Annotated in this window: 170 protein-coding genes; 94 read left to right on the forward strand and 76 right to left on the reverse strand. The window is 72.1% G+C overall.

Features of this window, described 5'->3' with window-relative positions; all coding sequences use genetic code 11:
• Window positions 1-56: 56 nt before the first annotated feature.
• A complete protein-coding gene (locus HEQ75_RS28695; protein WP_268887707.1) occupies window positions 57-698 on the forward strand; it encodes a hypothetical protein in 642 nt (213 codons plus the stop codon).
• Here the strand turns inward: HEQ75_RS28695 and HEQ75_RS03685 are convergent.
• From HEQ75_RS03685 to HEQ75_RS03710, 6 genes are read right to left on the reverse strand one after another with little or no spacing between them, the layout of a single operon-like run.
• Window positions 659-1,282, reverse strand: a complete 624-nt coding sequence (locus tag HEQ75_RS03685; protein ID WP_168027582.1) for a protein phosphatase CheZ — start codon at window positions 1,280-1,282, stop codon at window positions 659-661. The two genes, HEQ75_RS28695 and HEQ75_RS03685, sit on opposite strands and share 40 nt — an antisense overlap.
• Window positions 1,275-1,655 carry a response regulator gene (locus tag HEQ75_RS03690; protein WP_456237379.1) on the reverse strand — a complete coding sequence of 127 codons (381 nt, stop codon included), beginning with the start codon at window positions 1,653-1,655 and terminating at the stop codon, window positions 1,275-1,277. The genes HEQ75_RS03685 and HEQ75_RS03690 overlap by 8 nt, the downstream gene beginning before the upstream one ends.
• 45 nt (window positions 1,656-1,700) lie before the next feature.
• Window positions 1,701-2,351, reverse strand: coding sequence for a MotE family protein (locus HEQ75_RS03695; RefSeq protein ID WP_168027583.1), 651 nt, complete (start codon window positions 2,349-2,351; stop codon window positions 1,701-1,703).
• Window positions 2,351-2,791, reverse strand: coding sequence for a DUF6468 domain-containing protein (locus tag HEQ75_RS03700; protein ID WP_168027584.1), 441 nt, complete (start codon window positions 2,789-2,791; stop codon window positions 2,351-2,353). The genes HEQ75_RS03695 and HEQ75_RS03700 overlap by 1 nt, the downstream gene beginning before the upstream one ends.
• Window positions 2,788-3,897, reverse strand: a complete 1,110-nt coding sequence (gene fliM / locus HEQ75_RS03705; protein ID WP_168027585.1) for a flagellar motor switch protein FliM — start codon at window positions 3,895-3,897, stop codon at window positions 2,788-2,790. Before fliM ends, HEQ75_RS03700 begins: the two co-directional genes overlap by 4 nt.
• The gene (locus HEQ75_RS03710; RefSeq protein ID WP_168027586.1) at window positions 3,894-4,433 is read right to left on the reverse strand and encodes a flagellar basal body-associated FliL family protein; all 540 of its coding nucleotides are present in this window, start codon (window positions 4,431-4,433) and stop codon (window positions 3,894-3,896) included. The genes fliM and HEQ75_RS03710 overlap by 4 nt, the downstream gene beginning before the upstream one ends.
• A gap of 248 nt (window positions 4,434-4,681) precedes the next feature.
• On the opposite strand from HEQ75_RS03710, the gene HEQ75_RS03715 reads away from it, so the two are divergent.
• From HEQ75_RS03715 to flgH, 4 genes are all read left to right on the forward strand, one after another.
• Window positions 4,682-5,428 carry a flagellar hook basal-body protein gene (locus tag HEQ75_RS03715; protein WP_168027587.1) on the forward strand — a complete coding sequence of 249 codons (747 nt, stop codon included), beginning with the start codon at window positions 4,682-4,684 and terminating at the stop codon, window positions 5,426-5,428.
• 276 nt (window positions 5,429-5,704) lie between these two features.
• Window positions 5,705-6,490: a flagellar basal-body rod protein FlgG gene (flgG, locus tag HEQ75_RS03720; RefSeq protein ID WP_168027588.1), complete on the forward strand. Its 786-nt coding sequence runs from the start codon at window positions 5,705-5,707 to the stop codon at window positions 6,488-6,490.
• Between the two features lie 5 nt (window positions 6,491-6,495).
• Complete coding sequence (flgA, locus tag HEQ75_RS03725; RefSeq protein ID WP_168027589.1) at window positions 6,496-7,434, forward strand: flagellar basal body P-ring formation chaperone FlgA; 939 nt, start codon at window positions 6,496-6,498, stop codon at window positions 7,432-7,434.
• Complete coding sequence (gene flgH, locus HEQ75_RS03730) at window positions 7,431-8,162, forward strand: flagellar basal body L-ring protein FlgH (protein ID WP_168027590.1); 732 nt, start codon at window positions 7,431-7,433, stop codon at window positions 8,160-8,162. Before flgA ends, flgH begins: the two co-directional genes overlap by 4 nt.
• Before the next feature lie 41 nt (window positions 8,163-8,203).
• On the opposite strand, the gene HEQ75_RS03735 is transcribed toward flgH, so the two are convergent.
• Window positions 8,204-10,054 (reverse strand): TRAP transporter permease, encoded by a 1,851-nt coding sequence (locus tag HEQ75_RS03735; RefSeq protein WP_168027591.1) that lies wholly within the window; start codon window positions 10,052-10,054, stop codon window positions 8,204-8,206.
• Window positions 10,055-10,178: 124 nt separating this feature from the next.
• Window positions 10,179-11,123, reverse strand: coding sequence for a TAXI family TRAP transporter solute-binding subunit (locus HEQ75_RS03740; RefSeq protein WP_168027592.1), 945 nt, complete (start codon window positions 11,121-11,123; stop codon window positions 10,179-10,181).
• A gap of 165 nt (window positions 11,124-11,288) precedes the next feature.
• Between HEQ75_RS03740 and HEQ75_RS03745 the strand changes: the two genes are divergently transcribed.
• Window positions 11,289-12,014, forward strand: a complete 726-nt coding sequence (locus tag HEQ75_RS03745) for an SOS response-associated peptidase (protein ID WP_168027593.1) — start codon at window positions 11,289-11,291, stop codon at window positions 12,012-12,014.
• Window positions 12,015-12,099: 85 nt separating this feature from the next.
• On the opposite strand, the gene dksA is transcribed toward HEQ75_RS03745, so the two are convergent.
• Window positions 12,100-12,513, reverse strand: a complete 414-nt coding sequence (gene dksA / locus HEQ75_RS03750; protein WP_209318343.1) for an RNA polymerase-binding protein DksA — start codon at window positions 12,511-12,513, stop codon at window positions 12,100-12,102.
• A gap of 134 nt (window positions 12,514-12,647) precedes the next feature.
• Window positions 12,648-13,070, reverse strand: a complete 423-nt coding sequence (locus HEQ75_RS03755) for a flagellar assembly protein FliX (RefSeq protein WP_168027595.1) — start codon at window positions 13,068-13,070, stop codon at window positions 12,648-12,650.
• Between the two features lie 236 nt (window positions 13,071-13,306).
• Between HEQ75_RS03755 and HEQ75_RS03760 the strand changes: the two genes are divergently transcribed.
• The 12 genes from HEQ75_RS03760 (at window position 13,307) to otnC (ending at window position 22,457) form a co-directional block, all read left to right on the forward strand.
• Window positions 13,307-14,416 carry a flagellar basal body P-ring protein FlgI gene (locus tag HEQ75_RS03760; RefSeq protein WP_235961256.1) on the forward strand — a complete coding sequence of 370 codons (1,110 nt, stop codon included), beginning with the start codon at window positions 13,307-13,309 and terminating at the stop codon, window positions 14,414-14,416.
• A 1-nt stretch (window position 14,417) separates the two neighbouring features.
• The gene (locus HEQ75_RS03765; protein ID WP_168027597.1) at window positions 14,418-14,732 is read left to right on the forward strand and encodes a rod-binding protein; all 315 of its coding nucleotides are present in this window, start codon (window positions 14,418-14,420) and stop codon (window positions 14,730-14,732) included.
• A complete protein-coding gene (locus HEQ75_RS03770) occupies window positions 14,729-15,136 on the forward strand; it encodes a flagellar protein FlgN (RefSeq protein WP_168027598.1) in 408 nt (135 codons plus the stop codon). Before HEQ75_RS03765 ends, HEQ75_RS03770 begins: the two co-directional genes overlap by 4 nt.
• Before the next feature lie 110 nt (window positions 15,137-15,246).
• Window positions 15,247-15,837 carry a permease gene (locus HEQ75_RS03775; RefSeq protein ID WP_168027599.1) on the forward strand — a complete coding sequence of 197 codons (591 nt, stop codon included), beginning with the start codon at window positions 15,247-15,249 and terminating at the stop codon, window positions 15,835-15,837.
• Entirely contained in the window at window positions 15,834-16,346 is a 513-nt protein-coding gene (locus tag HEQ75_RS03780) for a hypothetical protein (RefSeq protein WP_209318325.1), read from the forward strand. The genes HEQ75_RS03775 and HEQ75_RS03780 overlap by 4 nt, the downstream gene beginning before the upstream one ends.
• Window positions 16,347-16,467: 121 nt before the next feature.
• Window positions 16,468-17,247: a RibD family protein gene (locus tag HEQ75_RS03785; protein ID WP_168027600.1), complete on the forward strand. Its 780-nt coding sequence runs from the start codon at window positions 16,468-16,470 to the stop codon at window positions 17,245-17,247.
• Window positions 17,244-18,218, forward strand: a complete 975-nt coding sequence (locus tag HEQ75_RS03790; RefSeq protein WP_168027601.1) for a zinc-dependent alcohol dehydrogenase — start codon at window positions 17,244-17,246, stop codon at window positions 18,216-18,218. The genes HEQ75_RS03785 and HEQ75_RS03790 overlap by 4 nt, the downstream gene beginning before the upstream one ends.
• Window positions 18,219-18,236: 18 nt before the next feature.
• Entirely contained in the window at window positions 18,237-18,635 is a 399-nt protein-coding gene (locus HEQ75_RS03795; RefSeq protein WP_168027602.1) for a 6-pyruvoyl trahydropterin synthase family protein, read from the forward strand.
• 5 nt (window positions 18,636-18,640) lie between these two features.
• Window positions 18,641-19,684 carry a glycosyltransferase family 4 protein gene (locus HEQ75_RS03800; protein ID WP_168027603.1) on the forward strand — a complete coding sequence of 348 codons (1,044 nt, stop codon included), beginning with the start codon at window positions 18,641-18,643 and terminating at the stop codon, window positions 19,682-19,684.
• A gap of 1 nt (window position 19,685) precedes the next feature.
• Window positions 19,686-20,561, forward strand: a complete 876-nt coding sequence (locus HEQ75_RS03805; protein WP_168027604.1) for a class I SAM-dependent methyltransferase — start codon at window positions 19,686-19,688, stop codon at window positions 20,559-20,561.
• Entirely contained in the window at window positions 20,558-21,829 is a 1,272-nt protein-coding gene (gene otnK, locus HEQ75_RS03810) for a 3-oxo-tetronate kinase (RefSeq protein WP_328733405.1), read from the forward strand. The genes HEQ75_RS03805 and otnK overlap by 4 nt, the downstream gene beginning before the upstream one ends.
• A complete protein-coding gene (otnC, locus tag HEQ75_RS03815; RefSeq protein ID WP_168027605.1) occupies window positions 21,822-22,457 on the forward strand; it encodes a 3-oxo-tetronate 4-phosphate decarboxylase in 636 nt (211 codons plus the stop codon). The genes otnK and otnC overlap by 8 nt, the downstream gene beginning before the upstream one ends.
• Window positions 22,458-22,496: 39 nt before the next feature.
• On the opposite strand, the gene HEQ75_RS03820 is transcribed toward otnC, so the two are convergent.
• The 4 genes from HEQ75_RS03820 to HEQ75_RS03835 form a co-directional block, all read right to left on the reverse strand.
• Window positions 22,497-22,967, reverse strand: coding sequence for a GNAT family N-acetyltransferase (locus HEQ75_RS03820; protein WP_168027606.1), 471 nt, complete (start codon window positions 22,965-22,967; stop codon window positions 22,497-22,499).
• Between the two features lie 62 nt (window positions 22,968-23,029).
• Window positions 23,030-23,710: a hypothetical protein gene (locus tag HEQ75_RS03825; protein ID WP_209318326.1), complete on the reverse strand. Its 681-nt coding sequence runs from the start codon at window positions 23,708-23,710 to the stop codon at window positions 23,030-23,032.
• Between the two features lie 770 nt (window positions 23,711-24,480).
• On the reverse strand, window positions 24,481-25,617 hold the full coding sequence (locus HEQ75_RS03830; RefSeq protein WP_168027607.1) for a bifunctional 2-methylcitrate synthase/citrate synthase: 1,137 nt from the start codon (window positions 25,615-25,617) through the stop codon (window positions 24,481-24,483).
• A gap of 110 nt (window positions 25,618-25,727) precedes the next feature.
• Window positions 25,728-27,269: an MmgE/PrpD family protein gene (locus tag HEQ75_RS03835; RefSeq protein ID WP_168027608.1), complete on the reverse strand. Its 1,542-nt coding sequence runs from the start codon at window positions 27,267-27,269 to the stop codon at window positions 25,728-25,730.
• 138 nt (window positions 27,270-27,407) lie between these two features.
• Here HEQ75_RS03835 and HEQ75_RS03840 point away from each other — a divergent pair, with 138 nt between their 5' ends.
• The 12 genes from HEQ75_RS03840 (at window position 27,408) to HEQ75_RS03895 (ending at window position 40,013) form a co-directional block, all read left to right on the forward strand.
• On the forward strand, window positions 27,408-28,358 hold the full coding sequence (locus HEQ75_RS03840; protein ID WP_168027609.1) for a LysR family transcriptional regulator: 951 nt from the start codon (window positions 27,408-27,410) through the stop codon (window positions 28,356-28,358).
• Window positions 28,359-28,367: 9 nt separating this feature from the next.
• Entirely contained in the window at window positions 28,368-28,718 is a 351-nt protein-coding gene (locus HEQ75_RS03845) for a hypothetical protein (protein ID WP_168027610.1), read from the forward strand.
• 217 nt (window positions 28,719-28,935) lie between these two features.
• A complete protein-coding gene (gene hemP / locus HEQ75_RS03850; RefSeq protein WP_168027611.1) occupies window positions 28,936-29,106 on the forward strand; it encodes a hemin uptake protein HemP in 171 nt (56 codons plus the stop codon).
• Between the two features lie 96 nt (window positions 29,107-29,202).
• Window positions 29,203-31,209, forward strand: a complete 2,007-nt coding sequence (locus tag HEQ75_RS03855; RefSeq protein WP_168027612.1) for a TonB-dependent hemoglobin/transferrin/lactoferrin family receptor — start codon at window positions 29,203-29,205, stop codon at window positions 31,207-31,209.
• A 32-nt stretch (window positions 31,210-31,241) separates the two neighbouring features.
• On the forward strand, window positions 31,242-32,270 hold the full coding sequence (locus HEQ75_RS03860) for a hemin-degrading factor (RefSeq protein WP_168027613.1): 1,029 nt from the start codon (window positions 31,242-31,244) through the stop codon (window positions 32,268-32,270).
• Window positions 32,267-33,148 (forward strand): heme/hemin ABC transporter substrate-binding protein, encoded by an 882-nt coding sequence (locus HEQ75_RS03865; RefSeq protein WP_209318327.1) that lies wholly within the window; start codon window positions 32,267-32,269, stop codon window positions 33,146-33,148. The genes HEQ75_RS03860 and HEQ75_RS03865 overlap by 4 nt, the downstream gene beginning before the upstream one ends.
• Window positions 33,148-34,224 (forward strand): FecCD family ABC transporter permease, encoded by a 1,077-nt coding sequence (locus tag HEQ75_RS03870; protein ID WP_168027614.1) that lies wholly within the window; start codon window positions 33,148-33,150, stop codon window positions 34,222-34,224. The genes HEQ75_RS03865 and HEQ75_RS03870 overlap by 1 nt, the downstream gene beginning before the upstream one ends.
• Entirely contained in the window at window positions 34,221-35,012 is a 792-nt protein-coding gene (locus tag HEQ75_RS03875; protein ID WP_168027615.1) for a heme ABC transporter ATP-binding protein, read from the forward strand. The genes HEQ75_RS03870 and HEQ75_RS03875 overlap by 4 nt, the downstream gene beginning before the upstream one ends.
• Window positions 35,013-35,117: 105 nt before the next feature.
• Window positions 35,118-36,773, forward strand: a complete 1,656-nt coding sequence (locus HEQ75_RS03880; protein WP_168027616.1) for a ShlB/FhaC/HecB family hemolysin secretion/activation protein — start codon at window positions 35,118-35,120, stop codon at window positions 36,771-36,773.
• A 26-nt stretch (window positions 36,774-36,799) separates the two neighbouring features.
• Window positions 36,800-38,011, forward strand: a complete 1,212-nt coding sequence (locus HEQ75_RS03885; RefSeq protein WP_168027617.1) for a CoA transferase — start codon at window positions 36,800-36,802, stop codon at window positions 38,009-38,011.
• 1 nt (window position 38,012) lies between these two features.
• Entirely contained in the window at window positions 38,013-39,686 is a 1,674-nt protein-coding gene (locus HEQ75_RS03890; RefSeq protein WP_209318328.1) for an acyl-CoA dehydrogenase family protein, read from the forward strand.
• A gap of 159 nt (window positions 39,687-39,845) precedes the next feature.
• Entirely contained in the window at window positions 39,846-40,013 is a 168-nt protein-coding gene (locus HEQ75_RS03895) for a hypothetical protein (protein ID WP_168027619.1), read from the forward strand.
• Window positions 40,014-40,475: 462 nt separating this feature from the next.
• Here the strand turns inward: HEQ75_RS03895 and mdoH are convergent, their stop codons facing one another.
• The 6 genes from mdoH to HEQ75_RS03925 form a co-directional block, all read right to left on the reverse strand.
• Window positions 40,476-42,605 carry a glucans biosynthesis glucosyltransferase MdoH gene (gene mdoH / locus HEQ75_RS03900; protein WP_168027620.1) on the reverse strand — a complete coding sequence of 710 codons (2,130 nt, stop codon included), beginning with the start codon at window positions 42,603-42,605 and terminating at the stop codon, window positions 40,476-40,478.
• Entirely contained in the window at window positions 42,593-44,065 is a 1,473-nt protein-coding gene (locus HEQ75_RS03905) for a glucan biosynthesis protein (protein WP_407925876.1), read from the reverse strand. The genes mdoH and HEQ75_RS03905 overlap by 13 nt, the downstream gene beginning before the upstream one ends.
• Before the next feature lie 327 nt (window positions 44,066-44,392).
• The gene (locus tag HEQ75_RS03910; protein WP_168027622.1) at window positions 44,393-46,372 is read right to left on the reverse strand and encodes a sensor histidine kinase; all 1,980 of its coding nucleotides are present in this window, start codon (window positions 46,370-46,372) and stop codon (window positions 44,393-44,395) included.
• 318 nt (window positions 46,373-46,690) lie between these two features.
• Complete coding sequence (locus HEQ75_RS03915; RefSeq protein ID WP_168027623.1) at window positions 46,691-47,371, reverse strand: hypothetical protein; 681 nt, start codon at window positions 47,369-47,371, stop codon at window positions 46,691-46,693.
• A gap of 36 nt (window positions 47,372-47,407) precedes the next feature.
• Window positions 47,408-48,466, reverse strand: coding sequence for a hypothetical protein (locus tag HEQ75_RS03920; RefSeq protein WP_168027624.1), 1,059 nt, complete (start codon window positions 48,464-48,466; stop codon window positions 47,408-47,410).
• A 207-nt stretch (window positions 48,467-48,673) separates the two neighbouring features.
• Window positions 48,674-49,135 (reverse strand): CYTH domain-containing protein, encoded by a 462-nt coding sequence (locus HEQ75_RS03925; RefSeq protein ID WP_168027625.1) that lies wholly within the window; start codon window positions 49,133-49,135, stop codon window positions 48,674-48,676.
• 73 nt (window positions 49,136-49,208) lie between these two features.
• On the opposite strand from HEQ75_RS03925, the gene uvrB reads away from it, so the two are divergent.
• The 11 genes from uvrB to HEQ75_RS03980 all read left to right on the forward strand — a co-directional run bounded on the left by uvrB (window position 49,209) and on the right by HEQ75_RS03980 (window position 60,248).
• Complete coding sequence (gene uvrB / locus HEQ75_RS03930) at window positions 49,209-51,434, forward strand: excinuclease ABC subunit UvrB (protein ID WP_168027626.1); 2,226 nt, start codon at window positions 49,209-49,211, stop codon at window positions 51,432-51,434.
• A gap of 133 nt (window positions 51,435-51,567) precedes the next feature.
• Window positions 51,568-51,807 carry a hypothetical protein gene (locus HEQ75_RS03935; protein WP_209318330.1) on the forward strand — a complete coding sequence of 80 codons (240 nt, stop codon included), beginning with the start codon at window positions 51,568-51,570 and terminating at the stop codon, window positions 51,805-51,807.
• 78 nt (window positions 51,808-51,885) lie between these two features.
• Window positions 51,886-52,677, forward strand: coding sequence for an SDR family oxidoreductase (locus tag HEQ75_RS03940; RefSeq protein WP_168027737.1), 792 nt, complete (start codon window positions 51,886-51,888; stop codon window positions 52,675-52,677).
• Window positions 52,674-53,072 carry a dihydroneopterin aldolase gene (gene folB, locus HEQ75_RS03945; protein ID WP_168027627.1) on the forward strand — a complete coding sequence of 133 codons (399 nt, stop codon included), beginning with the start codon at window positions 52,674-52,676 and terminating at the stop codon, window positions 53,070-53,072. The genes HEQ75_RS03940 and folB overlap by 4 nt, the downstream gene beginning before the upstream one ends.
• A gap of 314 nt (window positions 53,073-53,386) precedes the next feature.
• Window positions 53,387-55,336: an excinuclease ABC subunit UvrC gene (uvrC, locus tag HEQ75_RS03950; RefSeq protein ID WP_168027628.1), complete on the forward strand. Its 1,950-nt coding sequence runs from the start codon at window positions 53,387-53,389 to the stop codon at window positions 55,334-55,336.
• A gap of 26 nt (window positions 55,337-55,362) precedes the next feature.
• Window positions 55,363-56,010, forward strand: coding sequence for a CDP-diacylglycerol--glycerol-3-phosphate 3-phosphatidyltransferase (gene pgsA, locus HEQ75_RS03955; protein WP_168027629.1), 648 nt, complete (start codon window positions 55,363-55,365; stop codon window positions 56,008-56,010).
• Window positions 56,007-56,768, forward strand: a complete 762-nt coding sequence (locus tag HEQ75_RS03960; RefSeq protein WP_168027630.1) for a hypothetical protein — start codon at window positions 56,007-56,009, stop codon at window positions 56,766-56,768. The genes pgsA and HEQ75_RS03960 overlap by 4 nt, the downstream gene beginning before the upstream one ends.
• A 10-nt stretch (window positions 56,769-56,778) precedes the next feature.
• Entirely contained in the window at window positions 56,779-57,030 is a 252-nt protein-coding gene (moaD, locus tag HEQ75_RS03965) for a molybdopterin converting factor subunit 1 (protein ID WP_209318331.1), read from the forward strand.
• 1 nt (window position 57,031) lies between these two features.
• The gene (locus HEQ75_RS03970; protein ID WP_168027632.1) at window positions 57,032-57,493 is read left to right on the forward strand and encodes a molybdenum cofactor biosynthesis protein MoaE; all 462 of its coding nucleotides are present in this window, start codon (window positions 57,032-57,034) and stop codon (window positions 57,491-57,493) included.
• A complete protein-coding gene (locus tag HEQ75_RS03975) occupies window positions 57,490-58,848 on the forward strand; it encodes a hypothetical protein (RefSeq protein WP_168027633.1) in 1,359 nt (452 codons plus the stop codon). The genes HEQ75_RS03970 and HEQ75_RS03975 overlap by 4 nt, the downstream gene beginning before the upstream one ends.
• A 32-nt stretch (window positions 58,849-58,880) precedes the next feature.
• Window positions 58,881-60,248, forward strand: coding sequence for a hypothetical protein (locus HEQ75_RS03980; RefSeq protein WP_168027634.1), 1,368 nt, complete (start codon window positions 58,881-58,883; stop codon window positions 60,246-60,248).
• On the opposite strand, the gene HEQ75_RS03985 is transcribed toward HEQ75_RS03980, so the two are convergent.
• Complete coding sequence (locus tag HEQ75_RS03985; protein ID WP_168027635.1) at window positions 60,242-60,595, reverse strand: nuclear transport factor 2 family protein; 354 nt, start codon at window positions 60,593-60,595, stop codon at window positions 60,242-60,244. The two genes, HEQ75_RS03980 and HEQ75_RS03985, sit on opposite strands and share 7 nt — an antisense overlap.
• Before the next feature lie 206 nt (window positions 60,596-60,801).
• Here HEQ75_RS03985 and HEQ75_RS03990 point away from each other — a divergent pair, with 206 nt between their 5' ends.
• From HEQ75_RS03990 to HEQ75_RS04000, 3 genes are read left to right on the forward strand one after another with little or no spacing between them, the layout of a single operon-like run.
• The gene (locus HEQ75_RS03990; RefSeq protein WP_168027636.1) at window positions 60,802-61,368 is read left to right on the forward strand and encodes a MarR family winged helix-turn-helix transcriptional regulator; all 567 of its coding nucleotides are present in this window, start codon (window positions 60,802-60,804) and stop codon (window positions 61,366-61,368) included.
• Entirely contained in the window at window positions 61,365-62,072 is a 708-nt protein-coding gene (locus HEQ75_RS03995) for a response regulator (protein ID WP_209318332.1), read from the forward strand. Before HEQ75_RS03990 ends, HEQ75_RS03995 begins: the two co-directional genes overlap by 4 nt.
• 13 nt (window positions 62,073-62,085) lie before the next feature.
• Window positions 62,086-63,429 (forward strand): ATP-binding protein, encoded by a 1,344-nt coding sequence (locus tag HEQ75_RS04000; RefSeq protein ID WP_168027637.1) that lies wholly within the window; start codon window positions 62,086-62,088, stop codon window positions 63,427-63,429.
• A gap of 206 nt (window positions 63,430-63,635) precedes the next feature.
• Here HEQ75_RS04000 and HEQ75_RS04005 read toward each other — a convergent pair whose 3' ends face one another.
• The 5 genes from HEQ75_RS04005 to HEQ75_RS04025 all read right to left on the reverse strand — a co-directional run bounded on the left by HEQ75_RS04005 (window position 63,636) and on the right by HEQ75_RS04025 (window position 66,847).
• A complete protein-coding gene (locus tag HEQ75_RS04005; RefSeq protein WP_235961242.1) occupies window positions 63,636-64,070 on the reverse strand; it encodes a phasin family protein in 435 nt (144 codons plus the stop codon).
• A gap of 150 nt (window positions 64,071-64,220) precedes the next feature.
• Window positions 64,221-64,823, reverse strand: a complete 603-nt coding sequence (locus tag HEQ75_RS04010) for a TetR family transcriptional regulator (RefSeq protein WP_235961244.1) — start codon at window positions 64,821-64,823, stop codon at window positions 64,221-64,223.
• A gap of 52 nt (window positions 64,824-64,875) precedes the next feature.
• Entirely contained in the window at window positions 64,876-65,676 is an 801-nt protein-coding gene (proC, locus tag HEQ75_RS04015) for a pyrroline-5-carboxylate reductase (RefSeq protein ID WP_168027639.1), read from the reverse strand.
• Between the two features lie 134 nt (window positions 65,677-65,810).
• Entirely contained in the window at window positions 65,811-66,317 is a 507-nt protein-coding gene (locus tag HEQ75_RS04020) for a type III secretion system chaperone family protein (RefSeq protein ID WP_168027640.1), read from the reverse strand.
• Between the two features lie 146 nt (window positions 66,318-66,463).
• The gene (locus HEQ75_RS04025) at window positions 66,464-66,847 is read right to left on the reverse strand and encodes an accessory factor UbiK family protein (RefSeq protein ID WP_168027641.1); all 384 of its coding nucleotides are present in this window, start codon (window positions 66,845-66,847) and stop codon (window positions 66,464-66,466) included.
• Between the two features lie 103 nt (window positions 66,848-66,950).
• Between HEQ75_RS04025 and rfaD the strand changes: the two genes are divergently transcribed.
• From rfaD to HEQ75_RS04060, 7 genes are all read left to right on the forward strand, one after another.
• Entirely contained in the window at window positions 66,951-67,931 is a 981-nt protein-coding gene (gene rfaD, locus HEQ75_RS04030; RefSeq protein ID WP_168027642.1) for an ADP-glyceromanno-heptose 6-epimerase, read from the forward strand.
• Window positions 67,928-68,725, forward strand: coding sequence for a prolipoprotein diacylglyceryl transferase (lgt, locus tag HEQ75_RS04035; protein ID WP_168027643.1), 798 nt, complete (start codon window positions 67,928-67,930; stop codon window positions 68,723-68,725). Before rfaD ends, lgt begins: the two co-directional genes overlap by 4 nt.
• The gene (locus HEQ75_RS04040) at window positions 68,725-69,720 is read left to right on the forward strand and encodes a class I SAM-dependent methyltransferase (RefSeq protein WP_168027644.1); all 996 of its coding nucleotides are present in this window, start codon (window positions 68,725-68,727) and stop codon (window positions 69,718-69,720) included. The genes lgt and HEQ75_RS04040 overlap by 1 nt, the downstream gene beginning before the upstream one ends.
• Entirely contained in the window at window positions 69,720-70,487 is a 768-nt protein-coding gene (gene pgeF / locus HEQ75_RS04045) for a peptidoglycan editing factor PgeF (protein WP_168027740.1), read from the forward strand. Before HEQ75_RS04040 ends, pgeF begins: the two co-directional genes overlap by 1 nt.
• Before the next feature lie 59 nt (window positions 70,488-70,546).
• On the forward strand, window positions 70,547-71,470 hold the full coding sequence (locus tag HEQ75_RS04050; protein WP_168027645.1) for a hypothetical protein: 924 nt from the start codon (window positions 70,547-70,549) through the stop codon (window positions 71,468-71,470).
• A gap of 308 nt (window positions 71,471-71,778) precedes the next feature.
• The gene (locus HEQ75_RS04055; protein ID WP_168027646.1) at window positions 71,779-72,711 is read left to right on the forward strand and encodes a ribose-phosphate pyrophosphokinase; all 933 of its coding nucleotides are present in this window, start codon (window positions 71,779-71,781) and stop codon (window positions 72,709-72,711) included.
• A 93-nt stretch (window positions 72,712-72,804) separates the two neighbouring features.
• Window positions 72,805-73,053, forward strand: coding sequence for a hypothetical protein (locus tag HEQ75_RS04060; RefSeq protein ID WP_168027647.1), 249 nt, complete (start codon window positions 72,805-72,807; stop codon window positions 73,051-73,053).
• 241 nt (window positions 73,054-73,294) lie between these two features.
• Here HEQ75_RS04060 and HEQ75_RS04065 read toward each other — a convergent pair whose 3' ends face one another.
• Window positions 73,295-75,232 carry an ATP-binding protein gene (locus HEQ75_RS04065; protein WP_168027648.1) on the reverse strand — a complete coding sequence of 646 codons (1,938 nt, stop codon included), beginning with the start codon at window positions 75,230-75,232 and terminating at the stop codon, window positions 73,295-73,297.
• Window positions 75,233-75,513: 281 nt separating this feature from the next.
• Here HEQ75_RS04065 and HEQ75_RS04070 point away from each other — a divergent pair, with 281 nt between their 5' ends.
• Entirely contained in the window at window positions 75,514-75,669 is a 156-nt protein-coding gene (locus tag HEQ75_RS04070; RefSeq protein ID WP_168027649.1) for a hypothetical protein, read from the forward strand.
• A gap of 7 nt (window positions 75,670-75,676) precedes the next feature.
• Here HEQ75_RS04070 and HEQ75_RS04075 read toward each other — a convergent pair whose 3' ends face one another.
• Window positions 75,677-76,075 (reverse strand): Zn-ribbon domain-containing OB-fold protein, encoded by a 399-nt coding sequence (locus HEQ75_RS04075; protein ID WP_168027650.1) that lies wholly within the window; start codon window positions 76,073-76,075, stop codon window positions 75,677-75,679.
• A gap of 14 nt (window positions 76,076-76,089) precedes the next feature.
• Entirely contained in the window at window positions 76,090-77,262 is a 1,173-nt protein-coding gene (locus HEQ75_RS04080; protein WP_168027651.1) for a thiolase domain-containing protein, read from the reverse strand.
• A gap of 130 nt (window positions 77,263-77,392) precedes the next feature.
• Between HEQ75_RS04080 and hmgA the strand changes: the two genes are divergently transcribed.
• Genes hmgA through HEQ75_RS04100 form a run of 4 tightly spaced genes read left to right on the forward strand, consistent with a single transcriptional unit; the run spans window position 77,393 to window position 82,192 of the window.
• The gene (gene hmgA / locus HEQ75_RS04085) at window positions 77,393-78,733 is read left to right on the forward strand and encodes a homogentisate 1,2-dioxygenase (RefSeq protein ID WP_168027652.1); all 1,341 of its coding nucleotides are present in this window, start codon (window positions 77,393-77,395) and stop codon (window positions 78,731-78,733) included.
• A 5-nt stretch (window positions 78,734-78,738) separates the two neighbouring features.
• Entirely contained in the window at window positions 78,739-80,034 is a 1,296-nt protein-coding gene (gene fahA, locus HEQ75_RS04090; RefSeq protein WP_168027653.1) for a fumarylacetoacetase, read from the forward strand.
• Between the two features lie 50 nt (window positions 80,035-80,084).
• A complete protein-coding gene (locus HEQ75_RS04095; RefSeq protein WP_168027654.1) occupies window positions 80,085-81,056 on the forward strand; it encodes a hydroxymethylglutaryl-CoA lyase in 972 nt (323 codons plus the stop codon).
• Window positions 81,053-82,192, forward strand: a complete 1,140-nt coding sequence (locus HEQ75_RS04100) for a CaiB/BaiF CoA transferase family protein (RefSeq protein WP_209318334.1) — start codon at window positions 81,053-81,055, stop codon at window positions 82,190-82,192. The genes HEQ75_RS04095 and HEQ75_RS04100 overlap by 4 nt, the downstream gene beginning before the upstream one ends.
• Here HEQ75_RS04100 and HEQ75_RS04105 read toward each other — a convergent pair.
• From HEQ75_RS04105 to HEQ75_RS04145, 9 genes are all read right to left on the reverse strand, one after another.
• Complete coding sequence (locus HEQ75_RS04105) at window positions 82,167-82,520, reverse strand: DUF6285 domain-containing protein (RefSeq protein ID WP_168027656.1); 354 nt, start codon at window positions 82,518-82,520, stop codon at window positions 82,167-82,169. The genes HEQ75_RS04100 and HEQ75_RS04105 overlap by 26 nt on opposite strands.
• Complete coding sequence (locus HEQ75_RS04110) at window positions 82,520-83,500, reverse strand: phosphotransferase family protein (protein ID WP_168027657.1); 981 nt, start codon at window positions 83,498-83,500, stop codon at window positions 82,520-82,522. The genes HEQ75_RS04105 and HEQ75_RS04110 overlap by 1 nt, the downstream gene beginning before the upstream one ends.
• Window positions 83,493-84,695: an acyl-CoA dehydrogenase family protein gene (locus HEQ75_RS04115; RefSeq protein WP_168027658.1), complete on the reverse strand. Its 1,203-nt coding sequence runs from the start codon at window positions 84,693-84,695 to the stop codon at window positions 83,493-83,495. The genes HEQ75_RS04110 and HEQ75_RS04115 overlap by 8 nt, the downstream gene beginning before the upstream one ends.
• A 12-nt stretch (window positions 84,696-84,707) precedes the next feature.
• On the reverse strand, window positions 84,708-85,460 hold the full coding sequence (locus HEQ75_RS04120) for an SDR family NAD(P)-dependent oxidoreductase (RefSeq protein ID WP_168027659.1): 753 nt from the start codon (window positions 85,458-85,460) through the stop codon (window positions 84,708-84,710).
• Between the two features lie 28 nt (window positions 85,461-85,488).
• Window positions 85,489-85,863, reverse strand: a complete 375-nt coding sequence (locus tag HEQ75_RS04125; RefSeq protein ID WP_168027660.1) for a response regulator — start codon at window positions 85,861-85,863, stop codon at window positions 85,489-85,491.
• Window positions 85,863-87,428 (reverse strand): sensor histidine kinase, encoded by a 1,566-nt coding sequence (locus HEQ75_RS04130; protein ID WP_168027661.1) that lies wholly within the window; start codon window positions 87,426-87,428, stop codon window positions 85,863-85,865. The genes HEQ75_RS04125 and HEQ75_RS04130 overlap by 1 nt, the downstream gene beginning before the upstream one ends.
• Before the next feature lie 121 nt (window positions 87,429-87,549).
• Window positions 87,550-87,927: an oxalurate catabolism protein HpxZ gene (gene hpxZ / locus HEQ75_RS04135; protein ID WP_168027662.1), complete on the reverse strand. Its 378-nt coding sequence runs from the start codon at window positions 87,925-87,927 to the stop codon at window positions 87,550-87,552.
• Window positions 87,928-88,080: 153 nt separating this feature from the next.
• Window positions 88,081-89,199, reverse strand: a complete 1,119-nt coding sequence (locus HEQ75_RS04140) for an MFS transporter (RefSeq protein WP_168027663.1) — start codon at window positions 89,197-89,199, stop codon at window positions 88,081-88,083.
• A 38-nt stretch (window positions 89,200-89,237) separates the two neighbouring features.
• Window positions 89,238-89,621, reverse strand: coding sequence for a VOC family protein (locus HEQ75_RS04145; RefSeq protein WP_168027664.1), 384 nt, complete (start codon window positions 89,619-89,621; stop codon window positions 89,238-89,240).
• Between the two features lie 78 nt (window positions 89,622-89,699).
• On the opposite strand from HEQ75_RS04145, the gene HEQ75_RS04150 reads away from it, so the two are divergent.
• The 3 genes from HEQ75_RS04150 to HEQ75_RS04160 all read left to right on the forward strand — a co-directional run bounded on the left by HEQ75_RS04150 (window position 89,700) and on the right by HEQ75_RS04160 (window position 94,619).
• Window positions 89,700-90,332 carry a TetR/AcrR family transcriptional regulator gene (locus tag HEQ75_RS04150; RefSeq protein ID WP_168027665.1) on the forward strand — a complete coding sequence of 211 codons (633 nt, stop codon included), beginning with the start codon at window positions 89,700-89,702 and terminating at the stop codon, window positions 90,330-90,332.
• 77 nt (window positions 90,333-90,409) lie between these two features.
• The gene (locus tag HEQ75_RS04155) at window positions 90,410-91,531 is read left to right on the forward strand and encodes an efflux RND transporter periplasmic adaptor subunit (RefSeq protein ID WP_168027666.1); all 1,122 of its coding nucleotides are present in this window, start codon (window positions 90,410-90,412) and stop codon (window positions 91,529-91,531) included.
• Between the two features lie 10 nt (window positions 91,532-91,541).
• A complete protein-coding gene (locus HEQ75_RS04160) occupies window positions 91,542-94,619 on the forward strand; it encodes an efflux RND transporter permease subunit (protein ID WP_168027667.1) in 3,078 nt (1,025 codons plus the stop codon).
• A 1-nt stretch (window position 94,620) separates the two neighbouring features.
• Here HEQ75_RS04160 and HEQ75_RS04165 read toward each other — a convergent pair whose 3' ends face one another.
• Window positions 94,621-96,069: an N-acyl-D-amino-acid deacylase family protein gene (locus HEQ75_RS04165; RefSeq protein WP_235961247.1), complete on the reverse strand. Its 1,449-nt coding sequence runs from the start codon at window positions 96,067-96,069 to the stop codon at window positions 94,621-94,623.
• Window positions 96,070-96,184: 115 nt separating this feature from the next.
• Here HEQ75_RS04165 and HEQ75_RS04170 point away from each other — a divergent pair, with 115 nt between their 5' ends.
• Both HEQ75_RS04170 and HEQ75_RS04175 read left to right on the forward strand, forming a co-directional pair.
• Window positions 96,185-97,261 carry an FAD-dependent oxidoreductase gene (locus tag HEQ75_RS04170; protein ID WP_168027669.1) on the forward strand — a complete coding sequence of 359 codons (1,077 nt, stop codon included), beginning with the start codon at window positions 96,185-96,187 and terminating at the stop codon, window positions 97,259-97,261.
• Window positions 97,262-97,266: 5 nt separating this feature from the next.
• Window positions 97,267-97,968, forward strand: a complete 702-nt coding sequence (locus HEQ75_RS04175; protein ID WP_168027741.1) for a TVP38/TMEM64 family protein — start codon at window positions 97,267-97,269, stop codon at window positions 97,966-97,968.
• A 99-nt stretch (window positions 97,969-98,067) separates the two neighbouring features.
• On the opposite strand, the gene HEQ75_RS04180 is transcribed toward HEQ75_RS04175, so the two are convergent.
• The 10 genes from HEQ75_RS04180 to HEQ75_RS04220 all read right to left on the reverse strand — a co-directional run bounded on the left by HEQ75_RS04180 (window position 98,068) and on the right by HEQ75_RS04220 (window position 106,873).
• On the reverse strand, window positions 98,068-98,784 hold the full coding sequence (locus HEQ75_RS04180; protein WP_168027670.1) for an aspartate/glutamate racemase family protein: 717 nt from the start codon (window positions 98,782-98,784) through the stop codon (window positions 98,068-98,070).
• Window positions 98,785-98,802: 18 nt separating this feature from the next.
• On the reverse strand, window positions 98,803-99,678 hold the full coding sequence (locus tag HEQ75_RS04185; protein ID WP_168027671.1) for a polysaccharide deacetylase family protein: 876 nt from the start codon (window positions 99,676-99,678) through the stop codon (window positions 98,803-98,805).
• The gene (locus HEQ75_RS04190; RefSeq protein ID WP_168027672.1) at window positions 99,678-100,451 is read right to left on the reverse strand and encodes an ABC transporter ATP-binding protein; all 774 of its coding nucleotides are present in this window, start codon (window positions 100,449-100,451) and stop codon (window positions 99,678-99,680) included. The genes HEQ75_RS04185 and HEQ75_RS04190 overlap by 1 nt, the downstream gene beginning before the upstream one ends.
• Window positions 100,444-101,295 (reverse strand): ABC transporter permease, encoded by an 852-nt coding sequence (locus HEQ75_RS04195; RefSeq protein WP_168027673.1) that lies wholly within the window; start codon window positions 101,293-101,295, stop codon window positions 100,444-100,446. The genes HEQ75_RS04190 and HEQ75_RS04195 overlap by 8 nt, the downstream gene beginning before the upstream one ends.
• A 29-nt stretch (window positions 101,296-101,324) precedes the next feature.
• A complete protein-coding gene (locus tag HEQ75_RS04200; RefSeq protein ID WP_168027674.1) occupies window positions 101,325-102,278 on the reverse strand; it encodes an ABC transporter substrate-binding protein in 954 nt (317 codons plus the stop codon).
• A gap of 17 nt (window positions 102,279-102,295) precedes the next feature.
• Complete coding sequence (locus HEQ75_RS28080) at window positions 102,296-102,691, reverse strand: allophanate hydrolase-related protein (protein WP_235961249.1); 396 nt, start codon at window positions 102,689-102,691, stop codon at window positions 102,296-102,298.
• The gene (atzF, locus tag HEQ75_RS04205; RefSeq protein ID WP_235961251.1) at window positions 102,688-104,022 is read right to left on the reverse strand and encodes an allophanate hydrolase; all 1,335 of its coding nucleotides are present in this window, start codon (window positions 104,020-104,022) and stop codon (window positions 102,688-102,690) included. The genes HEQ75_RS28080 and atzF overlap by 4 nt, the downstream gene beginning before the upstream one ends.
• 119 nt (window positions 104,023-104,141) lie before the next feature.
• Entirely contained in the window at window positions 104,142-104,834 is a 693-nt protein-coding gene (locus HEQ75_RS04210) for a GntR family transcriptional regulator (RefSeq protein ID WP_168027675.1), read from the reverse strand.
• A 45-nt stretch (window positions 104,835-104,879) separates the two neighbouring features.
• On the reverse strand, window positions 104,880-105,953 hold the full coding sequence (locus HEQ75_RS04215) for a transporter substrate-binding domain-containing protein (RefSeq protein ID WP_168027676.1): 1,074 nt from the start codon (window positions 105,951-105,953) through the stop codon (window positions 104,880-104,882).
• 47 nt (window positions 105,954-106,000) lie between these two features.
• Entirely contained in the window at window positions 106,001-106,873 is an 873-nt protein-coding gene (locus tag HEQ75_RS04220; protein WP_168027677.1) for a DUF4189 domain-containing protein, read from the reverse strand.
• Between the two features lie 266 nt (window positions 106,874-107,139).
• Here HEQ75_RS04220 and HEQ75_RS04225 point away from each other — a divergent pair, with 266 nt between their 5' ends.
• The 4 genes from HEQ75_RS04225 (at window position 107,140) to HEQ75_RS04240 (ending at window position 112,355) form a co-directional block, all read left to right on the forward strand.
• The gene (locus HEQ75_RS04225) at window positions 107,140-108,252 is read left to right on the forward strand and encodes an S-(hydroxymethyl)glutathione dehydrogenase/class III alcohol dehydrogenase (RefSeq protein ID WP_168027678.1); all 1,113 of its coding nucleotides are present in this window, start codon (window positions 107,140-107,142) and stop codon (window positions 108,250-108,252) included.
• 9 nt (window positions 108,253-108,261) lie between these two features.
• Window positions 108,262-109,905, forward strand: coding sequence for an NAD(P)/FAD-dependent oxidoreductase (locus tag HEQ75_RS04230; protein WP_168027679.1), 1,644 nt, complete (start codon window positions 108,262-108,264; stop codon window positions 109,903-109,905).
• Window positions 109,905-111,080: a BaiN/RdsA family NAD(P)/FAD-dependent oxidoreductase gene (locus tag HEQ75_RS04235; RefSeq protein WP_168027680.1), complete on the forward strand. Its 1,176-nt coding sequence runs from the start codon at window positions 109,905-109,907 to the stop codon at window positions 111,078-111,080. The genes HEQ75_RS04230 and HEQ75_RS04235 overlap by 1 nt, the downstream gene beginning before the upstream one ends.
• Window positions 111,081-111,170: 90 nt before the next feature.
• Complete coding sequence (locus HEQ75_RS04240) at window positions 111,171-112,355, forward strand: LLM class flavin-dependent oxidoreductase (protein WP_209318336.1); 1,185 nt, start codon at window positions 111,171-111,173, stop codon at window positions 112,353-112,355.
• Here the strand turns inward: HEQ75_RS04240 and HEQ75_RS04245 are convergent.
• Genes HEQ75_RS04245 through HEQ75_RS04285 form a run of 9 tightly spaced genes read right to left on the reverse strand, consistent with a single transcriptional unit; the run spans window position 112,345 to window position 118,395 of the window.
• The gene (locus HEQ75_RS04245) at window positions 112,345-112,749 is read right to left on the reverse strand and encodes a bleomycin resistance protein (protein WP_328733406.1); all 405 of its coding nucleotides are present in this window, start codon (window positions 112,747-112,749) and stop codon (window positions 112,345-112,347) included. The two genes, HEQ75_RS04240 and HEQ75_RS04245, sit on opposite strands and share 11 nt — an antisense overlap.
• Window positions 112,750-112,784: 35 nt before the next feature.
• Window positions 112,785-113,342 (reverse strand): HupE/UreJ family protein, encoded by a 558-nt coding sequence (locus HEQ75_RS04250; RefSeq protein WP_168027682.1) that lies wholly within the window; start codon window positions 113,340-113,342, stop codon window positions 112,785-112,787.
• The gene (ureG, locus tag HEQ75_RS04255; protein ID WP_168027683.1) at window positions 113,342-113,950 is read right to left on the reverse strand and encodes an urease accessory protein UreG; all 609 of its coding nucleotides are present in this window, start codon (window positions 113,948-113,950) and stop codon (window positions 113,342-113,344) included. The genes HEQ75_RS04250 and ureG overlap by 1 nt, the downstream gene beginning before the upstream one ends.
• 10 nt (window positions 113,951-113,960) lie before the next feature.
• Window positions 113,961-114,665, reverse strand: a complete 705-nt coding sequence (locus tag HEQ75_RS04260; RefSeq protein WP_235961253.1) for an urease accessory protein UreF — start codon at window positions 114,663-114,665, stop codon at window positions 113,961-113,963.
• Entirely contained in the window at window positions 114,640-115,146 is a 507-nt protein-coding gene (locus HEQ75_RS04265) for an urease accessory protein UreE (RefSeq protein WP_168027684.1), read from the reverse strand. Before HEQ75_RS04265 ends, HEQ75_RS04260 begins: the two co-directional genes overlap by 26 nt.
• Window positions 115,147-115,154: 8 nt before the next feature.
• Complete coding sequence (gene ureC / locus HEQ75_RS04270) at window positions 115,155-116,864, reverse strand: urease subunit alpha (protein ID WP_168027685.1); 1,710 nt, start codon at window positions 116,862-116,864, stop codon at window positions 115,155-115,157.
• Window positions 116,864-117,169, reverse strand: a complete 306-nt coding sequence (locus HEQ75_RS04275) for an urease subunit beta (RefSeq protein ID WP_168027686.1) — start codon at window positions 117,167-117,169, stop codon at window positions 116,864-116,866. Before HEQ75_RS04275 ends, ureC begins: the two co-directional genes overlap by 1 nt.
• A 14-nt stretch (window positions 117,170-117,183) precedes the next feature.
• A complete protein-coding gene (locus HEQ75_RS04280) occupies window positions 117,184-117,528 on the reverse strand; it encodes an urease subunit gamma (RefSeq protein WP_168027687.1) in 345 nt (114 codons plus the stop codon).
• Window positions 117,529-117,570: 42 nt separating this feature from the next.
• A complete protein-coding gene (locus HEQ75_RS04285; RefSeq protein WP_168027688.1) occupies window positions 117,571-118,395 on the reverse strand; it encodes an urease accessory protein UreD in 825 nt (274 codons plus the stop codon).
• Window positions 118,396-118,667: 272 nt separating this feature from the next.
• Here HEQ75_RS04285 and urtA point away from each other — a divergent pair, with 272 nt between their 5' ends.
• The 5 genes from urtA (at window position 118,668) to urtE (ending at window position 124,048) form a co-directional block, all read left to right on the forward strand.
• Entirely contained in the window at window positions 118,668-119,912 is a 1,245-nt protein-coding gene (gene urtA, locus HEQ75_RS04290) for an urea ABC transporter substrate-binding protein (RefSeq protein WP_209318337.1), read from the forward strand.
• Between the two features lie 45 nt (window positions 119,913-119,957).
• Window positions 119,958-121,526, forward strand: a complete 1,569-nt coding sequence (gene urtB / locus HEQ75_RS04295) for an urea ABC transporter permease subunit UrtB (RefSeq protein WP_168027690.1) — start codon at window positions 119,958-119,960, stop codon at window positions 121,524-121,526.
• A gap of 89 nt (window positions 121,527-121,615) precedes the next feature.
• On the forward strand, window positions 121,616-122,617 hold the full coding sequence (gene urtC / locus HEQ75_RS04300; protein WP_456237382.1) for an urea ABC transporter permease subunit UrtC: 1,002 nt from the start codon (window positions 121,616-121,618) through the stop codon (window positions 122,615-122,617).
• Window positions 122,614-123,354, forward strand: a complete 741-nt coding sequence (gene urtD / locus HEQ75_RS04305) for an urea ABC transporter ATP-binding protein UrtD (protein ID WP_168027692.1) — start codon at window positions 122,614-122,616, stop codon at window positions 123,352-123,354. Before urtC ends, urtD begins: the two co-directional genes overlap by 4 nt.
• Window position 123,355: 1 nt before the next feature.
• Entirely contained in the window at window positions 123,356-124,048 is a 693-nt protein-coding gene (gene urtE / locus HEQ75_RS04310) for an urea ABC transporter ATP-binding subunit UrtE (RefSeq protein WP_168027693.1), read from the forward strand.
• Between the two features lies 1 nt (window position 124,049).
• On the opposite strand, the gene HEQ75_RS04315 is transcribed toward urtE, so the two are convergent.
• Genes HEQ75_RS04315 through HEQ75_RS04330 form a run of 4 tightly spaced genes read right to left on the reverse strand, consistent with a single transcriptional unit; the run spans window position 124,050 to window position 127,856 of the window.
• Complete coding sequence (locus HEQ75_RS04315) at window positions 124,050-125,366, reverse strand: TRAP transporter large permease (RefSeq protein WP_168027694.1); 1,317 nt, start codon at window positions 125,364-125,366, stop codon at window positions 124,050-124,052.
• Window positions 125,363-125,857, reverse strand: a complete 495-nt coding sequence (locus HEQ75_RS04320; protein ID WP_168027695.1) for a TRAP transporter small permease — start codon at window positions 125,855-125,857, stop codon at window positions 125,363-125,365. Before HEQ75_RS04320 ends, HEQ75_RS04315 begins: the two co-directional genes overlap by 4 nt.
• A complete protein-coding gene (locus HEQ75_RS04325) occupies window positions 125,854-126,891 on the reverse strand; it encodes a TRAP transporter substrate-binding protein (protein ID WP_168027696.1) in 1,038 nt (345 codons plus the stop codon). The genes HEQ75_RS04320 and HEQ75_RS04325 overlap by 4 nt, the downstream gene beginning before the upstream one ends.
• A 29-nt stretch (window positions 126,892-126,920) precedes the next feature.
• Window positions 126,921-127,856 carry a fatty acid desaturase gene (locus HEQ75_RS04330; RefSeq protein WP_168027697.1) on the reverse strand — a complete coding sequence of 312 codons (936 nt, stop codon included), beginning with the start codon at window positions 127,854-127,856 and terminating at the stop codon, window positions 126,921-126,923.
• A 212-nt stretch (window positions 127,857-128,068) separates the two neighbouring features.
• On the opposite strand from HEQ75_RS04330, the gene HEQ75_RS04335 reads away from it, so the two are divergent.
• Together HEQ75_RS04335 and HEQ75_RS04340 are read left to right on the forward strand one after the other, a co-directional pair.
• Entirely contained in the window at window positions 128,069-129,502 is a 1,434-nt protein-coding gene (locus HEQ75_RS04335; protein WP_209318338.1) for an FAD/NAD(P)-binding protein, read from the forward strand.
• A 57-nt stretch (window positions 129,503-129,559) separates the two neighbouring features.
• A complete protein-coding gene (locus HEQ75_RS04340; RefSeq protein ID WP_168027698.1) occupies window positions 129,560-131,296 on the forward strand; it encodes a M28 family peptidase in 1,737 nt (578 codons plus the stop codon).
• Here HEQ75_RS04340 and HEQ75_RS04345 read toward each other — a convergent pair.
• Together HEQ75_RS04345 and HEQ75_RS04350 are read right to left on the reverse strand one after the other, a co-directional pair.
• Window positions 131,288-132,403: a M20 family metallopeptidase gene (locus HEQ75_RS04345; RefSeq protein ID WP_168027699.1), complete on the reverse strand. Its 1,116-nt coding sequence runs from the start codon at window positions 132,401-132,403 to the stop codon at window positions 131,288-131,290. The two genes, HEQ75_RS04340 and HEQ75_RS04345, sit on opposite strands and share 9 nt — an antisense overlap.
• Window positions 132,400-133,812: an MmgE/PrpD family protein gene (locus HEQ75_RS04350; protein ID WP_168027700.1), complete on the reverse strand. Its 1,413-nt coding sequence runs from the start codon at window positions 133,810-133,812 to the stop codon at window positions 132,400-132,402. Before HEQ75_RS04350 ends, HEQ75_RS04345 begins: the two co-directional genes overlap by 4 nt.
• A 59-nt stretch (window positions 133,813-133,871) precedes the next feature.
• Here HEQ75_RS04350 and HEQ75_RS04355 point away from each other — a divergent pair, with 59 nt between their 5' ends.
• The 6 genes from HEQ75_RS04355 (at window position 133,872) to HEQ75_RS04380 (ending at window position 142,466) form a co-directional block, all read left to right on the forward strand.
• On the forward strand, window positions 133,872-135,278 hold the full coding sequence (locus HEQ75_RS04355) for a M20/M25/M40 family metallo-hydrolase (RefSeq protein WP_168027701.1): 1,407 nt from the start codon (window positions 133,872-133,874) through the stop codon (window positions 135,276-135,278).
• A gap of 14 nt (window positions 135,279-135,292) precedes the next feature.
• Complete coding sequence (locus HEQ75_RS04360) at window positions 135,293-136,966, forward strand: M28 family peptidase (protein ID WP_168027702.1); 1,674 nt, start codon at window positions 135,293-135,295, stop codon at window positions 136,964-136,966.
• A 14-nt stretch (window positions 136,967-136,980) separates the two neighbouring features.
• Window positions 136,981-138,405, forward strand: a complete 1,425-nt coding sequence (locus tag HEQ75_RS04365) for a M20 family metallopeptidase (RefSeq protein WP_168027703.1) — start codon at window positions 136,981-136,983, stop codon at window positions 138,403-138,405.
• Window positions 138,406-138,511: 106 nt separating this feature from the next.
• Window positions 138,512-139,846, forward strand: a complete 1,335-nt coding sequence (locus HEQ75_RS04370) for an LLM class flavin-dependent oxidoreductase (protein WP_235961254.1) — start codon at window positions 138,512-138,514, stop codon at window positions 139,844-139,846.
• 20 nt (window positions 139,847-139,866) lie between these two features.
• Window positions 139,867-141,453, forward strand: coding sequence for an ABC transporter substrate-binding protein (locus tag HEQ75_RS04375; protein ID WP_168027705.1), 1,587 nt, complete (start codon window positions 139,867-139,869; stop codon window positions 141,451-141,453).
• Window positions 141,450-142,466: a C-terminal binding protein gene (locus tag HEQ75_RS04380; protein ID WP_168027706.1), complete on the forward strand. Its 1,017-nt coding sequence runs from the start codon at window positions 141,450-141,452 to the stop codon at window positions 142,464-142,466. The genes HEQ75_RS04375 and HEQ75_RS04380 overlap by 4 nt, the downstream gene beginning before the upstream one ends.
• Here the strand turns inward: HEQ75_RS04380 and HEQ75_RS04385 are convergent, their stop codons facing one another.
• The 3 genes from HEQ75_RS04385 to HEQ75_RS04395 form a co-directional block, all read right to left on the reverse strand.
• Window positions 142,467-144,272, reverse strand: coding sequence for an SLC13 family permease (locus HEQ75_RS04385; RefSeq protein WP_168027707.1), 1,806 nt, complete (start codon window positions 144,270-144,272; stop codon window positions 142,467-142,469).
• Between the two features lie 84 nt (window positions 144,273-144,356).
• Window positions 144,357-145,349 carry a PhnD/SsuA/transferrin family substrate-binding protein gene (locus tag HEQ75_RS04390; RefSeq protein ID WP_168027708.1) on the reverse strand — a complete coding sequence of 331 codons (993 nt, stop codon included), beginning with the start codon at window positions 145,347-145,349 and terminating at the stop codon, window positions 144,357-144,359.
• A 3-nt stretch (window positions 145,350-145,352) separates the two neighbouring features.
• Window positions 145,353-146,666, reverse strand: coding sequence for a Rieske 2Fe-2S domain-containing protein (locus tag HEQ75_RS04395; protein WP_168027709.1), 1,314 nt, complete (start codon window positions 146,664-146,666; stop codon window positions 145,353-145,355).
• 122 nt (window positions 146,667-146,788) lie between these two features.
• Between HEQ75_RS04395 and HEQ75_RS28990 the strand changes: the two genes are divergently transcribed.
• The 4 genes from HEQ75_RS28990 to HEQ75_RS04415 all read left to right on the forward strand — a co-directional run bounded on the left by HEQ75_RS28990 (window position 146,789) and on the right by HEQ75_RS04415 (window position 149,812).
• On the forward strand, window positions 146,789-147,751 hold the full coding sequence (locus HEQ75_RS28990; RefSeq protein ID WP_168027710.1) for a PDR/VanB family oxidoreductase: 963 nt from the start codon (window positions 146,789-146,791) through the stop codon (window positions 147,749-147,751).
• Window positions 147,748-148,974, forward strand: coding sequence for a Gfo/Idh/MocA family oxidoreductase (locus HEQ75_RS04405; protein WP_328733407.1), 1,227 nt, complete (start codon window positions 147,748-147,750; stop codon window positions 148,972-148,974). The genes HEQ75_RS28990 and HEQ75_RS04405 overlap by 4 nt, the downstream gene beginning before the upstream one ends.
• A 3-nt stretch (window positions 148,975-148,977) precedes the next feature.
• Window positions 148,978-149,166: a hypothetical protein gene (locus tag HEQ75_RS04410; protein WP_168027711.1), complete on the forward strand. Its 189-nt coding sequence runs from the start codon at window positions 148,978-148,980 to the stop codon at window positions 149,164-149,166.
• A gap of 145 nt (window positions 149,167-149,311) precedes the next feature.
• Complete coding sequence (locus HEQ75_RS04415; RefSeq protein WP_168027712.1) at window positions 149,312-149,812, forward strand: MarR family winged helix-turn-helix transcriptional regulator; 501 nt, start codon at window positions 149,312-149,314, stop codon at window positions 149,810-149,812.
• Here the strand turns inward: HEQ75_RS04415 and HEQ75_RS04420 are convergent.
• Window positions 149,757-150,323 carry a nucleoside 2-deoxyribosyltransferase gene (locus tag HEQ75_RS04420; RefSeq protein WP_168027713.1) on the reverse strand — a complete coding sequence of 189 codons (567 nt, stop codon included), beginning with the start codon at window positions 150,321-150,323 and terminating at the stop codon, window positions 149,757-149,759. The genes HEQ75_RS04415 and HEQ75_RS04420 overlap by 56 nt on opposite strands.
• A 137-nt stretch (window positions 150,324-150,460) precedes the next feature.
• Here HEQ75_RS04420 and HEQ75_RS04425 point away from each other — a divergent pair, with 137 nt between their 5' ends.
• From HEQ75_RS04425 to HEQ75_RS04470, 10 genes are all read left to right on the forward strand, one after another.
• Window positions 150,461-151,330, forward strand: coding sequence for an FAD binding domain-containing protein (locus HEQ75_RS04425; RefSeq protein ID WP_168027714.1), 870 nt, complete (start codon window positions 150,461-150,463; stop codon window positions 151,328-151,330).
• Window positions 151,327-151,785 carry a (2Fe-2S)-binding protein gene (locus HEQ75_RS04430; RefSeq protein ID WP_168027715.1) on the forward strand — a complete coding sequence of 153 codons (459 nt, stop codon included), beginning with the start codon at window positions 151,327-151,329 and terminating at the stop codon, window positions 151,783-151,785. The genes HEQ75_RS04425 and HEQ75_RS04430 overlap by 4 nt, the downstream gene beginning before the upstream one ends.
• Entirely contained in the window at window positions 151,782-154,112 is a 2,331-nt protein-coding gene (locus HEQ75_RS04435; protein WP_168027716.1) for a xanthine dehydrogenase family protein molybdopterin-binding subunit, read from the forward strand. The genes HEQ75_RS04430 and HEQ75_RS04435 overlap by 4 nt, the downstream gene beginning before the upstream one ends.
• Window positions 154,105-154,887, forward strand: a complete 783-nt coding sequence (locus HEQ75_RS04440) for an ABC transporter ATP-binding protein (RefSeq protein ID WP_168027717.1) — start codon at window positions 154,105-154,107, stop codon at window positions 154,885-154,887. Before HEQ75_RS04435 ends, HEQ75_RS04440 begins: the two co-directional genes overlap by 8 nt.
• Window positions 154,888-154,891: 4 nt before the next feature.
• Window positions 154,892-155,746 carry an ABC transporter permease gene (locus HEQ75_RS04445; protein ID WP_328733408.1) on the forward strand — a complete coding sequence of 285 codons (855 nt, stop codon included), beginning with the start codon at window positions 154,892-154,894 and terminating at the stop codon, window positions 155,744-155,746.
• Window positions 155,743-156,663: an ABC transporter permease gene (locus HEQ75_RS04450; protein WP_168027719.1), complete on the forward strand. Its 921-nt coding sequence runs from the start codon at window positions 155,743-155,745 to the stop codon at window positions 156,661-156,663. Before HEQ75_RS04445 ends, HEQ75_RS04450 begins: the two co-directional genes overlap by 4 nt.
• Before the next feature lie 17 nt (window positions 156,664-156,680).
• The gene (locus HEQ75_RS04455) at window positions 156,681-157,679 is read left to right on the forward strand and encodes an ABC transporter substrate-binding protein (RefSeq protein ID WP_168027720.1); all 999 of its coding nucleotides are present in this window, start codon (window positions 156,681-156,683) and stop codon (window positions 157,677-157,679) included.
• 172 nt (window positions 157,680-157,851) lie between these two features.
• Window positions 157,852-159,822, forward strand: a complete 1,971-nt coding sequence (locus HEQ75_RS04460) for a PhoX family protein (protein ID WP_209318339.1) — start codon at window positions 157,852-157,854, stop codon at window positions 159,820-159,822.
• A 159-nt stretch (window positions 159,823-159,981) separates the two neighbouring features.
• Window positions 159,982-161,226, forward strand: a complete 1,245-nt coding sequence (locus HEQ75_RS04465; protein WP_168027722.1) for an MFS transporter — start codon at window positions 159,982-159,984, stop codon at window positions 161,224-161,226.
• 122 nt (window positions 161,227-161,348) lie between these two features.
• Window positions 161,349-165,422: a PAS domain S-box protein gene (locus HEQ75_RS04470; protein ID WP_209318341.1), complete on the forward strand. Its 4,074-nt coding sequence runs from the start codon at window positions 161,349-161,351 to the stop codon at window positions 165,420-165,422.
• On the opposite strand, the gene HEQ75_RS04475 is transcribed toward HEQ75_RS04470, so the two are convergent.
• Window positions 165,376-167,757, reverse strand: coding sequence for a hybrid sensor histidine kinase/response regulator (locus tag HEQ75_RS04475; RefSeq protein ID WP_168027724.1), 2,382 nt, complete (start codon window positions 167,755-167,757; stop codon window positions 165,376-165,378). The two genes, HEQ75_RS04470 and HEQ75_RS04475, sit on opposite strands and share 47 nt — an antisense overlap.
• 392 nt (window positions 167,758-168,149) lie before the next feature.
• Here HEQ75_RS04475 and HEQ75_RS04480 point away from each other — a divergent pair, with 392 nt between their 5' ends.
• Window positions 168,150-168,941 (forward strand): response regulator transcription factor, encoded by a 792-nt coding sequence (locus HEQ75_RS04480; RefSeq protein ID WP_168027725.1) that lies wholly within the window; start codon window positions 168,150-168,152, stop codon window positions 168,939-168,941.
• 62 nt (window positions 168,942-169,003) lie between these two features.
• Window positions 169,004-170,269, forward strand: a complete 1,266-nt coding sequence (locus tag HEQ75_RS04485; RefSeq protein ID WP_168027726.1) for a hybrid sensor histidine kinase/response regulator — start codon at window positions 169,004-169,006, stop codon at window positions 170,267-170,269.
• A gap of 31 nt (window positions 170,270-170,300) precedes the next feature.
• On the opposite strand, the gene HEQ75_RS04490 is transcribed toward HEQ75_RS04485, so the two are convergent.
• From HEQ75_RS04490 to HEQ75_RS04520, 7 genes are all read right to left on the reverse strand, one after another.
• Window positions 170,301-170,810, reverse strand: coding sequence for a ferritin-like domain-containing protein (locus HEQ75_RS04490; RefSeq protein ID WP_168027727.1), 510 nt, complete (start codon window positions 170,808-170,810; stop codon window positions 170,301-170,303).
• A gap of 110 nt (window positions 170,811-170,920) precedes the next feature.
• The gene (locus HEQ75_RS04495) at window positions 170,921-173,125 is read right to left on the reverse strand and encodes an ATP-binding protein (RefSeq protein ID WP_168027728.1); all 2,205 of its coding nucleotides are present in this window, start codon (window positions 173,123-173,125) and stop codon (window positions 170,921-170,923) included.
• Between the two features lie 82 nt (window positions 173,126-173,207).
• On the reverse strand, window positions 173,208-174,290 hold the full coding sequence (locus tag HEQ75_RS04500) for a sensor histidine kinase (protein ID WP_168027729.1): 1,083 nt from the start codon (window positions 174,288-174,290) through the stop codon (window positions 173,208-173,210).
• 41 nt (window positions 174,291-174,331) lie between these two features.
• Window positions 174,332-174,835 (reverse strand): YciE/YciF ferroxidase family protein, encoded by a 504-nt coding sequence (locus HEQ75_RS04505; RefSeq protein ID WP_168027730.1) that lies wholly within the window; start codon window positions 174,833-174,835, stop codon window positions 174,332-174,334.
• Window positions 174,836-174,951: 116 nt separating this feature from the next.
• The gene (locus HEQ75_RS04510; RefSeq protein ID WP_328733409.1) at window positions 174,952-176,157 is read right to left on the reverse strand and encodes an MFS transporter; all 1,206 of its coding nucleotides are present in this window, start codon (window positions 176,155-176,157) and stop codon (window positions 174,952-174,954) included.
• Window positions 176,154-177,542: an LLM class flavin-dependent oxidoreductase gene (locus HEQ75_RS04515; RefSeq protein WP_168027731.1), complete on the reverse strand. Its 1,389-nt coding sequence runs from the start codon at window positions 177,540-177,542 to the stop codon at window positions 176,154-176,156. Before HEQ75_RS04515 ends, HEQ75_RS04510 begins: the two co-directional genes overlap by 4 nt.
• A gap of 110 nt (window positions 177,543-177,652) precedes the next feature.
• Window positions 177,653-179,117, reverse strand: a 1,465-nt coding sequence (locus HEQ75_RS04520) for a hypothetical protein (protein ID WP_456237381.1), incomplete at its 5' end; no start/stop codon positions are given.

Here is a 179,117-nt window from a genome sequence, read left to right on the forward strand (position 1 = left end):
TGTTCCGCAACCCGCTGGCCGATCCCGGGCTGATCGGCGTCTCCGCCGGCGCGGCGCTGGCCGCCGTCGCCGCCATCGCCTTCGGTGCCGGGCTGTTCGGCCTGGCGGCCGGCGCGCTCGGCCTGTGGCTGCTGCCGGCGGCGGCCTTCCTCGGCGGGCTGGGGGCGCGGGAGGTATGGGCCGACGCGGCGCGGTTCGGGGCGGCGCGCGGCCGGCGCACGGGGCGCTGGCGTGGCGGCTGCTTCGGCGCGGGGCGCATCGGGGCGCGGCGCCTCCGGGCGTGGGGGATCGAACACATCCACCACCACACGGTTATCCAGCCGGTACACCCGCAGCCGGCTGCCCGGCGCCACGGTGAACCTTGCGCGATTGCCCGCCGTCTCCAGTCCGCGCACGTTGCGCGGCGGGCCGCGCAGGGCGCGGCGGTCGAACTGCGCCGGCAGGTCGAACAGCACGACCGCGCCGCCCTCCTGCTCCTCCACCCGGAAGCCGACCAGGCCGGGCCAATCGAAGACCACCCGGCCGAATCCGGGATGGTCGCCCGCCCTTACGCCGACACGTTCCTGCGCCAGGGCCGGGTCTGCCAGAACCAGGCTGCCGGCCAGGAAGGCCGCACCGGCAAGGCGGCAGCGCCAGCCCGGCCTCACCGGCGCGGCACTCAATCGAAATCCGCCAGCAGCTTGTCGATATCCGCCTGACTGACCCCGGCGCCGGGCAGTTGCGGGCCATGCGCCAGGCGCCGGCCCTCCGTCTCCCCTTCCACCGGCTCGGGCTGCGGTTCCGGCGGCGGCGGCGCGCCGCCCGGGACGCCGAAACGCAGGGTGACCTGTTCGACCCGCGCCTCGATCGCCTTCAGCGCCTGCACCACCTTGCCGATGCGCTGGCCGGTGATGTCCTGGAAGCTGCACGCCTCGTAGATGCGGGTGACGGCGGAGGCCAGCGCCTCCGCCTCCACCCCGCCGACGCGGCCGGCGACGCCTTCCAGTGTCTCGCACACATCGAGGATCTCGTTCGTCGCCTGCGCCGTGTGGTCGACGATCGCGTCCAGCTCATCCGTGGCCGAGGGAATGTGGCTGAGCGTGATGTCATCGACGCGCAGCGAGGCGATCTCCTGCTTGGCGCGCGCCACGGTGCGGCCGAGCCCTTCGAGCTCGGCCAGCAGCGACGCCTCGACCACCGTCAGATCGCCCGACATGCTGCCCAGCACGGCCCGGACCGCGGTCTCGATGCGCTCGCCCTCGGGCGAGCCATCGGGCGGGTTGGCTGCGTGTCCATCAGGCATTCGCCATCACCTTCTCGATCTTGCCGCGCAGCGTCTCGGCGTTGAACGGCTTCACGATGTAGTTGGAAACGCCCGCGGCCTTGGCGGCGACCACGTTCTCGGTCTTGCTCTCGGCGGTGATCATGATGAAGGGGGTGGATTTCAGCCGCGCATCCGCGCGCACCTCCTTCAGCAGGTCCAGGCCCGTCATCGGCGCCATGTTCCAGTCACTGATCACCAGACCGAAATTGCCGGCGCGCATCTTGGCCAGGGCCTCCTGCCCGTCCGTTGCCTCCTCCACATTCTCGAAATCGAGCTGCTTCAGGAGGTTGCGGATGATCCGCAGCATCGTCTTGTAGTCGTCCACGATCAGGACTGAGGTGTTCTTGTCCATCGGCATTGCGCCCCTGTTAACCATCCACCGCCATCCTGGCGTCGTTCACTCCGCCGGCGCGCGGGCGGCGCGCAGCCGCGCCAGCTCCGCCGTCAGCAGCCGCGCCCGTTCCGGGCGCATCGCGCCCATCACCGGTGCGGCCTTGGCTTCCCGCATCTGGTCCATGATCGGCGCCAGAACGGACATCTCCAGCTCGTTGAAGATCTGCGCCGCGTCGCGCGGCCGCATGCCCTCGTAGAGCTTCACCAGGCCCCGCATGCCGGCATCGGCGCGCGCGGCGCGTTCGCGCTCCAGCGCCTCCAGCCGCCGCTGCATCGTGGTCAGTTCCTCCACGCGCTGCGCCAGGCGGCGCTCCGCCGCGGCCACCAGCGTCTCCCGCTGCAGGGCCTGGGCCTCGCGCGCCTCGATCTCGGCGCGGCGGGCGCGCAGCGATTCCAGCACGGCGCGTTCCGCCAGCTGCTCGGCCGTGGGCTCGGGCGGCGGCGGTGGCGGGGCCGCGGCAGGCGGCGGCCTGGCCGGGCGCGGTGCCGGGGCCGGCGCTTCGGCCGCCTGGGCAGCGCCGATCACGGGGGCACCGCCCTCCCCGGCGCGCCACATCCGCTCCAGCTTGGCGGCCGCCAGCAGCGCCACCAGCGCGTAGCCGACCGGCAGCAGCCGCAGCCTCGGCAGGGTCGGCGGGCGGGCGGGCCAGCGCATCAGCGGCCGCCCCTGAGGGCGCGCAGCAATTCCCGCTCCGCCTCGCTGCGCGGCGCCGGGCCCGGGGCGGGCTGCGGGTCCGGCAGATGGCCCATCCCCTGGCCCAGCGCCATCGGCCGGGCTTCCCGCACCAGCCCGTCCAGCCGGTCCGCCAGCGTCTCCGCCCGCTCCGTCAGGAAGCGCAGATCCTCGCGCAGCGGCGTCGCCTCCGCCACGCGTTCCGCCACCGACCGCCCGGCCTGTTCCGCCGTGGCGCGCAGCCGGCCGAGCGCCGCCTCCGCCGCCGCGCTGGCTTCCGCGATCCCGGCGGCGCCGGCTTCCAGCGCCGCCCCTTCCCGCCGCAGCGCCGTGATCTGGCGTTCCAGCCGCCAGGCGAAGGGCACGGCGACGGCCAGCAGCACCAGCAGCGCGGCCTGCGCCGCCCATTCCAGCGCCGTCATGACAGATGCGCCAGGTCGGCGGCGGAAATCTCCCGCGCGCTGTCGATGCGCACCGCCAGCCGGTTCTCCCGCCGCCCGAGCTGGCCTTCGAACAGCGGCACCTCGCCACAGCGCAGCCGCACCGGCGCGCCGGGCGGGGAGGACAGCAGCAGCCGGTCGCCGACATTCAGCCGCAGCACCTGCGACAGCTGCATGGTCTGCTCGTCCAGCACCACGTCCAGCGCCACGTCGGTCTGCCGCAATTCCTCCGCCAGGTGGGTTTCCCAGATGCTGTCGCGGCCGAAGCGCTCGCCCATGAACTGCTGCAGCAGCAATTCGCGCACCGGCTCCAGCGTCGCATAGGGCAGCAGGATCTCGATCCGCCCGCCGCGATCCTCCATGTCCACGCGCAGCCGGCCGAGCACGGCGGCGTTGGACAGGCGGGAGATCGCGGCGAAGCGCGGGTTCACCTCCAGCCGGTCGAAGCGGAAATCCACCGGGCACAGCGGCTCGAACGCCGCGCGCAGGTCGCCCAGCACCACGGTGATCAGGCGCTCCACCAGCGTGCGCTCGATGGTGGTGTAGGGCCGGCCCTCGATGCGCATGGCGGCGGTGCCGCGGCGACCGCCCAGCAGCACGTCCACCACGGAATAGATCAGGCTGCTGTCCACCACGACCAGCCCGTAATTGTCCCACTGCTCCGCCTTGAACACCGCGAGCATCGCCGGCAGCGGGATGGAGTTCAGGTAGTCCCCGAAGCGCAGCGAGGTCATCGCGTCGATCGAGATCTCGACATTGTCGGAGGTGAAGTTGCGCAGCGTGGTCGACATCAGGCGCACCAGCCGGTCGAACACGATCTCCAGCATCGGCAGGCGTTCATAGGCGATGAGGCCGGCGGAGATGATCCGCTCGATCCCGCTTTCGCCGGTATCCCGCGTCGGCCCGTTCTCGAAGCCCAGCAGGCTGTCGATCTCGGCCTGGTTCAGCACCCGCGCCGCATCCGCCGGCAGCGCCGGCCCGGCATCGCTGCCGGGATCGTCGAAGGGATCGGGCTTGGCCGCCCCCTCCTCCTCCAGCGAGGCCCCCCAGGCGGCGGCGAGATCCTCCTCCTCCTGGCTGCCGCTCATTGGACCAGCATCTCCATGAACAGCACGTCGGTGATGCGCGCCGGCGTGGCGGCCAGGCTGGCGCGGGCCATCAATTCCTCGCGCAGCCGGTGGGTGCCGGCGCTGCCGCGCAGCTCCTCCGGCCGCACCTCCCGCAGATAGGTCTGGAACAGGTCCACCAGCCGCGGCATCGCCTCGGTCACCGCCGCCGCATCCTCCGCCTTGCTGATCTCCAGCTTGGCGCGCAGCCGGACGAAGACGGGACGGCGGCCGGGGGCGTTGAGGTTGGCGATCATCTCCGGCAATTCGACGAAGGCCGGCGGGCTGCGTGGCGGCGGCGCGGGCTCGGCGGCTTCCTCCCCTTCCGCGGCCTGTTCGACCGGCGGCGGGTTCATGCCGAGCAGGCCGGGCAGGATGCCGCTGAACCACAGCCCGGCGCCGAGGCCGATCAGCAGCACGGGAATGAGGATGAGCAGCAGCTTCTTCTTGCCGCCCTTGGCCTTGGGGGCTTCCTCCCCCGCCGCCGCATCCGTCTTGGCTGCCGCTGCCGCTGCCATGCTTCCGAACCGATTCCCGACCATCGCCCATGCCGCACGCCGGCACCACGCGGCCCGCAGCATGCCGGTCCAGGCTTAAGGAAGCCTTGCAACGGCCAAGCCTGCCGGGCGATCGGCGGTTTCTGCCGGGGCCGGGGCGGAAGCTGCCGGCCGGGGACGCCCGGGCGCTGGCACGGGCCTTGCGCTGACGGGCTGGAAGCCGGCCCGGATTTCGGGCGAACGGCCAGGAGCTTGCGGAGCCCGCCCCGATGGACAGCCCCGGCTATATCGTCCTGTCACGCCTGGTCGCGCAGACCCGCGCCACCGCGGTGACGGCGAACAACATCGCCAATGCCGACACCCCCGGCTTCCGCGCCGCGCGGCCGCTGTTCGGCACCGTGCTGGAACGGCAGATGGCGGTGCAGGTGCCGCGCGGCGGCCGGGACCTGGCCTTCGCGCAGGACCGCGCCACCTGGCGCGACACGATGCCGGGCGCCATCGCCACCACCGGCAACCCGCTGGACCTGGCGCTGTCCGACCGCGAGGGGTTCTTCGCCGTGGAGACCCCGCGCGGCGAACGCTTCACCCGCGCCGGCCGCTTCAGCCTGGATACGGAAGGCCGCGTGGTGGATGTGGAGGGCAACCCGGTGCTGAGCACCGACCGCCAGCCGATCCGCGTCGCCGCGGGCGACAGCCGTATCGAGGTGATGGGCGACGGCACGCTGCGCACGGAAAACGGGCCGGTGGGCCGGCTGCGCGTGGTGCGCTTCGCCGATCGCCAGAAGCTGGGCGCCGAGGGCAGCCGCCTGTTCAACCCCCCGGGCGACATGGCGCCGGAGCCGGTGGAGCGCCCCGGCGTGGTGCAGGGCGCCATGGAGGGCAGCAATGTCAGCGCCGTGGTCGAACTGACACGGATGACGGAGGACCTGCGGGAATTCCAGTTCGTCGCCCAGATGGCGGAACGCGAGGGCGAACGCCTGGGCACCGCCGTCGAACGCATCCTGAAGCGCCAGTGATGCCGGCGATGATGAATCGGACCAGCGCGCCGGCGACGGCGCGGGAGGATCTGTCCCATGCGTAGCCTGCACATCGCCGGCCGGATTGGGGAAAAAGACGTGCCGGCGACGGCGCGGGAGGATCTGTCCCATGCGTAGCCTGCACATCGCCGGCCGGATTGGGGAAAAAGACGTGCCGGCGACGGCGCGGGAGGATTTGTCCCATGCGTAGCCTGCACATCGCCGGCCGGATTGGGGAAAAAGACGTGCCGGCGACGGCGCGGGAGGAATTGTCCCATGCGTAGCCTGCACATCGCCGGCACGGGCATGATGGCCCAGCAGACGAACGTCGAGGTCATCTCCAACAACATCGCGAACATGAGCACGACGGGCTACAAGCGCCGCCGCGCCGAGTTCCAGGACCTGATCTACCAAAATCTGCGCCGCGTCGGCAGCCAGTCCGCCGATACCGGCAGCGTCCTGCCCTCCGGCGCCCAGGTCGGCCTCGGCGTGAAGACCGGCGCGGTGTACCGAATCTCGGAACAGGGCAGCCTGAGCCAGACCGAAAACCGCTTCGACTTGGCGATCCGCGGCAATGGCTATTTCCAGGTCACCCTGCCCTCCGGCGAAACGGCCTACAGCCGCGACGGCACCTTCGCCCTGTCGCCGGAAGGCGTGATGGTGACGGCGGATGGCTATGTGGTGCAGCCCGGCATCACCATCCCCGCCGCGGCGCGCGACGTGACCATCAACGCGAATGGCGAGGTGCTGGCCAAGCTGGATGGCCAGATCGACCCGCAGAATGTCGGCCAGCTCCAGCTCGCCATCTTCGCCAACGAGACGGGGCTGGAGGCGATCGGCGACAACCTGATGCTGGCCACGCCCGGCTCCGGCGCCGCCCAGCAGGGCGCCCCGGGGGCGGTGGGCTTCGGCCAGGTGCTGCAGGGCTTCGTCGAGACCAGCAATGTGAATGTGGTGCAGGAGATCACCAACCTCATCACCGCCCAGCGCGCCTATGAGATGAACAGCCGCGTCATCTCGGCCAGCGACGAGATGCTCTCCACCCTGTCGCGGCTGCGGTGACCGCCATGCGCGCGCTTTTCCTTCCCCTGGCCCTGGCCCTTCCCCTGGCCCTGCCGGCCGCCCCGGCCCCGGCCCAGGCGCCGCCCACGCTGCGCCCCTTCGTCACGCTGGACGAGGCGGTGGTGCGGCTGGAGGATCTGTTCGAGGGGCTGGGCCCGCGCGGCGCCACGCCGCTTGGCCCCGCCCCCGCCCCCGGCCAGCGCCTGGTGGTGGAGGCGCCGCAACTGCTCGCCATCGCCCGGCGCAACAGCGTCGCCTGGCGGCCCGGCGGCGGGGCGGAGCGCGTGGTGCTGGACCGCCCCGGCCGCGCCCTGGCGCGGGAGGAGGTGGAGGCGGCGCTGCGCGGCGCGCTGCGCAGCCAGGGCGTGGAGGAGGAAACGGCGCTGGAGCTGCTGGCCTTCCACGCGCCGCTGGTGCCGCCCGCCGCCTTCATCGAGGTGCTGGTGGAACAGCTTTCACACGAGGCCGCCTCCGGCCGCTTCGGCGCCAGCCTGGCGGTGACGGCGGAAGGCATGGCGACGCAGCGGCTGCGGGTTTCCGGCCGCGCCATCGCCACCCAGACCGTTCTGGTGGCGCAGCGGCGGCTGGCGGCGGGCGAGGTGGTGGGGCCGCAGGATGTGCGCGTCATCCGCATCCCCGCCAGCCGGCTGCGCCCGGGCAGCGCCGAACGGCCGGACCAGGCGGTGGGCCAGGCGCTGCGCCGCCCCGTCTCCCCCGGCCAGCCGCTGCTGCTGGCCCAGCTCGGCCAACCTCTGGTGGTGGAGCGCGGCAGCATGGTCACCATGCAGTACGAGGTCCCGGGCCTGTCGGTGACCGCCCAGGGACGGGCGATGGAGAATGGCGGGCGCGGCAGCATCGTGCCGGTGATGAACCTCGGCAGCCGCATCGTGGTGGAGGCCCGCGTCACCGGCCCCGGCCGCGTGCGGGTGGAGGCCGCGCGATGATGCGCCGGACCATCCTGGCCGCCCTGCTCGCCCTGGCCCTGCCGGCCTGCGAGCGGCTTTCCGAGGTTGGCCGCCCGCCGGCGCTTGCCCCGGTGGCCAGCCCCACCGCGGACCCTGCCTGGCGGCCCGTCACCATGCCGATGCCGGCGCCGCAGGAATCCTTCGCCGGCGGCAACAGCCTGTGGCGCCCGGGAAGCCGCACCTTCCTGCGCGACCAGCGCGCGGCTTCCGTCGGCGACCTGATCACCGTGCTGGTCAGCATCCAGGACACGGCCCAGCTGCAGAACAGCACCGAGCGCGAGCGGGAGGGTACGGACACCCTGGGCATCCCGCGCCTGCTGGGCCTGGAAAGCTCGCTGACCCGGCTGCTGCCGAACAGCATCGACCCGACGGCGCTGGTGCAGACCAGCGGCGCGCAGACCACCAATGGCACCGGCTCCGTCCGGCGGAACGAGACGGTGACGCTGCGCCTGGCGGCGACCGTCACGCAGGTGCTGCCGAACGGCAACCTGGTGCTGGCCGGACGGCAGCAGGTGCGGGTGAACCACGAGCTGCGCGACCTGAACGTGACGGGCGTGATCCGCCCGCAGGACATCGCCAGCGACAACACGGTGAAGCATGACCGGCTGGCGGAAGCGCGGATCGCCTATGGCGGGCGCGGCACCCTGTCCGACGTGCAGGCGCCGCGCTACGGCCAGCAGCTTCTGGACATCGTGCTGCCGTTCTAGCCTCGGCAGAAGGGGGGGGGGCCGACATGCCCCCCCGCGCCTCAGGCCACCGCGGCGCGGCGCCGCTGCACCAGTTGCAGCAGCACCACGCCGCCGCCGAGGATGATGCCCACCGCATCCGTCAGCACGCCCGGCTTGATGAGCGACAGCGCGGCGATGAACAGCGCCACCCTCTCCCACATCGGCATGGCGCGCAGCAGGTAGGCATGCAGGGAGGCCGCCAGCAGCAGGCAGCCCGCCGTGGCACTGGCCACCGCCAGCGCCACCTCGCCCCAGGTGCCGATCAGCAGCAGCGCCGGCTGGAAGACGAAGATGAAGGGCACGATGAAGCCCGCGGCGCCGATCTTCATCGCCGCCCAGCCGGAGGACCACATATCCGTCTTGGCCAGCCCCGCGGCCGCGAAGACGGCCAGGGCCACCGGCGGCGTGATGGCGGACAGGATGGCGAAGTAGAAGGCGAAGAGATGCGCCGCCGGCGTCACCACGCCCATGGCGATCAGCGCCGGCACCAGCAGCGAGACCATGACGATGTAGGCCGGCGTGGTCGGCATCCCCATGCCCAGGATGATACCGGCCATCATGGTCAGGATCAGCGCCAGCACCAGGTTGTTGTTGGCCACGTTCACGACCAGCTGCGTGAAGGTGATGCCGAGCCCGGTCAGCGCGATCAGCCCGATGACGATGCCGGCGCAGGCGCAGGCCATGGCGATGCCCAGGGAATTGCGCGCGCCGTCCAGCATCGCGTCCCACACGCCGCCCAGCGTCACATGGTGGCGGCTGTTGGCGCGCAGGGCCGCGGCGGGGAAGCAGGCCAGCGTCGCCACCAACGCCACCAGCGGCGCGGAATAGCCGGCGAACAGGCCGATGACGATCATCAGGATCGGCAGGAACAGGTGCCAGTTTTCCGCCAGCACCTGGCGCAGCCGCGGCACCTCGTCATCCGGCAGGCCGGCCAGGCCCACCCGCTTCGCCTCGAAATGCACCGCGGCGAAGGTCGCCACGTAGTAGAGGACGGCCGGGATCAGCGCCCAGGTCACCACCTGCAGGTAGGAGACGCCGAGGAACTCCGCCATGACGAAGGCCGCCGCGCCCATGATCGGCGGCATGATCTGCCCGCCGGTGCTGGCCACCGCCTCCACCCCCGCGGCGAATTGCGGGCGGAAGCCGCTGCGCTTCATGAGCGGGATGGTCACCTGCCCGGTCACCATCACATTGGCCACCGCCGAGCCGGAGACGGAGCCGAACAGGGAGGAGGAAACCACCGCCACCTTGCCCGGCCCGCCGCTGCTGCGCCCGGTGAGCGCCAGGGCGAAATCCATGAACAGCTTGCCGACGCCGGAGCGTTCCATGAACGAGCCGAACAGCACGAAGATCACCACGAAGCCGGCTGAGACGCCGAGCGTGGAGCCGAAAATGCCGTCCGTCGTCAGGTAGAGCTGGTCCAGCATGGCCGGCATGCCGACATCGGTGAAGAAATAGGACCAGATCAGGAAGACGATCGAGGTCAGCGGCAGCGCCCAGCCGATGACGCGACGCGTCGCCTCCAGGATCAGCGCCACCAGGATCCAGCCGCCGATAATGTCGGCGGGGCGGGGATCATCGATGTAGGGGATGCGGTTGACCAGCCAGTCATAGTCCAGGAACAGCCGCCCGACCGCCCAGATGGACAGCGCACACAGCAGCCAATCCTCCGCCCCCGGGCCGCGTTCCTGGTCCCGCCGCCCCGCCCGCAGCGGGAACAGGATGAACACCAGCGCCATGGCGAACAGCAGATGGGTGCCGCGGAAGATCACCGCTTCCGGCGGCGAGGTGGCGATGGCCCACATATGGTACAGCGCCATCGCCGCCGCGACGGCACCGGCCAGGCCCTTCATGGCACGCGCGTAGGTCATTCCCCGTCCCCAATCGTGCCGGCAGCCGGCTTACGTCCGCAGGCCGGACTGCCGCTCGGGCGGTCCGGCCTTGGTCTTCCTGGTTGGCAAAAAGGCCCGGGCCGTCAGGCGGCCCGGACAGGTCTCAGCGGCGCGCGGCCTCGGCGTAGAAGCGCGCGGCGCCCGGGTGCATCGGCACGCCGATATCCGCCGCCGCCGTCGCCGGCGTGCTCTCGCGCATCGCGCTGACGATGTTGCGCAGCGTGTCCACATTGTCCCACAGCAGCTTCACCATCTGGTAGACCTGCTCCGGATTGCGGTCGCAATTGGTGATCAGGTGCGCGGTGTAGGTGATCTGCACCGGCGTGCCCTGCTGCTGCGGATAGGTGTTGGCCGGCAGCGGCGCGCCCTGATAGCCCGGGTTGATCTCCCGCATCTTGTCGACATAGCGCGAGAGATCGACGATGCGCATGGACCGTGCGCTGGCCAGGTCCATCACCGCGCTGGCGGGGATGGTGGTGCCCAGGGTGAAGACCTGCGCATGGCCGTCGCGCAGCAGGCCCACCGCGTCCGTGTAGCTGGACTGGAAGCTGGCGCGCACGTCGCTGTAGCTCATGCCCGCGGCGCGCAGGATGTGCTGCGTCACCACTTCCGCCGTGTTGCCGCGCGGCTGCAGCGCGATGGGCTTGCCGCGCATGTCCTCGATCGTGTTGATGCCGGAATCGGCCAGCGCGATCACCTGGAACCACTGCGGGTAGAGCGACCCGATGTTGCAGACATTGCGCACCGCCTCGGGGAAGGGCGCGCGGCCGGCGAGGCCGTCCACGGTGCTGATCGAATTGCCGAAGGCGACCTGCGCGCGGTTGCCGGCAATGCCACGGACATTGGCGACGCCCGCACCCGGCAGGGTCTGCACGGAGAGGCCCGGGATCGCGCGTTCCCAGATGTTCTTCAGCGCGCCGGCGATCGGCACCCAGGACCCGCCCTGCGGGCCGGTCATGAAGCGCAGCGTTTCCTGCGCGCCGGCAGGCGCCGCCAGGCCGAGGCAGGCGGCCAGCGCCAGGCCCTTGATCGCAAAGCGGTTCTTCATCTCGTCGTCTCCCGGTGCGTTCTTGAACGGGGGCATGTTTAGCGGGTTAACCGATCCCATCAACCCCGCCGCTTGCCGGCGCGGCATCGGAAACTTGCCGCGGCGGGATGTCGCGGCCGGCCCGGTGCGCTTTCCGGCGCCGCCCGCCCGGTGCAGGATGGGCGCATGTGTGGACGATACCTGTTGCAGCGCACGCCGGCGGAACTGGCGCAGTATTTCGGCACGGCGAACCCGCTGCCCAACCATGCGCCGTCCTGGAACGTCGCGGTGACGCAATCCTCCCTGGTGGTGCGGCGGCATCCCGAAAGCGGCGCGCGCCACCTGGACGCGCTGCGCTGGGGGCTGGTGCCGCGCTGGGCCAAGGATGCGAAGGACGCGGCGAAGCTGATGAACGCGCGCGCCGAGGGGCTGGCGGAAAAGCCATCCTTCCGCGACGCCTTCCTCAAGCGCCGCTGCCTGGTGCCGATGGACGCCTTCTACGAATGGCGACAGGAAGGCGCGGCGAAGCAGGCCTACGCGGTGGCGCTGGCGGATGGCTTGCCGATGGCGGTCGCCGGGCTGTGGGAGGGCTGGAAGCAGCCGGACGGCACCTGGCTGCGCAGCTACACCGTCATCACGACGGAAGCGAACGAGAAGCAGGCCCTGGTGCATCCACGGATGCCGGTGATCCTGCCGCCGGAAGTCTGGGATGCCTGGCTGGGGGAGGAGCCGGCGGCGCCGGAGGATCTGCTGGAGTTGCTGGTGCCCTGCCCGGCGGAGGAGCTGCTGGCCTGGCCGGTGGACAACCGCGTCGGCAAGGTGGCGGAGAACGACGCCCGCCTGCCGCGCCGCGACCCCGCCGCCCGCCCCCCGCCGGAGCTGGACGACGCGCCGCCCGACTGGGTGGCGTGAAGGTCGGGGCCCGGACCGTGTGGCCCGCCCCGGGCAAGGCGCCTGGGGCCGGGGCCTGCACGCATCCCGCCGGGAAAGGCCCGCCTCAATCGTCGCGGTGCACGCGCTCCATCCGCTCATGCCGCTCCTGCGCCTCGATCGACAGGGTGGCGATGGGGCGGGCTTCCAGGCGGCGCAGGCCGATCGGCTCGCCGGTCTCCTCGCAATAGCCGTAGGTGCCGTTCTCCACCCGCTCCAGCGCCTGGTCGATCTTGGCGATCAGCTTGCGGGCGCGGTCGCGGGTGCGCAGTTCCAGGGCGCGGTCGGTCTCCACGCTCGCCCGGTCGGTCAGGTCGGCCTCGATGATGCCGCCCTGGCCCATGGAGGTCAGGGTCTCACCCGCCTCGCGCAGCAGGTCGCCACGCCACTTCAGCAGCTTCTGGCGGAAATACTCCAACTGGAGCGGAGACATGAACTCTTCGTCGCCCGTCGGACGATAGTCCGGCGGCAAGGTCACCAGCATGGCAGGACTTCCCCAACCTCGGCCGCCCGTAGCCCGGCGCCCGGGCGGCGAAAGCGGCCGGACCATAGTGGCGGCCATGGGGCGGGTGCAAGGGCTCGTTTCGCCGCAAGTTCCTGATCTTCGCCCGCTTTTCAGTTTGATGAAGCATTCTGTGGCCGCCGGCGTACCAATTCCAGGCGCACCCGCAGCCGAAGCTCCGCCAGCAGACGGTCCAGCGCCGGCTCGAGCCCCGGCGCCACCCCCGCGGCCAATGCCTCCAGCCGCGCCAGCCGTGCCGGATCGCCGGCGGCACCGCGCAGCAGGTCCAGTTGCAGGCCACGCAATTCGTCCAGCGCCTGGGCGGCGCGGCGCCGGGCGCGCGCCTCCGGCGCTTCGGGCGGCGGGGCGGCGGCGCCTTCCTGCAGGGCGAGCAGCGCCCCCATCGGTGCCGCGGCGGCGAGGCCCGAGGCGCTTGCGGCCTCCGCCACCTCCTCCGGCAGCATGAAGCCGCCGGCACTGCGCCGGATGCGGCCCGGCACCACCCTTCCCGCCCCACCCACCGGCCCGACCGCCATGCCTGCATCTCCCTCCTGCCTCGGCGCTGCGAAGCCCCGGCACGCCCTGCCGCGCCGGCGGCAATCCCTGCCGCCCGGCGCCGCCAGCGGCAAAGCCTGCCGCCCTGGGCCGGCCCCCGCCCTGGCACGCGCCTTGCGGAACCTGGCCTGCGCCCCGCCCCCACCCTGGCGGCGGCGAGGAGGTCAGAGTGCCAAGCAAACCTTGCCCGAGGATGAGGATGCGCCGCCGCTTGCCAATGCTGGCCCTGCTGCCCGCCCTGCTGGCCGCCCTTCCGGCCGCCCTTCTGGCCGCCGGTCCGGCACTGGCGCAGGTCCGCATCAAGGACATCGCCGATGTCGAGGGGATGCGGGAAAACCAGCTGGTCGGCTACGGCCTGGTGGTCGGGCTGAACGGCACCGGCGACAAGCTGCGCAGCTCCGTCTTCACCCGCCAGTCGCTGATCGGCGTGCTGGAACGGCTGGGGGTGAACACGCGCGACCAGGAACGGCAGCTGGACACCCGCAACGTCGCCGCCGTGATGGTCACCGCCAACCTGCCCGCCTTCGCCCGCACCGGCAGCCGCATCGACATCAGCGTCTCCGCCCTGGGGGATGCCACCAACCTCACCGGCGGGATGCTGCTGGTCACCCCGCTGCTGGCCGCGGATGGGGAGGTCTATGCCGTGGCGCAGGGCCCCGTCGTCACCGGCGCCATTTCCGCCCGTGGCGCCGCCGGGTCCGTCACCCGCGGCGTGCCCACCGCCGGCCGCATCGCCAACGGCGCGACGGTGGAGCGCGAGGTGCCGTTCCGCTTCGCCAGCGGTGAACGCCTGCGCCTGTCGCTGCGCAACCCGGACCTGACCACGGCGCGGCGCATCGCGGCGGTCATCAATGGCAGCGCCGGCAGCAGCGTCGCCACCGCGACGGATCCGCGCACCGTCAGCATCGCGCTGGCGGGGCGGGACGCCATCGGCTTCCTGGCGCAGATCGAGCAGCTGCGGGTGACACCGGACCAGGTGGCGCGCGTGGTGATCGAGGAAGCCTCCGGCACCATCGTCATGGGCGCCAATGTGCGGCTTTCCACCGTCGCCATCGCCCAGGGCAACCTGACCATCCGCATCACGGAAACGCCGCAGGTGGTGCAGCCCAACGCGCTGGCCGGCGGGCAGACCGCCGTGGTGCCGCGCACCGGGATCGAGGTGGACGAACAGAATGAACGCCGCCTCGGCATCCTGCGCGGCGGCGTGACGCTGGAGGATCTGGTGCGCGGGCTGAACGGCCTGGGTGTCGGGCCGCGGGACATGATCACCATCCTGCAGACCATCAAGGCCGCCGGCGCGCTGCAGGCCGAGCTGGAGGTGCGCTGAGATGAGCCTCGCCCCGATCGCCGCCGCCGCCGCGGCCGGCCGCACCCCGAGCCCGGCGGCGCTGCGCCGCACGGCACAGGATTTCGAGGCCCAGGCGCTCGGCGCGCTGCTGCAGCCGATGTTCCAGGGCCTCGACACGAAGGGCCCCTTTGGCGGCGGTGCCGCCGAGGGCCAGTGGCGCCCCCTGCTGGTCGACGCCATCGCGCGCGACCTGGCACGCGGCAGCGGCCTCGGCATCGGCGATACGGTGCTGCGTGAAATGACGCGCCTGGCCGGTGCGCCGACCCACCCCAACCCGGAGACACCCACCCCATGATGCAACCCCTGATCGTCGCCGCGCAGCGCCTGACCGAGGCGCTGCGCGCGGAGAACGAGGCGCTGGCGCGGCTCGACCTGTCGGACGCCGCGCGGCTGGCCGGACCGAAGCAGCAGGCCTCGGACGCCTTCGCCGCCGCCTATGACGTCGTCAGCCGCACGGGCGGGCGAAACGGCAGCCGGGCGGAGGGCGCGGAGCGGGCGCGGGTAGAGGAGCTGGCGCTGCGGCTGCGCGACCTGGGGGCGGAGAATCGCCGCCTGCTGGAACGCGCCATCGACCTGCAGTCCCGCGTCATCGAGACCATCGCCGGCGCCAGCCGTCCGCGCGGCCCTGGCACCTATGGCGAGCGCGGCGCGAACCGGGAGGGCCGGCCGCGGCCGGTCTCGCTCACCGCCCGGGCCTGAAGCCGCCGCCCGATCGCCCGGGCCCCTGCCGGGCGGGATGAGCGGGCCTTGCCGGCCGGCGGAAGCGGGCCTTGCCGGCCGGGCCGGGCGGGCGCAGCCTGCCGCCCCGCATGCTCCGCCGCAACGCAACATTCCTGGTGATCGCCGCCCTGACCCTGTCCGCCGCCACGGCGGTCTGGCAGCTGCGCGGACAGGCGGCGGTGGTCCATGCGCTGCTGGCCACCTGGGACCTGCTGGTGGTGGTGCTGCCCTCGATCCTGGCCGGGCTGCTGCTGTCCGCCGCGCTGCGCCAGCTGGTCCCGCCCGGGGCGCTGGCACGCTGGATGGGCGCGGAATCCGGGCTGCGCGGCCTGCTGGTGGCCACCGCCGCCGGGATGGTGATGCCGGGCGGGCCGATGGCGGCCTTCCCGGTGGTGCTGGTGCTGGCCCAGGCCGGGGCGGATCGCGGCGCGCTGATCGCCTTCGTGCTCGCCTGGTCGCTGAACGGCTTCCAGCGCATCCTGGTCTGGGAACTGCCCATCCTGGGGCCGGATTTCGCGCTGCTGCGGCTGCTCTGCGGCCTGGTGCTGCCCTTGCTGGCCGGCCAGGCGGCGCGCTGGCTGCCGATCCGCTGGACGCCGGCGGATGCGCCCGGGCTGCAGGGGACGCGGCCGGGCCCGACGCCGCCCGAGCCGGGGCCGGGCGGGGGAATGCCGCGGTGAGCCTGGGCGTGGTCGCGCTCTGGGTCGTCGCGCTGGTGGCGCTCGGCCTCTGCTTCCGGCATGGCGGCGGCAAGGCCCGGCGGGCCGGGCAGGATGCGGGCCAGGCGCTGGCCAAGGTTCTGCCGGTGCTGCTGATGGCCCTGCCCATGGCCGCCTTCGTGGCGGAGCTGATTCCCGCCGGCTGGGCGGAACGCTGGCTGGGCCCGGATAGCGGCCTGGCGGGGATCGGCCTCGCCTCGCTGGCCGGCGGGCTGATGCCGGGCGGCCCCTTCGTCGCCTTTCCGCTGGTGCTGGGCTTCCTGAAGGCCGGCGCCGGGCCGTCGCAGATGGTGGCGCTGATCTCCGGCTGGGCCATCCTCGGCCTGCACCGGACCCTGGCGTGGGAACTGCCGATCCTGGGGGGGCGCTTCATCCTGCTGCGCCTGACGGCCAGCTTCGCCCTGCCGCTGCTGGCCGGGCTGCTGGCGGAACTTCTGTTGCCGCTGTTTCCCGGCATCCCGCTGCGCTGAGCCGCCCTGGCGCCGGCCGCAGGCGGCAGCGCCGCCGCGAAGGCTTCACGCGGCAGGGCCGTGATCCGGCCCCGGGTGCCGTTGCCGCAATTGCGCCGCTTCGGCATAGCATCCCACACCCATGCCCCACGCCATCGCCCCGGCCGACGCCGAAGACTGGACCGCCCTGCTGCGCGCCCGCCACCGGGGCGCGGCGCCGGAAGGCGCCTTCGGCGGCCTGTTCGACGCGCTGTTCGCCCCGCCCGCCGCCGCCGATGGCTGCATCGTGATCGGCCGGCTGGCGCAGACGCTGGATGGCCGCATCGCCTGCGCCAACGGTGCCAGCCAATGGATCGGCGGGCCCGGGGACATCCTGCACACGCATCGGCTGCGCGCGCTGTGCGACGTGGTGCTGGTCGGCGCCGGCACCGTGCATCACGACGATCCGCGGCTGACGACGCGGGAGGTGCCGGGCCCCAACCCCCTGCGCGTGGTGCTGGACCCGCAGCGCCGCCTGCCGGCCACGCACCGCGTCTTCACCGATGCCGCCGCCCCCACCCTGCTGGTCGCCGAAACCCCCGGCCCCGCCACGCATGGCCAGGCCGAGGTGCTGGTGGAAGCCACCCTGCCGGGCCTGCTGCGCAGGCTTGCCGCGCGCGGCCTGCGCCGCATCTTCGTCGAGGGCGGCGGCCGCACCGTCTCCGCCTTCCTGGCCGCCGGCTGCCTGGACCGGCTGCACCTGACGGTCGCGCCGATCATCCTCGGCTCCGGCATCCCCGCCTTCACCCTGCCGGCGGCGGGGCGCATCGACCAGGGGCTGCGCTTCGCCTGGACGCCGCACCGCATCGGCGCGGACATGCTGTTCGACATCGCGCTGCACCGCGCGCAACCCGGCATCTGCTGCGAAGGCCCCCCCGCATGAAGGCGCGCGCCTTGTGGATCACCGCCCCCTTCACGGCGGCATTGCGAGACCAGGCGCTGGACGTGCCCGGCCCCGACCAGGCGCTGGTGGTGACCACGGCCAGCGGCATCTCCCGCGGGACGGAGCGCCTCGTGTTCAGCGGCCGCGTGCCGGAAAGCCAGTGGCCGGCGATGCGCGCGCCGCTGCAATACGGCGACTTCCCCTTTCCCCTCTCCTATGGCTACGCCGCCGTCGGCACGGTGAAGGCGGGCCCCGCCGCCCTGCTGCATCGCCGCGTCTTCTGCCTGCACCCGCACCACGATGCCTTCGTGGCGCCGGCCGCCATGTGCCTCCCCCTCCCCGATTCGGTGCCGGACCGCCGCGCGGTGCTGGCCGCCAACATGGAAACCGCGGTGAACATCCTGTGGGATGCGCGGCCGCTGGTCGGCGAACGCGTGCTGGTGGTGGGCTGTGGCGTGGTCGGCCTGCTGGCCACCTTCCTGCTCGGCCGCATCCCGGGGCTGGACCTGCACGCGGTGGACCCCGATGCCGCCCGCGGCCCCATCGCGGAAAGCTTCGGCGCCCGCTTCTCCGCGCCCGAGGCGGCACCGGGCGAACGCGACCTGGTCATCCACGCCTCCGCCAGCGGCGAGGGGCTGCGCCTGGCGCTGGCGCGCTGCGGCTTCGAGGGCCGCGTGGTCGAGGCCTCCTGGTTCGGCGACCGCGTGGTGGAATTGCCGCTGGGCGAGGGCTTCCACGCGAAGCGGCTGGCGCTGGTCTCCACCCAGGTCGGCCAGGTCTCGCCCGCCATGCGTGGCCGGCGCAGCCATGGGGAGCGCCTGGCGCTGGCCCTGTCGCTGCTCGACGATGCGCGGCTGGACGCGCTGCTCGGCCCCGACACCGCATTTTCCGACCTGCCTGCGGCGCTGCCCTCCTTGCTCTCCCCCCCTTCCGGGGCACATCAGCCGCTCTGCCCCGTCGTCACCTATTGAATGAGAGTGAGCCCGCGCATGTTCAGCCTGACGGTCGTCGACCACATCATGATCGCGCATTCCTTCCGCGGCGCCGCCTTCGGCCCGGCGCAGCGGCTGCACGGCGCCACCTTCATCGTCGAGGCGGAATTCCGCGCGCCGCAACTCGATGACCTGCACCTGCTGGTCGATATCGGCCTGGCGAAGGATCATCTGCGCGCCATCCTCGCGCCGCTCGACTACCGCAACCTGGATGCGGAGGAAGCCTTCGCGGGCAAGAACACCACCACCGAGTATCTGTGCCTGCACATCCACGGCCTGCTGGCCCAGGCCTGCCGCGACGGCGTGCTGGGCGATGGCGGCCGCGCGGTGACCGGCCTGAAGATCCTGCTGCGCGAAAGCCATGTCGCCTGGGCCGCCTTCGAGGGGCCGGTCTGACCACGATGCGCATCGGCTTCCTCGTCCCCGCCCCCTTCGCCGCCATCAGCGGCGGCTATGGCTATGATCGCCGCCTGGTCGCCGGCCTGCGCGCGCTGGGGCATGCGGTGCAGGTGGTGGAACTGCCCGGCGTGCATCCGCTGCCCGATGCGGCGGCGACGGAAGGCGCCCGCGCCGCGCTGGAAGCCCTGCCCGCCGATGCGCGGCTGGTGATCGACGGGCTCGGCCTGCCCGCCTTCGCGCCGCTGCTGCAGGCGCTGGAAGCGCGCGGGGCGGTCGGCCTGATCCATCACCCGACGGCGCTGGAACATGGCCATCCGGGCGCGGTGCGGGACGCGCTGCGGGCGGCGGAACAGCACATCTTCCCGCGCCTGGCGCGGCTGGTGGCGACCAGCCACCTGACGGCGGCGCGCCTGGTGCCGGAATTCGGCGCCGATCCTGCGCGGATCGGGGTGGTGGAGCCGGGCACGGACCCGGCGCCGCGCAGCGCCGGCTCCGGCGGGCCGGGCTGCGCCATCCTGTCCATCGGCACGCTGGTGCCGCGCAAGGGGCATGACGTGCTGCTGCGCGCGCTCGCCATGGTGCCGGACCTGGACTGGCGGCTGACCATCGCCGGCGCGCCGCGTGACAAGGTGCATGCCGACGGGCTGCTGGCGCTGGCCGAGGAACTGGGCCTCGCCACGCGCATCATCTTCGCGGGGGAGGTCGACCAGCCGACGCTGGAGACGCTGTGGAGCGGCACCGACCTGTTCGCGCTGGCCACCCATTGGGAAGGCTACGGCATGGCGGCGGCGGAAGCGCTGGCGCGCGGCGTGCCGGTGGCGATCACCGCCGGCGGCGCCATCGCCGATGTGGTGCCGGTGGAAGCCGGCGTGGTGGCGCCGCCGGGCAACCATGTCTCGCTCGGCAAGGCGATCCGCCGCGCCATCTTCGACACCGATCTGCGCGCGGAAATGGCCGCGGCCGCTTGGGAAGCCGGCCAGCGCCTGCCGCGCTGGGACGACCGCGCGGCCGCCTTCGTGGCGGAACTCGACAGGGCGGCGGGCTGAGATGGCGGAAAGCTTCGATGGCGACTGGCTGGCGCTGCGCGAGCCGCATGACGCCGCGGCGCGCGACCAGGGCCTGGCGGCGCTGCTGGCGGCGGCACTGCCGGCCCGGCCGCGCGTCCTCGACCTCGGCGCCGGCACCGGCTCCCTGCTGCGCTGGCTGGCGCCGCTGATCGGCCGCGCCCAGGCCTGGACGCTGGTCGATGCGGATGGGCTGCTGCTGCGCCGCGCCTTCGCCGAGACCGAGGATTTCGCGGACGCCTTCGACTGGCCCGCCACCTATGCCACCCGCAAGACGCTGCTGGTGCACGCGCCGGGCGGCGCCTGGCGGGTGGAGGGGCTGGTCGCCGATTTGCGCGATGCCCCGCGCGGCCTGCCGCTGGAGCAGGTGGATGCGGTGGTGAACACGGCGCTGTGCGACCTGGTCTCGGCCGATTGGGTGGCCCGCATCGCGGCGGCCTGCGCCGCCCGCCGCCTGCCCTTCTACGCCGCCCTGAACGTGACGGGGCGGGAGCGGTTCACCCCGCCGCACCGCGGCGATGCGCTGGTGGCCCGCGGCTTCACCCGCGACCAGAACCGCGACAAGGGGTTCGGCGGCATCGCGCTGGGCGCCCGCGCGCCGGCGGCCATCGCGGCAGCCTTCGCCGCGCAGGGCTACACCGTGCACCGCGCCCCCAGCGACTGGCGCATCCCGCGCCAGGATGCGGAGATGGTGGCGCAGCTGGCCAGCGGCCATGCCCGCGCCGCGATGGGCCAGTTGCGACGCGAGCGGTCCCGCATCCTCGACTGGGCGATGGACCGCCGCGCCCAGGCCGGGCTGATGCAGCTTGCCGCCCGCATCGGCCATGCCGACCTGCTCTGCCTGCCGCCCAAGGAATGACGAAGATGCCCCTGCTGCTCGGCTGCATCGCCGACGACTTCACCGGCGCCACCGACCTCGCCTCCATGCTGGTCAAGCACGGCATGGCGACGGTGCAGGTGATCGGCGTGCCCGACGATGGCGTGCTGCCGGAGGCCGATGCCGTCGTCATCGCGCTGAAATCGCGCACCACCCCGGCCGGAGAGGCGGTCGCGGAAAGCCTGGCGGCGGCGGAGGTGCTGCTGGCCGCCGGCGCGCGGCAGCTGTTCTTCAAATACTGCTCCACCTTCGACAGCACCGATGCGGGCAATATCGGCCCGGTGGCGGATGCGCTGCTGAAGCGCCTGGGTGCCGGCTTCGCGCTGGCCTGCCCCGCCTTCCCGGCCAATGGCCGCAGCCTCTACCAGGGCCATCTGTTCGCGGGGACGCATCTGCTGAACGAGAGCGGGATGGAAAACCACCCGCTGACGCCGATGCGCGATGCGAATCTGGTGCGCGTGCTCAGCCGGCAGACGGAAGGATCCGTCGGCCTGGTACCCTTCTCCGTCGTGGAACAGGGCGCGCATGCCATCCGCGACGCGATGACCCGCATGGCCGAGGGCGGGCGGCGCTATGCCATCGTCGATGCGGTGACCAACGCGCATCTGGTCGCGATCGGGGAGGCCGCGGCGAAGCATCCGCTGATCACCGGCGGGTCCGGCATCGCCATGGGCCTGCCGGCGAATTTCCGGGCCCAGGGCCTGCTGCCGGAACGCCCGGACGCGGCCGTGCTGCCGCCGGCGCAGGGGCTGTGCGCCGTGGTGGCGGGAAGCTGCTCGCGCGCCACGCTGGGCCAGATCGGCTTCGCCCGCGACCATGCGCCGGTGCTGGAGCTGGACGCGCTGGCCACGCCGGACGCCGCCGCGCTGGCGGCGCAGGCCCTGGCCTGGAGCGAGGGGAAGCTTTCCGCCGCGCAGCCCCTCGTCATCGCCGCCAGCGCCGCGCCGGAGAAGGTGGCCGCGCTGCAGGCCAGGCTTGGCCGCGAGGCCGCCGGCGCGCTGGTGGAACAGGCGCTGGCCGCCGTGGCGCAGGGGCTTGTCGCGCGCGGCGTCGGGCGGCTGGTGGTGGCGGGCGGCGAGACCTCCGGCGCCGTCGTCTCCGCCCTCGGCGTGCGGACGCTGCGCATCGGCGCGGAGATCGACCCGGGCGTGCCCTGGACCTATGCGGAGCCCGCGAACATCCATCTGGCGCTGAAATCCGGCAATTTCGGCGGGCGCGACTTCTTCCTGAAGGCGTTCCAGCATGTCTGAGGCCGCGGCGCGGGCGCAGCTCGTCGAACTCGGCCGGAGCCTGTTCGATCGTGGCTACAGCGTCGGCACCGCGGGCAACATCAGCGTGCGCCTCGCGGATGGCTACCTGATGACGCCGACCAATTCCTGCCTCGGCCGGCTGGACGCGGCGCGGATCAGCAGGCTCGGCCCGGATTGGGCGCACCAATCCGGCGACAAGCCGTCGAAGGAGGTGTTCCTGCATCGCGCCGTGCTGCAGGCGCGGCCGGAGGCGGGCGCCGTGGTGCATCTGCACAGCACCCACGCCACCGCGATCGCCTGCCTGGCGCCGGAGGGCGGCGATGCGGAGATCCCGCCGCTGACGCCCTATTTCGTGATGCGCATCGGCCGCCGGCTGCCCTGCGTGCCCTATTACCGCCCGGGCGACGCGGCGATGGAGCCCGCGGTGCACGCGGCCGCGCTGGCCGCCAAGGCGCTGCTGCTGGCGAATCACGGCCCGGTGGTCTCCGGCGCCACGCTGGCCGATGCGGTGCATGCGGCGGAGGAGTTGGAGGAAGCGGCGCGGCTGGCGCTGCTGCTGCGCGGCGTGCCGGGCCTCAGGGCGCTGAACGCGGCGCAGGTGGATGACCTGCTGCGCCAATTCGGCTGAAGGGTCCGGCCGGTCGGCCACGCGACGGCGCCGCGGGACTCAGAGCGAGGCGCCGGGGTCCAACCGGATGACGTAGCTGCGCCAGTCGGTGCGGCTGGCGATGCGCTCATACAGCGCGATCGCCGCTGCATCGCCTTCCGGCACGATCCAGCGCAGGTGGCTCCAGCCCCGGGCGCGGCCTTCCGCCAGCGCCGCATCGATCAACGCGCGCGCCACGCCGCGGCCGCGATGGCCGGGATGCACGAACAGATCGTCCAGATTGCCGCAGCGCCGGGCGAAGACGATCTCCGGCAGGTCGAACAGGATGGCGAAGCCGATGGGCGCCCCCGCCGCATCCTCCGCCAGCAGCACCTCCGCCGCCGGATGCGCCGCCAGCAGCGCCGCCTGATCCTCCGGCGTGGCGATGGCGGCACCGGCGAGCACGCCACGCATCTCTGCCGCATAGAGGGCCAGCAGCGGCGCCAGGCGGTGCCGCTGGTCGCGTGGCAGGGGGTGGATGCGGGGCGGCATGGGTCAGGGGCGCGAAGGGCGCCGCCCGCAGGCGACGCCCTTCAGCGCAGGAAGGCGGTGGCTCAGGAAGCCGCCTCGGGGGTCGGCGTCGTCGCGGGCGCCTCGGCCGCGGCGGCGGCGGTGGCCGCGGCCTTGCGCGCGGCGCGCGTGGCCGCGCCCTTCTTCGCGGCTTCCGAGCGCGCGGCGGTCGCGGCCTTGGCGGCGGCGGTCGGCGAGGGCTTGCGCGGCGCGGCGGCCTTCTTCGGCGCTGCAGCCTTGGCGGCGGGCTTCTTCGCGGCAGCGGCCTTCCTCGGCGCGGCGGCCTTGGCGGCGGGCTTCTTCGCCGCAGCCGCCTTCTTCGGCGCGGCGGCCTTCTTCGGCGCGGCCTTCTTCACGGCAGCCGCCTTCTTCGGCGCGGCGGCCTTGGCGGCGGGCTTCTTCGCAGCGGCAGCCTTCTTCGGCGCAGCCGCCTTCTTCGGTGCGGCGGCCTTGGCGGCGGGCTTCTTCGCGGCAGCGGCCTTCTTCGGCGCGGCGGCCTTGGCGGCGGGCTTCTTCGCAGCGGCAGCCTTCTTCGGCGCAGCAGCCTTCTTCGGCGCGGCGGCCTTGGCGGCGGGCTTCTTCGCGGCGGCGGCCTTCTTCGGCGCAGCCTTCTTCGGCGCGGCAGCCTTCTTCGGCGCCGCCGCCTTCTTCGCGGCAGCCGGCTTGGCGGCGGGCTTCTTCGCGGCCGGCTTCTTCGCCGTCTTGCGGGCGGCGGCCATCGCCATGGGCTGGGCGCGGGTCGCGGTCTCGTCCGGCGCGATCTTGTCGTTGCTGTCGGTCATGGTGGTCAGGGTCTCCGCTCGGTTCCGTTGCGTGGTGTTTCGTTGGTGCTGGCGGGGCTGCCCGGCTTGCGCCGCGCCGCACCCAGAAACCAGGTCGGAACGTGCGGTTCCGCGGACGGTGCGATTCCCTCCTCGCGCCCGGCCGCTGCAGCCGCTGCTCCATTCGCGCCGGCGCCTGTGGGATGCGTGCGCGAAGCGGCGTCTCGCCGCCTCGCGTTGCGCGCGGCGTGATGCCGCGCGGCGCTGTCCCCGGCCACTCTCCCGCCGCGTCGCACCGCCCCGGCGCAGCCCTGCGGCGGCGCCCTTCCGGTGTGAAGCGGCGGTGCGGGGCGTGGCGTGCGCTGCACGATCTCCTGCCCCACGAGCCTGCGGTCCATGGACCGATCCTTCCTGCTGCGCGCCTCGTCTTCGTGCTGCGCAGCATCCTCGGCAACCGGAGCATGGTGGGGAATCCGGCAGGCGAGGCGCCGCGCGAATCGCGTCAAGCGATGCGTGCATCGTCACGCTATCCGTGTGTGCATCCTGCCTGTCAAACGGAATCGCATCCAACGCGTGCACGCTTGTGCAAGCGCTGTGCAGGACGCGCCAGCGAACGCCGTGAAGGGCACGTCGCCACGGCGTGCCGAAGGGATGCCGTGAAATTCTTAAAGCGCCTGCCCGCAACAGCGTGCGGCGGCACGGCCGCGCCGGCGAACCGGCGCGGCCTTCAGGCTTCAGCCGCGCGCGGCAATCGGCGGCACCGGGCGCTGTTCCGGGCCCGTGTAGTGCGACAGCGGGCGGATCAGCCGGTTGTCCGCCGCCTGCTCGAACACATGCGCCGCCCAGCCGGTGATGCGGGAGCAAACGAAGATCGGCGTGAACAGCGGGATGTCGAAGCCCATCAGGTAGTAGGCGGGGCCTGCCGGGAAATCGAGGTTCGGGTGGATGTTCTTCACCCGCAGCATCTTCGCCGCCAGCACGCGGCTGGTCTCCATCCAGCGGCGATCGCCAACAACTTCCGCCATCTTCTCGGCGTATTTCGTCATGGTGGGCACGCGCGAGTCACCGCTCTTGTAGACACGGTGGCCGAAGCCCATCACCAGCGCCCGGTGGTCGAACTTGCCTTCCAGCCAGTCCTCCGCCGCTTCCGGGCTGCCCACTTCCTTCAGCATGTGCATCACCGCCTCGTTCGCCCCGCCATGCAGCGGGCCCTTCAGGGCGGCGATGCCGGCGGTGATGGCGCCGTGGATATCGGCGCCGGTGGAGGTGACGGTGCGCGCGGTGAAGGTGGAGGCGTTGAAGGTGTGCTCCGCATACAGGATCATCGAGACGTCGAAGGACTTGATGACCTCCGGCTGCGGCACCTTGCCGAAGACGAGGTGGAAGAAGTTCTCGCACCAGGGCAGCGCCGGGTCGGGTGCGATCGGCTCCAGCCCCTTGGCGAGGCGGTGCGCGGCGGCCACCGCCGTCGGTGCCTTGGCCAGCAGCCGCATCGCCTTGCGGCGCTGCGCGGCGTCGGAGACATCGCCGGCCTCCGGATCCTCCATCCCCATGAAGGAGATGGCGGTGCGGATCGCGTCCATCGGGTGCGCGTCCTTCGGGAAGTCCCGCAGCACGCGCAGCAGGGCGGGCGACAGCGCGCGGTTGGCGCGTTCCTCCGCCTGGAAGGCGGCCAGCTGGGCCGCGCTCGGCAGTTCGCCGTGCCACAGCAGGTAGGCCACCTGCTCGAAGTCGGTCTCCTCGCACAGGTCCTGCACGGCATAGCCGCGATAGGTCAGGCTGTTGGTCTCCGGCATCACCTTGGAGACGGCGGAGACATCGGCGTAGACGCCGACGAGGCCCTTGTAGAGGGTGGGCGTGGTGTCGCTCATGACGGGTCAACTCCCCAGTTGCGTCGATGATCCCCCACCGGCCCTCGCCTTGCTCGGGCACCCTCCCCCGCGGCGCGGGAGAGGGTCGCGGTGGGGGTTTGGACCTTCGGTCAGAAGATGCCCGGCTTCGCCTCCTCCAGCGTGCCCGCCGGCAGCGCCACGTTCAGGCCGGGCAGCTGCTCCGCCGTCAGCTTCGGCAGGTCCTGCACCAGCTCCAGGAAGCGGTTCTGCTCCCGCGTCGTGATGATGCCGTCGGTCAGGGTGCGGAACTTGTGGATGTACTGCTCCCGCCCGAAGGGCCGGGCGCCGTTCGGGTGGGCGTTGGCCACGCCGAGCTCATCGACCAGCTTCGAGCCATCCTTCATCAGGATTTCCACGCGCCCGCCGAAGGCCAGCACCTCGGGGTCCCGCGAGTGGTACTTCGCGGTCCATGCCGGGTCTTCCGTGGTCTCGATCTTGTGCCACAGCCGCACCGTGTCGGCGCGCCCGGCACGCTTCGGCGCGTAGCTGTCCACATGGTGCCAGCGCCCGTCCTGCAGGGCGACGGCGAAGATGTACATGATGGAGTGGTCCAGCGTCTCCCGGCTCGCCTTCGGGTCCATCTTCTGCGGGTCGTTGGCGCCGGTGCCGATCACGTAGTGGGTGTGATGGCTGGTGTGGATGATGATCTTGGCGATCGCCTCCATGTCGGCGATCTGCTCGCGCATGCGGAAGGCGAGGTCGATCAGTGCCTGGGACTGGTACTCCGCGCTGTGCTCCTTGGTGTAGCTGTCCAGGATGGCGCGCTTGGGCTCGCCGGCCTCGGGCAGCGGCACCTCGTAGTACACCGGCTCGAACACGGTCTTGCGACCCTTGCTGTCGGCCTGTGTGCGGCCCGACAGCACCCAGGCGATGACGCTGTCCTCGCCTTCATAGATCGGGCTGGGCGCGCCTTCGCCCCGCATGCAGCGGTCCACCGCTTCCACCGCCAGCTTGCCCGCATGCGCCGGAGCATAGGCCTTCCAGGACGAGATCTCGCCCTTCCGCGACTGGCGGAAGCTGACGGAGGTGTGGAGGGCCTGCTGAATCGATTGAAAGACCACCTCCTGCTTCAGGCCGAGCAGCGTGCCGATGCCGGCGGCCGCCGCCGGGCAGAGATGCGCGATGTGGTCCACGCGATGCTCGTGCAGGCAGATCGCCCGCACCAGGTCGATGTGCAGCTCATAGGCCGTGGCCAGGCCGCGAACCAGCTCCTTGCCGCTGCGCCCCATCGCCTGGGCGACGGCCAGCACCGGGGGGATGTTGTCGCCGGGGTGCGAATAATCGGCGGCGAGGAAGGTGTCGTGCATGTCGAGCTCGCGCACCGCCGTGCCGTTCGCCCAGGCCGCCCATTCGGGGGAGACGGTGGCGCCGGACTTCACGCCGAACACCGTGGCGCCGCCGGCCTTCTTCGCATGGCCCAGCGCCATGCCGCGGGCGGAGACGACGGGACGGCGGTTGATGGCGGCAATCGCCACGCTGGCATTGTCGATGATCCGGTTGATGATCATCGCCGTGGTGTCCTTCGGCACCGCCACCTTGTCGGTGGCGACGCCGGCCATCTTCCAGGCCAGCTGGTCCTCGCGCTTCAGCAGCGCCTTCGAAGGGTGGACCTTCACGGGGTGCATCTTCATTCGTGTCTTCCTCAGATCTGCCGTGGCCACGGAGCCTGCGACTTGTGGCGCGCCGGCGTTTCATCGTCCATTCCGATTGGTGTGGCAACGCGATAGGGTTTCCGTATCGCCTGCACGACAAGGGCTGAGGGGAGGCGCATGGATTTCCGTCTGGTGCGCCGCATGGGCCACTTCCTGGCGGTGGCGGAGGAAGGCCATTTCGGTCGTGCCGCCGCGCGGCTCGGCATTTCCCAGCCGCCGCTGACGGCGCAGATCCAGGCGCTGGAGCGCGAACTGGGCGTGCAGTTGCTGGATCGCACCGGCAAGGGCGTGCGGCCGACCCGCGCGGGGGAAGCCCTGCTGCCGCTGGCGCGGCGCCTGGCGGAAGGCGCCGGGCAGATCGAGTCGCTGGCACGCGACCTGCGCGAAGGGCGCAACGCGCCGGTGGCGCTGGCCTGCGTCACCTCCGCGTTGTTCGACTACCTGCCGCCGCTGGTGCGCGGCCTGCAGGCCGCCAGGCCGGCTTCGGCCGTTGCGGTGCGGGAGATGGACACGGCGGATGCGGTGGAGGCGCTGCGCCGGGGCGAGGTGGATCTGGCGCTGCTGCGGCTGGAGCGGGACCGCCACCCGGTGCGGCTGCGCAGCCTGGGGCGGGACGTGCTGGCCGCCGCCCTGCCGGTGGCGCACCCCCTGGCCGGCGGCAGCGGACCGCTGGACCTGGCGGCGCTGGCGGATGAGCCGATGCTGGTGCTGCCGCGCGGCATCAGCCCGGCCTATTCCGATGCCATGGTCGCCGCCTGCCGCGCCGCCGGATTCGCGCCGAGGGCGGAACGGGAGGTTGGCTCCGCCATGGCGCAGCTCGGCTTCGTCGCCGCCGGGCTGGGCGTGGCGCTGGTTTCCGCCGGCATGGCGCGGCTGCGCCCGCCCGGCGTGGCCTTCCGCGACCTGGCCGGGCCGATCCATGCCGTGGGCGTGGCGCTGGCCTGGCATGCGGAGCGGGAGAGCGAGGCGGTGCGCCTGGCGCTTTCATTGGCCGATGCGCTGTTTCCGGTGCCCGCGGATGAGCAACAGGGCGGGAGCCCGGCAGACAAGGGGCGGCAGATGCGCTAACTGCGCCGCATGGATCTCTCCCCCGATCAGGTCAGGGCGGCCCGCGCCGCCGGCTGCACCTTCCTCCCTGCCACCGATGACCAGGTGGCGCGTCTCACCATGCAGCGCCGGATCTTCCGCATCGACGGCGTGGCACATCTCGCCCAGCGCGCCGACAGCGGCTTCTACGAGACGCATGGCACGCTGACGCCGCTGCTGGGCGCGGCGGTGGGGGAGCCCGCGCCGGTGCCGGCGGAGACGCTGCAGGAGGCCGAGGCGGCGGACGCCTCCGCCACGCTCGCCCTCGCCGCCGAAAGCCGCGGCGGGCGTGGTGCCCAGGTGATCCGGCGCGGCCGGCCGCGCGGCCCCCGCGGGGGCTGAAGCCCTCGCCCCAACGGGGCGGCTGAAGCCCTCGCCCCAACGGGGCGGCTGAAACCCGCGCCCCAAACGGGGCGGCTGAAGCGCCCCTCGCCCCCCCACCCGGCCAGCGGCGGGGCAGACCAGGGCATCGCCCCGCGCTGCCCCTGACGCCGCTTTATGCCCCATCCGCCATTGCGAATGACTCGCAATTGCTTCATAATGGCCATCGCCGCAGCCGATGAGCCACTCCATGACCGATGCCGCCGCCCTTCCCCAAGACTCTGCGGCCCCCGCACGCATCACCAGCACCGACCTGCTGCGTGGCGCGCGGGAGGTGCTCATCCTGCACCATGGCGAGACCTACCGGCTGCGCCTGACCAGCAACGACAAGCTGATCCTGACCAAGTAGCCGCCCCGCCCGCCCGACCCCTCCGCCGAGCCAGCCACCGCGACAGCGCGGCCGCAAGCCAGCCAGGCCTCCAGCCCCACCGCCCCGGAGTGCCCCATGGCCGACCGCCGCCTGGCGTCAGCGCCGCTGACCGCTGCCATCCTCGCCCTCGCCGCCGCGCCCGCCGGCGCGCAGCAGGCCACCCCCACGGCGGTCACGCCGCTGGATGCCGTGACCACCACGGCCACCCGCACCCGCACCGTCGCCGGCGATGCCGCGGCGCCGGTTTCCGTGGTGGGGCGGGAGGCGATCGAGCGCCGCGATGCGCGCAGCGTCATCGACCTGATCCAGGACATCCCCGGCATCGAATCCTCCGGCGCGCCGCGCACCACGGCGCTGCAGCCGATCATCCGCGGCCTCGGCGACGAACGCGTGGTGCTGCGCACCGATGGCGCGCGCAACAACTTCAACGCCGGCCATCGCGGCCGCACTTTCGTCGACCCGGACCTGCTGCGCCAGGTGGAGGTGCTGCGCGGCCCGGCCTCCACCCTCTATGGCTCCGGCGCGCTGGGCGGCGCCATCTCGCTGCGGACGATCGAGGTGGAGGACATCCTGCAGCCCGGCGCGGCCTTCGGCGGCACCCTCGGCGCCGGCTGGCAGAGCCAGGGCAGCGGCCCGCGCGGCAGCCTGGCGCTGGGCGCGCGGGAAGGCGACTTCACCCTGCTCGGCGCCGTCGCCGGCTTCACCAACAACAACTTCACCGACGGCGCCGGCAACACCATCCCCTATACCGGCGACGATGCCGTCTCCCTGCTCGGCAAGCTCGGCTGGAACCCGGGGCACCACCGCTTCCAGCTTTCCGCCCTGCGCTTCCGCGACGACCACCAGATCCCGATCTCGGCCAACACCGCGACCACCACCGGCATCACCGACCGCGACACGGTCTCCGAGAACCTGTCCTTCCGCTGGTCCTACGAGGACCCGGCGATGCCGCTGTTCAACCCGCAGCTGGTCCTCTACCGCACCCAGGTCAATCTGACGGAGCAGCGCCTGACCGGGGCGCGGGTGCGCGACGAGACGGAGCTGACGACGCTCGGCCTGGATGCGCAGAACACCGCGCGCTTTGCGCTCGGCGCCACCGGCCATGTCTTCACCTTCGGCACGGAGATGTACCGCGACGAGCAGGAAGGCCGCGCCAATGGCGTGCCGCGCGCGCAATTCCCCTCCGCCGAGCAAACCGTCCTGGCCTTCTTCGTGCAGGACCAGATCAGCCTCGGCGCCTTCACCCTGACGCCGGGGGTGCGGCTCGACCGCTTCGAGCAGGAAAGCCCGGATGGCCGCAACGACCGCAGCTCGGAACGCGCCTCCCCGCGCGTCTCCCTCGCCTGGCAGGTCACGCCCTGGCTGCAGCCCTATGTCAGCTATGCCGAGGGCTTCCGCGCACCGTCGCTGACCGAGCTCTATGTCGGCGGCCAGCACTTCCCGGGCAACAGCTTCGTGCCGAACCCCGACCTGCGGCCGGAGGTCTCGCGCAACAAGGAGGCCGGCGTGAACCTGCGCTTCGCCGACGTGATGATCCCCGGCGACCGGCTGCGCATGCGGGTTTCCGCCTTCCGCAACGACGTCGACGACTTCATCGAGCAGACCGTGCTGCGCAGCACCACCGTCTCCGCCAATGTGGCGGAGGCGCGGATCGAGGGTGTGGAGGCGGAGGCGCAGTATGATGCCGGCCTCTGGTATGCCGGCATCGGCGCCGCGGCGCTGAAGGGCGACAACCGCGTCACCGACCAGCCGCTGGCCTCCATCCCGGCGCATCGCGTGACGCTGTCGGCCGGCTACCGCTTCCTGGACCAGGGCGTGGTGCTGGGCGGGCGCCTGACCGCCACGGCGGAACAGGATCGCGCGCCGAACACCGCGGGCGTCGCGCAGCAGACATCGGGCTACGGGCTGCTCGACCTGCATGCCTCCTGGCAGCCGAACTTCGCGCCCAATGTCCGGCTTTCGCTCGCCGTCGACAACGTCTTCGACCACGCCTACCGCCGCGCCAACTGGAACAGCGACCCGTCGCCGCCCTTCTACGATGTGGGCCGCAACATCCGGGGCGCCGTGCGCGTCAGCTTCTGAGCCAGCGGGACCGCCAGCAGGGGACTTCCTCCATGACCAGCCTTCTCGAACGCCATGCCGCCTTGCTGCGCGCCGGCCCCGTCCGCGCCCGGGAAGCCGCGCAGCGCCTGGGCACGACGGAAGCCGCGCTGGTGGCCTGCGGCGCCACCGGCCCGGCCAGCGCGCTGCGGCCGGACTGGCCGGCGCTGTTCGCCGCCCTGCCGCGCCTCGGCCGCATCATGGCGCTGACCCGCAACGAACACGCGGTGCATGAACGCCATGGCGCCTTCGAGGATGTCTCGGCCGGGCCGGGGCACATCCTGGTGCTGGGGCCGGACATTGATTTGCGCCTGTTTCCCGGCAGCTGGGCGCATGCCTACGCGCTGGGCGGGGAGCGCCCTTCGCTGCAGATCTTCGACAGGGCCGGCACCGCCGTGCACAAGGTCTTCGCCACGGCGGAGACCGACCGCGCCGCCTGGGCCGCGCTGGTCGGCGACTTCGCCGCGCCGGAAGCGGCTGCCCCGCCGGAGGCCGCGCCGGCACCGGAAGCGCCGAAGCCGGAGACGCCGGTGGATGCGGTGGCGCTGCGCGCCGAATGGCAGGCGCTGCGGGACACGCACGACTTCGTCACCCTGCTGCGCCGGCACAAGGCCAGCCGCCGCCAGGCCTTCCGCCTGGCCGGGGAGGACCTCGCCCGCCGGCTGCCGCCCGAGGCCGCCGCCGCCACGCTGCACCAGGCGGCGGCGGCCGGCCTGCCGATCATGATCTTCGTCGGCAACCGCGGCGCCATCCAGATCCACACCGGCCCGGTGGCGCGGCTGCGCCCGACGCCGGGCTGGTTCAACGTGCTGGATCCCACCTTCAACCTGCATCTGCGCGAAGCCGGCATCGACCAGGCCTGGCGCGTGGTGAAGCCGACCGAGGATGGCGACGTCACCTCCATCGAGTTGCTGGATGCGGCGGGCGAGGTGATCGCCATAATCTTCGGCGCCCGCAAGCCCGGCCAGCCGGAACGCGCCGATTGGCGCGCCTTGGTGGCGGCGGTGGAAGCCGGCCCCTGGCCCGCCGGCCGCGCCGCATGATGCGCCGCCGCCATCTGCTCGGCCTCGCCGCCGCCCTGCCCGCAGCTCTTCCCCCGGCCATCCCGGCGACGGCGGCCGGGCGGCGACTGGTGACAGTGGGCGGGGCGGTGACGGAGACGGTCTTCGCGCTCGGCGCGGGCGACGCGGTGGTGGCGGTGGACAGCACCAGCCTGTTCCCCGCCGCGGCCCGCCGCCTGCCGCAGATCGGCTATCTCCGCGCCCTGGCGCCGGAGGGGCTGGTCTCGCTCGACCCCGACCTGCTGCTGCTGTCGGACCAGGCCGGGCCGCCCCAGGCGCTGGCCGTGCTGCGCGCCGCCGGGGCGAAGCTGGCCGTGGTGCCGGATGGTGCCGGCGGCGCGGCGGTGGCCACCAAGATCCGCGCCATCGGCCAGGCGCTGGGGCTGGACGGCGCGGGGCTGGCCGAGGCCGTCGCCGCGGACTGGGCGGCGCTGGATGCGCCGGTCGCGGCGCTGCGCCCGCTGCGGGCGATCTTCGTGCTCTCGGCCGCCCGCGGGGCGCCGCTGGTGGCCGGCCGCGACACCCATGCGGATGCGCTGCTGGCCGCCGCGGGGGCGGTGAACTGCGTGCGCGACTTCACCGGCTACCGGCCCCTGTCCGCCGAATCCGCGGCGCTGCTGGCGCCGGATGTGGTGGTGATGATGGACCATGCGGTGGCGGAGGCCGGCGGCGCGGCCGCGGTGCTCAGGGTCTCCGCCCTGGCGGTGACGCCGGCCGGCGCGGCGGGCCGCCTGCTTGCCGTCGATGGCGCCTACATGCTGGGCTTCGGGCCGCGGGCGGCGCATGCGCGGCGCGATCTCGCCGCGCTGCTGCACCCCGGCGCCGCCCTGCCGGCGCTGCCGGCGCGGGCCTGGGTGTGATGCATCTGGCCCGCGTGCAGGCGCCAGCGCGTCGGATACGGCGCGGGCCAGCGCTGGTGCTGGCCGGCGGCACGCTGCTGCTGCTGGCGGCGATGGCGGCCGGGCTGCTGCTGGGGCCGGCCGCGGTCTCCCCCGCCGCGCTGCCGGCGGTGCTGGCCGATGCGCTGGGGCTGGCGCCGCTGCCGGAGGCCTTCCGCCGCGACGCCGCCATCCTCGGCGTCATCCGCGCGCCCCGCGTGCTGCTGGCCGCCCTGGTGGGGGCCGGGCTGGGCGCGGCCGGGGCGGCGATGCAGGGGCTGTTCCGCAACCCGCTGGCCGATCCCGGGCTGATCGGCGTCTCCGCCGGCGCGGCGCTGGCCGCCGTCGCCGCCATCGTCTTCGGTGCCGGGCTGTTCGGCCTGGCGGCCGGCGCGCTCGGCCTGTGGCTGCTGCCGGCGGCGGCCTTCCTCGGCGGGCTGGGGGCGACGCTGCTGATGGCCCGGCTCGGCACCATCGGCGGCGTCACCGGCGTGGCGACGCTGCTGCTGGCGGGCGTGGCGGTGAACGCGCTGGCCGGCGCGCTGACCGGCCTGCTGGTCTTCACCGCCGATGACCGCCAGGTGCGCGACATCACCTTCTGGACGCTGGGCAGCCTGGCCGGGGCGCGCTGGGCCCAGGTGCCGGTGGCGGCGGCGCTGATCGGCCTGCCGGTGCTGGGGCTGGTGGCGCTGGCCCGGCCGCTGGACGCGCTGCTGCTGGGGGAGGCCGAGGCCTTCCACCTCGGCCAGCGGGTGGAGGTGGTGAAGCGCGTGGCGGTGAGCCTCGCCGCCATCGCGGTGGCCGCCGGCGTCGCCTTCACCGGGCTGATCGGCTTCGTGGGTCTCGTGGTGCCGCATCTGCTGCGGCTGGGCTTCGGCGCCTCCCACCGCTTGGTGCTGCCGGGTTCGGCCCTGCTGGGCGCGGCGCTGCTGGTGCTGGCGGATCTGGCCGCGCGCAGCCTGGCGGCGCCGGCGGAACTGCCGGTGGGCGTCGTCACCGCGCTGATCGGCGCACCCTTCTTCCTGTGGCTGCTGCGCCGCCGGGCGGGCCTGGCATGATCGCGGCGGAGGCCGTCGGGCTGCGCCGCGGCGGGCGGGCGCTGCTGGCGGATGTCTCGGTCGCACTGCGGCCGGGGGAGGTGCTGGTGCTGGCCGGCCCGAACGGCGCCGGCAAATCCACCCTGCTGAAGCTGCTGGCCGGCGAGGTGGCGCCCGATGCCGGAAGGGTGACGCTGGGCGGCACCGCCCTGCCCCATCTGCACCCGCGGGACCTGGCGCGCCGCCGCGCGGTGATGGGCCAGCACGCGACGCTGTCCTTTCCCATGCCGGCCGAAGCGGTGGTCGCCCTGGGCCGCCTGCCCTGGCACGGCACCGCCCAGGCGGCCCGCGACCAGGCCGCCATCGCCACCGCGCTGCGGGAGGCGGATGTGGCGCATCTGGCCCGCCGCGCCTATGCCACGCTGTCCGGCGGGGAGCGGCAGCGGGTGCAGCTGGCCCGCGCCCTGGCGCAGCTGGATGGCGCGGCGATGCCGGCGGCGCTGCTGCTGGACGAGCCCACCGCCAGCCTGGATGCCGGCCACCGCGCCGCGCTGCTGCGGCGGCTGCGCCACCTGGCCGGGCGGGGGCTGGCGGTGCTGGTGGTGCTGCATGACCTGCAGGAAGCCGCCTTCGTGGCGGACCGGGTGGCGCTGCTGGAGCATGGCCGGCTGATCGCCTGCGGCCCCCCCGCCGAGGCGCTGGAGGCCGGGCGGCTGGAACAGGTCTATGGCCTGCCCTTTCGGCATCTGCCCGGGATCGGCCCGGTGCCGCTGCTGGCCGGCACGGCAGCGGCGTTGACGCCGGGGTAGAGACCACGCAAGGCTGCTCGCGCCAGGGTTGGGCGCGAGGGCGGGGTGCGGGCAGCGGGGTTCGGCATCGGTTGCTTGGTGGTCGGCCCCGCCCTGGTCCCGCCGATGCCGCTGCCGGCGGCCGCCCAGGCCCTGCCGCCGCCGCAGCCAGGGCTGATCGAGCGCATCGCCCCCGCCACGCCGCCGGCACTCGGCCCGCCCCTGCTGCCGCCCGCGCCCCTGCCCGCCACCGGCCCCGGTGCGCAGCGCTACGTGCTGCTGGGCGCGGTGCAGCTGGCGGGCAACACCGCCCTGCCGGAGGCCACGCTTCGGCCCCTTGTGGCCGGGCTGGCGCAGAAGCTGGTGCGGCTGGCGGAGATCGAGGCGGCGCGGCTGGCGGTGCTGGATGCCTATCGGCGCGCCGGCTTCGCCTATGTCGCGGTCGCCGCGCGGCTCGCGCCCGGGGAAGGCAGCCGCGCCGGGCTGGTCATGGCGGTGACCGAGGGCTTCGTTTCGGAAGTGGCGGTCGAAGGCGCGGCGGGTCCGGCCGAGGCCCAGCTTCGCCGCTTCCTGGCGCCGCTGCTGCGGCTTCGCCCGCTGCCCCATGCGGCGCTGGAACGCGCCCTGCTGCTGGCCGGCGACATCCCCGGCCTGACGGTGCGCGGCCTGCTGCAACCGGCGGAAGGCGAGCCCGGCGCGCTGCGCCTGCTGGCCCGCGTCAGCCCCGCGCCGCTGTCGGGCTACGCCAGCCTGGACAATCGCGGCAATGCCTCGACCGGTGCCTGGCAGGGGCTGTGGCTCGGCCAGCTCAACGGCATCCTCGGCGCGGAGCGCACCGAACTCGCTTTGCTCGGCACCGACGGCAAGGGCCAGGGCTTCGCGCAGCTGGCGGAGGAGGTGTTCCTCGGCAGTTCCGGCCTGCGGCTGCGCGGCTTCGCGGGTGCCGGCCAGGCGGAACCGGGGGGCAGCCTGGCGGCGCTGGGCTACCAGGGGGCGACGCGGGTGGCGGGCATCGGCCTCGCCTTGCCGGTGCTCCGCAGCCGGCCGCGCAACCTGACGCTGACCGCCCAGCTCGATGCCTTCGAAAGCCTGGTGCGGCTGCGCCAGGCCGGCACGCGCAGCACCGATTCCGTGCGTGCCCTGCGGCTGGGGGCGGAGGCGGAGGCGCGCGACGCGGTCTTCGCCCTGCCTGCCACCAGCAGCGCCACGCTGCGCCTGCATCGCGGGCTGGAAGCGCTCGGCGCCAGCGACGGCAGCACCGGCACCACCGCCCGCCTCGGCAGCGATTTCGGCTTCTTCCGGGTCGTCGCGGAGGCGTCGCGCAGCCAGCCGCTGTTCAGCCCGGCGGAGGGGTGGCTGGTTTCCGCCTTCGTCCAGGGCGCGGCGCAGTGGAGCGACGATGCGCTGCCGCCGGCGGAGAAGTTCTACCTGGGCGGCAACCGGCTGGGCCGCGGCTTCCATGCCGGCCAGGTGGCAGGCGACCGGGCGCTGGCCGGCACGCTGGAATTGCAGGCCGCGACAGGCCTGGCGCTGCCCTGGTCGGCGGGTCCGCTCGGCGCGCAATTCTACCTGTTCCATGACGAGGCGCGCGCCACGGACAATGCCAGCGAGGTGGGCCCGCGCCGCCTGGCGGCGCGCGGCGCCGGGCTGCGGCTGCAGCTTTCACCCCGCACGCAGTGGGAGATGGAGGCCGTGCAGCGCATCACCCGCACGCCCGAAGGCAGCGGCGTGCGGCGGTTGGAGGAAGGCGTGGTGTTTACCCGCCTGCTGCTGCGGTTCTAAACCACCCCCGTCAGAAAGGGGTTCGCATGCAGGGATTTCTCAGCGATCTGCGGGTGGTCGAGGTTTCCGCCTTCATCGCCGCGCCGATCGGCGGCATGACGCTCGCGCAGATGGGGGCGGAGGTGATCCGCATCGACCCGATCGGCGGCAATATCGACTATCGCCGCTGGCCGCTGGCCCCGGATGGCACCAGCCTGTACTGGACCGGGCTCAACAAATCCAAGCGCAGCGTGGCGCTGGCGCTGCACAAGCCGGAAGGGCGGGAGATTGCCCGCGCGCTGATCTGTGCGCCCGGCGAAGGCAAGGGCATCCTGCTGACCAACCTGCCGGCCAGCGGCTGGATGAGCCATGAGGCGCTGTCGAAGCACCGCGAGGACCTCATCATGCTGCGGCTGACGGGCAACCATGATGGCTCCGGCGCGGTGGACTACACGGTGAACTGCGCCAGCGGCTTCCCCACCGCAACCGGCCCGGGCGGGGAGCCGGTGAACCATGTGCTGCCGGCCTGGGACATCGCCGCGGGGCTGTATCTCTCCACCGGCCTGCTCGGCGCCGAGCGCGCCCGCCGGCAGGATGGCCGCGGGCGGGAGGTGACGCTGGCGCTGTCGGACGTGATGCTCGCCTCCGTCGCCACGCTCGGCTACGTCGCCGATGTCCAGGTGAACAACGCGGTCCGCCCGCCCATGGGCAATGACCTCTACGGCGCCTGGGGGCGGGACTTCCCGACCGCGGATGGAAGGCGGGTGATGGTCTGCGCCATCTCCAACCGGCAGTGGCAGGCGGTGGGCAAGGCGACGGGGCTGGCGGAGAAGATCGCCATGATCGGCCCGATGCTGGAGGTGGACCTGAACGACGAGGGCGGCCGCTTCGCCGCGCGCCACGCCATCAATGCCGTGCTCGCCCCCTGGTTCGCCCGGCACAGCCTGGCGGAAATCGGCGAGGCCTTCGCCGGCACCGGCGTGCTGTGGGGCCCCTACCAGGACTTTGCGCAATTGGTGCGGGAGGATGCGCGGTGTTCCACCGCCAACCCGATGTTCACCGAGATCGACCAGCCGGGCGTCGGCCGCATCCTGGCGCCCGCCCTGCCGCTGGGCTTCGTCGAGCGTGCCCCGGCCGCCCCGGCGCCGCGGCTCGGCCAGGATACCGACCAGGTGCTGGCGGAAGTGCTCGGCCTCACCACCTCCGCCATCGGCAAGTTGCATGACGCCGGCACCATCGCCGGCCCCGGGGAGTCCTGAGATGGATCAGATCGTGGCCAATCTCGCCACCGCGCAGGACCTGCTGCGCCGCGCCACCGCGGGCCTCGCGGCCGCCGAGCGGCTGCATGAGGCGACGCGCCATGCCGTCGCCGGGCTGGTCGCGCCCGGCGGCCGCGTCCAGGCGCAGGCGCTGGAGGCGCAGCAGCTGGCCGGCCACGGCCTGGCCTGGCAGGCCACCTATGTCGCCGCGCTGCGGGAGACGCTGGCCTGGGCCGGGCGGCTGGAGGAAGCCGGGCGCTTCGGCGCGCCGGAGCAGGCCATCCTGCGCCTCGGCTTCGCCGAATACCTGGCGCAGCTTTCGGGCGGCATCCCGATGAGCCAGGCGGAGATGGTGCGCCCGGCCGACATGGCGGTGCCGGAGGCCGCGCTGGCCCGCTTCCTGGCCGAACCGGCACTCACCGCCCTGGCCGAGCCGCCGGCGCTGGACGCCGCGCGCCGCCTGCTGGCGGAGGAAGCGGTGGAGGGCCGGCATGGCGCCGACTTCCTGCAGGACGAGATGATGGAGGCCACGCAGGCCGAATTCCTGCGATTCGCCGCCGCCGAGATCGCGCCCCATGCCCAGGACTGGCACCGCCGCGACGTGCTGATCCCGCTGCCGACGGTGCAGAAACTGGCGGAGATGGGCGTCTTCGGCCTGACGGTGCCGGAGGAGCATGGCGGCCTTGGCCTCGGCAAGGTGGCGATGTGCCTGGTCTCGGAGGCGCTGTCCGGCGCCTATCTCGGCGTCGGCTCGCTCGGCACCCGGTCCGAGATCGCGGCCGAGTTGATCCGCCTCGGCGGCACGGCCGAGCAGCAGCAGAAATTCCTGCCCGGCATCGCCTCCGGCGCGATCCTGCCCACCGCCGTCTTTACCGAGCCCGATACCGGCTCCGACCTCGGCAGCCTGCGCACCCGCGCGGTGCGCGAAGGCGAGGTCTTCAAGGTGTACGGGGCGAAAACCTGGATCACCCATGGTGCGCGCTCCGACCTGATGACCCTGCTGGTCCGCACCGACCCGGACGCGCCCGGCTACCAGGGCCTGTCCATGCTGCTGGCCGAGAAGCCGCGCGGCACCGACGAAAACCCCTTCCCCGCCGCCGGCATGACCGGCACCGAGATCCCCGTGCTCGGCTATCGTGGCATGAAGGAATACGAGATCACCTTCGACGGCTTCGAGGTGCCGGTCGCCAACCTGCTGGGCGGGGTGGAAGGCCGCGGCTTCAAGCAGCTGATGGAGACCTTCGAGAGCGCCCGCATCCAGACCGCCGCCCGCGCGCTGGGCGTGGCGCGCAACGCCATCGAGCTCGGCGCCACCTATGCCCGGGACCGCCGGCAGTTCGGCAAGGCGATCCAGCATTTCCCGCGCGTCTACGGCAAGCTCGGCTGGATGGTGGCGGAGACGATGATGGCCCGCCAGCTTACCTACTTCGCCGCACGGCAGAAGGATGCCGACCGGCGCTGCGACATCGAGGCCGGCATGGCCAAGCTGCTGGCCGCGCGCGTCGCCTGGGGCAATGCGGATTGCGCGCTGCAGATCCATGGCGGCAATGGCTACGCCATCGAATACCCGATCAGCCGCGTGCTGTGCGACGCGCGCATCCTGTCCATCTTCGAGGGCGCGGCGGAGATCCAGGCGCAGGTGATCGTCCGCGGGCTGCTCGGCCGGATCAACTGAGGGCGCCTTACGGGCGGCCGGGGCGGTTCCTGCCCCGGCGCATTCCTGCCCAGGCCCCCGGCCCCCCTTCGGGGGTGGGGGGCTTTCGCGGACTGGCGGGGGCGGAACCCTTCCGGACGGGCTGCGCTGATTCCGGCAGGCTCGCGGAAGGATCTGGGCATGCTGCGATGGATGATCGGGTTGGCGGTGGGGTTCACCCTGCTCGCGCTGCTGGCGCGGCTGCTGCAATTCGGCGCTTCCCTGGCCCTGCTGGGCGTGGCCGCGGTGGCGGCGGTGATCGCGCTGGTTCTGGGTTTGATGGGCTGGGTGGAACGCCGAACGCGATAGGTCGCCCCCCAGCCCAAACCCCGGGGCGATGGGATTTGCATTCAGATCAATAAAAAATACCTGACTACAATCATCACAGTTGCGGCAATACCCGTCCGGCCTTGCACGGCCAGTCACGCCTGATTCAAACGGGCTGCGAGACAGGGTGAAATAGCGCCGAGGATTTCAGGAACCGTCGCGATATTGACCGTTGTTTGAATCGGATTTCCGTATCACAATGACCTGAGCAGCATCAGGCACGCGCCATGTCCTCAATCTCCGCTCGGACCCTTGCTTCCCGCAGCAGCGCGACACCGAAGCCGAATCCGGCGCGGATCACGCCAGCCATGACGGATCAGACGCCGGCGTCGCGTTTCAGCCGGCGGCGGTCGGTGGCCCTTATCCTCGGCGCCTCGGCCGTGCTGTGGGGCGGCATCGCGCTGGCGGTGGGCAGCCTCCTGGGCTGAAGCCGGGGGGCCGGGTTCAGGCCGCGCTGGCCAGCCGCAGCAGGGCCTGGACGCCGCGCGCATCGGACAGCAGCGCCGCCTTTTCCGCCCGCGTCAGCCCGGCCAGCGCCGCGTCCAGCGTCGCCGCCTCCTCCACCTTCACGAGGCCCACCAGCAGCGCCGTGTCGATCGGCTCCCCCTTCCCGCGGGGCGGCGGCAGCATGGCCAGATGCGCCTCCCGCAGGCTCGGATCCGCCACCAGGCGCTGCACCGCCTCCCCCTCCGCCTCCCGCGCCACCTGGCGCAGCGCCGTGGCGCGGGCCAGCACCGGCGGCGGGGCGGATTCCTCCGGAATCACCAGCAGCGGCAACCGCATCGCCGGCCGGGCGGTCAGCGCCGCCAGCGGCACTGCCAGCGCCAGCCCCAGCGTCACCGGCAGCATCCACAGCGCCAGGCCGGGCGAGACCAGCCAGGAAGCGATGCCGAAGGCCAGGCCGAACACCGTGTGCCGCCAGTACAGCTGCACCACGGCGCGCAGCGGCAGCGTGCCGTCGTCGCGCTGCTGCGGCTGCCAGCCGGAATCGCGACCGGCCAGGATGGACACCACATCGGCGCTCTGCGTCAGCATCGTCACCGGCGCCAGCAGCCCCGCCACCAGGGTTTCCAGCAGCAGCCCGGCGAAGGACCGCGCCGCGCCGCCAATCCCCCGCCGATCCGACCGCCGCCGCAACAGCAACCCCCAGGCCAGCAGCTTCGGCACCAGCAGCAGCGCCATGGTGCCGATGAAAAGCCACATCGCCCGCACCGGGTCCACCACCGGCCATTCCGGGAAAAGCGAGGGGCCGGAGGGGAAGTAGTTCGGCCGGATGAACCGCACCTCCAGCGCGCCGAACACGCCGACCACCAGGAACAGCAGCCACAGCGGCGCGGTGATGTAGCTGCCGATGCCGGTCAGCAGGTGCAGCCGGCTGATCGGATGCAGGCCCCGCGTCGGCAGCACCGCCGCATGTTGCAGATTGCCCTGGCACCAGCGCCGGTCGCGCAGCGCCAGGTCGATCAGCGAGGGCGGGCTTTCCTCGTAGCTGCCTTGCAGCGCCGGCACCATGTGCACGGACCAGCCGGCGCGGCGCAGCAGCGTCGCCTCGACGAAGTCATGGCTCAGGATGTGGCCGCCGAAGGGGCGGCGGCCCGCCAGCGTGGGCAGGCCGGCATGGGCGGCGAAGGCCCGGGTGCGGATGATGGCGTTGTGGCCCCAGTAATTGCCCTCCGCCCCATGCCACCAGGCGATGCCGGCGGCGATCATCGGGCCATAGACCCGGCCGGCGAATTGCTGCATCCGGGCGAAGAAGGATCTTCCCCCGACGATCACGGGCAGGGTCTGGATCAGCCCGACATCCGGGTGGCGCTCCATCGCCGCGGCCAGGTGGACCAGGGCGGCGCCCTCCATCACGCTGTCGGCATCCAGCACCAGCATCTGCGGCCAGGCGGCGCCGAAGCGCCGCACCCATTCGGCGATGTTGCCCGCCTTGCGTTCCGTGTTCTTCGCCCGACGGCGGTAGAAGATGTGCGCCTCATCCCCGGTTTCCGCCCGCAGCGCCAGGAAGGCGGCTTCCTCCGCCACCCAGGCATCCGGGTCCGTGGTGTCGCTCAGGATGAAGATGTCGAACCATTCGCCCTGGCCGGTGGCGGCCAGGCTTTCATGGATGGCCCGCAGCCCCGCCATCACCCGGGCCGGCGGCTCGTTGTAGACCGGCATCAGCAGGGCGGTGCGCGTGGCCAGCACCGGCAGCGGCCCCGCCGGGTCAATGCCCAGCCGCCGCCCGCCACCCCCCAGCAGGCTGGCGAAGCCGCACAGCGCGGAGAGGAAGGACAACGCGATCCAGGCGAACAGCGCCACGAACAGCAGCAGCAGCGCCACCTGCAACGGTGTCGGCCGGGCGATATCCAGCGCCAGCCCCATCTCCCGCGTCGCGAAGGCGGTCAGCAGCGTGGCACCGCCGAGGACGAAGGCGCGCCGCCAGGCCATGAAGCGCGGGGAGGAAGGCCGCTGCCGGGGGCCATCCCCGGGCACGGCCCGCAGCGACTGCACCGGCATGGCCAGCGGGGCTTCCGGCGGCAGCGCCGGGCCGGCGGCGAGGCGGGCGCGGGGGGCGGTCAGGCCGTCCATCGGTACAGCCAGGTCTCGCTGACCGGCCTTCCCTCATGCGTCAGCTGCGCCCGCAATTCCGACAGCCGGGCCGATCCGGGCAGCAGTTCAAAATGCACGCGCCAGCCGCCGGTCTCCGGATTGGGCTGCACCACCGCGTGGCGCAGCGTGCCGGCACCGGCGGAGAGGTCGAGCGCCGGCAGCGTGCCTTCCGGCACCGCCCCGGCGCGGCCACCCGCGAAGTCCAGCACGAACAGCCGGCCATTGCGCCCGGCGGCGCCCTGCCGTGTCCCCACCACCTGCGCCAGCGCCGCATGGCCCGGGAACACGGGCATCCAGTGCAGGCGATAGACGAAATTGTATTCCTCGCCGGGCTTCATCGGCTGCTCGGGACGCCAGAAGGCCACGATGTTGTCGTTGATCTCCCCATCCGTGGGGATCTCCACCAGCTGGATGCTGCCCGGCCCCCAATCGGCGATCGGCTCCACCCACAGGCTCGGCCGGCGCTCGTAGCGCGCCTCCAGGTCGTTGTAGCTCTCGAAGTCGCGCCGGCGCTGCATCAGGCCGAAGCCGCGCGGATTGACCTCCGCGAACTGGCTCACCTGCAGGTCGCGCGGGTTCTGCAGCGGCCGCCAGAGCTGTTCGCCGCGGGAGGTGGCGATCATCAGCCCGTCCGAATCATGCACCGCGTTGCGGTAGTCGTCCGTGGCGGCGCGGTCATTGGGGGCGAAGAGGAACATGCTGGTCAGCGGCGCGATGCCCGACGCAACCAGCTCCACCCGCGGGAAGATCGCGGATTGCACGTCGAACACCGTCTGGTCGCCGGGGCGGATGGTGAAGCGGAAGGCGGCGGTGGCGCTCGGGCTGTCCAGCAGCGCGTGCACCACCACCGAATTGGCGCCGGGATGCGGGCGTTCCAGCCAGAAGGCACGGAATACCGGGAATTCCTCGCCCGCCGGATCGGCGGTCTTGATCGCCAGGCCCCGCGCCGACAGCCCATAGGCCAGGTTGCGGCCCACCGCGCGGAAGTAGGAGGCGCCGAGGAACACCGCCACCTCGTCCAGCACCGCCTGGTCGTTCAGCGGGTGGTGCAGGCGGAACCCGGCATGGCCGAACGCCGCGGGCGGCCCGGCGCGGTCGCCAATCGTGAAGGCGGAGGGGTCATAGGGGATCAGCCGCGCCCGGCGGTCCACCACCTCATGGATGTCCACCTTCTGCGCATAGAGGAAGCCGCGGTGGAACAGCCGCACCTGGAAGCCGAGATCCGCCCCGCGCCACAGGCTGCGTTCCGCGTTGAAGCGCAGGTCGCGATAGGCGTCGTAGCCCAGGTCGCGGAATCCGGCCGGGAGGTCGGCCTCCGGCGCGCGATAGGGCCGCCGCGCCGCTTCCCGCGCCAGGTCGCGCACGGTGCTGTCGGAGAAGGGCTGGCCCTCGGCCTGGCCGGATTGCGCCGAGGCGGGGTCGCGGCTGCCGGCCAGCATCAGCGGGAGGGCGGCCAAAGCGAGGAGGGCGGTGCGGCGCTGCAAGGTCAACCTCGATCGACATGGGCGGCCCAAGCGCCGGCCCGGCGACGACGTAACGAGGCCGGCTGCCCAACGGTTGCATTGCAACATGACGCGGCCGCGCCGGCGCCGCCGCCACCCCCCGGCTGGGGCCTCTTCCGGTCGGGCGGGACCGCCTGCCGGGCCGGGGAAGGCGTGGGAAGAAACGGACGGCGCCTGATCTGCGCCGCTGTCGGCGCGGATCCTGCGCCGGAGCGATCTGCGTTCAGGCGAACGCAGCGTGCTCCGGCCGGGCCCCGGGGCGCTTCAGGCCGGCAGGGCGGGCTCCAGCTGCAGGGCGTCGGTCAGCGTCGGGCGCGGGAAGCGCAGCGTCCAGACCATGCCGTGGAGGTCGAATTGCGGCGTCGCCCGCCCGCGGAGGTCATGCGCCACGCAGCGCTCGATCAGGCGGTTGCCGAAGCCGCGCCGCCGCTCGGTGCCGATCGGCAGGCTCGAGCATTCCCTCCAGCACAGCACCACCTCCGCCGCCTCGGCCTCCCCCTCCAGGGTCCAGGTGACGCTCAGGGCGCCGCCGGCATCGACCCGAAGGGCGCCATGCTTGGCGGCATTGGTCGCCATCTCGTGCAGCACCAGGGCGAGCGACAGGGTCTGCTTCGCGGCCAGAAGCACCTCCGGCCCCTCCGCGCGGGCGGCGGCGCCGAACGGCGCCAGGGTGATCGCCACCAGCGCGTCGAGCCGCACGCAACCATCCTCGGAGGAGAACAGCAGGTCCTGGGCGCGGGACAGCAGGGTCAGCCGGGCCATGAAGCTGGCCTTGAACACCTCCAGCGTCGCCGATTGCGCCAGGGTCTGCGCCACGACCGACTGCACCACCGCCAATGCGTTCTTCACCCGGTGGCGCAGTTCTGCCGTCAGCAGCGCCCGCTGCCGCTCGGCGTGGTAGCGCTCCCCGACATCGAGGAAGGCGGCGACGGCGAGTTGCGTCCCGCCCGAGGCATGGACTGGCGCGGCGGAGACGGACAGCACGGTCTCGGCGCCATCCGGCCGGCGCAGCGGCACATGCAGCCCCTCCGTGCTGCGGCCCTCGGCGATGGCGAGGCGCAGCGGGCCGGCGACCGGCTCCGGCACCGCGCCGCTGGCTTGCGGCAGCAGGTCCTCGGCGCGGGCATTGCGGAACACCTCCCGGCCGGAAGGGATCTCGGCCAGCACCACGGCGACCGGCAACTGGCCGAGAACAGCGCGCAGCCGGCCTTCGCTGGCGCGCAGATCCTGCTCCCGCGCCGCCACCGCATCGGCCATGGCGTTGAAGCCGGCGGCGAGGCGGCCGATCTCGTAGCGATCCGCCGTGCTGCTGCGCGACGTGTGGTCGCCGGCGGTCCAGCGGCGCATCGCCTCCAGCAGCTGGTCCACCGGGCCCCGCAGATAAAGCCGGCCGAACAGCCAGGCGGCCGCAAGGGCGGAGGCCAGGCCGGCCAGCACCAGCAGCACGCCGCGCAGGGTGCTGCGGTCCACCGCCTGCAGCGCCGGGCCGGTGGCGAAGCCGGCACTGACATAGAGCCCGTTTGCCGCCAGGCCGACCGGCACATAGCCCAGCATCCGCTGCGTGCCATCCTGGCTCGTCACCTGCAGCACGCCGGGCGCCGGCGCCGTCAGCAGATGGGTATAGGCGGCCGGGATGGTGGTGCCGATGAACTGCGCGGGGTCCGGGGCAACGGCGACGATGATGCCGTTGCGGTCCGCGACCGTCATGGACCCCTCCGGCGGCAGGGCGCCGGAACTGGCCAGGTTGCTTGACAGCCATTCGGAGTCCAGGCTGGTGATGACCACGCCGGCGAAGGCGCCATCGGCGGTGATCGGCAGCGCCATCGGCAGGACCCGCAGCGGCGCGCCGCCGCCGGCGCGCGGCACCTCCATCAGCGAGCCGACGACGAAACGGCGGGTGGCCCGCGCTTCCAGGAAATAGGGTCGCGTGGCGATGCTGGCAGGCGCCCGCGAACCGGCGGAGGAGCAGATGATCCGCCCCTCCGCATCGCTGACGCCGATCGAGGCGTAGCGCGGCATGCGGTCGCTGAGCGCCGCCAGGCCTTCGCCGCAGCCCGGATAGGTGCCGTTGCGCCGATGCGCCTCCCCCACCGCGGTCAGCAGGTTGCGCGCCCCCTCCAGCATGCGGTTGACCTCGGAGGCTGCCTGCAGGGCAAAACGCCCGGCCTCGGCCCGGAGTTCGGCGAGCCGGGCCTGGCGCATCGCCACCTCGTGCCACGCCTGGATCGCCAGCGAGGGCAGCACCGCCGCGGCGCACAGGACCGCAATACGCGTCGAAAGCCGCATCCGGCGGTCGCGCCCCCTGTTCTTGCGCGCCGGATCACGCGCGCTTCACAACCCTGCTTAGCGCAACCGGGGCGTGAGGGGGAACGACGGATCGTCCCGGTTGTGCCACAAACGGTTGTAGTGACCCGGCCGCACTTCGCGCCCCACCCCGGGGGACAGGGGGTGGTGGCGGCGGCGCACCGCCCGCCCGCGGAGCGGCGATCAGGCCACGCCGGCGGAGCGGCGATCAGGCCACGCCGGCGGAGCGGCAATCAGGCCACGCCGGCGGAGCGGCGATCAGGCCACGTCGCCGGGACGGCGGACGTCGGGATCGTTGGCGCCGTGCGGCGGCGTCACCGGGTTGTGGCCGACCGGCTGCGGGTTGCGGCTGACGTCGCCGGGCTCCCAGCCGCCGCTGCGCCATTCCTGCTCCCGCGTCGCCATGTCGATCGGGCCGTGGCGTTCCAGGATCCGCTCGGCCTCGTCGGCGCGCGCGTCATCGGTGCGCACCGCCACCAGATGGCCGCCACGCCGCACGCCTTCGGAATAGCGCGTGGCATGGTCCTCTCCCAGCCCGGCAGAGGTCAGGGCGCCGATCAGGCCACCGGCCGCGGCGCCGACGCCGGCCCCGGTGAGGGTGGCGATCAGCCAGCCGGCGGCCACCAGCGGGCCGACGCCGGGGATGGCCAGGGCGCCGATGCCGGCCAGCAGCCCGGCGCCGCCGCCGACGACGGTGCCGAGCGAGGCGCCGGTGGCGGCGCCGGTTTCCGTGGGCGTCGCATCCGCCGTGCTGTGCGGCGTGGTGCCCGTGGCGGTGGTCCCGGTGGTGGTGTTGGCCTCGACGGGCATGGTCCGGTCTTCCCCGGCGCTGCCCATATAGGTGATGGCGTCATGCGCGAAGCCGGCGGATTCCAGGCTGCGCACGGCCTCCTGCGCGGTGGCGGAACTGTCGTAGAGGCGGGCGATGGTGCGGGTCATGGCGTGGGATCCTGTTCTGGTGCGGGAGGGGGCGCCTCAGGGCGCCGTGGCGACCACATTGCCGCGGAAATCGAGGGCAACGCCGGTCAGCCGGCCGTTGCGCATGGCGCGCCCGCGCCAGACGCCCTGCTCGTCCAGCCGCAACGCCTGCACGTCGATGAAGCCGGCATCGGCGATGCGGGCAGCGGCCTGGCCCTCGGTGAAGGAATTGGCGCCGGGCAGCGGCGGCGTGTCCGGGCTCACCGTGCTTGGCGGGACATAGGCGTTGTCGGTCGGCGCCAGCGCCGGCGCGGTGCCGCCGCCCTCGGCTGGCAGGCCCGGGGTGGTGGCGCCGATGGTGGGTTCGGGGCGCGAGGGTTCCCGCCCCACGGCCGGGCCGGTGGCGGGGGTCTGCGCGCCGCTCGCGCCCATCCCCTGGTGGGTGAAGGGCGCATTGCGGTTGCCCTGCAGGCCCGGGATGTCGGCCGCCGTGGTCGGCGGGCGGGCCGGGTCCACGATCGGGTTCCGCGAGCCGGGCAACGGGCCGGCGGCCTGGCTCGGGGTCCGCTCCGCCGGCATCTGCGCAGCCGGGCCGCCCTGCGGCGAGGCCGGATCGGCCGGGGCGGCGCGGCGCGTGGGGGCGCCGCCGCCCATGCCCGGCGCCTGCGCGGCACGGGTGCCGGGGGGCATGTTCGTCGGGTTCTCGCCGGCGGCGGCGGCATTGCCGGCCTGGCCCCACCCCATGCCGGGGGCCTGGCCGGCGCGGCTGCCGGGCGGCATGTTGGTCGGGTTGGCGGATTGCGTCGCCCGTTCCCCGGCCGCCTGGCCGCCGATCGGCCCGGCCTGGCCGGAGGCGGGGTCCGCGCTGCGGACGGCACCGCCGCCCATGCCGGGCGCCTGGTTCGCCTGGCTGCCCGGCGCCATGGGGGTGGGGTTCACCGTCTGCTGCGCCGGCGCCCCGGGCCGCCGTTCCGCCTGCCCGGTCACCGGGCGGCCGGTGGCATCGAGGTTGGGCAGCGTCGCGCTCGGCGAGGTGCTCTGCGCCAGGGCGGCGCCTGCAAGGCCCAGCGAGGCGGCGAGGGCGGCGCCTGCGATGGCCTTGTGCCGGATCGGCATGGTTGTGTTCCTCCGTGTCCTGACGGGTGGGTTTGGCACCCTTCCATGGCCAGAACGCGGGCCGTCGCAGGGCGTTCGTCCCGCGCCCGGACCGATGCCGCACAGCGCCGCGAGGCGCGGAATTCTAAGCCGCGAGGCGCGGGGATTGGAATTCGCGAGGCGCGGGATTGGGAGCCACGGGGTGGCGCCGGCGGCCCTGGAAACCCTTCAGGGGCCGGCGATGGCCAGGGCCGCGTTGGCGTAGCGCGGGTCCTCCGTCACCTCCAGCCCCAGCCAGGGCGGCAGGTCCGGGGTCTCCGCGGCGTCGGACAACTCCACCTCCGCCAGCACCAGCCCGGCCAGGCGGGCCGGCGCCTCGAACACGTCCACCGTCCACAGATGGCCCGCATGCGGCACGTCGTGGCGCGTCTTGGCCAGGGGCGGGGCGGGGCAGAGCGCCAGCATCGCCTCCGCATCCGCCACCGGGATGGCGTACTCGAATTCCGCCCGCACCAGCCCGCCTGGCCCCTTGATGGTGAGGAAGGCGCGCTCCCCGGCGATGCGCACCCGCACCACCGGGCTGCGGCCCGTGGAAAGGTAGCCCTGCCGCATCGCCACCCCCGCCCCACGGGCCGAGGCGCGCCAGCCATCGCCATCCACCAGGAACTTCCGCTCGATCTCGACACCCATGCGCAATGCGCCCCTCCGGCAGGCCGCGACAAGGCTACCGCAAGGCGGGCGGAGCGCCCACATTGGCGGCGCCATGAACGTCATCGCCCCCGTCCTGTTCCAGCCGCAGAAGCGGCCCGCCCCGCCCTCCGGCATTCCGCTGCGGGTCGTCTCCCCCTATGAGCCGAATGGCGACCAGCCCACCGCCATCGCCACCCTGCTGGAGGGGCTGGCAAAGGGGGAGCGCGACCAGGTGCTGCTCGGTGTCACCGGCTCCGGCAAGACCTTCACCATGGCCAAGGTGATCGAGGCGGTGCAGCGGCCGACGCTGGTGCTGGCGCCGAACAAGACGCTGGCGGCGCAGCTTTACGGGGAGATGAAGTCCTTCTTCCCCGACAACGCGGTGGAGTATTTCGTCAGCTACTACGACTACTACCAGCCGGAGGCCTATGTGCCCCGGACCGACACCTACATCGAGAAGGACGCGCAGATCAACGAGCAGATCGACCGCATGCGGCATTCCGCCACGCAGTCGCTGCTCGAACGCTCGGACGTCATCATCGTCGCCTCCGTCTCCTGCATCTACGGCATCGGCTCGGTCGAGACCTATTCGCGGATGGTGGTGAAGCTGGAGCGCGGCGGGAAGATCGAGCGCGACGTGCTGATCAAGGGGCTGGTCGAACAGCAATACCGCCGCAACGACAGCGCCTTCCAGCGCGGCACTTTTCGAATTCGCGGCGAGACCGTCGATATCTGGCCGTCGCAATTGGAAGATCGCGCCTGGCGCGTCAGCCTGTTCGGGGATGAGATCGACGGGCTGAAGGAATTCGACCCGCTGACCGGGGAGATCACCACCGATCTCGACCGCGTCGCGATCTATGCCAACAGCCACTACGTGACGCCGCGGCCGACGATGCAGCAGGCCATCGTCAGCATCAAGGCGGAGCTGAAAGAGCGCCTGGCGGAGCTGCATGCGCAGGGCCGCCTGCTGGAAGCCCAGCGGCTGGAACAGCGCACCACCTTCGACATCGAGATGCTGGAGACGACCGGCGTCTGCAAGGGCATCGAGAACTACTCCCGCTACCTCACCGGCCGGAAGCCGGGCGAGCCGCCGCCGACGCTGTTCGAATACCTGCCGGAGAATGCGCTGCTGGTGGTGGATGAAAGCCATGTGACGGTGCCGCAGATCGGCGGCATGTATCGCGGCGACTTCGCGCGCAAATCCATCCTGGACGAATTCGGCTTCCGCCTGCCCTCCTGCAAGGACAACCGGCCGCTGAAGTTCGAGGAGTGGGAGAGCTACCGCCCCACCACCATCTTCGTCAGCGCCACCCCGGGACCGTGGGAGATGGAGCGCACCGGCGGCACCTTCGCCGAGCAGGTGATTCGCCCCACCGGCCTTGTGGACCCGGTGACGGAAATCCGCCCGGTGGAAGGCCAGGTGGACGACCTGCTGGCCGAATCCCGCAAGGTGGCGGCCGCCGGCGGGCGCGTGCTGGTCACCACGCTGACCAAGCGCATGGCGGAGGATCTGTCGGAATACATGACGGAGACCGGCATCCGCTGCCGCTACCTGCACAGCGACGTGGACACGCTGGAGCGGATCGAGATCATCCGCGACCTGCGCCGCGGCGTCTTCGACGTGCTGATCGGCATCAACCTGCTGCGGGAGGGCCTCGACATCCCGGAATGCGCGCTGGTGGCGATCCTGGATGCGGACAAGGAGGGCTTCCTGCGCTCCACCACCGCGCTGATCCAGACCATCGGCCGCGCCGCGCGCAATGTGGACGGGCGCGTGGTGCTGTATGCGGATGTGATGACGGAAAGCCTGAAGCGGGCGCTGGGGGAGACGGCGCGGCGCCGGACCAAGCAGCAGGAATGGAACGCCGCCCACGGCATCACGCCCACCTCCATCCGCCGCGACATCTCGGACGTGCTGCAATCGGTCTACGAGCAGGATTACGTGACCGTGGAGGCGGTGGAGGGCGATGCCACCGCGCAATTCGTCGGCAAGGATATCGGCGCCAGCATCGCGGAGCTGGAGAAGCGCATGCGCGCCGCCGCCGCCGACCTGGAATTCGAGGAAGCCGGAAGGCTGCGCGACGAGATCAAGCGGCTGGAGGCGCTGGAACTCGGCCTGCTGCCGAACCTGGCCGGGCGGTCGCTGCAGGACAGCGCGCCACGCGGCGGCAACGGCCAGGGCACCGGCAAGCCGGGTGGTCGCGCCAGGCAGGACTGGAAGCCGAAGCCGATGGGGCCCGGCGGCGGCGGCTACGACCCGAACAAGGCCAAGGGCGGCCGCGGACGGCGGCGCGGCTGACCCGGCCGCGCGGCGTCACCGCGGCGATCACGACGGCTTGACCCCTGATGGCGGCTTGATGGCGGGCGCCGCCGCATCCGCGCCGCAGGGCAGCGGCCAAGTGGCCTTTTCCACTTGCCGAAGGAATCGCCCGATGACCGCCTCTCCCGCACGGATGCTGCCGCGCCTGCTTCTCCTCACGGCGCTGGTGGTCCCCATGGCCGCCTGCGAGGGGCTTTCGCGCCGCGAACAGCGGACCCTCTCCGGCGGCGCCATCGGCGCGGCGGGCGGTGCGGCGGTGGGGGCGCTGACCGGCGGCTCCGCCGTCACCGGGGCGCTGCTGGGCGGTGCCGGCGGCGCGGCGGTGGGGGCGCTGACCGGCGGGCGGCGCTGACGTCCCGGCGCCGCTGAACCGGGGGCCGGCACGGGCGCGGTGGCCAGGACCCGCCGGGCGGGCTATGCCCGGCGCGCCATGCCGATCCCCGACACGATTCCCCGCGCCGCCTTCGTCACCGGCGGCGCCAAGCGCCTGGGCCAGGCCCTGGCCCTGGCCCTGGCCGAGGCCGGCTTCGACCTCGCCATCCATTACGGCACCAGCGAGGCCGAGGCCGAGGCCACCGTCGCCCGCATCCGGGCCATGGGCCGCCGCGCGATCGCATTGCGGGCGGACCTGGCGGTGGAGGCGGAGGTGGTGGGGCTGATGCCCGCCGCCACCGCGGCGCTTGGGCCGATCGGCGTGCTGGTGAACAACGCCTCCACCTTCGAGCGCGACGAGTGGGACGACGCGACGCGGGAGAGCTGGGACCGGCACATGGAGGCCAATCTCCGCGCGCCCTTCGTGCTGGCCCAGGCCCTGGCGCGCGGCCTGGCGGCGCCGATCCGGGGCGTCCCGGCGCAGGGCGTCATCGTCAACCTGCTGGACCAGCGGGTGTGGTCGCTGACGCCGCATTTCATGTCCTACACCCTGTCCAAGGCCGGGCTGTGGACGCTGACCCAGACGCTGGCCCTGGCTTTGGCGCCGCAGATCCGGGTGAACGCCATCGGGCCGGGCCCGGCCCTGCCCTCCCCCCGCCAGAGCCGGGAACAATTCGACCGGCAATGCGCTTCCGTCCCGCTGCGCCATGGCACCGGCCCGGCGGAGGTGGCGGAAGCCCTGATGGCCATCCTGTCGCTGCCGGCGATGACCGGGCAGATGATCGCCCTCGATGGCGGCCAGCATTTGCAATGGGCACCGGCTGCCGGTGCTGCGGAGATTGCCGAATGATCTATGCCCCGGATGCCGAGGCCGGCCGCCGCGTGGTGTTCCTGCGCGGTCTGGAGCTGATGGCCCGCCTCGGCATCTACGCGCATGAGAAGGCCGGGCCGCAGCGCATCCTGCTGAGCGTCGAGCTGGTGGTGGCGGATGATTTCGCGCCCGCCGCCATCGGCCCGGACGATTTCCGCCGGGTGGTGGATTATGAACGCCTGGTGCAGACGGCGCGGGCCACGGTCGCCCAGGGCCATGTGCTGCTGGTGGAAACACTGGCGGAGATGGTCGCGCTGGCGGCGCTGGAGGATCCGCGGGTGGAACGCGCACGGGTGACGGTGGAGAAGCCGGACGCCTTCACGGATGTTGCGACGGTGGGGGTGGTGGTGGAGCGGCGTCGGAAAGTCGCTTGACTTTCAGGGGGCGGGCGGCAACCGCGCCCGACTTTTCCACTGCGTTCACAGCGGCGTGAGGAGCGGATCGCTGTCAAGCCTCATCTTACGCTTGACGTTTCTGACGTTCATCACCAACCTCAAATTTCCCACGAAATCAAATGGTTAATGAAACAGCCCAAAAAATGGGCAGCCTCGTGTGACTGGCGGAACACCGCCATTTTGGCGCTTCCACCCCCCTCTCCTCCACAGAGTTATCCCCAGATTCAGTGGAAAAGCTCCACCGCCTCGCGCAGCCCCTGCGCAGTGCCGAGACCGCATGGCATGACCCGCCGATGAGTGACCCAAACCCGCCCCAGACACCCGATTCGCCGCCCGCACCGCAGGGCCTGGCGGCGATCGAGCGGGCGCTGGCCACCCTGCCGCTGGCGCCCGGCGTCTACCGGATGCTCGATGCCAAGGGCGATGCCCTCTATGTGGGCAAGGCGCGCAGCCTGAAGCGCCGGGTCGCCGCCTATACCCAGCTCTCCCGCCTGCCGGAGCGGCTGCGCCGCATGGTCTTCGAGACCCGCAGCCTGGAGGTGGTAACGACGGGCAGCGAGGCGGAGGCGCTGCTTCTTGAGGCGAATCTTATCAAGCGCCTGCGGCCTCGCTTCAACATCGTGCTCCGCGACGACAAATCCTATCCCTGGCTGGTGATGACGGAAGACCACCCCTTCCCGCAGATCGCCAAGCATCGCGGGGAGCGCCGCAAGGGCGCCAGCTACTGGGGGCCCTTCGCCAGCGCCTGGGCGGTGAACCAGACCCTGACCGCCTTGCAGAAGGTTTTTCTCCTCCGCACCTGTCGCGACACGGTGTTCGACAGCCGCACCCGCCCCTGCCTGCTGCACCAGATCAAGCGCTGCTCCGCCCCCTGCGTCGAGCGCGTCTCGAAGGAGGACTACGCCGCCCTGGTGCGGGAGGCGAAGGATTTTCTCGGTGGCGGCATTCCTTCCCTCCAGCGGAAACTGGCCGCGGAGATGGAGGAGGCGGCGGACAAGCTGGAATTCGAGCGTGCCGCCAGCCTGCGCGACCGCATCCGCGGCCTGACCCATGTGCAGGGCAGCGACCGGATCAACCTGGACGGGGTGAACGACGCCGATGTGGTGGCGCTGCACCAGATGGCCGGGCAGTCCTGCGTGCAGGTCTTCTTCTTCCGCGGCGGCCGCAACAACGGCAACCGGCCCTTCTTCCTGTCCCATGCCAAGGCCGAACAGGGCGCGGAGGAGGTGCTGGGCGCCTTCCTCGCCCAGCTCTATGACGACCTGCCGCCGCCGCCCCTGGTGCTGGTCAGCCACGACCCGAAGGATGCGCCGCTGCTGGCGGAGGCGCTGAGCCTGAAAGCCGGCCGCAAGGTGGAAATCCATCGCCCGCAGCGCGGCGAGAAGCGCGCCGCCATGGACCACGCCGCCACCAATGCGCGCGAGGCGATCGAGCGCCGCATGGCCGAAGGCGCGGCGCAGGCCGACCTGCTGGCCGGCGTCGCCCGCATCTTCGATCTGCCGGCACCGCCCGAGCGGGTGGAGGTGTACGACAACAGCCACATCATGGGCACCAGCGCCTATGGCGTGATGATCGCCGCCGGGCCTTCCGGCTTCCTGAAATCGGCCTATCGCAAATACGCCATCAAGGGCCCGGCACCCGCCATGGCCCCCGCCCCAGGCCCTGCCCCGGCGCCGCGCGGTGGTGACGATTTCGCGATGATGCGGGAGGTGTTCGAGCGCCGCTTCGGCCGCGCGCTGAAGGAGGATCCGGGCCGGGCGGGGGAAAGCTGGCCCGACCTCGTCATCATCGATGGGGGCGCCGGCCAGCTTTCCGCCGCGCGGGAGATCCTGGCGGAGCTGGGGGTGGACGACATCCCGCTGGTCGCCATGGCCAAGGGGCCGGACCGGGATGCGGGGCGGGAGTGGTTCCACCAGGCCGGTCGGCCGCCGATCCAGCTGCCGCCGCGCGACGCGGTGCTGTATTACCTGCAGCGGCTGCGCGACGAGGCCCACCGCTTCGCCATCGCCACCCACCGCACCGGCCGTTCCAAGGCGCTGGTGCGGTCGGAGCTGGACGATGTGCCGGGCGTTGGCGCGGCGCTGAAGCGCAAGCTGCTGAACCATTTCGGCTCCGCCCGCGGGGTGCGCAACGCGGCGCTGGCCGACCTGGAGAATGCGCCCGGAATCGGCCCCGCCGTGGCGCGCCGCATCCATGGCCATTTCCACCCGGGCGCCGGGCCGGGTAGAGTAAACGACAGCTGAGCCGAGACCACTTCGCGGATGCAAGCGTGCCGACCGACCTGCCCAACCTCCTGACGCTGTCGCGCATCGCCGCGATCCCCCTGCTGGTGGTGCTGGCGGCGCTGCGCGAGCCGTGGTCGGACCTGGCTGCCTGCGCCGTCTTCTCCGCCGCGGCGATCACCGACTATTTCGACGGCAAGCTGGCCCGCTCGCGCCAGCAGATCAGCGATTTCGGCCGCATGCTGGACCCGATCGCGGACAAGCTTCTGGTCGGCGCGGCGCTGATGCTGGTGGCCGGCACCGGCCGGCTTTCGGATTTCGGCCTGTACCCGGCCATCGTGATCCTGCTGCGGGAGATCCTCGTCTCCGGCCTGCGGGAATACCTGGCCGGGCTGCGTATCGGCCTGCCTGTCACCAACCTCGCCAAATGGAAGACCGGCTTTCAGATGGGCGCGCTCGGCGCCCTGCTGGCCGGGGATTCCGCCGCGCCCATCCTGCATCTCGGCTGGCTGCCAGTCAGCCTGATCGGCGAGGTGATGCTGGCCGCCGCCGCCATCCTGACGCTCGTCACCGGTTGGGACTACCTGCAGGCGGGGCTGCGCCATGTCAGCCGCGCCGGCGCGGCGCCGCCCGCGCCGCCGCCCCCGGCGCATCCCGCCCCCCGCCCCCCGGCAGAAACGCCGGTCCGCTCTTGAGCCCTGCCATTGTGCGGCGCATCTTCCGCCCGAACCTCGCCATCACGGGAGCCGACATGGCCGCCGCCACCCAGATCCTTTCCCGGCCCCGCCCCCTGCGCCGCCCCTTGCGCCGGGCGGCCCGCCGCCTGCCCATCCTGGCCTTCGCCCTGCTGGCGGCGGGCTGCTCGACGGATGGGATGATGGCCAGTGTCTCCTCCGGCCTCTCCCGCATCTGGTCGCCCTTCATGGGCCCGACCAACGTCGTCGCCACGGACAGCCTGACCGTGCAGCGGGTGCGCGGCCAGGACCCGGCGGTGGAACCGCTGGTGCCGGAGTCGGGGGATGTCTGGCCGGCGCCGGAAGCCCAGCGCCCCACCCTGCTGGGCGGGCCGGACGAGGCGATGCGCAACATCCCGGTCTACCGTCCCTCGCTGATCGAGGGCGCGCCGGCCGCCTCCTCCCCGGTGCCGACGCCGGGGGACCGGCCGGCCCGCCGCGGCTCCTCCACCCCGCCTGCGGCGCTGGGGGCGCCAGGCGAGTTCCAGCGCAGCCCGGCCGCCGCCGCCCCGCCCGGAGCGCTGAGTGCGCCGCCGGCCCGTGGCGAGGGCCGCGCGCTGACCACGCCTTCCGGCGGCACCGTCACCGGCACCGGCACCGCCGGCCGGGTACAGGGCTATACCGGCCCGCAGGGCGGCGGCGCGGTGATCCGCGACGGCAATGTTGAAACCTGGATCGGCCCGGATGGCCGGCCCAGCACCCGCATCGTGCCGAACTGAGGCCTGGCGCTTGCGCATCCTCTATTTCGCCTGGGTGCGGCAGCGCGTCGGCGTGGCGGAGGAGGCGGTGAGCCCGCCGGAGGCGGTGCGCGACGTGGCCGGGCTGGTCGCCTGGCTGGCCGCGCGCAGCCCCGGCCATGCCAGCGCCTTCGCCGATCCGCGCCAGATCCGCGCCGCGGTGAACCAGGATTTCGCCACGCCGGACCAGGCGGTGGCGCCGGGCGACGAGATCGCTTTCTTCCCGCCGGTGACGGGGGGCTGAGATGCCGGGTCCGGTGGTCCGCGTGCAGGAGGCTGGCTTCGACCTGGCGGCCGAGGCGGCCCGGCTGACCGAGGGGCGGACCGATATCGGCGGGCTCGCCAGCTTCGTCGGCCTGTGCCGGGCGGATGACGGGCTGGCGGCGCTGGTGCTGGAACACTACCCGGGCATGACGGAACGCGCCCTGGCGCGTATCGCGCAGGAAGCCTGGGGGCGCTGGCCGCTGACCGGCTGCACCGTGATCCACCGCGTCGGCCGGCTGGTGCCGGGGGAGCCCATCGTGCTGGTGCTCACCGCTTCCGCCCACCGGGCCGCCGCCCTCGATGCCTGTGCCTTCCTGATCGACTGGCTGAAGACCTCCGCCCCCTTCTGGAAGCGGGAAGAGTTCGCCGATGGCGCCAGCCGCTGGGTGGCGGCGAAGGCGGAGGATGATGCCGCCGCGGCGCGCTGGGCAAAGCCGGCTTGATCCTGCGCATCCTGGCGCTGCTGGGCGGCGGGTTGCTGCTGGTCTGGCCGGCCTTCCTCAACGGCTACCCGCTGCTGTTCAGCGACACCGGCGCCTTCCTGCACCAGACCGCGCCGCCCCCGGGTGGCCCGCTGGTGATCTGGGACAAGCCGCATGTCTATGGCCCGCTGCTGGCCGCCTTCCATTGGAACATCACCCTGTGGGGGCCGCTGCTGGCGCAGGGGCTGGCGCTCTCGCACCTGCTGTGGCTGGCGCAGCGGGCGCTGCGCGGCGCGGCTGCGCCCGGCTGGCACCTGCTGGCCTGCGCCGGCGCCGCCTTCCTGACCACGGCGCCCTTCACCGCCGCGCTGCTGATGCCGGACGTCTTCGCCCCCATCGTGCTGCTGGCGCTGCTGCTGCTGGGATTTTCCGCCCCTGGCCGCGGCGCGACGCTCTGGCTGTGGCTGCTCGGCACGGTCGGCATCGCCGCGCATCTCTCGCACCTGCCGCTGGCCCTGGCCGTGGTGGTGTTCATCGCCCTGGTGGCGCGGCGGCCGGGGCCGGTGCTGCGCGGCCTGGCGCCGATGGCGGCCGCCATCCTGCTGCTGCTGGCCACCAACCTGTGGGGCCATGGCCGCGCCACCCTCTCGCCGCACGGCGCCACGTTCATGCTGGCCCGGTTGCAGGCGGATGGCCCGGCGGCGGCGGTGATCCGGGATCGCTGCCCGCAGGCCGGCTGGTATCTCTGCGCCTTCGCCGACCGCCTGCCGATGGACAGCGATGCCTTCCTCTGGGAGCCGGACAGCCCGGTGAACCGCGCGCCGGACGGCACGCCGCGCTTCCTGGGCGGAGCGCTGCTCTCGGCCGAGGCGCGGGAGATCGTGTCCGCCACCTTGCGCACCGATCCGCTGGCGGTGGCCAGGTCCATGGCCGGCAACGCGTTGCGCCAGATGGCGCTGGCCACGGTGGGGGACACGCTGGTGGACACCCACCTGGCCACCGCCGTGCGGCCGCGCATCGCGGAGGCCTTCCCGGCCGCGGAACTCGCGGCCCATGACCGCAGCCTGCAGGCGCGCGGCCTGCTGCCCGCCGCCGCCGCGCCCTTCCTGCTGCCGCACGCGCCGGTGCTGCTGGCCGGCGCCGGGCTGGCGCTGTTCGCCTGGTGGCGCGCGCTGGGGGACCGGCGGCGGATCGGGCTGGTGGTGGGTGTGCTGGTCGGCGTCGCCGCCAATGCGCTGGCCACCGGCGGCCTGTCCAAGCCGCATCTGCGTTACGAGGCGCGGATTCTCTGGCTGATGCCGGTGGTGGCCGGCCTGGCGCTGCTGCCCCGATCACGAGGCGACGAGCGGGCGGAAGGTCGCGCAGCCGTCACGTGACCCCGCTGGTGGCGGCCCGGATGGTCCCGCCGATGGCCCTGCTCCGCACCCTCGATTCGCTGGCCGCCGGCCTGGCCATCCTGCTCGGCGGGGCGCTGCTGGTCTGGCCGTCCTGGCTGAACGGCTACCCGCTGGTGTTCATCGACACCGTCTCCTACCTGCTGCACACCACGGTGCCGGAGGTGCCCTGGGACAAGACCCAGGCCTATGGCCCCTTCCTGCACCTGTTCCACTGGCAGCGATCGCTCTGGGCGCCGGTGCTGGCACAGGGGCTGATTGCCTCCCACCTCATCTGGCTGACGCAGGCGGCGCTGTGGGGGCGGGGCCATGCCGGCTGGCATCTGGCGCTCTGTGCCGGGCTGGCCGGGCTGACCGCCGCGCCCTGGTTCCTGGCGACGCTGATGCCGGATTCCTTCACCGCGCTGGTGCCGCTGGCGCTGTTCCTGCTCGCCCTCGGGCGCCTGGGGCCGGGGGCGACGCTGTGGGTGGGCGGCCTGGCGGTGCTGGGGGTGGCCGCCCACCTGTCGCATCTGCCGCTTTCGCTCGCCCTGCTGGTCCTGGTGGCGCTGCTGGCACGGCGACTGGCGCCGGTGCTGCGGGCGGCGGCGCCGGTGGCGCTGGCGGTGCTGCTGCTGTGCACGGCCAACCTGCTGGCCTTCGGGCGCTTCACCCCCTCCCCGCACGGCGCCGCCTTCCTGCTGGCGCGGCTGCAGGATGACGGGCCGGCGGCGCGGCTGCTGCAGGCGCGCTGCCCTTCAGCCGGCTGGCGGCTGTGCGCCTTCGCCGACCGCCTGCCGATGGACAGCGACGCCTTCCTCTGGGACGAGACCAGCCCGCTGAACCGGGAGGCCGATGGCGGGCCGCGGCCGATGGGCGCGATGCGCGGCGCGGCGGAGGCGCAGGCCATCGTCGCCGCCACCCTGGCCGAATACCCCGGCGCGGTGGCGCTGGCGGCGGCGCGCAACGCGCTGGCGCAGCTGCTGCGGATGCAGGTGGGCGACACGCTGGTGCCCGACCACCTCGCGGCCTCCGCCCGCCGGGCCATCGCCGGGCAGTTCCCGGCCGAGGAGCTGGCGCAGTTCGATGCCGGGGCACAGGCGCGCGGCGCCCTGCCCGCCCTGGCCGCGCCCTTGCTGCTGCCGCATCTGCCGGTGCTGCTGGCGGCGCTGATCGCCCTGCCCCTGCTCGCCCGGCGCGCCTGGCGGCAGGGGCCGACGGCCCATCTTGCCCTGCTCGCCTTCGCGCTGGTGGCGCTGCTGGCCAATGCGGCGGTGGCCGGCGCGCTCTCCAAGCCGCACCACCGCTACCAGGCGCGGATCGTCTGGCTGCTGCCGCTGGCGGTGGGGCTCGTGGCACTGCCACGCCGCAGCGCGGCGCAGCGGGCGCCGGGGGATCAGTAGAAGAAGCGTTCTTCCACCACCTTGCCATCCTTCACCGTGTAGAGGCCGATTTCCGCCATCTGGAGGCGCTGGCCGGTCTGCTTCGCCGTGACATCCATCTCGAATCGCAGGGCGAACTGGTCACCATGGACGAAGGGGCCTTCGGTGGTGGCGCTGTGGACCTCGTGGTTGGCGAACCACCAGGCGCTCTTCTCCCGCACCGCGGCGACGCCGCGCATCTCCGCCATCGGGCCTTCCATGGCCTCCCGGCTCACCACCTCCTCGGCCCAGTAGCGGGCGCCGGCTTCCTCATGCTGGCCGGCCTTGCAGAGGGCCGCGAAATCCTCGGCAATGTCCTTGATGCCCATCCGACTGCTCCTGTTTTCCTGTTTTGTTCCCTGAGGCGGAGGCTATCCGCATCCGCCCCGGCCGGCAAGAAAATCCGCATGAAGCATTGATGGCCGGATCGCTACTCGCCGCGCGGGCCTTGCCCTATATCGATCCTGGCGCGCCACGCGCCGCACCCCGGCCGACCGGCCGGGGGCGGGGAGGCTCATGGGAACGCAGATCGGCCATGCCGCTGGAACGTGACCTCGCGGCATTCGCCGCACCCAAGGATCGGGCGACGGAGGATCGCGCCGCCCCCACCGCCGGCCGCAGCCTGCTGTTCCTGCGGGAGGAGGAACTGCGCCTGGCGCAGGACCTGCTGTTCTTCGGCTACCGGGATTTCACCGCCGGCGCCGATGCCATCCTCGCCGGGCTCGACATGGGCCGCGCGCATCATCGCGTGCTGCATTTCGTCGGCCGCCGGCCGGGCATCACGGTGGGCGACCTGCTGGGCATCCTCGGCATCACCAAGCAGTCGCTCGGCCGCGTGCTGACGCCGCTGGTGGAGGATGGGTTCGTCACGCAAAGCCCCGGCCGCAGCGACCGCCGCCAGCGCCTGCTGACGCTGACGGAAAAGGGCGCGGCGCTGGAGCGCAGCCTGTTCGAGCGGCAGCGGGACACGGTGATGCGCGCCTATCGCGAAGCCGGCCCGCAGGCGGTGGAGGGCTTCCGCCGCGTCATGCGCGGGCTGATGGGGCCGGAGGCGCGGATGGCGCTGGAACGGCTGGAAGCCGGGCCGGAGCAGGGCCGATGACCCTGACCGCCGATGCGCCGCATCTGCTGGTGGTGGATGACGATGCGCGGCTGCGCGCCCTGCTGCAACGCTTCCTGACGGAGCAGGGCTTCCGCATCACCGCCGCGGCGGATGCCGCCGCCGCCCGCCACGCGCTGACCTCCGTCGCCTTCGACCTGATGGTGCTGGACGTGATGATGCCGGGCGAATCCGGCCTGGAGCTGACCGAGAGCCTGCGGCGCGAAGGCCAGGATGTGCCGATCCTGATGCTGACCGCGCGCGGCGCGCCGGATGACCGCGTGACCGGCTTCGAGCACGGGGTGGATGACTACCTGGCCAAGCCCTTCGACCCGCGGGAACTGGCGCTGCGCATCCGCACCATCCTGCGCCGCGCCGCGCCGGCCCCGGCGGTGGAGCCCAGCGCCGGGCCGGTGCAGCTCGGCCCGCGCTGGTTCGACCCGCAGCGGGCGGAGCTGCGCGGGCCGGAGGGCCTGGTGCGGCTGACCGGCGGCGAACAGGCGCTGCTGCTGGCGCTCGCGCAGCGGCCGAACGAGGTGCTGAGCCGGGAGGACATCGCCATGGCGCTGGGCACGCCGGAGGCCGGGGAACGCGCCATCGACGTGCAGGTGACGCGCCTGCGCCGCAAGGTGGAGCCCGACCCGCGGGAGCCGCGCTTCATCCAGACCGTGCGCCATCGCGGCTATGTGCTGCGGCCGGGCCCGTGAGGCGGCCCCCCGGATGACCGGCCTCGGCCACAGCCTGCGGGCGCTGGTGCCGCGCGGCCTGCTCGGCCGTTCGCTGCTGATCATCCTGCTGCCGCTGCTGATCCTGCAGGGGGTCGCGCTGCAACTTTTCTATGGCGGGCATCTCGATGTCATCTCCCGCCGCCTGGCCGGCGGCGTGGCGGGCGAGATCGGCATGGTCATCGAGATGATGCAGCGCATGCCTGACCCCGCCGACCGCGCCTGGCTGTTCCGCGAATCCGCCTGGCGGCTGGACCTGGCGCTGGCCTTCGAGGCCGGGGCCAATCTGGGCGCGACGCCTGACCGCGCCGCCTCCCTGCCCCTGCTGCCGCTGGAGGACGACCTGGCGCATGCGATGGCGGAGCGGGTGCGGCGGCCCTTCGACGCCGACTGGCAGTCCGACCGCCGCAGCGTGATCATCCGCATCCAGCTGGAGGACGGCGTGCTGCATGTGGAGGCGCCGCGCAAGCGCCTGTTCACCGGCACGCTGTACCTGTTCTTCATCTGGCTGGTCGGGTCGTCCCTGCTGCTGTTCGGCGTCGCCGCGATCTTCATGAAGAACCAGGTGCGCGCCATCCGCCGCCTGGCCGGCGCGGCGGAAGCCTTCGGCCTGGGCCGCGACATCGGGCTGATGAAGCCGGAGGGGGCGGCGGAGGTGCGCCAGGCGGCCAGCGCCTTCAACCGGATGCAGGACCGCATCCGCCGCTTCGTGGCGCAGCGGACGGACATGCTGGCCGGCATCAGCCACGACCTGCGCACGCCGCTGACGCGGATGCGCCTGGCGCTCGCCATGCTGCCGCACCGGGCGGAGGCGGAGGAGGACATCGCGGCGCTCACCGAGGATGTCGAGGAGATGGAGCGCATGGTCGCCTCCTACCTCGCCTTCGCCCGCGGCGAGGCGCAGGAGCAGACGCAGCCGACGGACCTTTCCGGCATCGTCCGCGACGTGGCGCAGAAGGCGCGGCGCGATGGGGCGGAGGTGGCGGTGGAGGCGCCGGCGGCGCTGCTGCTGCCGCTGCGCCCGGATGCGTTGCGGCGCTGCCTGGCCAATCTGCTGGACAATGCCCGCAAGCACGCCCGGCGCATCGCGGTTGCCGTGGCGGAGATTCCGCGCGGCGAGGCCGGCGCCTGGGCGCAGGTGACGGTGGATGACGACGGCCCGGGCATCCCCGCGGCACAGCGGGAAGAGGCCTTCCGCCCCTTCGCCACGCTGACCGCGGGCGGCACCGGGCTGGGCCTGGCGATCGCGCGGGATATTGCGCGCGCGCATGGCGGCGACATCGTGCTGGAGGACAGCCCGCTGGGCGGGCTCCGGGCCAGGGTGCGCCTGCCGGTCTAGAGCCGTTTCACCGCCAGCGAAGACGGTGAAACGGCTCCAGCTCATTGTTTCGACGCATTTTCCGACTGGCCTTGCGAAGCCGCAAGGCTTGAAAACGCCCTAGGGTACGCTGAGTCCAGATGGGATCATCCGGACGCAGCTTGTGCGCTTGCGGCCGGCAGCGACAGGTTTGCCCCTTCCCCCTGGCGGGAAAGGGGCGTCAGGAATCAGCCGCCCTGCTGCTTGGCCACCAGGGTCTTCACCTCGTCCATCGCCTCGGTGAAGCGCTTGTTCAGCACGGACAGCGCCTCGGAGTTGGAGGTCTGGATCAGGTCGGCCACCTCCTTCATGTTGGCGACCGCCCGCTCATAGGCCGACTTCAGGAGTTCCGCCTGGCGCGCGGCGCGGGCCTGCGGGCTCTCCGTGCCGGACATCATGCGGATCGCATCCGTCATCTCCGCCATCGAGGCCTGCAGGATCTCCATATGGCGGCGGGCGACGGCCTGCGCGCCTTCCAGCGCCACGCGGTTGGCGTGGGACAGGGCTTCCAGGTTGCGGCGCTGGGCCTCGGCCAGGCCGCCCATGTCCGGCATCGCCGGCATGCGGAACTCGGACAGCATGCGCATCATCTCGTCGGGCTTCATGCCAAAGCGGTCGGACATCGCGGCGGGCTCCTGATGGCTCGGGGGCGTTCTGAACCGCCCGGTCTATAGCCGAGGGATCCGGTGGGTAGAAGCAGTGCCTTACCGCACTGCACAAAAAATCCGCGAACTGCCCAGGACCCTGTCATGCAGGATGGAACCTGGCGCGAATCAGGCCTCCGGCGGCGGGGGCGCCAGGTCCCCGGGGCCGAGGCGCAGGCTGCGCGCGGTCTGTTCAGCCCGGTCCAGCGCCCGGTCCAGCGCCGCCATGGTGGGACCCATGTCGGCGGTCTCATCCTTCTCCCAGGCGCGGATGGTCATCAGCCAGACGCCGACGAGGCCGGCGGCGCGCGCAGCACCGGCCGGGCCGCTGGAATCGAGCTCCGCCGCGTCCAGCATCCGCGCCATGCTGCGCTGCAGGATGGGCGCCAGCGCCATGGCGAGCACGCCGTCGCGGCGCATGTCGGCGATCAGCCGCAGCATCCCCGCCCGGTGCGCCAGCAGCGCATCCACCCCGCGCATCAGCACGTCGAACACCCGGTCGCGCGGCGTGCCGCCCTGGCCCGGCACGGTGCCGGCGGCGACGGTGGCGGCCACCTGGTCCGCATGCAGCCGCAGCAGGTCGAAGCGGGAGGGGAAGCGGCGCACCAGTTCGGCCGGCGTCAGCCCCGCCCCGGCCGCCTGCAGCCGCGATGGCGAGACCCCGCGCCAGCCCTCGGTGGCGATCACCGTGAACAGCGCGTCCAGCAGCCTGGCATCGTCGGGAGCATCCATGCCCTTCATGGTGGGGGCGAAGGGGCCGGACGCCAATGGGGAATGCGCGAAATCAGCCGGCCAGTTCCCGCGACCGTTCGGTGGCGGCGGCAATGGCGCGGGAGATGGCATCCGGCCAGGCGGCCTGCTCCATCAGCACCGCCAGCGCCCGTTCCGTGGTGCCCTTCGGGCTGGTGACGTTGCGGCGCAGCTGCGCCGCATCCTCGGCGCTCGCGGCCAGCAGGGCGCCGGAGCCGGCGACGGTGGCGCGGGCCATGCGGCGGGCAAGGTCGGCGGGAATGCCCTGTTCCACCGCCGCGGCCTCCAGCAGCTCCGCCAGCAGGAAGACATAGGCCGGGCCACCGCCAGATACCGCGGTCACGGGGTCCAGCAGCTTTTCCTCCGCCACCCAGTCCACCGCCCCGGTTGCCGCCAGCAGCGTGTCGGCCAGCGCGCGCTGGCCCTCGGCCACGCCGGGGCCGGCGAAGGCCACGGTGAAGCCCTGGCGCACCGCCGCGGGCGTGTTCGGCATGGCGCGGACCACCGCGGCGCCCGGCCCCAGCAGGCCCTGCATGAAGCCGACGGTCTTACCCGCCATGATCGAGACGAACACGGCCTGCCCGGCGAAGCGCGCATAGGCGGGCAGGCTGGCCGGCGCTTCCTGTGGCTTGGTGGCCAGCACCACCGCGGCGGGGGCGAAGCCCTGCGGAATCTCGGCCGCGTCGCGCAGCAGCGTCGCGCCGGCGATCGGGCTGGGCGCGTGCGGGTCCACCACCAGCACCTGGGACAGGCCGCGTTCGCGCCAGCCGGCCAGCATGGCGCCGCCCATCTTGCCGCAGCCGATGAGCAACAGGTCGGGAAGGGTGTCGGTCATGGCGCCGAGCCTCGCCTTCATGACCCGTCTTGGCAAGCCGCCGCCACAACCGGCCGAACCGGCGGGCGACGCCCTTCCTTCTCACCGGGCCCAGCCTGGGGATGCGGCGCCTGCGGGCCGCGATCCCCGGGCGATCAGGCCTCGCCGACGCAGTCCAGCATCGCCGCCTGCAGCGCCTCGGCCGGCGGCTTGCCGCCCCAGAGCACGAATTGGAAGGCGGGGAAGAAGCGCTCGCATTCAGTGATGGCGATGTCCACCATGTCCTCGAGGCTTTCCGCCGAGGCGCCCGGGGCGCCGCGCAGCAGCACGGCATGGCGGAACACCGGCACGCCATCGTCGCTGTCCAGGCCGAAATGGCCGATCCACAGCTTCTCATTGGCCAGGGCCAGCAGTTCGAACAGCCGCTCCCGCTTTCCGGCCGGCACCTTCAGGTCGAAGGTGCAGGAGAAGTGCATGGCACTGATTTCGTGCGACCAGGAGAAGTACAGGCCGTAATCGCACCATTTGCCCGGCGCCTCGGCCGCCATCTCGCTGTCGGAGCGGCGATCGAAGGCCCATTCATTGGCCGTGACGATCTGTTCCAGCACATCGAGGGGGTTCGCGGACCGGTCGCGTTCCTCGTATCCGACATAAGCGGACATCGCGGCACCTCCTTCGCCCGTTCAGGGGGTTGCCCCCGCGCCTTGGGGGGGACCCACCCGAATCACCACAAGGGGTAGACTACGCAGGTGCGAAACAGCACCGCAAGCACCGCTTGGAGACGCAGCAGCGCGCTGCCCGTGGCGGCTCAGGCCGCGCCTTCGTCCAGCCCGGCAAGTGGCGGGGACTCCACGGGTGCCGCTTCGGCCGGCGCCGCCAGCTTCGATTCCAGCGCCGCGACCCGCGCCTCCAGCGCCTCCGCCTGCTCGCGCGCCCGGCGTGCGACTTCCAGCGCCGCGTCCAGATCCTCGCGCCGCACCAGATCGAAGCGCTGGATCATCGCCTCCAGCTGCGCGCGGCCCATCGCCTCCGCCTCCGCCCGCGCGCCAGCGAGGACCGAGAAGGCGCCGCCGGCCATGCCGGCCAGATCGTCGAACAGCCCGCGCTTCGGCCCCGGACCACCCGCGCCACCCCCGGCGCCACCACCGCTGCCCGGCCCGCCGCCACCGCCCTGTCCCGTCTCGCTGCCCATGTGCGCTCCTGCCGATCCGCCCGCGCCTTGTCCGGCGCCGAGCCTGCGTCCTATACCCCGCCCGCGGCCAGATAGGCGCCGCGAAGCTGGGGAACAACCGCCGATGTATGTCGTCACGGGCGGCGCCGGTTTCATCGGCTCCAACCTGGTCGCCGCACTCTGTGACCGGGGGGCGGAGGTTCTGGTGGTGGACCGGCTGCGCGACGGCGTGAAGTGGCGCAACCTGGCCAAGCACGGCATCGCCGGCATCCTGCCGCCGGAAGCCCTGCCCGGCTTCTGGGCGGCGGATCCGCCGGTGACGGCCGTGCTGCATCTCGGCGCCATCAGCGCCACCACGGCCACCGATGGCGACCTGGTGGCGCAGACCAACCTGATGCTGTCGCTGGACCTCTGGGCGGAATGCGCCCGGCGCGGCGTGCCCTTCCTCTATGCCTCCTCCGCCGCCACCTATGGCGATGGCGCGTTGGGCTTCGCCGATGATGAAAACCCGGCGGCGCTGGCGGCGCTACGGCCGCTGAACCTCTATGGCTGGTCAAAGCTGGCCTTCGACCGGCGGGTGGCGGACATGCTGGCGCGCGGCCGCCCGGCACCGCCGCAATGGGCGGGGCTGCGCTTCTTCAACGTCTATGGCCCGAACGAGGCGCATAAGGGCCGCATGGCCAGCGTGGTGTTCCACAAATTCCACGAGGTGGCGCGCGGCGAGCCCGCCCGGCTGTTCCGCTCGGACCGGCCGGACTACGCCGATGGCGCGCAGAGGCGCGACTTCGTGCATGTGGAGGATTGCGTCGCCGCCATGCTGTGGCTGCTGGACAACCCGCGGGTCTCCGGCCTGTTCAACATCGGCTCCGGCACCGCGCGCAGCTTCCTCGACCTGGTGCGGGCGCTATTCGCCGGGCTCGGCCAGAACGACCGCATCGACTTCATCGACATGCCGCCGGACCTGCGCGGCAAATACCAGTACTTCACCGAGGCCCCGATGGCGAAGCTGCGCGCGGCGGGCTACGACCGGCCGGCCACGACGCTGGAGGACGGCGTCGGCCGCTATGTGCGGGACTTCCTGCTGAACCCCGACCCGCACCGGTGATGCCGATGTTCGCGATTGCCTTCCCCGCCATCGACCCGGTGCTGGTGCAGATCGGGCCCTTCGCGCTGCGCTGGTACGCGCTGGCCTATATCGCCGGCATCGTGCTGGGTTGGATGCTGGCGCGCCGCATGGTGGCGCTGGCGCCGGTGGCGGCCACGCGGGAACAGCTGGACGATTTCGTCACCTGGGCGACGCTCGGCATCATCCTCGGCGGGCGGCTGGGTTACGTGCTGTTCTACCGCCCCGGCTACTACATCACCGCACCGTGGGAGGCCGCCTATGTGTGGCAGGGCGGCATGTCCTTCCATGGCGGCATGCTGGGCGTGATCCTGGCCGCGCTGTGGTTCTGCCGCCGGCAATCCATCCCGGCACTGCGCTTCGGCGACCGGTTGGCGGGGGTGGTGCCGATCGGGCTGGGCTTCGGGCGGCTGGCCAATTTCATCAATGGCGAGCTGTGGGGGCGCGTCTCAGACGCGCCCTGGGCGATGGTCTTCCCCACCGGCGGGCCGGAGCCGCGCCACCCTAGCCAGCTGTACCAGGCGGCGATGGAGGGCGTGCTCCTGTTCATCCTGCTGCAGGTGCTGGTCCGCATCCCGGCGATCCGCGCGCGGGAGGGCTTCGTCACCGGCGCCTTCCTGGCCGGCTATGCAGTGGCGCGCATGGTGGGGGAGGTGTTCCGCCAGCCGGATGCGCATCTCGGCTTTCTGTTCGCCGGCATCACCATGGGGCAGTTGCTGTCCGTGCCCATGCTGGCGGTGGGTGCGGTGCTGATGCTGCGGGCCAGGCCCGCCTGATGGCGGAGCGGCTGGACCGCTTCATGGCGCGGGCGGTCGCCGCCTATTACGCCCGGCCCGCCACCCCCTTCGGCCGCGCCGGGGATTTCACCACGGCGCCCGAGATCTCCCAGGCCTTCGGCGAGGTGCTGGGCGCCTGGTGCGCCATCGTCTGGCAGGCGATGGGCCGGCCCGATCCGGTGCTGCTGGTGGAAGCCGGCCCCGGGCGCGGCACGTTGATGGCCGATGCGCTGCGCGCCCTGGGGCAGGTGGCGCCGGATTGCCGCGCGGCGCTGCGGCTGCACCTGGTGGAGACCTCCCCTGCCCTGCGCCAGGCGCAGCAGCGCGCGCTGGGCGATGCCGTCACCGCCTGGCATGACGGGCTGGAAACCCTGCCGCCCGGCCCGATGCTGCTGCTGGGCAACGAGTTCCTGGACGCGCTGCCGATCCGCCAATTCGTCGGCCGCGGCGGCGCCTGGCTGGAGCGCCATGTGGCGGAGGGCGGCTTCGTCGAACGCCCGGCGGCGGACCCGCCCCCCCTGCCCGCCCCGGAAGCCGCGGTGCGGGAGGTGGGGGAGGCCGCGCAGGCGCTTGTCGCCGCTCTGGCCGGGCGGCTTGCGGCGCAGGGCGGCGCGGCGCTTTTCCTGGACTACGGGCCGGCCGAATCCGGCTTCGGCGAAAGCCTGCAGGCGGTGCGCGGCCAGGCGACGGGGCTGGACCCGCTGGCCGATCCGGGCAGCGCCGACCTGACGGCGCATGTCGATTTCGCGGCGCTGGCGCAGGTGGCGCGGGCGGCCGGGGCGGCGGTGGCCGGGCCGCTGCCGCAGGGGTTGTTCCTGCAAAGGCTGGGCCTGATGACCCGCGCCGCGCAGCTGGCCCAGGCCCGGCCGCGCCTGGCCGGGGAGATCCTGTCGGGGGCGGAGCGGCTGGTGGCGGCGGAAGGCATGGGCCGGCTGTTCAAGGCGCTGGCCGTCTGCGACCCTGCCCTGCCCACCCTGCCCGGATTCGAATCGTGATCTCCCCCGGCTTCCTCGCCGCCGGCCTGCCGGTGCCGCATGGCTTCTTCACCCGTGAGGGCGGCGTCTCCGAAGGCCCCTATGCCGCACTGAACTGTTCGCTCTCGGGCCAGGACGACCCGGGCCGGGTGCGCGCCAACCGTGCTGCCTGCGCCCGGGTGCTGGGCGTGGCGCCGGGGGCGCTGCTGGGCCTGGTGCAGGTGCATGGCACGGCCGTGGCCGATGCGCGCACCCCCTGGACCGAGGCGGCGCGGCCCACCGCCGATGCGCTGGTGACGGACCGCCCCGGCCAGGCGCTGGGCGTCCTCACGGCGGATTGCGCACCGGTGCTGTTCGCGGATGCCAGGGCGGGCGTCATCGGCGCCGCCCATGCCGGCTGGCGCGGCGCGGTGGCCGGCGTGCTGGAGGCAACGCTGGAGGCGATGGAGGCGCTGGGTGCCCGCCGGGCGGACATCGCCGCCACCGTCGGCCCCTGCATCGGCCAGGACAGCTACGAGGTGGGGCCGGACCTGCGCGAGGCGGTGCTGACCCGCGCCGCGGCCGATGCGCGCTTCTTCGGCCCCGGCCAGCGGCCGGACCGCTGGCAGTTCGACCTGGCCGGCTACTGCCTGGCCCGGCTGCGGGAAGCCGGCACCGGCGCCCCTGCGGCGCTGTTCCAGGACACGCTGGCGCAGGAAAGCCGCTTCTTCAGCCATCGCCGGCGGACCCTGGCTGGCGGCGGGCCGCTGGGCCACCAGCTATCGGCCATTGCCCTGCCGCCGGGATGAGCCCATGCCCTATGTCGTCATGTTCGTGGTGCTGATGTTCCTGACCCTGTTGGCCTCCTGTGTCATCATCTAGGCGCCTGCTGCTGCTGGCGCCGCTGCTGGTGCTGGCGGCCTGCGGCACGCTGCCGCAGCCCTTCCGCGGCCGGCCCGGCGCCGTGGCCCGCCGGCTGCGCCAGCCGCCGGGCTACCGGGTGGCGGTGGTGCCCTCGACCCTCGCGCTGATGACCGATGCGGATGCCGGCAGCCTGGCGGCGGCGCTGGCCGATGCCCTGGCCACCCAGGACGTGCCGGCGGTGGCCGGCAGCGGCCTGCCGCTGGACTGGCAGGTGGTGACGGCGGCGGAGCGGCAGGCGGAGATGGTGGTGCCGCGCTTCGCGCTGCGGGACGCCGATGGCCGGGCGCTGGGAATGCTGGTGGGCCAGCCGGTGGCGGTGCGCGAATGGGTGGAGGGCGGCAACCCGCTGCACCGCCGGATCGCGGCCGAGGTCGCGCCCCAGCTCGCCGATCTGGTCGGCCGCATCGATGCGCAGCGCCGCACGGGGGATGAGCGGGCTTCCGGCGGCGGCGCGCCGGTGCTTCGGCTGCTGCCGGTGCGCGGTGCGCCGGGCGATGGCAACGCCAGCCTGACGGCGCGGATGCGCGACAGCCTGGCGGGCCTGGGCTTCCAGGTGCAGGACGCCGCGCAGGGCGCGCAATTCGCGGTGCAGGGGGAGGTCACGGTGGTGCCCTCCGGCCGCGGACAGCAGCGGGTCGAGATCGTCTGGGTCGTCTCCCGCCGCGATGGCGAGGATCTGGGCCGGGTGCTGCAATTGAACGAGGTGCCGGCCGGCACGCTTTCCGGGCTGTGGGGCGATGTCGCCTTCGTGGTGGCGGAGGAAGCCTCCGGCGGCGTGCGGGACGTGGTGTTCAATGCCGGCGGCTTCCCGGCCGCGGCGGCGGCCGAGCCACCGGCGGGAAGCGCCGGCGCGCCACGGCCGCGCTAGAGAACGCCGCGTTCGCCTGAACGCTGCTCATGCCCTAGAAGTCTCTGATTCCAAGGCAGGAAATGCGTTCGGATCATCCCATCCGCACGCATGGTGCGCCAGCGCCGGTTCACCGCCCCTCGACGCCGCAAGGCTTGGAAATGCGCCGGAAGCGGGCGGGTCCTGCGGGGCGGCCATGCGTCACGGTCATCTTGTCGCGATGGACACTCAAACGTCACGTTGCTACCTACCCCCGCGTCGGTGGCGGGTTTCTGGCCGCGGCCGCGCCCGCCCTTCCCGCACGCCTTCTTCCGGGGTTCGCGCTCGCCATGAAGATCATCGCCTGCAACAGCAACCGCCCGCTGGCCGAGGCGGTGGCCGCGGCGCTCGGCATCGCGCTGACCCAGGCTTCCGTCCGCCGCTTCGCCGACATGGAGATCTTTTGCGAGATTCATGAGAATGTCCGCGGCCAGGACGTGTTCGTGGTGCAGTCCACGAGCTACCCGGCCAATGACAACCTGATGGAGCTGCTGATCATGCTGGACGCGCTGCGGCGCGCCAGCGCGCGGCGCATCACGGCGGTGATCCCCTATTTCGGCTATGCAAGGCAGGATCGGAAATCCGGCAGCCGCACGCCGATCTCGGCCAAGCTGGTGGCGAACCTGATCGTGGAAGCCGGCGCGCACCGCGTGCTGACCATGGATCTCCATGCCGGGCAGATCCAGGGCTTCTTCGACGTGCCGGTCGACAATCTGTTCGCCGCGCCGCTGTTCGCGCGCGACATCCAGGAACGCTTCGCCGGGCGCGACCTGATGGTGGTCTCCCCCGATGTCGGCGGCGTGGTCCGCGCGCGCGCGATCGCGGCGCGCATCCACACCGACCTCGCCATCATCGACAAGCGCCGGCCGCGCGCCGGCGTCTCCGAGGTGATGAACGTGATCGGCGAGGTGGAAGGCCGCGACTGCATCCTGGTGGACGACATCGTCGATTCGGGCGGCACGCTGGTGAATGCGGCGGAGGCGCTGCTGAAGAACGGCGCGAAATCCGCCAGCGTCTATGTGACGCATGGCGTCTTCTCCGGCGGCGCCGTGGCCCGCGTGGGCGCCGCGCAGATCGAGCACATGGTGGTGACGGACAGCATCCTGGCCACCGAGGCGGTGCGGGTTTCACGCAACATCAAGCAGCTGACCATCGCCCAGCTGCTGGCCGAGGCGATGAAGCGGATCAGCGAGGAATCCTCGGTCAGTTCGCTGTTCAACTGACACCGGCGGTTCATCAAGGGATCGCCGCGGCGGCGACGGCTTTCGGACATCTTCCGGCGTTCTGATGCCCGTGCATCACCGGAGGATCCCGGCATGGAACGTCGACACCTTCTGCTGGCCGGCCTGGCGGGGCTTTTCGCTGGCGGCGCCAGGGCCCGGGCCCGCGCCGCGCTTCCACCTGCCGCGCCCGACGCGGCGGGGAACCGCGCGCAGCCGGTGCAATACCGCCCGCCGCCCGGCCGCCGCCGCCCGCGCTGCTGGATCGAGCGCCAGCGCGTTCGCTTCCGCGACCGCTTCGGCCGCCTCCGGCTGCGCTGGGTGGACCGCCGGGTCTGCCGCTAGAGCAATTTCAAGCCTTGCGGCTTCGCAAGGCGACTCGGAACATGCGTCGGAACAATAAGCTGTAGCCGTTTCACCGTCCTCGCTTGCGGTGAATCGGCTCTACCGCGGCATGCGTTCAGATGGAATAGTCTGAACGATTTCTTGTAATGAAATCAGATGTTTCCTGGAAATGCCGGGGAACGGGGCGATGGGGCATGCTCCGCGCTTCCATCGGCGCGGTCCGGGCTGCCGGCCGCCTCGCTCAGATGACGCTGCCCTGCTGCGGCTGCAGGATGCGGTTCATGGCCGCCAGCAGGTCCTGCCGCTGATAGGGTTTGTGCAGCACCAGCGTCCCCGGCGGCAGCCGGTCCGCGTAGCGCTGGTCGGCGAAGCCGGTGATGAGCAGGGTGCGCAGTCGCGGCCGCATCAGCCGCGCCTCCGTGATGAGGTCGGCGCCATTCAGGCCCGCCATGGCGTAGTCCGTCACCAGCGCATCGAAGGGCGACTGGCTCAGCAACTCCAGCGCCCGGTCGCCGCTGGCGGCGCGGGCCACGCTGAAGCCGGCGCGTTCCAGCAGCGTGCCGGTGATCAGCAGCACGTCCGGTGAATCGTCCACCAGCAGCACCCGGCCGGAGGCCGCCGGGGCGGGGGCCGCGGCGGGACGTTCCACCGGCGCCGCCTCCGCCGCCGGCAGCCAGAGATCCACCCGGGTGCCCTGGCCGACCACACTCTGGATCTGCAGGCGCCCGCCGGATTGTTCCGCAAAGCCCTGCACCATGGAAAGGCCGAGCCCGCTGCCATCCCGCCCCTTGGTGGTGAAGAAGGGCTCCACCGCCCGGGCCAGGGTGGCGGCATCCATCCCCGCGCCGCTATCGGCGACGCTGAGGCAGACCCATCGTGCCGCCTGCGGCGCATGCAGCCGGGCGGTGATGCGCAGCGTGCCGCCCTGGCGCATGGCGTGCGCGGCGTTGATCGCCAGATTCAGCAGCGCGGTCTGCAACTGGCCCGGATCCGCCAGCAGCCCCGGCACCTCCCCGGCCTGGACCGAGACCTCGATATGCGGCCCCAGCGTGCGCATCAGCAGCTTGCGCAGATCCGCCAGGAAGGGCTCCAGCGGGATGTGGCGCGGCTGCAGCAACTGCTTGCGCGCATAGGAGAGCAGGTGGTGGGTCAGCGAGGAGCCGCGCTCCGCCGCGCCCAGCGCCACGGCGGCATAGTCGTGGCCCGCGGTGCCGGGCGGCAATTCCTCCAGCACCATCTCAAGCGCGCCGACGACGCTTTGCAGGATGTTGTTGAAATCATGCGCCACGCCGGCGGCCAGGCCGCCGATCGCCTCCATCTTCTGGGCGTGGCGCAGCCGCGCCTCGCTGGTGCGCAGTGCCGCCTCCGCCCGCTTGCGGGCGGTGATGTCCACCAGCACGCAGGTCAGGTTCGGCGCCACCGCGCCCTGCTCGCGCCGCACCGTCACCAGCGCGTCGAGGGTCCGGCCATCGGCGTGCCGGAAGCGCTGTTCGCGCTCGCAAGGCTCGCCGGCCGCCAGCGCCGCGCGTTCGGCGGCGGTCCATTCCAGGGGCTGGTCGGGCGGCAGGAAGTCCTGCAGCGGGCGGCCCACCACCTCGGCATGCGCATAGCCCAGCAGGCTGAGCCAGGAATTGGAGATGTCGGCCACCGTCTGGTCCGGGGCCAGGGTGAAGAGCGGCACGGGCGAATGCTCGAAGCTGGCGCGGCGGCGGGCTTCGGCGCGGGCCTGGTCGGCGCTGCGCAGCCTGGATACGGAGGGCAGGCGCAGCAGATGCGGCAGCAGGCGCCACAGCGCCAGGGCGGCGGCCAGCCCGGCCGCGGCAGTGGCGAGGCGCATGGCGGCGCGCGCGCCGGGGCCGGCGCCGAAGGCATCCATCAGGTTGGCGGCACCGCAGAGCAGCAGGAAGATGCCGAGCAGCCAGGGCAGTGGGCGCTGCCGCAGGCCCGGCCGGCGCAGGCACAGCCGCACCAGCGCCAGGCAGCCGGCCAGACAGGCGGCGCCGATGCCCAGATCGGCCAGCGCGACCAGTTCTCCGAGCGGCAGCGAAGCGGATTGTTGGGGCACCAACTGTTCGGGCATGGCGAGCGCCGCTTCCGGCAGCACCGCGGCAATGGCCCGGTCGGCGCCAGTCGGCAGAGGCACGACCGGGGCGGACAACCAGCGGGTCAGATCAGCCATCATGGCGCTGTCGATTCCGGCGCAAGGCCCTCCCGGCTTTTCCGGTCCGACCTACCGCCACGGGTGAAGCCTCTGCCACACCGCGTGGCGGGAAGGCGAGCAGGCCCGACGAGGTCCGGCCCATACCACTCGCCTGCGGTGTGGCCACTCAGACTGGACACGCAATAGTTGATAAATCGTGAATCCGGCAACCCCGCATGAGGAGAAGCGATACGCGGTCGCCCAGGCGCATGGCGGGGAGGACTGGCCTAGGATGGCACCATTCAGGGATGAGACCGCCGATGCCCCGCAACGCGATCCTGCTGCTGCTTCTCCTCCTCGCCGCCGCGTGCAGCGCCCGGGATGTGGCCAACACGGTGCGCGCCGCCTGCCGCGGCTCGCCCGCCCATTGCACCGATCCGGACCAGTCCCCCCTGGCGCGCTCGCCCGGGATGTAGGGTGGCCTCAGGCCGGCGCGAACATCGGCACCGGCGCGCCCGGCGTGCCGTCCGCCGCCTGGCTCGGCCGGAACACAACCCGCACCTTCATGCCGATGCGGATCTCCTCGAAGGCGCAATCGACGATGTTGGTGAAGATGCGCGGCCCCTCCGCCAGTTCCACATAGGCGCAGGCATAGGGCTGGGCGACGCGCATCACGGTGAAGCTGTAGATCGTGCCCAGCCCGCTTGCCGGCACCAGATCCACATTGCCGGACAGGGTGAAGGGCGAGACGGGGCGCGGGTAGTGGAAGTGCCGGCCGGTGTCCCGGCACAGGCCCAGCAGTAGCCGACCAGCGGCCGCCGCTTCCCAGACGGGCCTGGTGCTGGGGTCCACCACGGGGGCGGCGATGCTGCGTTCGGTCATCTCCGTGGCCTCCTTCACTGCCGTTCCAGCACCAGCGTGGCGCTGCCATGCCGATGGCCGAGCAGCCCGCCCGTGCCATGCGCCAGCGCCAGGCCACAATCGGCCACCTGCACCGCCGGATGCGCTTCCCCCCGCAACTGCCGCACCGCCTCGATCACCTTGGTCATGCCGCCGCGATTGGCGGGGTGGTTGTTGCACAGCCCGCCGCCATCGGTGTTGAAGGGCAGCTTTCCCACGCCGGAGATCAGGTTGCCGTCGCGCACGAAGCGCCCGCCCTCCCCCTTGGCGCAGAAGCCGAGGTCTTCCAGCTGGATCAGCACGGTGATGGTGAAGCTGTCATAGATGCTGGCGTAGCGGATGTCGGCCGGCGTCACCCCGGCCTCCGCGAAGGCCCGGGCGCCGGAGAAGCGGGCGCCGGAGAAGGTGAGGTCCGGATAGCCGCCGAACTGGCCCTTCACCGCCTCACCCGTGCCGCGGATGCTGACCACCGGGCGCTTCAGGGACCGCGCGATCTCCGGCCGGGCCACCACCAGCGCCCCGCCGCCATCGGAGATGACGCAGCAATCGAGGCGATGCAGCGGGTCTGCCACCAGGGGCGAATTCACCACCTCCTCCACCGTCACCGGCTTCTTCAGCATGGCGTGCGGGTTGTGCTGGGCGTGCTGGCTGGCCGCCACCTTGATCCAGGCCAGGTCCTCGCTGGTGGTGCCGAATTCGTGCATGTGGCGCATGGCGCACAGCGCGTAGCTGCCGGCAACGGTGCGGCCCATCGGGATCTCGAAGGCATCGTCCGGCACGCTGGCGTTCTGGGCACGGGCGGCGGTGCCGGTGGCCATGCCCTCGCTGCGCGGCCGGCCGGCCAGGGTGATGAGGGCGATGTTGCAGCGGCCCAGCGCGATGGCGGCCGCCGCATGCGCCACATGCGCCAGGTAGGAGCTGCCGCCGATATCGGTCGAATCGACATGGCTCAGCCGGTCCAGGCCCAGATAATCCGCCATGGAAAGCGGGCCCATGCCGGGGGCGTCGCCGGCGCAGAAATAGCCGTCGACATCCGCCGCGGTCAGCCCGGCATCGGCCAGGGCGCCGAAGGCGACCTCCGCATGCAGCTGGGCGACGGATTTGTCCTCCGCCTTGCGGGTGGGATGTTCGAAGGCGCCGACGATGCAGGCGCTGCCGCGCAGGCTCATGTCCGTGTCTGTCCCCGGCTGTTTGCGGCCGGCAAGGTGCCGCCCCGCGGCGCGCGCGTCCAGCACCCCCTTTCTGCCGCATCCCCCTGGCGGCGCGATGCGCTATGCTGGGCGGAGGGAGGACGCGCGCATGGACATCACCCCACAAACCGCGATCATCGGCACGGCGAATGCCGGCTACCTGTCAGGCTTCGGCAATGGCTTCGAGACGGAGGCCCTGCCCGGCGCCCTGCCGGTCGGGCGCAATTCGCCGCAGCGCTGCGCCTATGGGCTCTATGCCGAGCAATTGTCCGGCAGCCCCTTCACCGCGCCGCGGGCCAGCAATGCGCGGTCCTGGCTGTACCGAATCCGTCCCAGCGTGGCGCATATCGGCCGCTTCGCGCCGCGCGATCCGGGCCTGTGGCGCAGCGCGCCCTGCATGGAGGAAACCGGCCTGCCGATCCAGCCGCTGCGCTGGGACCCGCTGCCGATCCCCGACCGGGCGATGACCTTCCTGGAGGGCATCCACACCATCACCACCTGCGGCGACGTCGCCTCCCAGACCGGCATGGCGGCCAGCATCGTGCTGGTGACGCGCAGCATGGTGGACGAGACCTTCTGGAATGCGGATGCGGAGATGATGGTGGTGCCGCAGCAGGGGCGGCTGCGCTTGCGCACCGAGTTCGGCGTGATCGACGCGGCGCCCGGGGAGATCGCGGTGCTGCCGCGCGGCGTGAAGTTCCGGGTGGAACTGGTGGCGGAGCAGCCGGCGCGCGCCTATCTCTGCGAGAATTACGGCGGCGCCTTCACCCTGCCCGAGCGCGGACCGATCGGCGCCAACTGCCTGGCCAACCAGCGCGACTTCCTGTCGCCCGTCGCGGCCTTTGAGGATGTGGAACGGCCGAATCGCGTCGTGGTGAAGTGGGGCGGGCAGCTTTGGCAGGCGGAGATCGGGCACTCGCCGCTCGATGTGGTCGCCTGGCACGGCAATTACGCACCCTACAAATACGACCTGGCCCGGTTCTCCCCGGTCGGGCCGCTGCTGTTCGACCATGCGGATCCGTCGATCTTCACGGTGCTGACCGCGCCGTCGGAAACCCCCGGCACGGCGAACATCGACTTCGTGCTGTTCCCGGAGCGCTGGATGGTGGCGGAGAACACCTTCCGGCCGCCCTGGTACCACATGAACCTGATGAGCGAGTTCATGGGCCTGATCCTCGGCCAGTATGACGCCAAACCGCAGGGCTTCGTCCCCGGCGGATTCAGCCTGCACAATTGCATGCTGCCGCATGGCCCGGACGCCGAGGCCTTCGAGAAGGCGAGCACCGCGACGCTTGCGCCGCACAAGCTGGAGAACACCATGGCCTTCATGTTCGAGACCCGGCTGCCGCAGCGCCTGACCGCCTTCGCCGCCGGCGCCGCGCAACGCCAGCCGGATTACGAGGCCTGCTGGTCCGGCCTGGTGAAGAAATTCGACCCGGCGCGGCGGTGACCGGCATGATCGACGCCACCCACGACGCGGCCCGGCGCAGCTGCGTCGCCTCGGCCAACGGGCACCCGGATTTTCCCCTCCAGAACCTGCCGCTCGGCATCTTCGCGCCGCAGGGTGAGGCGAAGCGGCCCGGCACCGCCATCGGCGACAGCGTGCTGGACCTCGCCGGCGCGGTCGCCGCCGGGCTGCTGACCGGCGCGGCGGCGGAAGCGGTGGCGGCCTGCCGCGACGGCACGCTGAACGCGCTGCTCGGCGCCGGCGCGGCGCCGCGCCAGGCGCTGCGGGCGCAGCTTTCGGCCCTGCTGGCGGAAGGCGCCGACGCCGAGGCGGCGCTGGGCCCCCTGCTGCACGAGGCCGATCGCTGCAAGCTGCACCTGCCGGCGCGGATCGGCGACTACACGGATTTCTACGCCGGCATCCAGCACGCCACGAATGTCGGCGCGCTGTTCCGGCCGGACAATCCACTGCTGCCGAACTACAAGCATGTGCCCATCGGCTATCACGGCCGCGCCAGCTCCATCGTGCCCTCCGGCACCGCGCTGCGGCGGCCGAACGGCCAGCGCAAGCCGGCGGCGGAGACCGAGCCGAGCTTCGGCCCCAGCCGCAATTTGGACTACGAGCTGGAACTGGCGATCTGGATCGGCCCGGGCAATGCGCTGGGCGAGCCCATCGGCATCGGCCAGGCGGCGGGCCATATCGCCGGCTATGGGCTGCTGAACGACTGGTCGGCGCGCGACATCCAGGGCTGGGAATACCAGCCGCTCGGCCCCTTCCTGGCGAAGAATTTCGGCTCGACGATCAGCCCCTGGATCATCACGCCGGAGGCCCTGGCGCCGTTCCGCGTGCCGCAGCCGGCGCGGCCGGCCGGGGACCCGGCGCCGATGGCCTATCTGTGGGACGAGGACGATCAGGAGAACGGCGCCCTGGCGCTGGAACTGGAGGTCTGGCTGATGACGCCGGGCCTGGCCAAGGCGGGGCTGCCGGCGCATCGGCTGTCGCTGGGCGATGCCCGGGGGCTGTACTGGACGCCGGCGCAGATGGTGGCGCACCACGCCTGCGGCGGCTGCAACCTGCAGCCGGGCGACCTGCTGGGCAGCGGCACCATCTCGATCCCCGGGGGCGACGGCTCGCTGCTGGAAATCAGCCAGGGCGGCCGCAAGCCGCTGGAACTGCCTTCCGGCGAGACGCGCCGATTCCTGGAGGATGGCGACGAGGTGACGCTGCGCGCCCGCGCGGTGCGGGAAGGCTTTGCCTCCATCGGTTTCGGCGACTGCACGGGGCGCATCCTGCCGGCGCCTTGAACGTCCCCCGGCCCCGGTCCAGTTTGCGCGGGAGAACGGAGGGGAACCGCATGTCCGACCGGCCGAAACGGGTGGAGTTCCGCGAGGAAGGCCCGCGCGAGGGCTTCCAGATCGAGAAGACCATCTTCCCGCTGGCGGAGCGCGTGAAGCTGGTGGAGGCGCTGGCGGAAACCGGGCTACACCACATTCAGGTGGCCAGCTTCGTCAGCCCGAAGCATGTGCCGCAGATGGCCGACAGCGCCGAATTCTTCGCCGCCATTCGCCGCAGGCCGGGCGTGGCCTATTCCGGGCTGTGGCTGAACGAGCAGGGTTTTGCGCGCGCGCGGGAAACCGGGACGGTGGACCTGTTCGGCAAGATCTCGCTCTACGCCTCCGATGCCTTCGCGCAGCGCAACAACCGCTGCTCGGCGGCGGAGATGGCGGAGCGGCAGAAGGGCTGGCTGGACCGCTATGCGGAAGCCGGCGTGAAGCCGGATTACGCGATCATCATGGCCGCCTTCGGGTGCAACTATGAGGGCGACATCCCGCCGGCGCGCGTGGTGGACCTCGCGCGCTACGCCCATGACATCTGTGCCGAGCGCGGCGAGAAGCTCGGGCAGGTGTTCCTGGCGGACACGATGGGCTGGGGCAATCCGGAGCAGACGCGCCGGCTGGTCGGCCTGGTGCGGGATGCGCTGCCGGATGTGCGGATCGGCCTGCACCTGCATGACACGCGCGGCCTCGGCACCGCCAATGTGCTGGCGGCGCTGGAGATGGGCGTGGACCTGTTCGACAGCAGCGTGGCGGGGTTGGGCGGCTGCCCCTTCGCGGCGCATGGCGATGCCGGCGCGGCGGGCAATGTGTGCACGGAGGATCTGGTGTTCCTGTGCCACGAACTCGGCATCGAGACCGGCATCGACCTGGAGGCGCTGGTGGAATGCGCCCGCATGGCGGAGCGCCTGATCGGCCGCCGCCTGAACGGCCGCGTCATGCATGCGGGGTCACTCGCCAAATACCGGGCCAGCCAGGGTCTCGCCGCGTGAAGCCGCTGGATGGGCTGAAGGTGGTCGAGATCGGCCAGGTCTTCGCCGGCCCCTATGCGGGCGCGATCCTGGCGGATCTCGGCGCCGATGTGATCAAGGTGGAGAAGCCGCAGGGCGGCGACGATGCGCGGCAGATGGGCCGCGATTTTCGCCGCGGCGATGCGCTGGTGTTTCACGAATTCAACCGAGGCAAGCGCAGCGTCGCGCTGGACCTGAAATCCGCCGAGGGCATGGCGGCGCTGCACGGGCTGCTCGAACAGGCCGATATCCTGCTGCACAACATGCGCCCGGGCGTGCCGGAAACGCTCGGCCTGGGCGGGGCGGAGACCACGGCGCGGCACACCCGCCTGATCTATTGCGAGATGGGCGCCTTCGGCCATCGCGGACCGATGAAGGACCACCCGGGCTATGAGCCGCTGCTGCAGGCTTTTTCCGGATTGTCCTCCATCACGGGCGAGCCGGGCGGCAAGCCGGTACGCATGGGTGCGAGCGTGGTGGACCAGGGCACCGGCATGTGGACGGTGATCGGCGCCCTGGCAGCGCTGCGGCAGCGGGAGGCGACGGGGCGCGGCTGCGTGATCAACACCTCCCTCTTCGAGACCGCCTTCGCCTGGGCCAACCAGAAGGTCTCGGCCTTCGTCAACCTCGGCGAGCAGCCGGTGCGCCATGCCTCCGGCCATCCCGGCTTCGTGCCCTACGAAGCCTTCGACGCCGCCGATTCACCGCTGCTGGTCTGCTGCGGCAATGACCGGCTGTTCGGCAAGTTTGCCCGCGTTCTCGGCCATGCCGAATGGATCGCGGATGCGCGCTTCGTCACCAATCGCGACCGCCTGGCGAACCAGGCGGCGCTGCTGCCGATGATCCGCGACATCATGCGCACACGCCGCCGCGTCGAATGGCTCGGCCTGCTCGTGGAAGCCGGCGTGCCCTGCGCGCCGATCAACACCGTGGAAGACATGCTGGCGGAGCCGCAGGCGGCGGCGATGGCGATGCTGGCGACGCCGCCGGGCGAGGATTTTGCCGTCGTTGCCACGCCGATCAGCTTCGACGGCGTGCGGCCGCTGCCGCCGCGCGGTGCGCCGCGGCTCGACGAACATGCGGGGGCGGGCTTCAGCCCAGGGCCCGCGGCGCGCTGATCGTCGCCCGCAGCCGGGCATGGTCGCGCAGCCAGGCGGCGACCTCGGCATGGCGCGGCGTGCCGGGGTCGTGGCGGCCTTCGCGGATCTCCGCCGCGAGGCGTTCCAGCAACCGCGACTCCGGCGCCGCCACCAGCCGGCGCAGCCGCGCCTGCAGCGCATCCTGCCAATCCTGGCCCGCCGTCGTCTCCCGCAATGCCAGGCCGATGGCGGCGGCGACCATGCGCGCGAGGATGGCCTTGTCCGGCGGCAGCGCCGGCAGGATCTCCTCCAGCACCGCGGCGCGGGCGGTGGCGAGAAGGTTCTGCGCGTCCGGCTTTTCGAGCATCACAGCGCCTCCGCCATCGCCAGCACGTCCCATTCCAGCTCCGGCACCATGTGGCCGGTCAGCGCCAATTCCAGGCTGCGCTCCTGGCCAGAAAGATGCCGCGCCGCCTGGTCGGCGGCGATGACGGCCCAGCGGATGGTGGCCAGCAATTCCCACCAGGGCAGCCGCCCCGCATCCACGGGCAGGCCGTAGCCGGCCAGGAAGGCGTCCCGCGGGCCGATGCCGCCGGCCTCCTGCGCCACCTGGCCGAAGCGCCAGCATTTCGCGCAGAACCAGCCGAGATCCGCATGCGGGTCGCCCCAGCCGGCAAATTCCCAATCCAGCACGGCGGCGACGCCCTGCGCGTCCAGCATGATGTTGCCGGTGCGGAAGTCGTTGTGGCAGAGCACCGGCGGCAGCGGCGGCGGCGCCTTGCGTTCCAGCGCGCGCAGCCCCCATTCCAGCACCGGCCGCGGCGTGCCCGCGGCGTCGAGGCGCCGGCGCAGCGCCGCGATGGCGGCCAGCGCCGCATCCGCCGGCGGATCGCCGAGAAAGCCGAGATCCGCGCGCGGCGGCCGGATCGCGTGAATCCGTGCCAGTTCGCGTCCCAGCGCCGCGACGCAGGCGGCGCGGCCGCCGCCGAGCGTCGCGTCCTTCACCACGCGATGCGGCGCGGCCACGCCCTCCACCCGCGCCATCACGAAGAAGGGCCGGCCGATGACGGAAGAATCCGCGCAGAGGAACAGTGGCGCCGGCACCGTCACGCCCGCCTCGCGCGCCGCGCTCAGCAGGGAAAACTCCTGCGGCCGCGTGTGGCTGACGGCAAGCACGGCCGGCGCATCCGTGCGGAGCACCCAGCGCTGCGCCGCGCCGCCAAGCTCCACGTCCAGCGCCCAGTTCTGCTGGATGGCGCCGCCGGAGAGCCGCGTCAGCGCCGTGATGCGCAGCCCGGCATCGCCACTCGCCTGCGCCAGCCAGCCACGCAGCGCGGCCTCATCCATGGGCGCCCCACTGGAAGAAGTCGCGGCCTTCGCGGCGCAGGAAATTCGCCAGCACCATGCGGTGCACCTCGCTCGCACCATCCACCAGGCGGGCCTGGCGGGCGTAGCGGTACATCCACTCCACCGGCGTGTCCTTGGAATAGCCGCGGGCGCCCAGCAGTTGCAGCGCCGTGTCGACGGATTTGTGCAGCGCGTCGGCGACGACGATCTTCGCCATCGAGACCTCCTTGCGCGCAAAGCCGCCCTGGTCCAGCACCCAGGCCGCCTTCATGGTCAGCAGGCGGCCGATTTCCAGCTCCATCGCCGCCTGGCCGACCAGCCCCTGCACGGATTCGCGGTCGATCAGCTTCTGGCCGAAGCTTTCGCGAACCGCGATGCGCTCCATGGCGATCTCCAGCGCGCGGCGACCCATGCCGAGCCAGCGCATGCAATGCGTGAGCCGCGCCGTGCCGAGGCGGATCTGCGTCAGCTTCAGCCCGTCGCCGACGCCCATCAGCACATTCTCGTCGGGGATCTCCAGCCCGTCGAATGCGATCTCGCAATGCCCGCCATGTTCCTCCGGCCCCATGATCGGGATGCGGCGGATGATGCGCCAGCCGGGTTGGTCCGCATGGAACAGGAAGCAAGTGAGGCCGCGCCGGTCGTCATCGCTGGTGCGGGCAATCAGAAGAAAATGCTTCGATTCGCCGGCGCCGGTGATGTAGTGCTTGCGCCCGGTGACGCGCCAGCCGCCCTGCACCTTCTCCGCCCTTGTGTAGGTCAGGGACGGGTCGCTGCCGCAGCCATCGGGCTCGGTCATTGCGAAGCTGGACTGCACCACGCCATCGACGATGGGTTGCAGCCAGCGCGCCTTCTGCGCCTCCGTCGCCACCTTCTCCAGCACGATCATGTTGCCGTCGTCGGGGGCGGCGCTGTTGAACACGACGGGGCCGAAGATGGAACGGTTCATCTCCTCGTAGCAGGCGGCCATGCCGACCACGGGCAGGCCGCCGCCGCCGCGGGCCTTCGGCATCTGCAGCGCCCAGAGACCTTCCGCCTTCGCTTCCGCGCGCAGCCGCTGCAGGACGTCCGGGTGGATGTTCTCGTGCGCGTCGTAACTGGCGCGGTCCGCCTCCAGCGGGATCAGGCGGGCATCGACGAATTGCCGCACCCGCTTCCGGATGGCGTCGATCTCGGGCGGCAGGGCGAAGTCCATGCGGGGCGTGTCCTAGAGGCTGTTGATGGAATGGCCGCCATCGACGGTCAGCACGCTGCCCGTCATATGCGCGCCGGCGTCCGAGGCCAGCAGCAGCAGTGGGCCGGTGAGGTCCTGCGCCTGGCCCAGCCGGCGCTGCGGAATGCGCTTCACCATCGCCTGGCCGGGCTCGCTGGCGAAGAAATCGGCGTTGATGTCGGTGGCGATGTAGCCGGGCGCCAGGGCGTTCACCCGGATGCGGTGCCGCGCAAGCTCCACCGCCATCTGCCGGGTGAGCTGGATCAGCCCCGCCTTGGCCGCGGCATAGCCGGCAACGCCCGGGATCACCCGCGCGCCGAGGATGGAGGCGACGTTGACGATGGCCCCGCCCTGCCCCGCCGCCACCATCGCCCGCGCCGTGGCCTGGGCCACCAGGAAGGCGCCGCGCAGATCGACCGCCATCACCTGGTCCCAATCCGCCGCGGTATGCTCCAGGAAGGGGCGCGTCGCGGCGATGCCGGCATTGTTCACCAGGATGGCGGGCGGGCCGAGCCGCGCCTGCACCGCTGCCAGCGCTGCGGCGATGCTGGCTTCCTGCGTCACGTCGAGGGCGACGGCGATGGCGCCCTCGCCCAGTTCGGCCGCCAGCGCGGCCACCGCCTCCGGCCGGCGGGCAGCCAGCGCCACGCGCGCCCCGGCCTGGTGCAGCACCCGGCAGAAGTGCCGGCCCAGCGCGCCGGAGGCGCCCGTCACCAGCGCCACGCGCCCCGTCAACGCGAACAGCATGCGGCCCCCTTCCCTGCCGGGAAGTCTTCTATGGCCTGTTCAGCAGCTTGCGAAGCTCTGCCAGCACCGCGTCCATGTCGAGCGGCTTGGCGAAGAGGCTGATCGGCGCTTCGCCATCCGCGGCGAAGGCGGCGGCACCGCCGGCGGGCGCGTAACCGGTCATCACCACCACCGGCAGGTCGGGCCGCGCCGCGCGCAGCGCCCGGATCAGCGCGGAGCCATCCAGCCGCGGCATGCGCAGATCCGTCAGCAGCAGGTCCGGCGGCTCCTGCGCCGCGGCTTCCAGCGCGGCCAGGCCATCCGGGGCGAGAGTCACGGCATAGCCCTCGCGCAGCAATTCATCCTCCAGCGCCATGGCGGCCAGGCCCTCATCCTCCGCAACGAGGATCCGGGGCGCGGCCATCAGCAAGGCACCGTCTCGGGCTGGTCGATCCGGTCCTGTGGCTGGGCGAGTGCAAGGCGCATGGTGAAGACAGCCCCCCCGTCGGGCAGGTTGTGGACATCGATGCGCCCACCCATGGCGCGGGCAATGGCGGCCGCCAGCGGCAGGCCGAGGCCGCTGCCGCGGCCCGGGTCGCGCGTTGTGAAGAAGGGGTCGAAAATCACATCGCGCAAGGCGTCCGGCACGCCGGTGCCGTTGTCCCGCACCTCGATCACCGCCTCGCCGCCATCCTCGGCCAGGGTCACCAGGATCTCCGCCGCCGCATCCGGATCACGCAGGCGCCGGTCCTGCACCGCGTCACGGGCATTGGAAAGCAATTGCAACAAGGCCTGTTCCAGGCGCGCGGGCACGCCCTGCACGGGGAGCGAGGCGACATCGCTGCGCAGCACCACGTCGATGCGCTCCGGCGCATATTGCCCGGCCGCCGTGCGCACCGCGGCGGCGGCGCAGCGCGCGGCGTCGAAGACCTGCGCCGCGCCGGACTCCGCGCCGGGGAGCGCGCGGATGCGCGCCACCAGATCGCCGGCGCGGCGCAGCTGGCTGTCGATGACGCCGAGCGCGGTGCCCAGCCGTGCCGCCGGATCGGCCGGGCCCAGCTCGGCCGCGGCCGCCCGGGCGTTGCGCAGCCACAGCGTCGCGGCATTCAGCGGCTGGCTGGTCTCATGCGCCAGGCCGGCGCACATGGTGCCCACCGTGGCCAGCCGCGCGCTCTGCAGCAGGTCGGCCTGCAGGCGGCGGGTCAAGGTGATGTCGCGCGCCGAGCCGAGCAGGCTTTCCACCGTTCCATCCGCGCCGGTCATCGGCACCAGCACGGTCTGCCAGATGCGCGGGCCGAGCATCGTCTCCGCATCCATCACGTATTCCACCGGCCGGCGCGTCTCAAGCGCCTGCTGCCAATGCGGCATGGCGGCGGCCAGCAGATGCGGGGCGATGACTTCCGCCACCGGGCGCTGCGCGATGTCCGCCCCGCGCAGGCCGAACAGGCGCTCGAAGGCGGGGTTCACCGTCTCCACCACGAAATCGTCGGCGCCGTTGATGCGGATGACGAACAGCGCTTCCGCCAGATTATCGATGAAGGCGGTGACGCGGGCCTCGCTGGCCAGGGCGCGGGCTTCGGCGGCGCGGCGCTCCTCCACCTCCCGCGCCAGGGCGCCGGGGCTGGGCAGGGCCAGCAGGCGGGGCAGCAGCGGCCAGAGCACGATGGCGGTGGTGACGGAAACGGCGGCGCAGATCAGCTTGATCAGCGCCTCGGTCACATAGTCCGGACTGAACAGCGTCCAGGCATGCATGAGATGCGTCGCGCCGCAGGCGATGATGAACATCGCGAAGAGGCCGAAGACCCAGGGATAGGCCAGGTCGCGGCGGCGCAGGACGAAGACGAGGAGCGCGGCGGGGATGGAAAAATAAGCGAGACCCGTCGCAATATCCGAGATAAGATGAATGTATGCAATATCCGCATCAACCAGCGTGCAGAGACCCGGCTGCAGTTGCGGCCCCTCCGGCAACAATTGGTTGAACGGGTTCATGCGGTGGTTGCGCGCAGTCTGCCAGGGATTTTCAGTATCCTACCAAGTTCGGGCGGCAGCGTCGCCATCGTCGCCGGCCCAATATCGGCCATCACGCTTCGTTGACCCGCGGTGCGGTGTCTCACGGCGTGGGAGGCATCAGGCTGACATGCGCGGCGACCACCCGCCAGCCTTCCGGGCGCCGCACCCAGCACTGGCTCTGCCGGCCGATGCGGCCGTTGCGGCTGAAGGTGGTGTTGGCGGTCGCGAAGTCCCGGCCATGGGTGGTGATGACGGTGCGCAGCAAGGTGCGCTCCAGCCCCACGGAGGGGCGGCTGGCGCGGAATGCCATGATCTCGGCATAGCCATGCAGGATCTCGGTCGCGCCGTAGCGGATGGTGCGCGGATCGTTCCAGAACAGTTCGTCCAGCACCGCCACGTCATTGGCCACCAGGGCGGCCTCGTAGCGCTGGAAGGCGGCCGTGACCTCGGCCACGACCTCCGGGATATCGATGTCCATGCGGTGCACCCCCTGCCTGGACCCGGAGAGGCGACCGGGTCGCTCGCGCGGTCATGCGGCGGATCGCGGCGGCCGTGAAGCCCCCGTTGGCGAAAACGCTCGCGCCATGCGGGCCTGGCCCGGCGACCGGCGGGCGCGCGGGCCGGCACCTGCTCAGCGTCGCAGCGATCGCCCGGCCAGGGTCGCCGCCAGGCCGGCCAGCAGCATGGGCAGGGCCGCCAGCGCCCAGGCCTGGCCGGCCAGCGCGCCGATCAGCGGTGGGGCCAGCAGCTGCGCCAGGTTGTTGCCCTGCATCACCAGCCCCACCGCCGGCGCCACCAGCGCCGCATCCGGCACCGACCGCGGCAGCAGCGCGAAGCAGGAGGCCGGCAGAAGCCCGCCGATGCCGCAGGCGGCGATCGCCAGCACCACCACCGCCGCGGGCAGCGGCACCAGGTAGACGGCGCTGCCACACACCGCCATCCCCAGCGCGCCGGCCATGGCGAGGCCGGCCGGCGCGGCGCCCCGGCGCATCAGCAGCCCGGCCGCCAGATTGCCGCCGGCATTGGCCAGGGCCGCCAGCGCCGCCGCCGCGCCAGCCCCGCCGGTGGCGGCGCCCAGCGCCTCCAGCCGCGCCGGCAGGAAGGCGGCGATGCCGAAATACAGCGCGTTGTAGGTGGCGAAGGCCGTGGCGATGCGCAGCGGCCGGCGCGCCGCCATCAGCGCACGAAGCTGCGCGGCGATGGGCGCGGCCGGCGCTGCGGAACCGGCCGGGGCCGCCGGCACCAGAAGCCAGCAGAGCAGCGCCGCCAGGCCCAGCAGCAGCGCCAGCGCCATCCAGGCGGCACGCCAGCCCTGCGCTTCCACCAGCGGCGCGCTGAGCAGGCCGAGCGCGATCCCGGCCGGCATGTAGGTGCCCCACAATCCCATGGCGAGGCCGCGGTCGCGCGGCGCCACGCTGGCCGAAACCAGCCCGGGCGCCGCCACCACAAGCAGGAGAAACCCGGCGCCCTCCGCCACGCGGGCCAGCAGCAGCAGCGGGGCGGTCGGCGCCAGGGCCGCCGCCAGCGCGGCCAGGGTGCCCAGCGCCAAGCCCGCCAGAAGCGCCCGGCGCGGCCCGATCCGCGCGGCGGCCAGGCCGATGCCCAGGCCGCCGATGGCCGCCATCAGCGCGAACAGGGAAACCAGCAGCGCCGCGCCGGTCAGGCCCAGGCCGAATTCGGCGCCGATGGTGGTCATCGCCGCCGGCACCTTGCCGATCTGCGCCGCACCCAGGATGCCGCCCGCCAGCATGGCGGCGACCGGCGCCCAGCTTGTGGCCGCCAGCTGGTTCAGCCGCGGCGCTCGATCAGTTCCACGCGCACGCCGTCCGGCGCCTGCAGGAAGGCGATGCGCACGCCCGGCCGCGCTTCGGTCGGGCCGGAGATCAGCGGCACGCCCTTGCCCTGCAGGTCGGCCAGCGCCGCATCCAAATCGTCCACGGCCAGGCCGACATGCTCGATGCCGAGGAAGGGCGGCGCCGGCGGGGCGTGGGTCTCGGCCGGGACCTGTTCGACGAACAGGGGCACGGCGGCAAGGTCCAGCATCACCCGCAGCCGGCCGCCGGGGGTGGCGCGGCCGGTGATGGCGGCGCCGAAGGCCGAGACGTAGAAGGCGGCGGTCGCCTCCGGGTCCGGGCTGCGAAGATGGATATGGTCGAATCGATAGGGGCTCATGCGCATCATCTCGCCCTGAATCGGGATGGAACGGAAGGGGGCTGGCAATATGACGAGTGTTGATTTAGATTATTCGTCATGAGCACGACAACCCGGGAAGCCGCCACCCGCCGCGCCAGCAGCGCGGAGGAAACGCGGCGGCGCATCGAGGACACCGCCGAGGCGCTGTTCCGCTCCATGGGCTACCAGAAGACGGCGGTGGCCGACATCGCGCGTGAACTCGGCATGTCGCCGGCCAACATCTACCGCTTCTATCCCTCCAAATCCGCGATCAACGAGGCGATCGCGGCGCGGATGCTGGATGGGGTGGAGGCGGAGCTGTGGGCCATCGCGCGCGGGCCGGGCGGCGCGGCGGAACGGCTGCACCTGCTGCTGCGCACGCTGCACCAGCGGCACCTGGCGCTGTTCTTCACGGAAAAGCGCCTGCACGACATGGTGACGGCGGCGATGGCGGAGCATTGGGGCGTGGTGGAACGCTTCATCGAAGGCATCCGCACCGCCATCCGCCACGTGCTGATGGATGGTGCCGCGCGCGGCGAATTCGCGAAGCTGGACGCGGAAAGCACGGCCGGTTCCATCAAGATGGCGGTCATCGGCTTCATGCACCCCGTGCTGATCGCCGAATGCGGCATGCGGGAGGTGAGTGAGGCGGAGATGCTGGCCGATCTCGACGCGCTGATCGCCTTGCTGCTGCGCGGCCTCCGGCCCTGAGATGTGCTGACTGACGATTATTGACTTTTATCAGTCGATAGCCATACTCGCGGCAGAAAATCCGCGAGACCTCCCCCATGGCCCTCTCCCGCGCCACATCGCTGCTGGTCAGCCTGCCCGTCCTCACCGCGCTCGGCATGGCGACCCTGACGGCCTGCGACGGCGAAGCCTTCACCCCGCCCGGCGCCGAGGCGCCCCTGCCGCGCCCGGTGCAGGTGGCTGCGGTGCGCATCTCCGGCGCCGAATCCCTCTCCGCCCATACCGGCGTGGTGCAGGCGCGACGGCAGGTGGATCTCGGCTTCCGCGCCGAAGGCCGCATCACCAGCCGCGCCGTGGAGGTGGGCCAGGCGGTGCAGGCCGGCCAGGTGCTGGCCCGGCTCGACCCCGGGGATCTGGCCCTGTCGCTGCGCGCGGCGGAGGCCGACCTCGCCTCGGCCGAGGCGCAGGCGCGGCAGGCGCGCAACGAGGCCACGCGCTCGCGCCAGCTGCGTGCCGGCGGGCATGTCTCGGCCAGCTATGACGACCAGCGCCAGGCCAGCGCGCGGGCGGCCGCGGAAGCCGTGGCGTCGGCCCGCGCCGGGCTGGAACTGGCGCGCAACCGCCTCTCCTACGCCACGCTGCGCGCGCCCTCCGCCGGGCTGGTGACGGCGCTGCTGGCGGAAGCCGGGCAGGTGGTGACGGAGGGCCAGGCGGTGCTGCGCCTGGCGGACCCGGCGGAGCGCGAATTGCTGGTCCGCGTGCCGGAAGCCGCCCTGCCCGGCCTGGCCGCGGCCCGGGCAGAGGTGCATTTCTGGGCGCGGCCGGACGCCCCCCTGGCGGCGACGCTGCGGGAAGTGGCGCCGCAGGCCGATGCGGCGCTGCGCACCTACGCCGCCCGCTTCAGCCTGGAGGCGGCGCCGGACTGGGTGGCGCTGGGCATGACCGGCACGGTGCGGCTTTCCCTGCCCGGGGTGCCGGCCGCCACCCTGCCGCTCTCGGCGCTGCATGACCGCGGCCAGGGGCCGATGGTCTGGCGCCTGCTGCCGCAGGGGCGGATCGAGGCCGTGCCGGTCACCGTGCTGGCGCTGGCGGAACAGACCGTGCAGGTCAGCGGCGCGCTGCAGCCGGGCGACCAGGTGGTGGCCATGGGCCCGCAGCTGCTGGACCCCGGGCAGCTCGTGCGGGTCGTGCAGACGCGCCTTTCCGCCACCCTGCGCTGAGGGCCGGGCGATGGACCGCTTCAACCTTTCCGCCTGGGGCGTGCGCAACGGCGCGCTGACCCTCTTCGCCATCCTGCTGCTGGCCGTGCTCGGCACCGGCGCCTATTTCAAGCTCGGCCGGGCGGAGGACCCTTCCTTCACCCTGAAGGTCATGGTGGTGACCGCGCAATGGCCGGGGGCCTCGGCTGAGGAGATGCAGGCGCAGGTCGCCGACCGCATCGAGAGCCGGCTGCAGGACCTGGCGCATCTGGACAGGCTCGAGACCTATGTGCGGCCGGGCAGCGCGGTCACCACCGTGGTGCTGCGCGACACCACCCCGCCGCGGGACGTGCCGGGCCTGTGGTACCAGGTGCGCAAGAAGGTGGGCGACATCGTGCCCGCCCTGCCCGCCGGCGTGCGCGGCCCCTTCTTCAACGACGAATACGCCGATGTCTTCTCCGCCGTCCTGGCCCTGACCGGCGCCGAGAACCCGGAGCTGGTGCGCCAGTCGGAGGCCATCCGCCTGCGCCTGCTGCGCGTGCCGGGTGTCGAGAAGGTGACGCTGCAGGGCGAGATCGCGCAGCGCATCCATGTGGAGGTCAGCCATGCCCGCCTGGCCACGCTCGGCATCGGCGCGGAGGCGATCCTGGACGCGCTGGCGCGGCAGAACCCGGTGGCGCCGGCCGGCGTGGTGGAAACCGGGCCGCTGCGCGTGCAGCTGCGCGTCGGCGGCGGGCTGGATGGGCTGGCGGCGATCCGCAACGTCCCTGTCTCCGCCGGCGAGGGCCGCACGCTGCGCCTGGGCGACATCGCCGAGGTGACGCGCGGCCTGGCGGACCCGCCTTCCGCCGCCGTGTTCCATGACGGCGAGGGCGCGATGATGATCTCGGTGGTCAAGCAGCCCGGCTTCAACGTGCTGACGCTGGGCGAGAGCCTGCGCGTGGCGCTGGCCGAGATCCGCCGCGACCTGCCGGTGGGCCTGCAATTGCAGGCGGTGTCGGACCAGCCGCGCATCGTGGCGGAGAGCGTGGCGGAGTTCCTGACCAAGTTCGCCGCCGCGCTGGGGGTGGTGCTGCTGATCTCCTTCCTGTCGCTCGGCTTCCGCGCCGGCATCATCGTGGCGCTGTCGGTGCCGCTGACGCTGGCCGCCGTCTTCCTGATGATGCTGTACTGGGGCACGGAGCTGGAGCGGATTTCGCTCGGCGCGCTGATCCTGGCGCTGGGCCTGCTGGTGGACGACGCCATCATCGCCATCGAGGCCATGGTGGTGAAGCTGGAGGAAGGTTTCGACCGTGCGCGGGCCGCCGCCTTCGCCTGGGGCAGTACCGCGGCGCCGATGCTGTCAGGCACCCTGGTCACGATCGCGGGCTTCATTCCGGTGGGCTTCGCGGCCTCCACCTCCGGCGAATATGCCGGTGGCATCTTCTGGGTGGTGGGCGGCGCGCTGATCGCCTCCTGGCTCGTCGCCGTCTGGTTCACGCCCTGGCTCGGCGTGAAGCTGCTGCCGGTGCCGAAGCACGCGGTGCACCACGACACCCTGTATGATGGGCACTTCTACCGCCTGCTGCGCCGGCTGGTGGGCTGGTGCGTGGACCATCGCGCGATCGTGCTGGGGCTGACGCTGGCGGTGCTGGCCGTGGGCTTCGTCGGCATGGGGATGACGAAGAAGCAGTTCTTCCCGACCTCCGCGCGGCTCGAACTGCTGGTGGATTTGAACCTGCGCCAGGGCGCCAGCTTCGCCGCGACCCGCGCGGCGGTGGAGCGCGTGGCGGCGGTGGTGGCGCGCGACGAGGATGCGGTGATGCACACCGCCTATATCGGCGCCGGCGCGCCGCGCTTCTTCCTGGCGCTGAACCCGGACCTGCCGAACGAGGCCTTCGGCAAGCTGGTGGTGCAGGCACGCGAAGTGCCGGCGCGCGAAAGGCTGCGGGAGAAGCTGATCGCCTTCGCCGCGACGGGGGCGGTGGCGGAAGCGCGGGTGCGCGTCTCCCGCCTCGATTTCGGGCCGCCGGTGGGCTTCCCCGTGCAGTTCCGCGTGGTGGGCGGGGAGCCGGCGGCGCTGCGCCTGGCGGCGGAACAGGTGATGGAGGGGCTGCGCGCCACGCCGGGCACGCGCGATGTGCAGCTGGCCTGGGGCGAGCGGGCGCCGGCGATGCGCCTGGTGCTGGACGAGGCGCGGGTGGCGCAGCTCGGTCTCAGCCCGCAGGCGGTGGCGCAATCCATGCAGGCGCTGGTCTCCGGCGTCACCGCGACGCAGCTGCGCGAAGGCGCGCGGCTGGTGGATGTGGTGCTGCGCGCGCCGGCGGCGGAACGGCTGGGCCTGTCCAGCCTGGCGGACCTGACGCTGGTGACGGCGGCCGGGCCGGTGCCGCTGGGCCAGGTGGCGCGGCTGGAGCCGGTGATGGAGGAGCCCATCCTGTGGCGCCGCAACCGGGAAGCCTTCCTCACCGTGCGCGCCGATGTGGCGCCCGGCCTGCAGCCGCCGGACGTGACGGCCGCCGCCCTGCCGCGGATGCGGGAGATCGAGGCGCGGCTGCCGGTGGGCATGCGGATCGAGACCGGCGGCGCGGCGGAGGAATCGGGAAAGGCCAATGCCAGCCTCTTCGCGCTGTTCCCCGCCATGGTCGCGGTGATGCTGGTGATCCTGATGGTGCAGCTGCGCAGCTTCGGCCAGGTGGCGCTGGTGATGGCCACGGCGCCGCTGGGCATCCCGGGGGCGGCGGCGGCGCTGCTGCTGACCGGCATGCCCTTCGGCTTCGTCGCGCTGCTGGGCGTGATCGCGCTGGCCGGCATGGTGATGCGCAACACGCTGATCCTGGTGGACCAGGTGCGCCAGGATGTGGCGGCCGGCATGGCGCTGCGCCAGGCGATCATCGAGAGCAGCGTGCGCCGGGCGCGGCCGGTGGTGCTGACGGCGCTGGCCGCGGTGCTGGCCTTCGTGCCGCTGACGCTGTCCGTCTTCTGGGGGCCGATGGCGGTGGCGATGATCGGCGGGCTGACGCTCGGCACCGTGGCGACGCTGCTGGTGGTGCCGGCGCTGAACGGGCTGGCGCTGGGCTGGCGGCGGCCGCGCCGGGCGCCGGCGGGGGCCATGGCGCCGGCGGAGTAGGTCAGGCCACGCGGCGGAGCAGGCGGCCGACGGGGGTTTCGCTGGCGCCGGTGGCCTGGGTGTAGACGGATTGGCCGTTCACCCAGGTCTCGAGGATGCCATCCGCCACCTGCTTCGGCGCGGTGAAGGTGGCGCGGTCGCGGACCGTGGCGGCATCGAACAGCACCAGATCGGCGAAGGCGCCTTCGCGCAGCGCGCCGCGATCGGCGATGCCGAAGATTTGCGCGGTGCGGCCGGTCATTTTGTGAACCGCCTCCTCCAGCCCGAACAGGCCAAGGTCGCGGCTGTAATGGCCGAGAACCCGCGGGAAGGTGCCCCACAGCCGCGGATGCGGGTGCTTTGCCAGCGGCCCGCCATCGCTGCCGACCATGGAGAGCGGATGCGCCAGGATGCGGCGCATGTCGTCCTCCGCCATGTTGTGGAAGACGCCGCCGCCGGGGGTCAGGCGCTGCGCCGCCACTTCCAGCGTCACGCCCCATTCCTGCGCGATGTCGGCCAGGTCGCGGCCGGCCATTTCCGGATGCGGGACGGAACTCGTCACCGTCACCGCCACATCCGGCCGCGGCTTGCGCGCGGCGAGCGAGGTGGAGGAGGCGGTGTAGGGGTAGACGTCGAAGGCCACGGGATGGGCCTCCGCATGGCGCGCGATCAGCGGCAGCGTCTCCACCGACCTGCCGTGGTTCTCCGGCTGGGCGCATTTGTGGTGGCTGATGATGACCGGGGCGCCGACGGCGCGGCCGATGCGCAGCGTCTCCTCGATGCTGTCCAGCACGCCATCGGCCTCGTCGCGCATATGGGTGACGTAAAGGCCGCCCTGCGCGCGCAGCGCCTCCGCCACCGCGATCACCTCCTCGGTCGGCGCCGCCCTGCTCGGCGGGTAGAACAGGCCGGTGGAGAAGCCGGCGGCGCCTTCGGCCAGGGCCTGCGCCAGTTGCTTGCGCATCCGCTCGGCTTCCCTGTCCGTCGCCGGCCGGCCCGTGTCCCGGCCCATGGCGCCGACTCGCAGCGACATATGGCCGATCAAGGCGAGCGTGTTCACCGATGAGGGCGTTGTGCGCAGCCGGTCGGCATAGGCGCCGAAACTATCAAAAATCCACCATTCGGGGGCGCAGACGCCGTCGAGTGGTGCCGGCGGGCGTTCACTCATGGCCACGGGTGACAGGCTGATGCCGCAATTGCCGACAACCACCGTGGTGACACCCTGGCTGGTCTTGCACAGCATGCAGGCCGGGCCGCAGAGCACCGCCTGGTCGTCATGCGTATGCGCGTCGATGAAGCCGGGCGCGAGGACGCGGCCTTCGGCCATCACCTCCCGCTCCGCCGCCATGGCGGACAGGTCGCCGAGGCCGGCGATGCGGTCGCCGCGCACGGCGAGGTCGCCGCGGCGGCGCGGGGCGCCGGTGCCGTCGATGAGGGTGGCATCGCGGATGATGAGGTCGCAGCGGCGCATCGGGGCCATCCCTGGATCGGGCCACGCAGGATGGCGCCGCGGCAGCGCCGGCGGAACCCCTCCCGCATCCCGCCGCCAGGGGCCATGCTGCGGCGAAGCCCGAGGGGAGCCCGCGATGCCGGACCGCCGCCACCTGCTGCTGATCGGCGGCGGCCATGCGCATGTGGAGGTGCTGCGCCAATTTGGCGAAGCGCCCCTGCCCGGCTGGCGGGTGACGCTGCTGACGCGGGAGGCGCATTCGCCCTATTCGGGCATGCTGCCGGGCGTGATCGCCGGGCTCTACCGGCCAGCGCAGGCGCTGATCGACATCACGGCGCTGGCCGCGCGCTGCGGCGTGGGCCTGGTGCTGGACCGCGCCACGGGGATCGACCCGGCGGCGCGGCGGGTGCGGCGGGCGGATGGCGCGGATCTGGCCTGGGACCTGCTGTCCATCGACACCGGCGCGACGCCGGATACCAGCACGCCGGGGGCGGCCGAGCACGCGCTGCCGCTGAAGCCGATCGACGCGCTGCTGCCGCGCCTGCAGGCGCTGGCGGATGGACGCAGCGTCGCGGTGGTGGGCGGCGGCGCGGCGGGGTTCGAGGTGGCGCTGGCGCTGCGACGGCGGGCGCCGGTGGCGCTGGTGGCCGGCGCCTCCGGCCTGCTGCCCGGCTTTCCGGAGGCGTTGCGGCAGCGCGCAGCGCGCGCCCTGGCGCAGCGCGGGGTGACCCTGGTGGCGGGCCGCAACGTGGCGGCGGTGGCGCCCGGCGCGCTGCACTTCGTCGATGCGCCGACGCTGCGGGCCGCGGCGCTGGTCTGGGCCACCGGCGCCGCCGCGGCGCCCTGGCTGGCGGAGACCGGGCTTTCCGGGACCGGGCTGGCGCGGGATGCGCGCGGCTTCCTGGTGGTGGATGAATGCCTGCGGGCGCGGCCGGACATCTTCGCCGCCGGCGATGTCGCCAGCTTTCCCGGCGGGCTGCCCAAGGCCGGCGTCTTCGCGGTGCGGCAGGGGCCGGTGCTGGCCGCCAACCTGCGCGCCGTGGCGGCCGGCCAGGCGCCGCGCCCCTATGTGCCGCAGACGGACTATCTGCGGCTGCTCTCGCTGGGCGATGGCCGCGCGCTCGGCACCCGCAACGGGCTGGTCTTCGGCGGGCGCTGGGTGTGGTGGCTGAAGGACCGCATCGACCGGCGCTTCATAGCGCGCTACCAGTGACCGCCATGGGATGGCTGCGCGACAGGCGGGTCTGGGCAGGGCTGGCGGTGGTGGCACTGCTGGCGGGGCTGCGCTTCACCGGGCTGGGCGAGGTGCTGTCGCTGGACACGCTGGCGCGGCACCGCGCGGCGCTGGGCGGCTTCGTCGCGGAGAACCGACTGCTGGCCGCGGCCGGCTTCATGGCCGCCTATGCGGCGGCGGTGGCGCTTTCCGTCCCTGGCGCGGTGTGGCTGACCATCGCCGGCGGCTTCCTGTTCGGCGCGGTGCTGGGCACGGCGCTCACGGTGGTCGCGGCGACGCTCGGCGCCACGCTGGTCTTCCTGCTGGCGCGGCGGATCTTCGGCGACGATGCGCTGGACCGGCTGGGGCCGCGCGCGGCGCGCCTCGCGGCCGGCATCCGGCGCGATGCGGTGCCCTACCTGCTGGTGCTGCGGCTGGTGCCGGTGTTTCCCTTCTTCCTGGTGAATCTGGTGCCGGCCTTCTGCGGCGTGCGGCTGCCGGCCTTCCTCGGCACCACCCTGGTCGGCATCCTGCCCGCCACCGCCGTGTTCAGCCTGGCCGGCGCCGGGCTGGGCGGGGTGCTGGATGCGGGGGGCGAATTCAGCCTCTCCAGCGTGCTGACGCCGCAGATCCTGGGGGCGCTGGGCGGGCTGGCGGCGCTCTCCCTGCTGGCGATCCCGCTGAAGCGGCGGTTTGCCCGGGACTAGAGCCGTTTCACCGCAAGCGAAAACGGTGAAACGGCTCCAGCCTATTGTTTCGACGCATTTTCCGAGTCGCCTTGCGAAGCCGCAGGGCGTGAAAACGCTCTAACCGATCAAGGCCGCCAGCCCGGACGGCAGGCCGAGGCTCGGCACCGGCGTGGCGGGGGCCCTGCCTGGGGCGGCCTGGCCGAGGGCGGCGCCCGCCGCCCGCACGCCTTCCTCCACCGAGCACAGAACCGGCACCGGCACCATTGGCGCCAGCCGCGCCGCCAGGCCGGCCAGCCCGGCGCCGCCGAGCACCACCACCTCCGCCCCATCCTGCGCCACGCAGGCGCGGCAGGTCTCGGCCAGCGCGCCGAGGGCGGCCTCCGGGTTGCGGGCGATCGCGCCGCCGCTCGGCGCCACGGTGCGCACGCCGGTGAGCAGCGCGGCCAGGCCGCGGGCGGCGTAGAATTCCGTCAGCATCGGGCCCCAGGCGGCGCCGCCCGTCACCACGCCGAAGCGCCGGCCCCGGGCGGCGGCGGCTGAGGCATCCGCCAGGCCCAGCACCGGCACCGGCGCCACCTCCCGCAGCGCGTCGAGGCCAGGGTCGCCGAAGCAGGCGACCAGCACCGCATCGGCGCCCGCCCCTTCCCGCGCATAGGCATCCAGCGCCGCATGGGCGGCGATGGCAGCGGCGGCGCGGCTGGCAATGTAGCAGGCGCCGAATCGGCCCGTCGCCCCCACCACCTGCACCCCCGCCGGCAGCAGGCCGCGCGCCAGCGCCACCAGACGCGCGGTGATGTCGGGGCTGGCATTGGCATTGATCAGAAGCAGGCGCATGGGCTCTCGCAGGGGCGGTCAGGTCGGGTCGCCGCTTCCCAGATACCAGTCGAGGATCTGCCGCGCCTGCATGAAGCAGATGCCGGGCGTCGCGGCCAATTCGTCCAGCATCGCCTCCAGCGCCGCGATGCGGTGCGGCACGCCGGTGATGTAGGGGTGGATGGCGATGCACATGATGCGTGGCGTGCTGCCCGCCTCGGCCAGCAGCCGCGCCGCGTGCAGCTTCACGCGGCGGGGCAGTTCCTGCTCGTCATGGTGCTGGATCATCACCACGGGGATGTCGTTCAGCTCGACGCTGTAGGGCATGGTGACCAGCGGGCCATGCGCGGTGGCCAGGCGGCATGGCAGGTCGTCCACCACCCAGTCGGCGCAGTAGCGCAGCCCGGCCTCGGCCAGCAGGTCCGCCGTCTCCAGCGTCTCGGTCAGCCCCGGGCCGAGCCAGCCGAGCGGCGGCGCGCCGGTGCAATCCTCGATCGCCTGGATGGTCTGGCGGATCATGGTGCGCTGGTCCGGCACCTTGTGCGTCGGCACCTGCACATGGCCATGGCCCATGAAGTCCCACCCGGCCTCATGCGCCGCCTGCGCCACGCGCGGATAGGCGGTGCAGACGGAGCCGTTGACGGAGAGCGTCGGCCGGATGCCGCGGCTTTCGAAGGCCTTCAGGAAGCGCCAGAAGCCGACGCGCATGCCGTATTCATGCCAGCCCCAATTGGCAATGTCCGGCAGCAGCGGCACGCCCGTGGGCGCCACCAGCACCTGGCGCGGCATCGGGTTGTCGATCAGCCAGTTCTCGACATTCACCACCGGCCAGACCGCCACCCTGGCGCCGCCCGGCAGGGCGGAAGGCGGGCGGTCCGCCGGGGTGACGAAGGGAAGCCGTTCCTCGGGCCGCATCACGCCGCCTTCTTGCCGTGGTGGGAATGCAGCCGCGCGCCAAGCTCGCGCCGCACCAGGTTGAATTCGGGCGAGGCGACGTCGCGCGGCCGCGGCAGTTCCACGGGATGCGCGCTCGCGATTCGTCCCGGGCCGGGTTCCATCACCACCACGCGGTCGGACAGGAAGATCGCCTCCTCGATCGAATGGGTGACGAACAGCACGGTCAGGCCGGTGCGCTGCCAGAGTTCGAGGAGTTCGTCCTGCAGGCGTTCGCGCGTCATCGCGTCCAGCGCGCCGAAGGGCTCGTCCATCAGCACCACCTCGGCATCGTTCGCCAGCACGCGGGCGATGGCGACGCGCTGCTTCATGCCGCCGGAGAGCTGGTGTGGATGCGCGTCGGCGAAACGGGCCAGGCCGATCAGGGCGATGAAGCGCTCCACCGTATCCCGCACCTCCGCCTTCGGGCGGCCGCGGCTGGCGGGGCCGAAGCCGATATTCTCCCGCACCGTCAGCCAGGGGAACAGGCCGTAATCCTGGAACACCATGCCGCGGTCCGGCGCCGGCCCGGCGATCGGCTTGCCCCACATCAGGGCCTGGCCCGCCGTGGGCGCCTCGAAGCCTGCGACGATCCGCAACAGGGTGGACTTGCCGCAGCCGGAGGCGCCGATCAGGCAGATGAACTCGCCCTTGCGCACGGTGAGGTTCGCATCGCGCAGCGCCTCGATGCGGCTGTCGTTCAGGATGTAGGTCTTGCCCACGCCCTGGATGTCGAGGATGGGGATTTCAGCCACGGTGCATCGGGCTCCAGCGCAGCAGTCGGTTCATCAGCATCACCACCGCGCGGTCGGACAGGAAGCCGGCCACGCCGATCACGATCATCCCGCAGATCACCAGCTCGGTGCGCGACAGGGTGCGGCCATCCATGATGACGGCGCCAAGGCCCTGCGGCACGCCCGTCATCTCGCCGACCACGATGACGAACCAGGCCAGGCCCAGGCCGAGGCGCAGCCCGGTGAAGATGGAGGGCAGCGAGGCCGGCAGCACCACCTTGAAGAACTGTGCATTGCCGCGGCAGCCGAGCATGGCGGCAGCCTCGAACAGCCGCGGCTCCACATTCTTCACGCCGAGGATGGTGTTCAGCAGGATCGGGTAGAAGGCGCCGAGGAAGACCAGGAAGAAGGCGGATTGCGTGCCGAGGCCGAACAGGATCATCGACAGCGGCAACCAGGCGGTGACCGGGATCGGCCGCATCAGCTGCAGGAAGGGGTCCATCAGCTGGCGCACCAGCGCGACGCGGCCGATCAGGATGCCAAGCGGCACGGCGACCAGCGCCGCCAGCAGGAATCCGCCATAGACCCGGCTGGCGGAGGCCAGCAGGTGGATGTGCAGCGTGGCGGAGAAGGCATCGTCCCAGATGCCGCCCACCGCGAAATCCACCATGTATTCGGCGACCTCGGCCGGCGAGGGGATCAGCCGCGTCAGCCCGTTGGCCACGGCGAAGTGCCAGAAGGCCAGCAGCAGCAGCGGCACCGGCAGCGCGAGCAGGAAGGGGCCCAGTCTTCGTCCCAGCCGGTGCAGGCCCGGCCGCGCCAGCGGCGCCGCGGCCTGCGGTGGTGCGATGGTCGCCTCGGACATGGCCCGGCCCTCCCCTTCCCGCGCCCGGATCAGGCGGAAGCCACCTCGTCGGAGAAGCGGCGGTTCAGCAGCTTGGCGAAGTCCGGCAGGCGGCGGATCTGGCGCAGCTGCAGCATCTGCTCGGCATAGGTGCGGGCCTGGCGCAGCACCGTGTCGTCCAGCTTCCAGATGTATTCGACATTGTCGGCCGACAGCGCCTGTTCCACCGCGGCGCGCGGCGCACCCAGCACGCGGACCGTGGTCTCCGCCACCTCCGCCGGGTGAGCCTTCATGTATTCGCTGGCCTTGCGGTGGATGCCCAGCATGGTGCGCACCAGCGCCGGGTCGTTCTTGATGAGGTCCTCGCTGGTGCCGAAGATCATGTTCAGCCCGCCCATGGCGGTGCCGTAGGGGTATTCCACCAGCTGGCCGACGCCGGAGGAGATGGACAGGCCCGGGCCGGGCTCCGCGCCCACATAGGCGTCGATATCACCGCGGGAGAGCATGGCGTGCATCTCGCCGAAGGGCACGCGCACCGGGGTGATGTCGCGCACGGACATGCCGGATTCGCGCAGGCGTTCCAGGATGAACACCTCCTGCGTCGAGCCGGGCCAGATGCCGATGCGCTTGCCGCGCAGATCGGCCAGGGCGCGCAGCGGCCCGCCCGCCTTGCTGATCACGCCCATGCCGCGGTTGCAGAAGGCGCCGACCACCACCACGGGCTCCCCGGCCGCCGCGCCCAGCGTGGCGGCGGCGATGCCGAAACCGCCGCAGGCGACGGAGCCGGTGACGACGGCGTTCTTGCCATCGGTCGGGCTGTCGAAGGTGATGATCTCGATGGTCAGGCCGGCCGGGGCGAAGCGCTGGTAGAAATGCGGCGTCATGGAATGGATCAGGCGCAGCGAGCCCATCTTCACCGTCCGCGCGGCCTGCGCATTGGCGATGTGGGGCGCGGCCAGGGGGGCGGCGACGGCGGCGGCGAGCAGGTGGCGGCGACGGATCATGGTCTTGTCTCCCTGTTTCATGCGGTGGTGAGGCTGGCGATGAAGGCGCGCCAGCCGCCGAAGCGGGTGATGTCCTCGGCCCCGTGCAGGCCTTCCGGCTCCACGAGGAATCCCTTGGGGGTGCTGCCATCGGCCAGGCGCAGCGTGCCGATGCCGAGCGGCGCGGGGATGCCGGCGACGAAGCGGCCGAAGCCGTCCGCCGGCAGCGCCCAGACCTCAGTCGCGATGGCGCTGCCGGCGCCGGGCGCCACCCGCAGCAGGCCGGGGCGGCGCGGTGGGCCGCCGGCCAGGGCGAACAGGCGGTAGCAGGGCTCGGTCGCCACCGCGCGGCGCAGCACGCCGCCCTCGGCCAGCAATTCCCGGTTCAGCGCCATGCCGGACAGATGCGCGCCGACGACGCCGATCTCGATCATGCTGCCATCGCCTGCATCAGATGCGCGCCGGTGGCCGACAGCGCGGCGTCGCTGCCGCGCGGGCCGATCAGTGTGACGCCGAAGGGCAGCCCATCGGGCCGCCGCACCGCCGGCACGGCCAGCGCGGCCAAGTCCAGCAGATTGACGAAGTTCGTATAGGTGCCGAGCCGGGCATTGGGGCCGATCGGGTCGGCTTCCAGCGCCGCCAGGGTGGGGAAGTTGGGCGCGGTGGGCACCAGCAGCGCGTCCATCCGGCCCCAGGCCGGCAGCGTGGCCAGGCGCAGCGCGGCCAGGCGGTGCAGGCCGGCGAAGGCGTCCGTCGCGGTGAAGCGCGCGGCCCCGGCCAGGATGCGCTGGGTCACGGGGTGCATCGCCGCGCGGGGCACCAGATGGCCGAAGGCGGCGTCCCGCTCCGCGACGAAGGCGCCCTCATAGAGCAGGCGCGCGACTTCCAGGAACGGGGTGAGGTCGATCTCCGCCAGCGTCGTGCCCGGGGGGATGCGGGCCAGGCTGGCCTCCCAGGCCGCGCGCTGTTCCGCACCATCCAGGTGCAGGTCGGCCTCGCGCGGGATGCCGAGGCGCGTCAGCGGCGCGCCGGGCGCACCCAGCGTGATGGGCCGGGACCAGGGATCGGCGGCGTCCGGCCCGGCCATCACCGCATAGGCGGCCCAGGCATCGGCAACGCTGGTGGCGAAGACGGAAATGCAGTCCAGGCTCGGGCAGGCCGGCACCACGCCGCGGGAGGGGATGGCGCCGACGCTGGGCTTCAGACCGACCAGGCCGTTCAGCGCCGCCGGCACGCGGCCTGACCCCGCCGTATCCGTCCCCAGCGCCAGCACCGCCAGCCCCTGCGCCACGGCGACGGCGGAGCCGGAGGAGGAGCCGCCCGGCACCCGCCCCGGCGCGCAGGCATTGCGCGGCACCGGATGCGGGGTGCGGGTGCCGACCAGGCCGGTGGCGAATTGGTCCAGATTGGTCTTGCCGACGATGAGCGCCCCGGCAGCGACCAGCCTGGCCACGGCGGGGGCGCTTTCGGCCGGCAGATGGGCGAAATCCGGGCAGGCGGCGGTGGTCGGCATGCCGGCGACGTCGATGTTGTCCTTCACCGCCACCGGCACGCCCCAGAGCGGGAAGCGGTCCGGGTCGAAGGGCGGCAGGGCCGCGGCCTGGGCGGCGAGGGAAGCAGGGTCAGGCCGGTGCAGGAAGATGCCGGGATCGGCCAGGGCGGCGTGCCGTGCCTCGAGCCCCGCCAGGAGGGCGGCGGGCGCCAGGCCGGCGGCATAGGCGGCGTGCAGGGCCGAGAAGCCCATGGGGGGAAGCGGGGCGGTCATGCCCCGCTGGCAAGCAAAGCGCGTGCCGCGCAGTGGCTGACGCGATTACAAGGGCTTGGCGAGGAGAGCGGGGCAGCGTGTATGCACGAACGCGCAGAAAGCGTAATTATGCCTGTATTCTAGGCAGCGCTCGGCTGGCGGAGCGCCCGCGCCATCGCCTCCCAGGTCCGCTCCGTCAGGCCGATATGCGTGCGGATCTGCGCCGCCGCCGCCGCCGCATCGCCGCGCTGGATCGCGGTCACGATGGCGCCATGCTCCTCATGCGACCGCCGCAGCCGGTCCGGCGCTTCAAGCTGGGCGGCGCGGAAGGGCGCCAGGCGGCGGCGCGTGGCGGTGGCGATCTCGCCCAGATAGCCGTTATGCGCGCCGAGATAGAGCAGGTGGTGGAAGGTGACATTGGCGGCGCGATAGGCGGCGACGTCGCCTGCCCGGACCATGGCCGCCATCGCGCCATGCTGGCGTTCCAGCCCGCGCCGCTGCTCCGGCGTCATCGCCAGGGCGGCGAGCGCCGCGGCCATCGCCTCCAGCTCCGCCATCACCAGGAACATCTCGCCCAACTGCTGCGGATCCGGGATGGCGACCACGGCGCCGCGGCGGGGCGCCACCTGCACCAGGCCGGTCGGGGCGAGCTGGCGCAACGCCTCCCGCACCGGGGTGCGGCTGCTGCCATAGGCACGGGCGAGGCCCAGCTCGTCCAGCGGCGTGCCGGGCTTCAGCCGGCCGGCGACGATATCCTCCGCCAGGCTGGCGGCGATCGCCTCGCCCCGCGTCGGGCGGGGCGGCGGGGCTGTGCTGGCGATCCGGCGGGGCATGGGATGATTTGGCGCGCCCGGCCCGCCGGCGTCCAGGCCCCGCGCTTATCGGAAGGGGAAGGGATACATCAGCCCGCCGCGGCGCCAGAGGTCGGACAGGCCGCGGTCCAGGCCGATGGGCGAGCCCTCGCCCAGGTTGCGCTCGAAGATCTCGCCGTAATTGCCGACCTGGCGGATCGCCTGCAGCGCCCAGGTATCCGCCAGGCCCAGCCGCTGGCCGAGCCCGCGGTCGAGGCCGAGCAGGTAGCGGATTTCCGCATTGCCGGAATGCAGCGCGGCTTCCAGCCCGGCGCTGGTCACCTCCAGCTCCTCCGCCGCCACCAGCGCGTGCAGGGTCCAAGCCACGATCTGGCGCCAGCGATCGTCGCCGCCGCGCACGAAGGGGGTCAGCGGCTCGCGGCTCAGCCGTTCCGGCAGCAGGGTGGCAGCGGCGGGGTCCGGCAGGTCGGTGGCGCGCAGCGTGGCGAGCGCCGCGGCATCGGCGGTCACGCCCTCGCAATCGCCGGCCTTGAAGCCATCCAGCAGCGCCGGGCCGGACTGGCGGGTTTCCACCATCCGCAGCGTGATGCCGGCGCGGGCGGCGGCGTTGGCCAGGACGGCCTGGCTGTTGTCGATATCCGCCGCCGCGACACAGATGCGCTTGCCATCGAGCTGGGCGAAATTGGCGACATCCGCATCGGCCCGCACCAGCACTGCCTGGCCGTCATACAGCAGCACGCCGATCGGGCTGAGGTTGCGGCCGGCATTGCGGCTGGCGGTAGCGGTGAGGTTCGAGGACAGCACGTCCACCCGCCCGGCCTCCAGCCCTTCAAGGCTGGCCTCGACCGAGGGGGCGGTGACGTAGGTGACCCGCTCCGCATCGCCCAGCACGGCGGCGGCCACGGCACGGCAGAAGTCCGCATCCAGGCCGCGCATCGCGCCATCCGGATCCGGCGCGGAGAAGCCGGGAAGCTGGCCGAAGACGCCGCAGCGCAGCATGCCCCGCTGCTTCACGGCCTCGAGCGTCGGGCTGGCGGCACCCGGGGCTGCCCCCTGGGCCGATCCCTGGGCCGATCCCTGGGCGGCGGCGGCCCCGGCCATGCCGAACAGCAGCAGAAGGCCAAGAAGGCAGCGGGGCATGGCGGGGCTCCGTATCTGGTGGGGGCGCGGCTCGGGCATGGAGGGGCTCAACATCCAGAGGCGGCGATGCGGCAGACGATGCCGGAGCCGGCGCGTTCCGCGATGCGGCAGACCTGCAACGCCTGCGCCTCCGCCTGTTCACGGGTCTGGCCGGCACCGGTGGCCGAGCGGCGCAGGATGGCAGGCGTGCCGCTGACCGCCTGGGCCAGGGCGCCACAGGCATTCGGGAAGTCCAGCGTGATGCGGCACTGGTTGCGGCCGACCACCGCCTCGCAGGCGCGGATCGCCTCCATGCTGGCGGCGAGCCGGTCGCCCTGGCCGCTGGTGAAGCCGAAGGCGGTGGAGGGCGGTTCCGCCGTGTAGATGAAGCCGAAGCGGCCGCGCGCGGCCTGGGCGGTGCCGCGGATGGCGGGGGCGGCGACCGGGATGGCGCTGCCTTCGGCGCAGCGCTGCTGGCAGGCCTGCACCAGGGCGCGCGGCTGGGTGGCGCAGGCGCGCTGGCAGGATTGCGGGATGCTGGTGGGCCGCGTCGCCAGCCGCGCGGCCTGCGGGACCGCGGTGCCCACCGGCCGGAAGCAGGCCCCGGCGCCGGGGCCGCTGGCCGTGCCGCAGGCCAGCAGACGCGGCGTGCTCCAGCGTTCCGCCGGCAGGGCGATGCGCCACGGGCCGCCATCCCGGCACTGGATGTCCCAATAGGCGGTGCGGCCGCGGTCCAGCCCGGCCTGGTAGAGGTTGGAGACCTCGGAACAGGCCAGGCCATTGGTGCGCAGCAGGCTGCGGAAGGCGTCCCGCTGGCCGGCCTGGTTGCGGGACAGGAGCTGGTCGTTGGTCGGGTTGCCGGTCTGCGCGCTCGCCGGCGCGACCAGCGCCTGCGCCGCCAGCGCGAGCAGGGCAGAAAGTGCCAGCACAGCCAATCGCATCGCCACGATCCCCCCGCTCTCGCGGCAAGGTGTCGCCTGTCATTTACCTTGGCGCAAGGGTGCAATTGGCGATCAGGCCGGGGCTTTGCGCCGCCCTGTCTCAGTGGTCGCGGGGCGTGTGACGCCGCGGTGGTTTTGGCGACGGATGCCGCCCGGCCGGGGCCGGCGCGGTTGTGCGGCCGGCGCGGGCGCACGCGGCAGCGGTGTTCCACCCCGGGACGGGGTTGGTGCTATAGGCAGGCGGAGTGGCAGACGGAGTTGGCTGGATGAAGACGCGCGCGGCGGTGGCCTGGGCGGCGGGCAAGCCCCTTTCGGTGACCGAGGTGGAGATCGGCGGCCCCCGGGACGGGGAGGTGCTGGTGGAGGTGAAGGCCACCGGGCTCTGCCACACCGACCTCTACACCCTGTCCGGCGCGGACCCGGAGGGTCTGTTCCCGGCCATCCTGGGGCATGAGGGTGCGGGCATCGTCCGCGAGGTGGGCGCCGGCGTCACCAGCGTGAAGCCGGGCGACCATGTCATCCCGCTCTACACGCCGGAATGCCGGCAGTGCAAAACCTGCCTCAGCCAGCGCTCCAACCTCTGCACGGCGATCCGCGGCACCCAGGGCAAGGGGGTGATGCCCGATGGCACCAGCCGCTTCTCCTGCGAGGGCGGCCCGGTGATGCACTACATGGGCTGCTCCACCTTCGCGAATTTCACGATTCTCCCGGAGATCGCTCTGGCAAAGGTCCGGGAAGACGCGCCGTTCGAGAAGATCTGCTACATCGGCTGCGGCGTGACGACGGGCATCGGCGCCGTGATCAACACCGCCAAGGTCTGGCCGGGTGCCAATGTGGCGGTGTTCGGCCTGGGCGGCATCGGGCTGAACGTGATCCAGGGCGCCCGCATGGTGGGCGCCGACCGCATCATCGGCATCGACCTGAATGATGGGCGGGAGGAGATGGCCCGGAAGTTCGGCATGACCGACTTCATCAACCCGAACACGATCGGCCACGACAAGGTGGTGCAGGCCGTGGTGGATTTGACCGGCGGCGGCGCCGATTTCTCCTTCGAATGCATCGGCAATGTGAAGGTGATGCGCCAGGCGCTGGAGTGCACGCATCGCGGCTGGGGCGAGAGCATCATCATCGGCGTGGCCGGGGCGGGGCAGGAGATTGCCACCCGGCCCTTCCAGCTGGTCACCGGCCGGTCCTGGCGCGGCACGGCCTTCGGCGGCGCCCGCGGGCGGACCGATGTGCCGAAGATCGTCGACTGGTACATGCAGGGGAAGATCGACATCGACAGCCTCATCACCCATGTGATGCCGCTGGACGAGATCAACCACGGCTTCGAGCTGATGGAGCGCGGCGAATCCATCCGCTCCGTCGTCGTCTACTAGGAGACCCGCTTGTTACGGCTGACCGAACTGAAGCTGCCGCTGGACCACCCGGAGGGGGCGCTGCAGCAGGCACTTTGCGCGGCCATCGGGCTGCGGCCAGCGGCGGTGCGCGACATCACCATCGCCCGCCGGGCCTGGGATGCGCGCAAGCGGTCGGCCATCCTGCTGGTCTATTCGGTGGATTTCACCGTGGATGACGAGGCCGCGCTGCTGCGGCGCGCGGCGGCGGACAAGGTGCTGGCGCGCACGCTGATCCGCACGCCGGATACCCGCTACCACCCCGTCGCCCAGGCCCCTGCCCTTCTGCCGCAGCGCCCCGTGGTGATCGGCACCGGGCCGTGCGGGATCTTCGCCGCCCTGATCCTGGCGGAGATGGGCTTCCGCCCGATCATCCTGGACCGCGGCAAGGTGGTGCGGGAACGCACCAAGGACACCTGGGCGCTGTGGCGCCGCAACCAGCTCACGCCCGAGAGCAATGTGCAGTTCGGCGAGGGCGGCGCCGGCACGTTTTCGGATGGCAAGTTGTGGTCCGGCATCAAGGACCCGCAGCATCTGGGCCGCAAGGTGCTGACCGAGTTCGTCGCCGCCGGCGCACCCGAAGAAATCCTGTATGTGGCCAAGCCGCATATCGGCACCTTCCGGCTGGTGACGATGGTGGAAAGCCTGCGCGCCAAGATCGAGGCGCTGGGCGGCGAATACCGCTTCGGCACCAAGGTGGTGGACTTCCTGGTGGAGACCGGGCGCGACGGGCAGCGCCGCATGGCCGGCGTGGTGACGGAAGCGGGCGAGACGATCGAGACCCGGCATGTGGTGCTCGCCATCGGCCATTCGGCGCGCGACACGTTCTTCCGGCTGCAGGCCGCCGGAATCTTCGTGGAGGCAAAGCCGTTCTCCATCGGCGTGCGGATCGAGCATCCGCAATCCATCATCGACCGCGCCCGCTTTGGCGCCTTCGCGGGCAACCCGATCCTCGGCGCGGCGGACTACAAGCTGGTGCACCACTGCACGAATGGCCGCAGCGTCTATTCCTTCTGCATGTGCCCGGGCGGCACCGTGGTGGCCGCGGCGAGCGAGCCGGGGCGGCTGGTGACCAATGGCATGAGCCAGTATTCGCGGGCCGAGCGCAACGCCAATGCGGGCATCGTCGTCGGCATCACGCCGGAGGTGGATTATCCGGGCGACCCGCTGGCCGGCATCGCCCTGCAGCGGCACTGGGAGGAACGCGCCTTCGTCGCCGGCGGCAGCAACTACTGCGCGCCCGCGCAGCTGGTCGGCGATTTCCTCGCCGGCCGTGCCTCCCAAAGCCTCGGCGCGGTGGTGCCCAGCTACAGGCCGGGCGTGACGCCCACCGACCTCGCCACCTGCCTGCCGGATTTCGCGGTGGCCGCGATGCGGGAGGCACTGCCGGCGTTCGGCAGGCAGATCCAGGGGTTCGACATGGCGGAGGCGGTGATGACGGGGGTGGAGACGCGCACCTCCTCCCCCATCCGCATCCGCCGCGATGCCAACTTCCGCAGCGTGAACACGCAGGGCCTGTATCCGGCCGGCGAGGGCGCGGGCTATGCGGGCGGCATCTTCTCCGCCGGCGTGGACGGCATCCGCGTGGCGGAGGCGGTGGGCCGCGATCTGGCCGGGCTCGCGGTCGCCGCCTGATGACCCATGTCGATGTGGTGGTGCTGGGGGCCGGCGCCGCCGGGATGTTCGCGGCCATGCGCGCCGGCCAGCGCGGGCGGCGCGTGCTGCTGCTGGACCATGCGGAGGAGCCGGGGAAGAAGATCCTGATCTCCGGCGGCGGGCGCTGCAACTTCACCAACGCGGATTGTGTGCCGGAGCGCTTCCTCTCGGCCAATCCGCATTTCGCCCGCTCCGCCCTGGCCCGCTACACGCAGCACGACTTCATCGCGCTGGTGCGCCGGCACGGCATCGCCTTCCATGAGAAGACGCTGGGCCAGCTGTTCTGCGACGGCTCCGCCCGGCAGATCGTCGCCATGCTGCTGGCGGAATGCCACGCGGCGGGGGTGGATCTGCGCGTCGGGCATCGCGTCACCGACATCACCCGCGACGACCGCTTCCGCATCGCCACGGATCGCGGCGGCTTCACCGCGGACAGCCTGGTGCTGGCCACCGGCGGCCTCTCCATCCCCAAGATGGGCGCCACCGGCTTCGCGCATGACGTGGCGCAGCGCTTCGGCCTGGCGGTGACGGTGCTGCGACCCGGCCTGGTGCCGCTGACCTTCCCGGACAAGGCGCTGGAGCTGATGCGCCCGCTGTCCGGCGTCGCCCTGCCCGCGGTCGCCCGCATCGGCCGGACGGCGTTCCGGGAGGCGGTGCTGTTCACCCATCGCGGCCTGTCCGGCCCCGCCATCCTGCAGGTTTCGTCCTACTGGCAGGAAGGCACCGCGCTGACGCTGGACCTGCTGCCGGATGCCGACCCCACGGCGCTGCTGCTGGCCGGCAAGCGGGCGCGGCCGCGGGCGGAGGCGAAGACGGTGCTGGCGGAATTCCTGCCCACCCGCCTGGCCCAGGCGTTCGCCGCGCTGCACCTGCCGCCGCGGGTGATGGCGGAGATCGGCGATGCACCGCTGAAGACGCTCGGCGCCCTGCTCCGCGCCTGGCAGATCACGCCCTCCGGCACCGAGGGCTACGCCAAGGCGGAGGTGACGCTGGGCGGGGTGGACACCGCCGGCCTGTCCTCCCAGACCCTGATGGCCAAGGACGTGCCCGGCCTGTTCGTGGTGGGAGAGGCGGTGGACGTGACCGGCTGGCTCGGCGGCTACAATTTCCAATGGGCCTGGTCCAGCGGCTGGGCGGCCGGCGAAGTGGCCTGAAGGCGGTTCGCCCAAGGCGCCGGCTTGGCAGCGCCGGCAAACCGGCCGAAGCTGCCTGAAACGGGGAGCGGCACGATGGCACGGCGCGGCATGCAGTTCGGGATCTTCCTGGCCCCCTTCCACCGGCTGGGCGACAACCCGACTCTGGCGATCGCGCGCGACATCGAGATGATCGCGCTGCTCGACCGGCTGGGGTATGACGAGGCCTGGATCGGCGAGCACCACTCCGCGGGGTGGGAGACCATCGCCTCCCCGGAGCTCATCATCGCCGCGGCGGCGGAGCGCACGAAGCACATCCGGCTGGGATCCGGCGTCACCTCCCTGCCCTATCACCACCCCTTCCTGGTGGCGCAGCGCTTCGTGCAGCTGGACCACATGACGCGCGGCCGGGTGATGCTGGGCTGCGGCCCCGGCGCGCTGGTGTCGGACGCCTACATGCTCGGCATCGAGCCGGCGACGCAGCGGCGGCGGATGGATGAAGCGCTGGAGGCCATCATGGCATTGCTGGCCTGCGACGGGCCGGTGACGCGCAAGACCGACTGGTTCGAGATGCAGGAGGCACGGCTGCACCTGCGCCCCTATTCCGACCCGCATTTCCCGATCGCGGTGGCCAGCACGCTGACACCGGCCGGGCCGGCCACGGCGGGCAAGCATGGCGTCGGCATCCTGTCGCTCGGCGCCGGCATGCCGGGCGGGCCCGCCGCCCTGCCCGGCCAGTGGAAGATCGCGGAGCAAGCCGCCGCGGCGCATGGCAAGACCGTGGACCGCCGCAACTGGCGCCTGGTGATGAACGTGCATGTGGCGGAGACCGACGAACAGGCCCTGGCCGATGTGCGGGTGGGCGAGCGGCTGGAGACGGTGACCTATTTCGAGGATGCGCTGGGCCGCCCGCCCGGACGGTCCCAGGATCCGCTGACCGATGGGGTGAAGGCCGGCACCACGCTGGTCGGATCGCCGGAGACGGTGGCACGGGGGATCGAGGCTCTGGTGGAGGCCAGCGATGGCGGCTTCGGCGGCTTCCTGTTCCGCGCGCATGACTGGGCCAACCGCGAACAGACCTGGCGCAGCTACGAGCTGTTCGCGCGCTGGGTGATGCCCCGCTTCCAGCAGGCGCTGGAGACGGTGCGCGGGTCGCATGAATGGGCAGTGGCGAACCGAAAGACGATCTTCAGCCCGAATGTGGAGGCGCTGCGCAAGGCCTTCACCGATGCCGGCAAGGACGTGCCGGAGGCCTTCGACGCGCGCGCCTCCGGGGCGCGGGACCTCAAGCCATAGGCCGGCGGCCGAGCGATTCCTGGAAGCGCAGCAGGTAGCCGTCCGGGTCCTGCACGATGAACTGCCGCACGCCGGCGTCCTGCGACCCGGCGCGGTACCATTTTTCTTCCAGTGGCAGGTACAGCGGGTGGGCGGCCGCCTGCAGCGCGGCCAGCACCGGGCCGATGGCCGGCAATTGCATCTGCAGGTTCACGCCACGGCCGAAGGGGCGCTCCAGCGGCGCAGTGATCCAGCGGCGGCCGGGGCGAAAGGCCTCCTCCAGCATCACCTGCACGCCGTCTCGGGCAAGATAGGCGAAGCCGTCCTCCGGCCGGTCATAGGCCACGGCGAAGCCGCAGAGGCCGCACCAGAAGCGCAGGCTGGCCGCCAGGTCGGCGACCAGCAGTTCCGGCACCAGCTTCGCATGGGCGAAGCCAGGCGGCAGGTCGGTCAGAGCAGGATCACCGCCAGCATCACCGCCGCCATGGCGCCACCCGCAAGGCGCACCGGCAGCAGGGCCAGGTGGCGGGCGGCCAGCAGGCCGGCGCCATGCAGCGCCGCGGTGGCCAGCAGAAAGCCCAGCGCATAGCCCGGCGCGCCGGTACCGGCCGCCAGTTCCAGGCCATGCGCGTTGCCGTGCAGCAGGCCGAAGGCGGCCACCAGCGGCAGCCCGACCCGCAGCGGCAGACGGGTGGCGCCGGCGACCAGCGCGCCGAGGATGATGACGGAGGCGAGGATGCCGGCCTCCATCATCGGCAGGCCGGTGCCGGCCATGCCCAGCCCGCCGCCCAGCGCCATCCCGCCCAGGAAGGCCGCCGGCAGGGCCAGCACGGCGCGGCCGCCCGTCAGCCCGGCCCAGAGGCCGACGGCGACCATCGCCAGGATATGGTCCAGCCCGCCGACCGGGTGCAGCAGCCCGGCGGCGACGCCATGCACATGGGCGCCGGCGCCATGGGCCAGGGCGGGCAGCGGCGCCAGCAGCGCGGCCAGGGTGAGAAGACGCAACATCAGGCAATGCCTCCGGATTTCAGGATGAAGGACGCGATCTCGGACACGCCCTGGTTTTCCTTGAGGTTCGTGAACAGGAAGGGCCGCGCCCCGCGCATCTTCCGCGCGTCGCGGTCCATCACGGACAGATCCGCGCCGACCAGCGGCGCCAGGTCGGTCTTGTTGATCACCAGCAGGTCGGACCGCGTGATGCCCGGCCCGCCCTTGCGCGGGATCTTGTCGCCGGCCGACACGTCGATGACGTAGATCGTCAGATCCGCCAGTTCCGGGCTGAAGGTCGCGGCCAGATTGTCGCCGCCGGATTCGATGAACAGCACCTCCAGCGCCGGGTGCCGGGCCGACATCTCCGCCACCGCGGCCAGGTTGATGGAGGCATCCTCGCGGATCGCGGTATGCGGGCAGCCGCCGGTCTCCACCCCCATGATGCGGTCCGGCGCCAGGGCGCCGGAGCGGGTGAGGAATTCGGAATCCTCCTTGGTGTAGATGTCGTTGGTGATGGCGGCGATGTCGTGCGCCTCCCGCATCGCCTTGCAGAGGCGATCCACCAGGGCGGTCTTGCCGGAGCCGACGGGGCCGCCGATGCCGACGCGGAAGGGGCCATGGCTCATGCTGCGGTACTCATGATCGGAACAGCCTCGTGTATTGCGTCTCATGGCGCAGGGAGAACAGGTCGATGACCGGGGCGCAGCCGCCGATCGCCTCGGGGTCGGTCGCGGCCAGCGCCGCCGCGGTGGCCGCCTGCAGCGCGGGCAGCAGGGCGGCGGTGGCGATCTGGCCATCGGTCTGGCCGAGGGGGACCAGCCGCACCCCGGCGGAGACCAGGTTGGCGGCGAAGGCGGCGAGCCAGCCGAAGCAGGCGGGCTCCAGGGGCATGCCGTGGAAGCCGGCGGCAGCGCCATAGGCCACGGCATGGGTCAGCCGCCCGGGATGGCGCGCGGCGAAGCGGGCGAAGCCGGGATGCGGCCAGGCGGCGTTGGTGGCGAGCGCGAAGGCCCCGCCGGGCTGGGTGGCCTCCAGCGCCAGTTCCGCCGTGCCGCGCATCGCCGCGGCCAGCTCCGCCAGCCCATCCAGCGCCGCCTCGTCCCCCGCCACGGCGGCGCGCCAGGCCAACGCCAGGAAGCCGCCATCCACCGCCCCCGCGCCCTGCGCCAGCGCCGCTTCCGCATAGGCCACCAGGCCGGCGCGATCCGCCACCGCGCCTTCCTCCACCGCCATCTCCAGCCCATGGCTGTAGCTGAAGGCGCCGGTGGGATAGGCGGGCGAAAGCCAGGCCAGCAGCCGCGCCAGGGCGGGCAGGTCAGTGCTCGTGGTGATGGTGGTCATGCCCATGGTGGCCATGCGGGTGCGCCGGCAGGCGGTTGTGCTCGCCATAGGCGCCGCCTTCCGGATTGAAGGGCGCGCGCACCTTGGCCAGCGTGGCGCCGAGGCCTTCGAGCATGCGGATGATGACGTGGTCGTGCCGGATCAGGATGCGGTCGCCATCGAGTTCCGTCGGCAGGTGCCGGTTGCCGAGATGCCAGGCCAGGCGCAGCAGCAGCGCCGGCGTGGCCGCGGTGATGGCGACCAGATCCTCCGCCGCCGCGCGCAGCCGGATGAAGCCCCCCGAATCCAGCTCCAGCCCATCCCCCTCCCGCATCACCGTGGCTTCCGCGAGGTCGAGCAGGAAGCTGCCGCCGCCATCGGTCAGGTAGACCTTGCGGCGGCGGAAGCGGTCGTCGAAATCGACGGTGACCTGGTCCACCATCCGGTCCTCCGGCCAGGTTCCGGCGGGGTGGACGGCGATGGCGCGGCGGGCTTGCGGCATGATGGCTCTCAGAACAGGAAGTAGCGCTGCGCCATCGGCAGCACGGAGGCGGGCTCGCAGATCAGCAATTCGCCGTCGGCGCGGACTTCGTAGGTTTCCGCATCCACCTCGATCCGCGGCAGCGCGTCGTTCAGCACCATGTCGCGCTTGCCGATGTTGCGCGTGTTCGCCACCGCCAGCATCGGGCGTTGCAGGCCGAGGCGCGCCGCGATGCCGGCATCGAGCGCCGCCTGGCTGGTGAAGGTGACGGAGGAGAGCGTGTTGGCGCGGCCATAGGCGCCGAACATCGGGCGGTAGTGGATGGGCTGCGGCGTCGGGATGGAGGCGTTGGGATCGCCCATCGGCGCCATGGCGATGCTGCCGCATTTCAGCACATAGTCCGGCTTCACGCCGAAGAAGGCCGGCGACCACAGCACCAGGTCCGCCAGCTTGCCGACCGCGATGCTGCCGACATGGGTGGCGATGCCCTGCGCGATGGCCGGGTTGATGGTGTATTTCGCGATGTAGCGGCGGACGCGCAGATTGTCGTTGTCGCCCGTCTCGCCCGGCAGCCGGCCGCGCTGCTGCTTCATCTTGTGCGCGGTCTGCCAGGTGCGGATGATGACCTCCCCAACCCGCCCCATCGCCTGGCTGTCCGACGACATCATCGAGATGGCGCCGAGATCATGCAGAATGTCCTCCGCCGCGATCGTCTCCTTGCGGATGCGGCTTTCAGCAAAGGCCACGTCCTCCGGGATGCGCGGGTCGAGGTGATGGCAGACCATGAGCATGTCGAGATGCTCATCCACCGTGTTCCGCGTGTAGGGCATGGTGGGGTTGGTGGAGGAGGGAAGGAAATTCGGCTCGCCGATCACCTTGAGGATGTCGGGCGCGTGGCCGCCACCGGCGCCTTCCGTGTGGAAGGCCTGGATGGCGCGGCCGCCGATGGCGCGGATGGTGTCCTCCACGAAGCCGCTTTCGTTCAGCGTGTCCGAATGGATGGCGACCTGGATGTCGAATTCATCGGCGACCTTCAGGCAGGTGTCGATCGCCTTGGGCGTGGTGCCCCAATCCTCGTGCAGCTTCAGGCCGCAGGCGCCGGCACGGATCTGTTCCTCCAGCGCCGCCGGCAGCGCCGCATTGCCCTTGCCGAGGAAGCCGAGATTCATCGGAAAGGCTTCCGCCGCCTGCAGCATGCGGGCGAGGTGCCACGGCCCCGGCGTCGCGGTGGTGGCCAGCGTGCCATGCGCCGGGCCGGTGCCGCCGCCGAACATGGTGGTGACGCCGGAGACCAGCGCCTCCTCGATCTGCTGCGGGCAGATGAAGTGGATATGCGGGTCGATGCCGCCGGCCGTCAGGATGCGCCCCTCCCCGGCCAGCACTTCGGTCCCCGGGCCGATGATGATGGTGACACCCGGCTGCGTATCCGGATTGCCGGCCTTGCCGATGCTGTGGATCAGCCCGTCCTTCAGCCCGACATCCGCCTTGTAGATGCCGCTGTGATCGAGGATCAGCGCGTTGGTGATGACGGTGTCCACCGCCCCGTTTTCCCGGGTGACCTGCGACTGGCCCATGCCATCTCGAATAACCTTGCCGCCGCCGAATTTCACCTCCTCGCCGTAGGTCGTGAGGTCGCGCTCCACCTCGATGATCAGGTCGGTATCGGCCAGGCGCAGCCGGTCGCCGGTGGTCGGGCCATACATGCCGGCATAGGCGCGGCGGGAGAGTCTTGCGGGCATCAGAGCTTCCCCTCCGTCTCGCCGCGGAAGCCGTGCACGATGCGATCGCCGGCGAAGGGCACCAGACGCACGCTGCGCGACTGCCCGGGCTCGAACCGCACCGCGGTGCCGGCGGGAATGTCGAGGCGCTGACCATGCGCCGCCGCGCGGTCGAAGCGCAGCGCCGGGTTGGTCTCGGCGAAATGATAGTGGCTGCCGACCTGGATCGGGCGGTCGCCGGTGTTGGCGACCTCGATCTCCGTGGTGGGCCTGCCGACGTTCAATTCGATCTCGCCTGCGGCGGGGAACAGCTCGCCGGGGATCATTCTGGCGATCCGGTTCACGCTCCGCTCCTCGCTTCGCTGCGGGGCTCCGCGACCGGATCGCGGATCGGCTCATGCACGGTGACGAGCTTGGTACCGTCCGGGAAGGTGGCTTCCACCTGGATCTCGTGGATCATCTCGGCGATGCCCTCCATCACCTGGTCGCGGGTGACCACCGTGGCGCCGTCGCGCATCAGCTCCGCCACGCTGCGGCCATCGCGCGCGCCTTCCACCACATAGTCGGTGATCAGCGCCACCGCCTCCGGGTGGTTCAGCTTCACGCCGCGTTCCAGCCGCCGGCGCGCAACGGTGGCCGCCATGGCGACCAGCAGCTTGTCCTTCTCACGCGGCGTCAGGTTCATGCGTCACCTCCGACTCCCGGACCAAGCATGGCCCATGCCACCTCAACTGCGCCAGAGCCTCGGCAGCGTCGGCGGCAGGCCGAGCGCCGCGGCGCGCAGCGCCATGATGGCGGCCGCCAGCCCGGCGCGCACCACCCCCGCCTCCCCCAGCCAGCGGGCCAGCAGCAGGCCGGGCGCGACCAGCCCGGCGCCGCCGGCCGCCACGTCCCGCGCCAGGTCGCGATGCGCGGCGGCATCCGGCGCCGCCAGCAGCAGCGTGGCCAGGGCGCCGGCCCCGCCCAGGCCGAAGCGCTGGGCCGACGCTGCCGGGTCCAGCCGCAGCGCATCCGCCCAGAGCAGGCGCCCCTCGCGCCGGATGCGCCAGCCATCGTGCAGCGCCCCGCGGGTGAAGGCCTCCCCCCGCGCAGCGCGGCCCAACACCAGCATCTCCGCCGCCAGCAGCCGCGCGCCGGGCGCCAGCGTGATATCCAGGCGGCGCGCCAGGCGCGCGCCATCGAACAGGATCGTCTCCTGCGGCAGCCATTCGCAGACCGAATCTGCCGCCAGGGACAGCGATGTGGCGATTCGCGTTTCCGGGCCAAGGCTGCGGTAGATCTTCTCCGCGGCCGGCGTGGTCAGCGTGCAGCGCGCGCCGGCCCCCAGGGTCACGGCGGCTTCCAGCGAATCGCCGCCGGCCAGCCCGCCCGCGACATTGACGAAGGCGGCCTGTTTCGGCTCCGCCGGGTCGGCATCGGGGAACAGCAGGCGCAGCGGCGCGGCGTTGAACAGATGCGCGATGCGCGCGCCATCCGGCGCGGCGACCAGGCCGAGTTCGGCACGCCCCCGGGCGCGCTGGTGTTGCGGCGCCGCGGGCGCATCACGAAGCATCCTCGGCAGACTGGCATGCGCCAGGGCCGCTGGCCAGCGCGGGGCAGGCTGCCCATTCCGCAAGCGTCCCGACGCCACCTGATGCAGAGGACGCTCGAATCTTGCGCAGGGGCCGGAGCGATCGGATCACAAAATGACGGGATTGCCGGCCCGCGATCGTATGCGATGGCCTTGGCACATATCTCGCAACGCGCCGACCTCGGGTGGGAGGCGCGGCCGGGGAGGCAGTGCCGGTGCCGCCAGACCAGATCCCCGAGGAGGCCACAAGAACCATGATCCATCGCATGCCCATCACCCGGCGCGCCGCACTGGCCGGCCTCGGCACCGTGCTCGCCACGCCGGCCATCCGCCCCTCCTTCGCGCAGTCGGCGCCGATCAAGGTGGGCGTGCTGCACTCCCTGTCCGGGACCATGGCGATCAGCGAGACCGCGCTGCGCGACACCGTGCTGATGATGGTGGAAGCGCAGAACGCCGCCGGCGGCATCCTCGGCCGGCGGCTCGAAGCCGTGGTGGTGGACCCGGCCTCCAACTGGCCGCTGTTCGCCGAGAAGGCGCGCGAACTGCTGGCCGTCTCCAAGGTGGATGTCACCTTCGGCTGCTGGACCAGCGTTTCCCGCAAATCCGTCCTGCCGGTGTATGAGGAGCTGAACGGCCTGCTGTTCTACCCCGTGCAGTATGAGGGCGAGGAGGAGAGCAAGAACATCTTCTACACCGGCGCCGCGCCGAACCAGCAGGCGATCCCGGCGGTGGAATACCTGCTAAGCGCCGATGGCGGCGAGGCCAAGCGCATCGCGCTGCTGGGCACGGACTACGTCTATCCGCGCACGACGAACCGCATCCTGCGCAACTTCCTGATCTCGAAGGGCATCCCCGAGAGCGACATCATGGAGGAATACACGCCCTTCGGGCACAGCGACTGGCAGGGCATCGTCAGCCGCGTGAAGCGCTTCGCCGGCGAGGGAAAGAAGACCGCGATCGTTTCCACCATCAACGGCGATGCCAACGTGCCGTTCTACCGCGAGCTGGGCAACCAGGGCATCAAGGCCGAGGACATCCCCTCCGTTGCCTTCTCGGTGGGTGAGGAGGAGCTGGCCGGCATCGACGCCCGCCCGCTGGTCGGCCATCTGGCGGCGTGGAACTACTTCATGTCCGTCGAAAGCCCGGTGAACACGCAGTTCAAGGCGCTGTGGCAGTCCTACATCAAGAACCCGCGCCGCGTGACCAACGACCCGATGGAGGCCACCTACACCGGCTTCAAGATGTGGGCACAGGCCGTCGCCAAGGCCGGCACCACCAGCGTGGACGCCGTGCGCACCGCGATGATCGGCCAGAAGGTGGATGCCCCCTGCGGCTACACCGAGGAGATGCACGCCAACCACCACCTGTCGAAGCCGGTGATGATCGGCGAGATCCAGGCGGACGGGCAGTTCAACATCGTCTGGAAGACGCCGACGGCGATCCCGGCCGAGAACTGGTCGCCCTTCATCCCGGAGAACGCCAACCGGCGCCGCGGCTGAACCAGGGAAAAGGGGGGCGGCCGCAGGTCACCCCCCACCAATTTCATGAAGCACCCGCTCCTTGCCTTCCTGCTGCTGGTCGCGCTGGCCCTGCCGGCGCGTGCGCAGGATGCCCTCACCGCCGCGCTCGAAGGGCTCGGCACCGGCTTCAACCAGACGGCGGAGGCCGTGGACCGGCTGGGCGCCAGCGGCGACCCGCGCGCCCTGCCCCTGCTGCGGGCGCTGACCGAGGGGCGTCTGCTGCGCCGCGCCGACGGCACGCTGCTGATCCGCGGCGAGGCCGGCGTGATCGAGGCGCTGGCGGGCGCGCCGGCGGAGGCGGCGGAGGCCAGCCCGGTGCGGCTGAACAACCGCGTGCGTGTGGCGCTGCGCGGCGCGCTGGGGCGGCTGCAACTGCTCTCGCCCGATGCGGCGGAACGCCAGGCCGCGGCGGATGCCGTGTTCCGCAGCCGATCGGCGGACAATGTCGCGGTGCTGGAGACGGCTCTGGGGCGGGAGACGGTGCCGGCGATCCGCGACCGGCTGCTGCTGGCCCTTGCCGCCTCGCGCCTCATGGCCAGTGACCTGGCGGACAAGATGGCGGGCATCGCGGCGCTGGGCGCCAGCGCCTCGCCCGAAGCGCGCGCCGTGCTGCTGGAAATGCGCGGCGCCAACCCAGGCCTGGCCGCGCAGATCGACGAGGCGGTGGCCGCGGTGGACCGGAGGCTGGCGATCCGCCGCGCGGCGGAGACGGTGTTCCAGGGCCTCTCGCTCGGCTCCGTGCTGCTGCTGGCCGCGCTGGGCCTGGCCGTGACCTTCGGCGTGATGGGCGTGATCAACATGGCGCATGGCGAGTTCGTCATGCTCGGCGCCTACACCACCTTCATCGTGCAGGAGGCGCTGCGCACCATCCCGGCGCTGCAGCCCTGGTCGCTGCCGCTGGCGGTGCCCATCGCCTTCCTGGTGACGGCGGCCTGCGGCGCGGCGCTGGAACGCGGGCTGATCCGCCACCTCTACGGGCGGCCGCTGGAGACGCTGCTGATGACTTTCGGCGTCGGCATGATGATCCAGCAGGCGGTGCGGCTGGCCTTCGGCGCGCAGAACCGCGAGATCATCAGCCCGGCCTGGATGCAGGGCACGCTGATGCTGCCGGGCGGCGTGGCGGTGACGCAGAACCGGCTGTGGATCCTGGTCTTCTCCCTGGTGGTGCTGGGGCTGACGGTGGCCGCCATCCGGCTGACGCGCTTCGGGCTGGAGATGCGAGCGGTGACGCAGAAGCGCGCCATCGCCGCCTCCATGGGCATCCGCACCGGGCGCGTCGATGCGCTGACCTTCGCCTTCGGCTCCGGCATCGCCGGCATCGCCGGCGTGGCGCTGAGCCAGATCGACAACGTCTCCCCCAACCTCGGCACCGGCTACATCATCGACAGTTTTCTCGTCGTCGTCTTCGGTGGCGTGGGGTCGCTGGCGGGCACGCTGGTGGGCGCCTTCGGGCTTGGCACCATCAACAAGATCCTGGAGCCCTGGGCCGGGGCGGTGCTGGCCAAGGTGTTCGTGCTGGTGGCCGTCATGCTGTTCATCCAGCGCAAGCCGCGCGGGCTGTTCGCGCAGAAGGGAAGGGCGGCGGACGCATGAGCCTCGCTGTGTTGCCCGCGGCACCGGATGCGCGGCTCCGCCTCGGCCTGCGAGCCGGGCTCGGCCTCTTCATCCTGCTGCTGGCGGTGATGCCGCTGCTGAACCTGCTGCCGGTGTCGCATCCGCTGCACGTCTCGGACTTCCTCGTCTCCATCACCGGCAAGTGGATCTGCTACGCCATCCTGGCGCTGTCGCTGGACCTCGCCTGGGGCTATGCGGGCATCCTGTCGCTCGGCCATGGTGCCTTCTTCGCGCTCGGCGGTTATGCGATGGGCATGCACCTGATGCGCCTGATCGGCCCGCGCGGGTCCTACGGCCACCCCATCCTGCCGGACTTCATGGTGTTCCTGGGCTACCAGGAGCTGCCCTGGTACTGGCTGGGCTTCGACAGCTTCCCCTTCGCCATGCTGATGGTGCTGCTGGTGCCGGGCACGCTGGCGCTGGTGGTGGGCTGGCTGTCCTTCCGCAGCCGCATCACGGGCGTCTATCTCTCCATCCTGACGCAGGCGATGACCTTCGCGCTGATGCTGGCCTTCTTCCGCAACGACATGGGCTTCGGCGGCAACAACGGCTTCACCGACTTCAAGGAATTGCTGGGGCAGCCGCTGAACACCACCGCCATGCGGTCCGGCCTGTTCTATGCCTCGCTGCTGGCGCTCGTGCTGTCCTTCCTGCTTTGCCTGCGCATCACCCGCAGCAAATACGGCCGGGTGCTGACGGCGATCCGCGACGCGGAAAGCCGCGTGCGTTTCCTGGGCTACGACACCACGCGCCACAAGCTGTTCGCCTTCGTGCTCTCGGCCATGCTCGCCGGCGTCGCTGGGGCGCTCTACGTGCCGCAGGTGGGCATCATCAACCCGGGCGAATTCAGCCCGGCCAATTCGATCGAGGCGGTGATCTGGGTGGCGGTCGGCGGTCGCGGCACGCTGGTGGGCGCGGTGCTCGGCGCCTTCACGGTGAACGGGCTGAAGACCTGGCTGACCAGCGCGGCGCCGGACCTCTGGCTGTTCGTCCTCGGCGGGCTGTTCGTGCTGGTCACGCTGTTCCTGCCCAAGGGGTTGATCGGCCTGGCCAAGGGGCGCACGAAATGAGCGGGGGTCGCAGGCTCTACCTCGATGGCGTCTCCGTCGTCTTCGACGGCTTCCGGGCGCTGAACAACCTCTCCCTCATCGTCGAGCCCGGGGAGCTGCGCTCCGTCATCGGGCCGAACGGCGCGGGCAAGACCACGATGATGGATGTCATCACCGGCAAGACGCGGCCCACCCAGGGCACGGTGAATTTCGGCGAGATCGACCTGACCCGGATGGACGAGGCCGGCATCGCCAATCTCGGCATCGGCCGGAAGTTCCAGAAGCCGACCATGTTTGACGCGCTGACGGTGTTCGAGAACATGGAGCTGGCGCTGAAGGCGCCGCGCGGCCCCATTGCCTGCCTGCGCTGGAAGCTGACCGGCGGGGCGCGGGCGCAGATCGAGCAGACGCTGGAGGAGATCGGCCTGCAGGAACGCGCGCAGGACCTGGCCGGAATCCTCAGCCATGGCCAGCGGCAATGGCTGGAGATCGGCATGCTGCTGATGCAGGATCCGGAGCTGCTGCTGGTGGACGAGCCGGTGGCCGGCATGACGGATGCGGAGACGGAGCAGACCGCGGCCCTGCTGGTGCGCATCGCCGGCCGCCGCAGCGTGGTGGTGGTGGAGCACGACCTGGAATTCGTCCGCGCGCTGGGCCGGCGGGTGACCGTGCTGTGCGACGGCAGCGTGCTGTCGGAGGGCTCCATCGACCATGTGCAGAACGACCCGCGCGTGATCGAAGTGTATCTGGGGCGCTGACATGCTGACGGTTTCCTCCATCGACCTGTCCTACGGGGCCAGCCTGTGCCTGCGCGGCGTTTCCCTGGAAGCCCAGCCGGGCAAGGTCACGGCGGTGCTGGGGCGCAACGGCGTCGGCAAATCCTCGCTGCTGCGCGCCATCATGGGGCTGGAGAAGGTGAGCCGCGGCAGCATCACCTGGGAAGGCCGCGACGTGACGCGGCTGGGCCCGGCGGAACGCGCCCGCGCCGGCATCGGCTACGTGCCGCAGGGCCGGGAGATCTTCCCCTTCCTGACGGTGCAGGAGAACCTGGAGACGGCGCTGGCGGCGGCGCCGCGCGGAGCGGGCGTCGACTCGGAAATATTCGACCTGTTCCCCATCCTGCGGCAGTTCCTGCGCCGGCGCGGCGGCGACCTTTCGGGCGGCCAGCAGCAGCAGCTGGCGATCGGCCGCGCGCTGTGTGCCCGGCCGCGCCTGCTGATCCTGGACGAGCCGACGGAGGGCATCCAGCCTTCCGTCATCAAGGACATCGCCCGCGTCATCCAGCACCTGGCGCGCGACCGCGGCATGGCCGTGATCCTGGTGGAGCAGTATTACGACTTCGCGCGGGAGCTGGCTGATTCCATCGCCGTGATGGTGCGCGGCGAGGTGGCGCTCGGCGGCCCCGCCGGCACGCTGGACGAGGCCGCGGTGCGCCGCCTGCTGACGGTGTGACCTACCAGAGCCCCGGCAGCCACAGCGACAGTGCCGGGAACAGCAGCAGCACCAGGATGCGCAGCAGGTCCGAGGCGCAGAACCCCATCACGCCGCGATAGGTCACCCCCATCGGGATGTCCTTCGCCATGGCGTTGATGACGAAGAGGTTCAGCCCGAAGGGCGGCGAGATCATGCCGACCTCCACGCTCATCAGCACCAGGATGCCGAACCAGACCAGCACCTGGTCGCGGTTCAGGCCGAAATCCAGGCCCAGCATCAGCGGGATGAAGATGGGCAGCGTCAGCAGCACCATCGCCATGCTTTCCATGAAGCAGCCGAGGATGAAATACACCACCAGGATCGCACCCAGGATCACCAGCGGCGGCACCGGCAGGGCCGCGACCATGGCGGAAAGCTCGGAGGGCAGGTGCGACAGCGCCAGCGCGGCGCTGAACAACTCCGCCCCCAGCAGCACCAGGAAGATCAGCCCGGTGGTCTCCGCGGTGGAGAGCAGGCTTTCCTTCAGCCCCTGCCAGCGCATGCCGCCCAGCCCGAAGGCCAGCAGCCCGGTGGCGGCCGCCCCGATGGCCGCCCCCTCTGTCGCGCTGAACCACCCGCCATAGATGCCGGTGACAACGGTGGCGAAGACCAGCAGCACCGGCCAGACCTCGCCCGTGGCGTGCAGCCGCTCGCGCCAGCCCACGCGCGCCACCGCCGGGGCGGATTCCGGGTGCAGCCGCGCATAGAGGTTCACCACCAGCATGTAGCCCGCGGTGGCCAGGATGCCGGGGATGACGGCGGCGACGAACAGCGCGCCGATGCTCATCTCGGTGTAGATCGCGTAGATCACCAGGATGACGCTGGGCGGGATGAGGATGCCCAGCGTGCCGCCGGCGGCCAGCGTGCCGGTGGCGAGGGCCGGCGAATAGCCATGCCGCCGCATCTCCGGCAGCGCCACCTGGGACATGGTGGCGGCGGTGGCGAGCGAGGAGCCGCAGATGGCGCCGAAGGCGGCGCAGCCGCCGATGCTGGCCAGCGCCAGGCCGCCGCGCCAATGCCCCATCCAGGCGCGCGCGCAGCGGAACAGCGCGCGGTTCATGCCGCCCTTGGTGGCGAAATCGCCCATCAGCAGGAAGAGCGGGATGACGGACAGGGTGTAGGAGGAGAAGCGGCTGAAGGTCAGCGTGTTCAGCGTGGCGAAAAGCCGGTCCCAGCCGGAGATCTGGGCATAGCCGATGCCGCCCACCAGCAGCATGGCGATGCCCACCGGCATGCGCAGTGCGATCAGCACCAACGCGGCGCCGAACATGGCGAGCCCGATCGAGAAATCGCTCATGCCGCGCGGCGCGCCCGGGCCAGGCTTTCGGTGGCGACGAAGGCGGCGCAGAGGCTCCAGGCCGTCATGCCGAGGGCGGCCGCGGCGTAGCCCCACCAGAAGGGCAGCAGCAGGAACATCGTCTCCCGCTCCCGGTCCCACATGTTGTAGCCGCCGATGGCCAGCCGCCAGGCGAGCACGGCGACGACGAGGGCGGCGATGGCGCGCATCACCGCATCCAGCCCCGCCAGGCCGCGCGCCGGCAGCTTCTGGGTGAAGAAATCCACCAGCACATGCGCACCCTTCATCTCACACAGCGGCATGCAGAAGGCGATGGCGGCGCCCAGCAGCATCTCCACCACCTCGCTGTCGCCCAGGATCGGCTGGCCGAAGGCGCCGCGGGCGACGGAGGCGGTGGTGACCGCCACCGCGCCCAGCAGCAGGAAGCCGGCCAGCAGGGCGCAACCGACGGCGAGGCGCGTCAGCCCCGCGCGCCACGCCGCCAGGCTCATGCCCGGCCGTGCTTCGCCGTGATGGCCTGCAGATCCTCGAACATCGCCCGGCCGTTGCGGCCGCGCCGCGTCATCTCCGCGATCCATGCTTCGTAGGCCGGCTTCACGGCTTCGCGCCAGCGCGCCTTCTCCTCCGCCCCGATGGCGATGATCTCGTTGCCCGCGGCGAGCGCGGCATCGACGGCGGGCTTGGTCTGCGTGTCCCAGATCGCACCGCGATTGGCGGCCAGCGCCGGGCCGGAATTGGCGTCGATCACCGCCTTCAGGTCCGGCGGCAGGCGGTTGTAGCTGCGCCCGTTCATCAGCGTCAGGATCATGCCCTGGAACAGGCCGACGCCCGGCGGCTCGCTGTGGAACTTCGCCACCTCATACAGGCGGAAGGGCTGGGTGATGGCCCAGTTGATCAGGAAGCCGTCCACCTGGCTGCGGGCCGTCGCCTCATACACCCCGCCGAGCGGGATGCCGACGGGGGTGCCGCCGAGCGCGGTCACCGCCTCGCCGATGAAGCGGCCGGCGACGCGCAGCTTCATGCCGCGGAAATCCTCCAGCCGCCGGATCGGCTTGCGGGAGGTGTGGACCAGAGCACGGTCCGTGGAATGGACGGCGATGATCTTGATGCCGCGGTATTCGGAATCGACCAGGTGCTTGTTGATGAACTCCATCGCCGCCGGGCTTTCCGTGGCGGAGAGCCCGGTGTTCATGAAGGGCAGCTCCAGCCCTTCCGTGCCCATGAAGCGGCCCGGGGTGAAGCCCGGCACCGTCCAGATCATGTCCACCACGCCGTCTTCCAGCTGCTGCACCAGGTCGCGCGGCTGGCCGCCGAGCTGCATGGCGGGGAAGACGTCGATCTTGATGCGGCCGTTGGAGTCCTTCGCCACCTTCTCCGCCCAGGGGTCGAGATGCAGCGTGTGGTCCAGCGCGGTGGGGGAGGAGAAGCTGTGCAGCCGGAAGGTGAATTGCGGCGCGCCCTGGGCGCGTGCCAGCGCCGGTGCGGCCAGGCCGATGGCGGCCCCCATGAAGATCCGTCGCTGCATGCTCATGCTCCCTGTGTCCTGGATGGGGTTCAGCGCGCCGGATGCGCCGGCACGAAGACCGGCTTCAGCAGCCAGCGGCGCGCAATCTCGAAATAGCCGCGGAAGACATAGTGGCCGTTATGCGCCAGCAGCTTCGCGCGGTTGCGGCGCCAGAAGCCGGGGATCTCGAACCACGCCATCTGCGGATACAGATGGTGCACGATGTGCAGGTTGTTCCACAGGAACAGCAGGCCGAAGAACCAGTTGGATTCGACGCTGGCGGTGCGTTCCCCCGGTGTGGGGCCCCAGCGATGCTCGATGAAGGCGCGCAGCAGGCCGAGGCTGAGGCCGGGCAGCACGAAGACCAGGTAGTAGTGCCACACCGGCATGCCGGCGACGCCGGCGACGAACCACAGCACCACGGCCAGGCCGGCGAAGAAGCCGATCCACACCGGCACGTCGCGGAAATCGCCTGCGCGCAGCTTGCCCGTCTCGATCATCGCCAGCTTGCGCAGCCGCAGGATGGGCCCGATCGTCAGCCGGCCGAGCAGCGTCTGGTTGAACAGCAGCACGGCCTGCCAGGGGCGCGAATAGCGGGACCAGTCGGCCTGCCGGTGATAGACGCTTTCCGTGTCCTCGCCCGGATAGGTCAGTACCGTGTTGCGGTGATGCGCGGTGTGGCTGCGCTTGTAGAGTTCGAAGGGCAGCCAGCCGCCGATCGGCGGCCACACCAGGGCGGTGCGCAGCCAGCGCGGAATGCTGCGCCAGCCATGGATCGCTTCATGCTGCAGCGAGAAATGCCAGGCCAGCACATAGGCGCCGCCCGCCATTTGCAGCGGCCAGGGGATGTGGGCGTGGAACCAGATCAGCGCGAACCAGCACGCATAGATGGCAGAGGCCACGCCCCAGGTCGGCAGTTCCCACCGCCGCCACCAGATCGGTGAAGGCGCGAGGGCGACGGCGCGGGGAAGCGTGTTCTCCTGCATGCCGCCAGCGTGGCAACAGATCGCGTCCCCTGGCAAGCGCCTTCGCGGGCCTTCCGCGCGGTGGCGCAACACCGCTGCGCCCTGCGGCGGCATGGCCTGCCGGTATACGCGGCATCCCCGGCACGGCGCCGCATCCGCACGGCCACCGCCCCCCTGGTGCGCACCGGAAAACGCCCCATGCTGGGGTGGCCTGAAGACCCCGGAGCCCCGCCTTGCCCGCACCCACCACCCTGGCCGCGCTGGAAGCGGATGCGCGGCGCGACCTGGCCCTGATCGCGCATCCCCGCATGGACTGGCTGCAGCCGAAGACGATCGGCGGCGCGCCGGTGCTGGACGTGCTGGTGGTCGGCGGCGGGCAATGCGGCGTGGTGACGGCTTTCGCGCTGATGCGCGACCGGGTGCGCAACCTGCTGGTGCTGGACCGTGCGCCCTATGGACGGGAAGGCCCGTGGCAGACCTATGCGCGGATGCACAATCTGCGGTCCTGGAAGGACCAGAGCGGGCCGGATCTCGGCGTCCCCTCCCTCACCTACCAGGCCTGGCACGAAGCGCAGTTCGGCACCGCGGCGTGGGAAACGCTACGCTACATCCCGAAGGAATTGTGGAACGACTACCTGCTGTGGCTGCGCCGCGTGGTGGGCGTGCCGGTACGGAACGGCGTGGCGGCCGGGCGCATCGGCCCCGCCACCACCGATGACGGCCTGCCCTGCCTGCGGGTGGACACCAGCGATGGCCCACTCCATGCCCGCAAGGTGGTGCTGGCCACGGGCCAGGAAGGGGCGGGCATCTGGTGGATGCCGGACTTCGTGGCCGCCCTGCCGCAGGCCCTGCGCGCCCACAGCGCGGACCCGATCGATTTCGCGGGGCTGCGCGGCAAGGTGGTGGCGGTGCTCGGCGCCGGCGCCTCGGCCTTCGACAATGCGGCGATGGCGCTGGAGGCCGGGGCGGCGGCGGTGCACCTGTTCTGCCGAAGGGCCGAGCCGATGGTGGTGCAGCCCTATCGCTGGCTGACCTTCGCCGGCTTCATGCGCCACATCCACGAGATGCCGGACGAGTGGCGCTGGCGCTTCATGGCGCATGTGCTGGGGCTGCGGGAGGGCTTCCCGCCGGACACCTATGCGCGCGTGATGGCCTTCCCGCATTTCACCCTGCATGTCGGCCGCCCCTGGACCGGGGCGCAGGTGGGCGCCGATGGCCGCGCCGTGGTGGCGACGCCGCGCGGCGCAGTCGTGGCGGATTTCCTGATCTGCGGCACGGGCGTGCGGATGGACCCCGCGCTGGTGCCGGAACTCGCCGGCTGCGCCCACAACATCGCCAGCTGGGCGGACCGCTACACGCCGCCGGCGGAGGAGGCCAATCCGCGGCTCGGGGCATTCCCCTACCTCGCGCCGGACTACAGCTTCACGGAACGCGTGGCGGGCGCCACGCCCTGGATCCGCGACATCCACCTGTTCGGCATCGGCACCACCATGTCCTTCGGCCCGGCCGGCGCCTCGATCAACGCCATGGGCATCGCCGTGCCGCGCCTGGCCGCCGGCGTCACCCGCGGCCTGTTCGAGGCCGAGCTGCCGCGCCACTACGCCGCGCTGCGCGCCTATGACGTGGCGCAGGTGGAGATCGACCCGAGCCGCCTCGCCGCCGAATAGCCCCCTTCCCCGCCGCCCCGCCCGGTGCCAGCCTTGCGCCGGATGGGAGTGGCCGCGATGGACGCCTTCGAGCGACGGATGCTGGATCAGGTGACGCTGGACGCGCCGTGGGAGCTGGTGGAGACCTTCGCCCGCACCCCGCGCTGCATGCCGGAGGAGGTGAACCGCGGCGCCGCCATGATCGCGGCGCGGCTCGAGGCACTCGGCGTACCGGTGACGCTGCATCGGCCGGAGATCTACCTGGCCGTGCCGCTTTCGGCCTCCGTCAGCGCCGGCGGCGTCACCTACCGGGCCAAGACGCCCACCTCCTCCCTGCCCGTGCCGCAGGGGCGGACGGCGCCGCTGGTCTATCTCTCCGCCAACCCGAAGGCGCTGCGCAGCTATGCGCGCGACATCACGGCGCTGTTCGGCGGCACCATCGCCTCCGAGGAGGAAGCGCGGGCGAAGGTGCAGGGGAAGATCCTGCTGACGGAGGGCTTCGGCAATCCGGCGCTCGCCTCCCTGGTCGAGGAATGGGGTGGCGTCGGCGTGATTGCCGCCAATCCCGGCGTGGATGTGCATTGGGGCACCTGCACCACCATCTGGGGCACGCCGGACCTGGATGACCTGCCGCGCAAGCCGAAGATCCCGATGGCGACGGTGAACCGCGACAGCGGCCTGGCGCTGCGCGCGGTGGCGGCGGCCGGCGGCAGCGCCACCATCACCACGGACCTGATGGAAGGCTTCGTGGAACAGGCGATCCCGGTGGTGGAGATCCCGGCCGCCGATGGCTCACCCGACTTCGTGCTGCTGCACGGGCACTATGATTCCTGGGATGTCGGCGTCGGCGACAACGCCACCGGCAATGCGACGCTGCTGGAGATCGCCCGCGTGCTCTGGGCCAACCGCGCGCAGTTGAAGCGCGGCGTGCGCATCGCCTGGTGGGCCGGCCATTCCACGGGCCGCTACGCCGGCAGCACCTGGTACGCGGACGCCTTCGCGCTGGAGCTGGAGGCGCATTGCGTGGCGCAGATCAACTGCGACAGCCCCGGCTGCCGCTGGGCCACCAGCTTCCACGAGATCGCCACCATGTCCGAGACGCGGGATCTGGTGCGCCGCGCCATCCTGGATGTGGCGCCGGATGCCGAATTCGGCAGCGCCCGGCCGATGCAGGCCGGCGACTACAGCTTCTCCAACATCGGCATCAGCAGCTTCTTCATGCTGTCCAGCACCATGCCGGAGACGCTGCGGGCGGAGAAAGGCTATTACGACGTCTCCGGCTGCGGCGGGAACATCGCCTGGCATACGGAAAACGACACGATCGAGATCGCGGACCGCGACATGCTGCTGCGCGACATCCGCATCTACCTGCTCTCCGTGCTGCGGGTGACGCAGCCGGAGGTTCTGCCCTTCGACGTTGTGGCGACGGCCGAGGAATTCGCCGGCACCGTCGCGCGCTATGCCGCTGCCGCCGGCGGGCAGGCGGACCTCGCCCCCAGCATTGCCGCCACCGCGGCCTTCCGCGATGCGGTGGCGCGGCTGCAGACGGGCGACGTTCCGCCCGCGCGCCGCAACGCCGTGGCGGTGGCGCTGGCGCGCATCCTGGTGCCGTTGAACTTCACCCGCGGCCCGCGCTTCACCCACGACCCCGCCTTCACCGCGCCGCCCCTGCCCTGCCTGGCGGTGGCCGCCGACCTGGCGCGCATGCCGGGCGAGAAGCTCGGCTTCGCCAGGACGCAGATGCTGCGCGGCCAGAACCGCTATGTCAGCGCCATGCGCGCGGCAACACGGCTGGTGGAGGAGGCGCTAGACTAGCGTTTCCATCAGCCGCCGCAGCAGCCGGGCGCGGGGCACCAGGCTTTCGAGATAGATCTGCTCGAAATCCGTGTGCCCGCCCTTGCCGTCAGCGCCCAGCCCGTCCAGCACCGGCGCCAGGTCGGCGCAGAAATTGCCGTCGCTGCCGCCACCGGTCTTCAGGTCCTGCAGTTCGAAGCCGATCTCCGCCGCGAGGCCGCGCGCATGGTCGAACAGGGCGGCGATGCCCGGCGTCTTCTCATAGGGCGGGCGGTTCAGGCCGCCGGTCAGGGTGAGTTCCACATCCGGGTCGTGCGGCCGCAGCGCCGCTATGCGGGCCAGCATCTCCTCCGCGATGGCCGGCGTCGGCAGGCGCATGTCGATGGCGGCATGCGCTTCCTCCGCCACCACATTCGGCCGCGTGCCGCCGCGGATGGTGCCGACATTCACCGTGATTCCGCGTGCGTAGTCGGTCATGCCGTGCAGCGCGACGATCTGCCGCGCGAGTTCCCCGATCGCGCTGCGGCCATCCTGGTGGCGGCTGCCGGAATGCGCGGCGCGGCCCTTCACATGCAGGTCGAAGCGCGCCGCGCCCTTGCGCGCGGTGACGATCTTCCCACCCTCCCGCGCCGGTTCCGTCACCAGCACGAATTTCGCCTTGGCGCCCAGGCTGCGGATCAACGCGCGGCTGGTCGGGCTGCCGACCTCCTCATCCGCATTGAACAGGTAGGTGATGGGCAGCGGCGTCGGCGTGCCGGCGCGCAGGAAAGACAGGAAGGCCTCGAAGGCCAGGCGTGCGCCACCCTTCATGTCGTAGATGCCGGGGCCGTAGGCGATGCCGTCCTGCACGCGGAAAGGCATGCGCGCCAGCATGCCCATGGGGTGCACCGTGTCCAGGTGCGACAGCACCAGGATGCCGGGGGCTTCCCCGCCCCAGGGGCTGCGCAGCAGCAGGTGGTCGCCCATGCCGTCGCGGCCGGCGATGGTCTCCGCCTTCGCGCCCGCGGCCGCGGCTTCCGCCGCCACCGTCGCCATCAGGGCGGAAACCGCTTCGGGCGCATCGGTCGGCGTCTCATGCTCCACCCAGGGCCGGATGGCGGCGAGAAGGCTGTCGGTGGTGAAGCTCATGATGCGGGCACCAGGGATGTGACAAGGGTTCGCGCGCCGCCGTGTTCCGCCAGCCGCGTCAGAACCTCCAGCGCCGCCTGCGTGCCGGCGGCGCCCAGCACGGGGACGGCGCAATCGCGGAATTTGCGCAGCTGCTCGGCCTCGGTCATCGGGTTCTCCGGCGCGCCACGGCGGATGCTGCGCTGGTCGGTCAACTGCGTGCCGTCCGTCAGGTGCAGCGTCACGCGCGTCGGCGGGCGTGGATCGGCATCGGGCAGCGCCTGCATCGTGATGCGCGGCATCAGCGCGCGGATCGGCGCACGGTGAATCGCGGCCTCCGCGAAATCCGCCAGGCCGAGCTCGCCCTGCACCGCTGCGGCCGCCAGGCAGTATTCCATGCTGAAGCGCGCCTGCATGCCGGTTTCCGGGCGCGGATGGATCAGGTTGCCGGCGAGCACGGCGGGCAAGGCGGTCTCGATCGCGGCGATGCGCGCCGGCGCCACCTGCGCGCGAAGCGCCAGCAGCGCATCCAGCGAAAGATGCGTCGCCGCGCAGGTTGGATAGGCCTTGAAGCTGAGGCCCACACCCTCGATCGCCAGTCGCGCATTGTCGCCCGGCGGGTCCATGGCGCCTTCGGGCGGCGCCTGGCCGGCGAACATCTCGGCGAAGCGCCAGCGCCCTTCCAACGCCTCCGCCGCCGCCTCCACCCCTGATTCGGCCAGCGAGGCCGCGAGCACGCCGGCCTTGGCGGCGAGCCCGGCATGGACGGATTTCGCCATGGTGCCCAACTGCATGCGGCTGCCGGAGGCCATGCTGGCCGCCAGGCTCAACGCATGCGCCGTGCGGGCCGCATCCAGCCGCAGCAGCCGCGCGCAGGCGGCCGCGGCGCCCAGCGCGCCGATGGTGGCGGTGGCGTGCCAGCCCAGCGCGTAGTGGCGCGGGTTCACGCCGCGGCCGATGCAGGCCATCGCCTCCAGCCCCACCACCAGCGCATCCAGCAGCGCCGCGCCATCCGCGTCCCGCTCCTCGCCCAGGGCCAGGATGGCGGGCACCAGCACGGCGGTGGCGTGGCCGTGCAGCGGGTTGAAGGTGTCGTCGTAGTCCAGCACATGCGCCGCGGCGCCATTCACCAGCGCCGCCCAGGGCGCGGCCATCGCCTGGCCGGTGCCGATCACCCGCGCCGTGCCGCCACCCCAGGCGGCCACGGTGGCGGCGGTGCGCCGCGGCGTTTCCTCTGCCGCGCCGGCCAGCATCACGCCCACGGCATCGCGCAGCCCGGCGATGGCCAGCGGCGCCACCGCCGCGGTGCGGGCGGGCGGCAGCCCGGCGATCCACTCCGCGATGCGCTGCGTCGCCGCCATCCGCCGCCCCCCCGCCCTGGTGCGGCGCAGCGTGGCGCCGCGGGACCGCGCGGACAAGCCCCCGCGCATCTTCACGGCTGCGCCGGATGCGTGCGAAGCTTCTGGCCTGGCGAGAGGGGAGATGCGGCATGGTGGGGTCTCGGGCTGGGGCGATCGCGCGCGCGGAACGCTGCTTTGACGATGGCGCATATCTCGACGCGCTGCGAAAGCTGGTGGCGGTGCCGACCGAAAGCCAGCTGCCGGACAGCCTGCCCGCCCTGACGCGCTACTGCACCGAGACGCTGCCCGAATTGATGCGCGACATGCCGTTCGAGCAGACGGTGCTGGACAATCCGCGCCCCGGCCGCGGCCCGGTGTTCCTGGCGACGCGCGTCGAGGACCCGGCGCTGCCGACCGTGCTGGTCTATGGCCATGGCGACGTGGTGCGCGGCCTGGCGCCGAAATGGAGCGCGGGGCTGGACCCCTGGCAGGTGACGGTACGCGGCGACAAATGGTACGGCCGCGGCACGGTGGACAACAAGGGCCAGCACCTGATCGCCATCGAGGCGCTGCGCGCCGTGCTGGCGGAACGCGGCGGCAGGCTGGGCTTCAACGCCAAGGTGCTGGTGGAGACCGGTGAGGAGCAGGGCTCCCCCGGCCTGCGCGCGCTGCTGCAGCAGGAACGGACGCGGCTGGCGGCGGATGTCTTCATCGGGCTGGACGGCCCGCGGCAGACCACCTTCATGCCGGAGATGAAGCTGGGCGCGCGCGGCGGCGTGGCCTTCGACCTGGTGGTGCGGCTGCGCGACCATGCGCATCATTCCGGCCATTGGGGCGGCGTGCTGACGGACCCGGCCTTCGTGCTGGCGCATGCGCTGGCCAGCATCGTCGACCGCCAGGGCCGCATCCTTGTCCCGGGCTGGACGCCCGCTGCCATGCCGGCCTCCGTCCGGCGCGCCATCGGCGACCTGGTGTTCGAGGACATCCCCGGCCTGCCGGAAGGCGACCCCAATTGGGGCGAGCCCGGACTGACGAAAGCCGAGAAGATCTTCGGCTGGACCAGCGTGATCGTGCTGGCGCAGGTCACCGGCCACCCCGATGCGCCGACCAACGCCGTGCAGGGCGAGGCGCGCGCCCGGCTGCAGGTGCGGCACACGGCGGACATCCCGGGCGCCGATTTCGTGCCCGCGCTGCGCCGCCACCTGGACGCGCAGGGCTTCCCGGAGGTCGAGATCGTGCCGATGATGGAGCGCGACATGTTCGGCGCCTCCCGCACCGATCCGGACGACCCGTGGGTGGCGATGGTGGCGGGGTCCATGCGGCGCAGCACCAACCGGGCGCCGAACATCATCCCGAACTCCTCCGGCTCCAACCCCTCCGACATGTTCCTGGAGGAGCTGGGCACGCCGGTGATCTGGATTCCGAACAGCTATGCCGGCTGCAACCAGCATGGCCCGGACGAACACGCGCTGGCGCCGCTGCTGCGCGAGGGGCTGGGCCTGATGGCCGGCATCTGGTGGGACATCGGCGAGGGTCAGGTGCCCTCGCGCCGCTGAAGGAGAAGACGCGCATGACCGACGCAGTGCCCGCCAGCCTGACCGCCTCCGTCAGCGGGGCGGAGATGATGGCAAACCTGCGCGAGATCGCGCGCTGGATGAAGCTGAGCGGCGAGCCCGAGGAGCTGGAATCCATCCGCTTCCTGGAACGCCGGATGCAGGATTACGGCTTCCGCACCCAACTGATCCTGCACGACGCCTATATCAGCCTGCCCGGCAAGGCGAGCGTGCTGGTGGAGGGCCGGGCGCTCGGCTGCATCACCCAATCCTTCTCCTGCCCCGGCAGGATCTCCGGCGTGCCGGTGTATCTCGGCCATGGCACGGACGCCGATTTCGCCGGGCGGGACCTGGCCGGGCGCATCGTGCTCTGCGAGGGCATGGCGACACCCGCGGTGGCGCAGCGCGCCTCCCGCGCCGGCGCGGCGGGGCAGCTGCACATCAGCCACCACGAGCACATCCACGAGATGTGCATCTCCCCGGTCTGGGGCAATCCCGGCGCCAGCACGCTGGAGGAGCTGCCGACGACCATCGCCTGCAGCGTGAACAACGCCGATGGCGGCGCAATTCGCGACGCGCTGGCCGCCGGCGCGCAGCCGGTGGTGACGCTGGAGGCCGAGGTGGATACCGGCTGGCGCAAGACGCCGCTGCTGGTGGCGGAACTGGGCGAGCCGGATGCCCCCTTCGTGCTGATGTCCGGCCACCAGGACACCTGGTATTACGGCGTGATGGACAATGGCTCGGCCAATGCCGGGATGATGGAAGCGGCGCGGCTCTGCGCGCAGCAGCAGGGGCAATGGCAGCGCGGGCTGCGCGTGTGCTTCTGGTCCGGCCATTCGCATGGCCGCTATTCCGGCTCCGCCTGGTATGCCGACACGCATTGGGAGGAGCTGGACCGCCGCTGTGCCGCGCATGTGAATGTGGACAGCCTGGGCGGCACCGGCGCCACGGCGCTGGAGCACGCGGCGGCGATGACGGAGCTGAAGCACATCGCAGCGGAAGCGGTGCAGGCGCAGACCAACCAGGCCTATACCGGCAAGCGCAAGGCGCGGAACAGCGACGAGAGCTTCGTCGGCATCGGCATCCCCTCCATGCTCGGCTCCATCAGCGAACAGGCGGCGAAGCACGCGCAGGCACGCAACGCGCTGGGCTGGTGGTGGCACACGCCGCACGACCTGATCGACAAGATCGACGAGGCGAACCTGGTGCGCGATGCCCGCGTGCTGACCCAGGTGGTGTGGACGCTGCTGTCGGCGCCGGTGGTGCCGCTGGACCATGCGGCGACCGCGTCGGCGCTGCTGGCGGAACTCGCGCCGCTGGCGGCGAAGCTGGAGGGGCGCCTCGACCTGGACGGGCTGGTCGCTGCCGCCACCGCGTTGCGCGACAGCGCCGCCGGCATTCCGCGCCGCGCCGCGAAGGATGCCGCGGCGGCCAGCGCGGCGCTGATGCGTGCCTCCCGCGCCCTGGTGCCGGTGGACTACACGCCGGGTGACCGCTTCAGCCATGCCGCCGCCCTGCCGCTGCCGCCCTGGGCGGTGCTGCAGCCGATCCGCGACCTGGCGGCGACCACGCCCGGCACGGATGCCGAGAAATTCGCGGCGGTGGACGCCATGCGCGCCCGCAACCGCATGCGCCACGCGCTGCGCGAGGCGCAGGCCGCCATCGATGCCGCCCTCGCCGCGCTGAACTGAAGGAAGCCCAAGCCATGCGGAACGACGAACAGGTCTGGCGCAGCGTCGATGAACGCAAGGAGACCTATGCCGAACTCAGCGACCGCATCTGGGGGATGCCGGAGCTCTGCTACAACGAGCATCGCAGTGTTGCCGAGCACATCGCGATGCTGGAGGCGGAGGGTTTCGCCAACACCCGCGACGTCGCCGGCATCCCGACGGCGGTGATGGGCGAGGCCGGCGAGGGCGGACCCGTCATCGCCATCCTCGGCGAATACGACGCGCTGCCCGGCCTGTCGCAGGAGGCCGGCGTGGCGGAGCACCGGCCGCTGCCGGGCGATGGCTACGGCCATGGCTGCGGTCACAATGTGCTGGGCTCCGCCAGCCTGCTGGCCGCCGCGGCGGTGAAGGATTTCCTCAAGGCCAACAACCTGCCCGGGCGCGTGCGCTACTATGGCTGCCCGGCGGAGGAAGGCGGCGCGGCGAAGGGCTTCATGGTGCGCGAAGGCGCCTTCGACGATGTGGACATCGCGATTTCCTGGCACCCGGCCAGCTTCTCCGGCGTCAACGACGCGATCTCGCTGGCCAATACCCGCATCGATTTCTCCTTCAGTGGCCGCGCGGCCCATGCGGCGTCCTCGCCGCATCTCGGGCGGTCGGCGCTGGATGCGATCGAGCTGATGAATGTCGGCGTGAACTACATGCGCGAGCATATGCCGAGCGATGCGCGCATCCACTACGCCTACCTCAATGCCGGCGGCATCGCGCCCAATGTGGTGCAGTCGCAGACCAAGGTCCGCTACCTGATCAGGGCGCGCAACCTGGTGGAGCTGAACGCCCTGGTCACGCGCGTGCGCAAGATCGCCGATGGCGCGGCGCTGATGACGGAGACCACCGTCTCCACCCAGGTGATCTCCGCGGTGTCGAACCTGCTGGGGAACTCGCCGCTGGAACAGCTCATGCATGACAATTTCCAGCGCCTCGGCCCGCCGCAATTCACGGATGAGGACAAGGCCTATGCGGCCGAGATCCAGAAGACGCTGTCGGAGGAGGACATCCTGTCCGGCTATCGCCGCCAGGGCGTGACGCCCGATACCGGCAAGGCGCTGTGCGACCTGATCGTGCCGCTGGGCGCCAGGGGTGCGGGCATGAACGGCTCCACCGATGTCGGCGACGTCTCCTGGAAGGTGCCGACGGTGCAGGCGCGCGGCGCCACCTATGCCATCGGGACGCCGGGCCATAGCTGGCAGGTGGTGGCGCAGGGCAAGGCGCCGGCGGCGCATACCGGCATGGTGCATGTGGCGAAGGTGATGGCCGGCACGGCGGTGGATGCGCTGCAGAACCCGGACCTCATCGCCAGGGCCAAGGCCGACCATGCGGCGCGCACCGGCGGCAAGCCCTATGTCAGCCCCCTGCCGGCGGATGCGAAGCCGGCGCTGGGGATGTCGCTGGCGGAGTGATCTGAAACCGCGAACCCCGCGATCGCCGCAGAACTCCTTGCGGCGCGGCGGGGATGGCGGCAGCCTTCGCCTTTCGGCGAGAGGTGCGGCGATGGCCCGGCGGCAGATGAAGCTCGGTGTCTCGATGATCGGGCTGGGCTACCACATGGCAGCCTGGCGGCATCCGGACATCGACCCGGCCGGCAACATGAAGCTGTCGCACTACGTCGATGTCACGCGCATCGCCCAGCGCGGCAGGCTGGACCTGGTTTTCCTGGCGGATGGCGTCGGCATCCGCGCGCAGGACGAACCGAAGGGCGCGCTGGCGCGGTCCTCCAAGAACGTGGTGTTCGAGCCGCTGACTCTGCTTTCAGCCTTGGCGATGGTGAGCGAGGGCGTCGGCCTGGTGGCCACGGCGTCCACCACCTACAACGAGCCCTATCACGTCGCCCGCAAATTCGCCTCGCTGGACCATATCAGCGGCGGCCGTGCGGGGTGGAACGTGGTGTCCTCCTTCACCGATACCGAAGCGCGCAATTTCGGCTACGACAAGGCGCCGGATTATTCGAAGCGCTACGACCGCGCGGCGGAATTCGTCGAGGTGGTGCGCGGGCTGTGGGAAAGCTGGGAGGATGACGCCTTCCTGCGCGACAAGGCCTCCGGCCTCAACTACGACGAATCCAAGCTGCATGTGCTGAACCACAAGGGCCCGCATTTCCAGGTGGCGGGCCCGCTGAACGTGGCGCGCACGCCGCAGGGCCATCCGGTGATCTTCCAGGCCGGCGCCTCCGACCCCGGGCGGGAGTTGGCGGCGGCAACCGCGGACGCGCTGTATGCGGCGTCCCAGGACCTGTCGGCGGCGCAGGCCTACTACGCCGATGTGAAGGGCCGCATGGCGCGCTACGGGCGCGACCCGGACCATCTGAAGATCATGCCCGGCATCCTGGCGGTGCCCGGCCGCACCCGGCAGGAAGCGCAGGACAAGCACGAGCAGGTGCAGGCGCTGCTGGACCCGCTGCTCGGCCTCAACCAATTGTCGCGGGTGATGGGCGACCTGTCCGCCTTTGACGTGGACGGCCCGGTGCCGGACAGCATCGACCCGCGCATGCGCAGCCGCGCGCAGATCTTCCTGGACCTGGCGAAACGCGACAACCTGACCATCCGCCAGCTTTATACGCTGGTCGCCGCCGGCAATGGCCATCGCACCGTGGTCGGCACGCCGGCGGATATCGCCGACGCCATGCAGGAATGGTTCGAGGATGGCGCGGCGGATGGCTACAACATCCTGCCACCCTGGCTGCCCGGCGGGCTGGCCGATGTGGTCGACACCGTGGTCCCGGAATTGCAACGCCGCGGGCTGTTCCGCACCGAATATGAAGGCCGCACGCTGCGCGAGAATCTCGGCGTGCCCTACCCCACCCATCGCCGCGCCGCGCTCGCCCGCGGCCTGGCCGCCGAATAGCCGAGAGAGGGAGACGCCCCATGCGCCTGCTCCGCCCGCTGCTGATCGCGACCGCGCTGGTCGCATCCCTGCCCGCTGCCGGTACCGTCGCTGCCCAGGAATTGCGCATCGGCTTCAAGGCCGCCGTCACCGGCAGCGATCCGCACCAGAACTACACGCCGAACCGCAATGTGCAGCTGCATGTGTATGAGCCGCTGGTGCTGCAGGACCCCTTCATGCGCCTGCAGCCCGGCGCCGCCGCCGCCTGGCGCAACATCGATCCGAATACCTGGGAATTCAGCCTGCGCGAGGGGCTGCAATTCCACGACGGCTCGCCGGTGACGGCGGATGACGTCGCCTTCTCCATCCGCCGCGCCCAGGCCGCGACGGGTCTGCGCACCTTCGTCGCGCAGACCCGCAACGTGGCGGGCGTGGAGGCGAAGGATGCGCGCACCGTGCTGATCCGCACCACCACCCCCACCCCGCTGCTGCCGGTGCAGATGGCCGTCGTCGCCATCGTCTCCGCCCGCGCCGCGGCCGATGCGGGGGAGGCCGAGTTCAATGGCGGCCGCGCCGCACTCGGCACCGGCCCCTATCGCTGGGTGCGCTTCACGCCCGGCCGCGACGTGGTCATCGAGCGGGCCGCGCGCCATTGGCGGGCGCCGGAGCCATGGCAGCGGGTGACCTTCCGCTTCATCTCCAACGACAGCGCGCGCGTCGCCGCCCTGCTGGCGAACGACGTGGACGTCATCGACAACGTGCCCCCCTCGCTGTTCCGGGAAGTGCGGGAAAGCCCGCGGACGCAGCTGGTCACCACGCCCGGGCTGTTCACGCTCTACATGTACCTGGACCATTTCCGGGACCAGGTGGTCTTCGCCACCGGGCCGGACGGCCAGCCTTTGGCGCGCAACCCGATCCGTGACCCGAAGGTGCGCCAGGCGATGAACCTCGCCATCAACCGGGAAGCGCTGGCGGAACGCGGCATGGAGGGTGCGGCGGACCCGATCGGGCAGTTCGCGGGCCCCGGCTTCATCGGCCATGACGAGCGCCTGAAGCCGCCGCGGCACGACCCGGCGCAGGCCCGGCGGCTGCTGGCGGAAGCCGGCTACCCGGATGGCTTCGGCCTGACCATCCACTGCACGAATGACCGCTTCCCGGGCGATTCCCGCACCTGCCAGGCGGTCGGGCAGATGTTCACCCAGGTGGGCATCCGCACCACGGTGGAGCCCTTGCCCTCCGCCGTGTTCTTCCGCCGCGCCAATGGCAATGCCACGCAGGACCCCGAGTTCACCGCCTTCATGGCGATCTTCGCCTCCTCCACCGGCGTCGCCAGCGAGAGCATGACGACCATCCTGCGCACCCGGAACCGCGCCACCGGCGCCGGCTCGCTCAACCGCGGCCGCTATTCCAGCGCGGCGCTGGATGCGGCGCTGGGCCGGGTGGATTCGATCTTCGACGACACCGCGCGGGAAGCCGCCATGGGCGATGCGGCGCGCATCGCCATCGAGGACAACGCCATCCTGCCGATCTTCTCGCTGCGCGCCTCCTACGGCCTGCGGCGGGGGCTGTCCATCGTGCCGCGCGGCGACCAGTACACCTTCGCCACCGCCATCCACGCCGCCCCGTGACCCGCCCGCGCCTGCTCGTCATCGATCCGCAGGGCGAGGACGAGGACATTGAGCGGGCGATCGTCGGGGAGGAGGCGGAACTGGTGTTCCGCCGCTCGGTCGGCGGGCGCCTGCCGGATGCGGCGGACTACGCAACGGCCGATGCGGTGCTGAACTGCCGCTCCATGCACCTGCTCGGCGCCGACGTGATCGCCCGCTTCACGCGCTGCCGGGTGATCGTGCAGGGCGGCGTCGGCTTCGCGCATATCGACCTGGCGGCGGCCGGCGCGCGCGGCATCCCGGTGCTGACCACGCCGGATTACGGCACGACGGAGGTGGCTGACCATGCGGTGGCGCTGGCGCTCGGCCTGCTGCGCGGCGTGCAGGGCTATGACCGACGGCTGCGGCGCGGCAATGCGGCCTGGGATGCGCGGCAGATGAAGCAGGTGCGGCGGCTGGGCACGCTGCGCGTCGGCATCCTCGGCCTCGGGCGCATCGGCACGGCCGCGGCACTGCGCTTCCAGGCCTTCGGCATGAAGGTGGGCTTCCACGACCCGCATCTGCCGGTCGGCCACCAGCTCGCCTTCGGCTGGGAACGCTTCCCGACCGCGGAGGCGCTGCTGGCGCGCAGCGACGTGCTCAGCCTGCACGCGCCGCTGAACGAGGCGACCGCCGGCCTGCTGGATGCCCGGCGCCTGGCCCTGCTGCCCCCGGGCGCGGTGCTGGTGAACACCGCCCGCGGTGGCCTCGTGGATCTGGATGCGCTGGGAGAGGCGCTGCGGAGCGGCCACCTGGCCGGCGCCGGGCTCGATGTGTTCGAGGCGGAGCCGCTGGACCGCGCGCACCCGCTGCTCGCGGCCTGGGCGGCCGGGGCGGAATGGCTGGACGACCGGCTGACGCTGACGCCGCACGCGGCCTTCTTCAGCAGCGCCAGCATCCGCGACATCCGCCGCCTGTCGATGCAGTACATGATGGACTACCTGCGCCACGGCGCCCGGCCCACCTGCGTCAACGCGGCCTTCCTGAAGCCCTGATCACAGCGGCCAGAACACCAGCAGCGCCGGCACCGCCACCGCCACCACCACCGCTTCCAGCGGCAGGCCAAGCCGCCAGTAGTCGCCGAAGCGGAAGCCGCCCGGCCCCAGGATCAGCGTGTTGTTCTGGTGCCCGATGGGGGTCAGGAAGGCGCAGGAGGCGCCGATGGCGACCGCCATCAGGAAGGGGTCGGCGGCGACGCCCAGCTGGCCGGCCAGGCCAATCGCCACCGGGCACATCACCGCCGAGGTGCCGGCATTGTTCATGAAGTCCGACAGCGTCATCGTCACCACCAGCACCAGCACCAGCGCGCCCGTGGCGCCGAAGCCGGCGACGGGGGCCAGCAGCGCCTGCGCCACCAGATCCGCCGCGCCGGTGCTCGCCATCGCCTCCGCCACCGGGATCAGCGCGGCCAGCAGCACCACCACGGACCAGTCCACCGCGTCATAGATCCGGCGCGCCGGCATCTGCCCCAGCAGCACCACCGCCAGCACCGCGCCGGCAAAGGCGATGGCGGCGGGCACCAGGCCGAAGCCGGCGCCGGCGATCGCCGCCAGCATCACGCCGCCGGCGATGGCGGCGCGGCGCGCATCCGGCAGGCGCAGGGCGCGGGCGGCCAGCGGCACCAGGCCGAAGCGATGGGCGAAATCCGCCAGCGGTTCCGGCGTGCCCTGCAGCAGCAGCATGTCACCCTCGCGCAGCGCCATGGTGTTCAGCCGCCCGGTGGTGCGCACGCCGCGGCGCGACAGGGCCAGCAGGTTGATGCCGTACTGGTGGCGCAGGCGGATGCCGCTGGCCGAAAGGCCGCTGATCTCGGCCCGCGGCCGCACCACATATTCACCGAGCACCACCTCGCCCGATTGCAGCGCGGCCATCGGGCCTTCGCGATCCTCCGTCGCCTCCGCGCCCGCGTCGCGCACATCCTCCTCCAGCTTCAGGCCCAGCTCTGCCAAGGCACCGGCCAGGGCCTCCGGCTCCGCCTCGATCACCAGGATGTCGCCGGCCTTCACCTCCCGCGACAGATGCGGGGCGGCGATGCGGCGTTCGTCGCGCAGCAGGCCGATCACCTGCGCATCGCTGTCCTCCAGCGCCGCCTCGATGGCGCGCAGCGTCATGCCGGCGGCCTTGGCGCCTTCCGGCACCCGCGCCTCGGTGATGTAGGCGCCGGCGGCGAAGCCTTCCGCGTCGCCCACCTTGCGCGCCGGCACCAGCCGCCAGGCGAGGGTGATGAACAGCAGCCCGGCCAGCGCCACCGCCAGGCCCACCGGAGTGAAGTCGAACATGGCGAAATGGTCCGGCCCGCCCGCCTGGCCGCGGAAGGAGGAGACGATGAGGTTGGGCGGCGTGCCGATCAGCGTCGTCATGCCGCCGAGGATGGACCCGAAGGCCAGCGGCATCAGCACCCGCCCCGGCGGCAGCTTCAGCCGCGTGGCCACCGGCATGGCCGCCGGCATCAGCAGCGCCAGCGCGCCGACATTGTTCATGAAGGCGGAGAGCAGGGCGCAGAGCCCGGCCAGCGCGGCGATGGTCAGGCTGGGGCCGGTGCGGCGCGGCACCGCCACGCTGACCAGCCAATCCACCGCGCCGCTGGATTGCAGCACGGCACTGAGCACCAGCACGCAGGCCACGGTAACGACGGCGGGGTGGCCCAGGCCGGTGAAGGCGGCATCGGGCGCCACCAGCCCGGCGGCGACGGCCGCCAGCAGCGCCGCCACCGCCACCACGTCATGCCGCCAGCGCCCCCACAGGAACAGCGCCATCGTGGCGGCGAGAATGACAAGGATGCTGGTCTGGCCAAAGGTCATCGCGGGCGAGCGCCTTGCAGGAAGCTGCGGGGCTTACCATCCTGCCCCGCCAGCCGCTGCATCACGCCCCCGCGCGCGGCGGTGTCAGATCTTGTGGGCTTCCAGCGTGGCCGGGTGGAACAGTTCCTCCGGCGCCAGAAGGCGGCTCGAAAGGCCCTGGGCGTGGTGGTGGCGCAGGAACCATTCGAAGACATGGCGGTTGGCCGCCAGGCCGTAGGAGAAGAAATCCTCCCCCATCAGGCGCCGCGCGGCGCGCAGGTTCTCCTCCACGAAGGGCAGCGTCACCTTGGTGGCGGAGGTGTCGGCGAGCTTCGCGAGCGCCACGGCCTTGGATCTCTCGAAGGCCTTCTGCACCGCCCCGGGCAGCCAGGGGTGGCGTTCCGCCAGGCTCCTGCGGATGCCGAGCACATGCATGACCGGGAAGATGCGGGTCTTGGCGAACCAGTCCCGGGCCGTGGCGGTCGGATCGGGGAACAGCCAGTCGATCTTGGGGTCGCCGCGCTCGAAGCAGGAGGGCGCGCGGGGTCCCATCACGCCGTCCAGCTCGCCGGCGGCGAGCATGCCGGAGATGGTGGCCCCTTCCGGCGCGTTCTCGATCACCACGCCGGGGGGCAGGTTGAGGGAGATCTTCTCCACCCGCCCGGGCGTGTCGTAGCCGCCACGCACCCAGGTGATCTCGGCGGGGCGGACGCCGTACTCCTCCTCCAGGATCGCGCGTGCCCAGACATTCGCGGTCAGCTGGTACTCCGGGATGCCGATGCGCCGGCCGCGCAGATCCGCGGGCGTTGCAATGCCCCGATCGGTCCGCACCACGATGCAGGTATGGCGGAAGGCGCGGGAGGGAAACACCGGCACGGCGATGTAGGGCGAATCCCCCTTCGCCACGCGCACGGCGTAGGAGGACAAGGACAATTCGCAGATGTCGAAGGCCTCGTGCCGGAAGGCGCGGAAGAAGATCTCCTCCGGCTCCAGCAGCATGAACTGCGGATCGACGGCGTCGATCTGCACCTCGCCATCCACCAGGGGCCGCATGCGGTCATAGGGGCCGATGGCGATGGAAAGCTGAAGCTTGGCCACGTTCTATTCCGCCGCGATCGAGGACGGGGCATCGACGAACAGGCTGCGCTCCATCGCCGTCGTGCCGAAGCTGCGCCAGTCGGTGGTCTTGGGCACCACACCCTCGAAGGAGGAAATGTCCTTCAGCGGCACGCGCGGCTCGGTGCGGCCCAGCGCCGGGGCGCCCTCGGCCAGTGCGCGCGCCGCCTCGATCATCAGGCGGCGCCACTGCACGATGGCGACGTCGCTGGCGCCGAGGCGCTCGCTGGTGCGGTCGGCGATGGGGCCCATGCTCTCCCACATCGCCATGTCCTGCGCCGGGATGCCCTTGATGCCGGTGAAATTGCCCAGCGCCATCAGCCTGCGGTCCTGGCCGTAGTCATTCTCCCGCACCCGCTTCTTGTTCCAATCGGCGTCCACGTCGATGCCCGGCTGCAACGCGAGAAACTTCCGCCAATCCTCGGTGGAGGGAACGTCCGGCCCTTCCCCCCAGGCCATGAAATAGAACCAGGAATGGTGGTCGTCGATCGGCACGGTCACCTGCGCCACGTTGTAGCTGGCATTGGGCGGGATCAGGCAGGTGAGCGGGGCGACGAAGGTGGTGATGCGGACGTAGTCATGGGTCGCCGCCTGGGCGATCGGCCGGCGGATGGCGGCGTAGCGGAAGCCGTAGGAGGTGAGCTGCACCTGCAGCTTCGGCGCCTTGTCCGTGGAAGGCCGGGTCCAGTTCTTCGCATTCGCCCCGGCGCGGCCGACGCGGGCCGGCACCATGTCCGAGGAATGGAGGGAGGAGGAATGCGCGCTGTCGATCTGCCCCTCGACGATCTGCGCCCAGTTGCAGGGCACCATGGTCTTGCCGATTGCCACCCGCGTGTCCGGCGTCGGCGCGAAGGGCGGCGGCTCGAAGGCCGGCATGTCCGCGCGGTCGCCGAGGAAGGCCCAGACGAAGCCGCCGGCTTCCTCCACCGGGAAGGAGGGGTGCTTGATCTTTGCCGCGGCGCAGGCTTCCGGCGGTTCGGAGGGCATCTCCAGCAGATTGCCCTCCACGTCGATCTTCCAGCCATGATACAGGCAGCGCAGGCCACCTTCCTCGTTGCGGCCGTAGTAGAGCGAGGCCTTGCGGTGCGGGCAGGCTTCCGCCACCAGGCCCAGCCTTCCCTCGCTGTCGCGGAAGGCCACCAGCTTCTCGCCCAGCACCTGGACCCGCACCGGCTTGCCGTCCGGCTCCTCCACCTCCTCGGACAGGCAGACGGGCAGCCAATGGGCGCGCAGCAGGCGACCCATCGGCGCGTCGCCAGTGACACGGCAGAGCAGCTCGTTCTCCGCATGGGTGAGCATGGACGATCCTCCCCGGATTGCTTAGGGGCCTAAGATATGCGGCGAGCTTCCGAGACTGTCCAGGGTGTTGACGCTGAATCATTAGGTTCCTAAGTATTTTCAGGGCGCAGGGAGGTTGGGTGATGACGGAGGAGTTCAGGCCGCTCCGCGTGCTGGCGGTGGAGCGCATCGCGGCGTCCATCTTCCGCTTCGACCTAGCCGACCCGGCGGGCGCGCCCCTGCCCGGCTTCACCGCCGGCGCGCATCTGCGGTTGCAGGTGCCCGGCGGGCTGGAACGGCGCTACTCACTGTGCTCGGACCCGGGGGAGACGGCGCAGTATGCCATCGCGGTGAAGCGGGAGGAGGCCGGCCAGGGCGGGTCCCGCCGCCTGTGCGACCAGGTGAAGCCGGGGGACCTGCTGCCCTGCACCGCGCCGCGCAACGACTTCCCGCTGGAGGGCCGCCCCGTCTCGCGCCTGTTCATCGCCGGCGGCATCGGCATCACCCCGATCATGGCGATGATCCGGCACATGCAGGCGGAAGGCGGGCCGCCCTGGAAGCTCTGCTACCTGACGCGGTCGCCGGCCGAGACCGCCTTCCTGGCGGAACTCCAGGCGCCGGAATGCCGCGGCAAGGTGCAGATCCATCATGATGGCGGCGACCCGGCGCGGGCCTTCGATTTGTGGCCGCTGCTGGAACAGCCGAAGGGCCGGCACATCCATTGCTGCGGGCCGCGCGGGCTGATGCAGGCGGTGCGCGACATGACCGGCCACTGGTCCGCCGCCGCCGTGCATTTCGAGGATTTCTCGGCCGGCACCGGCCAGAAGCGGGCGGAGGATGCGCCCTTCCTCGCCCGGCTGGCGCGGTCCGGCGCGGAGGTTCCGGTGCCGGCCGATGTCACGCTGCTGGCCGCACTGAATGCGGCGGGCCAGGCGGTGCCGTTTTCCTGCGAAAGCGGCACCTGCGGGTCCTGCCGCACCGGGCTGGTTGCCGGGGAGGTGGACCATCGCGACCTGGTGCTGATGGAGCATGAGAAGGCCATGGCGATCATGCCCTGCGTGTCCCGCGCCGCGCCGGGCTGCGCGACGCTGGTGCTGGACCTGTGAGGCCGGAACCGGAGCTGGACCTGCGGCCGCCGCGGAGGCTGCGCCTGGGCGTGGCCGGGCTGGGCCGCGCCTTCATGCTGATGCTGCCCACCCTGGCGCACCACCCGCGGGTGCAGATCGTGGCCTGCGCCGATCCGCGGCCGGAGGCGCGGATCCGCTTCACCGCGGATTTCGATGCGCCCGCTTTTGCCGATTTCGGCGCGCTCTGCGACGACCCGCGGGTGGAGGCGATCTACCTGGCCACGCCGCACCAGTTCCACGCCGCCCAGGTGGCGCGGGCGGCCTCGGCCGGCAGGCACATCCTGGTGGAGAAGCCGCTGGCGGTGACGCTGGCGGAGGCGGCTTCCATGGTGGAGCGCGCCCGGGCGGCGGGCGTGCATCTGATGGTCGGGCACAGCCACGCGCAGGACGGGCCGGTGCAGACCGCGCGGCGGATGATCGCGGGCGGCGAGGTCGGCGCGGTGCGCCTGATCACCGCCGCCAACTTCACGGATTTCCTCTATCGCCCGCGGCGGGTGGAGGAGCTGGACACGGCGCAGGGCGGCGGCGTGGTGTTCAGCCAGGGCGCGCACCAGGTGGATGTGGTGCGGCTGCTCGGCGGCGGCCGGGTGCGCCGCCTGCGCGCCCTGACCGGCGCCTGGGACCCGGCCCGGCCGACGGAAGGCGCCTACACCGCGCTGCTGGAATTCGAGGACGGGGCCGCCGCCAGCCTGACCTATTCCGGCTATGGCCGCTTCGACAGCGACGTCTTCCTCGACTGGGTGGGGGAGATGGGCCTGCGCAAGGACCCCACCCGCCACGGCCTGGCCCGCGCGGCCCTGGCCGGGGTGGCGGATGCGGCGGCGGAGGCGGCGCTGAAGACCAACCGCGGCTACGGCGCCCCCGGCCAGCCACCGGGCCTGCCGCCCGTCAGCCCGCCCGAATTCCACAACCAGTTCGGCCTGGTGATCGCCTGCTGCGAGAAGGCCGATCTGCGCCTGACGGCGGAAGGCGTGGAACTGCATGGCGACGACCGCCGCCTGCTGCGCCGCACCCCCCTGCCCGACCTGCCGCGCGCGGAGGTGCTGGACGCCTTCTGTGCCGCCGTGCTGGATGGCGCCCGCCCGGTGCTGGATGGCGCCTGGGGCATGGCGACGCTGGAGGTCTGCCTCGCCATCCTGCAATCCGCCCGCGAGGGCCGGGAGATCGCGCTGCACCACCAGGTGGCGCCGGAGGGATTTTGAAGCATGCCCACGCTCCGCATCGAGGCCCAGCGGGATGCAGCCACCGGCCTGTTCTTCCTGGAGGTCTTCCTGCCCGCCGGCTCGGACACGCCCTTCATCAGCACCGCGCCCCGCTACAGCAGCGCGGCGGCCGCGGAGCAGGACCTGATCGCCACCCTGACCGCGGCGGCCAACCGGCCCCGCAGGGCATGACAATTGCCTCGTCCGGTCCTGACCTGCGGGCGCCGGCAGGCGGCCGAGGCCGCGAATGCGGCCCGCGGCTGGTGCCGCGAAGCCGAGCGCCGGAGGCGCGCTGGCGTCTGAAGCATGGCGTGCGTCAGCACGTCAGGGGCACGGAATGAGGGGCCGCGAATCGCCGCTGCCCTTCGACCAGAGCCTCGGCTACCTGGTGCGGGACCTGAACCGCGCCATCCAGCGCGGCCTGCAGGCGCGCATCCAGCCCAGCGGCGTGACGCTGGGCGCCTGGTATTTCCTGCGCGTGCTGTGGGAGGAGGAGAGCCTGACGCAGCGCGAACTCGCCGGCCGCATCGGCATGCAGGAACCCACCGCCGTCATCGCGCTGCGCGGGATGGAGGAAGCCGGCTGGATCACGCGGGAACGCAATGCGCAGGACCGGCGCAAGGTGCATATCAGCCTGACGGACCAGGGCCGCGCGCTGCGCGACACGCTGCTGCCGGAAGCCAAGGCGGTGATCGCCCAGGCGCTGGATGGCATGACGCCGGCGGAGGCGGAGGTGCTGCTGGCCCTGCTGCGCCGGGCGCGGGCCAATCTGGCGGAACCGCCTATGCCGCTTCCGGAAGCCCCAGCCAGGCAGCAGCGGCGGCCACGCAGCGGCTGAACACGTCCAGCGAATCGAAGGGCAGGTCGGCGCCACCCTCCGGCAGGAACACCGGCAGCCCGGTGCGGTGCGCCACCGCGCCCGGGATCATCAGGTTGTCCGGCAGGCCGAAGCCGCCCACCGTCAGCCCCGGCATCGGGTCCGGCACCCGGTCCAGCAGGGCCGCGCTGCGCGCCGCGAAGGGCGTGGCGCTGTTGGAATAGGCGAAGATGGGCAGGCCGCGGCCGAGGAACCAGCCCAGCTCCACCAGCGTGCCGGCATCGGCGGAGGCGCCGCGGAAGGGGGTGAGGTTGGCGATGACCAGATCGGCGCGCTGCATCATCGCCAGGTCCTTGGCGAAGATCACCCGCCAGGCCTCTGCCTCCGGCATCGCGGCCAGGGAGGCCACGTCCTCGTTCAGCGGCGGCAGGGCGGTGATGCCGTGGCGGGCGCAGAGCGCCGTCCTGCGCGCGGCCTGGGCCGGCGCATCGGGCAGGAAGACATCGGGACCGGCGAGATAGGCGAGTGGCATGGCGGCAAGCTGACCATGCGGCGCGCAGCCTGCGCAAGCCGCGGGCAGGCGCCGCCCGGCCTGGGGCGGCGCCACGGAAATCGGCTCTGGCCCGCAACGGGGGGCTTCTGGCAGGTTCGCGCCATGAGGATTCCGATTTGAAGCCGGCCGCCTTCGACTGGCACGCCCCCACCCTGCTGGCGGAGGCGCTGGCGCTGAAGGCCGGCCACGGGGAGGCCGCGCGCTTCCTCGCCGGCGGGCAGTCGCTGGTGCCGGCGATGAACTTCCGCGTGGCGCAGCCGGCGGTGCTGATCGACCTGAACCGCGTCGCTGTGCTGGACCATCTGGGCTTCGAGGAAGATGGCACGCTGGCGATCGGCGCGCTCTGCCGCTACCGCCGGCTGGAGCGGGACGCCGAGGTGGCGCGCCGCCTGCCCCTGCTGGCAGAGGCGCTGGCCGAGGTTGCCCACCCGCAGATCCGCACCCGCGGCACGCTGGGCGGCAATCTGTGCCATGCCGACCCGGCCAGCGAGATGCCGGCGGTGATGCTGGCGCTGGAAGCGCGCCTGGTGCTGCGCCGCGCCGGCGGGATTCGGCAGGTGGCGGCGGCGGAATTCTTCCTCGGCCCGCTCGCCACCGCGCTGGCGGAGGATGAGATGCTGGCCGAGATCCGCATCCCGCCGCTGCCCCCTGGCAGCGGGACCGCCTTCCTCGAAGTCGCGCGGCGGCGCGGCGACTATGCGATGATGGGGGTGGCGGTGGTGCTGCGGCGCGGGCCGGACGGGCGCTGCGACCTGGCGCGGATCGCGCTGTGCAGCGCCGGCCCCACCCCCATGGCCGCCCCGCGCGCCGCCGCCGCGCTGCTGGGCCAGGCGCTGGAGCCCGCCGCCTTCGCCGCCGCCGCGGCACTTGCGGTGCAGGAGATCGCGCCGATGGGCAGCGTCCAGGCCTCCCCCGCCTATCAGCGACATCTCGCCGGCGTGCTGCTGCCCCGCGCCCTGGCCCGGGCGGCGGAGCGCGCGGCATGAAGATCACCCTGCGCGTGAACGGCACCGATCATGTGCGGGAGGTGGAGCCGCGCCTGCTGCTGAGCGACTTCCTGCGCCACGAGATCGGCCTGACCGGCACGCATGTCGGCTGCGAGCACGGCGTCTGCGGCGCCTGCACCATCCTGTGGGATGGCGAACCCGCGCGCGCCTGCCTGGCCTTCGCGGTACAGGCGGAGGGGCACGAGATCCGCACCGTCGAGAGCCTCTCGCCCGGCCCGGGCCGGCTCGACGCCCTGCAGCAGGCCTTCCAGGACAGCCATGCCCTGCAATGCGGCTACTGCACGCCCGGCATCCTGATGACCCTGACCGCCTTCCTGGCGGAGAACCCCCACCCCGACGAGGCCGCGGTGCGGGAGGCGCTGTCCGGCAATCTCTGCCGCTGCACCGGCTACCAGCACATCGTCGATGCCGTGCTGCGGGTTGCCGCCGCATGACCAGCTTCGGCCGCCCGCTTACCCGCAACGAGGATCCCCGCCTGCTGCGGGGGGAGGCGCTATTCGTCGACGATGTGGAACTGCCCGGCCTGCTGCACGCGGCCTTCCTGCGCAGCCCGCACGCGCATGCCAGGCTGCTCGCCATCGACACCGCGGCGGCACGGGCCCGGCCCGGCGTGGTGGCGGTGGTGACCGCCGCCGACCTCGGCGAATACTGGCAGCCCGGCCCGCTGCTGGTGCCGCCACCGCCCGTGCCGGGCATGGAGTTCCACCAGCGCTGCCAGGTGCCGCTGGTGCGCGACAAGGCGCGCCATGTCGGCGAGCCGGTGGCGATGGTGCTGGCCGAAAGCCGCTACCTGGCAGAGGACGCGGTCGCGGACATCCTGGTGGACTGGGAAAGCCTGCCGGCGGTGGGCGACCTCGAAGCAGCCCTCGCCGCGGATGCGCCGCTGGTGCATGACGATCTGACAAGCAATGTCGCCGCCCGCGTACACCAGGCGCGCGGCGACTACGCGGCGGCGGCGCGGGCGGCGCATCTGGTGCTGAAGCGGCGCTTCACCTACGACCGCGGCGCCTCCATCCCCATGGAGACGCGCGGCATCGTCGCCGATTGGGACCGGCGCGCGGACCGGCTGACGGTGTGGGACACCACCCAGGCGCCCGTCGTCATCCGCAACGGCCTGGCGGCGATGCTGGGCCTGAGCGAGCGGCAGGTGCGCGTGGTGGCGCCCAATATCGGCGGCGGCTTCGGGCCGAAGATGATGATGTTCTACCCGGAGGAGGTGCTGGTCCCCTGGGCCGCGCTGCGCCTTGGCCGGCCGGTGAAGTGGATCGAGGACCGGCTGGAGCATTTCTTCGCCACCACCCATGAACGCAGCCAGATCCACGATGCGGAGATCGCGCTGGATGCGCAGGGCAAAATCCTCGGCGTCCGGGATGTGTTCCTGCACGACACCGGCGCCTACGACCCCTATGGCCTGACCGTGCCGCTGAACAGCCAGTGCACGCTGCTCGGCTGCTACGTGGTTCCGGCCTATGACAGCGCCTTCACCGCGGTGTTCACCAACCGCACGCTGGTCACCCCCTATCGCGGTGCCGGGCGGCAGCACGGCGTCTTCGTCATGGAAAGGCTGCTGGACCTCGCCGCGCGGGCGCTCGGCATCGACCGCGCCGAGATCAGGCGGCGCAACTTCATCCCCGCCGATGCCTTCCCCTTCGACCAGGGCGTGATCTACCAGGATTTCTCCCGCCTCAGCTACGACAGCGGGGATTACGAGCCGATCCTCGACAAGGCACTGGCGGCGATCGGCTACGATGATTTCCTGGCCCGGGTGCAGCCCACCGCCCGGGCGGAAGGCCGCGCGCTTGGCATCGGCCTGGTCTGCTATGTGGAGGGCACCGGCATCGGCCCCTATGAGGGCGCCCGGGTGCAGGTGCAGGGCTCGGGCAAGGTGAGCCTCGCCACCGGCATCGGCAGCCAGGGCCAGGGCCACGCCACCGCCTTCGCCCAGGTGGTCGCCGAACAGATCGGCGTCGATATCCGCGACGTGGAGGTGGTGACCGGCGACACCGACCAGTTCCAATGGGGCGTCGGCACCTTTGCCAGCCGCGGCGCCGTCGTCGCCGGCAGCGCGGCGCATGAAGCGGCGAAGGTGGTGCGGGCCAAGATCCTGCGGACGGCGGCGGCGCATTTCGAATGCGCGGAAGCCGATTTGGTGCTGGCCGATGGCGCCGTCACCGTGGCCGGCACGGACCGGCGCATCGCGCTCGGCGCCCTGGCGGGGCTGGCCAACCCGATGCGCGGCGCGGTCACGCCCGGCACGGAGCCGGGGCTGGAAGCCACGCGCTATTTCGGCCCGGCCAGCGGCGCCACCGCCAGCGGGGTGCATGCGATGATCCTGGAGATCGACCGCGCCACGCTGCGCCCGACGATCCTGGACTACGTGGTGGTGCATGATTGCGGCACGGTGATCAACCCGCTGATCCTGGCCGGGCAGATCCATGGCGGCGTGGCGCAGGGTATCGGCAACGCCTTCTTCGAGAAGCTGGCATGGGATTCCGAAGGCCAGTTGCTGAACGCCAGCCTGGCCGACTACCTGATCCCGACCGCGCTGGATGTGCCGCGGATGCGGCTGGAACACACCGTGACGCCCTCCCCGCTCAATCCGCTGGGGGTGAAGGGTGCCGGGGAGGCGGGCGCGATTCCGGTCGGCGCGCTGTTCGCGCAGGCGATCGAGGATGCGCTGGGACTGCCCGCGCGCGACATCGAGATCCGGGAGATGCCGCTGAGCCCCTCCCGCCTCTGGGAGATCACCGAAGGTGGCTGAACCCGTCATCGCGGCGCGCGACCTGTCGCTGGTCTTCACCACGCGGGACGGGCCGGTGCAGGCGCTGTCGCAGGTGAACCTCGACATCGCGCCGGGCGAATTCATCTCGCTGATCGGCCCCTCCGGCTGCGGCAAGACCACGCTGCTGCGGGTCATCGCCGATCTGGAGCGCGCCACCGGCGGCCGCATCGCGGTGAACGGGCGCACACCGGAACAGGCACGGCTGGCGCGGGACTATGGCTATGTCTTCCAGGCGCCGGCGCTGTTCCCGTGGCGGACCATCCTCGGCAACGTCATGCTGCCGCTGGAGGTGATGGGCATCCCGCGCGCGGAGCGGGCGGCGCGGGCGAAGGCGCAGCTCGCGCTGGTGAACCTCGCCGGGTTCGAGCGCAAATTCCCCTGGCAACTGTCCGGCGGCATGCAGCAGCGCGCCTCCATCGCCCGCGCGCTGGCTTTTGCGCCGAAGCTGCTGCTGATGGACGAGCCTTTCGGCGCGCTGGACGAGATCGTCCGGGATCACCTGAACGAGCAATTGCTGAAGCTCTGGGCCGCGACGGGCAAGACCGTGGTGTTCGTGACGCATTCGATCCCGGAGGCGGTGTTCCTCTCCACCCGCATCGTGGTGATGTCCCCGCGGCCCGGGCGCATCACCGACATCATCGATTGCGACCTCGGCCCCGACCGCCCGCTGGAAATCCGCGAGACGCCCGCATTCCTGCGCATCGCCCAGCGGGTGCGGGAGGGGCTGCGCGCCGGGCATTCCTATGATGTCTAGAGCGGTGCTGCCGGTTCTGACCGTCTGCGCGGCGCTGGTGGCGCTGTGGTATCTCGGCGCGGTCTGGATGAACTGGCAGCTGGTGGCGGATGCGCAGGCGCGCGCCGGGGCGGCGCCCGATCTGGCGGAGATGGTGCGGCTGACACTGGCGCAGCCGCGGCCGCTGCTGCCGGCGCCGCACCAGGTGGTGGCGGAGCTGTGGCGCAGCACCATGACGCTGCCCGTCACCTCCCGCCGCAGCCTGGTGCATCATGCCTGGGTGACGCTCTCCGCCGCGCTCGCCGGCTTCGGCATGGGGGTGGCCTTCGGCGTGGCGCTGGCGGTGGCCATCGTGCACATCCGCGCACTGGAACGCAGCGTGATGCCCTGGATCGTCGCCTCCCAGGCCGTGCCGGTGCTGGCGCTGGCGCCGATCGTCATCGTGGCGCTCGGCGCGCTGGGGCTGGAGGGGCTGCTGCCCAAGGCGATCATCGCCGCCTATCTGTGCTTCTTTCCCGTCGCCATCGGCATGGTGAAGGGCTTCCGCGCGCCGGACGCCATGGCGCTGGACCTGATGCGCACCTGGTCGGCCAGCCGGGGGCAGGTGTTCTGGACGCTGCGCCTGCCGGCCTCCCTGCCCTTCCTGTTCGCCGGGCTGAAGGTGGCGATGGCCGCCGCGGTGGTCGGCGCCATCGTCGCGGAACTGCCGGCCGGCGCCCAGGCGGGGCTGGGGGCGCGGCTGCTCGCGGGGTCCTATTTCGGCCAGACGCTGCAGATCTGGTCGGCGCTGGCCATGGCGGCGCTGCTCTCCGCCACGCTGGTCGGGCTGCTGGGCCTGGCGGAACGCGCGGTGGCGCGGCGCATGGGGCCACGAGCATGACGGCGCTGCTGGCCCTGGCCGCCACGGCCGGCTTCGCCGGGCTGATCGCCGCCGTCCATGCCGGGCTGGGCGGCGCGGCGCTGTGGGCGGGCGTGGCGGCGGCGGCGGGGCTGGCCGCCTGGCTGGTGCAGCGCCTGGGGGCGGCGCCCGGCGAAGGCTGGCGCGGCCTGGCGGCGCCGCTGGCCTTCGGCGCCGTCGTGCTGGCGCTGTGGGAGGTGCTGGTGGTGGGCCTGGCCGTGCCCATGGTGCTGCTGCCGGCGCCCTCGGCCATCGGGGCCCGCTTCTGGCTGGCGCTGCCGCTGTTGTGGCAGGATTTCGTGCAGACCTTCCTCAAGGCGGTGCTGGCCGGCTACGCGCTGGGTTGCGGCGCCGGCTTCGCCCTGGCCCTGCTGGCGGACCGGGTGGATTTCCTCCGCCGCGGCCTGCTGCCGCTCGGCAGCTTCGTCGCCGCCCTGCCGGTGGTGGGCATCGCGCCCATCCTGGTGATGTGGTTCGGCTTCGACTGGCAGTCCAAGGCCGCCGTCGTCGTCGCCATGACCTTCTTCCCCATGCTGGTGAACACCGTGGCGGGCCTGGCCGCCGCCGGGGCGCTGGAGCGCGACCTGCTGCGCAGCTACGCCGCCAGCCCGGGCCAGGCGCTGTGGCTGCTGAAGCTGCCCGCCGCCCTGCCCTTCCTCTTCACCGCGCTGAAGGTGAACGCCCCGCTGGCGCTGATCGGCGCCATCGTGGCGGAGTTCTTCGGCAGCCCGACCGTCGGCATGGGCTTCCGCATCACGACGGAGGCCGCGAAGCTCGCCCTCGACCTGGTCTGGGCGGAAATCGTTGTGGCGGCGGTTGCGGGTTCGGCATTCTACGGGCTGGTCGCGCTGGCCGAGCGCGCCGCCACCTTCTGGCACCCCTCGGTCCGCCACGGATGAAACAGGAGAGATTGCCCATGCGACGGAGAATTCTGGCGGGACTGGCCGGCCTCGGCCTGCTGCTGGCCGGCGGCGCCCAGGCGCAGCCGGCGGAGCGCGTGACGCTGCAGCTGAAATGGGTCACGCAGGCGCAGTTCGCCGGCTACTATGTGGCGCAGGCGCGCGGCCTGTATCGCGCCGCCGGGCTCGATGTGCGGATCAATGCCGGCGGTCCGGACATCGCCCCGCCGCAGGTCATCGCCGGCAATCGCGCCGATGTGGTGGTGGAATGGATGCCGGCGGCGCTCGCCAGCCGGGAACGCGGCGTGCCGCTGGTCAACATCGCCCAGCCCTTCAAGCGCTCCGGCCTCATGCTCACCTGCCGGGCGGAGACGGGCATCCGCACGCCGGCGGACCTCCGCGGGCGGACGCTGGGCGTCTGGTTCTCCGGCAACGAATATCCCTTCCTGGCCTGGATGGCGCGGCTCGGCCTGCCCACCAATGGCACGCCGGCCGGCGTGCGGGTGCTGCGCCAGGGCTTCAACGTGGACCCGCTGCTGCAGCGCCAGGCGGATTGCGTCTCCACCATGACGTACAATGAGTACTGGCAGGTCATCGATGGCGGCTTCACGCCGCAGCAGCTGACCGTCTTCCGCTACGCCGACCAGGGCGTGGCGACGCTGGAGGACGGGCTGTACGTGCTGGAAAGCCGCCTGTCCGACCCCGCCTTCGTCGCCCGCATGGGCCGCTTCGTCCGCGCTTCCATGCAGGGCTGGGACTGGGCGCGGCAGAACCCGGATGCGGCGGCCGGCATCGTGCTGGACAATGATGCCTCCGGCGCCCAGACGGAGGCGCATCAGCGCCGCATGATGGGTGAGATCGCCAAGCTGCTGGACACCACCGGCGGCGGGCGCCTGGACCCGGCGGATTACGAGCGCACGGTGCAGACGCTGCTGTCCTCGGGCGGCGAGAGCCCCGTCATCACCCGCGCGCCGACCGGCGCCTGGACCCATGCGGTGGTGGACGCGGCGCGCTGAGCCATGCCGGGGCGGGCCCGCCTGCCCGCCCCCTTCCCTGCGCCGCGCGGCGCCCTGCGCCATGGGCCCGACACATATCCTTCATCCAGCCGCCATCGGCGTTTCGCCCAGCTTGTCTATGCGTCCGCCTCCACGGCGCCATTCCGCGCCGCAAGAGCGGAGAGCAGACACCATGCCCGACAGCCAGGTGCCCGCGCAGGACGAGATGATCGAGATCGAAGACATCGGGTCCAACCCGAACCCCGAGAACAGCATTGGCGAGGTGGTCGAGCGTCGCCTGACGCGCCGTGCCGCGATGCTCGGCCTGGGCGGCGCCGCCGCCGCGGCGACGCTGGCCGACCAGCTGATCGCCGCCGCCGAGCCGGCGCTGGCCCAGGCCAATGGTCCCTCCAGCCTGACCTTCCCGGAACTGCGCCACCAGCTCGGCCAGCAGGATTCGGTTGCCGAAGGGTATGAGCGCCAGACCGTGATCCGCTGGGGCGACCCGCTGGCCGCCGAAGCGCCCGCCTTCAACCCGACGGCGCAGACGCCGGACGCCCAGGCCCGGCAGTTCGGCTACAATTGCGACTACATCGACTTCAAGCCGCTGCCCGCCGGTTCGGACAATTCCGACCATGGGCTGCTGTGCGTGAACCACGAATACACCTCGACCCAGCTGATGTTCCCCGGCCTGCCGGCCGGCAGCGCCGCGCGCCAGCGGGTGACGGCGGAGCAGGCGCGGGTCGAGCTGATGGCCCATGGCGTTGCCGTGGTCGAAGTGCGCAAGCGCGACGGCAAGTGGGAATACGTCCAGGACAGCCGCTTCAACCGCCGCATCACCGGCGAGACCGAGATGCGCCTCAGCGGCCCGGCCGCCGGGCACGACCTTCTGAAGACCTCGGCCGACGCGACCGGCACGCGGGTGCTCGGCACGCTCAACAACTGCGCCGGCGGCAACACGCCCTGGGGCACGGTCCTGACCGCCGAGGAGAACTTCAACCAGTATTTCGGTGGCGCTTCCGCCGCCGAGGGCCCGCAGGCGGCGACGCATCGCCGCTACGGCATCGTGCCGCGCAGCAGCTACGCCTGGCCGAAGTTCATCGACCGCTTCGACCTGGACAAGGAGCCGAACGAGGCGAACCGCTTCGGCTGGGTGGTGGAGTTCGACCCCTATGACCCGCAGAGCGTGCCGGTGAAGCGCACCGCGCTGGGCCGCTTCAAGCATGAGGGCTGCCACCACGCGGTCAGCGCCGATGGCCGCGTCGTGGTCTACATGGGCGATGATGAGCGCTTCGACTACGTCTACAAGTTCGTCACCGCGCGCCCCTGGAACCCGAACGATCGCGCCGCCAACCGCGACCTGCTGGATGAAGGCACGCTGTACGTCGCCAAGTTCCTCGACGACGGCAAGGTGCAGTGGATGTCGCTGGTGCAGGGCGAGGGTCCGCTGACCGCGGCGAACGGCTTCAACAGCCAGGCGGATGTGCTGATCAACACCCGCCGCGCCGCCGACCTGCTGGGCGCCACGCCGATGGACCGCCCGGAGGATGTCGAGCCGAACCCGGTGACCGGGCGCATCTACGTGATGCTGACCAACAACTCCCGCCGCACGGCGCAGCAGCTGGGCGCGGCCAACCCGCGCGCGGCCAACCTGCACGGGCATATCGTGGAGATCATCCCGCCTGGTGCCGGCACGGACAAGGTTGACCATGCCGCGACCGAAGGCCGCTGGGCGATGTTCCTGATGGCCGGCAAGCCGGGCATCGATGCCGGCGCCGCCTATCACCGCGCGACCAGCGACCAGGGCTGGCTGTCCTGCCCGGACAACTGCTCCTTCGACAAGAAGGGCCGGATCTGGATCGCGACCGATGGCGCGCCTTCCGCCGCCGGCGTGGCGGACGGGCTGTATGCGGCAGACACCACCGGCGTCGGCCGCGCGCTGACCCGGCTCTTCTACCAGGCGCCGATCGGGGCGGAGGTCTGCGGCCCCTGCTTCACCCCGGATGCGAGCACCGTGTTCCTCGCCATCCAGCACCCGGCGGAAAGCGCCGGCAGCACCTTCGACCGGCCGTCCACCCGCTGGCCGGACTTCGCCGACAACATGCCGCCGCGCCCCTCCATCGTCGCCATCGTCAAGAAGGGCGGTGGTGAGATCGGCGCCTGATTGAGACGGCCGGGCGGCCACCGCCGCCCGGACCCGCGCCTGGGCTGACCCTGCCGGGTCAGCCGACCTTGGCGCCGCGGCGATCCCCGCCGCGGCGTCTTGCGTTTCCTGCCCCGCTGCGGGCTGGACGCCGGGGCGGCAGGCATGTCCCCTGGCCCCATGCCCGAAGCCGCTCCCTCCGCCCTTCACCTGCTGCGCCAGGCCCCCTTCGCGCTGTTCCTTGGCTCCCGCATCCTGTCCGCCGCCGCCCTGCAGGTGCAGGTGGTCGCGGTGGGCTGGCAGGTCTATGCGCTGACCGACAGCGCCCTGGCGCTGGGCCTGGTGGGCCTGGTGCAGTTCCTGCCCATGCTGGTGCTGACGCTGGCGGTGGGCCAGGTGGTGGACCGCACCGACCGGCGGCTGCTGGTCGGGCTGTGCCGGCTGCTGACCGGACTGGCCGCCTTGGGGCTGGCCTGGGGCAGCCTGGCGGGCTGGCTGGACAGCCAGGCGATCTTTGCCTTCGTCGCCCTGCTCGGCGCGCTGCGGGCCTTCGAGATGCCGGCCCAACAGGCGCTGCTGGCCGGGGTGGTGGCGGCGCGCGACCTGCCGCGCGCCACCGCGCTCGCCTCCTCCGCCAACCAGGTGGCGACCATCTGCGGCCCCGCGCTGGGCGGCATCCTGTATGCGCTGGGCGGCGCCGCGCTGCCCTATCTGGCGGCGGCGCTCGCCTTCCTGGTGGCGGGCGGCATGGCGCTGGCGATCCGCACGCCGCCGCGGGTGGCGATGCGCGGGCGGGTGACGCTGGAGAATCTGTTCTCCGGCCTCACCTTCATCTGGTCCCGCCCGGTGCTGCTGGGGGCGGTGTCGCTCGACATGGCGGCGGTGCTGCTGGGCGGCGCGGCGGCGCTGCTGCCGATCTACGCCAGGGACATCCTGCAGACCGGCCCCTTGGGCCTGGGGATGCTGCGCGCCGGGCCGGCGGTGGGGGCGCTGGCGATGTCGCTGTTCCTCGCCTGGCGCCCGCTGGGCGGGCGTGCCGGGCAGAAGATGTTCGCCGCGGTGATCGTCTTTGGTGTAACCGTCGTGGTCTTCGGCCTATCAACATCGCTCGTGCTGTCAACGCTGGCGCTGGCGGTGATGGGGGCGGCGGACGTGGTCAGCGTCGTGGTGCGCCAGTCGCTGGTGCAGCTGTCGACCCCCGACGAAATGCGCGGCAGGGTTGCGGCGGTGAATTCGCTTTTCATCGGCACGTCGAATCAGCTGGGTGAATTCGAGAGCGGCGCGGCAGCGGCGCTGATCGGACCAGTACCGGCGGTTGTATTGGGCGGCATTGGAACAATCATTGTGGCAGTGCTGTGGATGCGTTGGTTCCCCGCACTGCGTGACATTGACCGTCTGGAAGACCTCACAACTTCGCGAGCGTAAGGGCAGTTTGGTCATTGACCGGTAACAGGGAGCGGATATCTATGCCCTCCACCCGTCCGGCAGACAGAAACGGCATGCTCGCCGCTCTCGGCCGAGCATTTCCTGATTCGGAGACGATCGGCTTGCCGCTCAAGTCGGATTCGGCCGCCCCTGCCCGGACCGAGGCCGCGCGCCTGGCGGCGCTGCGCCAGTACGGGGTGCTGGATACCGCGCCGGAACCGGGCTTCGACCGGCTGGTGCGCCTGGCGCACCAGGTGTTCGACGTGCCCATGGCGCTGGTGTCGCTGGTGGATGAAAATCGCCAGTGGTTCAAGGCGCGCATCGGCATCGACCTGGCCGAGACGCCACGCGCCATCGCCTTCTGCAACGCCGCCATCGAGGGCGCCGCAATCTGCATGGTGCCCGACGCCACGCAGGACCCGCGTTTTGCCGACAACCCGCTGGTCACGCAGGCACCGCGGATCCGCTTCTACGCCGGCGCGCCGCTGCTGACGCCGGAAGGCCTGGCGATCGGCACGCTCTGCATCCTGGACACCGCCCCGCGCGCGCCGCTCAGCGCCGCGCAGCAGGACACGCTGGCGGATCTGGCGGCGGCGGCGATGGCGCAGCTGGAACTGCGCCGGCAGGTGACGGCGCAACAGGCGGAAGTGGCGCGCGCGGCGCTGCGCGAGAAGCTGCTGCGCGCGGCGGCCGAAACGCCCACCTTCCGCGAAGCGATCGACGCCGCCATGCGGGCGCTGCGCGAGGTGGTGGGTGGCGTGAGCTGCCTGTTCCTGCGGCTGGCGCCCGATGGGCGGCGGCTGCAGCTCGTCAGCGGCCAGGGCGAAGGCCAGTTCAACGAGCCGGCCTTGCTGGAGCGGATCCGTGCCACCGGCCTGACCGTGGACAACAGCGCCGCCGGCCAGGCGATTCGCACAGACCGTCAGATCATCGTCACCGACCTGACGCCGGACAACAGCGGCCACTGGCCGGCTGTCCTCCTCTCGGTGGAACGCGGCATGGCGGCGATGATCCTGACGCCGGTCTCTGCCGGCGCGGAACGCTGCTGCATGGCGCTGGGCTTTGCCGCCGGCCGGCGCGACCTGGATTCGGTCGCCGAGACGCTGGCCGAGGCCGCCGGCACGCTGCGGCCGCTGCTGCGCCGTCTGCGCGACACCGAGGAGGCGGAGCTGTTCCGCCGGGTGGTCGATGCCAGCAACGACCCCGTCATCATCACGGATGCGGCAAGCGACGCCCCGGGCCCGCGCATCCGCTACGCCAACGACGCCTTCCTGGCCCAGACCGGCTATGCGCTGGAGGAAGTGCTGGGCCAGCCGCCCCGGATGCTGCAGGGTCCTGAAACCACGCCCGAGGCGCGCGAGGCGATCCGCGACGCGGTCGCCGCGGGCCTGCCGGTGCGCCAGGCGATCCAGAACCGCCGGCGCGACGGCACGCCCTATTGGGTGGAGGTGAACATCGCCCCGGTGGTGGACGAGACCGGCTGGCGAACCCATTGGATGTCCCTGCAGCGCGACATCACCGCCAGCCGTGCCGAAGCCGCCGCGCTGACGGCGAGCGAGGCGGCCTTCCGCGACCTGTTCCACCAGCACCCGGCGCCGATGTGGGTGTTCGACCAGAAGACCCATGGTTTTCTCGCCGTGAACGAAGCCGCCGTGGATGGCTATGGCTGGTCGCGGGAGGAGTTCCTGCGGATGAACCTGATGGACATCCGTCCGGAAGACGAACGCGCGCCCCTGGCCGAGTTGGTGCGGACCTTCACCCCCGCGCTGGTCGTCAGCGGCCCCTGGACGCACCGGACCGCCACCGGCGAGATCCGCAAGGTGCAGGTGCGGTCACGCCTGATCACCTATTATGGCCGGCCGGCCGGGCTTTCCGTGATCTGGGACATCACGGAACGGCTGCGGGCGGAGGAGGCGGCGCGCGACGCGGCGGCGGAACTGCACGCCACCTTCGAGAGCTTCAGCGACGGGCTCTGCACCATCAGCCACGATTGGCGCTACACCTACGTCAACCGCCAGGCGGAACGGCTGCTGCGGCGCGAGGCCGGGGAGCTGGTGGGCAAGGGTGTCTGGCAGGCCTCCCCCGCCATCGTCGGCACCGAGGTGGAGCGCCAGATGCGGGCGACCGCGGCCGACCGGCAGACCCGGCGCCTGCTCTTCCACAACCCGATGCTGGGCACCTGGTTCGACATCACGCTGTATCCGGCCCGGGACGGGCTGACGCTGTTCTTCCGCGACGTGAGCGAACAGCACCGCCGCGACGAAAGGCTGCGACTGCTGGAGGTGGCGGCGGCCAAGGCCAACGACATCATCCTGATCACCGAGGCCGCGCCGATCGACGCGCCGGGCCCGCGCACGCTGTTCGTCAACCAGGCCTTCGAGCGCCTGACCGGCTTCCGGCCGGAGGAGATCATCGGCCTGACGCCGCGCATGCTGCAGGGCCCGCGCACCGACCGCTTCGTGCTGGACCGGGTCCGCACCGCGCTGGAAGAACGCCGGCCGATCCGAGAGGAACTGCTGAACTACCGCAAGGATGGCGAGGAGATCTGGCTGGAACTCGACATCGTGCCGGTAACGGACGCCGATGGCACGGTGACGCATTTCGTCGCCGTGCAGCGCGACATCACCGGGCGCAAGCGCACGCAGCACCAGCTCGAACAGCAGGCGGCGCTGCTGGACCAGACGCGTGATGCGATCGTGGTGCGCGGCACGGATCACCGTGTGCTGTTCTGGAACCGCAGCGCGGAGCGCCTGTATGGCTGGACCGCGGCGGAAGCGACGGGCCAGATGGCGCACGACCTGATCTACGAAGACCAGGCGCCGTTCCGCCGCGCCACCGCGGCGGTGCTGGCGGAGGGCGAATGGAACGGCATCATCGGGCAGCGCCGCAAGGACGGCACGCGGCTGATGGTGGAGGGCGCCTGGACGCTGGTGCGCGACCCGGACGGCGCGCCGCACGCCATCCTCTGCGTCAACACCGACATCACGGAGCGGCTGGAGCTGGAACAGAAGCTGCGCCAGGCACAGCGGCTGGAGGCCATCGGCCAGCTGACCGGCGGCGTGGCCCACGACTTCAACAACCTGCTGACCGTCATCCTGGGCAATTCGGAAATGCTGGCGGACAGCCTGGAGCAGGAGCCGGATCTGCGCCTGATGGCGGAGATGAACATGCAGGCGGCGGAGCGCGGCTCGGCGCTGACCAGCCGCCTGCTCGCCTTCTCCCGCCGCCAGGCGCTGGATCCGAAGGTGATCGACGTGAACCGCCTCCTGGCCGACCTGCACCAGATGGTGCAGCGCACGCTGGGCGGGAACATCGAGGTGGATCTGGCCGCTTCGCCCGGGCTCTGGCCGGCGCTGATCGATCCGCCGCAGCTGGAGAACGCGGTGCTGAACCTGTGCATCAACGCGCGCGATGCGATGCCGCAGGGCGGGCGGCTGACGGTGGAGACCGCCAATGTCCACCTGGACGACACCTATGCCTACAACGAGGGCGAGGTGGTGGAAGGCGACTATGTGATGATCGCGGTGACCGACAGCGGTATCGGCATGACGCCCGACGTCCTGGCCCGCGCCTTCGAGCCCTTCTTCACCACCAAGGATGTCGGCCAGGGCAGCGGGCTGGGCCTTTCCATGGTGTTCGGCTTCATGAAGCAGTCGGGCGGGCACGTGAAGATCTACTCGGAGCCCGGGCAAGGCACCACGGTCAAGATGTACATCCCGCGCGCGGCCGCCAATGCCAGCCTGGCGGCGCCGCGGCAGGACCCCAGCCACCTGCTCGGCGGTCGGGACAAGCTGCTGGTGGTGGAGGACGACGCGCTGGTGCGCGAGCATGTCGCCGGGCTGCTGGCCGATCTGGGCTACCACGTGGTGGTCGCCGCCCATGCGGCGGAGGCGTTGGCGGCCCTGCGGCACAGCCCGGACTTCGACCTGCTGTTCACCGATGTGGTGATGCCGGGTGGCATGAGCGGGCCGGAACTGGCGCAGGCGGCGCTGCGGGTGCAGCCCGGGCTGCGCGTGCTGTTCACCTCCGGCTACACGGAAGGCGGCATCATCCATCAGGGACGACTGGACCCCGGCGTGATGCTGCTGAACAAGCCCTATCGGCGACGGGAACTGGCGGAACGGGTGCGTGCGGCGCTTGACGGGCCGGTCAGCCCAGGGCCCGCCGCACCGCCTCCTCCAGCGCCTGGCGGGTGAAGGGCTTGCCCAGGAAGCCGGTGACATGCGGCATGCCGGGGCTATCCGCATCCGCCGCCGCCTCCGCCGTGACGCGGCCCAGCTGCTCCGGGTCCGGCGTGTAGCCGGACATCAGCACCACGGAGACCTCCGGGTGGTGGGCGCGGATGTGGCGCGCCAGCTCCATGCCATCCATGCCGCCGGGCATCAGCACGTCGGACAGGACCAGATCGAAGGGCTCCCCCTGCGCCAGCATCGCCACCGCAGCCTTGCCGCCGGAGACGCTGGTGACGGCATGGCCACCGCGTGCCAGCATCCGCTCCGTCATCGCGCGGATTTCCGGCTGGTCCTCCACCACCAGGATGCGGGCGGGCCGTGCCGCCGGGGCCGGGGTCGGGGCGACGTCCGGCGCAGGCTCCGGCGCGGCCCTGGTCGCGGACCCGGGCGCTGACTGGGGTGCTGACTGGGGCGCTGGCTGGGGTGCGGACGCCGGTGCCGGGCCGGGCGGCGCGCCGGGCATGGCCGCCGGCGCCGGCCCCGCACCCGGCCCGGGCCGAGCCGGATCCCTGGCGGTCCCGGTGGCGCCAATGGGGCCCGGGGAGAGGGCAGCGCCGAGCATCGGCGCGGTCGCCTGGCCGGCCTCCGGGAGGAACAGCGTGATCGTGGTGCCGCGCTCCGGCTCGCTGCGCAGCGTCACCTGGCCACCAAGCTGGGTCACCAGGCCATAGACCTGCGACAGGCCCAGCCCGGTGCCGGTGCCGGGGGCCTTGGTGGTGAAGAACGGCTCGAAGACATGCGCCGCGACCTTCGCGGCCATGCCTGCCCCATCATCGGTCACGGCAATGGCAATGAAGCGGCCCTGTGGCATGGCGACCGTGGCGTGGCTGCTGCCGCTGGCGAACGCCTTGCCCTCCAGCCGCGCGCGACGCGCGGTGATGGTGATGTGCCCGGGCGAGGGCCGGCCGGCCAGCGCGTCCCGCGCATTGGCGACCAGGTTGCTCAGCGCCGCGCCCAGCTGCGCCGGATCGGCCTCGCAATCCGGCAGCCCGGGCTCCAGCTCCTGCCGCAGGATCACGCCTGGGCCGGCCAGGTCCTGCAGCACCGGGTGCAACTCGCGCAGCAGGGAGGCGACCGACACCCGCTCCACCCGCAGGACCTGGGTCCGGGCATAGGCCAGCAGGCTGGCGGCGAGCCGGGCGCTGGCTTCCGCCGCTCGCCTCGTGCGCTCGGCAAGGCCGCGCTGCGCCGGCTCCGTCGCGCTCTCCTCCAGGGTTTCCAGATTGCCCAGCACCACGGTCAGCAGGTTGTTCAGGTCATGCGCCACGCCGCGCGCCATGCGGCCCATCGCTTCCAGGGCGCGGGCGCGCAGCAGCCGCGCCTCCGCCACGTGGCGCCTTTCGGCCTCCTGCTTCAGGGCGGCGGTCGCCTCGGCGCGGCCGGCCATGCCACGCCAGGCTACCAGCGTGGCCCCGAGCAGCAGCAGCACCACGAGCAGCACCAGTGCGGCGCGACGGGCCATGTCCCGCTGCCAGGCGGCGAGACGGTCCGGCAGGTCGACCCCATAGCCGACCACGACCGGAAAGGGCGCCACCGCGCGATAGGCATAGACCCGGTTCTGTCCGTCCATCGGCGATGCCGCTTCGATCACCCCTGCATCCGGCTTTTCCCGGAAGGCGCGGAGCAGCGGGTTGTTCTCGCTCAGCCGCGGCACCTGTCTGGGGTCCGCCAGGAAGTCCGGGGGCACCGGGGGCACCCGCGCCAGCAGCGTGCCGTCGTTCCGGAACATCGCCGCGGCGCCGCCATGGGTGCCGATCGCCGTGGCGAAGCTGCGCGCCACATAGTCCAGATTCACCGCCACATGGATCGCGCCCTGGAAGCTGCCATCCGCCGCGGAGCGCCGCCGGCTCATCGCGAAGGCGGCGCGGCCGCTGGTACGCCCGACATAGGGTTCGCTGACATGGCGCGGCACGGGGGCGTTCCGCTGGATCTCGAAATGCTCCCGGCCCCGCACCCCCAGCCCCCTGGGCCAGGGCCGGCTTGCCGCCTGGAAGGTGCCGTCCGCATCGCTGACCCAGACCGAGACGGTCTGTTCCAGCCGGTTGACGATGGTGGCGAGACGCCGGCTGGTGGCCGGCGAGGCGACTTCCTCCGGCGTCATGTCGCTGATCATGTCCTCCACCATGTCGAGGACCAGATCCTGGGTTTCCAGCAGGTTGCGGACCATCTGGTGCAGCACCGCGGCAATCGATTCGCCGTCCCGCCGCGCGTCGTAGAGCACGCGGGCATGCCGTTCCATGCCATTGACGGCGAGGGTCGCGACCGGAATCAGGATGCACAGGGCGACCAGCAGCAGCATTGCCCGGCGCGGACGCAGGCTGGCGGATGCCGGATCGGGGCCATTGGGGAGGGCGGGCCGGGGCGCGTCAGGCTGCGCGGGCAAGGGCGCCTCCGGCGCATTCTGGCTCCCCTGCAACATCGGCTCCCATTGCGCCTGCTGGTTGAATGGTAGGACAGGCAGGGCGCACCTTCCAGTTGGAAGGTTAACACTTGATTGCCCACTCCCGGGCAGATTACCGCAGGGACAGGGGCGATGCCCGTGGAACCGCCACCTGCCCTGCACCGGATGGCGAGCGATTGCAATTTTGGGTCGTGGAACAGATCGACGGTTTCTGGTTGTCGACATGACAAACCACTTAACCCTAGCTTCCACCCAGCGCCTGCCAAGGACCTCATGACGGGGAGCGCCTCATGTCCGCCCAAACGGTCCCGGCCGCACCGGCCGTCACCATGTCCGGCAACGGGCATCGCCCAATCCTCGTGGTCGAGGACGACGGCGCGGTTGCCGCCACCATCTGCGCCGCGCTCGGGCGCGATGGCTGGAGCTGCGTCGTCGCCGCGTCCCTCGCCGAGGCGCGCGCCCGGCTGCAACGCGACCAGCCGCGCCTCGTCGTGGTGGATCTCGGCCTGCCGGACGGCAACGGCATCGCCTTCGTGCGGGAAGCCGCCAGCTGCCCGGATCTCGGCGTCATCGTCGTCAGCGGCCGCGCCGACGAGGTGGATCGGATCATCGGGCTGGAGGTCGGCGCCGACGACTACCTGGCGAAGCCGTTCTCCTTGCGGGAAATGGTGGCGCGGGTGCGCGCCCTGAGCCGCCGGCTCGATGCCGGCAGCGTGACGCGGCCGGAGGCGGCGCCCCTGCCCGCCCCGCCGGCGGCGGCGGCCATGGCGTCCGAACAGCAGGGCTGGACCGTCGGCGGGCTGCAGCTGCAGCCGGCGCGGATGCGCCTGCGCGACGCGGCAGGGCAGGAGACCCGGCTGACCGGCGGCGAGGCCGGGCTGCTCAGCCTGCTGCTCGCCGCGCCGGATAATCTGGCGGACCGCGAGACCATCTCGGACCGTGTGCTTGGCCGCCGCCTGCTGCCGGAACAGCGCGGTGTCGACCAGCTGGCCTCCAACCTCCGGCAGAAGCTCAACGCCGCTTCCGCCGGCCAGGTCACCATCACCGCGCTGCGCGGCAAGGGCTACCGGCTCGTCTGGTGATGACCGCGGCGACATCCGGCGCGCCAGCGGGCGCGCCAGACCTTGCCCCCGCGGGCGCTGCGATGGATGCCGGAACCGGCAGCCCGCCGGACACCGCGACGGACACCCCGCCGCTGCGCGTGCTGGTCGTGGATGACGAACGCCCGATCGTCGAGATGCTGCTGCGCGCCCTGACGCAGCGCGGCTTCGAGGTGTCGGGCGTCGACAACCCGGAGGCCGCGAAGCAGGCGGTGCGAGAGGACCCCGCCATCGCCGTGGTGCTGTCGGATGTCCGCATGCCCGGCCAGACCGGCCTGGCGCTGGCCGAGGAATTGCTGCGCGACCGGGCGGAGGGCGCGGCGCTGGAAGTGGTGCTGCTGACCGGCGGTGCCACCGCCGATGTCGCGCTTGGCGCGCTGCGCGCCCGCACCTTCGACCTGGTGCAGAAGCCGTTGCGCCTGGGCGAAGTGGCCACCGTGGTCGGCCGCGCCCTGGACAGCAGCCGCCAGCGCCGCGCCCGGGCCGCCCGCGATGCCGCGGTGGCCGACCATGTGCGGGAGGCGGAGGCGGAGCGCGCCAGGCTGTTCGACCGGCTGGCGGCCTCCTCCGCCCGGCTGGACGACGCGCAGAGCGCGCTGGCGGCCAGCCAGCGGGTGCGGCGCGACCTGCTGGCCGTGGTATCCCACGAATTGCGCACGCCGCTGATCCCGATCCTCGGCTTCTCCCAGATCCTCGCCGGCGGCGCGACGCTGCGGGCCGAGGAGGTCCGCGACTACGGCCGGCTCATCCATGAAGGCGCGGAACGGCTGCTCGCGCTCATCGAAGGCGCGCTCGACATCGTCGCGCTCGAACATGGCCGCGGCCTGGGCCCCGGCGTGGCCGAGCCGGCGGTGCGGCTGCTGGCGCGCGCCGCCACGCGGCTGGAAGCGGCTGCCACGGCGCGCGGCCTCCGCCTGGCCCTGCCGGCGGCGGACGACCCCGCCGCCGCGCTGAGCGTCACCGGCGATGCGCGGCTGCTGCTGGCGGCGCTGCTGCAGCTGCTCGACAACGCCATCAAGGCCTCGCCGAGCGGGGCCGAGATCGGCCTGGCCCTGGCCGCGCTGGCCGATGGCGGCCTCGCCATCCGGGTGCTCGACCGCGGCACCGGCCTGCCCCCGGCCCTGCTGGAGCAGATCGGCACGCCGTTCCTGCAGGCCGACATGTCGCTGACCCGGGCCTGGCCCGGCGCCGGGCTGGGGCTGGCGCTGGCCAAGCGCGTCGCCACCGCGCATGGCGGGCGGCTGCGGCTGCTGCCGCGCCCCGGCGGCGGCACCGAGGCGCGGATCGAGCTGCCGGCGCCGGCGGGCTGACCCGCCTCGCCCTCCGGTCGGGTCGCGAAGGTCAGACCCCGGCCTTCTGCCCCTGCGCCCGCAGCGTGGCGTAGCGCCGCGTCACCGCATCGAGGTTGTCGTGGCACCATTGCGCCATCCGCTCCTCCTCCCGCAGCGACAGATCCAGCGCGGCATGGGCGCTGCCGTGGCCGGCCAGCTCCGCCAGGGTGATGAGCGACCGGTAGGCGGCGATCTCGTAGTGCTCGAAGGCATAGTTCGCCATCGCGTTCTTCAGCACCTCGTCCGGCATCAGCGCATGGCCGATCGCGGCGATATTCGCCGCCAGCCCGGTCGCGAGGTCCTTGAGGCCGGAGCCGGAGGTGCCGAGACCCTCCAGCAATTCGTCCAGCCGGTCGCGCTGCACCTCGCTCTCGGCGATGTGGCGGCGCAGCGCGGCTTCCATCTCGGGGTAGTTTTCCAGCCGGTCGACCTGCCGTGACAGGATCTGGATGGCCTCGGTCTCAAGCGCGCGGGCGTTCACCAACCCGGCGATGTAGGTGTCGCGGTATTCGTTCGCCATGGGCATCCCTCCTCGGTTCACCGGCCGTCCCCGATGGCGGCCTGCGCGCGGAACGCGGCGGCGGGCCGTCCTGCGGCATCGGCCGCGATGATAAGGTGGAGAGCCGGCGCTCAGGCCGGCTGCGACGGCGGCTTCAAGGCCTGCGGCTGGGCGATCATGCCGCGGATGCGGCGCGCCAGGTCGGCCATGGTGAAGGGCTTGGTCATCAGCTGCATGTCGATCGCCAGCGGCACGTTGCCGATGGCCGCGGCCTCGGCATAGCCGGTGATGAACAGCACCCGCAGCCCCGGCCGCAGCAGGCGTGCCGCCTCCGCCACCTGGCGGCCATTCATGCCGCCGGGCAGGCCCACATCGGTGACCAGCAGGTCCAGCCGCGCCGCGCTGCGCAGCAGCGCCAGGCCCGCCGCGCCATCGGCCGCCGCCAGCACGGTGCAGCCCAGCTCCTCCAGCACCTCCGTCATCAGGCTGCGCAGCGTCGCCTCGTCATCCACCAGCAGCACCGTGGCCCCCGGCTCCGCCCGGCCCGGCGGCGGACTGGCCCGCGGTGCGGTGGCGGGGGCTGAGGCGCCGGCATGGCGCGGCAGGTGGATGCAGACCGTGGTGCCCTGCCCCGGCGCGGAGACGATGCGCACCTGGCCGCCGGATTGCCGGACGAAGCCATAGATCATGGAAAGGCCGAGCCCGGTGCCCTTGCCCAAGGGCTTGGTGGTGAAGAAGGGGTCGAAGGCGCGCGCCACCACATCCGGCGGCATGCCCGCGCCGGTATCGGCCACCGCCAGCATCAGGTAGTCCCCCGCCGCCAGGTCCCGCGCCGCGGCGGCCCGCGCGTCCAGCCGGGCATTGGCGGTGGCGATGGACAGGCGGCCGCCTTCCGGCATGGCGTCGCGCGCGTTGATGCACAGGTTCAGCAGCGCGTTCTCCATCTGGTTGCGGTCCAGCAGCGTGGCCCACAGCCCGGGGCTGGCGGCGACCTCCAGCTGCACGGCCGGGCCCACGGTGCGGCGGATCATGTCCTCCATCCCGCGCACCAGCGCGCCGAGGTCGGTGGGCCGCGCATCCAGGGTCTGGCGGCGGGAAAAGGCGAGCAGCCGGTGGGTCAGCGCCGCGGCGCGCGTCGCCGCGCTCTGCGCCGTGGTGATGTAGCGGTCGAAATCACCGAATCGGCCTTCGATCCGGCGGCGCTCCAGCAGCCCCAGGCTGCCGATGATCGCGGTCAGCAGGTTGTTGAAGTCGTGCGCGATGCCGCCGGTCAGCTGGCCCACCGCTTCCATCTTCTGCGCCTGGCGCAGCTTCTCCTCCGCCGCCGCGCGTTCCTGCTGTTCCGACTGCAGGGCGGCGGTGCGCTCGGCCACGCGCTTTTCCAGCGCGTCGTTCCACAGATGCAGGGCGGTCTCCAGCCGCTTGCGGTCCTCGATATCCTCCAGCGTGCCGTACCAGCCCATCACCTCCTTCGCTGCGCCCCGGCGCGGCGCGGCGCGGGCGCGCAGCCAGCGCCAGGCGCCAGAGGCGGTGTGGAAGCGCGCTTCCGCATCGAAGGCCGTGCCCTCCGCCACCGCGCGCCGCCACGCCGCCTGGATGCGGGCGCGGTCGTCCGGGTGCGGGGTGCGCAGCCAGCCATCCTGCAGCGCCGCTTCCTGCGTCTGGCCGGTGAGTTCCAGCCAGCGCTGGCTGAAGCCGGTGATCCGGCCATCGGCATCGGCCGTCCAGGGGATCTGCGGGTTCAGTTCTACCGAGGCACGATGATGGTCCTCGCTTTCGCGCAGCGCCTCCTCGGCCCGCCGGCGTTCCGCCGCCACATGCAGCCGATGGACGGCACCGGCGATCAGGGTGGCGTAGCCGCGCAGGAAGCTGATGTCGTGCTCGGAGAAGGCGCGCGGCCGGCGGCTGTCCACCTGCAACAGGCCGTAGGGCGGCCGATGATCGGTGCCGAGGATCACCACATTCACCAGCGCGCGCACCCCGGCATCGCGGATGAAGTCCGGGTAGGTGAAGCGGTCCTCCAGCGCGATGTCGGGCGAGATGGCGGCATCGCCGGTGCGCAGCGCATAGCCTTCGGAGGATCCGATTTCCGCCTGCACGCGGACCTGCCCCACCACGCCTTCCGGCCAGCCGACGCCGGCACGGACCAGCAAAGTCCGGCCATCCGGCTGCAATTCCATCACCTTGGCGAAATCGGCCCGCAGCGCGTCGCGCACCAGCCGCGCCGCCTCCGCCAGGATCTCGTCGATGCTGTCCGAGCGCAGCGCCAACTCCCCGAACCTGGCCAGCGCTTCCTGCTGCCGCAGCAGCCCGGCCTCCCGTCCCGTCTCGTGCATGTCTCCGACCTGTTCGAAAACCCGCGCCTGCCGGCCCCGCCCGGCAAAAGCCGCGACCCTGGCGAAAGTTTCCAGACCGGTATCAAGGCCGGCTGTGCAGGCTCTCGCCCGGACCGGCGCTGCCGGCGGGGAAGCGCACGGTCCAGCGCAGCCCGGGGCGCGCCCTGCCCGGTGCCACCGGCGCGCTGTGCAGCTTTCCGCCCAGCTGCGCGGCCAGCGCCCGGCTGATGCGGGTGCCGAGGCCGCTGCCCCTGGGCGGCGCGGCCGGATCGGCGCCGATGCCGTCATCCTCCACCGTCAGCACGAAGGCCTCCGGCTCCCGCCGCAGCGCCACGGCGATGCGGCCCTCGGCATCGTCGGGAAAGGCATATTTGAGCGCGTTGCCCACCAGCTCGTTCACGATCAGCCCCAGCGGAACGGCGCGCGACATCGGCAGGACGCTGCTGTCCGCCAGGACGCTGAGCGCCACGGGGCGCATGTCCACCGCCGCATCCTCCAGATCCGCCACCAGCCCTTCCAGGAAGCCCCGGCTGTCCACCTGCGCCTTGCCATCCTCCTCGCGGTGCCGGTCCAGCCGGCCATTGATGCGCGCCAGCGCAGCGATGCGGCCGGAGGCCTCGTTCAGCGCCGCCCGCGCCGCCGGGTCCTCATAGGTGCCGGCCTTGAGGCGCAGGGTCGACGCCAGGCGCTGCAGGTCGTTGCGGGCGCGATGCACCGACTCGCTGAGCAGGGTGCCGCGCTCTGCCGCGGTGCTGCGCAGGTCCGCGTTGGCGCGCGACAGTTCGGCGCGCTCCGACGCCAGGCTGCTGATGGCGTGGTGCAGCGCCTCAAGCAGCGTCGCGGTGAAGAAGCCGATGGCGAGAAAGGTCGCCAGCTCGAACAGCACCGGCAGCTCGGTCACCGCCAGGCTGCGCTGCGGCGGGACGAAGTACCACAGGCCAAGCCCGGCCGAGGCAACGGTGGCGACGAAGCCGGTGCCACGGTCGAACAGGACGCCGGCCGCGATGATGCCCGGCATGAACAGCATGTAGGGCATGGCCGTGGCGTGGCCCAGCAGGGCCAGCCGGCCAAGCAGGCAGGCCAGCACCAGCAGCGCCGTCGCCCCGTAGCGCGCCCAGACCGGCAGGGCGCGCATCGCCGCCATCCGCATGAAGATCCGGTCCATGCCGGCGCTTCAGCCGGGCAGGGTCGCGTCCGGCCATCGCATCAGGCGGCGGCCCGGTTCACCTTGGACTCGGCGATCGAGGACAGCTTGCGGTCGGTCGCATATTCCTCGTCCAGCGTCTTCTGCAACACCGCCGCGCAATCCTGGCGGCCGAGCTGCTTGGCGAAGGCGACGAGCGTGCCGTAGCGGGTGATCTCGTAATGCTCCACCGCCTGGGCCGAGGAGATGATGGCGGCATCCAGCACGTCATTGTCGTTGGCGACGCCGAGGATGTCCTTCGCCTCCTCCAGGATGCCGTCCATGGCGGCACAGGTGGTGCCCTTGGCCGGCTGGCCGTGCATCTCGAACACCTGTTCCAGGCGCTGGATCTGGCCCTCGGTCTCCCGCAGATGCACCTCCAGCCCCTGGCGAAGCTGCGGGTCGGTGGCCTTGGAGATCATCGTCGGCAGCGACTTCGCGATCTGCTGCTCGGCGTAGTAGATATCCTGCAGGGTGTGGACGAACAGATCGTCCAGCGTCTTGATCGACTTGGAAAACAGGCCCATCGGAGGCTCCTTGCGGTTGCATGCGCCGGCCGCTGCCGGTCGCCGCCCCAGGAACGCCCTGGTGGGCCGGGAGTTCAGGCAGGGCGTTCAGGCACGGCGTTCAGGGCCGGACGGCATTACCCGCGTGGCCGGCCCAGCCGCAGCATCGCCAGGCAGCCCAGCGCCGGGCCGATCGCCAGCACCGCGAAGGCGCCGCCCCAGCCGGCCAGCGCCAGCAGCGGCGGCATCAGGTGGATGGTCACCAGCGTCAGCGCGAAGCCGAGGCTGGTCTGCAGGGTCAGCATGGTGCCGGTCAGCCCCGGTTCAGACTGCTCCGCCACGCTGGCCGAGAACTGCGCGGAATCGGCCACCACGGCCAGGCCCCAGACCAGGCACAGCGTGGTGGTCAGCACCGGATGCAGCCCGAAGGCGAGCCCCGCCAGCAGGCAGCAGCCGCCGGAGACGGCCATTGCCGCCACCGTCACCCGCACCCGCCCCACCCGGTCCGCCCAGATCCCGGCCAGGACGGAGCCCGGCGCGCCGATCGCGATCACCGCGAAGGTCGCCAGCGAGGCCTCCGCCGCCACCACACCGGGCGTGCCGCGCCAGGCGGCGAAGCTGGCCGCCAGGTACAGGCCGACCCAGCTCCACATCGCATACAATTCCCACATGTGGCCGAGATAGCCGAGGGTGGCGAGCCGCGCGCCGCGGTTGCGCCACAGCTGCAGGGCGGCCTGCGGCCGGAAGGGCGGCGCCGCGGCATGGCCCGGCCCCAGCCGCACCCCGAGGATCAGCGCCGCGCCCGCCAGCGCGGCGAGCGACGCGCTGGCCAGGGTCAGCCGCCAGTCCAGCCCCCCCAACCCATTGACCAGATGCGGGGAGGCCGAGCCAAGCACCAGCCCACCCACCAGCAGCCCGACCACCAGGCCCATGTCGCCCCGGCCTGCTCCACCCTGGCCTGCTCCGCCCTGGCCCGCCCAGCCGGCCGCCAGCTTCATGCCCACCGGATACACCCCGGCCAGCGCCACGCCGGTGACGAAGCGCGCGAGGATGATCGCCTCCGCCGGCAGCAGCAGGATGGCGGCATTGGCGACGGCCCCCAGCAGGGCGGCGCCGGCGAAGAGGCGGCGCGGGTCCAGCCGGTCCGGCAGCGTCAGCGCCGCGCTCGCCAGCGTGCCGCAGACGAAGCCGGCCTGCACCGCACTGGTCAGCAGCGCCAGGAAGCCCGAACCTGGCCGACCCGCCGCCTCGGCCAGCCCCGGCCCCGCCGCGGTGCCGGAAAACCACAGCGACAGCACCAGCACCTGCGCCAGGCAGATCAGCGCGATGGCACGCGCCTTCACGCGCCCTGCCCTTCCTCCGGCCAGCGATGGCGCGCGGCAGGATGCCCCGGCGGCAGGCGGTCGCCGGCGCCGAACAGCTTGGCGCGGTAGCTGCCGGGCGCGTAGCCGGTCTTGAACACGCCGCGCGCCTGCAGCACCGGCACGACCAGCTCGATGAAGGTCTCCAGGCATTCCGGCATGACGGTGCGGGACAGGTTGAAGCCATCCACATCCGCCGCCGCCATCCAGCCCATCAGCGCATCCGCCACCTGCGCCGGGTCGCCCACGATCGGCGGCTGGCGGCTGCCCAGCACGGATTGCGCCAGCAATTGCCGCTTGGTCCAGGCCGGGCCGGCGACGCGCGCCATGGCCTCGGCGTTGGAGCGGATGGCCTGGCTGGGTCCGGCCTGCACCGGCTCATCCAGGCCGAACCGCGCCAGGTCGATGCCGAGCGAGGCGGAGGCGTGCGCCAGCGCGCCCTCCGCGCTGGCATGGGCGGCGTAGTCCGCCAGCATGTCCCGCGCTTCCGCCTCGGTCCGCCCGACCACCACGGTGGCGCCGGCGAAGACCTGGATCGGCCGCGGGGCGGCACGGGCGCGCAGATCCGCAACCAGCGCCGCGACAACCTCCGGCTTCGTGCCGTTGACGAAGACGCATTCGGCATGGCGCCCGGCGAAGGCGCGCCCGCGGTCGCTGGCGCCGGCCTGGTACAGAACCGGCGTGCGCTGGGCGGAGGGCGCGCAGAGATGGATCGCATCCAGCCGGTACTGCTTCCCCTCATGCCGCACGCGGCGCACCCGGGCGGGGTCGGTGAAGGTGCCGCCGGCGGCGTCCGCCCGCACCGCATCCTCCGCCCAGCTGCCCTCCCACAGCGCGTAGACCGCCTGCATGTATTCCTCGGCCAGGTCGTAGCGGTCGTCGTGGCGCATCTGCTCGGCATAGCCCAGCGCCCGCGCCGCACTGTCCAGATAGCCGGTGACGATGTTCCAGCCGATGCGCCCGCCGGTCAGGTGGTCCAGCGTGCTCATCCGCCGCGCCAGCAGGTAGGGCGGTTCATAGGCCAGGTTGCAGGTGACGCCGAAGCCGAGATGCGTGGTCGCCGCCGCCATCGCCGGGATCGTCAGCACCGGATCGAGCAGCGGCACCTGCACGCCATGGCGCAGCGCGGCATCGGGGCGGCCGCCATGCACATCGTAGATGCCGAGCACATCGGCCAGGAACAGGCCATCGAACAGGCCGCGTTCCAGGAGCCGCGCCAGGCCGGTCCAGTGGTCCAGCCGGGCGTAGTCCCGGCTGCGATCACGCGGATGGGTCCACATCCCCTGCTGGATATGGCCGGGGGTTGCCATGTCGAAGGCGTTCAGCCGCATCTGCCGCGGCCCATCCGGACCTTCGCGCCTCGTCATCGCCCCGTCTCCTTCCCCGCACCCGTGCCGGCGGGCGGCACGGGGCGCCGGCAGGATGGGGCGCCCGGGGCGGGGCGGTCAAACCCGGCCCCGGCTTCGGGCGACCGGGTTCAGGCGAACAGGGCGTTCACCTGGGAAGAGGACATCGCGCCGATCTGCGTGGTGGTGAAGCCGGCCACCTGCGTGTCCGTCAGCGCCATGATGTCCGTGGTCTCCAGCCCCGCGATCTGCGTGGTGGTGAGGGCGGCAAGCTGGGAGGTGGTCAGCCCTGGCATCTGCTTCGTGGTCAGCGCGGTGATGGAGGTGCTGGTCAGCGCGCCCAGCTGCGTCGTCGTCAGGCTGCCGATCTGCGTGGCGGTCAGCCCGCCGATCTGCGTCGTGGTCAGCGCCGCCGCCTGCGTGGTGGTGAGCCCGACCACCTGGGTGGTGGTCAGGGCGGCCAGCTGCGTGGTGGTCAGGCCACCCAGCTGCGTGGTGGTGAGCACGGCGAGGTCCGTGGTCTCCAGCCCCTTGATCTGCACACTGCTGATGGCACCGATCTGGGTCGAGCTGAGCACCGCCACCTGCGTCGTGGTCAGCGCCGCCAGCTGTGCCGAGGTCAGTCCGGAAAGCTGCGTGCTGGCCAGGCTGCCGATCTGCGTGGTGGTGAGGATGGCGAGCTGGGTGGTCGTCAGGCCGGCAGCCTGCGTCGTGGTCAGCGCGTTCAGCTGCGTCGTGGTCAGCGCGGTGGCCTGCGTCGTGGTCAGTGCCGCGATCTGCGTCGTGCCGAGGCCGCGCAGCTGCGCCGTGGACAGCACCGCCAGGTCCGTCGTCTCCAGCGCCGCCGCCTGCGTCGAGGTCAGCGCCGCCACCTGCTGGCTGGTCAGCCCCGCCACCTGCGTCGTCGTCAGCGCCGCCAGGTCCGTCGTCTCGATGCCCTTCACCTGCGCCGAGGCGATCGCGCCGATCTGCGTGCTGCTCAGCGCGCCGAACTGCGTCGTCGTCAGCGCCGCCAGCTGCGCGCTCGTCAGCCCCGGCAGCTGCGTCGTGCCCAGCCCCGCCAGCTGCGTCGTCGTCAGCGCCTCCACCTGCGTCGTGCTCAGCGCCGCCAGCTGCGTGCTGCTCAGCCCCACCATCTGCGTCGTCGTCAGCGCCGCCAGGTCGCTCGTCTCCAGCGCCCGCATCTGCGCCGTCGTCAGCGCCGCCACCTGCGTCGAGATCAGCCCGCCGATCTGCGTCGTCGTCAGCGCCGCGATGTCCGTCGTCTCGAGACCCGGGATCCAGTTGCGCCGGATCGCGCCCACCTGCGTGCTGCTCAGCGCGCCGATCTGCGTCGTCGTCAGCGCCGCCAGCTGCCCGGTCGTCAGACCCTGGACCTGCGTCGTGCCGAGACCGCCCACCTGCGTCGTCGTCAGCGCCGCCACCTGCGCCGTGGTCAGCGCCCCGACCTGCGTCGTCGTCAGGCTGCCCAGCTGTGTCGTGGTGATCGTCGCCACCTGCGTCGTCGTCAGGCCGATGATCTGCGTGCTCGCCAGCCCGCGCAGCTGCGTCGTCGTCAGCGCCGCCAGGTCCGTCGTCTCCAGCGCGCCGGCCTGC

The organism is Falsiroseomonas selenitidurans, from assembly GCF_012103215.1.
GTDB classification, from domain to species: Bacteria; Pseudomonadota; Alphaproteobacteria; order Acetobacterales; family Acetobacteraceae; genus Falsiroseomonas; species Falsiroseomonas selenitidurans.

What these genes read in the sequence shown, in the direction of transcription:
- HEQ75_RS03685 (WP_168027582.1), bottom strand. Translation starts at nt 1,282, where the DNA reads ATGCCTGATGGACACGCAGCCAACCCGCCCGATGGCTCGCCCGAGGGC.
- HEQ75_RS03690 (WP_456237379.1), bottom strand. Translation starts at nt 1,655, where the DNA reads ATGGACAAGAACACCTCAGTCCTGATCGTGGACGACTACAAGACGATG.
- HEQ75_RS03695 (WP_168027583.1), bottom strand. Translation starts at nt 2,351, where the DNA reads ATGCGCTGGCCCGCCCGCCCGCCGACCCTGCCGAGGCTGCGGCTGCTG.
- HEQ75_RS03700 (WP_168027584.1), bottom strand. Translation starts at nt 2,791, where the DNA reads ATGACGGCGCTGGAATGGGCGGCGCAGGCCGCGCTGCTGGTGCTGCTG.
- fliM (WP_168027585.1), bottom strand. Translation starts at nt 3,897, where the DNA reads ATGAGCGGCAGCCAGGAGGAGGAGGATCTCGCCGCCGCCTGGGGGGCC.
- HEQ75_RS03710 (WP_168027586.1), bottom strand. Translation starts at nt 4,433, where the DNA reads ATGGCAGCGGCAGCGGCAGCCAAGACGGATGCGGCGGCGGGGGAGGAA.
- HEQ75_RS03715 (WP_168027587.1), top strand. Translation starts at nt 4,682, where the DNA reads ATGGACAGCCCCGGCTATATCGTCCTGTCACGCCTGGTCGCGCAGACC.
- flgG (WP_168027588.1), top strand. Translation starts at nt 5,705, where the DNA reads ATGCGTAGCCTGCACATCGCCGGCACGGGCATGATGGCCCAGCAGACG.
- flgA (WP_168027589.1), top strand. Translation starts at nt 6,496, where the DNA reads ATGCGCGCGCTTTTCCTTCCCCTGGCCCTGGCCCTTCCCCTGGCCCTG.
- flgH (WP_168027590.1), top strand. Translation starts at nt 7,431, where the DNA reads ATGATGCGCCGGACCATCCTGGCCGCCCTGCTCGCCCTGGCCCTGCCG.
- HEQ75_RS03735 (WP_168027591.1), bottom strand. Translation starts at nt 10,054, where the DNA reads ATGACCTACGCGCGTGCCATGAAGGGCCTGGCCGGTGCCGTCGCGGCG.
- HEQ75_RS03740 (WP_168027592.1), bottom strand. Translation starts at nt 11,123, where the DNA reads ATGAAGAACCGCTTTGCGATCAAGGGCCTGGCGCTGGCCGCCTGCCTC.
- HEQ75_RS03745 (WP_168027593.1), top strand. Translation starts at nt 11,289, where the DNA reads ATGTGTGGACGATACCTGTTGCAGCGCACGCCGGCGGAACTGGCGCAG.
- HEQ75_RS03755 (WP_168027595.1), bottom strand. Translation starts at nt 13,070, where the DNA reads ATGGCGGTCGGGCCGGTGGGTGGGGCGGGAAGGGTGGTGCCGGGCCGC.
- HEQ75_RS03760 (WP_235961256.1), top strand. Translation starts at nt 13,307, where the DNA reads ATGCTGGCCCTGCTGCCCGCCCTGCTGGCCGCCCTTCCGGCCGCCCTT.
- HEQ75_RS03765 (WP_168027597.1), top strand. Translation starts at nt 14,418, where the DNA reads ATGAGCCTCGCCCCGATCGCCGCCGCCGCCGCGGCCGGCCGCACCCCG.
- HEQ75_RS03770 (WP_168027598.1), top strand. Translation starts at nt 14,729, where the DNA reads ATGATGCAACCCCTGATCGTCGCCGCGCAGCGCCTGACCGAGGCGCTG.
- HEQ75_RS03775 (WP_168027599.1), top strand. Translation starts at nt 15,247, where the DNA reads ATGCTCCGCCGCAACGCAACATTCCTGGTGATCGCCGCCCTGACCCTG.
- HEQ75_RS03785 (WP_168027600.1), top strand. Translation starts at nt 16,468, where the DNA reads ATGCCCCACGCCATCGCCCCGGCCGACGCCGAAGACTGGACCGCCCTG.
- HEQ75_RS03790 (WP_168027601.1), top strand. Translation starts at nt 17,244, where the DNA reads ATGAAGGCGCGCGCCTTGTGGATCACCGCCCCCTTCACGGCGGCATTG.
- HEQ75_RS03795 (WP_168027602.1), top strand. Translation starts at nt 18,237, where the DNA reads ATGTTCAGCCTGACGGTCGTCGACCACATCATGATCGCGCATTCCTTC.
- HEQ75_RS03800 (WP_168027603.1), top strand. Translation starts at nt 18,641, where the DNA reads ATGCGCATCGGCTTCCTCGTCCCCGCCCCCTTCGCCGCCATCAGCGGC.
- HEQ75_RS03805 (WP_168027604.1), top strand. Translation starts at nt 19,686, where the DNA reads ATGGCGGAAAGCTTCGATGGCGACTGGCTGGCGCTGCGCGAGCCGCAT.
- otnK (WP_328733405.1), top strand. Translation starts at nt 20,558, where the DNA reads ATGACGAAGATGCCCCTGCTGCTCGGCTGCATCGCCGACGACTTCACC.
- otnC (WP_168027605.1), top strand. Translation starts at nt 21,822, where the DNA reads ATGTCTGAGGCCGCGGCGCGGGCGCAGCTCGTCGAACTCGGCCGGAGC.
- HEQ75_RS03820 (WP_168027606.1), bottom strand. Translation starts at nt 22,967, where the DNA reads ATGCCGCCCCGCATCCACCCCCTGCCACGCGACCAGCGGCACCGCCTG.
- HEQ75_RS03825 (WP_209318326.1), bottom strand. Translation starts at nt 23,710, where the DNA reads ATGGCGATGGCCGCCGCCCGCAAGACGGCGAAGAAGCCGGCCGCGAAG.
- HEQ75_RS03830 (WP_168027607.1), bottom strand. Translation starts at nt 25,617, where the DNA reads ATGAGCGACACCACGCCCACCCTCTACAAGGGCCTCGTCGGCGTCTAC.
- HEQ75_RS03835 (WP_168027608.1), bottom strand. Translation starts at nt 27,269, where the DNA reads ATGAAGATGCACCCCGTGAAGGTCCACCCTTCGAAGGCGCTGCTGAAG.
- HEQ75_RS03840 (WP_168027609.1), top strand. Translation starts at nt 27,408, where the DNA reads ATGGATTTCCGTCTGGTGCGCCGCATGGGCCACTTCCTGGCGGTGGCG.
- HEQ75_RS03845 (WP_168027610.1), top strand. Translation starts at nt 28,368, where the DNA reads ATGGATCTCTCCCCCGATCAGGTCAGGGCGGCCCGCGCCGCCGGCTGC.
- hemP (WP_168027611.1), top strand. Translation starts at nt 28,936, where the DNA reads ATGAGCCACTCCATGACCGATGCCGCCGCCCTTCCCCAAGACTCTGCG.
- HEQ75_RS03855 (WP_168027612.1), top strand. Translation starts at nt 29,203, where the DNA reads ATGGCCGACCGCCGCCTGGCGTCAGCGCCGCTGACCGCTGCCATCCTC.
- HEQ75_RS03860 (WP_168027613.1), top strand. Translation starts at nt 31,242, where the DNA reads ATGACCAGCCTTCTCGAACGCCATGCCGCCTTGCTGCGCGCCGGCCCC.
- HEQ75_RS03865 (WP_209318327.1), top strand. Translation starts at nt 32,267, where the DNA reads ATGATGCGCCGCCGCCATCTGCTCGGCCTCGCCGCCGCCCTGCCCGCA.
- HEQ75_RS03870 (WP_168027614.1), top strand. Translation starts at nt 33,148, where the DNA reads ATGCATCTGGCCCGCGTGCAGGCGCCAGCGCGTCGGATACGGCGCGGG.
- HEQ75_RS03875 (WP_168027615.1), top strand. Translation starts at nt 34,221, where the DNA reads ATGATCGCGGCGGAGGCCGTCGGGCTGCGCCGCGGCGGGCGGGCGCTG.
- HEQ75_RS03880 (WP_168027616.1), top strand. Translation starts at nt 35,118, where the DNA reads ATGCCGCTGCCGGCGGCCGCCCAGGCCCTGCCGCCGCCGCAGCCAGGG.
- HEQ75_RS03885 (WP_168027617.1), top strand. Translation starts at nt 36,800, where the DNA reads ATGCAGGGATTTCTCAGCGATCTGCGGGTGGTCGAGGTTTCCGCCTTC.
- HEQ75_RS03890 (WP_209318328.1), top strand. Translation starts at nt 38,013, where the DNA reads ATGGATCAGATCGTGGCCAATCTCGCCACCGCGCAGGACCTGCTGCGC.
- HEQ75_RS03895 (WP_168027619.1), top strand. Translation starts at nt 39,846, where the DNA reads ATGCTGCGATGGATGATCGGGTTGGCGGTGGGGTTCACCCTGCTCGCG.
- mdoH (WP_168027620.1), bottom strand. Translation starts at nt 42,605, where the DNA reads ATGGACGGCCTGACCGCCCCCCGCGCCCGCCTCGCCGCCGGCCCGGCG.
- HEQ75_RS03905 (WP_407925876.1), bottom strand. Translation starts at nt 44,065, where the DNA reads ATGCTGGCCGGCAGCCGCGACCCCGCCTCGGCGCAATCCGGCCAGGCC.
- HEQ75_RS03915 (WP_168027623.1), bottom strand. Translation starts at nt 47,371, where the DNA reads ATGACCCGCACCATCGCCCGCCTCTACGACAGTTCCGCCACCGCGCAG.
- HEQ75_RS03920 (WP_168027624.1), bottom strand. Translation starts at nt 48,466, where the DNA reads ATGCCGATCCGGCACAAGGCCATCGCAGGCGCCGCCCTCGCCGCCTCG.
- HEQ75_RS03925 (WP_168027625.1), bottom strand. Translation starts at nt 49,135, where the DNA reads ATGGGTGTCGAGATCGAGCGGAAGTTCCTGGTGGATGGCGATGGCTGG.
- uvrB (WP_168027626.1), top strand. Translation starts at nt 49,209, where the DNA reads ATGAACGTCATCGCCCCCGTCCTGTTCCAGCCGCAGAAGCGGCCCGCC.
- HEQ75_RS03935 (WP_209318330.1), top strand. Translation starts at nt 51,568, where the DNA reads ATGACCGCCTCTCCCGCACGGATGCTGCCGCGCCTGCTTCTCCTCACG.
- HEQ75_RS03940 (WP_168027737.1), top strand. Translation starts at nt 51,886, where the DNA reads ATGCCGATCCCCGACACGATTCCCCGCGCCGCCTTCGTCACCGGCGGC.
- folB (WP_168027627.1), top strand. Translation starts at nt 52,674, where the DNA reads ATGATCTATGCCCCGGATGCCGAGGCCGGCCGCCGCGTGGTGTTCCTG.
- uvrC (WP_168027628.1), top strand. Translation starts at nt 53,387, where the DNA reads ATGAGTGACCCAAACCCGCCCCAGACACCCGATTCGCCGCCCGCACCG.
- HEQ75_RS03970 (WP_168027632.1), top strand. Translation starts at nt 57,032, where the DNA reads ATGCCGGGTCCGGTGGTCCGCGTGCAGGAGGCTGGCTTCGACCTGGCG.
- HEQ75_RS03980 (WP_168027634.1), top strand. Translation starts at nt 58,881, where the DNA reads ATGGCCCTGCTCCGCACCCTCGATTCGCTGGCCGCCGGCCTGGCCATC.
- HEQ75_RS03985 (WP_168027635.1), bottom strand. Translation starts at nt 60,595, where the DNA reads ATGGGCATCAAGGACATTGCCGAGGATTTCGCGGCCCTCTGCAAGGCC.
- HEQ75_RS03990 (WP_168027636.1), top strand. Translation starts at nt 60,802, where the DNA reads ATGCCGCTGGAACGTGACCTCGCGGCATTCGCCGCACCCAAGGATCGG.
- HEQ75_RS03995 (WP_209318332.1), top strand. Translation starts at nt 61,365, where the DNA reads ATGACCCTGACCGCCGATGCGCCGCATCTGCTGGTGGTGGATGACGAT.
- HEQ75_RS04000 (WP_168027637.1), top strand. Translation starts at nt 62,086, where the DNA reads ATGACCGGCCTCGGCCACAGCCTGCGGGCGCTGGTGCCGCGCGGCCTG.
- HEQ75_RS04005 (WP_235961242.1), bottom strand. Translation starts at nt 64,070, where the DNA reads ATGTCCGACCGCTTTGGCATGAAGCCCGACGAGATGATGCGCATGCTG.
- HEQ75_RS04010 (WP_235961244.1), bottom strand. Translation starts at nt 64,823, where the DNA reads ATGGATGCTCCCGACGATGCCAGGCTGCTGGACGCGCTGTTCACGGTG.
- proC (WP_168027639.1), bottom strand. Translation starts at nt 65,676, where the DNA reads ATGACCGACACCCTTCCCGACCTGTTGCTCATCGGCTGCGGCAAGATG.
- HEQ75_RS04020 (WP_168027640.1), bottom strand. Translation starts at nt 66,317, where the DNA reads ATGTCCGCTTATGTCGGATACGAGGAACGCGACCGGTCCGCGAACCCC.
- HEQ75_RS04025 (WP_168027641.1), bottom strand. Translation starts at nt 66,847, where the DNA reads ATGGGCAGCGAGACGGGACAGGGCGGTGGCGGCGGGCCGGGCAGCGGT.
- rfaD (WP_168027642.1), top strand. Translation starts at nt 66,951, where the DNA reads ATGTATGTCGTCACGGGCGGCGCCGGTTTCATCGGCTCCAACCTGGTC.
- HEQ75_RS04040 (WP_168027644.1), top strand. Translation starts at nt 68,725, where the DNA reads ATGGCGGAGCGGCTGGACCGCTTCATGGCGCGGGCGGTCGCCGCCTAT.
- HEQ75_RS04055 (WP_168027646.1), top strand. Translation starts at nt 71,779, where the DNA reads ATGAAGATCATCGCCTGCAACAGCAACCGCCCGCTGGCCGAGGCGGTG.
- HEQ75_RS04060 (WP_168027647.1), top strand. Translation starts at nt 72,805, where the DNA reads ATGGAACGTCGACACCTTCTGCTGGCCGGCCTGGCGGGGCTTTTCGCT.
- HEQ75_RS04065 (WP_168027648.1), bottom strand. Translation starts at nt 75,232, where the DNA reads ATGGCTGATCTGACCCGCTGGTTGTCCGCCCCGGTCGTGCCTCTGCCG.
- HEQ75_RS04070 (WP_168027649.1), top strand. Translation starts at nt 75,514, where the DNA reads ATGCCCCGCAACGCGATCCTGCTGCTGCTTCTCCTCCTCGCCGCCGCG.
- HEQ75_RS04075 (WP_168027650.1), bottom strand. Translation starts at nt 76,075, where the DNA reads ATGACCGAACGCAGCATCGCCGCCCCCGTGGTGGACCCCAGCACCAGG.
- HEQ75_RS04080 (WP_168027651.1), bottom strand. Translation starts at nt 77,262, where the DNA reads ATGAGCCTGCGCGGCAGCGCCTGCATCGTCGGCGCCTTCGAACATCCC.
- hmgA (WP_168027652.1), top strand. Translation starts at nt 77,393, where the DNA reads ATGGACATCACCCCACAAACCGCGATCATCGGCACGGCGAATGCCGGC.
- fahA (WP_168027653.1), top strand. Translation starts at nt 78,739, where the DNA reads ATGATCGACGCCACCCACGACGCGGCCCGGCGCAGCTGCGTCGCCTCG.
- HEQ75_RS04095 (WP_168027654.1), top strand. Translation starts at nt 80,085, where the DNA reads ATGTCCGACCGGCCGAAACGGGTGGAGTTCCGCGAGGAAGGCCCGCGC.
- HEQ75_RS04105 (WP_168027656.1), bottom strand. Translation starts at nt 82,520, where the DNA reads ATGCTCGAAAAGCCGGACGCGCAGAACCTTCTCGCCACCGCCCGCGCC.
- HEQ75_RS04110 (WP_168027657.1), bottom strand. Translation starts at nt 83,500, where the DNA reads ATGGATGAGGCCGCGCTGCGTGGCTGGCTGGCGCAGGCGAGTGGCGAT.
- HEQ75_RS04115 (WP_168027658.1), bottom strand. Translation starts at nt 84,695, where the DNA reads ATGGACTTCGCCCTGCCGCCCGAGATCGACGCCATCCGGAAGCGGGTG.
- HEQ75_RS04120 (WP_168027659.1), bottom strand. Translation starts at nt 85,460, where the DNA reads ATGCTGTTCGCGTTGACGGGGCGCGTGGCGCTGGTGACGGGCGCCTCC.
- HEQ75_RS04125 (WP_168027660.1), bottom strand. Translation starts at nt 85,863, where the DNA reads ATGGCCGCGCCCCGGATCCTCGTTGCGGAGGATGAGGGCCTGGCCGCC.
- HEQ75_RS04130 (WP_168027661.1), bottom strand. Translation starts at nt 87,428, where the DNA reads ATGAACCCGTTCAACCAATTGTTGCCGGAGGGGCCGCAACTGCAGCCG.
- hpxZ (WP_168027662.1), bottom strand. Translation starts at nt 87,927, where the DNA reads ATGGACATCGATATCCCGGAGGTCGTGGCCGAGGTCACGGCCGCCTTC.
- HEQ75_RS04140 (WP_168027663.1), bottom strand. Translation starts at nt 89,199, where the DNA reads ATGCTGGCGGGCGGCATCCTGGGTGCGGCGCAGATCGGCAAGGTGCCG.
- HEQ75_RS04145 (WP_168027664.1), bottom strand. Translation starts at nt 89,621, where the DNA reads ATGAGCCCCTATCGATTCGACCATATCCATCTTCGCAGCCCGGACCCG.
- HEQ75_RS04150 (WP_168027665.1), top strand. Translation starts at nt 89,700, where the DNA reads ATGAGCACGACAACCCGGGAAGCCGCCACCCGCCGCGCCAGCAGCGCG.
- HEQ75_RS04155 (WP_168027666.1), top strand. Translation starts at nt 90,410, where the DNA reads ATGGCCCTCTCCCGCGCCACATCGCTGCTGGTCAGCCTGCCCGTCCTC.
- HEQ75_RS04160 (WP_168027667.1), top strand. Translation starts at nt 91,542, where the DNA reads ATGGACCGCTTCAACCTTTCCGCCTGGGGCGTGCGCAACGGCGCGCTG.
- HEQ75_RS04165 (WP_235961247.1), bottom strand. Translation starts at nt 96,069, where the DNA reads ATGCGCCGCTGCGACCTCATCATCCGCGATGCCACCCTCATCGACGGC.
- HEQ75_RS04170 (WP_168027669.1), top strand. Translation starts at nt 96,185, where the DNA reads ATGCCGGACCGCCGCCACCTGCTGCTGATCGGCGGCGGCCATGCGCAT.
- HEQ75_RS04175 (WP_168027741.1), top strand. Translation starts at nt 97,267, where the DNA reads ATGGGATGGCTGCGCGACAGGCGGGTCTGGGCAGGGCTGGCGGTGGTG.
- HEQ75_RS04180 (WP_168027670.1), bottom strand. Translation starts at nt 98,784, where the DNA reads ATGCGCCTGCTTCTGATCAATGCCAATGCCAGCCCCGACATCACCGCG.
- HEQ75_RS04185 (WP_168027671.1), bottom strand. Translation starts at nt 99,678, where the DNA reads ATGCGGCCCGAGGAACGGCTTCCCTTCGTCACCCCGGCGGACCGCCCG.
- HEQ75_RS04195 (WP_168027673.1), bottom strand. Translation starts at nt 101,295, where the DNA reads ATGTCCGAGGCGACCATCGCACCACCGCAGGCCGCGGCGCCGCTGGCG.
- HEQ75_RS04200 (WP_168027674.1), bottom strand. Translation starts at nt 102,278, where the DNA reads ATGATCCGTCGCCGCCACCTGCTCGCCGCCGCCGTCGCCGCCCCCCTG.
- HEQ75_RS28080 (WP_235961249.1), bottom strand. Translation starts at nt 102,691, where the DNA reads ATGATCGAGATCGGCGTCGTCGGCGCGCATCTGTCCGGCATGGCGCTG.
- atzF (WP_235961251.1), bottom strand. Translation starts at nt 104,022, where the DNA reads ATGACCGCCCCGCTTCCCCCCATGGGCTTCTCGGCCCTGCACGCCGCC.
- HEQ75_RS04210 (WP_168027675.1), bottom strand. Translation starts at nt 104,834, where the DNA reads ATGCCCCGCCGGATCGCCAGCACAGCCCCGCCGCCCCGCCCGACGCGG.
- HEQ75_RS04215 (WP_168027676.1), bottom strand. Translation starts at nt 105,953, where the DNA reads ATGCCCCGCTGCCTTCTTGGCCTTCTGCTGCTGTTCGGCATGGCCGGG.
- HEQ75_RS04220 (WP_168027677.1), bottom strand. Translation starts at nt 106,873, where the DNA reads ATGCGATTGGCTGTGCTGGCACTTTCTGCCCTGCTCGCGCTGGCGGCG.
- HEQ75_RS04225 (WP_168027678.1), top strand. Translation starts at nt 107,140, where the DNA reads ATGAAGACGCGCGCGGCGGTGGCCTGGGCGGCGGGCAAGCCCCTTTCG.
- HEQ75_RS04235 (WP_168027680.1), top strand. Translation starts at nt 109,905, where the DNA reads ATGACCCATGTCGATGTGGTGGTGCTGGGGGCCGGCGCCGCCGGGATG.
- HEQ75_RS04240 (WP_209318336.1), top strand. Translation starts at nt 111,171, where the DNA reads ATGCAGTTCGGGATCTTCCTGGCCCCCTTCCACCGGCTGGGCGACAAC.
- HEQ75_RS04250 (WP_168027682.1), bottom strand. Translation starts at nt 113,342, where the DNA reads ATGTTGCGTCTTCTCACCCTGGCCGCGCTGCTGGCGCCGCTGCCCGCC.
- ureG (WP_168027683.1), bottom strand. Translation starts at nt 113,950, where the DNA reads ATGAGCCATGGCCCCTTCCGCGTCGGCATCGGCGGCCCCGTCGGCTCC.
- HEQ75_RS04260 (WP_235961253.1), bottom strand. Translation starts at nt 114,665, where the DNA reads ATGACCACCATCACCACGAGCACTGACCTGCCCGCCCTGGCGCGGCTG.
- HEQ75_RS04265 (WP_168027684.1), bottom strand. Translation starts at nt 115,146, where the DNA reads ATGCCGCAAGCCCGCCGCGCCATCGCCGTCCACCCCGCCGGAACCTGG.
- ureC (WP_168027685.1), bottom strand. Translation starts at nt 116,864, where the DNA reads ATGCCCGCAAGACTCTCCCGCCGCGCCTATGCCGGCATGTATGGCCCG.
- HEQ75_RS04275 (WP_168027686.1), bottom strand. Translation starts at nt 117,169, where the DNA reads ATGATCCCCGGCGAGCTGTTCCCCGCCGCAGGCGAGATCGAATTGAAC.
- HEQ75_RS04280 (WP_168027687.1), bottom strand. Translation starts at nt 117,528, where the DNA reads ATGAACCTGACGCCGCGTGAGAAGGACAAGCTGCTGGTCGCCATGGCG.
- HEQ75_RS04285 (WP_168027688.1), bottom strand. Translation starts at nt 118,395, where the DNA reads ATGCTTCGTGATGCGCCCGCGGCGCCGCAACACCAGCGCGCCCGGGGG.
- urtA (WP_209318337.1), top strand. Translation starts at nt 118,668, where the DNA reads ATGATCCATCGCATGCCCATCACCCGGCGCGCCGCACTGGCCGGCCTC.
- urtB (WP_168027690.1), top strand. Translation starts at nt 119,958, where the DNA reads ATGAAGCACCCGCTCCTTGCCTTCCTGCTGCTGGTCGCGCTGGCCCTG.
- urtC (WP_456237382.1), top strand. Translation starts at nt 121,616, where the DNA reads ATGCCGCTGCTGAACCTGCTGCCGGTGTCGCATCCGCTGCACGTCTCG.
- urtD (WP_168027692.1), top strand. Translation starts at nt 122,614, where the DNA reads ATGAGCGGGGGTCGCAGGCTCTACCTCGATGGCGTCTCCGTCGTCTTC.
- urtE (WP_168027693.1), top strand. Translation starts at nt 123,356, where the DNA reads ATGCTGACGGTTTCCTCCATCGACCTGTCCTACGGGGCCAGCCTGTGC.
- HEQ75_RS04315 (WP_168027694.1), bottom strand. Translation starts at nt 125,366, where the DNA reads ATGAGCGATTTCTCGATCGGGCTCGCCATGTTCGGCGCCGCGTTGGTG.
- HEQ75_RS04320 (WP_168027695.1), bottom strand. Translation starts at nt 125,857, where the DNA reads ATGAGCCTGGCGGCGTGGCGCGCGGGGCTGACGCGCCTCGCCGTCGGT.
- HEQ75_RS04325 (WP_168027696.1), bottom strand. Translation starts at nt 126,891, where the DNA reads ATGCAGCGACGGATCTTCATGGGGGCCGCCATCGGCCTGGCCGCACCG.
- HEQ75_RS04330 (WP_168027697.1), bottom strand. Translation starts at nt 127,856, where the DNA reads ATGCAGGAGAACACGCTTCCCCGCGCCGTCGCCCTCGCGCCTTCACCG.
- HEQ75_RS04340 (WP_168027698.1), top strand. Translation starts at nt 129,560, where the DNA reads ATGGACGCCTTCGAGCGACGGATGCTGGATCAGGTGACGCTGGACGCG.
- HEQ75_RS04345 (WP_168027699.1), bottom strand. Translation starts at nt 132,403, where the DNA reads ATGAGCTTCACCACCGACAGCCTTCTCGCCGCCATCCGGCCCTGGGTG.
- HEQ75_RS04350 (WP_168027700.1), bottom strand. Translation starts at nt 133,812, where the DNA reads ATGCGCGGGGGCTTGTCCGCGCGGTCCCGCGGCGCCACGCTGCGCCGC.
- HEQ75_RS04355 (WP_168027701.1), top strand. Translation starts at nt 133,872, where the DNA reads ATGGTGGGGTCTCGGGCTGGGGCGATCGCGCGCGCGGAACGCTGCTTT.
- HEQ75_RS04360 (WP_168027702.1), top strand. Translation starts at nt 135,293, where the DNA reads ATGACCGACGCAGTGCCCGCCAGCCTGACCGCCTCCGTCAGCGGGGCG.
- HEQ75_RS04365 (WP_168027703.1), top strand. Translation starts at nt 136,981, where the DNA reads ATGCGGAACGACGAACAGGTCTGGCGCAGCGTCGATGAACGCAAGGAG.
- HEQ75_RS04370 (WP_235961254.1), top strand. Translation starts at nt 138,512, where the DNA reads ATGAAGCTCGGTGTCTCGATGATCGGGCTGGGCTACCACATGGCAGCC.
- HEQ75_RS04375 (WP_168027705.1), top strand. Translation starts at nt 139,867, where the DNA reads ATGCGCCTGCTCCGCCCGCTGCTGATCGCGACCGCGCTGGTCGCATCC.
- HEQ75_RS04385 (WP_168027707.1), bottom strand. Translation starts at nt 144,272, where the DNA reads ATGACCTTTGGCCAGACCAGCATCCTTGTCATTCTCGCCGCCACGATG.
- HEQ75_RS04395 (WP_168027709.1), bottom strand. Translation starts at nt 146,666, where the DNA reads ATGCTCACCCATGCGGAGAACGAGCTGCTCTGCCGTGTCACTGGCGAC.
- HEQ75_RS28990 (WP_168027710.1), top strand. Translation starts at nt 146,789, where the DNA reads ATGACGGAGGAGTTCAGGCCGCTCCGCGTGCTGGCGGTGGAGCGCATC.
- HEQ75_RS04410 (WP_168027711.1), top strand. Translation starts at nt 148,978, where the DNA reads ATGCCCACGCTCCGCATCGAGGCCCAGCGGGATGCAGCCACCGGCCTG.
- HEQ75_RS04415 (WP_168027712.1), top strand. Translation starts at nt 149,312, where the DNA reads ATGAGGGGCCGCGAATCGCCGCTGCCCTTCGACCAGAGCCTCGGCTAC.
- HEQ75_RS04420 (WP_168027713.1), bottom strand. Translation starts at nt 150,323, where the DNA reads ATGCCACTCGCCTATCTCGCCGGTCCCGATGTCTTCCTGCCCGATGCG.
- HEQ75_RS04430 (WP_168027715.1), top strand. Translation starts at nt 151,327, where the DNA reads ATGAAGATCACCCTGCGCGTGAACGGCACCGATCATGTGCGGGAGGTG.
- HEQ75_RS04435 (WP_168027716.1), top strand. Translation starts at nt 151,782, where the DNA reads ATGACCAGCTTCGGCCGCCCGCTTACCCGCAACGAGGATCCCCGCCTG.
- HEQ75_RS04450 (WP_168027719.1), top strand. Translation starts at nt 155,743, where the DNA reads ATGACGGCGCTGCTGGCCCTGGCCGCCACGGCCGGCTTCGCCGGGCTG.
- HEQ75_RS04455 (WP_168027720.1), top strand. Translation starts at nt 156,681, where the DNA reads ATGCGACGGAGAATTCTGGCGGGACTGGCCGGCCTCGGCCTGCTGCTG.
- HEQ75_RS04460 (WP_209318339.1), top strand. Translation starts at nt 157,852, where the DNA reads ATGCCCGACAGCCAGGTGCCCGCGCAGGACGAGATGATCGAGATCGAA.
- HEQ75_RS04465 (WP_168027722.1), top strand. Translation starts at nt 159,982, where the DNA reads ATGCCCGAAGCCGCTCCCTCCGCCCTTCACCTGCTGCGCCAGGCCCCC.
- HEQ75_RS04475 (WP_168027724.1), bottom strand. Translation starts at nt 167,757, where the DNA reads ATGCTGCTGCTGGTCGCCCTGTGCATCCTGATTCCGGTCGCGACCCTC.
- HEQ75_RS04480 (WP_168027725.1), top strand. Translation starts at nt 168,150, where the DNA reads ATGTCCGCCCAAACGGTCCCGGCCGCACCGGCCGTCACCATGTCCGGC.
- HEQ75_RS04485 (WP_168027726.1), top strand. Translation starts at nt 169,004, where the DNA reads ATGGATGCCGGAACCGGCAGCCCGCCGGACACCGCGACGGACACCCCG.
- HEQ75_RS04490 (WP_168027727.1), bottom strand. Translation starts at nt 170,810, where the DNA reads ATGGCGAACGAATACCGCGACACCTACATCGCCGGGTTGGTGAACGCC.
- HEQ75_RS04495 (WP_168027728.1), bottom strand. Translation starts at nt 173,125, where the DNA reads ATGCACGAGACGGGACGGGAGGCCGGGCTGCTGCGGCAGCAGGAAGCG.
- HEQ75_RS04500 (WP_168027729.1), bottom strand. Translation starts at nt 174,290, where the DNA reads ATGGACCGGATCTTCATGCGGATGGCGGCGATGCGCGCCCTGCCGGTC.
- HEQ75_RS04505 (WP_168027730.1), bottom strand. Translation starts at nt 174,835, where the DNA reads ATGGGCCTGTTTTCCAAGTCGATCAAGACGCTGGACGATCTGTTCGTC.
- HEQ75_RS04515 (WP_168027731.1), bottom strand. Translation starts at nt 177,542, where the DNA reads ATGACGAGGCGCGAAGGTCCGGATGGGCCGCGGCAGATGCGGCTGAAC.